Here is a 227,215-nt window from a genome sequence, read left to right as displayed (position 1 = left end):
GACGCGGCACCGACCCTTCCGGCAACTTCGTGCGGGTGCTGCACGATGACGGCACGATGGGCGTGTACCTGCATCTCAAGCAAGGGTCTGTAAGCGTGCGCGAAGGGCAGCGGGTGGTGGTGGGCAGCCCGTTGGCGCTGTCGGGCAACACCGGCAACAGCAGCGGCCCGCACCTGCACTTTGTGGTGCAGCGCAATACCGGGTTGGGGTTGGTGTCCATCCCGTATCAGTTCAACCAGCCGCTGGGGGCGTTGCCCAACTTTGCGTTGGGCAAGCAGTAGAACCGTTAGGGGGCCGCTGTGGAGGGGCTTTTGTGGTGAGGGGATTTATCCCCGATGGACGGCGCAGCCGTCCCAAAATAATTGAAGGAATTGAGTCAGGAGTTACGCGATTGCAGATTACAGGGCCGCTCCGCGACCCATCGGGGATAAATCCCCTCACCACAGAAGCGTCCCCCAAAACACCCATCAATCCAGCATCAACACCTTGGCCAGCACAATCTTCGGCCCTTTCATCTTCTTGATGATGATCCGCAGGCCTTCGACTTCCAGCACTTCTTCCTCTTCCGGCACCCGTTTCAGGGTTTCGTATACCAGCCCGGCCAGGGTTTCGGCTTCGATGTGGTCAAGGTCGATACCCAGCAGGCGTTCAACCTTGAACAACGGCGTGTCGCCACGCACCAGTAGCTTGCCCGGTTGATAGGCGAGGATCCCGCGTTCAGCCTTGCGGTGTTCGTCCTGAATGTCGCCGACCAGCACTTCCAGCACGTCTTCCATGGTCAGGTAGCCGATGATGTTGCCGTCAGCCTCCTCGACCACGGCGAAGTGCGAGCCGCCCTTGCGGAACTGCTCCAGCAACTGCGACAGCGGCATGTGCCGCGACACGCGCTCCAGCGGACGGGTCAATTCAGCCAGGTTGAACGACTCTGGAATGTGATCCAGCGCCGCCAGTTCCAGCAGCAGATCCTTGATGTGCAGCAGGCCGACGAACTCCTGACGTTCGCTGTCGTACACCGGATAACGGCTGAACTTGTGGCGACGGAACATCGCCAGGATTTCTTTCAGCGGTGCGTTGAATTCCAGAGTGATCAGGTCTTCCCGGGAGTTGGCCCAGTCGACCACTTCCAGTTCACCCATTTCCACCGCCGAGGCCAATACGCGCATGCCTTGGTCGCTCGGGTCCTGGCCACGGCTGGAGTGCAGGATCAGTTTCAGTTCTTCGCGGCTGTAATGGTGTTCGTGGTGCGGGCCGGGTTCACCCTGGCCTGCGATACGCAAAATGGCGTTGGCGCTGGCGTTGAGCAGGTAAATCGCCGGGTACATCGCCCAGTAGAACAGGTACAGCGGCACCGCCGTCCACAGCGACAGCAACTCGGGTTTGCGGATCGCCCATGACTTGGGTGCCAGCTCGCCGACGACGATGTGCAGATACGAAATCACGAAGAACGCAGCGAAGAACGACACGCCTTTGATCACTTCGGGCGACTGCACGCCAACGCTTTCAAGCAATGGCTCGAGAATGTGCGCAAACGCCGGTTCACCGACCCAGCCCAGGCCAAGAGAGGCGAGGGTGATACCGAGCTGGCACGCCGAGAGGTACGCATCGAGCTGACTGTGGACGGTGCGCAGGATGTGTCCGCGCCAGCCGTTCTGTTCAGCGATGGCCTCGACCCGGGTCGAGCGCAGTTTGACCATGGCGAATTCCGCCGCAACGAAAAAGCCGTTGAGCAAAACCAGGATCAGAGCAAAAAGGATCATGCCGAAATCGGCGAAAATTGTAGCGAGGGACAAGCCAGGGGAAGGGTCCATGATGGAGTTTTGCGGGTTCCGTGTGATTCGTAAGAGAGAAGAAGTCGCGCCTGAAAGGCAGGCGCAAGTCCGCCAATGTAGCGGCTGACTGGGCGATTGCCTAGTGGCGCGTGCCGGCCGGTATCACTCGGCGGAGCTGATCGCCCGTGCCTGAGCCACCTGAGCCGGGGCGAAATGGCAGGTGAACGTGCTGCCATGACCGGGCACGCTGCTGATTTCCATGCGTGCGCGGTGGCGCAACAAGACGTGTTTGACGATGGCCAGGCCTAGGCCAGTGCCTCCGGTGTTGGAGTTGCGGCTGGAGTCGACGCGGTAGAAGCGTTCGGTCAGACGCGGCAGGTGTTTGCTGTCGATGCCGATTCCCGAATCCTGCACGCTCAGGTGCGCGCCATGTGCGTCACCCCACCAGCGAATGCGGATATTGCCCTCGGCCGGGGTGTACTTCACCGCGTTGAACACCAGATTGGAGAACGCACTGCGCAGTTCCGCCTCGCTGCCCTTGAGCAACAGGCTGGCGTCGGCTTCAAGAGTGATGCGTTGGTTTTTCGACCCGGACAATTGCTGAGCGTCGCTCGTGATCGATTGCAACAGCGTGTCGATCTGTATCGGTTGGTTGTCTGACGGATAATCGGTGGCTTCCAGCTTAGCCAGCAGCAGCAAGTCATTGAGCAGCGTCTGCATGCGTCCGCCCTGTTGCTGCATCTGCTGCAAGGCGCGGCTCCAGCGCGGGTTCACTTCCTCGACGTTGTCGAGCAGGGTTTCCAGATAGCCGCAGATCACCGTCAGCGGCGTGCGCAGTTCGTGGGAGACGTTGGCGATGAAGTCTTTGCGCATCTGTTCCAACTGATGAATGCGCGTGACGTCGCGCACCAGCATCAAGTGTTCATTGTTGCCGTAGCGGGTCAGGTACAGCTGAATGCGCACGCGATCGTTGGTTGGCGAGGGGATTTCCAGCGGCTCGGCGTAGCTGTCCTGCTCGAAGTATTCCTTGAAGCGCGGATGCCGTACCAGGTTGGTCACCGGTTGGCCGCTGTCTTGCGGGGTCTTGAGGCCGAGCAGGGTTTCTGCGGCGCGGTTCCACCATTCCAGATTGCCGTCGCTGTCGAGCATGATCACCGCGTCTTTCAGCGCGGCGGTGGATTCCTGCACCCGGTCGATCACTGCTTGCAGGCGCCCGCGCACCCGTTGGTCGCGGCGTTGCAGGTGATAGATGCTGTCGAACACTTCGCCCCACAGGCCATAGCCATCGGGCGGAGCTTCATCGGGTTGGTGTAGGCGCAACCATTCGTGCAGACGCAGCAATTGCTTGAGCGTCCAGGCCAGGTAAATACCCAGTCCCGCCGCGAGGCTCCAGCCGTAATAGCCGGTGATCAGGCCGATCACCAGACAGGCGGTGACCAGCAGCAGCATGTGGCGAATCAGGGTGCCATGCCAGTTTTGATTCACGGAAATTACAGTCCTTGTCAGCGAGTCTGGCGGTCGGGTCAGGCCTTGGTGGAAAACCGGTAGCCAGTGCCGCGCACGGTTTGTACCAGATTTTCGTAGGCGTCGCCGAGAGCCTTGCGCAGGCGTCGGATGTGCACGTCGACGGTGCGCTCTTCAACGTAGACGTTGCCACCCCAGACCTGATCCAGCAACTGGCCACGGGTGTAGGCGCGTTCCTGGTGGGTCATGAAAAATTGCAGCAGACGGTATTCGGTCGGGCCCATTTCGGCAGGCTTGCCGTCGATGGTCACGCGGTGGCTGATCGGGTCGAGCAGCAGGCCGCCGACTTCGATCGGCGCTTCGCCATCGGTCGGACCGGCGCGGCGCAGCACGGCTTTGAGGCGTGCAACCAGTTCACGCGGGGAAAACGGTTTGGTGATGTAGTCGTCGGCGCCAACTTCCAGGCCCTGGATCTTGTTGTCCTCTTCGCCCTTGGCGGTGAGCATGATGATCGGGATGTCTCCGGTCAGCTCATCACGCTTCAAGCGGCGGGCCAGCTCGATGCCGGAGGTGCCGGGCAGCATCCAGTCGAGCAGGATCAGGTCCGGTTTGCGGTCGACGATGATGGCGTGCGCCTGCTGCGAGTTCTCCGCCTCGAGGCAGTCATAGCCGGCCATCTCCAACGCAACGGCGATCATTTCGCGAATGGGCGCTTCGTCGTCGACGATCAGAATGCTCCTGCCAACCATGCCTTAATCCTCTTGTCATTTAACTGTCTTGCGCCGCATTAGATAACGGAATTATTGCAGTCGTGTGACAGTATTTTAGTCGCCCGGCGGTGGGAGGGATCCTGAACTAAGCTTTAAGTCCGAATCCTGACAACCGCAAAAGAAGGTTTCCATGACTCAAATGACTGCTTGCTTCAAAGGTTTGCTGCTTGCCGCCGCCCTGACACTGCCCGGACTGGCGATGGCGGCTGAACCCGCCATGATGAAAGACGGCGTGATGGTCGATCACAAAGGCATGACCCTGTACACCTTCAACAAGGACTCCGCCGGCAAATCGGTGTGCAACGACAAATGCGCAACCAATTGGCCGCCATTGACGGCTGCGGCGGGCGACAATTCGATGGGTGACTGGACTGTCATCAAACGCGAAGACGGCTCAATGCAGTGGGCCTATAAAGACATGCCGCTGTACACCTTTGTGATGGATAAGGCGGTTGGTGACAAGACCGGTGACGGCAAGATGGATGGTGCCTGGAAAGTCGTCAAGGCCAAATAAGCGCAATTCCCTGTGGGAGCGAGCCGGCTCGCTCCCACAAGTTTTGCGGATTAGCGCAACGCGTAATCCAGCACAATCCCGACAAAAATCGCCAACCCGGCCCAGTGGTTGTGCAAAAACGCCTGGAAGCAACGCATCCGGTCCTTGCTGCGGGTGTACCAGAACTCCCACGCGTAACATCCGGCGGCCACCAGCAGACCGAGATGGAACCAGATCCCCAGTTCGAACTTCGACCCCGCCAGCAACAGACAGCCCAGCGACAGCGCCTGTAAGGTCAAAATGATCACCCGATCCGCCTCGCCAAACAGAATCGCCGTGGATTTCACGCCGATCTTCAAATCGTCATCCCGATCGGTCATCGCGTAATAGGTGTCGTAACCCACCGTCCACAGCAGATTGGCGATCCACAGCAACCACGCAGCGGCGGGCACTTCGCCGGTCTCGGCGGTGAACGCCATCGGCATGCCCCAGGAAAACGCCGCGCCCAGCACCACTTGCGGGTAATAGGTGTAGCGCTTCATGAACGGATAGGTGAACGCCAGCGCCAGGCCGCCCAACGACAGCCAGATCGTCGGCGCGTTGGTGCACAGCACCAGCAGGAAACTCACGCCCATCAGGATGGCGAAGAACACCAGCGCCTCTTTCGAGCTGATCTTGCCGCTGGCCAGCGGCCGTTGCGCGGTGCGTTTGACGTGGCCGTCGACCTTGCGGTCGGCCCAATCGTTAATCACGCAGCCACCGGCGCGGGTCAACACCACGCCGAGGACAAAAATCACGACGTTGGCCAGCGACGGCGAACCTTTGCCAGCAATCCACAAGGCCCACAAGGTCGGCCATAGCAGCAGGTAAATGCCGATCGGCTTGTCCATGCGGGTCAACTGAATGAAGTCCCAGGCGCGCGGGTTCAAGCGGTTCAGGGACTTGAGCAGGCTCTGGTACATCAGCAGTTCTCCGGATGGGCGCGGGCGGCGTGCCACAGGCTCGGCAGGAAGATTTCGGCGACCAGTACGCTCAGTGCGCCTCGGTCGAAACGCGAACGACGGCCCCACAACTCAGGGGCGCGAGAGGCTTGCGGCAGCCAGTCTTCGGGGTAGCGACAGACTTCGATGGCGCGGCGCTGGAAGGCATGATCGCAAAACAGCAGTTCACCCAGCGACCGGCTACCCAACTCATCCATGTGCAAACCGTCGCCCTGCAAGGCGCTGCGCGAGGCCACGCTGCGGGCGAACACCCAGGCCTCGCCATGGCCACGCAAATACACCTCACGCACCCAGCCTTCACTGCCTTCGGCCAGATCCAGCGCGGCGCATTCGTCCGGGCGCAACGTGTCCCAGCCTTCGAACAGCGGCGTGACGCTGAAGCCATCGTTGGATAGACGAGTCAGGCGGCGAGTGAGGGAACCTTCGTCGAACAACCAGTCGAGGGTCGACGAATCGGGGAGAGGCGTCAGTCGGCTTTGAGTCAGCCAGAGCGGGGCCGGGCAGGCATTTGAATGTTGCACAATGAGTCATTATTGGCCGCAAATGAGGCGGCGAGCTTACCATGGCAGGCCGCGAGATTGATTGATCCGGGAAGCCGTTGCGCCGAACAGGCTTGCATCTGCCCGGCACCATCAGTACAAAACGCGCTGAGCCGGATGGCAGAGCACCACCCATCGACCGTTCGCGCCGACAAAAGCCTGAAACCTGAGGAAGTACCTGAATGAAAAAGTGGCAATGCATCGTCTGCGGCCTGATCTATAACGAAGCCGACGGCTGGCCGGATGACGGCATCGCACCGGGCACCCTGTGGCAGGACGTGCCGGAAGACTGGCTGTGCCCGGACTGCGGCGTCGGCAAGATGGACTTCGAAATGATCGAAATCAACTGAGCAAACCCAAGGAGTAAGGCATGAACGCACCTGTCGTAATCATCGGCACCGGGCTTGCGGGCTATAACCTGGCCCGGGAGTTTCGCAAGCTCGATAGCGAAACTCCGCTGCTGCTGATTACCGCCGATGACGGCCGCTCTTACTCCAAGCCAATGCTTTCCACCGGTTTCGGCAAGAACAAGGACGCCGATGGCCTGAGCATGGCCGAACCGGGCGCCATGGCCGAGCAGTTGAAGGCCGAAGTGCGCACTCATACGCGCATCAGCGGCATCGATGCCGGCCACAAGCGCCTGTGGATCGGCGAAGAAGCGGTGTACTACCGCGACCTGATCCTCGCCTGGGGCGCGGAAACCGTGCGTGTGCCGATTGAAGGCGATGGCGCGGATCGGGTGTTCCCGATCAACGATCTTGAAGACTACGCACGCTTTCGCATCGCAGCGGCCGGCAAGCGTCGTGTGCTGCTGCTCGGCGCCGGGCTAATTGGTTGTGAATTCGCCAACGACTTGATCCTCGGTGGCTACGAAGTGCAACTGGTCGCGCCGTGCGAGCAGGTCATGCCGATGTTGCTGCATCCAGCGGCCGCAGCAGCGGTGCAGTCCGGGCTGGAAAGCCTTGGCGCAAAATTCCACCTCGGCCCGGTGCTGACCCGTCTGCACAAGGTCGCCGACGGCCTGGAAGCGCATTTGTCCGACGGTCAGGTCATTCCCTGCGACGTGGTGGTCTCGGCCATCGGCCTGCGCCCTCGCATCGATCTGGCGGCGGCTGCCGGCGTGCAGGTCAATCGCGGCGTCGTGGTCGACCGGCATTTGAAGACCTCACACGCCAACATCTACGCCCTGGGCGATTGCGCCGAGGTCGACGGGCTGAATTTGCTGTACGTGATGCCCCTGATGAGCTGTGCGCGAGCGCTTGCCCAAACGTTGGCGGGGAACCCGACAGCGGTGAGCTACGGCCCGATGCCGATCACTGTGAAAACCCCGGTGTGCCCGCTGGTGGTTTCGCCACCGCCACGGGGCAGCGAAGGTCTCTGGACCGTCGAAGGGCAGGGCGCCGACATCAAGGCGCTGTGTCATGGCTCCGATGGTCAGTTGCTCGGATATGCCCTGACTGGCGCGGCCGTCATGGAAAAACTCGCCCTGAACAAACAGCTTCCGGCCCTGCTGGCGTAAATACCGGTCGTTCTGTCGGAATCACCCCGCTTTTGCCCCTACAAAGGTCGCGGGGAGACTGGCGCCGCCGGTATCCGCGTGCCATCCTCACTCCCGTCTGCCGCAGAGTAGAGCCTGCGGCGCCTTGGGCGCTGTTCCAACGAGAACAGCACGGACATAACAACAAAAAACCGTCAAAGGGGCTTCACTAATGCGTAAACCAGAACTCGCCGCTGCAATCGCTGAAAAAGCAGATCTGACCAAAGAACAGGCCAACCGCGTGCTCAACGCCGTTCTCGAAGAAATCACCGGCGCTCTGCACCGCAAGGACAGCGTCACGCTGGTGGGCTTCGGCACCTTCCTGCAACGCCACCGCGGCGCCCGTACCGGCAAAAACCCGCAAACCGGTGAACCGGTGAAAATCAAGGCCAGCAACACCGTTGCGTTCAAGCCAGGCAAATCGTTGAAAGACAGCGTTAATCCGTAATTGCGGCGAACTCCCTGAATAACGGGGAGAAGCGCAATGAAAAAATGGGCATACCGATTGCGGTCGGGTGCCCATTTTTTATGGATGTATGTCAGGTTATTTGCGGAAGCAGGCTTTGCCGTTGCCAAAGTCTACGGCCAGGCAGTTTGGCTCGATCGCCAGTTGCAGATCTTTGAACAACACAGAAAGATCGCCGTTGGCAGGGTCAGGATAGGCTTGCCAGTCCAGCGTCGCCCATCGAGTTTCCGGCATGACGGTGAACCACTCGATTTCATCAGGAGAATTTTGTGTATGTAAGCCGATTTTCGCCAATGCTTTATTTGGGGAAAACGGCAGTGTCAGCGTGTTTTGCTGCGAGTCTGTCCAAACCTCCTTCAATGTCGAACCGTCTTCGAATTGCCAATGAACTTCCACTGGACGGATCGCGGGTGGTGAGACCGGATCGAAGTGATAAAACGTCAACCAATAGTTATGGTCAACTCGTTCTCGCTCTTCTGGAGCCAGATAACGGCTGGTGGTCGCCAGATCAAATCCGATTGGTTGTTCGAACGTTAAGGGCTGATTTTTTCGTTTCTTCCAGCCAATGTTGAAGGCTCGGCTATCCCCCGCGACATCGAACCATTGATAGGTTCCACGATTATGATCTGTGCCAAAGCCAATTTTTTTCAGAGTTCTCTGATGATCGTAAGGAAACCAGAGATCTGTTTGTTGATTCGAGTTCAAGAGCAATTGACCCGGTGGACCTGAATTGAACTCGAGACTGACCATCACGGGCTTTAGGGGCGGCGGCGGAGGTTGGTGATCGTACCGTAGCTCTAAAACGTAGCTCTCTTTAGCCAACTCATTTTTTTCTTTTTCGGCATATTCCTTGAGTTCGATCAGAGTTCTCTCGCGTGAAAGATTGTAGGAAAGCTTCTTTGCTGGTTGGGCAGCAGGCTCTTGCTCCAGCATGAGAGTGTTTTCCTCGACATACCAGTTTCCCTTGGCAACACCGCCAGCCGATCCGTAGGCGATACCAGCAGAAAAGGTGCCGTCCTTACGCAACAGCAACTCGGCGGCCATTTCCATGGCGCCAGACAGGTAGTAATGACCGTCCAGTGGCGGGTTGTCTGTGGATGCGTGGGTAACGGGAGGCCACATCAGCGCTGCGAACAACAGCGGTTTCAATTCCATGAGGTAATGCTCCTTACCAGCTCCCGAAGGGAATGCCGAATTTTTCGATGTAGGCTTTAGATACGTCAGTTAGAGGCCGATGTTTACCGCCGGATTTGCTCTCGTAGGGGCCTTTGGGATTGATTATTCCTTGGACGCGGGCAATTTCGACCGCCTTAAAGCAGGGGCCGCCCAGCCAGACCTTTGCTATGCCTCCGGGTGCCAGGCCGATACCAATGTCATTGCGGTAATCGGTGATCCATTTTCCATCAGCCCTGCAGAAAGCTTTTTCCGGCTTACGCATGATTTCCCGAGCCGATTCGGAAATGGTGATGTAAGCCTCATAGGTTTGAGGTTCGGCCAGGGATTGCCATCGTACATAGATCAAGCGGGGCAGGTCGGCGCCGGTGATATCTCGCCCTGCGCCACTTCCGGGGTTTTCTGGCCACCCTGCGGGCGTGCCTTTGTTATCAGCGGGAGCTCTTACCGAAGCAATCCCGGCTCCGGCACGTCGGAATACTCGCTCTCGAATATCCACCACATCGGCGGTTTCAATCCAGACCTCCATGTAGTCCGGTGCTCCAAAGCCAAGGAACCATGGGAGCTTGTCCGCAGCTTGGGAGACGTCTAGTCCGCAGCCGGCCAATAATATGCCTAGAAGGAAGTACATTGTTTTCCTGATAGGTCGAGTGAAGTCATTCATGGGGGTGCACCACTCGTTGGTTGTTCTTGGCTGGTCGGTTGATGAAAACAATATTCAAGTCGCTGCTGTTCAAGCCCTTGGCTGCATTCCAGTGAGCGGAAAGATGTATATAGCGGCTACGTAACAAAGCCCTTTCTTTGATAGTCAGCGCTTCGACAGATGATTTCCCAAGCGCATAAGCTTCAAGCTTGGCGTGGATCGTGATCAATTCCGGAGGAAGGGACAGTCTTGGCTCATTCTCGTCAATCTCTTCGAATGGCACCCCATGTCTGACCGCAAGCTCACGCATGATGCGCAGATACACCAGTGACAGCTCGCCATGTACTGGCCGCTCGATGCTGGCCGCCGCGTAAACCCGCTTTTGGGGATCCGGGCTGGATCTGCCATTTGCTGTTGATTGAGTCACGGCTCTTTCCCAAAATGCCACGCGCAATTGACTGCCTGGGACGTCCTCTTCGATGACGCCTTTTGCATACCAGGCAAATGCTTCTTTCTCGGCAGCAACATAGGCTGCACTGCGGGTCGCGTCCTTGTCTCGGCTGATAGTGCTGGTGATCGGGTTGCTCAGCAGAAGTTTTTCCTTGGCTCTGGGCAAGTAGCCGCCGCCCAGATCCGAGTGAGCGCCGGGTAAAACCAGATCGATGTCGCCCAGGCTGTTGAGTGCAAAGTTCTCGCGATATTCATCCCGCGCAACCAGATGGACTACTTTGTTGGCGCAACCATCAGGCAGCTTTAAATCGAGTCCGGAGTTTCTGCTGTTAGCGCCGGTAAAATCGAACAGCCATGGGTTGGCGATTGCCGCAACGGTGTCAAACAGACCAATGAAATTGATGCTGATGCTCGATTGCGGGCGCCAGTCAAAGGTGCTGGAGAGTGCCGGAGAACCTGCTGGAAGCGCATCTGCGAGAATACTGCGCTCGCCTTTGAGAACCTCATTTGCAAAGTGTCGAGCCGCGGCGGCACCTCGACTGAAGCCGAAAATATCGAACTCGATCTTTTCTATAAGTAGATTGGGATTCTTATCGATCAGTGAGCGCACTTGACCGATAATTTTTTCAGGGCTCTGCTCCACACGAGCTGATACGCCAGTCTCACCTCGGCCTGTCGCTTGTGCGTAAAGTGAGTCACCTGCGTCAGTTGTTGTGCCAATACCTTCGATGTACACGCGCAAAGAGGCGTTTCTCGTTGTCTCCGGCAGTGTTTCGAAGGAGTGGTCCGCATACAGCTCATACAGCCGCACAATATTGCTTACATCATTCCCATAACTGTTGTCCGGCGAACTTCCGTTCCCGTCGTAACCGTAGGTGGCGCAGTGCTGCTGGATCTCTGCAGCCGCTTCTGCGAGATTGGCGTCCGGGGCGTAGCACGCGGCGACCGTCTCGCTGTTGGCCTTGTTGTTCCCGGTTCCATCGAAAAACACGCCGATCCGCAAAGTAATGCCACCCGGCGTTTCATCCTCCAGATCGACTTCCTCCTCCTCTTCTTCGAGTTCTTCCTCGATAAGTGCTTGTGCCGGCGCCGAGGAGGAAACGGGTAATGCGCCCTCCAGCCCAGGCAGTAGCAAATGACTGTCACCGCTGTCGGCTGGCTTGCGGCCCGTTTCAATTTCGACGCTGCTGAAAATACCGCCAGCATCAATCACGAGGTGATGGCCGCCGGCTTTCAGCGTGATGCTGGCGCCGGCATCCAGTACGACGCTGGAACCGGCCTTGAGGTGCACCTGCTGGCCGGCTTCAATGTCGAGGATCTTGCCGACACGTGTGTGGCTGTTGCCGTTGATGGTTTCGCGGCGTTCGTTGTCGACTTCCAGTTGAAGGCTGTTGCCGATTTCCTGAACCATGTCGCGTTGCGCGCGCAAGTAGATCAACTCTTGCCCGGCGCGATCTTCGATCGCCAGTTCGTTGTAGCCGCCTGTATTGGGCGAACTGTGGCTGCGCAGTACGGTTCTGGTTTTGTGCTCGGGCAAGGCGTAGGGCGGCTGCGTGACTTTGTTGGCGACGCAGCCGGTGATCAGTGGTTTATCCGGATCGCCCTCCAGAAAGGTCACCACGACTTCCATGCCGATGCGTGGGAGGGTCACCGTACCGAAATGATCTCCGGCCCAACCCGTCGCCACGCGTACCCAGCAACTGCTGCGCTCATTGTCCAGCTCAGCGCGATCCCACGGAAACTCAATTTTCACGCGCCCGAATTCGTCGCAATAGATCTCTTCGCTCGCTGGCCCGGTGACTCGCGCGGTCTGGGCCACCAGCAGTGGTCGACGTGGGGGCAGCGGTGGGCGGTAAATCACTTCGGCGGGAATCGCGCTGAAGGTATTTCGATAGCCTTGGGTAAAACCATCGGTGGCTTTGGCGTCACTGGTGACCGATTCTTCGAGCACTTGTGGCTGTCGGCCGAGGTGGGACACGCTGAGCAACAGCCACAAGTCGTTGCACTGTTGGCGTGTGTGCTCGGTCAGATCGAACAGGTGGCCGCAGCGCAGGTTCGGCTGATCGCTTTTACCTTCGCCCCGTTCATAGTCGCTGCGATGCCGTTCCAGCGCCTGACGGGCAAGTTGCTTGGCGTGCTTTTCATTATCCAGCACCAAGGGGTAACGATAGTCCTCCAGCACCGGAGTGAACTCGGCGCTGAAGCGGCTTTCGAGCAACAGGCTCGGACGCTTGAGGTCATAGTCGCGGCGGGTGGTCGTACTGGTCCGGGTGCTGGTCCGAACGCTGAACCGGCTGACTACCGGATGTTCCGTGGCCATGCCGGAATCTTGCTGATAGGGTGTTGCGCGAAGTCTGGGCAGGAATACCTGATCATCGGTGAACACCAGCAGATGCCCATCCGCCGAGTGCTGATGATGCCAGGCGATACCGTCCTCGGCGCATAACCTTTGGATGAATTCCAGATCATTTTCCGCGTACTGGACGCAGTATTCGCGTGGCACGCTGGAGCTGACATGGAAGTTAAATGCATCGGCCTGAATGCCATGTCCCTTGAGCACCTGCGCGATGATCTGTGGCACCGTGCGTTGCTGAAAGATTCGCTGATCGTGACTGAACTGCAAGTAATACAGCGCTGGGACAAGCGTCAGCTCATAGCGAGTCAGGCGTTTTCCAGACTCGGCTGCCATCACATCTTCAATGCGTCCGTGAATGCCTTCGTTATTCAAGCCGAACTGCAGAAACGCCGGGAGACTGAGCAGGCTCTCCAAATCGATCCCGGGTCGCTCGCTGACCAGTTCGATTCGGATGGAGTAAAGCTGACTCATGGCTTCGGTGCCGTTGAAGGAAAGCACTTTGAAATCGTGGCGAACAGCGGGGATTTGCAGAGTAAATAATGCGCAATTGCTCAAACTGACCATGCGCTTGTCCTTAAGCAGAATGATTCGAAGCGTGGCGTCTGATCGTCCGTGATCAGCCACGCGAGAAAGTTTGCCAAGGCACGCTAGCTGCGCAGGAAATAAATTGATGTAGGAAGTATCTCTGACATTTGTAAGGGCATTCTTGGTTGAAACGAGTTGCACGGATTGCAGGAAAAGACTGTAGGACTCCACCTCGATAATTATTGAGTTAGCATCAACATCCAGTACTTCGGGCTTCAAGAAGTTTCAAAAGTATGAAATGCCATCAAATTGATGGCACTTTTATTGGTGGCTGTTGTCGCGGGTAATTTGATAATAGAAGGCAGTGAATTTTCGGAAGAATCCTACTTTTATTTTTTTCAAGTCTTGTCATGATTGCCGCCGTGCAATGGGACGAGCTTTCGAGAAAAAGCGTTCTGGTTCCGCCGGATGCTCTGGATCAACGGTTTGGCAGGCGCGGTTCAAATGCGAAGCATATAAAACGGCATCAGGGAAACCCCTGCCACATATAGGGCGATCTCTTACAAGCGCCAATGAACACTTCGTCTTGTTGTTTGATCAGATGCTTGCTAGTGGCCATCATAGTGATTACGATGCGCCAACTTGAAAGAGCACTCACTCAATTGGATGAGTCGCGTCACTGCTCTTCGATACTGTCCCGCGCCGTTGCAACTCCAAAAGGCGCCTGACTGTAATCCTAATTAAAGGCCATGGATGTCCTACTCAAGCAAACTTTCCGCCCATTACCTCGAACTCGCTAAAGTCTCTGTTTCCAAAGAGAATTTTGCGGGCGAAGACGTTCGTTTTTCGAGCGAATTCGAGGCGCTGGAAAGCGAGCTGGCCAAAGCCTCGTCGATGCACGAAAGCGGGCAGATCGACTGGCTGAAAATTCGCGAAAACAGCGAAAACCTCCTGCGTACCCAATCCAAGGATTTGCGTGTCGGCGCCTGGCTGACCTGGTCGCTGTACCAGCGTGAATCCTTCCCCGGGCTGCTGGCCGGTCTTGGATTGCTGCACCATCTGTCGGAAAACAACTGGGCCGACGTTCACCCGCTCAAACCCCGCACCCGTGCTGCCGCCATTGGCTGGCTGGTGCCGCGTCTTGAGCAGGTCATCACCGAAAACATCGCGATCAAAGAGCAGTTACCGATGTTCCGGCAGCTCTCCGAGCATCTGGCTGGCCTCGACGCTGCCTGCACCGAACATCTGGGTGATGACGCGCCGCTGCTGCTGCCGCTCTCCCGTCGCCTGAAAACCATGATCCAGCGCGCTTCCGACAACCAGCCGGCACCCGGGGTAGTGGGCGCGGCGGTGGCGCAGGTCAAGCAGGCCGCGAGCCAGTTGCTCACCCCCGGCGCACCGATCGACAACGAAAAAGACGCCCACAAGGCACTGCGCGCCCAGCAGGAAAGCGCGCGGCCGCTGTGCGCCTGGTGGCTCAAGCAGAAAGCCACCGACCTGCGCGCCCTGCGCCTGAATCGCACGCTGCTGTGGATGACCATCGACGCGGTACCCGAACGCAACGCCGAGCAGATCACCGTGCTGCGCGGTCTGCCGGTCGACAAGCTCAAGCAATATCAGGATCGCTTCGATCAGGGCAAATACGCGGATCTGCTGGTGGAACTGGAGGCGAGCCTGGCGAAGGCGCCGTTCTGGTTCGATGGCCAGCGAATGGTCTGGGAGTGTCTCCAGAACCTCAACGCCGAGTTGGCAATGCGCGAAGTGGAAATCCACTTCGCGCTTTTGGTTCAGCGCCTGCCCGGCATCATCGAATGTCGTTTCCATGACGGCGCGCCGTTTGCCGATCCGTCCACCCGGGCGTGGATCGCCGGCAATGTCATGCCGCACCTGCAAAGCGCCAGCGCGCCGCGCAAGGCCGAAACCGAAGATGTTCAGACGCAGCCAGCCTGGGAAAAGGCCCTCGAAGAAGTCTTGCCGCTTCTGCGCAAGGAAGGCCTCAAGCCTGCCGTGCAGATCCTCAAGCAAGGGCTGCAGTCGGCCCACGGTGGACGCGAGCGCTTTTTCTGGCAGTTCGCGCTCGCCCGCCTGTGTTTCATGGCCAAGAAATACGAACTGGCCAAGAACCAGCTCGAAACACTCGATCAGACATTACAGGACTCAGGCCTGCACGCCTGGGAGCCCGATCTTGCATTGGAAGTGCTGCACCTGCTGCACAGTTGCTGCGAGTTGTTGCCGCAGAACCATGCAGTGCGTGAACGCAAGGAAGAGATTTATCGCAGGCTGTGCCACCTCGATCTCGAAGTGGTACTCGAATAGGCCCCAGGGCCACAACCGCAAGGAGAAAAGCCATGGCCAAAGAAGGCTCGGTAGCCCCCAAGGAACGCATCAACGTCACCTTCAAACCCGCCACCGGCGGTGCTCAGGAAGAGATTGAACTGCCGCTGAAACTGCTGGCAATCGGTGACTACACCCACCGCAAGGACGAGCGCAAGATCGAAGATCGCAAGCCGATCAGCATCGACAAGATGACCTTCGACGAAGTGCTGGCCAAGCAAGAGCTTAGCCTGACGATGAACGTGCCGAACCGTCTGCAGGAAGAAGGCAGCACTGAAGAGTTGGGCGTGCAACTGCGCGTCAATTCGATGAAGGACTTCAACCCGGCCAGCCTGGTCGAGCAAGTGCCTGAGCTGAAAAAGCTGATGGAACTGCGTGACGCGCTGGTAGCCCTCAAAGGCCCGCTGGGTAACGCACCTGCTTTCCGTAAAGCCATCGAAGGCGTGCTCGCCGACGACGAATCCCGCGGTCGCGTACTCGGTGAGCTGGGCCTGAACGCCGCAGCCACCGACGCCTGAACCCAGCAGCCAAGGAAGCCAACACAATGAGCACTAGTGCAGCACAAGAGAAAGGCGCCGCGAGCGGCGAGTACAGCATTCTCGACAGCATCATCGCCGAAACCCGCCTGACGCCGGACGACGAAGCCTACGACATCGCCAAGCGCGGTGTGTCGGCCTTCATCGAAGAGCTGCTCAAGCCGCAGAACAACGGTGAACCGGTCAAGAAAGCCATGGTTGACCGCATGATCGCCGAGATCGATGCCAAGCTCAGCCGTCAGATGGACGAAATCCTGCACCACCCGGACTTCCAGTCGCTGGAATCGGCATGGCGTGGTTTGCAGTTGCTGGTCGATCGCACCAACTTCCGCGAAAACATCAAGATTGAAATCCTCAACGTCTCCAAAGACGACCTGCTGGACGATTTCGAAGATTCGCCGGAAGTCATGCAGTCGGGCCTGTACAAGCACATCTACACCGCTGAATACGGCCAGTTCGGTGGTCAGCCGGTTGGCGCGATCATTGCCAACTACTACATGTCCCCAAGCTCGCCGGACGTGAAACTGATGCAGTACGTTTCCAGCGTAGCCTGCATGTCCCACGCGCCGTTCATCGCTGCGGCCGGTCCGAAGTTCTTCGGTCTGGAAAGCTTCACCGGCCTGCCGGATCTGAAAGATCTGAAAGACCACTTCGAAGGCCCGCAATTCGCCAAATGGCAGAGCTTCCGTACCTCGGAAGACTCCCGCTACGTTGGCCTGACTGTGCCACGTTTCCTGCTGCGTAACCCGTACGACCCGGAAGAAAACCCGGTCAAATCGTTCGTGTACAAGGAAACCGTTGCCAACAGCCACGAGCACTACCTGTGGGGCAACACTGCCTACGCGTTCGGCACCAAGCTGACCGACAGCTTCGCCAAATTCCGCTGGTGCCCGAACATCATCGGCCCACAGAGCGGTGGCGCGGTTGAAGATCTGCCGCTGCACCACTTCGAAAGCATGGGCGAAATCGAAACCAAGATTCCTACCGAAGTATTGGTTTCCGACCGTCGTGAATACGAACTGGCCGAGGAAGGCTTCATCTCCCTGACCATGCGTAAAGGCTCCGACAACGCGGCGTTCTTCTCCGCAAGCTCGGTGCAGAAGCCGAAGTTCTTCGGCATCAGCGCAGAAGGCAAGGCAGCAGAGCTGAACTACAAGCTCGGCACCCAACTGCCGTACATGATGATCGTCAACCGCCTGGCTCACTACTTGAAAGTGCTGCAGCGCGAGCAACTCGGTTCGTGGAAAGAACGTACCGACCTCGAGCTGGAACTCAACAAGTGGATCCGCCAGTACGTGGCCGACCAGGAAAACCCGAGCGCCGAAGTACGTGGCCGTCGTCCGCTGCGCGCTGCGCAAATCATCGTCAGCGACGTTGAAGGCGAGCCGGGCTGGTACCGCGTGAGCTTGAACGTGCGTCCGCACTTCAAGTACATGGGTGCCGATTTCACCCTGTCGCTGGTTGGCAAGCTGGACAAAGAGTAAGAGCGACTCATGGACGGATACGGCAGCCTTTTCGAACGTCTCAATGGCGACGCGGAAAAACGCAAGGGCAGGAGCCTCGAGGTTTCTGCCATGGCGTCAGTCGCTGCCCATCTGGCCAAAATGCTCAGCACCCGGGCCGGCAGCGTGCAAACGCTGTCCGACTACGGGTTGCCCGATCTCAATGACATGCGTCTGAGCCTGCACGACTCCCTGAGTCAGGCCCGCCTGGCCATCGAAAGCTTCATCGAAGCCTACGAGCCGCGCCTGAGCAACGTGCGTGTCATTTCCCTGCCGCGTGACCACGATCAGCTTCGCCTGGCCTTCAGTATCGAAGGGCTTCTGGAAGTTGAAGGTTTCAAGCGTCAGGTCAGTTTTTCCGCGCGCCTGGATGGCAGCGGACAAGTGAAGGTCAACTAAGGAGAACCCCGATGTCTGGCAAACCCGCAGCACGCGTATCCGACCCCACCGCTTGCCCACTTCCAGGCCACGGTACCAACCCGATCGCCGCCGGTTCCGGCGACGTGTTCTTCGACGGCCTCGCGGCCGCCCGCCAAGGCGATGCCTCGGCGTGTGGTGGTGCGATGTCGGGAGGTTTGGCGACCACTGTGTTGATCAACGGCAAGCCTGCCGCCACTGTTGATTCGGTGGGTACGCATGGCAACAAGGTCACGGCAGGTTCCGGGACGGTGATTATCGGGAATTCGCATTCGCCAGCGTCATTTGTGCCTCCGTTGCCTTTGATCATTCCGGGCTTTGATGCTCAGTTCCAGCTCAAGAACGGTCTGGGCAATCCGCTTGCCGATACTAAATACCTACTCCGTCGAGCGGATGGTTCTCTCGAAAGTGGAATCACCAATGAGTTGGGCCTGACTCATCGCGTGAAGGCCCATACAGCTTCCGAAAAAATCGAAGTTTTTATTGAGAGCTGAGGGAGTACTCGTTCATGGCCGAGGCTGAAAAAATCAACAAGGATGGGCAGGAATATGTGCCAGCTGGCGCGGCCGCGAGCACAAAAACCTCTGAGGTTGCGCCGGTAGAGTTGCAGGTTTGCCGCTGTAACGGAAAAGAAGTCACAACGCTGGCTGGCTACGACAGCATCCCGAGCTATACCGGCGAGCTGCCTTCTCCGTTGCAAATTATGTGGTACGTGCCAAAAACCAAGGAAATGCTTAAGGCAAGTTTCTCTGATACAGAAATTCGTGTCTGGATAAAGCAGGCGGCTGAATATTATGGCGTCCCGCATATTTTGCTGGCGGTTATTCTGCAGCAGGAGAATGGACCTAAGGGCAGTAAATTTCTTCAATCCATGCAATTCGGCGAACGGTCGCTGACCACTCTGCTGGCGATTGTTGACAACTTGGCTTTCGATGCCGTCCCGGACAAGTTGGCCGGTGGCTCCAGCGGCTTTGCCAATATGAGTAGGGCAACATTGCAGAAGTCCGTTCAATACACAGAGAACTATTACTGCAAGAAACCATTGCCCGAAGACGTTCAGTACCGGATTTTCGGGTGGAACCAAGACACGCGAATCCCGGGTGATGACTGGAAGGCGGACCTCTACTATTGCGCCGGCCATCTACGTGAACTGGTTGACCGGGCTACCGGGACTCGCTGTCACTCCGGGGTGCTGTCCGCAGACCAGTTGAAAAAGGTGATTGCTTCCTACAACGGTTCGGGGCCGCTTGCCGAAAAGTATTCAACCGATGCTATGACGTTGTTAGACGCAGCGAAAGCAGGTACGGCGTGGTTGTATTTTTATGAAAGATAAACTCTCGACGTCTACCACTCTTGCGCTTGCTGCCGGCATTTTGGCTGTGGGGGTTGTCGTGTGGACAAATATTTTCTCCAATTCGCTGATGCTGTTAATGGACGGCGTTAATTTTATTCCTGCGGAATCTTCAATCCTCGCATTTGAACCTTATGAGATAAATCAAGGGTCGTCTTCTTATTGGATCTACGGTCAGGATGGGGAAAATTATTATTATTTTTCTTATGACGCGGCTGCGCCTTACATTTTTATTTCCAAAGCAAATGTTTGTCAGGGGTTTGATCGTCTGAATTTCAAAACATGGTGCAGTGCGAAACAAGGTACGAAGAAATGATCAGCGAGGCATCGATCTGCTCATGAAACAGTCAAGGATGATTTCGATGTCGGGCGGGGCAGTGTTTTTCACGTTTTTCATCCCAGTGACTACCTACGCCGCTCAGCAGGTCTACAGCAATAATGTTTTCCTGCTGAACACCTGTGGCGTGCCTCTGGAATTGTCCGTGGTGCATGACTCCAACTATGACGATAAAGCCCGCCGCTTGGTGTTGAATCCAAATCAGCGCAGAACTATCGCCAACTACAGATCGTTCGGCGAGGACGTAGCCGGTCAGATCAGCGACCAGTACAGCCTGTCGATTAAGAGCTCGACGGGGACCAAAACCATCGACGCGCAGACGTTGCGAAAGGCTGTCGCAAGCACCGAAAGAACTGAAGAAAAAGCTGTTCGTTCATGGGTCATTACTGATGGGGCGTTCTGTCCATGACGCACATGTTCGGGTCGGCTCAATGAAACTCAGAGCCTGGCAATGTCTTGTCGCTTTTCTCAGCTCGGTTGGTTTGCTGGTGATTCTGGTCGGCTTCGCGCTGCTGTTGCGAATGGAAAGCTCGACCAAACCAAAGCTGTTCGCTCATCCCAACGCGTTGTGGGTTGGCGCCGAGGATGGCGGGGTATTCGTTGAAGTTACCAGGAACGAGGCGCCGGACTATTACGTCGAGATTCGCCACGAGAGTGGCGGAGTGTGGACTGAGGGCTGGGTTCGATACGGCACGCGGGACAGCTACCCATTGAGCGCTGCAGCCATTGGCGGCTATGACGGCGTCGAGCTCTATGTGTATTCGGGGATGGCGATCACGCCGAAAAAGCAGGGAGTGGCGCAGTGATGAATATCTATGCGCGTCTTGCACTCTGTCTGGCGATCCACGCGGCGGGATGTGTGGCCTACGTGTTTCTGAATAACGCAGTGGTTGTGGCCTACAAGGCTTTCAACGGCGGATTCACCACCCGTGGCGTGGCGATTGGCATCGCCCACTACATGTTCATCTACATATTTTTTGGCATAAACGCGCTGGCCGCGATCATCCCGAACCTGTGGGCCAAGCTCGGTCTGCTCGCTCTGATGGTTGCCTGGATTCTGTTCATGATGGTGCCTGACTACCCGCTACGTGCGCTGTTCTACACCGTGGCCCAAGGCGGAGTCACGTTGTTGGCGATTCTGCTCACGCAGGTCATTGAACTGCGTTGGGAGAGGCTTGCGCTGATGCGACAGACGTCGCCTGCGAGTCCTGCTCATGCTTAGCCGTGCGCAACTGAGCTTCTTCATGGCCGCCTTGTGGTGGCCATTGCTGGCGGTGTTGGCGATCAGTTCCTATGGCCTGTGGAATGGCGAGTACTCAACACCCGAGTCGTCCGGGATTTATTGGCAGTACCTGTTGTGGTGGGGAGTTCCCGGGTTTCTGGGTTTTTCGCTGTGGATGTCCCGATCGGCGCAGAGCCGCAACGAGCAACAGGCACTGCGGATGGTTTGGTGGGCGCCGGTGAAGTTCATCCCGTTCTACGCCGTGCCATGGATGCTGTATGGCTTGTTCAGTCTGCTCGTCGGGCCGTCCAGTGACGCTTACATGGCGTACGGCTGGATCTCGATTGTGCCGTTTCTCCTGATTGGCGGTTACGTCAGTGCCGGCGTGACGGTCGCGGTCTACAGGATATTTTTTTGATGAGTTCCACTACCAGGCAGGTAACCCGTGTCCTTTAACCACTACTACCAAAGCGAACTCACCGCACTGCGCCAACTCGGTCGCCGTTTCGCCGAGCGTAGTCCGGCGTTGGCGCCGTATCTGGGCCAGGCCGGGCGGGATCCGGATGTGGAGCGGTTGCTGGAAGGCTTTGCGTTTCTGACCGGGCGGCTGCGCCAGAAACTCGATGACGAGTTGCCGGAGCTCAGCCATTCCCTGATGCAATTGCTGTGGCCGAACTACATGCGCCCGCTGCCGGCGTTCAGCATTTTGCAGTTCGATCCGCTCAAGCGTTCGGGTCCGGCGCTGGTGGTCGAGCGCGATACGCCGGTGGAAAGCAAGCCGATCGAAGACGTGCGCTGCCGCTTCCGCACCTGCTACCCGACCGAAGTATTGCCGCTGGATCTGGCAGCGCTGAATTACTCGGTGAAGGGCGACGGTTCTTTGCTCAGCCTGCGTCTGGAAATGAGCGCCGACGGCCACCTCGGCGAGTTGGAGCTGAGCAAACTGCGCCTGCACTTTGCCGGTGAGCGCTATATCAGCCAGATGCTCTACCTGAGCCTGCTGCGCAACCTCGAAGGCATCGAGCTGATCCCGCTCGACGGCGCCGGCAAGCCGATTGATGGCGTCAGCGGCAAACCGATGGCGTTCAAGATTCCCGGTGACCGGGTCAAACCGGTGGGCTTTGCCGAAGAAGAAGCGCTGATTCCGTATCCGCTGAACACCTTCCGGGGCTATCGCTACCTGCAGGAATACTTCGCCTTTCAGGACAAGTTCCTGTTCGTCGACGTCAACGGTCTGGACATTCTCAAGGCACTGCCGGAAGACACCCTCAAGCAGATGCGCGGCCTGGAGTTGCGCTTTGATATCCGCAAGAGCGGGATCATGCGCATGCGTCCGACCCTGGACAACGTGAAGCTGTTCTGCACGCCGATTGCCAACCTGTTCGCGCACGACGCATTGCCGATTCGCCTCGACGGCAAGCAGGACGAATACCTGCTGCTGCCAGCGGAATACGATCTGGAAAACTGCGGCGTGTTCTCGGTGGAAACCGTGACCGGCTGGAAGCCCGGCGGCCTCGGTTATCAGGAGTACGTGCCGTTCGAATCCTTCGAGCACGACCCGAGTTTCGACGTGCCCAACAGCCGTCCGCATTACAGCATTCGACAGCGTTCGTCCTTGCTGCACGACGGCCTCGACACTTACCTGAGCTTCGGCATTCGCCACACCGAAGCCCATGAAACCCTGTCGATCGAGCTGATGTGCACCAACCAGAATTTGCCGCGCAAGCTCAAGCTCGGCGACATCTGCATGGCCTGCGAAGAGACCCCGGAGTTCCTTAGTTTCCGCAACATCACCCCGGCCACATCGAGTTTTGCGCCGCCGCTGAACCGTGACTTCCTGTGGAAGCTGATCAGCAACATGTCGCTTAACTATCTGTCGCTGGCCGACGTCAATGCGTTGAAGGTGATTCTGGAAACCTACGACCTGCCGCGCTACTACGACCAGCACGCGGAGAAGGTCAGCAAGCGCCTGCTCGGCGGCCTCAAACACATCAAGCACCACCACGTCGATCGGTTGCACCGTGGCCTGCCGGTGCGCGGTTTGCGCACCGAACTGACCATCGACCCGGAAGGGTATATCGGCGAAGGCGACCTGTTCGTTTTCGCTTCGGTTCTTAACGAGTTTTTCGCGCTTTACGCCAGTCTCAATTCATTCCATGAGCTGCGGGTAAAAAGCACACAGGGAGAGGTGTACCAATGGACACCACGTATGGGTCTGCAACCCCTGCTTTAAGCGGGTTGACCCGGGTAATACGCGAATACTCGCTGTTTCAGGCCGTGCTGCTGGTGATCGACCGGCTGCGCGAGGCACACCCGCACCTGAGCGAAGACGATTTGTACGATCACGTCGAGTTCCAGGCCAACCCGAGCCTCGGATTCCCGCGCAGCGATGTCGATCGCGTGGAGTTTTTTGAAGAGCACGGGCAGATGCGCGCGCGCATGCGGTTCAACCTGATCGGGCTGGTCGGTTCCGGCTCGCCGCTGCCGGCGTTCTACGGCGAGCAGGCACTGGGCGACAGCGAAGACGGCAACCCGACGCGCAATTTCCTCGACCTGTTCCACCATCGCCTGCAACGGCTAATGCTGCCGATCTGGCGCAAGTACCGCTACCGCGCGAGTTTCCAGAGCGGCGCGATCGACCCGTTCTCGTCGCAGCTGTTCGCGCTGATCGGTCTGGGCGGCGACGAGATCCGCAAGGCCAAGGAACTCAACTGGAAACGCCTGCTGCCGTACCTCGGCCTGCTCAGCTTGCGGGCGCACTCGGCGGCGCTGATCGAAGCCGTGCTGCGTTACTACTTCAAGCACGAAGACCTGGTCATCGAGCAGTGCATCGAGCGCCGCGTGGAAATTCTCGAAGAGCAGCGCAATCGTTTGGGGCGTGCCAACAGCATGCTCGGCGAAGACCTGGTGCTCGGCGAACACGTGCGCGACCGCAGCGGCAAATTCCGCATTCACATCACCCAACTCGACTGGCAGCGATTCCATGAATTCCTGCCGATCGGCTTCGGTTACCAGCCGCTCTGCGCGCTGGTGCGGTTCACCCTGCGTGACCCGCTCGATTACGACATTCGCCTGGTTTTGCGCCAGGAAGAAATCCGCGAACTGCGCATTGGTGAGCAGAACGCCTGTCGCCTCGGTTGGACCAGTTGGCTGGGCCGCGAGAAAGCGGACGGCGTGGTGACCCTGGGCAGCAAAATTCATTAAGGACGTGAGCCATGATCAACGTAGACCTGCAACAACTCATCCAGGCGCTGGACGCCGAAACCCGTCGTGACCTGGAGCGTTCGGCCGAGCGTTGCGTTGCCCGTGGCGGCAGCAAGATCCTCGTCGAAGACTTGATGCTCGGCCTGCTGGAGCGTCCAAACGGCTTGCTCGCACGCGCGTTGCAAGATGCTGACGTCGATGCCGGTGAGCTGAGTGCCGCGCTGCAATCGCGCGTTGAACACAGCGCTTCGCGCAACCCGGTGTTCGCCCCGGAACTGGTGCAATGGCTGCAAGACGCCCTGTTGGTGGCCAACCTCGAACTGGGCCAGACCCAGGTCGAAGACGCCGCGCTGATCCTCGCCCTGCTGCGTAACCCGATGCGTTATGCCGGCAGCCGTTATCAGCCGCTGCTCGCCAAGCTGAACATCGATCGCCTGAAAGAATTTGCTCTGTCGCAACAGGAGCAACCGGCGGCCAACGGCAAACCGGCCGCGCAGGGCGAATCGCTGTTGCAGCGTTTCACCCACAACCTGACCCAACAGGCCCGTGACGGCAAACTCGACCCGGTGCTGTGCCGCGACGGCGCGATCCGTCAGATGGTCGATATCCTTGCCCGTCGCCGCAAAAACAACCCGATCGTGGTTGGTGAGGCCGGTGTCGGTAAAACCGCCATCGTCGAAGGCCTGGCCTCGCGCATTGCCGCCGGTGAAGTGCCGCAAGTGCTCAAAGGCGTTGAGCTGCTGTCGCTGGACATGGGCCTGTTGCAGGCTGGCGCCAGCGTCAAAGGCGAATTCGAACGCCGTCTCAAAGGCGTGATCGACGAGGTCAAAGCCTCGCCGAAGCCGATCATTCTGTTCATCGACGAAGCCCACACCCTGATCGGCGCGGGCGGCAATGCCGGTGGTTCCGACGCGGCCAACCTGCTGAAACCGGCACTGGCTCGGGGTGAGCTGCGCACCATCGCCGCGACCACTTGGGCCGAGTACAAAAAATACTTCGAGAAAGACCCGGCGCTGGCCCGTCGTTTCCAGCCAGTTCAACTGCACGAACCAACCGTCAGCGAAGCGGTGACCATCCTCCGTGGTCTGGCTCAGGTCTACGAGAAGAGCCACGGCATCTACCTGCGTGATGACGCGGTGGTGTCTGCCGCCGAGCTGTCCGCGCGTTATCTGGCCGGTCGGCAACTGCCGGACAAAGCCGTCGACGTCCTCGACACTGCGTGCGCCCGCGTGCGCATCAGCCTCGCCGCCGCCCCGGAAAGCCTTGAGCGCCTGCGTGGCGAACTGGCCGAAGGTGGCCGTCAGCGTCAGGCCCTGCGCCGCGATGCCGAAGCCGGTCTGCTGATCGACCACGAAGCGCTGGAGGCACTGGAAGCGCGCCTGGACGAAGCCGAAAACGAAATGGTCGCACTGGAAAGCCTGTGGACTGAGCAGAAGCAACTGGCCGAGCGTCTGTTGGAGCTGCGTCAGCAACTGGCCAAGGCCCGCGAAGCCGCCGCCGTCGAGCCGACCGTCAACGTTGAGGAAGACGCTGAAGGCACCGTGATCGAAACCATCGTTGCCGAGGTCGAGGACGGCCAAAGCGTTGAAGCGCTGGAAGCCCAGCTCAACGAAACCCACAGTGCTCTGACCGCCGCGCAAGTCAAAGAGCGTCTGGTCAGCTTCGAAGTCTGCCCGCGTCTGGTGGCTGAAGTGATCAGCGCCTGGACTGGCGTGCCATTGGCGCAACTGGCCCGTGAGCACAACGCCAAAGTCGCCAGTTTCGCCACCGACCTGCGCACGCGCATCCGTGGTCAGGAACAAGCCGTACACGCCCTGGATCGCTCGATGCGCGCCACCGCCGCCGGCCTGAACAAGCCTGATGCACCGGTCGGCGTGTTCCTGCTGGTTGGCCCGAGCGGCGTCGGCAAGACCGAAACCGCACTGGCACTCGCCGATCTGCTGTACGGCGGTGATCGTTTCATCACCACCATCAACATGTCCGAGTTCCAGGAGAAGCACACCGTCTCGCGCTTGATCGGTGCACCGCCGGGCTACGTCGGTTACGGCGAGGGTGGCATGCTTACCGAAGCGGTGCGCCAGAAACCGTACTCGGTGGTGCTACTCGATGAAGTCGAAAAGGCTGATCCGGACGTGCTCAACCTGTTCTACCAAATCTTCGACAAAGGCGTGGCCAACGACGGCGAAGGGCGTGAGATCGACTTCCGCAACACGTTGATCCTGATGACCTCGAACCTCGGTAGCGACAAGATCAGCGACCTCTGCGAAGACGGCGCTCGGCCGACCGCCGAACTGCTCGAAGAAACCATTCGCCCGGTACTCAGCAAACACTTCAAACCAGCGCTGCTGGCGCGGATGAAAGTAGTGCCGTACTACCCGGTCGGTGGCCCGGTATTGCGCGAGCTGATCGAGATCAAACTCGGTCGTCTCGGCGAGCGCCTCAACCGTCGTCAGCTGGATTTCAGTTGGTGCCAGAACCTCGTCGATCACCTGTCCGAGCGTTGCACGCAAAGCGACAGCGGTGCGCGTCTGATCGACCACCTGCTCGACCAGCACGTGCTGCCGCTGGTGGCGGATCGTCTGCTCGACGCGATGGCCACCGGCGAAAGCCTCAAGCGTGTGCATGCCACGCTCGACGGCAACGCCAGCGTGATGTGCGAGTTCGCCTGAGGTGGGCGTGATGTTCACTCAAGTGCCGCAGCCGCTGGTCTATGCCGAAGCGTTGCTGGCGCAGTTCGCCAGTCTGTCGCGGGCGGCGGACGGTGCTGCGTTGCTGGGTGAATTCGTGCGTGGGTTGGCCGAGTTGAGTGGCTGCGAATTGACGCAGCTGTATCTGCTCGACGCCACCCACACGTGCCTCGGGATGAACGCCGAGTACCTCGACGGTGCGTTGCAACCGCGTCAGGCCGCGAGCCTGCCGGCGGATTACAACGGTGAGCAACTGTTGCAATTCGCCCTGTGCCAGAACCGCGTGGTGTGCCTCGACGACCTCAGTGGCAGCCTGCACGAAACCAGTTTCCTGCCCGCCGCGACGGCGCCGTGGCAGTCGCTGTTGTGCGTGCCGCTGGTCAATCAGCACAAGGCTGTCGAAGGCTTGCTGCTGTGTGCCAGTCGTCATCGCACCGACCTGCAGGGCTTTGCTGATTCGCTCGGCCAGCTCGGCTCGTTTGTGCTCGGGCAATTGCATTTGCTGCAACGCCTGCGTCAGCCGCTGGATGTAATGGAGCCGGCACTGCGCAGTGTGCCGAGCATCAGCGGTTACGGGTTGATCGGCAAAAGCGCGGCGATGCGCCAGACCTACTCGCTGATCAGCAAAGTCCTGCACAGCCCGTACACCGTGCTGTTGCGCGGCGAGACCGGTACCGGCAAGGAAGTCGTGGCGCGGGCGATTCATGATTGCGGCCCGCGTCGTTCCCAGGCGTTCATCGTGCAGAACTGCGCGGCGTTCCCGGAAAATCTGCTGGAAAGCGAACTGTTCGGTTATCGCAAAGGTGCCTTCACCGGTGCCGACCGCGACCGCGCCGGGCTGTTCGACGCGGCCAATGGCGGCACGCTGTTGCTCGACGAAATTGGTGACATGCCGCTGTCGTTGCAGGCCAAGATCCTGCGCGTGTTGCAGGAGGGCGAGATCCGTCCGCTGGGTTCCAACGACACGCACAAGATCGACGTGCGCATCATCGCCGCGACGCACCGCGATCTGTCGGTGCTGGTCAGCGAAGGTAAATTCCGCGAGGACTTGTACTACCGCCTCGCGCAATTCCCGATCGAACTGCCGGCCCTGCGCCAGCGCGAAGGCGACATCCTCGATCTGGCTCGGCACTTCGCCGAAAAGACCTGCACCTTCTTGCAGCGTGATCCGGTGCGCTGGTCGGACGGGGCGCTTGAGCACCTGTGCGGTTACACCTTCCCCGGCAACGTTCGCGAACTCAAGGCGCTGGTCGAACGCGCGGTGCTGTTGTGCGAGGGCGGCGAGTTGCTCGCCGAGCATTTTTCCCTGCGCATGGAGCCGATGCCTGAAGACAGCAGCGGTCTGAATCTGCGCGAACGCCTGGAACAGGTCGAGCGCACTTTACTGCTCGATTGCCTGCGCAAAAACGACGGCAACCAGACCCTCGCCGCCCGCGAACTGGGCCTGCCCCGGCGCACGCTGCTGTACCGCCTCGGGCGGTTGAACATCAATCTGGGAGATTTCGATGGGTAGGCCAAAATCATCGATTTCCCCGCAAAAAAACAATTTCAGCGCCGCCCGCAAGGGTCGGCGCTTTGTGCTTTGTCTACCCCTGGAGACCCTCTGATGTCTGTTCGTCACTGGCACGCTGTCCTGCTGACCCTCGTCGTTCTATGCGGCCTTGGCGGCTGTAGCGGCAATTACAAATTCAACGACAACGACTATCGCCCGTTGGGTGATCCGCAAGCGGTCAATCGCGGCAAGTGACCGCAAGGAGCATCAAACATGGAATTGGTTTTCGAAATGCTGAACACCAAGCAGTTCGTGCCCACCGAGTTGTGCCAGAAGACCTTCAAACAGGCCGGCGGCGTGATCGGGCGGGGCGAGGACTGCGACTGGATCATCCCTGACCGCAAGCGTCATCTGTCCAATCATCACGCGATTGTCAGCTACCGCGAAGGCACGTTTTTCCTGACCGACACCAGCAGCAATGGTGTTCAGGACGGCACAAGCGGCGCACGCCTGCACAAGGGCGAGCCGATGCGCATCGAGCACGGCAGCACCTACGTGCTGGGTGACTTCGAGATTCGCGCGCGACTGGTGCGTGACCCGGCAACCTTCGACGGTGAAGTCGGCCGTCCACGCGCCGCTGGCAGCATCATCCCCGACGACGCGTTCCTCGATCTCGATCCGCTTAACGCCCTCGAACAGCAAGAGCGCGTCTACTCGGAAATCGACGAACTGCTGGCGCCGAACACCAAGCCTGAAGACTCCCGTCAGCGTGCCGACTATGCGCGCATCGATATGGAAAGCCTGATGGTGCCGGAACTGATCGCCGCGCCTGCCGAACCTGAGCCTGCTCCGGCGCCTAAAGCCGTCGAGCGTCAGAGCGAAGGTTTCTGGGATCACTTCGGTGCTGCGCTGGGCGTGGATGTCAAAGGCCTCAGTCATGACGAACGCGAAGCCCTGGCACTGAACGCCGCGCGTCTGCTGCGTCAGAGCATCGGCGGTTTGCAGCAGAGCCTGCGTACACGTTCGGAGCTGAAGAACGAGCTGCGTCTGGCCCAGACCACCGTGCAAGGCACCAACAAGAACCCGCTGAAATTCGCCGTCGATCCGAGCGAAGCACTGCAGATTCTGTTGCAGCCGAGCAAGCCCGGGCATCTGCCGGCCGAGCAAGCCATCTCGCGCGCGTTCCGTGACTTGCAGGCGCATCAGGTGGCTTTGCTGACCGCCAGCCGCGCCGCCGTACGCGGCACGCTGGAGCACTTCTCGCCGGAGCAACTGACCCTGCGTTTCGAGCGCGACAGCAAGCCGCTGATCGCCACGTCCGGCGGGCGCTGGAGAGCGTTCGGCCGTTATCACCAGGCGCTGCGTCAGGACGATGACTGGAGCGAGCGTCTGCTGGCCCGCGACTTCGCTCAGGCCTACGAAGAACAGATCCGCCTGATCTCCACCCTCCACACCGACCACCAAGGATGATGCGCATGTCTCGCCGCTCGACCGCTTTTTTCAAGACGCTGACTGCGCTTACCGTGCTGGTGCTGCTCGCCGGTTGCTCGTCGCTGTCGCCGTACTCGAAAGTGACCAAGGTCAACCTGAAACTGACCGGCAGCGATCAGTTGAACCCGGATCTCAACGGCCGTCCTTCGCCGATCGTGGTGCGCCTGTTCGAACTCAAGCACCCGGTGACCTTCGAGAACGCTGACTTCTTCAGCCTCTACGAGCGCGCCAAGGAATCCCTCAACCCGGATCTGGTGGCCAGCGAAGAACTCGAACTGCGCCCGGGGGAAACCGTGGAGCTGAAACTCAGCGTGGAGGAGGGCAGCCGTTACGTCGGCATCCTCGCCGCCTACCGCGACCTGCCGGAAACCAAATGGCGCTACACGGTGCAGATCACTCCGCTGGAACTCACCGACGCCGATTTGACCCTTGATCAGGCCGGTATCCGCAACACCCACGAAGTGCTTGCCAAGGCGGATGACTGAACATGAATACCCACAAAGTCATTTGGCAGGAAGGCATGTTGCTGCGTCCGCAGCACTTCCAGCACAACGATCGCTACTTCGATCACCAGATGAAAACCCGCACCCAATTGCTGGGTGGCTACACCTGGGGTTTCCTCAATCTGGAGATCGACTTGCAGTTCCTCAACATGGGCAAACTGGTGATCAGTGAAGCCTCGGGGATTCTGCCGGACGGCAGCCTGTTCGAACTCGGTGGCAACACCGAACCGCTGGCGCTGGACGTGCCGCCGAACACCGGCAACACACCGATCTACCTGGCACTGCCGCTGGTCACCGGCAACCACATCGAGGCGCGCCGTCCGGAGCAGTCCGACGTGCTCGCGCGTTACACCGCGTACGACGCCGAAGTGGCCGACTCCAACGCCGGCGACGATTCCGCCAGCCAGGTCAGCTGCGGTCGCCCGGATTTCAAACTGTTGCTCGGCGAGCAGCAGAGCGATCAGGCCTACGTGAAGCTGAAGATCTGCGACGTGCTCGACACCACGCCCGACGGCGTGATCAGCCTCGATCCGGACTTCGTGCCGACCTACATTCAGGCCCACGCCTCCAGCTACTTGCTGTCGTGCCTGAAAGAAGTCATCAGCATGCTCAGCCACCGTGGCGACACCATTGCCGAGCGGATTCGCTCCAACGGCAAGGTCGGCGGTGCGGAAGTCGGCGACTTCATGATGCTGCAACTGATCAACCGCACCGAACTGCTGCTGCGCCACTATCTGGGTCTGGAGCAGGTGCACCCGGAAGAGTTGTATCGCACGCTGCTGACCATGCTCGGCGATCTGGCGACCTTCTCCGGCGAGAGCAAACGCCCGCGTCTGGACAGCCGCTACTCCCACGCCGACCAGGGCGCGAGCTTCCGCAAACTGATGGAAGCGATTCGTCAGGTGCTGTCGATGGTGCTTGAACAGCACGCCATCGAACTGATCCTGCAAGCACGTCAGTACGGCATCATCGTGTCGCCGTTGCACGACCACAAACTGCTCGGCTCGGCTTCGTTCGTGCTGGCGGCCAGTGCCAACTGCGACTCCGAAGAACTGCGCCACCGCTTGCCGGCGCACCTCAAGGTCGGCCCGGTGGAGCGCATCCGCCAACTGGTCAACCTGCACTTGCCGGGGATCAAGGTCAAACCGTTGCCGGTGGCCCCGCGGCAGATCGCGTTCCACTCCAACAAAACCTATTTCATCCTCGAACTCAGTTCCGAAGACCTGGCACAACTCGAGCGCTCCGGCGGCTTCGCGTTCCACGTGTCCGGCGAATTCGCCGAGCTTGAACTGAAATTCTGGGCCATCAGGAACTGACCGACATGATCAAGGAAACGGATTACAACCAGGACGACAAAACCGTCCTGCTCGATCGTCAGGGCCACGGACCGGCAGCCAGTCCGCTGACCGACTTCGCCGCGCCGCCGCGTTTCGAGCAACTGGAAGAACGCATGATCTACGCTGCGCGCCTGCGTCCGGCGGAAGCGTTCAATATCAGCCTCAATTCGCTGGTGGCGGCGTCGTCCGAACTGCTCTCGGAAGTGGTGCGCCTCAAACACAGCGAGACCCGCGAAGATTTGTACGCGCTCAACGAGCGCCTGACCGCCGGGCTCAAGCTGTTTGAAGTGCGCGCCCTGCACAATGGCGCCGAAAGCAGCCAGGTGATGGCCGCGCGTTACGTGCTCTGCACCGTGGTCGACGAAGCCGTCGTGACCACGCCGTGGGGCAACGAAAGCGAATGGTCGCAGATGAGCCTGCTCAGCAGCTTCCACAACGAAACCTTCGGTGGCGAGAAGTTCTTCCAGTTGCTCGATCGGTTGTCGAAGAACCCGGTCAAACACCTGCCGATGCTGGAGCTGATGTACCTGTGCCTGTCCCTCGGTTTCGAGGGCAAGTACCGCGTACAAGCGCGCGGCATGCTCGAACTCGAAGGCATCCGCGATGCCTTGTATCGGCAGATCCGTCAGTTGCGTGGCGACGTGCCGCGCGAGTTGTCACCGCACTGGGAAGGCCTGAACGATCAGCGCCGCAACCTGGTGCGCATCGTGCCAGCGTGGATGGTGGTGTTGTTCACTTTCGTCTGTCTGGTGGTGATGTATTCGGGCTTCGCCTGGGTCTTGGGCGAGCAGCGCGACACCGTTCTGCAACCTTATCAGCCGCTTGATCCAGCCGCGGTTCAACCGCAGTCGCAGCCGTAAACAGGGACGTGTGATGAAAAAGTTTTTCAAGAAAGTCGGCGCCTTCCTGCGCCAGACCTGGGTCTGGACCCTGCTGCTGGTGCTGTTCGTAGCGCTGCTGGTGTGGTTCGCAGGTCCATTGTTGGCGGTAGATGACTACAAGTTCTGGGAGAGCGCGACCTCGCGCCTGCTGACCATCAGCGTGCTGTTCCTGATCTGGGGCCTGACCATGGTCTTCGTCAGCTGGCGCGCCGGTGTACGCAAGAAAGAAGTCGAAGCCACCGAAGACGGCCAGGATCGTATCCGCCGTGAAGAGCTGATCGACGACGAGCAGAAAGAGTTGAAGGCGCGCTTCAAAGACGCGCTGAAAACCCTGAAGACTTCGAGCCTGTATCGCGGCCGCAGCGAACGCTGGCGCAGTGAATTGCCATGGTATCTGCTGATCGGCCCACAGGCGTCGGGCAAGACCAGCCTTCTGGACTTTTCCGGTCTGGAATTCCCGATCAACAAGATCGACCGCAAGCTGACCCGCGACACCCTCGGCACCCGGCATTGCGACTGGTACTTCGCCGACCACGGTGTGCTGATCGACACCGCCGGGCGTTACACCACCCAGCCGGACGCGGAAGTCGACGGCAGCGCCTGGCGCACCTTGCTGGAGCTGCTGCGCAAGCGTCGTCGCGGCCGTCCGTTGAACGGCGTGCTGGTGACCATTCCGGTGGAAACCCTCACCGGTGGCAGCGAGCAGGACATCGACACCCTGGCGCGCCAGGTACGCGGCCGTCTGCAAGACGTTTATCAGAAGCTGCACGTCGATGTGCCGGTCTATCTGGTGCTGAGCAAGGCTGACAAGCTGCTGGGCTTCGACGAGTTCTTCGATCAACTGACCCGCGAAGAAAGCGATCAGGTGCTGGGTACCAGTTTCCGCAAGGATCAACAGGGCACCGACGTGGCTGTGCTGCGCAACGAGTTCGAAGAACTGCTGCGTCGCCTCAATAGCCAGGTGATCATGCGCATGCACTCCGAGCGCGATACCCAGCGCCGTGGCCGCATCCTCGACTTCCCGCATCAACTGGGGCAGATCGGCGAGCGCCTGTGCCTGTTCGTCGACATGGCGTTCACCGGCAACCGTTATCAGCGTGCCACGCAACTGCGTGGTTTCTACCTGACCAGCGCCCCGCACCTGACGCAAGAGATGGACGCAACCACCGCCGGCATCGGCGCCAGTCTCGGCATGAATGCCGGTGTGCTGCCAACGCTGCGCAGCGGTCGTTCGCGCTTCATCCATCATCTGTTCAGCCAGGTGATTTTCCCCGAGGCCGATCTGGCCGGTCTGGACAAGCGCGAACGCAGCCGCATTCATTGGGGCCAGCGCGCGCTGTACGTCGGCGCACTGGCGGCACTGGCCCTGTTCGGCATGCTTTGGGCGGGCGGTTTCTCGGCCAACTACGAGCGTCTGGAAAACCTGCGCACACTGGCACAGAACTGGACTCAGCAACGCACGGCGCTGTCCCCGCGTGATGACGCGATGGGCGCGCTGAAAACCCTCGACACCAGCTACGCGGCGACGCAGGCGTTCCCGAAAAAGGGCGACGTCTCGTACCACGAACGTGGTGGTCTGTATCAGGGCGAAGACGTCAATCCAGTGGTCAAAGTGGCTTACGAGCGCGAGCTTGAAACGCAACTGCTGCCACGGGTTGCGACCATGCTCGAAGGACAGATCCGCGCCAACATGAAGGACCGCGAAAAGCTGCTCAACAGCCTGCGTGCGTACCTGATGTTGAACATGAAAGATCGTCGCGACGCCGCATGGCTCAAGGACTGGGTCGCCACTGACTGGTCGCAGCGCTACACCGGCAACACCGCGGTGCAGAACGGTCTGAATACCCACCTCGAACGCCTGCTGAAGCAGCCGTTTATCTACCCGCTCAACGATCAGTTGGTGACGCAGGCACGTCAGGTTCTGCGCGCCGAATCGCTGGCGACCGTGGTCTATCGCATGCTCCGCGAGCAGGCACGCAACCTGCCGGAATACCGCTTCAGCCAACACCTCGGCCCACAGGGCTCGCTGTTTATCGGCACCGAATACGTGATCCCGGGTTTCTACACCCAACAGGGTTATCAGCAGTACTTCTCGGTGCAGGGCTCGGCGCTGGTCACCGACATCCTGCGTGACAACTGGGTGCTGGGCGAAGGCGTCGGCATCAGCGACATGGACTTGCGTCGCCTGATGGTCGAGCTGGAGCAACTGTACTTCCGCGACTACGCCAACTACTGGAGCGAGGCCGTTGGCCAAGTGGCTTTGCCGCCGATCAGCGACGCCGGTGAAGGCGCCGAGCAATTGGCGGGTCTGACTTCGGCCAACTCGCCGGTACTGGCATTGCTGACTGAAGTCCGCGAAAACACCCGCTTCGAAGCCGCCGCCGATCCGGTGGATGAAGCTGGTGATGCCGCTGATGCGCTGGCCGGCCAGAAGGGCAAGATTGGCAAAGTCGGCAAACTGGCCTCGGCCGTGGCGGACAAGGCTTCGGCCCTGAACGTCGCGAAAAATCTGCCGGACACCGCCAAGAAGTCCCTGCAACGTCGCTTCGAACCGCTGCATCGTTTGCTCGATGACAACAACGGCCCGGCCGCTGACCTGACTCCGGCCCTCAGCGCGCTCAACGACCTGCAACTGCAACTGTCCGGTCTGGCCCGTTCCAGTACGCCGGAACAAGCCGCCTTCGAAATGGCCAAAACCCGCATGAGCGGTCAGCGTGATGCGCTGACCAACCTGCGTGCCGCCTCGGGTCGTCTGCCGCGTCCGCTGAGCGTGTGGTTCAACGTGCTGGCCGAAGACTCCTGGCGTCTGGTGCTCAACGATGCCTACCAATACCTGAACGGCCGTTATCAGAACGAGCTGTACAGCGTGTATGGCAAAACCATCAGCAAGCGTTATCCGTTCAGCGCCAGCAGCACCAGCGACGTGGCGATCAGCGACTTCCGCGAGTTCTTCCGGGCTCAAGGTACCGTCGACCGCTTCTTCGACAGCTACATGCGTCCGTTCGTCAGCGGTGATCCGGGCAATTACCGGATGCGCAGCGTCGACGGCCACAGCCTGCCGGTGTCCAAGGTCTACCTCGATCAGATGGCTGCAGCGCTGACAATTCGTCAGAGCTTCTTCTCGATCAACCCGGCCGAGCCGACCGTGCAGTTCAAACTTGAGCCGTACACACTCGATCCGGCGGTCAGCCGTTCCGAATTCAAGTTCGGCGACAAGACCATGGAATACCGTCACGGCCCGATCCTGCCAATGTCGTTCAAATGGCCGACCGATGCTGAAGACGGCCGCACCAGTCTGGTCATGGACAAAATGGCCGGGCGTCCGATCGGTATCGAGAAGAACTCCGGCCCATGGTCGCTGTTCCGTCTGTTCGACCTGATGCAGACCGAGTACCTGACCGGTCGCGACGTGCTGGTGCTGAAAGCCGACGTAGGTGGCCTGCGCGCCAACTACCTGCTGACCAGCCAACGCACGCCGAACCCGTTCGACATGGGCGTACTGCGCACCTTCCGTATGCCGGTGCAGCTCTGATGCTCGTGGCCAGTACCTGGCGCAGCGCGGCGCGTACCGACCCGGGCAAGGTGCGGGCGCGCAACGAAGATGCCTTCCTCGACTCGCCACAGCAGGGGCTGTGGGTGGTCGCGGACGGCATGGGCGGTCATCAGGGGGGCGACATCGCCAGCCAGTTGATCGTCGCCAGCCTGGCTGAGTTGCCGCAACACGAAGACTTCGACGAACGCCTCAAAGCCATCCGCCAGTGCCTGCACTGGCTGAACCGGCGTTTGGGGCAGGAGTTGACCGTCACTGCCGGCCGTCACGACAGCATCATGGGCAGCACCGTCGTGGCGCTGCTGGTGGAAGGCAATCGCGCGGCCTGCATCTGGGCCGGCGACAGCCGTTGCTATATGTGGCGCGGGCAGCGTCTGTATCAGCTGTCCAAAGACCATTCGCTGCAACAACAACTGATCGACGAACAGCAAATGAGCGTCGAACAGGCGGCAGCGCATCCGGCGGCTCAGGCATTGACCCGAGCTGTTGGTGCGGCCGAAACACTGACCCTGGATGTGCTGGAACTTGAGGTGTATCCGGGCGATGCGTTTTTGCTCTGCAGCGATGGTTTGTACCAAGGCCTGAGCAGCGATGCCCTCGGCAACGCCCTCAGTCTGAGTGCGCCGCATGTGGCGCTGGAACGTTTGTTCGACGGCGCCCTGCGGGGCTCCGCTCGCGACAACCTGACTGCCGTGGTGATCCGCCAATGACCAATATCGAATCGCCAATCGATGACTTGCTGATGAGCGAAGAACAGGCCAACAACCTGACCTACTTCGCCTTCGCCAAGTCCAACAACGCAGAGCCTGCGCTGGCCCCGACCAAGGCCAGCATCGGTGCGCTGCCGGACGTGCTCGCCGGTCGCTACCACCTCGAGCGTCTGCTCGGGGCGGGTGGCATGGGTGCTGTCTACCGGGCAAGGGATCTGCTGCACGAACAGTTCGGCGATCCCGACCCTTACATTGCGCTGAAAATCCTCAGCGAAGAATTTGCCGAATCGCCGGACGCCAGTGCCTTGCTCTACAGCGAGTTCGCCCTGACCCGACGCCTGCGCCACGACAACGTTGTGCGCGCACACACCTTTGAAGTCGACACTGACTGCCAGCGGGCCTTCATCACCATGGAATACATGCGTGGCCTGACCCTGGACAAATTGCTCTGCGAGCGGCCCCTCGGCCTGCCGTGGAAAGAACTGCGCGACATCGTCCTGCCGCTGCTCGACACGTTGGCCTATGCCCACCGTCGCGGTGTGCTGCACGGTGACATGAAACCGAGCAACGTCATGCTCAGCGAAGACGGCCTGCGCCTCTTCGACTTCGGTTTGGGCCAGGCAGAAGAGGGCACCTTGCCCGGCCTGCCGCACCTCAGCCGTGAGCGCTTCAACGCCTGGACCCCGGGCTACGCCGCCCCCGAACTGCTTGAGGGCCAACCGTTGTCGGCCAGCGCGGACGTGTACGGCGTGGCCTGCGTGATCTATGAACTGGCGAGCGGCAAACACCCGTTCCGCCGCTTGCCCTCGACCCAGGCCCGCGACGAGCACCTGGAGCGCGAACTGCAAGCACCGCAAAACCTACCGAAACACTGTTGGCCAGCGCTGCAAACCGCGCTGAGCTTTGATCCGGCAGCACGCACCATCACTGCCGACCAACTGCGTGACGCCATGGGCGCCACTTCGTCCTGGCTACAACGTCTGCGACTTCGGGCGTAACGGATGACATTCGAACAGGGAGCACACGATGTTCAACTCAGCTAACGAAACCCACTTCAGCCTCAAGGTCGAAGACTACGTGGGCGACCTGCAAGTGCTGTCGTTTGTCGGCACCGAAGGCATCAGCCAGCCGTATCGCTTCGACCTCGAACTGGTCAGCGAAAACCCCGATCTCGACCTGGAAAAGCTCCTGCACAAGCAGGCCTTCCTGGCGTTCGATCCGCAGGGCAGCGGCATCCACGGCCAGATCTACCGCGTCGCCCAAGGCGATGCCGGCAAGCGCCTGACCCGCTACAAAGTGTCGATGGTGCCGCAACTGCAATACCTGCATCACCGCACCAACCAGCGCATCTACCAGCAGATGTCGGCGCCGAAAATCATCGCGCTGATCCTCGAAGAGCACGGCATCAAGGGCAACGCCTACAGCTTCCAGCTGAGCCAGCCGTGCCCGGATCGAGACTACTGCGTGCAGTACGACGAAACCGACCTACACTTTGTCCAGCGCCTGTGCGAAGAAGAAGGCATTCACTACCACTTCCAGCACAGCGACAAAGGCCACCTGCTGGTGTTCGGCGACGACCAGACCGTGTTCCCCGACCTCGGCCAGCCGACCGCGTATGTGCAAGGCAGCGGCATGGTCGCCGACGAACCGGTGATCAAAGGCTTCAAGCTGCGCCTGGAAACCCGCACCAGCCGCACCACGCGCCGCGACTACGACTTCGAAAAGCCGCGCCTGCAAATGGAAGCGGCGTACAAACCTGAAGGCGCTCTCGATAGCAAAGACGCCGAACCGGATCTCGAAGACTACGACTACCCCGGCCGCTTCATCGACCGCGCGCGCGGCAAATTCCTCAGCCAACGCGCCCTCGAACGCCACCGCGCCGACTACCGCCAGGCCGAAGGTCGTGGCGACCAGACCAAGCTGGTCAGCGGCCACTTCATGGCCATGTCCGACCACCCGCGCAGCGAGTGGAACGACCTGTGGCTGCTCACCGAAATCGTCCACGAAGGCAAACAGCCGCAAGTGCTCGAAGAAGGCGTGACCAGCGACACCACCGACAACAAGGACGATTTCCACCAGGGCTACCGCAACACCTTCCTCGCCACCCCGTGGGACGTGTTCTACCGCCCGGCCCTCGAACACCCGAAACCCCGCGTCCTCGGCAGCCAGACCGCCCACGTCACCGGCCCCAAAGGCGAAGAAATCCACTGCGACCAATACGGCCGCATCAAAGTCCAATTCCACTGGGACCGCGAAGGCCTGGCCGACGACAAAACCAGCTGCTGGCTGCGCGTCTCCAGCTCCTGGGCCGGCGACCGCTACGGCGCCATCAGCATCCCGCGCATCGGCATGGAAGTCCTCGTCACCTTCCTCGAAGGCGACCCCGACCAACCACTGGTCACCGGCTGCCTGTACCACAAGGAAAACCCGGTGCCGTATGCACTGCCGGCGAACAAGACGCGCAGCGTGTTCAAAACGCTCAGCTCACCGGGGGGCGGCGGTTACAACGAACTGCGCATTGAAGACAAGAAAGGTGCGGAGCAGATCTACATCCACGCCCAGCGCGATTGGGATGAGAACGTTGAGCACGATCAGAAGATTCGGGTCGGTAATGAACGCCATGACACGGTGGTGAAGAACAGTTACACCGAGCTGAAGGCTGAAGAACACCGCACCACGATTTCCGATCGCAAGATTGAAGCGAAGCTCGATGATCACCTGACGGTTGGGCAGAACCAGCATGTGAAGCTGGGGACGGCGCAACTGACCGGTGTGGGGAAAGAGATTCACCTCAAGGCTGGGGACAAGATTGTTATTGAGGCGGGTACTGAGCTGACGATTTTGGGGGGCGGGAGCTTTATCAAGCTTGATGGCGGTGGTGTGACGGTGGTTGGGCCGGTGGTGAAGATTAATGCTGGAGGTGCTGCTGGAACTGGTTCAGGAATTGGTATTAAAGTTCCGGGTTTGCCCGGACTGGCTGACGCAGCGAAAGCTGGGGCGGTGCTAGAGGCGGGGAAAGCCAATCCAACGTGGCTTGAGTTGAATTTGCACCAAAGCAATCTTGAACCTGTGCCAGGTGCCTCTTATCGTGTCGAGTTCGCTAATGGGTCTAGCCGTGAAGGTATCCTGGATGCTAAGGGATTCGCTCGACTGGAAGATGTGCCGCCAGGTCCAATTGAAGTTTATTACGGTGAAGACCCGCGACCCTTCGACCGTGAGTCAGTCAAAGTAGTTGAGAGTACCGATGACAAGGTCAATTCAGACCTGCGAAAACTTGGGTTGGACCCCGCTCAAGTTGATTTACAAGCATTGATTGAGCAAGCCGCAGGGAGGCTGAAATGAGTGAGGATTTAAATGCGACGAATGCCGCAGGCGATGAAGATCGTAAAGCCGCTTACCAAGAGGCTGCTGTTGAACTGGCAAAAGGCATTGCTTTGGGTGCAGTGCCATTCCTAGGCCAAGCCATTGATGCTTACGATACTGTGGAGTCCTCCATTGATCTCTACAATGCTGGAACTGCAGAGGGTAAAGAGGACGCAAAGTTTGATTTGCTGATGGCTGTCATCGGTTGGATTCCCGGTCCGGGTGACGGACTCAAGAAGAGCTTACGTATAGTCAATCGCGACCCTCAGCGTTTCGCGCCAGTACTATTTGATCTCCTGCGTTTCGTGTTAGATGAGTGTGGTGTAAAAACTAGTCCAGAAGAATTGCTAAAGCAAATTTTTGATGCATCAAAGTTGCGCGCAGAGCTGGACGATATTATCAGCGGAGTGAAAGGGTCCTCTACTTATAAAAGTTTACCTGCTTGGACTCAATCTACTATCGTTACTGTGCTTGCTACTGCACGCGACAACATGCCTGAGATGATAGGAATTGTTGAGAAGCGTTTGCTTAAGTGGAAAGGGATGCAGCGCAATAGTTCGGCTATGGCATCGGGCTCAAGCAAGTCGGCCAAAGGTCATAAGCCAGCGGGTAAAGATCCCGCAGTCGCAACGCAAGGTAAAAGCGGCGCGAGTGAAACTCGACCTAACTCTATAGATAAAAACAAAACAGAAAAGAAGAGTTATCACATTTCCAACGAGGGCTTGGGTGTAAGCGGAGAACATATCGCTGACTACATTTGTGCAGTGGAATTTGGTTGGGGTAAAGATTGGGATGGCCACGACAAGGGAGCTGACGGAAAATGGTTAGAAGGGAAACCAAGCGCAAGTAAACTGGGTAAGCTCTCTAAAGGTGGGAGCCCGAAAAGTCACAATATTCTTTATAAGTTGTCGGATCCTGCTAACGGCACAGGTATTGACGCTGTATGGAGAGCAGATCCCGCGACGAACGCAGGAAGAAAATTTGCCATTGTCGAGGCAAAAGCAAGCAAGAATGAGGATGCTCCGAAGTTTTTGAGAAGACCCAATAATACTCGTAAGCCGAGCATTAATTCAAAACTCGGTGTTTCCGGTGAACCTCAATTAAGCGATCTTTTGGAACCTGTTGAAGAGGTCAAAGATGATAATGGTTCTACTGGAAAAGTTACGGGGAAAAATCGAACAAAGGTATCTGGTAAAAAATCTTCTGATAATGCATCTGTGAAGGCCGCGAAACCCTCTAAAGCCCGAAAAAACGACTTGATGATTCAGATGAGTAAAGAGTGGATATCAAAAAATCTAAGGGACGCTGTGGGAGTTACGATGACAAGAGAAATTCTTAATTCTTACTCAAGGCATCTATTTTTTTCTCCGTTGTATCATCTTTCGGGAAGCCCGGAGAAGCATGCTGCGGCACTTCTTAGTGGATCCCCTGAATCCAGCCATGCAAAGCATGCCGCATTTCACTATGGTGAGGATGAGGTAAAGCAAGCTGTGAATAGGCGAAAAAAATCGCTGGCGAAAAAACATGGTGCACTAGATTCTTTGCGGCTTGAGGTTTAAATAAAAATGAATAGAAGGCAGCCATTTATTACAGAGGCGTATTATAAAAACCTTGTGGGCTTTTATGATTCTTCGGAATCGTATTGGAGTACGCACAATCTGGAAGAGGATTTTCCAGGCCAGGAAGCATCTTTGAAAGCCTTTGAGGTTAAACAGGATTCACTCGGCGCTTTGATAATCAGGTATACAGCTGGCGAACCTATTTCAGAGTTGTTTGAACCGCTTGAAAGAGTCGTGCGAAATTTTGAGGTGTATCAAAATGCCTTGGCTGAGTATGAGGGGGTGCCGAATATATCGCCACTAGATCTTGAAGATTCTCCAGCAGATTTTGAGGAGTTTGTTCAGGTGGCCAGCCTGTGCATCCTGTTGCATCGGAATGATCTATTGGCCAGGTTTGTAAGTTTGACAGATGCGGCAGGCTTTAATAGTGAGGATACGCTGTACGAAGATTTGCTACGTAAAAACTTGGCAGGTAGGGCTGATATAGATGAGTGGTTTCATCCAGTATATACGAAGCTGATCAGATCAATTTATACCTCTAGCAAAACCGAGGCATCTAAGCTTTTGAATGAATATTGCGGTCAGTGGTATGAATCTTTTGGTGAACTCCAGGCGAGTTGGCACGACTCGCATTTAAGTATTGATGGTGATGATGGTAGCTACGTTGGTTACTGGGCCTTTGAAGCAGGTGCTATTGCATTTCTTTATGGGATTGATGATAGCAAAATAGATCATATGGTTTATCCGAAGGACTTGGTTGAGTATGCTAGAAACTATACCGGCTCCAGCATCTCACAAGTTGGTCGTGTTGACTCGGGGCAACCATGTAGTAAACAAGGTTATTGGTTTACTCCCGCGCAAGCTAACTCTCGGCGATACTTCAAGCAGGGCGAAATTATGCCGAATGTAGATGATTCGCGATGGGGCGATACAATTTGGTATTGGTCAGGGGAATAGAGGTTTAATAAATTAAATGGGCACAGACCACTTTTCAGTAATTGTCAAAGAACGTGGTCTGTCCCCGGTTTCCTTTAAATAGTTGGAAAGTGAGGACGGATTTTTATTTAACCCAATCAGTCCCCTCGTTCCGCTTACGTTTTCGCTTCCAGCCTTGCCGCGATCAATTCTTCTAAGTGATCCAACGCACGTTCCACCATGAGCTGCGCACCATCGGCAATTCTACTCAGTGCCAATGCCACCGAGCGGTTTGAGCCTTCGACGTCATCCGCTAATTTGGCCGCGATGGCGCTGATGGACAGCATGTCTTCGGAGGCGTTGGCCAGGAGGGCTTCCGGGTCAATGCCGGTGGAGATGGTGAAGAGTCTGCCTTTTCGGCGTTTGGATGGTTTGTCGTTGGTAGGTGGGAAGTAATGGGCGAAGGCGCGGTCAGCGGCTTCTTTGTCGAGCGTCGCAGTTTCGAGGGATTGTTCGGCGGGGGTGCCAGTATTTTCTGGCGGGTTGGGCGTTACTTTGAACATAGATACATCCCGATATGAGTATTTAAGGGGACTGACACCCGTTCGCTTGCATTCGAATGAAGGTGGCAGCTGTACGCAGGTGTGCAAGACCGGGCATATCGGACCCGGCAGACCCCAAAGGGACCTCCCGCGCACAGCCGCCATAAAGCGTCATAGCGAGCATTTAAAGCTCGGGCCTTTGACTAGGCGTTTGTGCGGCGATATGTACCGGACTTGCACGTCCGTGTCACCGTTTTTTGCGGTGACAAATCAAGGTTAGCGGCGAATGGGAAGGTCGGATAGTTCATGGATGGCTCGGCGTCTTGCGGGAAATGTCCGACGAACATGACATCCGTTTAGCAGTAGATCGAAAGATCGTGACTTCTGTTTAAGTGGTTGCGACACAGCGAGGATCGGTCTGACAACAACGGCCTATCCACGTAACCGACGCCTACCGATGACAGATTTTTTGCTGGAGAAAGCCGGGAGTTAAAGAGCAGTGAACCCGACTCTCATAAGGAAATGAACATGAAAAAAATACTTCTGTTGCTCTGCTGCCTCTTCCCGCTGATGGCCCACAGCGCAGTCACCAGCGAATCACTCTGCTTCGAACTCTCCGAAACCAGCCCGGTAAAGTTCGAACTCCGCACTTATTACGACGAAGCCAGCAAATGGTCTGGTGGCTTTGTGAAATACGCCAAATCCAATGAGCCCATTTCCATTGTTCTAACGGATTCCGAGAACGAAATTCTCGACCCGGACGCCCCTTGGCAGCACACCAGAACCTGGTCTGAAGTCGTCAACGGCAAGGTCACGGGTAGCTATGAGTTGATGACTCAAGGCTCACAGATCGTCTCGATGTCTTACACAAAGCAGTCCAACAGCAAGGTGTACAGCTTCGGATTCAATACCAGCATCGACTCCTCCCTGGAGTCCGGATGCAAGTGGGAGTAAAGCGAGCACATGCAATTCAAAACTCTAGCGGTATCACTGCTTGGCCTAATGTGGACGATCCCGGCGTTAGCCGAAACCACCACGTTCAGCCCAACCAAAGGCGCCGAAGCGACGCTGGTTCTCGAAGGCTCCAAGCTGAACATCGCGGTTAAAAGCGAAACGCACAGCGAGTCGCGAACAATCGATTTTGAAGCCGAAAACGAACTCCACATGCAGTTCGACGATTTCAATTTCGACGGCACCCAGGATTTCGCGATCTGGCAGCTGGATGACGGCATGGGTACTTACGATTACTACCGGGTGTTCGTTTACCAAACCAGAACCGGAATGTTCGAAGAGTTGCAGCCGGACTGCGGCGATGGCTTCGTTAACCTGCGCGTCGACAAAAAACGTAAGACGTTGCTCAGCACTTACTGGGGCATGAACGGACCAGATCAATGCATCACCCGATTCACCAAACGCAAAACCTTAATGACTCAAGGATGAACACAGTGAACCGTTTTGTTTTTACCCTGCTGGCCGTGCTGCTGCCGGTTTCAGCGGCCTATGCGCAGGATGACTGCAGCCAGGTCACCTCAAGTCTGGAAATGGTGCCCTGCTCGGAGGCGGCGAAGAAGGCTGCCGATGCGCAGTTGAATGTCAGTTACAAGCAGTTGATGACGCGGCTTGAGTCTGACTATCGAGCAGATCCGGGGTTGGGCGCGGAGTACGCGGCGAAGGTTAAAGAGTCGCAACGTGCGTGGTTGAAATTGCGCGATGCGAACTGCCCTTTGGAGGCGTTCGAGATCGAGACGGGGATGCCGGCGCATGTGTTCGCCGTCAACTCGTGCATCGCCAGAATGAGTCGCGAGCGTTCGGCGTATCTGGACAAGATCGTCCCTGCTCTTGCAGCCGATAAGAGCGCTTCGACGTCCCCTGCCAGCGACGCTTGCCCTTCGGAGGAGTTCGCGCCTTTCCTGACGGCGTTTTCCGCCAACAGCGAATCACAACGCCGTCTCACTGCGATGACGGTCAAGTCGCTGGTGTTGAAACCGGTAGCAGGAAAGGATCGAAGTACCTTTGAGCCTTCGACCTCGGGTGTCAGTGGAACAACGTTCACCTATCCGCTGATGGCTGCAATCACACCCGGCAAGACACCTGGGGTCGAGATCGAAGAGGTCGACGACAGTCACGTCAACGTGGTGGATAAGCGAGCGGGCAACAGCAATATCAAGATCTTCAACTTCTCTCGTCAGGCGTGCTGGGTGCTTGAGGGGATTGAGGATTGGTCGATCAGTGAGAAGGATCTTGTCGCAACACGTAATCCAGGAATGAGCCGCGCCGAGAACTTCTGTGATCAGCGTGCTGAAGCTTTAGGTGGGCTTGGGTTGCTTGAGCAATACCCTCTAACGGTGGAACTGGTTGAAGCGTCCCTAGAAAATTATGTATGTGCTGCGGAGTCAGGTGATGCAGAGGCAAGTCTTTCGGCGGCAAGCCTGAGTCTTTCTCAAATGGCATCCCAGTTGGAAACCAGCAAAGTAGAGGCGCTGTTCAAAGCGGCCTCGAAAATACCGAGTGGCGCTTTGGCCTATGCCACGTTTTTTTGTGTCGGAAACTCCACCGACTACAACGGCCCTTGCCTCCATCCCGAGCAGGCAAAAGAGCAGGTCATTCGTGCTATTTCCATGGGCTCCACTGACGCGATGAATTATCTGGCCTCGACCTTTGAAGGTGGCGAGCTTGGAACGAAGGATATGTCTCGGGCGTTAGCCTGTTATCAAATGGCGGCTGACAAAGGTGATCAGTCGAGCATCGACAATGTGAAGCGATTGGGATCGCAGGTCACAGAGCCGATCAAGGCAAGTCACTGCATTTGAAGTTCGGGGTCATGTTTGATGCGCTTTCGCACGCGTTGAGCCTGAATCCCTCACGGTAAAACGTTTCGTGGTTGAACGTCTGACGACTACGCTTTTCCTTTAAACTCCCCACCCCCAAGGAATGCGCTCAGGACACGGAATGCCAGCCCCCTCGACCTCGCTTCGCCCAGCGCTAGTGCTCTGGCTATACGCCGCCGCAATCGTCCACATTCTCGCCGGCCTTACCCTGACCTGGGCTGGGCATTCCGGTTTACTCGACGGCTATCTTGAAGTTCTCGAACTCGCATTCTGGGGCGCCGATGCGGTACCCGCCGCCGGCCACGAACAACAGGTCTGGTGGCTCGCGCTGTTCGGCGCGACGCTGCAAAGTTATTCGCTGTACATGCTCGCGTTGGTGCACATCGGTAATCGCTCGAAAGCGCCGATGGTGTGGGGCTGGTTGATCGCTGGCATCTTGCTGTGGGCGCCGCAGGACATGTGGCTCTCAGCGCAACAACAGGTCTGGTCGCACCTGTGGCTCGACGGTTTTGCGCTGTTGCTGCTGTTGCCGCCGCTGGTCTGGCTGTATCGCCATGACCGTCGAAAATCCCCTCCAGAAAAATCTCTGAACAAGTCCAACCCCTTTGCCAGCGGCGCTTTCAAGCGCGTACTGATCACCGGTGGCACTGGGTTTATCGGCGAGGCCGTGGTCAATCAATTACTCGACGCCGGTCACTCGGTCAGCGTCCTAACGCGCGATCCGCTGAAGGCTGCCAACCTGTTCAACGGTCGCGTCCGTTGTGTGCATTCGCTCAGCGAACTCAGCCACGACGAAACCTTCGACGTAGTGATCAATCTCGCCGGCGCACCCGTCGCCGGCCCGCGCTGGACTCCCAAGCGTCAGGCGCAATTGCTCGCCAGCCGAGTCGGCACTACCGAAGCGCTGATGACTTGGCTGAAGAACACAAAGCAAAAACCGGCGCTGTGGATTCAGGCCTCGGCCATCGGTTTCTACGGTGTACGCGATGCCAGCGAAAGCCTCGACGAATACTCCAGCAAGGGCGACGGTTTCATGGCCGAACTCTGCGCGCGTTGGGAAGCCGCCGCGCAACCGGCCACTGAATTTGGCGTGCGTCAGGTGCTGTTGCGCCTCGGCGTGGTGTTCGGCCCCGGCGGTGCGTTGTTGCCGCTGCTGATGCCGTTCCGCCTGGGCTTCGGCGGTCGCATGGGCGATGGTCGGCAGATCATGAGCTGGGTGCATCGCGAAGATGTGCTTCAGGTAATCGCCCGGGCCTTCGACGATGAAAGTCTGGTCGGCACCTACAACATGGTCGCGCCCGAAACGGTCACTCAGGCAGCGTTCGCCGAGCAGGCCGGCAAGGTCCTCAAGCGTCCGGTGTGGTTTCACATTCCGGCGGCGCCAGTACGCGCGCTGGCTGGGGAAATGGCGGAGCTGTTTTTCGACGGTCAGCGCGTTGTGCCTCAAAGATTGACTGAGGCCGGCTACACGTTCCGCTATCCCACCCTCGACGCCGCTCTGCGCGATCTGACCTGAGGATCGTCCATGAGCAAGCCCTTGATGTACCTGCTGGCCGGCAACGGCAGCGCCGCCGATTGGTGGGACGACGCGCTGCCGCACTTTCAGCGCTACGACGTGGTGCCGCTGGAATTGCCCGGCTTCGGCGCCAACCCGCAGCCACCCTGCGAGGATCTCGCGGACTACGCGCAGGCCTTGCTGGCGATGACGGAGCAGGGCAGCGCGATCATGGCGGTCGGGGTCAATGCTCTGCTGGTGTTGCATGCGTTGCAACGTCGGCCCGGACACTTTTCGCGCAGTGTTTTGCTTGCACCGGTCGGGGCGTTTTTGTGGCAGCGTCGCTTGCCGGCACTGATGTCGCCGCTGCCGATCCGCAAGACCATTCACTGGCTGCTGTCGAACAAACCCACGCTGTTCGCGCGCAAGTTCTCCAACCAGACCTGGACACCCGCGCAGTACCAGCGCATGGGCGCCGGTTATGCGCGCTGCCGGGCATTCGTGCCGCACTGGGATCTGGTTCGGGCCGACACCGCGCTGCCGCTGCTGGAGTGGATCACCGATCCGGTCGAGCTGGTTTGGGGCGATCAGGACAACGTGCTGGGCATCGAGCAAGCGGCGGCGTGGTCGGCGATTCTCGCTCGCGCCGACCTGACCATCAGCCTCAAACCCGGTTGGGGTCATTACCCGTGGATCGACTCGCCCGCGCAGTTCGCGCAGTGGCTGGAGTCCGGCGAGCGCGGGTTTGTTGCGCACACCAAGGGCGGGCGTTTGCGCTTGGCTGAGCTGGCCCGGCAACCGGTGCCGGCAGCGCTGACGCTCAACGATTGCAATGATCCGCGTCTGCCGGCATTTCTCGCCGCCCAACCTAATGTGACCTGGGCGGTGCGCTCCTCCAGTTATGGCGAAGATCAGGCCGATTCGGCCAACGCCGGGTTGAGCACGACTTACCTGCGCGAGCCGCGCTCCAACGTGCCAAACCGCATCGCCGAATTGACCGCCGAAGGCGTCGAGGAAGTTGTGGTGCAGCGCTTTATCACGCCGATCGTTTCCGGCATCGCGTTTGTGCGGCATCTGTCGGTAGAACTGGAATGGGTTGAAGGCCATCTGGAGTCGCTGGCCGACGGTCACGTCAGCCCTTCGCGGGCAACGCTTTCGCGGGTTGGCGATGCCTGGCGAAGCGGCGCGTTCACGCCATCCCACGGCTTGACCGAAGAGCGGCTATGGCAATTTCTGCAAGACGTGTTGCGGGTGTTCCACTACGTGCCCGGCGACGTCGAATGGGCCTGGGACGGCGCGCAACTGTGGCTGCTGCAATACCGCCCGATCAGCGATTACGGCTGGCGCCGGCACCTGACCGCCGCCAACATCGCCGAGATCCTGCCGCCGCAACCGAGCGTCTTTGTGGAGTACGCCCAGCGTCGCGCTGCGGCAAGTATTCCGGCAATCATGGCGCGCTGGGATGCGCGGGTGTTGCAGGACAACGAGCCGTTCACCGCCGTGTTCGGCGGCGCGTCCTACATTAACAATGACCTGTTTCTCGCCCGACTCGCCGACTGGGGCATCAGCGCCAGCAACTACGCCGGTGAAGTCGGCGGCGCGACCCCGCATCTGCCGTGGCAACCGCTGAAGATGCTGCGCTCGTTGCCGCTGTTCCTGCGCATGCAGCGCATTGCCCGTGGTCATCTGCTGACGCTTGAGCGTGGTTTGCAGCGCTTCGATCTAGAGCTTGCCGAACTCGTCGCCCAAGAGGCCGACGGCCAACAACTGGCGGACTGGTTCACTCGGTTTTATGTGTTCGTGGTGCAAGGCAATCTGTGCATCGCCACGGCGCTGGCGAGCAGCGGCGGGGATTGGCTGGGGCGGCCGCCGACCGCTTACGACAACCTTGAAAACAGCCCACATCGATTGCCTTGGGAGACCGATCCGGCCACCCCTCGGCCGGCGGCAAGCGAACTGCCGTTGCAGGCATTCCCGCACTGGTCAGGGCTGATCCGCCTCGCCAACGCGACCGGCCTGCCAGGCCTGCGCGGTTACTACCTGCAAGTGCGCGAGTGGTATCGCGACAACCTGATGCGCATCTTCTTTCGTTTGCACCACGCCATGCCGCTGGCGGATCGCGAGCACTGGTTTGCGCCGCATCCCGACGCGCGCACCCGTGACGGCAGCTTCTGGCAGGACGGTCGCGAGGGCGCTGAGCAGGCTACCGGATTCATGATTTATCCGGGGCAGGTGCAAGGCATCCTCGGCGTCGACATCCTGCTCGAAGACACCCTTGATCCCGGGCGGCATGCGCACTATCAAGCCGCGCGGGCGGTGATTGCGCGGATGGGTGGGCGGTTGTCTCACGGCTCGACGTTGTTGCGGGAGTTGCGCAAGCCGTCGGCGGTGATGCCGCAGGTGGATCCGGAGTGGGTGGGGTGTGAGGTGTTGTATCGGGATGGGGAATTGGAATTGATCAATTCGAAGGATATGAAGTGAGCATTCAAGGCTTTCGCGGGTTGCTCTTCGGCTTGTTTGCGCTTGCACAAGCGGGCTATGGCGTTGCCGCAGATACCGTGCTGCTCGGTAACGCGCCCGGCCAGTCGACCATTGCCAGCGGCCCTGCCGAGACCGTTGTCGACATGGGCTCTTGCCGCTTTTCCATGCCGCTGGTGCAGGACCAATGGTTGACGTTCGACGATTTCTATCCGGTGTTTGTCGCGGCCAAACAACTACCCAAACCCTCCAGCGCCCCTCGGCTGTGGCAAGCGCAAACGTCCAGTGGCGCCGAGTGGCACTTCGAGAAACCTGCCAACCTCAGTCAGCCGTGGTTTGGCCTGATGTGTGAAAACACTGAGTACTTTTCCCTTCTCACCGACTGGAAACCTCCAGAGGACGACGCGTTTGCGGTGCAAGTCCTGCGTGATGACAACGACCGGAGGTGCCCGGCGACGCTCACCGATCAGGGCTGGGTGCCCAATTCGCTGGCGGGTCGCGCGAACACCTACACCTTCGAGCAATGGGGCGGGGAAAAGTCGTCGGGGTTCATCTTCGGTTTCCACGACAAGTCACGACGCCATATCACCCGCGTCGCCTTTTGCCTGCTGCGGGGCAAAGACGTGCTGATCGGCTCGGCGGAATCAGGCTCAGCCACGCCGTTGTCGATCAGCGCCCAAGGGCTCGAACAGATCAAGACAGCGGTGCGTGGCATTGCCTTCCAATGAACATCCCGACGGTATGTCGCATAGATGGAGTTACAGCGTGAAAGGATTTTCGGTTTTACTCAGCGGCATCTTGTTGGTCGCCGCTTCACTGGCATTCGCCGCCGACCCCGACTTCAAGGATTACCCCGTCACACCAGTTTTCACCGGCACCCCCCATGCACTGGTGCCGCAGGAAAACAGCAATCCGGTGATGGACAGTGCGCGATCAAAAGCCTTGAAAGGCAAGGTCAACTTCGCCGGCCATTACATCCTCAACCCGTTGGGTTGTGGCGGCGGCGCGATCTGCGCCGAAGTGCTCGATGCCCGCACTGGTAAAGTCGCTGGCGGGCTGCCGAATGCTTACGACGGCAGCACATTCGCCATGGCCTACCAACCCGACAGCCGCTTGATCTTCATCACCGGCATCACCCTCGACGGCGAAGAAGATGCCCAGGGGAATTCGCTGGAAAGCGTCAACCGGGATCGCTACTACGAGTTTGTGGACAACGAGTTTCGGCTGCTGAGCATGACAGACGCGGAATCGTCGCCGATGGATGAGGAGTGAGTGGATGAGCCGTCTTCTCGCGCGCAGCCTTTCGCTGCTGCTCTTGCTTTCAGCGTTTGCCGCTGCCACCGACAGTAACTTTGCAGAGGATCCGCCAATAGTCGGCATCCACGGGCACACGGTTACGTTTCGAGCGACAAAATGGACGATGCCCGGCGTTGAGTCGGCGACCGCATGGTTCACTGCTAATGGGAAAACCTTCCCGCTCTTCGGCGTCGACATTGGCGCCGATGGGCACTCCAATATGCTCAGCCCTGACAAGAAAACCTTGCTGCTCGATCCTGTGATCTTCGGCATGTTGTCACTCGAAAACGGTGAGGAAAAACTGGAGTCGCAACAGCATTGCGTTGTGATCTCCATGGAGACCGGTTGTGTGCTGGCTGATCGTTGGGCCACTTATTGCGTCGGCCAGTGGAAGGGCAATCAGTGGGTTTCCGCAGACGGCGATGTGCTCACTCCTAGTCTGGAGACAAAGTCCCCAAAGGATTTTCTGAAATATGTCTCAAGTATCGAGCCGGTGCAGTCTCGCGCAGAGTCCATCGAGTCGAGCCTGAACTTTCTAAATGCAGAGTCCTACATGGCGTGCCATCCCCCGGCGCAAAATGTTCAGGCCTACAACGACTTGGGCTTCTATCTGGCCGAGGGCGGTAAAGATGAGCTGGCGTTGAGGTTTTATCGCGGCGTTGAGGCGGTCGGCAAGCGCACGGTGTTGATGTTGAACATGGCGGATTCCTTGTGGAGATTGAACAAGAAAGACGAAGCGCAGCGCTATTACCGCGGGTACGACGAAGCGATGATTGCCGCTGGCAAGGCACAGAAAATTCCGCAACGAGTCGTTGAACGAACGGCATATCAGGGAATGAAAAATTGAACAGGATTGTCCGCTTCATCGCTTTGCCCCTTTGGATGCTGTGCGCGTCGATTGCGCACGCCGAGGACGATTGCAAAGTCATCACTGTGAGTTGGCAAGTCGATCAATGCATTGAGGCCGACCGCAAGGCCGCCGACGCAAAACTCAATGCCAGCTACAAAAAACTGATGGCAAGGTTCGAATCTCAGCAAAAACGCGATCCCGAACAGGGCAAGGCTTTCATGGCCGTTGCCAGAGAGTCACAGAGAGCGTGGATCAAGTTGCGCGATACCACGTGCCCGCTCGAAGCTACGGAAATCGGCCCTGATGCAGTGATGCATTCCACATCAATCAATAGCTGTATCGCCAGAATGAGCCTGGAACGTGTGGCTTATCTGGACGGAATTGTGGCGGACGGTCCGGGTGACGTAGTTGATATGAACAAAGTCTCCAGATCAGGCACGCAGCGTTACAAAGACGTCGTCGCGCGCTATGTCTCCACGCTCGGCAGCTCATGCCTGACTGTTCAGATTCTCGCGCCTGACGGTAACTGGAGAGTGCTGTCGTCCAGGCAGTTTTGCACTTTCGATGGCAAGAGATTCTGGAGCGACTATGCCGACGCAGGTTTTGAGGAACATGCGTTTGCCGAGGATGGGTTACACGTAACGCTCAGCCTGACGGAGCTTCGTGCACCCGGAGAGAAGCGCCTCGAATGTGTCATTCCGATTCAGAACGCGCAAATCCAAGAGCTGAAATGCGGCGCACCTGAATCATCGTGATGCCCTCGCGCTAGTTATTGAAGATTGATCAATTCGTCGATCAACAAGGAAGTAATGGAAGTGACCAGGTTTTCAAGTTGTGTGTGCATGCTCGCATCGATCATCGGTCTTACCGCGCAAACGGCAACCGCTGATGACCTGCAAACCATCAAGCAAATGCATCCGCCGGTGGTGGCATCGGTGGGCGAGCAGAAGATCACTGTGTTGTTCTTGAAGAACACGCTCAAAGGTCAGACGACAGGTGCATACGTTCCCGGTGGTGAGGTTTTTTACACGACAATGAGTGCCACGAAGCCAGAACTCTCGTTTGTGGCGCCGCTCGTGGGTGATGAAGTCGCATCGGTGTTTTTCTTCGAACGAAAATTCCCTGAGCAAGCGGGGAAGTCCCTGTACGTGCTCATGAGGCAAAAAGAGTCAAACGGTGGGTTCGAAGGCTATACCTATTGGACGCTGGAGTTGCCACTCATCAAGCAGGGCGAGCAGTTGTCGTTGCGCTTTTTTCGTGGTGATCCGCCAGACCCTGAATTGCAGGATTGCCGAGACGGCCGAGACCTTGAAAACGACGTCGATGTTGTGTGTGCCTACAAGGATGCGGCGAGTATCAAAAAGCGCTTGGCAGACCTCGATGCAAAGATCATTGCCGATTCAAAGCTTCAACAGGAGCTGCGCCAGAAGTCGCCCAAAACCAACGGCGACGTGACCAGTGTTGCTTGCCCTTCGACCGACTTTTCAGCGTTCCTCGCAGCCTTCTCCGAGCGCGCCGATGTGCAGAAATCCTTCGTCCAACAGCCACTGAAAATGGTCACGACTGTGGCCGGCGATCCTGAGCCTGAGATGGAAAAGCGCAGCCTCAGTGGTGATGAACTCAAGTTTCCAATCATCCCGGATCAGGCCAAGCGAGAAGTCCAAGGCCTGACATTGACCGTCAAGGAAGAGCAGGGAGATCACGCCGTCGCCATCCTGCAGAAACCGGATACCGACTATGTCTTCGAATATCGGTTTGTCCGTGGGCAATGCTGGCGGTTGGAAGAAGTGATGGATTATTCGCTTTAAAACGCAGGAAGCAGGGGTGAGGGGCGAGATTTCGTGTGTTCAAGCAGGCCCGTAAATCATGAGCAGGGAGGCAAGTTGAAAAGATTAGTCTTGGTCGCGTTATTGCTGTGTTCTTTCTCTGTGGCTGCGGGGCCGATGTTCCCGTCGCTCAAGTCCTGCATGGAAGCCGACAGCGGCTGCGCGTTGGCGTTGAAAGACAATTTTCTGGTGGACGCACAATCCGGGCGACGTCTCTCCGAGGAGGGAGAGTCGGCCGGAGCGATGAGCAGTTTCTGGCTGTATCGAGATGGTGACCGCTACATCCTGGAGAACGAAAATTACTCCCGGGCGAAGTCGCGTCGTTGGCTGGTGTTTACCTATCACAGCGGCAAGGTCGTACTCGACGGCGCCTATATCTTCTCGATAGACATTAATCCGGAGACCGGTCCTTACTGGCACGGCTACGACTGTCGAGGTGATGCCAAGACGTTCGCAGTGCCAACGAAAGAACCATTCAGTGATGTGGCTTTGGAGGCGCTGTGCGGGGAGGCGGAAGGCTGGGTTGTCTCGGGTCGGGACACCGAAGTGCCGGTATCTGCCAAGGGGCTGGCCGTCAGTGTTCCCGTTTACCACGCCCGTAACCGTGATGGTTCAGCGACATACCTGTTTACTGAAAGCGATGTTCCGGACCTTTCGAAACTGGTGTGTTTGTCCAATTGCGCCGATGTCACTCAAACACCGGAGCGTGTCTCGCGAGAAACAGCGCCACTGAAGGGCGGGCAGGATGGGACGTTGTGTGCGGATGACGAAGATATTTACTTCAGTTGCCCCTTGCAGGGGGGCAAGACGGTTTCCATTTGTGCGCAAGGAAACAGCAAACCCACGGTAGGATCCGTGCAGTACCGTTATGGCGTGCCGGGAAAAATAGAAATGGTCTATCCGAAGACTGCCTCGCCGCCCAAGGGCAAGTTCTTCGTCGTAGATGCGTCGGAAGGCAGCGTGAACCTGAACATCATCAAGTTCAAAAGCGGTGCTTATACCTACCTCGTCAATCAGGCCTTTGTGAGTTATCTCTCGGTACTCCAGGACGACAAGGTTGTGTTCCGACAGTCCTGTAATGCCGGTGGTGATGCGTACATCCACCGCGCAGCGATTTTCGGGTTGGAGGCACGTCCAAAAAGTGCAGAGGACTTTCGCTAGTCATTGTTGCCGAGTAGCAGGAAAGGGGACTCAACGTCCCCTTTTTTCCATCCACAAATCCCGTTACGGCTTGGCCTTCACACTCCGCACTTCAATGTGATCAAGCATCCCTTCGACCATCAACCGCACCCCGTCCGCCATTCTGCTCAGGGCCAGCGCGACCGAGCGGCGGGAGCCGTGGAGGTCGTCGGCCAGGTCGCAGGCGATGACGCTGATGGACAGCAGGTCTTCCGAGGCGTTGGCCATGAGGGCTTCGGCATCGGTGCCGGGGGAGAGGCTGAAAAGGCCGCCCTGACGTTTGGGGCGGGGTTCGGCGGCGGGTTTGAAATGGTGGTCGAGGGCGCGCTCGGCGGCTTCGTGGAATTTCTTCGAATTGGGGGATTCGTAGGGCGAGGTTGCTTCAGTGCTGAATGTTTCATCGGTCATCGGTGTAAATCCTGAGCAGTTAATTGATTTCCCCGAGTTCGGACTTGCACATCCGGCCACCGATTTTGCGGCGACCCACAGAGCCTATCCACATCGCACCAACTCGCCTAGTTCATGGACAGCCCGGCACTTTGCAGGAAATTTCCCATAGGTTCGCAGGGCGGAAGATCAAAAGTTCGCAGGCTTCGCCAGCTCCTACAGGTATGTGTTTCAGCAGGTGTAGGAAAGGTGAATGGTGAGACGCGGAGCGTCTCGGGATGCATTCCCACGCGGAGCATGGGAACGATCAGCAGCTGAACGCTGAATCGTGACTTGGTAGTCATCGTGCGTGAAATGGTCTGCATCCTCTTCCAACAGAGGCAGATAGTGGCGTTATCGTTCGAATCCCTTACACTGCGCCGGCCGTTCATTTTCCTTTTGAGGCTGTGCGCATGAAATTTCGTTTTCTCCTGTGGATGCTAGGTCTGTTGATGGGTAAGGCCAGTCGGACTAATCCTGCGTTCCAGCAGCAGTTGGGTGACAAGGATCTGGTGTTTCAGATGCAGACGCTGGACGGGAAGGTGGCGCGGCATTTCGTGGTGAAGAATCAGCGGATTACCAGCAAGTCTGGCACTTATGCCGAGCCGGCGTTTGCGATTGCCTTTAAAGATGCGGCTTATGGCTTTGCCACGATGCAGGCGAAGAACAAGCAGTTGGCGTTTATGCAGGGGATTCAGGACAAGTCGATCCAGATCAAGGGCAATCCGGCGCTGGTGATGTGGTTTCAGGGATTGATGAAGTATTTGAAACCGCGCAAGGCCAAGCCTAAGGTTTGAGTTGGTGTAGCGAGGGCGGTGGTGCAGCTATCAGCATTGGCCTCTTGTGTCGGTGGTATGGCTTCCAAAGACAATCTGACTGTTATTTCTATCAGGTGTGGAAACGCTAGTCGCAGTGCTCTACTCAAGTTCGAGTCCTGGATGCAGGACTTTCATAAAAACTTGATGGAGCAAGATCATGACTCAGGCACAGGACACCGCAAAGGCGGGGACGCTCGATCCGACGTTTGCCGACGGTGGCGTACTCAATTGGGCGTTTCCCGAGGTATCCAGCCTGGCGCCTCAGGCTGTTGTTTCATTACCCGACGGTAAGTTGATTGCCGTGAGTCGTTTATCAGGTTTTCCGGTCGGTTTTGCGGTGGTGCGATTGACTGCCGGCGGAAAGATTGATGCTGGAACGGGGTTTGGTACCGAACAGCAAGGCTTTGTTGAGATCTCTTTTCCTGATACGCACATACCTTTCATCTTAGGGGCGGGCCTGTTAGCTGATGCTGGGGTGCTGATTGCCTGTGAAGCCCGAAAAAAAGACGAAGCCTACAGCAAAGTGGCGATCATCCGGCTCCTCAAGGATGGTCGTCTTGACGAAAGTTTTGGAGACGGCGGAGTCGTATTTCTGGATCCCTTGAGTGGCGGGACGCCTGATCAGGCAAAAAAAATGGAAGCTCATCTCGGTGAGCGAAAAGCTGCTGACCCTATTCATGCGGCCCGCAAGGGCGATGGCAATTCTCTGGCGGCGGGGGTTGAGCAGCCAGATGGCAAGATAGTCGTAATGACTTCCGCCGCTGATTACTCCGTCGGCGAATACAAGGGGCTGGTTGTTCGGCTGAATTCGAATGGCACGTTTGATAAAACCTTCAACGGAACCGGTAGGGCTTTTGTCGAGTTGGAGGGAACGACCGGGAGTTATGGCTCGGGCCTGGCCATTCAGGCAGATGGAAAGTTAGTGGTATTCGGTCCGTACTTCACACCGGGCAACGATATAGGCATGTATGTCACACGCTTTAACGCAAATGGAAAACAAGACCCGCTTTTCTCGACCTTGATGTTGCCCAGCCAGGGCGATCAACTGGTTATTAGTGACATTGCTGTGCGGCGAAAAGATGGCTTGATCGCTCTCGTCGGAGACGTTTTTGAAGGTCTTTATTCGGCCAAAGGGGCGATTTTTGTATTGAACCGGGATGGCGATTTCAATCTGGTTTTCAATGGAGGCAAACCGCATTACTCCAAGTTGACGGATATGGGCCAGACTTGGCGCCGTTGCGCCTTCGGCGGCGATGGCGATGACAAGCTAATCATTTCAGGTGTTACAGGCAGCGATGCTCAGACGGATAACACCCTTGCCTTGACCGCACGTTATTTGCTGACGGGCGAATTGGATCTGACCTTTAACAGAGTGGGTTGGGTTGTTTTTGATAATCGTAATTGGCTGGATGTCATGTTCGATATGACAACTACGGCTCAGGGTCAGATTGTTGTGTGCGGTGAATATGCAGTCAAAGGATCCCCCATTGTAGAGGGCGGTTGGATGATCCGTTACCTGGCTTGATCTTCGTTGCACAAGACACGCTATGGGGGCTGGGTATGCGACTGCTGCGCAGCCGGTCGGGGATAAATCCCCTCACCACAGGTTTTGTGTCAGTCAGATAGACCGAGTTGGATTCATCGCGAGCAGGCTCGCTCCTACAGGGATTGTGTAAAACCTGAGGGAGCGGGCCTGTTTGCGTTTAGGCCTGGCTGAACTGCGAGGCTAGTTCGCGTAGCAGGACTTCGGCTTCAAGCACTTTGCTGACGACGTCGTTGGCTTTGTCGCGGGTCAGGCCGACGCGTTCGAGCAGGGCGTCGGGGATGTCTTCATCCGGGCCGGAACCGATGCCACGGCTGCGCAGCAGGCGCACGGCCAGGCAGACGAGGTTTGGGTATTCGGCATAGGCACCGTCGTAGCTTGGGTCGTGCTGGAAGCGCAGGGCGGTCGCCAGTTCGTCCGGCATGTCCCAGTAGCGCATCAGCCACGAGCCGATCTGTTCGCGGCTGATACCGAGCAGGTGTTGCTCGATGTAGCTGTGGCACAGGTGCGGGTTGACCTCCAGATGGCGGCAGATCAGCGAGAAGTGCGGCGGGAACACGTGGGCCAGCAGCAGGTAACCGAAGTTGTGCAGCAGGCCGGCCAGATACGTCAGGCCGGCTTCCGGGCGCTGGGCGCGCGGCATGGCGCGGGTCAGGCCTTCGATGACGGCGGCGGTGTAGATCGACTGCTGCCAGTACGGCGTGGTTTGTTGTGGATGATCTTTCGGCAGGCTTAGGGTCTTGCCGAGGGCCAGACCCAGCGCCAGGTTGATCACCAGATCGAAACCGAGCACACGGACGATCGCGTCTTCCACCGAACGAATCTTGCCCGGCGAAGCGTAGTACGGCGACGCCGCCCAGCTCACCACTTGCGCGGCCAGTGCCGGGTCGGTTTCGACCACGCCGGTGATGTCGTCGATGGTCGCGTTAGGGTCGACGCGCAGCTTGATGATTTTTTGCGCTGTCTCGGCCAGCGGCGGAATCTCGATGGTCGCTTCCAGGCGTTGCTGAATGCGCCGCGCGGTGAACGCTTGCACGGCCTGGGTGATTTCCTCGCGGTCATCGTCCGGACGGTCGAGGTTCGGGCGGATGCTGCTCAGGGCTTCGCCGAAGTTGGCGGCGCTGGCCTTGGTCAGCATGGTCTTGAAGGCTTCGCTGGCAATTTCCAGCAGCACGCCCGGCTCGCCGGAGTTGATCAGCAACTTCGGCTCACGCAGCAGGCTTTCTTCGTAGAGGCACGGCGAACTGGTCAGCGCCGGCAGACCCGGCAGCAGGCTCAGGCTGTGTTTGCCGAGCATCTTTTCCAGGCGCTCGGTGGAGACGGCGGTCAGGCGACGGCCCGTCAGTTCGGCGAGGCGGTTGAGATCCAGCAACTGGCTCTGGGGAAACAGCACCATCAGCGCACCGACCGCGTCGTCCAGCAACACGGCTTGCACTTTGCGCGAAGCATTAAGGCCGTGGTGGTCGAGCACTTCTTCGTAGGCAATGCCCAGCTTGTTGAGCAGCAGCCGAATAACAGACGGAGCGTGCGGAGATTCGGGGGCGAGAGCAGCTTCGGTCATGGTCTGTATCCGTTTTTGAAACAATTGCACGAGTATAACCAGCTTGGTTGGAACGAGGGTTCAGAAACTGCGACGGTGCTCACACTTGGCCGTATTGCTGCCCATGGCGCAGCCAGCGGTCGAGCAATGGGCTGACGTGCGTCGGCCAGCGTTCCAGCAAAGCTTGCGCGGCATCGCGCACGGCGGGCAGAAGGTCGGCGTCGCGCATCAGGTCGGCGACCTTGAATTGCAGCAGGCCGGTCTGGCGGGTGCCGAGCATTTCGCCGGGGCCGCGCAGTTCGAGGTCTTTTTCGGCGATGACGAAACCGTCGTTGGTCTCGCGCATGATGCCCAGTCGCTGGCGACCGATCTGTGACAGCGGCGGATGGTAGAGCAGCACGCAATGGCTGGCGGCGCTGCCTCGACCCACGCGGCCGCGCAACTGGTGCAACTGCGCGAGGCCGAGGCGTTCGGGGTTTTCGATGATCATCAGGCTGGCGTTGGGTACGTCGACACCGACTTCAATCACCGTGGTGGCGACCAGCAGTTGCAAGTTGCCGGCCTTGAACTCGGCCATCACCGCGGCTTTTTCGACGGGTTTCATGCGGCCGTGGATCAGCCCGACTTTCAGCTCGCCGAGGGCGGCGGTGAGGTCTTCGAACGTGGTCTCGGCGGCCTGACAGGTCAGCTCTTCCGACTCTTCAATCAGCGTGCACACCCAATAGGCTTGACGCCCTTCGGCGCAAGCACCGCGCACCCGTTCGATGACTTCGACGCGGCGGGTGTCGGTAACCAGCACGGTGTTGACCGGGGTTCGACCGGGCGGCAATTCGTCGAGGATCGAGGTGTCGAGGTCGGCGTAGGCGCTCATCGCCAGCGTCCGGGGAATCGGTGTGGCAGTCATGATCAGTTGATGCGGGCACATGCGCCCGCCGACGCCTTTCTGCCGCAGCGCCAGACGTTGCTGTACGCCGAAGCGGTGCTGTTCGTCGATGATCACCAGCGCGAGATTCTTGAACTGCACTTCGTCCTGGAACAGCGCGTGGGTGCCGACCACCATCGGCGTGCCGCTGGCGATCTGTTCCAGCGCAGCGACGCGGTTCTTGCCCTTGAGCTTGCCGGCCAGCCACGCGACTTCAATGCCCAGCGGTTCGAGCCAGCGCTTGAAGGTGATGAAGTGTTGTTCGGCGAGGATCTCGGTCGGCGCCATCAGTGCGACCTGATAACCCGCCTCTAGCGCTTGCAATGCGGCGAGGGCGGCGACCACGGTTTTACCCGCGCCGACATCGCCTTGAATCAGCCGGAGCATCGGTTCGTGTTGGCTCAGGTCGTAGGCGATTTCGTTGCCGACGCGCTGTTGCGCGCCAGTCGGGTTGAAGCCAAGGTTGGCCAGATATTTCGGTGGCAGCTTTTTCGCTTTCGGCATCGCCGGCGCGCGCAGCGAACGCATGCTTTCGCGCAGGCGTTGCTGGGACAGTTGATGCGTCAAAAGCTCTTCGAAGGCGAGGCGATGCTGGGCCCAGTGATGACCGAGGGCGAGTTCATCGACGTCGGCATCGGCGGGCGGGTTGTGCAGGTAGCGGATCGCATCGGCCAACGGCGCCAGTTGATAGTCACGAGCCAGCTCGGTCGGCAGCCAGTCGGGCAGGGTGTCAGGTTTGAGCATCGTCAGCGTTTGCATGCATAGCTGGCGTAGTCGCGCCTGGGTCAGGCCTTCGGTGAGCGGGTAGACCGGGGTCAGGGTTTCATCCACCGGCGGTGGCTCGTCGCCAGTGATGGCGCGGTATTCCGGGTGGTAGATTTCCAGTCCTGATGCGCCGGGTCGGGCTTCACCGTAGCAGCGAACTCGCGTGCCGCGCTTGAGGCCTTCTTTCTGTGCGTTGCTGAAATGGTAGAAGCGCAGACTCAGGCCGCCGGTGCCGTCCTGCAATCGCACGACGAGGCTACGACGACGACCCATGACCACGTCAGCGCCGCTGACGGTGCCTTCGACCACGGCGTCCTGTCCCGGACGCAAGTGGCCGATAGGCACCACGCGGGTGCGATCCTGGTAGCGCAGCGGAAGGTGGAACAGCACGTCCTGGAGATTCTCCAGACCGACCTTGGCCAATTTCTCGGCCATGGCTTCGCCGACACCCTTGAGTGCCGTCACCGACACTTGCGACAGCTCCGTCATGACGCTCGCTTAACCGGCTGTAACCGGTGCCGCTGGCTTGGCCACCGAGCACAGGCGAATGGAGTCGGCGAGGATCTCGATGGCTTTCGGTCGCGGAAAGCTCGCGCGCCAGGCAATCGCCACGGTGCGGAATGGTACCGGCGGCGACAATGGCCGCACTTCGATCACGCCCGGGGCGTAGTGATGGCTGTCGACGGCCGACAGCGGCAGGATCGAGATGCCCAGGCCAGAGGCAACCATGTGGCGAATGGTTTCCAGCGAACTGGATTCGACCGTGGTGTGCTTGGCGCCGTCGTTGCCCTTGGTCAGGGTCGGGCAGGCTTCGAGCACTTGATCGCGGAAGCAGTGACCTTCGCCGAGCAGCAGCAGGCTCTTGTCGTTGAGCAGGCCGGCGTCGATGGTTTCTTTTTGCGTCCACGGGTGCTGGGCCGGCATCAGGACGTAGAACGGCTCGTCGTAGAGCGGCAGGGTCAGCACGTCGGCTTCGTTGAACGGCAGGGCGATGATGACCGCGTCGAGCTCGCCGTTGCGCAGTTTGTCGCGCAGCACATGGGTGAAGTTTTCTTCGATGTACAACGGCATCTGCGGAGCGACCCGGTGCAGTTGTGGAATCAGGTGCGGGAACAAGTACGGGCCGACGGTGTAGATCGCGCCGACTTTCAGCGGGGCTGTCAGCTGGTTTTTGCCAGCCTGGGCCAGTTCGCGAATGCCTTGTGCCTGCTCAAGTACTTTTTGTGCCTGGGCGACGATGCCTTCGCCGACCGGCGTCACACGCACGGCACTTTTGCTGCGCTCGAAAATCAGCACACCGAGTTCGTCTTCAAGTTTCTTCACGCCCACCGACAGGGTCGGCTGGCTGACGTGGCATTTTTCGGCGGCGTGGCCGAAATGCTGCTCTTGGGCGAGGGTGACGATGTAGCGTAATTCTGTGAGGGTCATAGCAAGCGTCCATGAAGATGCGGGCCAAGCATACCGGCTGCGATCGATAGACGCACGTTATCAGACTGAGGGAGGAGTGCGACACCGGACAATGTGGGTTTGCCGTTGCTAGATATGCAAAAGGCACCTTTCGGTGCCTTTTTGACTTGGCTCTCTCGGCTGGCGGAGAACCTTGTGGGAGCTGGCTTGCCAGCTCCCACAGGTCTTGCGGTGTTTCTTAGCGGCGGCGTTCGAGCGAGTAAACAAACGGCGCAACAATTTCGATCGAGCCATTGGTCAACATGTCGGCCGGTGGCTTGGGTAGCGGCTGCGCGCGGCGGATCATTTCCAGGGTGGCCCGGTCCAGATCGGCGTTGCCGGAGCGGCCCACCAGTTCGAACGACAGCACGTTGCCTTCGCCATCGACCACGAAACGTAGTCGGTTCAGGCCTTCCTTGCCACGTGCCTGAGCACTTTGCGGATACTTTTTGTACTTGGCCAGATGCGCGAGCAGGGTGCCTTGCCAACTGGCCTTGGCGGCCATTTGTGCCGGCGACGGGCCTGGTGCCGGTGCCGCGGATTTCTCCGTCGGTGCCGGAGTCGGTGGCGTGTCGGCCGGTTTTTCCTCGGAAGGTTTTTCCTTCGGCGGATCGGGCAGCTTTTTCTCGATCGGCTTCGGCGGTTTAGGCTTTGGCTTCGGTTTGGGTTTCTGCACTGCGATTTCGGCTTTCGGCGCTTCGGCCAATTTCGGAATCGGCAGCTCTTCGACCGGCGCAGGTGGCTGCGGTGGCGTGACGACTTTCGGCGGAGCCGGCGGTGGCGGGGCTGGAACCGGTGCCAGCTCGACCATCATTGCCTGAGGCGGCAATTCGATGGGCGGGCGGGTCGTCCAGTTCAGCGCCAGCGCGATGGCCAGCGCGTGAACGCCCAGCACCACGGCCAGGCTACCGCTGTAACGCGTCAGCTTATGGCGCGTGGTGATCATTTCTTGACTGCGCTCTCGAGTCCGACCAGACCGACCTTCAGGTAGCCTGCTGCACGCAGGTTATCCATCACGCTCATCAGGTCGCCGTAATCCACGCCTTTGTCAGCCTGGAAGAAGATGGTGGTGTCTTTCTTGCCTTTGGTGCGCGCGTCGAGGGTGGCGCCCAGTGCTTCAGGCTTCACTTCGTCTTCGCCGAGGAACAGGCGCTGGTCAGCCTTGACGCTGAGGAACACCGGTTTCTCCGGCCGCGGCGCCGGTTTGGCGGTCGAGGCAGGCAGGTCGACTTTGATGTCCACCGTGGCCAATGGAGCGGCCACCATGAAGATGATCAACAGCACCAGCATCACGTCGATGAACGGCGTGACGTTGATTTCGTGGTTCTCGGCCAGATCGTCGTCTGCGCCTTCTTTCAAATGCAGGCCCATGGCCGATTACCCCACTTTCACCATGTGTGGTTGCGAGCTGCGCTCAGGCTGGTGATCGAGGTCGCGGCTGACCAGCAGCAGGACTTCTGCCGAAGCGTCGGAAACCTGCGCCTTGTAACCGGCGATGGAGCGGGCGAACACGTTGTAGATGACAACGGCTGGAATCGCTGCAACCAGACCCAGTGCAGTAGCCAGCAGCGCTTCAGCGATACCCGGGGCCACGACGGCGAGGTTGGTGGTCTGGGTTTTGGCAATGCCGATGAAGGAGTTCATGATGCCCCACACGGTGCCGAACAGGCCGACGAACGGTGCGGTGGAACCGATGGTAGCCAGCACACCGGTGCCGCTGCTCATGTTGCGACCACAAGCGGCAACCAGACGCTCGAGACGGAAGCTGACGCGTTCCTTGATGCCTTCTTTCTCGCGGCTGTTGGCCGACAGGCGCATCTCTTCGAGCGCGTCGTGCACCAGCAGGTTGGCGAGGGTGCCTTCCTTGCCCGCAGTGGAACTGGCTTCTTTAAGGGTGGTGGCTTTCTTCAGCGCGGCGATTTCACCCCGCAGACGACGCTTGGCACCCATCAGCTCAAAGCCTTTGGCGATCCAGATGGTCCAGGTGATGATCGAAGCGATGGCCAGGCCGATCATCACGATTTTCACGATAATGTCGGCGTTCTGGTACATGCCCCATGGCGACAGGTCGTGGGCCATGCCAAGGCTGTTGTCGGCTTCGAGGGCTTGAGGGACTTCGGCCGGTGTGGCATCTAGGGTCTGAACAGGGGCTGTTGCGTCAGGTGCGGCAGCCGCGGGAGCGCTCTGCTCGGTGGCGGCTGGCGTCGCAGGCGCTTGGGCATCGGCGAAGGCGGCGGTCGGTGCCAGCATCAGGCTGAGCAGCAGAGCTGCCACCGCGCTCCAGGCGCGAGGTCGGTTGGTTGGCGAAGCGGGGATGTGATTACGTGTCATGCTGGCCGGACCTGAGATAGAAAAACGATGATGCTCTTCCAGGCCTCGTGAGGCCGAGAACAAAAGTGGCCTGCATTATTGCAAGTAATTCTTGTTAACAAAAGTAATAGAGTATCTTTTTTCCTTGATTGCTAGCCGCACGTCTCCTGCCAAGGCTAGTCTGTCCCTTTCCGATGGGAGTTTTTTGATGTCCGCGCCTTCTGTTTTGATTGCCGGTTGTGGTGATGTCGGCAGTCGTCTGGCCAAGCAATTGTTGACCGCCGGGTGGGAAGTTCATGGCCTGCGCCGTGATGTCTCGCGTTTGCCTGAGGGTGTCATCGGTGTTGCCGGCGACCTGTTCAACGAAGACTGTCCGGCGACCTGGCCCGTCGGTGCCGTGGATTACCTGGTGTATTGCGCAGCGGCGACCGATCACGACGAGGCCGGCTATCGCGCGGCTTATGTGCAGGGCTTGCAGAACGTGCTGAGTTGGCTGGACGACTATGGGCAAGTGCCCGAGCGCCTGATCTTCGTGTCCAGCAGCAGTGTCTACGGGCAACTGGACGGCGAGTGGGTGGATGAGACTTCCGAAACCGTCGCCACCGGCTACTCAGGTCGATTGATGCTCGAAGCCGAGCAGGTGACACTTAACAGCGGTATCCCGGCGAGCGTCCTGCGTCTGACCGGTATCTACGGTCCGGGCCGTGAATGGCTGCTGACTCAGGTACGTCGTGGTTATCGGGTTGCAGTTGATCCGCCGCTGTATGGCAATCGCATACATGCCGATGACGCGGCGGGATTGCTGGCGTTCCTGCTGGATGCTGATCATCGAGGTGTGGCGCTGGAACAGTTCTATATTGGCGTCGATGATGCACCGGCACCGTTGGCCGAAGTGGTGGGCTGGTTGCGTGAGTACCTCGGTGTGACCGAGTGGGCGGAGGATGCCAGTGTGCGGCGTACCGGTAGCAAGCGGTGCAGCAATGCCCGGGCGAAGGCCTTGGGTTGGACGCCGAAATACCCGAGTTACCGCGAAGGTTACGCGGCGATCCTTGAAGGAAAATGCTGACTTAAAGACGCCAAAAACACCTGTGGGAGCAAGCTCGCTCCCACAGTGTTATGTGTTGCTCTCAGGTGCGTTTACTGCTTCTCAAGCAACCACTTTCGTTGGCCTGGCGTGTACTGCGGCATTTCATCCGCCAACGCCGTGTTCACGGCCTGGAAGATTTCCAGTTCCTTGCCCTTGCGCGCAAAGATATAGGCATTGCCCTGACCGTTGAGTTGCAGCCACATATTGTCATTGGTGCTGCTCATCGACGCGCAATCGCCCGCCAGGCACAACGCATAGCGATCGGCACCCGGCAAACCGGAGACCTGGCCATCGGCCTGGAACTGCACGGTGCCGCCTTCGCCTTGACCACTGGCAATTGTCCAGCTGCCGCCCATGTAGGCCGAATACAGTGCCCGTTCGAAACTGGCCCCGATCGGTGCGCCTTCCGGCACCGGAATCTGTGCGCGGTCGAAGACCTGTTCCGGTTCGTTTTCGCTGGCGGCTTGCTGCAGTTGCCCGCCGTCGCGTTTCAGCTCGCTGGCGGAGCTGCCATAGAAGTCGACTTTCCAGGCGCCGGACTGTTCGCCCAGCAGCCGTCCTTCGACGTTCTCAAAACCGTTGGTATAGCGGGCCTGACCGGCCTTGGTGTTGACGTCCCACTCCAGGTTCGGGCCGTAGGCCTGAAGCGCTTCGCGCAGGGGGCCGCCCTTGGCTGCAGCATCGATCGCCACCTGGTTGATCCAGGTGCCGCTGATGTCACGGTCGGCAGGGTTGCTGGCGCAGCCGCCGAGGAAAATGGCGAGCAGCGGGAGAGCTAGCGCTTTGCGCATGGTGGAATCCTTTCAAAACCTTTTCTTGCTGAGCAGTCGGCGCGGCGTCTTAAGGCCGCGCCGTGCGCATCACTCGATGACCAGAATGGCATCCATTTCAACCTGCGAACCCTTTGGCAGGGCTGCCACGCCGATGGCGGCGCGCGCCGGGTATGGCTGGTCGAAGTACTTGCCCATGATCTCGTTGACCTTGGCGAAGTGGCTCAGGTCGGTGAGGAAGATGTTCAGTTTGACGATGTCCTTGAACGAACCGCCGGCGGCTTCGGCCACGGCTTTGAGGTTCTCGAACACCTGGACGGTCTGGGCTTCGAAGCCTTCCACCAGTTCCATGGTTTTTGGGTCCAGAGGAATCTGGCCCGACATGTAAACGGTGTTGCCAGCCTTGATTGCCTGGGAGTAGGTGCCGATGGCAGCCGGGGCCTTGTCGCTGGTGATAACAGTCTTGGTCATGTATGACTCCTTGTAATGGTGGGCTCAGGCACGCATGCGGGTGATGCGGATCACTCCGGTCAGGGCGCGCAGTTTCTTGATCACACGGGCCAGGTGCACACGGTCGTGGACGCTGACCACCAACTGGACGACGCTGATGCGACCATCGCGTTCGTCCATGCTGATTTTCTCGATATTGCCGTCGGCTGCGTTGACGCTGCTGGCGAGCAGCGCAATCAGGCCGCGCTGATGTTCCAGCTCGACGCGCAGCTCGACGTTGAATTCGCCGGTGACATCCTTGGCCCAGGAGAGCTGAATGCATTTTTCCGGGTTGTGCCGGATTTCGCTGATGTTGCGGCAGTTGTCCAGGTGCACGACCATGCCTTTGCCCGCCGACAGGTGCCCGACAATCGGGTCGCCCGGGATCGGCGTGCAGCATTTGGCGTAGCTGAGTACCAGACCTTCGGTGCCGCGAATCGCCAGCGGGCCTTCAGGGCTTGGTAGCTGTTCGCCTTCGCCAAGCAGACGACGGGCGACCACGTAAGCCATGCGATTGCCCAGGCCAATGTCTTCCAGCAGGTCTTCGATCAGTTCGAGGCGATATTCGGCGAGCATCGCCGCGACGCGTTCGGCCGGAATTTTTTCCAGCGCGCTGTCGAAGCCGTTGAGCACTTTGTTCAGCAGGCGTTCGCCGAGGCTGATCGACTCGGAGCGGCGTTGCAGTTTCAGCGCGTGGCGAATGTGCGTTCGCGCCTTGCCGGTGACCACAAAGTTGAGCCACGCCGGGTTCGGCCGTGCGCCGGGAGCGCTGACGATCTCGACCGTGGAGCCGCTTTGCAGCGGCTCGGACAGCGGTGCGAGACGGCGGTTGATCCGGCAGGCGATGCAACTGTTGCCAACATCGGTGTGCACCGCGTAGGCGAAGTCGACCGCCGTGGAGCCTTTGGGCAGCTCCATGATCCGGCCTTTGGGCGTGAACACGTAGACCTCGTCCGGGAACAGGTCGATCTTCACGCTTTCGATGAATTCCAGCGAGTTGCCAGCACGTTGCTGCATTTCCAGCACGCCCTTGACCCACTGACGGGCGCGGGCATGAGTGCCTTTCGGTTGCTCATCACCACTGGATTTGTACAGCCAATGGGCGGCGATGCCGTTGTTGGCCATCTCTTCCATTTCGCGGGTGCGGATCTGGATCTCGATCGGCACACCGTGCATGCCGAACAGCGTGGTGTGCAGCGACTGATAGCCGTTGGCCTTGGGAATCGCGATGTAATCCTTGAAACGTCCCGGCAACGGTTTGTACAAATTATGTACAGCGCCCAGCACGCGGTAGCAGGTATCGACCTTGTCGACGATGATCCGGAACGCGTAGACGTCCATGATCTCGTTGAAGGCCCGACGCTTGCCGCGCATTTTCTTGTAGATGCCGTAGAGGTGTTTCTGGCGACCGTTGACTTCGCCCTGAATGCCGTCGATGGCGAGGCAATGACCCAGGGATTCTTCGATCTTGTTGACGATTTCCTTGCGGTTGCCCCGGGCGCGTTTGACTGCCTGGTAGATCCGCGCGGAACGCATCGGGTGCATCGCCTTGAAACCGAGGTCTTCGAATTCGATACGAATGGCGTGCATGCCCAGCCGGTTGGCGATGGGCGCGTAGATTTCGAGGGTTTCCTTGGCGATGCGCCGGCGCTTTTCGCCGGACAGCACTTCCAGCGTGCGCATGTTGTGCAGGCGGTCGGCAAGCTTGACCAGGATCACACGAATGTCGCGTGCCATGGCCATGGCCATTTTCTGGAAGTTTTCAGCCTGGGCTTCGGCCTTGGTCTCGAAATTCATCTGGGTCAGTTTGCTGACCCCGTCGACCAGTTCGGCCACGGTTTCACCGAACTGCGCTTGCAGCGCTTCTTTGGCGATACCGGTGTCTTCGATCACGTCATGCAGCATCGCTGCCATCAGGCTCTGATGGTCCATGTGCATGTCGGCAAGAATATTCGCCACCGCAAGAGGATGCGTGACGTACGCCTCGCCGCTGCGACGGCGTTGACCGTCATGGGCTTGTTCGGCGTAGAAATACGCTCGGCGGACCAGGTTGACCTGGTCATTGCCGAGGTAGGTCGATAAGCGATCGGCGAGGGCGTCTATGCTCGGCATGATGACTCCTGCCGTTCGCTGTGACCCCGCGCCGTGCTACGTCGACCAGGCATAGGCTTAGACGGCCTCGTTGGACTCGTCCTCGAACGCTGCGAACAGCGGTTCGTCTTCGACGATTTCAGCGTTGGCGATGAACTCATAGCTCATCAGGCCTTCCGCGATTTCACGCAGCGCTACAACGGTAGGCTTGTCGTTTTCCCACTGAACCAGAGGCTCTTTGCCGCCGGTGGCCAGTTGACGGGCACGTTTGGTAGAGAGCATGACCAGCTCAAAACGGTTTTCCACGTGGTTCAGGCAGTCTTCAACGGTTACGCGGGCCATGGTATTCCTCGGAGCGAATGCAATATGCGCGCTGCCCGGTTGGGCGAGCGGACTCAACAGTTTAAAAAATCACCAGCGATTAGGGAAGCGCTGATTTTTTAACCAGACTCTTCAACGCGCTGCAAGTGCCAATGTAAAGCGCTTGCAGCGGTTTTGGGAAGTGCTGATTAACCGAGCAATTCGGCCAGTAATTTACCGTGACGCTGTTGTTGACGCTTCTGGATCAGCTGATTGGCGCGGAAAATCGCCTGCAGATCGTCCAGCGCGTGGGCGAAATCGTCGTTGATGATCAGGTAGTCATAGTCGACGTAGTGGCTCATCTCGCTGACGGCTTCGCGCATGCGGCCATCAATGATTTCGTCGCTGTCCTGGCCGCGATTGGTCAGGCGCTGGTGCAGAGCCTGCAAGGACGGCGGCAGGATGAAGATCGAACGTGCCTGCGGCATCAGCTTGCGCACTTGCTCGGCGCCTTGCCAATCGATTTCAAGAATCAGGTCGTGGCCTTCGTCCAGGGTTTGTTGCAGGTGGCTTTGCGAGGTGCCGTAGAGGTTGCCGAAGACTTCGGCGCGCTCGAGGAAATCACCGTGCTCGATCATCTTCACGAACTCGTTGCGCTCGACGAAGTGATAGTTCACGCCGTTCACCTCACCCGGGCGCATGGCGCGGGTGGTGTGGGAGATCGACACACGGATCTCCGGGTTGGCGTCGGTCAAAGCCTTGACCAGACTGCTTTTGCCCGCGCCCGATGGCGCGGAAATGATGTACAGGGTGCCGGTGCTGTGGGTCATGTCGGGGTAGCCTTACTCAATATTCTGCACTTGTTCGCGCATCTGCTCGATCAACACCTTGAGGTTGACGGCGGCTTGGGTACTGCGCGGGTCAAAGGCCTTGGAGCCCAGTGTGTTGGCTTCGCGGTTGAGTTCCTGCATCAGGAAGTCCAGGCGACGTCCGGCCGCACCACCGGACTTGAGCACCCGGCGAACTTCAATGATGTGGGTGCTCAGGCGATCCAGTTCTTCGGCCACATCGCTTTTTTGCGCGAGCATGACCATTTCCTGTTCAAGGCGCTGCGGATCCAGCTCGGCCTTCATGTCGGCGAAGCGGTCGAGAACCTTCTGGCGCTGTGTGGCGAGCATCTGCGGAACCAGTTCACGCAGGGTCACAACGTCTTCTTCGATGGAAGTCAGGCGATCGTTGATCAGTCGCGCCAGTTCTGCGCCTTCACGCTCGCGACCGGCCTTGAGTTCTTTCAGCCCTTGATTGAACAGAGCCAAGGCTTCGGCATTCAAGGCTTGCGGGTCACTTGCGTCAGCGACCAGAACCCCGGGCCAAGCCAGCACTTCGAGAGGGTTGAGGGCGGCAGGGTTCTTGATCAGGCCGGCAACGGTCTCTGCGGCGGCGACCAATTGTGCGGCGCGCTCACGATCGACTTGCAGCGGCTTGCCGGTGCTTTCTTCGGTGAACCGCAGGGTGCATTCCAGTTTGCCCCGCGACAGGCCCTGACGCAGCGCTTCACGTACGGCGCCCTCGAGCTCGCGAAAAGACTCCGGCAGGCGCAGATGCGGCTCCAGATAGCGGCTGTTGACCGAGCGCAGTTCCCAGCTCAGGGTGCCTTGGGCGCCGGCTTTTTCGACGCGGGCGAAGGCGGTCATGCTGTGCACCATGGCGGTGACCTCGCAATGCAGATCGGCGCAGAACATGTGTCCCGCAGGCGCGATATGAATGAATTTAAGCCGACTGGCAGCAAAGGCGCAGGATTGTAGCGCAGTGCGGCGAAGGCGCCCAAACACACGGTGTGACAAAGGGCTGCAGCCCGTCGGTAATGCGTGTTTCAGGGCTTTCGGTCGTCGGCCTGTTTTTTTAACGAGTGCCCAGTGGCGGTGCAGCGCTCTATAATGCTCCGCAGTTTTCCGTCCCCAGTACAGGTATCTCCTATGAAACGTCCAAGTGGTCGCGCTGCCGATCAGCTCCGCTCGATCCGCATTACCCGCAACTACACCAAGCACGCCGAAGGATCGGTACTGGTCGAATTCGGTGATACCAAAGTCATCTGCACCGTCAGCGTCGAAAACGGCGTGCCGCGCTTCCTCAAGGGGCAGGGCCAAGGCTGGTTGACCGCTGAATACGGCATGCTGCCGCGCGCCACCGGCGAGCGTAACCAGCGTGAAGCGAGCCGTGGCAAGCAGGGCGGCCGCACCCTGGAAATCCAGCGCCTGATCGGCCGCTCTCTGCGTGCTGCTCTGGACATGTCCAAGCTGGGGGACGTGACCCTTTACGTCGATTGCGATGTGATCCAGGCCGACGGTGGCACCCGCACTGCCTCGATCACTGGCGCCATGGTTGCCTTGGTCGATGCGCTGAAAGTGATCAAGAAGCGTGGCGGCCTGAAAGGCGGCGACCCGCTCAAGCAAATGATCGGCGCCGTATCGGTTGGCATGTATCAGGGCGAGCCAGTACTGGATCTGGACTATCTTGAAGATTCCGCCGCCGAGACGGATCTCAACGTGGTGATGACCAGCTCCGGTGGCTTCATCGAAGTGCAGGGTACTGCTGAAGGCGCGCCGTTCCAGCCTGAAGACCTGAACGCCATGCTGGAACTGGCCAAGAAAGGCATGAACGAAATCTTCGAACTGCAGAAGGCTGCACTGGCCGACTGAGCAGGTTCAAACCCGCAAGGAGGACGCGATGAGTGACGAGCAAGAGCTGCTACCCAAACCGAGCCAACAGGTTCGCCAATGGGCGATGTTTTGTCACTTGTCCGCCTTGTTGGGGATCTGGATTCCGTTTGGCAACCTGATAGGGCCGCTGATTCTGTGGCAGATGAAGCGTGAGACGGATCCGTTCATCGATGCGCAGGGTAAAGAAGCGCTGAATTTTCAGATCACCGTGGCGATTGCCTCGGCCATCTGCCTTTTGCTGATGTTGCTGATTATCGGCTTCTTCCTGTTGGGCCTGCTGGCCATCGGTGCGCTGGTCTTGACGATCATCGCGGGGGTGAAAGCCAATGAGGGATTCCCTTATCGATATCCGTTCACCTGGCGACTGATCAAATAACGATCAATACGAAGCCTCCGTGACCCGTAAAGTTTTAATACAAATGCCCTGACTTGTCAGGGCATTTGTGTTCTTGCAACCCTACTAATTACTCTTTCGTGTAGGACTGGTTCTACGCGCGACAATCGGTAGGCGATATTTTTATATATATTCAGCTCTTACACTTCTAGTCACAACTGCAATGCTTTAGAGCGATCTGAGTCCTTGGCAATAAGACTTGGCGATTGTTAAGGTTACTCCGCGCAACGTTGCTTCAGAAACATCTCGATATATTCAAGCCATCGAAGGTCTTTGAATTCCAAATCAATCAGTGTTGAGACAATCAGCCGATTCAATAGGCGTGCGCGGGTAAAAAGTACGCCTGGTGAATATATAGCCAAGAATAATCCCAATGATTCAGCTCGATTTTTATGGAACGCTCGTGGCCGCCTCTCTGGTGCTTTTACTGGGTCGCGGGCTTGTTGCACGAGTCGGTTTTCTACGTAATTACAATATTCCTGAACCCGTCGCCGGTGGCTTGGTGGTTGCGCTGGGTTTATTGATGTTGCGAACGTTTGATATAGAAATCAGATTCGATACGTCACTACAAACACCTTTGATGTTGGCATTCTTCGCCACAATCGGTTTGAGCGCAGACTTTGCCAGCCTGAAGAAGGGTGGTCGCGTAGTCGGCATCTTTCTACTGGCGGTTACCGGGCTTCTGGTCGTTCAGAACGCCATGGGCATCGGTCTTGCGACAATGCTGGGACTGGATCCGTTGATGGGGCTGCTGACGGGCTCGATTACCTTGTCGGGTGGCCACGGTACGGGTGCTGCGTGGGGAGCTGTGTTCAGCGAGAAGTACGGTCTGGCATCGGCCTCCGAGCTTGCGATTGCCTCGGCGACATTCGGCCTGGTCCTGGGTGGCTTGATTGGTGGGCCGGTGGCCCGGCTGCTTATCAAGCGCGTGCAAGTGCCGGGTTGCCAGCCTCAAGAAACGCCACGCTTGCCAAAGGGTTTCGAGCAGCCGAACAAAGAGCGCTCGATTACCCCCTTTTCGTTTATCGAGACACTGGCGCTGATCGCCGTCAGTCTATTGGCCGGCAATGTTCTCAATGGCCTGTTGCAAGGAACCGCTTTCGAATTGCCGACGTTTGTCTGCGTTTTGTTCGTGGGTGTGGTGCTACGTAATGGGCTGTCGGCGCTGGGCCTGTATCAGGTGTTCGAACGTGAAGTCTCGGTACTGGGCAATGTCAGCTTGTCGCTGTTTCTGGCGATTGCCTTGATGTCTCTGAAATTGTGGGATCTGGCCGCTCTGGCATTGCCGATCTTCATCATTCTGGCTACGCAGGCCTTGGTCATGGCGCTGTTTGCGATTTTCGTGACGTTCCGAATGATGGGCAGCAACTACGATGCGGCGGTATTGGCGGCAGGGCACTGCGGTTTTGGGCTGGGTGCGACGCCTACGGCCATTGCCAACATGCAGGCAGTGACGCAACGCTTCGGGCCTTCGCAGATTGCGTTTCTCGTGGTGCCGATGGTGGGGGCGTTCTTCATCGACATCATTAATGTCATCGTGATCAAGCTGTACCTGGCCCTGCCGTTTTTCGCCGCTGTTTGAGCATTAAGCGTCAAGCCGCTTTCACCGTGGTCTGACGCATAAAAAATGCCCGTATCTTTCGATACGGGCATTTTTTTGTGTCTGCGAATCGACGCTTAGATGGTCAGCGTCCAGTCGTAGTCGACGATCAGCGGTGCGTGCTGCGAGAACCGTGGCTGACGTGGCAGGCGTGCGCTGCGCACGAAGCGCCGCAGGCCCGGCGTCAGGATCTGGTAGTCAAAGCGCCAGCCCAGATTGAGCATCTCGGCCTGCTCGTTGTCCGGCCACCAGCTGTACTGGTCGCCTTCGCGGCTGACTTCGCGCAGGGCATCGACGTAGCCCATGTTGCCGACAATCTCGTCCATCCAGGCGCGCTCTGGCGCCAGGAAGCCCGGGGATTGCTGGCTGTCGCGCCAGTTTTTGATGTCGAGCTTCTGCTGCGCCACGTACAGCGAGCCACAATAAATGTACTCGCGACGTTTGCGTCGCTGTTTGTCCAGGTACTTGCCGAAGTCGTCCATGAGCTTGAACTTCTGATTCAAGTCCTCATCGCCGTTCATCCCAGAAGGAAGCAGCAAGGTGGCAATACTGACTTTGTCGAAATCTGCTTGCAGGTAGCGCCCGTAGCGGTCGGCCGTCTCGAAACCGAGACCGCTGATGACAGCCTTCGGTTGCAACCGCGAATACAAAGCCACGCCACCTTGGGCAGGGACTTCAGCATCGCAGGCATAAAGGAAGTAGCCATCCAGTTGGAAGGCTGGGTCATCCAGTTCAAAGGCGGAGGCACGGGTGTCCTGCAGGCAGATGACGTCGGCATTCTGTGCTTGCAGCCAACTGAGCAAACCACGCTCGACTGCAGCCTGAATACCATTGACGTTCACACTGATGATCCGCATAAATGGCCCCAAAAATCGCGTGCGTGTATGATACACGGCGTCAAGCTAATTAGCTAAATCCGTGGTATTTGGGGTTTTTTTCATGCAAGCGTATCAGCGCGATTTCATTCGTTTTGCCATCGATCGCGGCGTTTTGCGCTTCGGTGAGTTCACCCTGAAGTCCGGGCGCACCAGTCCTTACTTCTTCAATGCCGGCCTGTTCAACTCGGGTTCCGCCCTGGCGCAACTGGGTCGTTTCTACGCGGCGGCCATTGTCGAAAGCGGCATTGCCTTCGACGTGCTCTTTGGCCCAGCCTACAAAGGCATCCCGCTGGCGGCGACCACTGCCGTTGCGCTGGCCGAGCATCACGACCGTGACCTGCCATGGTGCTTCAACCGCAAGGAAGCCAAGGCCCACGGCGAAGGCGGCAGCCTGGTCGGCGCACCGCTGACCGGTGAAGTGCTGATCATCGACGACGTGATCACCGCCGGCACCGCGATCCGCGAAGTGATGCAGATCATCGCTTCCCAGGACGGCGCCAAGGCTGCCGGCGTGCTGATCGCCCTGAACCGCCAGGAGCGCGGCAATGGTGAATTGTCGGCGATCCAGGAAGTGGAACGCGATTTCGGCATTCCGGTGATCAGCATCGTTTCGCTGAATCAGGTGCTGGAGTTCCTCGCTGATGATCCGCAGCTCAAGCAGCATTTGCCGGCCGTCGAAGCGTACCGCGCCCAGTTCGGCGTTTAACGCAATGCCCGTGTAGGGATCGCAGGTTAAAAAAAGACCCCATTCAGTTAGGCTGAGCGGGGTTTTTTTTTGCGTTCAACGCAGGTTTCGCCATTTTTTGAGCAATTTCAGCGTCAATCCTGCATTAATCAGCGCAAATGCCAGTAGCGCCGTGACCACCATCACATACAGCGTGCGATCAACATCAAAATCCCACAGATCCAGCGTGCTGCTACTAATAATGCGCACGGCGGCTGGTAGGTTGACGTAAAACAGCGCTGTAAAGGCGCCTGTCAGCGGCAACGCACAGCTCAAGAGAATCCCCACGACCTTTCCCCTGCTGCGTTTTCTCGCCTGAAGGCCTTGTTGATGTTCATCCAGAGCCAAGGCTTCATTGAGCTTGGGCCAAGCGAGATTGAATAGGAAAGTTGTCAGAGTCAGCAGTAAGCCGCTGACCGCGACGATGTCACTGAACGGCATTGAGCCCCAGCGTTGCGCACAGCAACTCGTGGGAATCCTCGCTGATCTCAAACTGTCCGGCGCTGCCTTTGCGTTTGGTGATGGGCTTGAATGTCGGCTCGTTTTGCGTGATCAGCATATTCAGTTCATCGCGGATCACATCTGAACTGATGACCACCAGATAGACATCTTTTGCGTGTTCCGCAGACTCGACGACCGCGCGCATGCTGTGCTTCAGGATGTCGTCGAGCTGATTGCGAAAGCGCGAGACAGTGTTTTTCAGCAGGGTTTTGCTCTGGCTCTGGGTCAACTGAAAAATCGTCGATATCTGCGATTCGGTCGGCAAGGTCTGCCCGAAGTAGCTTTGAATCAGATAGAGCAGGCGATCCTGTTTGGCCTCGTCAGCCCGGCTGGGCATGCCGCCCTCGACCAGCATTTTCAGGTATTCGGTCAGGCTGGCCTTGGCAATGCGCTGGAGGGCGTGGGCGATTTCCGCGTCGCCGATGCGCAGGGTCTTTTTGACCGGTTCCTTTTGCTCCTGCTCGAAAGCGTCGGCGTCGATGGTGAACGATATCTGCATGGCTCAGGCGCTCCGAGGTTATTTTTTGTGCGAGGGCGTAATGACCTCGGCGCTCTTGATACCGGAAGGTTTATCGGTTTTCTGTGGATAGGGATCATTAGGCGCGTCACCTTGTCCGGTCAGGATCTTCCAGCCGTTCAGAACATGCGCGGTCTTGCGAAATTGCGGGCAGGGTGGCATCGAGGTTTTGGCCTGATTGGAATACTGGTGGCCGCAATCCACGCACTCGTAGGTGCCGGGGGAAACATCACTGCCGTAAGCAACGTGGTCTTTTTGCATGGGTAAATCTCCGGTGGATGAGGGGAAGATCCTAGGGAGATTTGTTCTTTAGAGATGTCGGACGTTTCGCTGGTTCTTGTCGGACACTTCTTGCGCGCATAAAAAAATCGCAGGCTTCGTCAGTTCCTACAGCACTTTCGTACTGTGTTGAAGGGGCTGACGCAGTCTGCGATCTGTTGTGTTTCAGCTATGAGTGGCGCTTGCGATTGCTGATCAGCGTGCCCACACCGGTGTCGGTGAAGATTTCCAGCAGGATCGCGTTCGGCACGCGGCCGTCGATGATCAGCGAGCTACCTACGCCGCCCTGAACCGCTTCCAGTGCGCAGCGGATCTTCGGCAACATACCGCCGTAGATCGTGCCGTCGGCGATCAGGTCGTCGACCTGTTGGGTGCTTAGACCAGTCAACACCGTGCCCGATTTGTCCATCAGGCCAGCGATGTTGGTCAGCAGCATCAGCTTTTCGGCTTTCAGCGCTTCAGCGACTTTACCGGCCACCAGATCCGCGTTGATGTTGTACGACTCGCCATTTTCACCCACGCCGATCGGCGCGATCACCGGGATGAAATTGCCTTTGACCAGCAGGTTCAGCAGCTCGGTGTTGATCCCGACCACTTCGCCTACCTGACCGATGTCGATGATTTCCGGTTGAGTCATCTCCGGGGTCTGGCGGGTGACGGTGAGCTTCTTCGCACGAATCAGCCCGGCGTCTTTACCGGTCAGGCCGATGGCGCTGCCGCCGTGACGGTTGATCAGGTTGACGATGCTTTTGTTGACCTGACCGCCGAGAACCATTTCAACCACGTCCATGGTCGCGGCGTCAGTGACGCGCATGCCGTCGACGAAGTGGCTTTCGATCGACAGGCGCTTGAGCAGATCACCGATCTGCGGGCCACCACCATGAACCACGACCGGGTTGATGCCTACGGCTTTCATCAACACGATGTCGCGGGCGAAGCCGGTTTTCAGCTCCTCGCTTTCCATCGCGTTGCCGCCGTATTTGATCACCAGGGTCTTGCCGACATAACGTCGGATGTAAGGCAACGCTTCGGACAGGACCTGGGCGGTATGGGCGGCGGCTTCGCGTTCGAGGGTCATTCAGGGCTCCGGGTGGATCAGAACGGTAGTTGGAGATCAGGTGCAACGCGTTTCAATTGGGCGTGGAACACATCCTTGATGCGCTGCAATTCAGCCTCGTCATCGGCCTCGAAGCGCAGCACCAGCACCGGAGTGGTGTTGGACGCGCGCACCAGGCCCCAGCCTTTGGCGTAATCGACTCGCACGCCGTCGATGGTGGTCAGGTCAGCGCCTGCGCCCCACTGTGCGTCGTGCAGTGCATCAATGATGCTGAATTTGCTCTCTTCGGTCACATGGATATTGATTTCCGGCGTAGAAATATCGTTCGGGAAGGTCGCAAACAACTCTTCTGCCGTGGATTTTTCCTTGCTGAGGATCTCCAGCAGCCGGGCGGCGCTGTAGATGCCGTCGTCGAAACCGAACCAGCGTTCCTTGAAGAAGATGTGCCCGCTCATTTCACCGGCCAACAGCGCGCCGGATTGTTTCATCTTCTTTTTGATCAACGAATGACCAGTCTTCCACATTAGCGGCCGGCCACCGTATTCCTTGATCAGCGGTACCAGGCGACGGGTGCATTTGACGTCGAAGATGATTTCCGCGTCCGGGTTGCGCGCCACCACGTCGCGGGCGAACAGCATCAGCAGGCGATCTGGATAGACGATGCTGCCGGTGTTGGTCACTACGCCGACGCGGTCACCGTCGCCGTCAAAAGCCAGGCCGAGGTCGGCGTTGGTTTCCTTGACCTTGGCGATCAGGTCGACGAGGTTTTCCGGTTTTCCCGGATCCGGGTGGTGATTCGGGAAATTGCCGTCAACTTCGCAGAACAGCGGGATGACTTCGCAGTTCAGCGCTTCGATCAGTTGCGGAGCAATCACGCCGGCCGCGCCGTTGCCGCAGTCGACCACGACTTTCAGGCGGCGGGCCAGTTTGATGTCCTGGACGATTTCGGTGTTATAGCGATCGAGAATTTCGACCTGAGTCACGCTGCCTTGGCCGCTGCTCAGATTGTTGGTCTTGATGCGCTCGTGCAGAACCTGGATCTGTTCGTTGGCGAGGGTGTCGCCGGCGATCACGATCTTGAAGCCGTTGTAGTTCGACGGGTTGTGGCTGCCGGTGAGCATCACGCCTGACTTGCCGGCCAGTACGTTGGCGGCGTAGTACAACGCAGGCGTTGGCACCAGACCGACATCGCTGACGTGGCAACCGCTCTCGGCAATACCGCGGATCAGTTCTGCGACCAGCTCCGGGCCGGACAAACGGCCGTCGCGGCCGACGGAAACGTTAGGCTCGCCTTGGGCCAGGCTCTGCGAGCCGATGGCGCGGCCGATCCAGTAAGCGGTTTCAGCATTGAGGAATTCCGGCACGGTGCCGCGAATGTCATAGGCGCGAAAGATGCTGTCGGGCAGCTTCGGGGCAATCTTGGCTGGGGTGCTCATCTGCGGAAATGCTCCATCTCGAAAGTGGTGGGTCACACCGACGATTCACTCGACGGCAGGCTCAAACTGAAGGGTATGACGGCGTTTTCCACAGAGAGTTCGTGGTATGAAAGGGCCATGACGCCTCGGCTGGCGTGGCTTTGGCCTGGCAAAACCTTGATTTGCGGCGGTAAATCTTTCAGATGAATCCGCACAAATTTCCCCTGTAGAAGCTGCTCCTACAGGGGTATCGGCTTATTTGGTGCCGGTATGCCCGAAACCGCCCGTGCCGCGTTCGGTTTCGACAAATTCTTCAACCATTTCGAAGTGCGCCTGTACCACTGGCACCAGCACCAGTTGCGCCAAGCGCTCGCCGACGGTCATGGTGAAGTCGGTCTGGCCGCGGTTCCAGCAGGACACCATCAGCGGGCCTTGATAATCGGAGTCGATCAGGCCAACGAGGTTGCCCAGCACGATGCCGTGTTTGTGGCCCATGCCTGAGCGCGGCAGGATCAGGGCGGCGAGGTTCGGGTCGCCGATGTAAACCGACAGACCGGTAGGGATCAGCACGGTTTCACCCGGTTTGATCACGATGTCCTGTTCCAGCATGGCGCGCAGGTCGAGGCCGGCGGAGCCTGGGGTGGCGTATTGCGGCAGCGGAAATTCGGTACCGATGCGTGGGTCGAGGATCTTGGCTTGCAAAGCGTGCATGTAAATTAAACCTGGTTCAGACGTTCGGCGATAAAAGTGACCAGTTGGCGAGCGATCTTGCTCTTGCTGGTCTGGGCGAAAACCGTGGCGTGCAGCTCACGGTCAATCACGCTGCAGGCGTTTTCTTCGCTGTTGAAACCGATGCTCGGGTTGGCGACGTCGTTGGCGACGATCAAATCGAGATTCTTGTCCTTCAGCTTGCGAGCAGCGTAGTCGAGCAGGTGTTCGGTCTCGGCGGCGAAGCCGACACTGAACGGACGGTCGGGACGGGTCGCAATGGTGGCCAGGATGTCCGGGTTACGCACCATTTGCAGGACGAAACCGTCGCCGCTCGTAGGATCTTTCTTGAGTTTTTGCGGGGCGATGACTTCCGGGCGGTAATCCGCGACCGCTGCCGAGGATATGAACACGTCGCAAGGGATTGCGGCTTCGCACGCCGCGAGCATGTCGCGGGCACTGACCACGTCGATGCGCGTGACGCGATCCGGGGTCGGCAGGTGCACCGGGCCGCTGATCAGGGTCACGCGGGCACCGGCCTCAACCGCCGCTTCGGCCAGGGCAAAGCCCATTTTTCCGGAGCTATGGTTGGTGATGTAGCGCACCGGGTCGATGTTTTCCTGGGTCGGGCCGGCGGTGATCACCACGTGTTTGCCGGTCAATGCCTGACGCTGGAAGCAGTCCGCCGCGCACTGCGCCAGATCGGTGGCTTCCATCATGCGGCCCATGCCGACGTCGCCGCAGGCCTGGCTGCCGGAGGCCGGGCCGAAAGTCTTCAGGCCACGGCTTTCAAGGAGTTGCAGGTTGGCCTGGGTCGCCGGGTCGCGCCACATTGCCTGGTTCATCGCCGGAGCGACTGCCACTACGGCGTCGGTGGCCAGCACCAGCGTGGTCAGCAAATCGTTGGCGATACCCTGCGCCAGACGGGCGAGCAGGTCGGCGGTGGCCGGGGCGATCAGTACCAGATCGGCCCATTTGGCCAGCTCGATGTGGCCCATCGCCGCTTCGGCGGCCGGGTCGAGCAAATCCAGGTGAACCGGGTGGCCTGACAGGGCCTGCATGGTCAGCGGGGTAATGAACTCGGCGCCGCCGTGGGTCATGACCACGCGCACTTCGGCACCCTGGTCGATCAGGCGACGAACCAGATCAGCGCTCTTGTAGGCCGCGATGCCGCCGCCGACGCCCAGAACGATGCGTTTCCGATACAGCCGCTGCATAGGTCTGCCTTTCAATTCGTTGATGACTGCGGTGCGATGCCCCCTCCCCAGGGATAAATCGACCGCAAAAAAGATGGGCTACGATATCACAGCGACCGCTACGGAACAGCGGCGCCCACAGACAAGGAATGTGTATGAGTATTCGCGATTGGCCGGAGGCGGAAAGGCCGCGGGAGAAGCTGCTTGAACAGGGTTCGGGGGCTCTCTCCGACGCTGAGTTGTTGGCGATCTTTTTACGAACCGGGGTCACTGGAAAAAGCGCGGTGGATCTGGCGCGACACCTGTTGAATCAGTTCGGCAGCCTGCGCGCGCTACTGGAGGCCGATCTAGTGGCGTTCAGCAAGCAATTGGGACTGGGGCCGGCAAAGTTTGCCCAGTTGCAGGCGGTGCTGGAGATGAGCCGTCGGCACTTGGCCGAGCGCATGCGTAAAAAACCGGCGCTGGAGAGTCCGCAAGCGGTTCGCGATTATCTGAAATCCATGCTGCGCCACGAGCCGCACGAGGTGTTTGGCTGCCTGTTTCTCGATTCCAAACATCAGGTTTTGGTGTTCGAGGCGCTGTTTCGCGGGTCGATCGATAACACCAGCGTGCATCCCCGGGAAGTCGTAAAGCGTGCCCTGGCAAACAACGCAGCGGCCGTGATCCTGTGCCACAACCACCCGTCGGGCAATACCGATCCCAGCCAGGCGGATCGACTCCTGACCAAGCGATTGCAGAAGGCGCTCGAACTGATTGATGTGCGGGTGCTGGATCACTTCATCGTTGGTGATGGCGAGCCACTGTCGATGGCGGAATACGGCTGGATGTAAATCTCAGGAAAACGCTACTCCCTGTGGGAGCTGGCTTGCCAGCGATAGCGGGCTGACAGGCCGCAGTTGTGCTGAATGTGCCGCCGTCATCGCTGGCAAGCCAGCTCCCACAGGTTTTGTGTTGTTGCGGTTATTTGAGGCTGACCTTCGAATAGTCCTGCCGGCCGAACGGGCTCACCGAATAGCCCTGCACATCCTTGCGGGTCAGTGCGTACGCGGTCGGATGCGCCAGCGGCAGCCAAAGCGCCTGCTGCTGAATCTGCGCCTGCGCCTGCTCATAGAGCTTGGTGCGCACCCCTTGCTCGCTGGTGGTCTTGCCAGCGCTGATCAGCTTGTCCAGGTCGGCGTTGCAATAGCGGGCGAAGTTGGTGCCGGACTTGACCGCCGCGCAGGAAAACTGCGGTGTGAGGAAGTTGTCCGGGTCGCCGTTGTCGCCGGCCCAGCCCATGAACAGCAAGTCATGCTCGCCCGCCTTGGCGCGGCGGATCAGCTCGCCCCACTCGATCACGCGGATCTCCGCCTGAATGCCGATTTCGGCGAGATCAGACTGCAACATCTGTGCGCCGAGGCTCGGGTTCGGGTTGAGCAGGCTGCCGGACGGACGCGTCCAGATGGTGGTCTGGAAGCCGTCCTTCAAACCGGCCTTGGCCAGCAGTGCCTTGGCTTTCGCCACGTCGTGAGGGTAGCCCGCGAGGTTCTTCGCGTAGCCCCAGGTGTTCGGTGGATAAACCCCGTTGGCCGCTTCGGCAGTGTCTTCGAACACGGCTTTGATGTAGTTGGTCTTGTCGAAAGCCAGGTTGATGGCCTGCCGCACTTCTGGCTTGTCCAATGGCGGATGCTGGCTGTTGATGCCAACGAATGCGGTCATGAATGCGTCAGTCTTTTCGACTTTCAGCGTCGGTTCTTTCAGCGCTGCCTGTACGTCCAGGGGTTTTGGCGACAGGGCGATCTGGCATTCGTTACGCCGCAACTTTTGCAGGCGCACGTTGGCGTCCGGGGTAATAGCGAAGATCAGCGGGTCAACAGACGGCTTGCCGCCGAAGTAATCCGGGTTGGCTTTATAGCGAATCGCGGCGTCTTTCTGAAAACGGGTGAAGACGAACGGGCCGGTGCCGATCGGCTGGCTGTTGAGCTTCTCTGTCGCGTTGGCCTTGAGCAGCTTGTCGGCGTATTCAGCGGAATAGACCGAGGCGAAACCCATGCTCAGGGTGGCGAGGAAGGTCGAGTCCGGGTGATCAAGGGTGAAGCGCACGGTCAGCGGGTCCAGGGCATCGATCTTCTTGATCAGTGCCGGCAATTGCATTGACTGCGCGTGCGGGAAGCCGCTCTGGGCGACTTTGTGCCAAGGATTGGCTGGGTCGAGCATGCGGTCAAAACTGAATTTGACGTCTTCTGCGGTCAGCTCGCGGCTCGGCTTGAAGTAATCGGTGGTGTGAAACTTCACCTGCGGGTGCAGTTTGAAGATATAAGTCAGGCCGTCAGTGCTGACTTCCCAGCTGTCGGCCAGGCTCGGGACTACCTTGCCACTGGCGGTGTCGAAGTCCACCAGGCGATTCATCAGCACGTCGGCCGAGGCATTGGTGGTGGTCAGCGAGTTGTATTGCACCACGTCGAACCCTTCCGGGCTGGCCTCGGTGCAGACGCTCAGCGCGGCGGCCTGGGCCAGGGGGCTCAGCAGGAGCGGGGCGAGCAACAGGGGTAGGGCAGCGAGGCGCATGGTCGGTTTCCTTTTACAGATCGAAGGCCCATCTGCAAGTGCAGTCTGGAAAAGTCCTACCCTAGAGGGCGCGATTGCAAATGACTATCCCCTTTTTGCATTTTTGGGGGCGGCCGTAGGCAGTTATGTGTGGCTGGTGGCGAGACGACGAGGGCGAATCGCGTGTATCAGCGGTTTTCTGCGACGAGCGGTAAAAACCGGTGCCGGCCTTTATCCAAAGCCCTTGCAGGCAGAATTTGCGTGCTTTTATTGATTGATTGCACACCGAATGTTGTTGTACCCCGGTCTTTCTGGTATAAAGCAGCGCTCTTTTCTAGGGGCCCGGTTCCTTCACTGTAGGTGTAGCCGGTAAGACCTCTAAAGAAACGCGGCGCCTGGCGCCAAATGACTGAGAGATTAAGCGGCCAACCCATGCCGGGTTGGGCATGTGGTTTTAGAGGGCTGAGGCATGTCGAGAGTATGTCAAGTTACCGGTAAGGGTCCGGTGACTGGGAATAACATTTCCCACGCAAACAACAAAACCCGTCGTCGTTTCCTGCCGAACCTGCAGCATCACCGCTTCTGGGTTGAAGAAGAGAAACGTTTTGTGCGTCTGCGCGTATCTGCCAAAGGCATGCGTATCATCGACAAGCGTGGCATCACTGTCGTGCTCGCCGAACTTCGCCGCGATGGCAAGATTTAAGGGAGCTAATCATGCGTGAATTGATTCGTTTGATCTCGAGCGCCGGTACTGGTCACTTCTACACTACCGACAAGAACAAGCGTACTACCCCGGACAAAATCGAGATCAAGAAATATGATCCGGTTGTTCGCAAGCACGTGATGTACAAGGAAGGCAAAATCAAGTAATTGATTTTTCCCGACTTACAAAAAAGGCCCGTATCTTACGATACGGGCCTTTTTTGTTGCCTGGAAACCAGTTGGGATTTATCCCTCATGCCTCCGGTTTGAGTCGCTCTCAGCCAAAGTGGAACGACACGATGTTGCCTGTCAGATCCTGGTCGATGTTTAGTCGTTCGGGCCGATGATCAGTGGTGCCAACCGGTCCGCTACGGACATGCGTACGGCCCGTCAGTTCTGTGATGTAGGCCTCTACGCTCGGTACGTAGCGGGTACCGATCAAGTGGTGAATTTGTTGCAGTACTTCTTCATTGGGCATGTCGCATTTCCTTATGCGTAAGTTGGGTGCCCTTATTCGGGCCACTCGATTCTCTGATCAGTTTCGCCAACCCGTGCGGTATATAGTTATTTTTTCTCAAAGATCACATAAATCTTTCGGCACGCCTCCAGCACCTCCCAGGTGCCGCGGAACCCAGCCGGAATAACGAAACGGTCACCCACACGCAATGTCTTGGCATTGCCATCGCTGTCACGCAGCACCGAAACACCCTGCAGAATTTCGCAATATTCATGCTCGGTGTAATTCACCGTCCACTGGCCCACCGCACCTTCCCACACGCCGACGTTCATCTGCCCACAGGGGCTGTCGTATTGGTTGAACACCGCTTGCTCGGGATCCCCCTTGAGCACTTTGGTCGGGTCCGGGCGATAGCGCTCGGCTTCGCTGGTGGTCAGGCTGATGTCGACGACGTTCTGGATGTTCATTGTTGTTTTCTCCCGTAATGACGGCGCGATGGCTGGAAAGGGCCAAAGTCTATGTTTATTAAATTGAACACCGCAAGGCCGTATAGCGCGCTTATGTCAAATATATTGAAACAACCCCGGCCGCTGGTTTAGGGTGGCGGGTGTCTTGGGCCGAAAAGCAGGCTGGCCAGGCAGAATTCCTGAGGACGCTGGCGACGATCGCGCGGCGCTCGTATTCAACAAGAGGAGGACACTTAAATGACCACCCTGACTCGTGCCGACTGGGAACAACGCGCCCGCGATTTGAAGATCGAAGGCCGCGCCTACCTCAATGGCGAATACACCGACGCCGTCTCCGGTGAGACCTTCGAGTGCATCAGCCCGGTCGATGGCCGTCTGCTGGGCAAGATTGCCAGCTGTGATGCCGCCGACGCCCAGCGCGCCGTGGAAAACGCCCGCGCCACCTTCAATTCCGGCGTCTGGTCGCGCCTGGCGCCGACCAAACGCAAAGCCACCATGATTCGCTTCGCCAGCCTGCTCAAGCAGCACGCCGAAGAACTGGCCCTGCTCGAAACCCTCGACATGGGCAAGCCGATCAGCGATTCGCTGTACATCGACGTTCCGGGCGCGGCACAAGCGCTGAGCTGGAGCGGTGAGGCAATCGACAAGATTTACGATGAAGTCGCGGCCACCCCGCACGATCAACTGGGTCTGGTGACTCGCGAGCCAGTGGGCGTGGTTGGCGCCATCGTGCCGTGGAACTTCCCGCTGATGATGGCTTGCTGGAAACTCGGCCCGGCGCTGTCGACCGGTAACTCGGTCATCCTCAAACCGTCGGAAAAATCCCCGCTGACCGCCATCCGTATCGCGGCACTGGCCGTTGAAGCCGGTATCCCGAAAGGCGTGCTCAACGTGCTGCCGGGCTACGGCCACACCGTCGGCAAGGCGTTGGCCCTGCACAACGATGTCGATACCCTGGTGTTCACCGGTTCGACCAAGATTGCCAAGCAACTGATGATCTACTCCGGCGAATCGAACATGAAACGCGTGTGGCTGGAGGCCGGTGGCAAGAGCCCGAACATCGTCTTTGCCGATGCGCCGGATCTGCAAGCCGCCGCCGAATCCGCTGCCAGCGCCATTGCCTTCAATCAGGGCGAAGTGTGCACCGCCGGTTCGCGTCTGCTGGTCGAGCGTTCGATCAAGGACAAATTCCTGCCGATGGTCATCGAGGCGCTGAAATCCTGGAAACCGGGCAATCCGCTCGATCCGGCAACCAACGTCGGTGCGCTGGTCGATACCCAGCAGATGAACACCGTGCTGTCGTACATCGAATCCGGGCATACCGATGGCGCCAAACTGGTCGCTGGGGGCAAGCGCATTCTTCAGGAAACCGGCGGCACTTACGTTGAGCCAACGATTTTCGACGGCGTGAGCAACGCGATGAAGATCGCTCAGGAAGAGATCTTCGGCCCGGTGCTGTCGGTTATCGCTTTCGATACCGCCGAAGAGGCGATCCAGATCGCCAACGACACGCCTTACGGTCTGGCGGCAGCAGTGTGGACGCAGGACATTTCCAAGGCGCATCTGACTGCCAAGGCACTGCGCGCCGGCAGCGTGTGGGTCAATCAGTACGATGGCGGTGACATGACTGCACCCTTCGGCGGCTTCAAGCAGTCGGGTAACGGTCGCGACAAGTCGCTGCACGCGTTCGACAAATACACCGAGCTGAAGGCGACGTGGATCAAGCTGTAAGTCGTTAACGAAGGCCTGTCACGAGCAGGCCTTCCAGACGAAGCAGACCCCCTGTGGGAGCGAGCCTTTGTGGTGAGGGGATTTATCCCCGATCGGCTGCGAAGCAGTCGCAAAACCAGTAAATGCGGTGTAGCTGATACGCCGCGAGTTCAGGTTTTGGGGCCGCTGCGTGACCCATCGGGGATAAATCCCCTCGCCACATAGGCTCGCTCCCACATTTGTTTGGTCCTCAAAAGAATTATCCACAGGAGCGTGGAACATGCGGTGGGCGACGTATTTCGCCGTGTTGGCGTCTGTCTTGAGTGTCGGCCTGGCCCTGGGGGTCAGCATGCCGTTGGTGTCGTTGCGTCTGGAGGGTTGGGGTTACGGGTCCTTCGCCATTGGCGTGATGGCGGCGATGCCGGCGATTGGTGTGCTGTTGGGCGCGAAGATTTCCAGTCATCTGGCTGCGCGTTTCGGCACGGCGAACCTGATGCGCCTGTGCTTGTGGGCCGGCGCGCTGTCGATCGGGCTGCTGGCGTTGTTGCCGAGCTATCCGATCTGGCTGGTGCTACGGCTGATGATCGGTGTGATCCTGACCATCGTCTTCATCCTCGGCGAGAGCTGGATCAATCAACTGGTGGTCGAGCAGTGGCGCGGCCGACTGGTGGCGTTGTATGGCAGCAGTTATGCGTTGAGCCAACTGTCGGGCCCGCTGCTGTTGGGTGCGCTCGGCACCGAGCATGACTATGGTTTCTGGGTGGGCGTCGGTTTGTTGCTGGTTTCGCCCTTGCTCTTGCTGGGACGCAGCGGTGCGCCAAGCAGTGAAGCGAGCAGTGTGACCTTCCGCGACCTGTGGAATTTTGCACGCGAGCTGCCGGCGATTGCCTGGGCGGTGTCGTTGTTTGCCGCGTTCGAGGCGATGATCCTGACGCTGCTTCCGGTGTATTGCCTGCAACAGGGTTTTACTGCAGAGATCGCCCTGGCGATGGTCAGCACCGTGGTGGTAGGTGATGCGTTGCTGCAATTACCGATTGGCGCACTGGCCGATTATCTGTCGCGGCGCACTTTGTTCACCGGGTGCGCGGTGGTGTTGATGCTGTCGAGTCTGGCGATTCCCGTGCTGCTCGATACTTTGCTGATCTGGCCGTTGTGGGTGCTGTTCGGTGCCAGTGCCGGTGGCTTGTTTACCTTGTCACTGATCCTCATCGGTGAGCGATATCGCGACGATGCGCTGGTGCGAGCCAATGCACATATTGCGCAGTTGTGGGGTGTGGGTTGTCTGGTCGGGCCTTTGGCGGCGGGGGCGGGCAGTCAGTGGATCAGCGGGCATGCGCTGCCGTGGCTGATGGCGGCCGGGGCATTCGGGCTGGTGATTCTGCTGTCGCGTCAAGGTGCGTTCGGCACAGAGGCCGAGCCTGCCTGAATAGCTCTCGCCGGGGCTACAACATCCGCTCCAGGCCCACGGTAGTGCTGAACCACGCATTGAAGCGTCGCCACCAACTCCCCGGTTCTTTGGCCAGCGTGTGCAGTTGGCCATTGTCCTCGGTTACCCAGACGATCTGCCCATTCTCAAGCTTCGCCTCGTAACTCAGCGCCGGCGCCATGCCTTGCAGGGCCAGTTCGCGCACGTGCGTGGCCAGTTCAGGGCTGTCCACCAGCACGCCGACTTCGGTGTTCCACAGCACTGAGCGCGGGTCGAAGTTGAATGAGCCGATAAACGACTTCTGCCGATCAAAGATCATCGCCTTGCTGTGCAGGCTGGAATCCGACCCGCGAAACGACTTGCCGTAAAAAATATGCGGGCCGCTACCACCACCATCACCGGGCTGGCGGCGCAGTTCGAACAGTTTCACACCGTGTTCCAGCAATGCCTTGCGATAAGGCGCATAACCGCCGTGCACGGCTGGCACATCGGTGGCTTCCAGTGAATTGGTCAGCAGTTTCACCGACACACCGGCATCGGCACGTCCGGTCAGGTACACCAGCCCCGGCTGGCCCGGCACGAAATAGGCCGAGATCATGATCAGCTCTTTGCTGACGCCCGTGAGTTCCGGCGCCAGTTGTGTGGTCAGCAGCAACTGCGGATCAGGTTCACCCTTGGCCAGCACCTTGCTCGGTGCATCCCACAGCGCCTGACTCCAGGCCCAGATCAGCTCTTTGCGCCAGATGTCCATGCGCGGTTCGGTTTTGAAGGTCATCAACTGCTGATACAGCGCATGATTCTGCTTGCGGGTTTCTTCCAGTGATTCCTCCAGGCGCGTGCGGGTGTTCTGCAAATCCCTGGCCGAGGGTTTGCTGGAGAGGAATTCTTCGATGGGTTTGCTCAGGGCACTGTTCCAGTACTGGTCGAAGCTGTGCCCGAGTTGTTCGGCCACCGGCCCCACGCTGAGCATGTCGATATCGGTGAAATTCAAATTCGGTTCGGCATCGAAATACTCGTCGCCCAGATTGCGCCCACCGACGATGGCCACGCTGTTGTCCGCCAGCCACAGCTTGTTGTGCATTCGCCGGTGTTGCAGCGACAGGTTTAACAGGCGACCGGCCGCCCGGGTCACGCCCGTGCTGCGCCCCAGATGCAGCGGATTGAACAGGCGAATCTGGATCTGCGGATGCGCTGCCAGCGTGGCAATGATCTGGTCGAGGCCGTCGCTGGTGGTGTCGTCGAGCAGGATTCGCACGCGCACGCCACGGTCGGCAGCCTTGAGCAGTTCCTCCACCAGCATCCGCGTGCTGACGCCGTCGTGAACGATGTAGTACTGCAAGTCGAGGCTGCTCTGCGCGTTGCGGATCAGCTCGGCGCGGGCGGTGAACGCCTCGGTGCTGTTGGACAATAGGCGAAAACCGGAACGGCCCTGATACGGCGTGGCCTGAGCCTGGATCGAGCGGCCGAAACTTGAGTCGGAGGCGGGCAATGCCTGACTCGGTTCGCGCGGCACATTGAGACTGGCGCAGCCGCTCAGAAGCGCGGTGAGCATCAACAAAGCGAGTAGGGGCTGTCTGAGGCTCACGTAGGATCGTTCCGGTTGGCGGCAGGGGGTGGCATTTGGATGCTGGTCACTGGAAAAAGGTCAGTCGGCTTCGGCCAGCAGTTTGATTGCTGCCGCGCCGACCTTGCGTACCGCCTCTTCTATCAGCGGTGTCGGTTTGGCAGCGTAGTTCATCCGCAGGCAATTGCGGTACTTGCCCGAGGCGGAAAAGATGCTGCCGACGGCAATCTGTACGCCTTGATCGTGCAGCGCACGATTGAGTTTCAGGGTGTCGAAACCCTCCGGCAATTCAACCCACAGCATGAAACTGCCCTGTGGACGACTGGCGCGGGTGCCAGCAGGGAAGTAGCGCGTGACCCAGTCGATCATCATGTCGCGATTGCGCTGGTATTGCGTGCGCATCCGTCGCAAATGAGGTTCGAAATGACCTGACTTGAGAAATTCGGCAATGGCGATCTGCGGCTGTGGCGCGGTAGAGCCGGTGCTGATGTATTTCATGTGCAGCACCCGTTCCAGATAACGCCCCGGTGCGACCCAGCCAATGCGCAGCCCCGGCGCGAGGGTCTTGGAAAACGAACTGCACAGCAGCACGCGGCCGTCTTCGTCGAAGGATTTGATCGTGCGTGGGCGCGGGTAGGTGTAGGCCAGTTCGCCATACACATCGTCCTCGATGATCGCCACGTCGAAACGCTGAGCCAGGTTGAGCAGGGCGCGTTTGCGGGCCTCCGGCATGATGTAACCGAGTGGATTGTTGCAGTTGGGCGTGAGCTGGATGACCTTGATTGGCCATTGCTCCAGCGCCAGTTCCAGCGCTTCGAGGCTGATGCCGGTGAGCGGGTCAGTGGGGATTTCCAGGGCTTTCATGCCCAGCCCCTTGAGCGTCTGCATGGCACCGTGAAAGCTCGGCGAATCCACCGCGACGATGTCGCCCGGCTCGCAGATCGCGTGGATGCTGGTCGACAGCGCTTCGTGACAGCCGGTGGTGACGACCAGGTCGGCGGCGCTCAACTGGCAGCCGGAATCGAGCATCAGCCGGGCGATCTGTTCGCGCAGTTCGAGGGTGCCGTGAATGTTGTCGTAATACAGACCGGGCATGTCCTGGCGGCGACTGATGCGCGCCAGCCCGCGCAGCAGCGGTTTCATGGTCGGCGAGGTGACGTCGGGCATGCCGCGACCGAGTTGCACCACATCCTTGCGGGGCACCGCGCGAATCAGCTCCAGCACCTGATCCCACTGCGAAATTTCCACCGGCCGCTGCGCCGGACGCCCGATGGCGGGCAGCTCCGGCAGTTCGCGACCGACCGGCACGAAATACCCCGACTTGGGTTTCGGCGTGGCCAAGCCGCTGTCCTCGAGCATGCGATAAGCCTGCTGCACCGTGCTGAGGCTGACGCCATGTTCTACGCTCAAGGCGCGCACCGACGGCAGCCTGTCACCAGGACGATAGAAGCCTTGTTCGATGCGCGTGCCGAGCAGTTCGGCGAGGTTCACATAAAGCGTCATGGCACTGCCTCGATGCAGGTGATTCGAAAAACCAGTACAGATGCGGCGTAAATCGACAATTCAGTAGCAGAAACAGCAAATCTGTATGGAGTTAATACAGATTGGTTGAATCTGTAATGCTTTTGCCAGCCCGCGCATCATGGAATCTCTGGCTACCCAAGTAAACAGGAGCGACAAAAATGAACGGCTTGAGCGATGTGCGGCTGACGTTACACAGTCAGGAATTGGCGGCAGGGCAGGAGGACAGTGCGTGGAATTCGGCCATGCGCAACGCGCCATCCGGCCTGAGCCGCTGGGGCCTGATCTGGCATCGTCTGCACACGCGCAAGGCGTTGTTGGGGTTGACGGCTGATCAGCTCAAGGATGTCGGGTTGACGCGTGAGCAAGCGCTGGAGGAGGGGTTGAAACCGTTCTGGCGGATCTGACTGCAACTGATCGTTCCCACGCTCTGCGTGGGAACGATCATGGAAGGCGGCACATATCCATCAGACCAACTCTTTAAGCCGATGCCACAACATCCCCAACGCCAACAACGGCGAGCGCAGATGTTTGCCGCCCGGGAAGGTGATGTGCGGCACCTTGGCAAACAGATCAAAGCCACCGCTTTGCTGCCCACTGATGGCCTCGGCGAGCAACTGACCCGCCAGATGCGTGGCATTCACGCCATGGCCGGAATAAGCCTGGGCGTAATACACATTCGGCTGATCATTGAGCCGGCCAATCTGCGGAAGGCGATTGGCGCCGATGCCAATCATCCCGCCCCACTGGTAATCAATCTTCACCCCGGCCAGTTGCGGAAAGACTTCGAGCATTTTCGGTTGCATGTACGCGGCGATGTCCTTTGGATCGCGCCCCGAATAATGGCAGGCGCCACCGAACAGCAAACGCCGATCCGCCGAGAGTCGGTAGTAGTCCAGCGCTACCCGCTGGTCACAGACCGCCATGTTCTGGGGCAAAAGGTTGTGCGCCTGTTCTTCGCTCAAAGGCTCGGTGGCGATGATGTAACTGCCCGCTGGCAGCACCTTGCCGCTGAGTTGCGGGTTGAGATCATTGAGGTAAGCGTTGCAGCCCAGCACCAGCGTCTTGGCGCGTACCGAACCCTGCGCTGTATGGACCTTCACTTCGGGGCCGTAGTCGATGCGGGTGACTGCAGAATGCTCGAACAGTTTGACTCCCAGTTGCTGCGCTGCGGCCGCTTCACCCAGTGCCAGATTCAGTGGATGCAGATGCCCGGAACCCATGTCGATCAAGCCGCCCACATAGCGCTTGGAACCGACCACGGTGTGCATTTCATTGGCTTGCAGCAAGCGGGTTTCATAGCGATAACCGAGGCCGCGCAGCTCCTCGGCATCTTCGGCAAACCCTTCAAGGTCGGCAGGTTTGTTGGCGAGGTCGCAATAGCCCCAGGTCAGATCGCAGGCAATCTGAAACCGCTCGACCCGCTGGCGGACGATTTCCACCGCTTCCAGGCCCATGAGTTTCATCTGCCGCACGCCGTCGGCACCGATGACGTTGGCGAACTGATCGAGGCCATGGCCGACCCCGCGAATCAGTTGTCCGCCATTGCGACCGCTGGCGCCCCAACCGATCTTGTGCGCCTCCAGCAACACCACGCTGAGGCCGCGTTCGGCCAGTTCCAGCGCGGTGTTCAGCCCCGAAAACCCGCCGCCGACCACGCACACGTCGGCAATCACTTCACCTTGCAGCAGCGGATGATCCGGTTGCGGCAGGCTGCTGGCGGCGTAGTAAGAGGCAACGTGAGGCATGAGTATCATCCAACGGCTAAGTGTCGAAAAAATTTGACGGAGCATAAGCCGCTCGCGCGAGGTCGGGCAACACTGGTCGGCCTGCAGTGTCTGGATCACGGCTTTTGCGGCACAATTGCGGCCTATTTCACCTTGGTCACCGCTTCGATGAGCTGCAACAGCGAAAAAATCCGCACCCTGCGCCAGCAGATCCCCACGTTCGATTGCGTGCCGGGCTGCCACGACTGCTGCGGGCCGGTAACCACTTCGCCCGAGGAGATGGCGCGCCTGCCGCGCAAGACCCGCGCCGAGCAGGATGCGGCGATGGAGGCGCTGAACTGTGTGCACTTGGGACCGAATGGCTGCACGGTGTATGGCGAGCGGCCACTGATTTGCCGGTTGTTCGGGACGACGAAGACGTTGCCTTGCCCGAATGGGCGGGGGCCGGTGGAGCTGATTCATCCGCGTGTTGAAAAGCAAATCTTCGAGTACATGGCGGCGAATCGGCAGGTGTTGGTCTAGCCTCTGCGTCCATTCTGGACCGAGTCATGATCGTTCCCACGCAGAGCGTGGGTACGATCATTGTGGTGATCAATCCGGAATCGGCAGGCTCAGGCTTTCCTTCACCTCTTCCATCACGATATAGCTCTTGGACTCGCGCACATGCGGCAGCTTGAGCAGGATGTCGCCCAGCAGCTTGCGGTACGAGGCCATCTCGGAAATCCGCGCCTTCACCAGATAGTCGAAATCCCCTGATACCAAGTGACACTCCAGCACGTGAGGCAATTTCAGCACCGCGCGTCGGAACTCTTCGAAAGTGTCGCCGGATTTGTAGTCGAGGCTGATCTCGACGAACACCAAGAGACTACCCTTCAAGTGCTGCGGATTAAGCCGGGCGTTGTAGCCCATGATGATCCCCTCGCGCTCCAGTCTGCGCACCCGCTCGGTGCACGGCGTGGTGGAGAGACCGACCTTTTCCCCGAGTTCGGTGAAGGAAATCCGCCCGTCTGCTTGCAGGATCCGCAAGATATTGCGGTCGATCTTGTCCAGCTCACGTTTGGTCTGAGTGTTGGTACGCATAGGGGATGCGCCTCCGTGAAAAGGGTTTTTGCCGAGAATTGTCGCCAAATATAGGCGCTTATATAGTGAAAAGCACTGGCATTTATTTTTTACACTGCGCGCATCATTGCTCTGACAACACGTCGGCGATCCGCCGCGACGAGGGATACAAAAATGCGCGTTATGGTCTTGGGTAGCGGCGTCATCGGTACCGCCAGTGCTTATTATCTGGCCCGTGCCGGGTTTGAAGTGGTGGTGGTCGACCGGCAGCCAGCTGCGGCCATGGAGACCAGTTTCGCCAACGCCGGCCAGGTCTCGCCGGGCTATGCCTCGCCGTGGGCTGCGCCGGGCGTGCCGCTGAAGGCGATCAAGTGGCTGCTGCAACGCCACGCCCCTCTCGCGATCAAAGCTACCGCCGACATCGACCAGTACCTGTGGATGGCGCAGATGCTGCGCAACTGCACCGCCAGCCGTTATGCGGTGAACAAGGAGCGCATGGTGCGTCTGTCCGAGTACAGCCGCGACTGCCTCGACGAATTGCGCGCCGAAACCGGCATCGCCTACGAAGGCCGCAGCCTCGGTACCACTCAGTTGTTCCGCACCCAGGCGCAACTGGATAACGCCGCCAAGGACATCGCCGTCCTGAAAGAATCCGGCGTGCCGTTTGAAGTCCTCGACCGCCCCGGCATTGCCCGCGTCGAGCCAGCCCTGGCTGGCGTGACCGACATTCTCGCCGGTGCCCTGCGCCTGCCGAACGACCAGACCGGCGACTGCCAGATCTTCACCACCCGACTCGCCGAAATGGCAGTGAAACTGGGTGTGGAATTCCGTTTCGGCCAGGACATCCAGAAGCTCGACTTCGCCGGTGATCGCATCAACGGCGTGTGGATCGACGGCAAGCTGGAAACCGCCGACCGCTACGTGCTGGCCCTCGGCAGCTACTCGCCGCAACTGCTCAAGCCGCTGGGCATCAAGGCCCCGGTGTACCCGCTCAAGGGCTACTCGCTGACCGTGCCGATCACCAACCCGGACATGGCCCCGACGTCGACCATTCTCGACGAGACCTACAAGGTCGCGATCACCCGTTTCGACAACCGCATCCGCGTGGGCGGCATGGCCGAAATCGCCGGTTTTGACCTGTCGCTTAATCCGCGTCGGCGCGAAACCCTGGAGATGATCGTCAACGACCTTTATCCTCAGGGTGGCAATCTGGCCGAGGCGAGTTTCTGGACCGGCCTGCGTCCGACTACCCCGGACGGCACGCCGATCGTTGGCGCCACACCGTTCAAGAATCTGTTCCTCAACACCGGTCACGGCACGCTCGGTTGGACCATGGCGTGCGGTTCCGGTCGTTTGCTGGCTGACCTGATGGCGAAGAAAAAGCCGCAGATCAGCGCCGAAGGCCTCGATATTTCCCGTTACGGCAACAAGCCACAGGAGTCCGCAAAACATGGCAATCCAGCGCCAGCTCACCAATGAGCGCATGAGTCAGATCGTCAGCCACAACGGTATGGTGTACCTGTCCGGGCAGGTCGGTGACGACTTCGACGCCGGGGTTGAGCAGCAGACCCGCGAAGTGCTCGCCAATATCGAGCGCTTGCTGGATCTGGCCGGGACGGACAAACAGCATTTGCTCTCGGCGACGATCTACCTGAACAACATCGAGGCGCACTTCGCCGGGATGAACTCGGTGTGGGATCAGTGGCTGCCCAAAGGCGCCGCCCCGGCCCGCGCTACTGTGGAAGCGAAGATGGCCAAGCCGAGCATTCTGGTGGAAATCTCTATCGTTGCCGCGCTGCCGTAAACCTTTTGTAATGATCCCTCTCCCGGTGCTGTTGGCGGTTCACGCCGTCAGCCAGCGCCGGTTTTTCTTCCCATGACCGCCTAGAAGTCTGCCGCCATGCGTCCTGCCCGTGCCCTGATCGACCTCCAAGCCCTGCGTCACAACTACCGAATTGCCCGCGAAGTCACCGGTGCCAAGGCGCTGGCAGTGATCAAGGCCGATGCTTACGGCCATGGTGCCGTGCGTTGTGCCCAGGCGCTGGAAGCCGAGGCTGACGGTTTTGCCGTGGCCTGCATCGAAGAAGCGTTGGAACTGCGTGCTGCCGGCATCAAGGCTCCGGTGTTGTTGCTTGAAGGGATTTTCGAGGCCGATGAGCTGGCGCTGATCGTCGAGCATGATTTCTGGTGTGTGGTGCATTCGCTGTGGCAGCTCGAAGCGATCGAGCAGGCGGCGCTGAGCAAGCCAATCACCGTGTGGCTTAAGCTTGATTCGGGCATGCATCGCGTCGGTCTGCATCCGAAAGATTATCCAGCGGCGTATCAACGGCTGCTGGCCAGCGGCAAAGTGGCGAAGATCGTGCTGATGAGCCACTTCGCCCGTGCCGATGAATTGCACGAGCAGAGCAGCGCCGATCAGGTGGCGGTATTTGAAGCGGCGCGTCAGGGTTTGGCCGCCGAGGTCAGTCTGCGCAACTCGCCGGCCGTGCTTGGTTGGCCGCAAATTCATAGCGATTGGGTGCGTCCGGGGATCATGCTTTACGGCGCGACGCCGTTCGAAGAAGCCAGCGCCGTGGCCGAGCGCCTGCAACCGGTGATGACGCTTGAATCGAAAGTCATCTGCGTACGCGAATTACCCGCCGGTGAGCCCGTTGGCTACGGTGCCAAATTCATCACCGACAAACCGATGCGCATCGGCGTGGTTGCCATGGGATACGCGGATGGCTACCCGCGCCAGGCACCGACCGGCACGCCGGTACTGGTGGCTGGCCAACGCAGTCGCATCATCGGCCGCGTGTCGATGGACATGCTCTGCATCGACCTGACCGATGTACCGGAAGCCGGATTGGGTTCGACCGTCGAGCTGTGGGGCAAAAACATCCTCGCCAGCGAAGTGGCGAAGTGGGCGGACACCATTCCGTATCAGATTTTCTGCAACCTGCGTCGAGTGCCAAGGCTCTATTCCGAGGCTTGAGGCCTCTACTGAGCCCATGTGTTGTAAATACTGAACGCTGTCGCCATGATAACGCTCAATATTTCTACAATATCAGGAGGCTCCAGCCTTGGACGTCGGTGAACGACTGCAATCGATCCGCAAGCTCAAAGGGCTTTCCCAGCGTGAACTCGCCAAGCGCGCGGGCGTCACCAACAGCACCATTTCGATGATCGAAAAGAATAGCGTCAGCCCTTCGATCAGTTCGCTGAGGAAGGTGCTTGGCGGGATTCCCATGTCCATGGTCGAGTTCTTTTCCGAAGAAATCCTGCAGGAAAAACCGACCCAGATCGTCTACAAGGCCAACGAGCTGATCGACATTTCCGACGGCGCCGTGACCATGAAACTGGTCGGCCGCGCGCACCCGAGCCGGGCCATCGCGTTCCTCAATGAAATCTACCCGCCGGGCGCCGATACTGGCGAAGAAATGCTTACCCATGAGGGCGAGGAAACCGGGATTCTGGTGGAAGGTCGTCTGGAGTTGGTGGTGGGTGTGGAAACTTTTATTCTCGAAGCCGGCGACAGCTACTATTTTGAAAGTACCAAGCCGCATCGATTCCGTAATCCGTTCGATACTCCGGCGCGGCTAATCAGCGCAGCAACACCGGCAAATTTTTAAACAAAGAGACGCCAAGCCATAACGGCGAAGGCATCCGAACCGTTTTTCCACAGCGCGGTATAACCCCTTTGTCTATGGGGTTGTTTCAGAGTGGCGGGCTACCCGCTATACTTGCGCCCGCCTGCGAACCGTGGCCGCAGGCGTGAATAGCCACCATTGAGGGTGAACGCGTGAACCTAATTATGAAAATGCTGGCCGCACCAGCAACCGTACTGGCCCTCTGGGCTGTCAGCGCTCAAGCTGCGACGAATGACGACATTGCCAAACGCCTTGAGCCTGTCGGCCAGGTGTGCGTTCAGGGTCAGGAATGCAAAGGGATGGAAGTGGTAGCGACCGCCGGCGGTGGCGGCGGTGCGAAAACCCCGGACGAAGTGATTGCCAAACATTGCAACGCTTGCCATGGCACCGGTCTGTTGGGCGCGCCGAAAATCGGTGACACCGCCGCCTGGAAAGAACGTGCCGATCACCAGGGTGGCCTCGACGGCATCCTGGCCAAGGCCATCACCGGCATCAACGCCATGCCGCCAAAAGGCACCTGTGCCGATTGCACCGACGCCGATCTGAAGGGCGCAATCGAGAAGATGTCCGGCCTGAAGTAAGGCGCGCTTCTGACGAAAAAAACCGTCTTCGGACGGTTTTTTTGTGGGCGCGATTCAAGAGCCCCTCACCCCAGCCCTCTCCCGTAGGGAGAGGGGGCCGACCGAATTGTCTTTCGCTATCCATCGACCTGAAAGACCTTAGCGATTATGGATTCAGCAAAGCTGTTTCAAGTCGGCGTATCTCCCCAATATCCCCCATTCAGTCCCCTCTCCCTCCGGGAGAGGGCTAGGGTGAGGGCAACAAATTCGAGTCGGAAACATTTCAAGAACAGCGACCATTCACTCTGAAGCTGTCCTTTGCAGCAAAGTCGAGGCAATCTCGGTCTACCTCTATTCACGGAACGGGCGGGAGGCTTCAGATGGTGCAGTTGTGTTCGATCGAACAGGCAGTGGACGACGTGCTCGCGCGGTTGCCGGCGCATATCCACATGGGCTTGCCGCTGGGGTTGGGCAAACCCAACCACTTCGTCAACGCGCTGTACCGGCGCGTCAAAGAGCTGCCCGAGCGGCAACTGACGATGTACACCGCTCTGTGCCTCGGTCGGCCGAGTTTGGGCGATGGCTTGCAGAAGCGCTTTATCGAGCCCTTCGTCGAGCGCGTTTTCGGCGATTACCCGGAGTTCGATTTCCTCGCCGACCTGCAACGCGACACCCTGCCCGCCAACATCCGCATTCAGCAGTTCTTCATGCAGCCCGGCAGCCTGCTTCACAGCGCGCCGGCCCAGCAGGATTACGTCAGCAGCAATTACAGCCACGCCGCCCGCGATATCAACGCCGCCGGTCTGAATCTCGTGGCGCAACTGCTCGCCAGCAGCAGCGAGCATCCCGACCGTCTGAGCCTGAGCTGCAACCCGGACATCACCCTCGACCTGTTGCCGATGATCGCCAAGCGCCGTGACGCCGGGGAGACCATTCTGCTGGTCGGCCAGGTGCACACCGATCTGCCGTACATGCCCGGCGATGCCGAGGTTGATATCGACACCTTCGACCTGCTGATCGACGAAAAGGACAGCAGCACGCTGTTTTCCACGCCGAATATGCCGGTCGGTTTTCAATACCATTTCATCGGTCTGCACGCCAGCACCCTGGTGCGCGATGGCGGTACGTTGCAGATCGGCATCGGCTCGATGGGCGATGCGCTGACCGCCGCATTGCTGGCGCGCCAAGCTGATAACGCCGGGTATCAAGCGTTACTCGCCGACGTGAACCTCAGCCAGTGGGCGCAACTGATCGAACGCGAGGGGGGCACCGCGCCGTTCGCCAAAGGGCTTTACGGTTGCAGCGAAATGTTCGTCAACGGCCTTCTGGTGCTGGCGGATGCAGGGATTATCCGGCGCAAGGTTTACCCCGACGTGCCGACTCAGGAGCAGGCCAACGCCGGCACCCTCGACGAGGCCGCGCAGACTGACGGCATCTCGGTGCACGGCGGATTCTTCCTCGGCCCGCGCAGTTTTTACGAGCGCCTGCGTGAGCTGCCGCAGGACAAACGCCTCGAATTCAACATGACCCGCATCAGCTACATCAACGAGTTGTACGGTCAGGAAGAGTTGAAGCGCTTGCAGCGCCTTGATGCACGTTTCATCAACACCGTGTTCACCATGACGTTGCTTGGCGCAGGCGTGGCGGACCAACTGGAAGACGGGCGGGTGCTCAGCGGCGTCGGCGGGCAGTACAACTTTGTTGCCCAGGGCCATGCGCTGCACGATGCGCGCTCCGTTCTGATCCTGCGCAGTTGGCGCGAATCCGGCGGTGACGTCAGTTCGAACATCGTCTGGGAATACGGCCATTGCACGATCCCGAGGCACCTGCGCGACATCGTTGTCACCGAGTACGGCATTGCCGATCTGCGCGGCAAAACCGACGCGGCGGTGATCGAGGCATTGTTGAATATCAGCGACTCACGCTTCCAGCCGGGGCTGATCGAGCAGGCGCAGAAGGTTGGCAAACTGCCGAAGGATTTCCGCATCGATCCGCGTTTTGCCGAGAACACGCCGCAACGCTTGCAGGCGATTGCCGCGCGGCATCCGAACCTGTTTCCGGAATATCCGCTGGGCTGTGATTTCACGGTGATCGAGCGGGATGTGTTGCGAGCGCTGAACTGGCTGAAGAGCAAGTTCAAGCTGACCGAGATTCTGGAGTTGGGCAAGGCAGCGCTGGATGCGCCGGAAGCTTCGTTGTATCCGGAGCATCTGGAGCGGATGCAGCTGACGAATCCGGAAGGGTTGAAGGAAGACTTGTTCCAACGCCTGCTGCTTACCGGCCTGAAGGCCACCGCGCAATAACTGCACACCCCAAAACAACTGTAGGAGTGAGCCTGCTCGCGATAGCGGTGCATCAGTCACCGAAATGGTTGATTGACACTAAGCGATCGCGAGCAGGCTCACTCCTACAGGGGTAATGCGGGGTTTATTCGATGAAGGTTACAACGCCATCCTTCAGCGATTTGACACGCGCCAGCGATTCAACGCGGTAACCCTGCGAATCCAGCTCGGCGCGGCCGCCCTGGAACGATTTCTCGATGACGATGCCCAGGCCGGCGACGGTGGCGCCAGCCTGCTTGATGATCGAGATCAGCGCCTGGGACGCCTTACCGTTGGCCAAAAAGTCGTCGATGATCAGCACGCGGTCGCTGCTGGTCAGGTGACGCGGGGAGATGGCCACGGTGCTTTCGGTCTTTTTGGTGAACGAATAAACGGTCGCCGACAGCAGGTTTTCGGTCAGGGTCAGGGACTGTTGCTTGCGGGCGAAGATCACCGGCACGCCGAGGTTCAGACCGGTCATGATCGCCGGGGCAATGCCCGAGGCTTCGATGGTGACGATCTTGGTGATGCCCGAATCCTTGAACAGCGAGGCGAATTCGTCGCCGATCAGCTTCATCAGGGCCGGGTCGATCTGGTGGTTCAGGAAGGCGTCGACCTTCAGGACCTGGTCGGAAAGCACGATGCCTTGTTCGCGGATTTTCTGGTGCAATGCTTCCATGAAGCTGTCCTCATTTGGCGCTTTGTGCGCCGAAGGTCTAGTAAAAAGTGGTCAATTCTAGCGCTTTAACATCGCGCGTATATCGGCCAATGCGTTGTTGCCGCGCACGGCTTTGACTTCGGTCGGTGTGTCGTCGTTGCCTTCCCACGCCAGATCGTCCGGTGGCAGCTCATCAAGGAAGCGGCTCGGCGCGCAATCGATGATCTCGCCGTACTGCTTGCGCTTGGCGGCAAAGGTGAAGGCCAGGGTCTGACGCGCGCGGGTAATGCCCACGTAGGCCAGGCGGCGCTCCTCTTCGATGGTGTCGGCTTCGATGCTGGAGCGGTGCGGGAGGATTTCCTCTTCCATGCCCATGATGAACACGTAAGGGAATTCCAGCCCCTTGGACGCATGCAGCGTCATCATCTGCACGCCTTCGGCGCCGTCCTCTTCTTCCTGCTGACGTTCCAGCATGTCGCGCAGGACCAGTTTGCCGATGGCATCCTCTACGGTCATTTCGCCTTCTTCGTCCTTCTCGAGGGTGTTTTTCAACGCCTCGATCAGGAACCAGACGTTGCTCATCCGGTAATCGGCAGCCTTGTCGCTGGAGCTGTTGGTGCGCAGCCAGTTCTCGTAGTCGATGTCCATGACCATGCTGCGCAGCGCCGAGATCGGGTCTTCGCCGGCGCACTGCTCGCGGACCTTGTCCATGAAGCGCTTGAAGCGCGACAGGCGATCGGTGAAACGGCTGTCCAGATGTTCGCCCAGACCGATTTCATCGGTGGCGGCGTACATCGAGATCTTGCGTTCGGTGGCGTAATTGCCGAGTTTTTCCAGGGTGGTCGAGCCGATCTCGCGGCGCGGCACGTTGATCACCCGCAGGAAGGCATTGTCGTCGTCCGGGTTCACGATCAGGCGGAAGTAGGCCATCAGGTCCTTCACTTCCTGGCGGCCGAAGAAGCTGTTGCCGCCGCTCAGGCGATAAGGCACCTGGTGATGCTGCAACTTCAGCTCGATCAGTTTGGCCTGGTAGTTACCGCGATAGAGGATCGCAAAATCGCTGTACGGCCGGTCGGTGCGCAAGTGCAGGCTGAGGATTTCCATGGCCACGCGCTCGGCTTCGGCGTCCTCGTTGCGGCAGCGGATCACGCGGATCTCGTCGCCGTGGCCCATCTCACTCCACAGCTGCTTTTCGAATTCGTGCGGGTTGTTCGAGATCAGCACGTTGGCGCAACGCAGGATGCGGCTGGTGGAGCGGTAGTTTTGCTCCAGCATCACCACTTTCAGGGACGGGTAATCGTCCTTGAGCAGCATCAGGTTTTCCGGCCGTGCGCCGCGCCAGGCGTAGATCGACTGGTCGTCGTCGCCCACCACGGTGAATTGATTGCGCTTGCCGATGAGCATTTTCACCAGCAGGTATTGGCTGGCGTTGGTGTCCTGGTATTCGTCGACGAGCAGATAGCGAACCTTGTTCTGCCACTTTTCGAGGATGTCGGCGTGCTCTTCGAAGAGTTTTACCGGCAGCAGGATCAGGTCGTCGAAGTCCACCGCGTTGAACGCCTTGAGCGTGCGCTGATAGTGGGTGTAGACGATGGCAGCGGTCTGCTCCTTCGGGTTACGCGCGTTTTCCAGCGCCTGAGGCGGCAGGATCAGGTCGTTTTTCCAGGCGCCGATCATGTTCTTGATCTCGTCGACGCCGTCGTCGCCCGCGTATTCCTTCTGCATGATGTCGGTCATCAGCGCCTTGACATCCGTCTCGTCAAAGATCGAGAAACCGGGTTTGTAGCCCAGGCGCACGTGTTCCTTGCGGATGATGTTCAGGCCCAGGTTGTGGAAGGTGCAGACCGTCAGGCCGCGTCCTTCGCCGGCACGCAGGAGGGTGCCGACCCGTTCCTTCATCTCGCGCGCGGCCTTGTTGGTAAAGGTCATGGCGACGATGTACTGGGCGCGGATGCCGCAGTTCTGGATCAGGTGCGCGATTTTGCGCGTGATCACGCTGGTCTTGCCGGAGCCAGCACCGGCGAGCACCAATAGAGGGCCGCCGACGTAGTTCACGGCTTCTTGCTGCCGGGGATTGAGTCGGGACATACGAAAATTCGGGAGTCGTTGACGAAATGGGCCGGCATTTTAACAGGCTCAGCGATTTGTGCTGCTCTGTCCGACTTGTGACGCACCACGCGATTCAAATTTGCCGGTTTTGTTACTTTCACGCAGGATGCGTGGAGATTTTGCGGCTAATGTTCTCATTCGTGACACAAAATAACGTTTTGATAACCGTTGTCATTTGGTCATTGAACAGCGCAACGGCATAATGCCCCGCCCACATCATTGCAGAGTCTAGGGAGCTAGCTTGTCTACGCCTGTCGAACCCTTGCGTTTGCTGCTACTGGCCGAAGAGCCAGCGTGGACAGCGTTATTGCGCGAGTGTCTGGCTCCGATGGGGAGCGCGGCAGTGCTGATCAGCGCGCCGAACTGGGAGTCGGTCAGCAGTTTGTTCGAAGACAACCGCCACGCGGTGCTGTTGACCCTTCCCGCATTGCAACCCGCGCCGGGCCGTTGCAGTTTGCCGACGGTGTTGCTGCTGGATCACGAGCCGGCCACCGCGCCCGTTGGCGTCAGCGACTGGCTGGTGTTCGACGCCCTCGACGCCGACATGCTCCGCCGTTGCCTGCGCCATGTGCGCGAACGCGGCGTGCTGGAAAACACCCTGCAACGCCTCGCCGAACAAGACCCGCTGACCGGCATCGCCAACCGCCAGGGTTTTCAGACCTTGCTGGCGGCGCGCCTCGCGGAAAACGACGGCCGGGGCCTTGCGCTCGGGCATCTTGATCTCGATAACTTCCGCCACGCCAACGACGCCCTCGGTCATCAGGCCGGCGACCGCTTGATTCTGCAAGTCGTCGCACGGCTGAAGAGTCAGCTCGAGGCCGGCGATCAACTGGCGCGGCTGGGCAGCGATGAATTCGCCCTGCTGATCGACACCCGCCGCGCGCCGCAACGCGCCGAGTGGATGGCCGAACGCATTACCGAAGCCTTGGCCGAACCTTACTGGGTCGATGGCGAAAGCCTGCTGATCGGCTCCAGCCTCGGCATCGCCCATGCCCGCGCACAGGGTGGCGCCGACCCACTGATGTGGCACGCGCACATCGCCATGCAGCAGGCCAAAAGCACCCAGGGCTGCACCTTTCATATCTTCAACGAACGCATCAACCGCAACGCGCGGAGCATGGCCGACCTCGAAAGCGAGCTGCGCCGGGCCTTGCGTCGCGATGAGCTGGAGCTGCATTACCAGCCACGTCTGAATCTTGAGGACGGCCAGATCGTCGGCCTCGAAGCCTTGGTGCGCTGGCGTCACGGCGAACGCGGTCTGCTGCCACCGAGCGAATTCGTGCCGCTGGCCGAGCAGAGCGGTTTGATCGTGCCGCTGGGTTATTGGGTGATTTCCCGGGCCCTGCGCGATATGCAGGCTTTGCGTGAGCGCGGGCTGCCGGCGTTGCACATGGCGATCAACCTGTCGTTCCGCCAGTTTCAGGACAGCCAGTTGCTGCCGACGCTCAGCCGGTTGATTGCCGAGCGTGGCGTCGAGGCGCAGTGGCTGGAATTCGAACTGACCGAAACCGCTGTCATGCGCCGCAGTGATCTGGTCAAACAGACCATGGACGCCCTCGGCCGCCTCGGCGTGCGTTTTTCGCTGGATGACTTCGGCACCGGGTTTTCGTCGTTCGTGCACTTGAATAGCTTGCCGATCACTTTGCTGAAGATCGACAAGAGTTTCGTTGGCGGCATGGAGCAGCGCGAAGAGAACCGCAAACTGGTGCACGCGATGATCAACCTCGCGCACAACCTGCATCTTGAAGTGGTCGCCGAAGGGGTCGAAACCCCGGAGCAACTGGATCTGCTGCGCGGGTTCGGGTGCGATCAGGTTCAAGGGTACCTGATCAGCAAGCCGCTGCCGTTGGCGGAGCTGGTGGAGTACCTGACGTTTGGTTCGAGTCAGCATCCAGCCCTGGAAGTCGTGAGCTAACTCCATAACTCAATTTGGAACAACATTGTGGCGAGGGGATTTATCCCCGATCGGCTGCGAAGCAGTCGCAAGACCATAGCACTGGATACATCTGATAGACCCCAGCTACCGGTTTTGGGGCGGCTTCGCCACCCATCGGGGATAAATCCCCTCGCCACAAAGGCTCTCTCCTACAAGGGATCTCAGTCGGTCTGGGCGACTGTGTATTGATTGGATGACGCAGGCTCACGCCGAATCATCCGCTTCATCTTCCATTCAAACGCCAGCGTCAGGCTCACCGCCGCAAACGCCAGCCCCAACGCCAAGCCCCACCAGACCCCCGTCGGTCCCCAGTTCAGGTGGAACGCCATCCACCACGCCGCCGGCGCGCCGATCAGCCAATAGCACCCAAGCCCGACCAGAAACGTGGTTTTGGCATCCTTGAGCCCACGGATGCAGCCCATGGCAATCGTCTGTGTCCCGTCGAACAACTCGAACCACGCCGCCACTGCCAACAGACTGACCGCGAGGCGGATCACTTCGGCAAACGCCGGATCGTTGTGATCGAGAAACAATCCGACCAATTGATTCGGCAGCAGCCAGAACACCATCGCAAAACCCAGCATCACCACCGCGCCGAACGCGATACCGACCCGACCGGACATGCGTGCATCCAGCAACTGACCGGCGCCGTAATGCTGGCCGACACGCATGGTGATCGCGTACGACATCCCCGCCGGCACCATGAATGCCACCGAAACGATCTGCAGGGCAATCTGGTGCGCGCCCATTTGCGTGCTGCCCATGGTGCCCATGCACAACGCCGCGAAGGCGAACAACCCGACTTCCACCGCGTAAGTGCCACCAATCGGCAGACCGAGCCGCCAGAGTTCCTTGAGGTATTGCCGGTTCGGCCGCGACAGGCCGGCGCGCAACGGATACGCGTCATATGCGGGATGCCGGCGAATGTGCCAGGCCAACGCGAGCGCCATGCAGTTGGCGACGATCGCCGTCACCAGCCCGATGCCCATCAAACCCAGTTTCGGCAGGCCGAACATGCCGGTAATCAGCGCGTAATTGAGCAAGAAGTTGGCCACCGTGCCAGCAAGGCTGATCACCATCACTGGCGTCGCCCGGCCAATCGCACTGGTGAAACCGCGCAGTGCCATGAAGCTCAGATAGCCGGGCAGGGCGAAGGGCAGGGCGATCAGAAATTGCCCGGCAGCGATGACGTTGGTTTCGGTCTGGCCGAACAGCAGCAACACCGGTTTCAGGTTCCACAGCAGCAAGCCTGCGCCCAGCGCCATCAGCCATGCCAGCCACAATCCCGCTTGGGTCAGGCGGGCGGCGCCAATGATGTCGCCGGCGCCCTTACGGATCGCCACCAGGGTGCCGACCGCGGCAATCACGCCGATGCAGAAAATCGACACGAACGAATAAGTTGCCGCGCCCAAGCCGCCGCCGGCCAGCGCTTCGGGACTGATGCGCGCCATCATCACGGTGTCGGTCAGCACCATCAACATGTGCGCCAACTGTGAAGCAATCAACGGCCCCGACAGCCGCAGGATGGCCCAGAGTTCGGTACGCACAGGATGCTGCATGGTCTTCACCACTCATCAATAGAGGGAACAGGAGAGCGTCGATTCTCGGCGCTTGGCAGGGAATGCACAAAGGGATAAAAAGGATGGGTTGCATGATTAAAACTCATCCTGAACAGATTCTGATAAGTTGGCCGCATCCCGCTATAGGAGCTTTCCGAATGTCTCGTCGTCTTCCTCCTTTGTATGCCCTGCGCGCATTTGAAGCGGCGGCGCGGCACAGCTCGTTCACTCGCGCGGCCGAGGAGCTGTCGATCACCCAGAGCGCGGTGAGCCGGCACATTCGTACGCTAGAGGAACACTTCGCCTGCCGCTTGTTTCACCGCAGCGGGCGCAATCTGCAACTGACCGAGTCGGCGCGCATGCTGCTGCCGGGCATCCGTGAAGGCTTCACTGCCCTTGAGCGCGCCTGCAACACCTTGCGCGCAGAGGACGACATCCTGCGCATGAAAGCCCCGTCGACTCTGACCATGCGCTGGCTGCTGGCGCGCCTCAGTCGCTTTCGTCATTTGCAGCCGGGTAACGAAGTGCAATTGACCAGTGCCTGGATGGACGTGGACTCGGTAGATTTCAACGATGAGCCCTTCGATTGCGCCGTGCTGCTGAGCGACGGCCATTTTCCGCCGGACTGGGAGGCCAGCCTGCTGTTTCCCGAAGAGCTGATCCCGGTGGGCGCGCCCAACCTGCTGAATGACCAGCCATGGGACGTGGCGCGTCTGGCGTTCGCCGAATTGCTCCATCCCACTCCGGATCGCCGTGATTGGCGCAGTTGGCTGGAGCATATGGGGCTTTCTGATCAGGTGTCGCTCAAGGGCGGCCAGGTGTTCGATACGCTGGAGTTGGGGATGATTGCAGCGGCGCGCGGTTACGGCGTGTCGATGGGCGATCTGTTGATGGTCGCCGAGGATGTCGCGCAGGGACGTTTGAGTCTGCCGTGGCCAACCGCCGTCGCCAGTGGACTGAATTATTATCTGGTGTGGCCAAAAACCCGGCCGGGAGGTGAACGTTTGCGCCGCCTCAGTGACTTCCTGCAAGGCGAAGTCCGCGCCATGGCGCTGCCGGCCGTCACGCGCTTGAGCTGAAACGATCGAGCCGTCACAATGCCGGCCTTGTGCCATAACCCTGCTGTTCGCTCAAGTATTCGGTTTTGCCGCCGAATACGTGCATGTGGAACCGTCGTGCCGGTATCCAGGATTCACCCCCATTAGAAAATTATCCGAGCTGCGATCAAGGAGGATCGACAAGTTCGGCCAGGAGCTGTCCATGTCTCAACCTCGCGCTCGGATCGCCTCACAGCTTGGTCTCGCGCTCGCCGTGATACTGGCGATTGTCATCAGCGGCAGTACGGTGTTCGCCCTGCGTTCGCTGGATACAGCCAACCTCGCCACCCGTGAAGAGCACTTGGCCAGTGAGGCGCGTCTGCTCGCCGACCAACTGAGCACCTTCCACGGTACGCTGCGTGAAAGCACCCAGCGCCTGAGCGGGCTGTTCGAGAAGCGCTTCAGCGCAGGTTTGAGCATTCACCCGAGTGAGCCCGTGAGCGTGGCAGGCACCCAGACACCGGGCCTGCACCTGGGCAGCGAAGTGCTGAACAACAACTTCAAGGAAGTCGACGAGTTCAAGCAGATGACTGCTGGTGTCGCCACGCTGTTCGTGCGCAGTGGCGAAGACTTTGTCCGTGTCAGCACCTCCCTGACCAAACAGGACGGTACTCGCGCCATCGGCACCTTGCTTGATCACGCTCACCCGGCCTATGCGAAATTGATGGCGGGCCAGGGTTATGTCGGTCGCGCCCTGTTGTTTGATCGTTCCTACATGACTCAATACACCCCGGTGCGTGATAGCAGCGGCAAGGTGATCGCGGTGCTGTTTGTCGGCTTCGACTACACCGACGCGCAGAACGCCCAGTTCGACAACCTCAAGCGCTTCCGTATCGGCCAGACCGGCTCGTTGGCGCTGCTGGATGAGCAAAACAAATGGCTGGTTGCCCCGGCGGGCGTACAAGCATTGGATCAGGCGGTTACGGTGATTGGCGGCCTGGCCAAAACCCCGGGCAAAGGCCAGTTCTGGAGCGACAAGGCTGAAGATTTCTACAGCGTTTCGGTGCCGTTCGACGGTGGGCCGTGGGCGGTCGTGGCGAGCATGCCGAAAGCCGAAATCCGTGCGGTGACCTGGAGCGTGGGTACGCAACTGGCCATCGGCAGTTTGCTGGCGATGCTGTTGGCGGTCGGTTCGGTGGTGTGGTTGCTGCGAAGCAAATTGGCACCGTTGAGTGATCTGGTGCGTCAGGCCGAAGCCTTGGGCGCCGGGGATCTGAGCGTGCGTCTGAACGTGTCGAGCAACGACGAAATCGGTCAACTGTCCCGCGCGTTCAACCAGATGAGCCAGGCGTTGTCGACCATGGTCGAGCACATCCGCCGCTCCTCGGAAGAGGTCAACCGCCGCGCGCAGGCGCTCTCCGGTTTGTCCGGCGGAGCTTACGAAGGTATGGAGCAGCAATCCGGCGAGATCACCAGCATGGCCGGCGCGGTAGAAGAATTCAGCGCCACCTCGCTGGACATCGCCGACAACATGGGCGCCACCCAGCGATTGGCTCAGGAAAACGCGCAGCAAACGCAGATTGGTCGCAGCTCGATGGAAGAGGCTTCGTCCTCTCTGGAGCAAATCGCCGGCGCGCTGAACACCACCGCCACCGTGATCAACACTCTTGGTCAGCGTTCCCAGGAAATCGGTGGCATCGTCAGCGTAATTACCTCGATTGCCGAGCAGACCAACCTGCTGGCGCTCAACGCAGCCATCGAAGCGGCGCGTGCGGGCGAGCAAGGTCGCGGCTTTGCGGTGGTGGCGGATGAGGTGCGTAACCTCGCGTCGCGCACTCGTCAGGCGACCGATGAAATCTCCGGCATGATCCAGAGCATTCAGCAGGAAACCGGCAACGCGATCAGCACCATGGAGCAGGGCAATGTGCTGATGCAGGAAGGTCTGTCGCGCAACGCCAACGTGGCATCTGCGCTGGCGCGGATTGACGAGCAGAGCCGTTCGGCGGGGCAGCAGTTTGCAGCGATCACCACGGCGACGCAGGAGCAGAGCAGCACCGCGACGTTGCTCAGCAGCAACCTGCAAAGTATTGCGTTGGCCAACAGCGAGCAGCGTGAAGTGGTTTCCAACCTGGCCGTGACCGCCAAGGAGCTTGAGAAACTGGCGGCGGACTTGCGTTCCGAGGTTGATCGCTTCCGTTGATGTGCGCCTGAAATAGCTATCGCGAGCAGGCTCGCTCCTACAGTGTCCGGTGCGAATCACAGATTTTGTGAAGACCCGGATCCCCTGTGGGAGCGAGCCTGCTCGCGATTGCATCACTGAAGATCTTCGGCAGAACATGCGATCTGTCGATCTAATACACTTGCTGAAACGTTTCCGCAGCGCTATAAAAATGGCACAACTCCAATAAAGGCTGCTGCCATGTCCCCGCTCAAACTCGTCGCCGCACTCGGCGCACTGTCCGCTGCCTCCCATGCCATGGCTTGGGATTACGTCCTTCTCGATGCCAATAAGCCCGCGCAAAACTGGACCATCACCAGTGAGCAACTCGGCGTGAAAACCGACAAACCCTTCTCGATAAGCCTGCGCACCTTGCATGGTGGGCGGCAGGAAGGTGTGAGCATCGTGGATATCGATAACGGCACGATGAAACTCTCTGTGGTGCCGACCCGTGGCATGAATGTCCTGCACGCCTCCGTTGGCAACGTGCGCATGGGCTGGGATTCGCCGGTCAAGGATGTGGTCAATCCGGCATTCATCGAACTCAACGGACGCGGTGGCCTGGGCTGGCTGGAAGGCTTCAACGAACTGGTGACCCGCTGCGGTTACGAATGGGTCGGCCATCCCGGCATGGACAATGGTGAGCTGCTGACCCTGCACGGGCGCGCCGCCAACATCCCGGCCAGCACTGTCACGCTGCACATCGATGAAGAACCACCCTACGCCATCAGTCTGCGCGGCGAACTGAAAGAGCAGGCGTTCAAGAAAGTCGACTTCACGGTCGTCACTGAACTGGTCACCGAGCCCGGCAGCGTGCGTTTCGCACTCAACGATAAGTTGACCAACAACGGCGATTATCCAAAGGAATATCAGGCGCTGTATCACAGCAACTTCAGTACGCCGTTCCTTGAGCAGGGCGCCCGTTTTGCTGCGCCGGTGAAACAGGTCTCGCCTTTCAACGACAAGGCCAAGGGTGATTTGCCCGACTGGCAGACCTACCGCGCCCCGACCAAGGACTACGACGAAACCGTCTACAACGTCGTGCCCTATGCTGACGCCAAAGGCGAAACCCTGACCGTTCTGCATAACAAGGCCGGCAGCCTCGGTGTTTCCGTCGGCTTCAACACCCAGCAGTTGCCGGTGTTTTCCCTGTGGAAAAACACTGACACCCAAGGGCAGGGCTATGTCACGGGACTGGAGCCGGGCACCAGTTTCTCCTACAACCGCCGCTATCAGCGTCCGCTGAATCTGGTGCCGACCATTGCGCCGAAGGAACACAAACAGTTCCAGATCAGCTACAGCCTGCTCGCCGACAAAAATGCTGTGGATAACGCCTTGAAGCGTGTAACCGAAATTCAGGCCGGGCGCGCAACCGAAGTGCGGCAGGCGCCACTGGTTGATCTGACCGAGCATTAAGGCGTCGCCGGCCGATACTGCAGCGCTTCGGCCAAGTGCTCACGCCTGATTGCATCGACTTGCTCAAGGTCTGCCAGGGTTCTGGCGACTTTGAGTAAACGATGGGCTGAGCGCAGCGACAACGTCAGTCGCTCACAGGCGGACTCCAGCCAGGTTTCGTCGGCTGTGGATAACTTGCAGTGCCTTTTCAGGCCCGGCAGATCAAGAAATGCATTGGCGCAGCCTTGACGCTTTTGCTGTCTTTCACGCGCCTCGGCCACCAACGCCGCTGCGCTGGCGCTGTCCTCTCCCGGTTTCACCTGTGGATTCAACGCAGTCGCTTCCCGCGCCACTGTCAGGTGCAAGTCGATCCGGTCCAGCAGCGGCCCCGACAGTTTGTTGCGATAGCGCTGCACCATGTCCGGCGTGCAGGAACACTTGCCGCTCGGCTCGCCAAGATATCCACAGGGGCACGGATTCATCGCTGCCACCAACTGAAACCGCGCCGGAAAACGCACGCGATCCTTGGCCCGGGCAATCACGATATGCCCGGACTCCATCGGTTCGCGCAGTACCTCCAGCACCTTGCGATCAAACTCCGGCAGCTCATCGAGAAACAGCACGCCGTGGTGGGCGAGGGTGATCTCGCCGGGTTGCGGTTTTGAACTGCCACCGACCAGCGCCGGCCCGGAGGCAGAATGATGAGGCTGCCGAAAGGGACGCTGCGGCCAATGGGTCAGCGGTACGCCACTGGCAACGGATTGAATGGCGGCCACCTCCAGCGCTTCGCATTCGGGCAGCGGCGGGAGCAGTCCCGGCAATCGACTGGCCAACAACGTCTTGCCCGTCCCCGGCGGCCCGCTGAACAAAAGGTTATGCGCGCCTGCTGCCGCAATCAGCAGTGCACGTTTGGCTGCCATTTGCCCCTGCACTTCGTTGAGGTCGGGGTAGGGTTTGGCGGCATGCATCAAACCGTCCGATACGTAAGGCTCCACTGGCGTATGCCCGTTGAAATGCGCCACCGCCTCCAGCAGATGATCCACCGCAAACACCTTCAATCCCGACGCCAGACACGCCTCCTCGGCATTCGCCCGCGGTACCAACAGCGCTCGCCCGGCCTTGCGCGCCGCCAATGCCGCGGGCAACACCCCGCGCACCGGCCGCACAGCACCGGATAATGCCAATTCACCCAGACACTCCACATCATCCAGCGTCAGACACGGCACCTGCACACTTGCCGACAGAATCCCCAAGGCAATCGCCAGATCAAACCGCCCGCCATCCTTGGGCAAATCCGCCGGCGCAAGATTCAGGGTGATCCGCCGCGCCGGAAACTGCAGCCCGGAATTGATGATCGCGCTGCGCACCCGATCCTTGCTCTCCTTCACCGCTGCTTCGGGCAGGCCGACCATGGTCAGCGACGGCAGGCCGTTGGCCAGATGGACTTCGACAGTGACAGCGGGAGCATCCACGCCAATCTGGGCGCGACTGTGGACGATGGAGAGGGACATGGTCGTTCCTTGAGCTGAATCGGGGGCCGCTTCCTGCGGGTTTTTTAAGGGTAGTTGAGCCGGGTTTCAGTGCTGGAATAGAGGTTTACAAGACGTATCAAAACCCAATGGCGTGGCACTGCCTCCCTGAATTGGAGCGTTGACTCTCGACCGGCATTGACGGATCATCCCGTCCGAGGACTGCAACTGCGCATTCGTCGGGACTGGGCACCAGCAAAAGCTCCCCCGCATTTTTGGCAGCAGAGAAAGCTGGTTTCTCTGAAGTAGTGACGACGGGCGAGCCTGTCGGATTCTGAACCCAAGGCTGTAAAGCCAGGAGCTAAAGAATCGCTGCGACTACTCCTCAAAAAATACTTAAAAGGCGTCCATTGGACGCCTTTTTTATTTCTGATTGGATGATGCCCGTGGTATCTGCCCCACCAACGTGCCATGCGCGCGCTTTTGCGGGTACCAAGTCACCACGAAGTAACCAAATCCTGTGGCGCGCTCGTGTCGCGGTTCAAGAATCAGTGTTCCCATAGATGTCCTCAGTACCGCGACCCTGTTTCCACATCGCTGTTCTTTGAACTCGCAATAGATTTGCGCTCCCGGGACGATCATTTTCGCAACAATCGCTGCTACCCCATCGACAGTCTGGCAACCATGTTTGAGCAAGTCGGCTCTATGGGCTTCCCATACGTGTACTACGCCAAAACCGCTATTCGCTCGGCGGTGAATACCTACTCGCAAATAAATTTTCCCGCCTGGCAAGCCGAACTTTGGCATATCGGGGATCGTGCCGAAGATGTAACCGCCATCTGGGTGCTGAACCAGCGTGTTTTCTTTGAGTTTGAGCAAGTCAGACAAGAGAGGTCCAGAACCAGAGTGTCTGGCGATCAATGTGATTCGTCTGCAATTCGACTTGTTGGATCGACCAGCGCAGGCGAAAGCCACCAGCGTAATCACAGGGAACAACTCACGGAATCAGGCGCAGACGCTGATTTTTGTAGGGCCGTGCCCTAATAGTTGTAGGACGCCGGCGAAAGGGTTTCGACGGTCTTGTATCGCGGAGTCGGATGCTCCAGTTTGGCCGCTCAATGCAGCCTCTGGAGACTAGAAATGAACCGCAATGGTATGCGCCCGATTCATCCGGGCGAGGTTCTGAATAAGGAGTTTATGAAGCCGATGGGCATGACCGTCATGGATTTGGCCATGCCCACGAAATGGCCCGAAAGTGAGATCGAAAAGCTTGTGAAATGCCAGCTCAGGATCTACGCCGACTTGGCAATCAGACTTGCCATTCATCTCAACACGACGCCTGAGTTCTGGATGAGTCTTCAGTCGACTTACGATTTGCGCAGGGCCCAGCTCAGGCATGCGGGCTTATAGCGATTGCAGCATCCGCGAAGCCCTTTTCCACCAAGGCCCCGTTATTGGGCGCTTCGGCTCTTCACGTTCCACCATCATCAACGGCACATCCTGCAACCGAATCCACGGCTGGTTATTCCAGTGCAGCAAACTCAATGTCATGTCCGGCCAGTTGAGTAGGCTCAGTTGTGGGCGTCGCTTGTGGTGGGGTGTTGGGTGTCGCGCAGGGTGGGGATGACTTGGTGGGTGAGCCATTCGCGCAAGGCTCGGTATTCGGGGCAGTAGTGGTAGACGAGGAGGGCGTAGACGCCGGATTCGCTGATCAGCAGGGTGTTTTCGATTTGGTTGTGGATCAGGGTTTTGCGGGTTTGGTGTTGGTCGGAGTCGAGTTTTCGCAGCATGCGTTCGTTTAGGTAGATGTGCAGCAGGCGGCTCAGGTCTCGGGCGCAGAACCAGGGTTGGTTCTGGATGAGGAGGGCGTGGAGGGGGAGTTTGTGGCGGGTGAAGAGGTAAGGCTTTAAATAGGTTTCTTCCATGGTGCAGTTCTCGAATTCGAATGAAGAAAACTGCCTCTGATCGTCGCCAAACGATAGGGGTGGCAGCTATGCGCAGGTTGGCGAACCGGTGAATCCGGAACCGGCAGACCCTAAGGTCTCCCACGCACAGCCGCCATAATTCGAGATGGGAAAAGTCCCAAGGTCGAACATAGTCGCAATGCGTCGAACTCTATCCAGGTCGCCAAACCCGGTGCTGAACATTCAGCATCGGGTGAGCTTAGGAACCGGGGCTTTTCGACGCAATCGGACGGCGGTCACTCAGGTTGTAGGACGTTGCCGAGATGATTGAAGGGCTGAAGATCAAAAGATCGCAGCCTTCGGCAGCTCCTACAGGGGGAGCAGGGTTACTCGGCTGGCGGAGTCAGCTTCGCTTCCATATCGGCCACTTTCGCTTCGAGGCTTTCGAGGCGGGCGCGAGTGCGGGCCAGCACGACCATCTGACTATCAAACTCTTCCCGGCTCACCAGATCGAGTTTGCTGAAGGCACTTTGCAGCAGCATCTTGAACTGGCTTTCGATTTCGGCTTTCGGCAGCGGGGTGTCGCCGCTGAACAGGCGGGAGGCGGTGCCGCTCAAGGCGTCGAGGAAGTCTTTGGGTGCGAGCATGGGGAATGTCCTGAAAACAATGGCAGGCAGTGTATCACGCAGTGTCTATAGTCAATCTCGCAGGCAGGGATGCACGCTTTTCGCGCAGGCGGACGGACGGCGACGCACCGTTGTTGTGCGTATCCGCGACGCCTTTTGCACGGGAGTGCCTGCGGCAGCGGCCAAGGGATTGAAATCAGTGGGTTTTGGCGAGATGGCAAGGTTTCTGCTTAGTCACCTGTGACCCATGCACTGATGCAGTCGCTGTGACGAATGCAGTGCGGCAGGCGGAACGGGGAGTTTCGTCTGATGCGGTTAGCTGGCGTCAGTCGGGCGGTCAAGGCCGACGATGCGTTACAAAGCCAGGCACTGCGCTTAGACTTGAGTCGGGTTTGTTTTCCTGGGGCAAGTCCACCAATTCGGGAGAGAGTTTCATGAAGCTAGTCACTGCCATCATCAAGCCGTTCAAGTTGGACGACGTGCGCGAGTCGCTGTCCGAAATCGGCGTGCAGGGCATTACCGTTACTGAAGTCAAAGGCTTCGGCCGGCAGAAGGGTCACACCGAGCTGTATCGCGGCGCGGAATATGTGGTCGATTTTCTGCCCAAGGTGAAAATCGACGTGGCCATCGACGACAAGGATCTGGATCGTGTTATCGAGGCGATAACCAAGGCTGCCAACACCGGCAAGATCGGTGACGGCAAGATCTTCGTGGTCAATCTGGAACAGGCGATTCGTATCCGTACCGGCGAAACCGATACCGACGCGATTTAAAAGCCGCCACAAACCCAACGCCCCAGGAGAAAACAATATGACTCTGCGTAAATTCGCAGGGCTAGGAGCCCTGTTGTCCATCGTAATGCCAAGCCTTGCAATGGCGGCAGACGAAGTGGCGGCCCCAGTCCTCAATTCCGGCGACACCGCCTGGATGCTCACCTCCACAGCCCTCGTGCTGTTCATGACCATCCCGGGCCTGGCGCTGTTCTACGGCGGCATGGTTCGCTCGAAAAACATTCTTTCCGTGATGATGCAGTGCTTCGCCATTACCGGTCTGATCAGCATCCTGTGGGTCATTTATGGCTACAGCATTGCGTTCGACACCACCGGCATGGAGCAGGGCGTCGTCAACTTCAACTCGTTCTTCGGCGGCATGGGCAAGGCGTTCCTCGCCGGTGTCACGCCTTCGAGCCTGACCGGCCCAGCGGCGCTGTTCCCTGAGGCGGTGTTCATCACCTTCCAGATGACCTTCGCGATCATCACCCCGGCGCTGATCGTCGGCGCGTTCGCCGAGCGGATGAAGTTCTCCGCGATGCTGATCTTCATGGGCATCTGGTTCACCCTGGTTTACGCACCGATCGCGCACATGGTCTGGTCCGGCAACGGCGGCCTGATGTGGGACTGGGGCGTGCTCGACTTCGCGGGCGGCACCGTGGTGCACATCAACGCGGGTGTGGCCGGTCTGATTGCCTGCCTGGTATTGGGCAAGCGCAAAGGCTTCCCGACCACCCCGATGGCACCGCACAACCTCGGTTACACCCTGATGGGCGCGGCGATGCTGTGGGTCGGCTGGTTCGGCTTCAACGCCGGTTCCGCTGCGGCGGCCAATGGCACCGCCGGCATGGCGATGCTGGTCACCCAGATCGCGACCGCTGCGGCTGCGCTGGGCTGGATGTTCGCTGAGTGGGTCACCCACGGCAAACCAAGTGCTCTGGGCATCGCCTCGGGTGTGGTTGCCGGTCTGGTGGCGATTACTCCGGCTGCCGGTACCGTGGGCCCGATGGGCGCACTGGTGATCGGTCTGGCGGCGGGCGTGGTGTGCTTCTTTTGCGCCACCACCCTGAAACGCAAACTCGGTTATGACGATTCCCTCGACGCATTCGGCGTACACGGCATCGGCGGTATCCTCGGCGCGATTCTGACCGGTGTGTTCGCGGCGCCGGCTCTGGGTGGTTTCGGTACCGTTACCGATATCGGCGCGCAAGTCTGGATTCAGGTTAAAGGCGTTGGCTTCACGGTGATCTACACCGCGATCGTCACCTTCATCATCCTCAAGGTTCTGGACGCCGTGATGGGTCTGCGTGTAACCGAGGAAGAAGAGTCGGTTGGCCTCGATCTGGCACAACACAACGAACGTGGCTACAACCTGTAATTACGCGCACTAAAAAACTTGCCCGGTTCGCCGGGCATTTTTTTGTCTGGAATTTGTCATTGAAGGACAAGCTGAAAGGATTTTTCGTACGGCTTTGGTCGAGTTTACGAAGGGTGTTTTTCTGCGGGCAATGGCTTACACCGTTGCAGGAATATTAGGGCCTTTGTTTTTTCCCAGAGCGCGCTAGAATGCGCCCCGAATGTGCGGAGAACTGTATGTGGCAACAGACTCTGATAACCCTGCGGGCAAGACCCCGGGGCTTTCATCTGGTAACGGACGAGTTACTCGCCGGCCTGCCTGAACTCAAGGCATGTCGGGTCGGTCTGTTGCATTTGTGGCTGCAGCATACCTCGGCGTCGTTGACCATCAACGAGAACGCCGATCCGGCGGTTCGTCGCGACTTCGAACGATTTTTCAATCGTCTGATCCCACAAGGAGCAGACGGCTATGAGCATAACGACGAAGGCCTGGACGACCTCCCGGCGCACTTCAAGGCCAGCGTGCTTGGCTGCCAGATCAGTCTGCCGGTTTCGGCAGGTCGGTTGGCACTGGGAACCTGGCAAGGCGTTTATCTGGGCGAGCACCGTGATCATGGCGGTGCCCGTAAAGTCCTCGCCACCTTGCACGGTGAAGGGGCATAGCCGCTGGTCAGCAGCGGTGAATGATTTTTTAACGGCGACTTTCGACAGTTGCCAAAGCTGGTCTATAACTAATCTGCTTTTCGCAAGTCATGAGGTAGAACATGAGCGACGATGATCTGGAAACCGACGACCTCGAAGTAGGCGACGAAGACGAGGCCGAGGAAGGCCTGGAAGCAGCAGCGGAAGACGTTGCTGACGACGATGGCGGTGACGATGCGCCGGTCCCGGCTGCCAAAGGCAAAGCCAAGGCTGCGGTGTCGGTAGATGAGTTGCCGAGCATTGAAGCCAAGAACAAGGAGCGCGACGCCCTGGCCAAGGCCATGGAAGAGTTCCTGTCGCGAGGCGGAAAAGTGCAGGAAGTGGAGGCCAATGTGGTCGCCGATCCGCCCAAGAAGCCGGACAACAAGTACGGTAGCCGCCCTATCTGAGGCGTGCCGCTTGCTTGCTGAAAAAGCCCGCCGTCGCTGCGGGCTTTTTCATGCCTGGAATATCACATGAAGGTGATTGGGTGAGACCCCTGTGGCGAGGGGATTTATCCCCGATGGGCTGCGCAGCGGCCCCAAAACGCAGAATACAGCGTTGCCCTGACACACCGCGCAAGCTGATTTCACGACTGCTTTGCAGCCGATCGGGGATAAATCCCCTCGCCACAAAAAGCGGTTTGGTGTCAGACGGAGGCAGCGTTCCAACGCGCCAGCACCGCTGGCAAGTCGGTCAGGCTGCGGATCTCGGCATCCGGCAAGCGCTCCGCTTCCCAGACCTTGCCCGCCGGGTTAAACCAGATCGCACGCATTCCGGCTTGTTGCGCCCCGGCAATGTCATCTCCCGGATGATCACCGATATGCACCGCGGTTTCGGCCTTGGCGCCACCGCGCTGCAACGCCTCGTGAAACAGTCGCGCATCCGGTTTGGCGATGCCGATGTCTTCGGCGCACAGGGCAAACTTGAAGTAATCCGCCAGCCCCAACCGGCGCACATCGGCGTTGCCGTTGGTGACCACGCCGAGGGCGTAATGGTTGGCGAGAATCTCCAGCACCGGCTCGACTTCGGGGAACACTTCGATCTGATGCCGCGCATGCAGGAACACTTCAAAGCCCTTGTCTGCCAGCTCCGACGCCTCGCCATGGCCGTAGCCAGACTCTTCCAGCGCATGGAACAGCACCCGCCGACGTAGCGCACTGATGCGATGTTTGAGTCCCGGCTCGTTGGCCAGCACCCGCTCGCGGATCGACCACAAATGCTCCACCGGCACCGCGCCCAGATTCGGCGCATGTTCGCTCAGCCATTCACGCAAAATCGCTTCGGCGCTGACGATCACCGGGGCGGTGTCCCACAGGGTGTCGTCGAGGTCGAAGGTGATCAACTGGATGCTCATGAATCGTCGCCTTTCATGCGTTTGGCCCGTGGGTGGGCGCTGTCGTAGACCGCCGCCAGATGCTGGAAGTCCAGGTGGGTGTAGATCTGCGTGGTCTTGATGTCCGAGTGCCCGAGCAGCTCCTGCACCGCGCGCAGATCTTGCGAGGACTCCAGCAAGTGGCTGGCGAAGGAATGCCGCAGCATATGCGGGTGCAGGTTCTGCCCCAGTTCACGCTCGCCGGCCAGTTTGACCCGCACCTGAATCGCCCGTGGCCCGAGGCGCCGGCCTTGCTGGCTGACGAATACGGCGTCGTCCGCCGGATTGGTCATGGCGCGCAACGGCAGCCACTGTTCAAGGGCTTCGCGGGCCTTTCTGCCGACCGGCAGCAGACGGGTCTTGCTGCCTTTGCCGAGCACTTGAACCATGCCGTCGGCCAGATCGAGCTGATCGAGATTGAGCCCGGTCAGCTCCGACAGACGCAGGCCGGAGGAGTAGAACAATTCCAGAATCGCCTGATCACGCCGCGCGAGAAAATCGTCCTCGACCGCGCCTTCAAGCAATTGCAGCGCGCGGTCGGTGTCGAGGGTTTTCGGCAGGCGGCGTTCGCCTTTCGGCGGTGCCAGTCCGGTAGCCGGATCGTGGTCGCACAGACCTTCGCGATTGAGATAGTGATAGAGCCCGCGCACCGCCGAGAGCAACCGGGCGAGGCTGCGTGAGGATTGGCCTTGCGCATGCAGGCGAGCGATCAGGCTGCGCAGGCGCTGGATGTCCAGCGCGGCCCAACTGCTGATGTTCTGTTTGACGCACCAGCCGAGGACTTTATCGAGGTCGCGGCGGTAGGCCGACAGCGTGTGCGGCGACACCTGCCGCTCACTGCGCAAATGTTCGCAGTAAGCGTCCAGTTGTCGTTCCATGTTCAGCGTACCGAGCGCAGGGAGCTGTTGACCCGTGGTAGCACGCGGCCCATGACTTCGGCGATGTAGCTGAGGAACAGCGTACCCACCGAACTCTTGTAGTGCTGCGGGTCACGGCTGGCGATGGCCAGAATCCCGTGGATGCCTTGGTGGCTGACAGCGACCACGGCGGTGGAACCGATCTGCTTGCGTTGTTCTTCGCCGAACAGAAAGTCCAGCTCATGCTCGCGCAGGGTGCCGCTGACGCTTTTGCCTTCGGTGAGCAGGCCGCCGATAGCGACTTGTGCATCGGCGTGACTGACCCAGCGGCCAACGGGTGCCGGGTTGTCGCCGAGCAGGATCAGGCTGACAAAAGGCACCTGAAAGTCCTGGCGCAGGCTGTCTTCGACACTGATGACCACGTCTTCCAGGCTGGAGGCGTCCATCAGGGCGAGGATCAGGCGACGGGTCTTGTCGAACAGGCGATCGTTGTCGCGAGCCACGTCCATCAGTTGCGAGAGGCGATGACGCATCTCGATGTTGCGCTCGCGCAGAATGGTCATCTGGCGCTCGACCAGCGATACGGTGTCGCCGCGCTGGTGAGGAATGCGCATGGCCGGCAGCAGTTCTTCGTGCTCGACGAAGAAATCCGGATGAGCCTCCAGGTACGCGGCAACCGCTGCCGCCTCTAGGCTCTCGGACGCTGATTCGTCGGACTGTCGGGCGGGTACCTGGGGCTTATCGGTCATGGTTTCTGCTCACTCAAAGACGCACTTGTCCTTCGTATACACGCACTGCCGGGCCGGTCATCAACACCGGTTGGCCAGGGCCTGCCCATTCAATGGACAGACGCCCGCCGGGCAGGTCGATCAACAGCGGCGAATCCATCCACCCCTGACTGATGGCCGCAACAGCCGCAGCGCAAGCGCCGGTGCCACAGGCCTGGGTTTCCCCGGCGCCGCGTTCCCAGACGCGCAGTTGCGCGCGGTTGCGGTCGATAACCTGGAGGAAACCGACATTGACCCGCGCCGGGAAGCGCGGATGGTGTTCGATTTTCGGCCCCAGTTCATGCACCGGCGCGCTGTTGATGTCCTGCACGCGCAGCACGGCGTGTGGGTTGCCCATCGACACGGCGGCCAGTTCGACCGTGGTGCCGTCGACTTCCAGTTGATAGCTTGCGGCCTGCGCCGGTGCTTCGAACGGAATGTCCGCCGGCACCAGGCGCGGGGCGCCCATGTTCACGCCGATCTGGCCGTCGTTACGCACGTCCAGTTCGATGATGCCGCCCTTGGTCTCGACGCGGATCTGCCGTTTGGCGGTCAGTCGCTTGTCGAGCACGAAGCGGGCGAAGCAGCGCGCACCATTGCCGCACTGCTCCACTTCGGAGCCGTCGGAATTGAAGATCCGATAACGGAAATCCACGTCCGGATTGCTCGGCGCCTCGACGATCAGCAATTGGTCGAAACCTATGCCGGTGTGCCGGTCGCCCCATTGTTTGGCGTGCTTGGGCTGAATATGCGCGTGCTGGCTGACCAGGTCGAGAACCATGAAGTCGTTGCCCAGGCCGTGCATTTTGGTAAAACGCAGCAGCATGGGTTACTCCGGCAGCAGGCTTTCGCCGGCAAACAGCTCAGCCACGGTTTCGCGGCGACGCACTTCAAAGACCTTGTCACCGTCCACCAGCACCTCGGCGGCACGGCCGCGGGTGTTGTAGTTGGAGCTCATCACAAAACCGTAGGCACCGGCCGAATGCACCGCCAGCAAGTCGCCTTCTTCAAGCGCAAGCTCACGGTCCTTGGCGAGGAAGTCACCGGTTTCGCAGATCGGGCCGACGATGTCGTATTTACGCGCAGCGGTGTCGCGGGGTTTGACCGCGGTGACGTCCATCCACGCCTGGTACAGCGCCGGGCGGATCAGGTCGTTCATCGCCGCGTCGACGATGGCGAAGTCTTTGTGTTCGGTGTGCTTGAGGTACTCGACTTGCGTCAGCAGCACACCAGCATTGGCGACGATGAAACGGCCCGGCTCGAGCACCAGTGCCAGATCACGACCGTCCAGACGCTCGCGCACGGCTTTGATGTAGTCACCGGCCAATGGCGGCTCCTCATCGCGATAACGCACACCCAAACCACCACCGAGATCGATGTGGCGCAGGTGGATGCCGCAATCGCCGAGGCGATCGACCAGATCCAGCAGACGGTCGAGGGCGTCGATGAACGGCGGCAATGTAGTCAACTGCGAACCGATGTGGCAGTCGACACCAATCACTTCCAGGTTCGGCAGATGCGCGGCGCGCACGTACACGTCTTCGGCGTCGGCGATGGCGATGCCGAACTTGTTCTCTTTGAGACCGGTGGAAATGTACGGGTGGGTGCCGGCATCGACATCCGGGTTGACGCGCAGCGAGACCGGCGCGCGAACGCCCAGCTCGGCGGCCACGACTTGCAGGCGCTCCAGCTCGTCGGTGGATTCGACGTTGAAGCAATGCACGCCGACTTCCAGTGCGCGACGCATGTCGTCACGGGTCTTGCCGACCCCGGAGAACACGATCTTGTCGGCGCTGCCGCCAGCGGCCAGTACGCGTTCCAATTCACCCCGGGAGACGATGTCGAAACCGGCGCCGAGACGGGCCAGGACATTCAGCACGCCAAGGTTGGAGTTGGCTTTGACCGCAAAGCAAACCAGATGCGGCATGCCGGCCAGCGCATCGGCGAAAGCCAGGTACTGGGCTTCGATGTGCGCGCGCGAGTAAACATAGGTGGGAGTGCCGAAGCGGTCGGCGATGGCGGACAGCGCCACACCTTCCGCGAACAGCTCCCCGCCACGGTAGTTAAAAGCGTCCATGGCGATCCCTTAGTAAACGTCGTGCTTGTGTGCTTTGGAAGCAGGCTGCTTTTGCGAAGACTGGGCTTGCTCGGCCGGGTCCTGATCGTCATCGGGCAGGTACAGCGGGCCTTTTTGACCGCAGGCCGAGACAAGGCAGGCAACCGCGACGAGCGCAGCAAGGGAAGAGATCAGGCGCTTCATGGCGAAATCCTTGAAAATGCGTTAATTGCGCCGGAGTATACCGGCCACCCGGCAGCTTGCCTATGCGACGGGGTTCCCGTCCGGCGGGGCTCCTGAGAAGTGCATCATTATTCCCCGTGGGAGCGAGCCTGCTCGCGAAGGGGCCGGCAAGTTCAACAGGCTCGCTGCCTGGCACACCGCTTTCGCGAGCAGGCTCGCTCCCACAGGGGCGTTGTTGGAAGGGCCAACAGGTACTTGGTCGTTATCCTTTGCAATCGGCAAGCAGCGTCCGTATCTTTCGGCGCTTGAGCCTGAGCAGACATTTTTTTGAGGTTGCCACAATGAGTTTGACCGAAGCCCGTTTTCACGATCTGGTCGATGCCACCCAGCAAACGCTGGAAGACATCTTTGACGAAAGCGATCTGGATATCGATCTGGAGAGCTCGGCCGGTGTCCTGACGGTCAAGTTCGAGAACGGCTCGCAGCTGATCTTCAGCCGTCAGGAGCCGCTGCGCCAGCTCTGGCTGGCGGCCGTGTCAGGTGGTTTCCACTTCGACTACGACGAAGAAAGCGAACGCTGGATGTGCGACAAGAGCGAAGAGCAACTGGGCGAGATGCTTGAGCGTATCGTCAAGCAACAGGCCGGCGCCGAATTCGACTTCGAAGGTTTGTGATTCTGTGACTGACACCGCTCCCGTTCGTCCGCCCAAGCCGCTTTACAGCAACATCAGCCCGGCGGTGCCTTCGCCGTGCAGCGGCGTGTGCCGGCTGGATGAGCAAAAGGTCTGCCTCGGCTGTTTCCGGCATGTCGAAGACATTCGCGAGTGGCGCTCGGCGGATGATGAGCGCCGGCGGGTGATCGTCACCCAGGCACAGCAACGCCGCACCACCGGGGCGTGACTTGTATATTTTTTGAGCTGTGATAGTGTCCGAACACGCCTCAACCCATCGAGGCCTGGTGAAAACCCCGTCTTTTTTGGCGGGGTTTTGCTTTTTTAGTGTGCAGAAGAAAGGAGTCTGCCCGGATCATGACCGCACCTTCCATCACCCTTACCCGTCTGGACGTGCAACGTCTGGAGCGCCTGATCGACAGCCTGGATGACTCGCTGCCGGGCGTGATTGCGTTGCAAACCGAACTGGACCGCGCCGATACCCTGGTCAGCCACGATGAAGTGCCCGCCGATGTCGTGACGATGAATTCCCGTGTTCACTGCCGCGAAGAAGGCAGCGGCAAGGACTATCACCTGACGCTGGTCTATCCCAAGGATGCCAACGCCGATGAGGGCAAAATCTCGATTCTGGCACCGGTCGGCAGCGCCCTGCTGGGCCTGAAAGTCGGTCAACACATCGACTGGCCCGCACCGGGTGGCAAGACCCTGAAATTGACCTTGCTCGAAGTCGAATCGCAGCCGGCCAACGGTGGCGCGTTTCCGGAATAACCCCGCCTCAGGCCTGTTCGAGTGCCTCGTTCAGGGCGCGCTCCAGGTCCGCCTTGTAGCGCAGATACAGATTGCTTGAACTCTGACCATCACCGAGCAGGCCCGAGAGGTCCAGGTCGGTGATGTAGCAGCGATAGCGTTCGGTCTCGCGGCGCTGCTCGACGATCTCCCGGGCGACCACGCTGAACAGTTGGTCGCCATGTTCCAGCTCGCTGAATTCCCGTTGATTGCAATACAAGGTGACCTGCACTTCCCCCGGTGCGGCTTTGCCGACAATCGCCTGCACGTCGTAGAACGGCTTGTTGACCGGTGTCTGCGGCGCTGGCCGTGCTTCGACCCGTCGCGCCCGTCCCGGGCCTGAAGGCAATAACAGGTAATACAACGTTTCGAGGCGGGCCGAGGGGGCGGCGTCCATCGGCAGTGAAGCTTCGCGCCGATACTGGATCGACTGCAGGAAACGCTGCAGCGGCACCAGCAGGCTTTGTTCGTCGTGATACGGCAAATGCTGTTGCCACAAAACGTTGAACTCATCCAGCACATACAACTCGGCTTGCTGCTCGGTAATCCGGTAGAACACCTGAATGGATTCCGGCTGGCCCATCGGCAGGATCAACGCGAGGTCGTGATCTTCCAGCGCCATCGGATCCAGATGCAGCGGGCTGTAGCGCGCCTGTTCTTCACCGAGGTAATCGAGCAGTGCCGGCAATGTCGCGAGGGCGACGTGGTTGACCTGGCCTGGCACCAATTCCAGCACGTGATAGTGCTGCTGCACCTGAATCAGGTAACGATGGTTCAATTCGCTGAGCAACAGGTTTTGCGCGGTATCGACGATTTCTTCCACGCGGCGGGCGATGAATTGCGCACGGTTGTGGCAGAAGCAGCGCACCTTCAACGACGGCTGTAACGGCCCGCGCGGCAAGTTGTTGAGGTAATCGCGCAGGCAATCGAGCAGGGCGTGGGGGCCGTCGAAACGGTTGACCAGCACTTCATTCCAGCTGTTGAGCGTGACCTGGTCCAGCGTCAGCACGAGGTTTTCGCGCACCCCGGCGTAACTCAGCGAATCGGTGCGCTCGGTGGTCATCAGGATGTTCAGGTCGCGGTGATGCTTGAGCGGATCAACCCCGACGTTGACCAGAATCAGCACCTCGCTTGGCACCGCGGCGCGCAGCAAAGGTTCTTCGGCAACGGTGGGCAAGGGCAGGGCAATGCTTTGTTGCAGGCTGCCGAGCAGGTTGAACAGTTCGAACTCGCTCAGGTCGCTGTTGCCGGGGTGCAGGGCCAGCCGGGTACTGCTGTCGATCACGCCGTTGCGGTGACACCATGTCAGCAGTTCGAGCAATTCGCGGCTGCGCTTGATCGGCGCGAAATGTTCCCACTCCAGCGCCGTGAGGCTGCCGTTGTACAGGCCCCACTGGGTTTGCCCCGGCTCCTTCTTGTTGCGCGATTGCACCAAGGTCAGGGTGTCTTCGGCCAGATCCGGAGCGATGCCTGGGTTGATGAACTCGACCTTGTCAGCCTTGCGCTCGAACGCTGCATACAGCCTGCGACCGAGGACGTTGAGGTCACGTTTGTTGATCAGGCTGACGGTCTGTTCGGTGCGGGCGAACTGGGTCAGGAAGCGGTAGCTGTAATTGAGTTCGTTGACCAGCGCGCGGCGCTCGGCGCTGACCTGCCGGACTTTCCACTGGCTGCGGCTGTCGAGCAGCGCCAGTTGTCGTTGATCCCAATGCCACTCATTGGCCAGGCGCTCCAGCAGCGAACGCTGCCAGCCTTGGCTGCGACTGCTGCCGGTGAGCTTGCGGTTGACCTTCAGATACAGCGCGCGGCGCACCAGTTCCAGTCGCTCCGGCTCGTTGCGCGCAGTGAGGTATTCCTCGATGCGCCGATACACGACCATGTACGGGTCAAGTTCATCCAGATCGAGCTGGTTGGCGAACACCGCTTGCTTGTAGCGCAGGCTCAGGCACTGCACTTTCGGGTGCTCGCTGGCGTAGACCTCGGTCAGCAGCAGTTTGAGCACCGACTTGTAGGGCGACTCGATGCCCTTGAACAACTGCCACAAGCCGGCGCCGATGAACTCACCCGGCGGAATCGTCGCCAGATGCCCGAGGTCGAGGGTTTCGTCGGCGCGGATGAAACGCTTGGACAGCAGCGTGTGGGTGTACAGGTCGTAGGCGCTTTCTTCGTAAACCGGCACCAGCCACCAGATTGGTGTGCGCCCGGCCAGCCAGATCGCGGTGCGGTAGAACTCGTCCAGCAGCAGATAGTGCTGGGTGGTGCCGCAGTTTTCCGAACTGAGTTGACTGTCGCGTTCACCTTTGACGAAGCGCACCGGATCAATCAGAAAGAAGTGCGCCTCGGCACCCTGGCTCGCCGCCCAGGTTTCGAGCAACTGGCATTTCTTGCGCAGTTCCGCGAGTTCGCTTTCGCTCAGGTCCGGCGCGTGGCAGACCCACACGTCCATATCGCTTTGATCTGCCTGGGCCAGTGTGCCGAGGCTGCCCATCAGGAACAGTCCGTGAATCGGTCGCGGCGGGTTGCTGCCGTGGCGCGGCTTGTAGGAGAACGAGCGGGTCAGGCGTTGGGCTTCGGCAAGGGTATTGGCATCCGGCTCATAATTCGACAGGCCGGCGGGCGTACTGCCCGAAACATAACCCGGCAGTAGCGGATGGTTGACGTGGAAGAACAGCGGCAGCAGCGTCAGTACGCCTTGCTGACGCGTCGGCAAGCCTTCCAGCGCGCGGCCAAGACGAACTTCATTGAGTTTGAGAAAACGTGCGCGTAGCTGGCTGAGAACCTTGCGGTCGATTCCCTCATCCAGATCGGGGCGGATTTCGTGGGTGCGCGTCATGTCAGCTCAAACCGGCTCGCAGGCTCGGACGTAGAGGGTCTCGGAATGGGGGCAGTTTAGCCTTTGCGCAGCGGGAGTTTTAAGCTGAATTTGTTTTTTGACGTCAGATTTCTACCGCGAGGCGATAGTCGACGTCCGGACGGGCCCGCGGAAATCCCGTGACTGGGGTTCCCGTGGGCGAAGTCAGGAAGGATCAGGCTGTTTCTGGCTCTCTCAGAATCGTCAGCACGGTTTGCACATTTTGCGCAGCATCGCGACCCAGGCTGGTCAGATATCCACCATCGGGCTGATCGGTCAGTTCTTTAGCATAAAGGCGTTGGGCAGCAGCGATGTGCTTCGGGGCAGCGGTCTGATGAATTTTCAAACCTTCCTGGGAACTGTCCAGGGGAAAGAGTGCAAGGACTTCCAGTTCGGCAACCAGCTCAGGGGTAAGCGACATAAGGACTCCAGACTTTCTAGGAATTGGAACGCAGCGCCCCTAAGGTGAACCTGCCGGCGCGGACTGTCCAGTGTGCGCGTCAGGGTTTTCGTCTGGGGGCGGTTTCCAGTGTAGTCAGGGTCTGGGAGAAGGCTGGATGGATGGGTGACAAATTGTGTGGGAGCAAACCTGCTCCCACAGGTAGCGGCCCGGTTACGGCTTTTCCGGTGGCAACTCAGGCAATGCGCGCAGCGCCGCTTCATACCATTCGGTGTTGAACGGACGGTCTTCATCGAGCATCGCGTCAATCTCGTACGCCAGCACATGGGCCATCAGGTTGAGGATTTCTTCGCGCTCGACGCCCACCAAAGTGAGTTTGTTAAGCGTGGCTTTGGCCGCTGGCGGGTTGTCGCTTTCGATCTGGTTCTCGATGGCTTCGATCAACGTAGCCTCGGCGAACTCTTCTTCGTCAATGTCGTTGTCGATGTCTGTCGGCTCGCTCATGGCAGGCTCCTCAAGGAAAGGCGCCAGTTTACCCGCATTCAGCGGCGTGATGCTGCTGGCGGGATCAGCCACGGCGATCTATAAACAGACACCGCCCACCCCGCACGGCCCGGAGGCTATGTGATGCTCAAGCTCTACGGATTCTCAGTCAGCAACTACTACAACATGGTCAAACTGGCGCTGCTGGAAAAAGGCCTGCCGTTCGAAGAAGTCACGTTCTATCCGGGGCAGACCCCGGATTCACTGGTGATCAGTCCGCGCGGCAAAGTGCCGGTGCTGGGCGTTGACGCCGGTTACATCAATGAAACCGCGATCATTCTCGAATACCTCGAACAGACCCAGAAAGGCACGCCGCTGCTGCCGAGCGACCCGTTCGAGCGTGCGCAGGTGTTGGCAATTGCCAAGGAAATCGAGCTGTACATCGAACTGCCGGGCCGCGCCTGTTACGGCGAAGCGTTTTTCGGCATGACTTTGCCGGACGCGATCAAGGAAAAGACCAAGTCCGAGTTGCTGCTGGGTTTTGCTTCGCTGGGCCGCCACGGCAAATTCGCTCCGTATGTGGCAGGCGACAGTCTGAGCATTGCCGATTTGTACTTCCTGTACAGCGTGCCGTTGGCGTGCGCGGTGGGACAGAAGTTGTTCGGGATTGATTTGCTGGCGGAGATGCCGAAGGCCAAGGCGCTGCTGGAGCGACTTGAGCAGAATCCGCATGTGCAGAGGATTGCGGCGGACAAGGAGGCTGCGATGCCGGCGTTTTTGGCGATGATCGCGGCGAAGAAGTAGGTTTTTAGCGTTCTGAAGTCAGTCATCGCGGGCAAGCCCGCTCCCACAGGGTTTTGCGTTGAAACACAATTGTGTGCTCGACGCAGAACTTGTGGGAGCGGGCTTGCCCGCGATGCTTTTAGCGGCTGGCGATCAGGGCCTGACCGCGCACAACCGCAGCCTTGACCTGCGCCGGCGCAGTCCCGCCGATATGGTCACGGGCATTCACCGAGCCTTCGAGGGTCAGCACGGCAAACACATCCTGCTCGATCTGGTCGCTGAACTGACGCAGTTCTTCCAGGCTCATTTCTGCCAGATCCTTGCCAGTGTCGACGCCGTACTTCACCGCGTGACCAACGATTTCGTGGCAATCACGGAACGGCAGGCCACGGCGCACCAGGTAGTCCGCCAGGTCGGTCGCGGTGGAGAAGCCACGCAGCGCCGCTTCACGCATGATCGCGTGTTTCGGTTTGATCGCCGGGATCATGTCGGCAAAGGCACGCAGCGAATCGCGCAGCGTGTCGGCGGCATCGAACAGCGGCTCTTTGTCTTCCTGGTTGTCCTTGTTGTAGGCCAGCGGTTGGCCTTTCATCAGGGTCAACAGGCCCATCAGGGCGCCGAACACACGGCCGGTCTTGCCGCGTACCAGCTCAGGAACGTCGGGGTTTTTCTTTTGCGGCATGATCGAGCTACCGGTGCAGAAACGGTCCGGCAGATCGATGAACTGGAATTGCGCGCTGGTCCACAGCACCAGTTCTTCGGAGAAGCGCGACAGGTGCATCATCGCGATGCTTGCGGCCGAGCAGAATTCGATGGCGAAGTCGCGATCGGAAACGTTGTCCAGCGAGTTGCCGCCGACGGCATCGAAGCCCAGTAGTTGTGCGGTGTACTCGCGGTCGATCGGGTAGGTGGTGCCCGCCAGCGCAGCACTGCCCAGCGGCATGCGGTTGGTGCGCTTGCGGCAGTCGACCAGACGCTCGTAGTCGCGGCTGAGCATTTCGAACCAGGCCAGCATGTGATGCCCGAAGGTCACTGGCTGAGCAGTTTGCAGGTGAGTGAAGCCCGGCATGATGCTGGCAGCTTCGCGCTCGGCTTGCTCCAGCAGGCCTTTTTGCAGGCGGGTGATTTCGGCCAGGATCAGGTCGATTTCGTCACGCAGCCACAGGCGGATATCGGTGGCAACCTGATCGTTGCGGCTGCGGCCGGTGTGCAGTTTTTTGCCGGTGACGCCAATGCGGTCGGTCAGGCGCGCTTCGATGTTCATGTGCACGTCTTCGAGGTCGATGCGCCAGTCGAACTGGCCGGCCTCGATTTCGCCCTGAATGGTCTTCAGGCCCTCGATGATGCTGTCGCGCTCGGAATCGGTCAGCACGCCGACCTTGGCCAGCATGGTGGCGTGGGCGATCGAGCCCATGATGTCGTGGCGATACAGGCGCTGGTCGAAAGTGACGGAGGCGGTGAAGCGGGCGACGAAGGCGTCGACGGGTTCACTGAAGCGGCCGCCCCAGGACTGATTGGTCTTGTCAGTGCTCATGAATTCGCTCGTATCGGCTTGAAGAAAAAAGGCGTGAAACGCTGGCGCGGATAATAACAGGGTTGCCAATCCTGTCGCTGACACCGGTCGATACGTTTTTTTCTCATCGTGTCATCCATAGTCGGCGCGTTCTCCCGGGAATTTGCGCAACGATATTTTTCGATTGAGCAATAACGTTCCGACGAGCGTCTACAGTTGGACATAAGGGTCGGTGCAAGTCAGATCGCGCAAAGGTCTGGCTGCCGACTATAAGAAGAGGGGGTGGGTGGATTGTCCTTGGACAAACACCGCGCAAAGCGCAGGAAACAGCGGGCTTCGAGCAGTACGACCCGGACACTGGCAAATATTGCTGGCCGACGTACGGCACTTTTTGGCGCTCGGGCTAGTCTTAGCGTGGATCGCGGTGACGGACGTCACTTCACCTGTCTACGCTATCCTTGTGCGAGACTCACGCAGGAATCCAGCGCAATATGAATGTCCTGATCGTTGATGACGAACCACTGGCTCGCGAGCGCCTCAGCCGAATGGTGAGCGAGCTCGAGGGTTACACAGTCCTGGAGCCCAGCGCCACGAATGGCGAAGAGGCGTTGGTGCTGATCGACAGCCACAAACCGGATATCGTGCTTATCGATATCCGCATGCCGGGCCTGGATGGCCTGCAGGTTGCTGCCCGTCTGTGCGAGCGCGAAACACCACCGGCCGTGGTGTTTTGCACCAGTCCCGATGAATTTGCCGTGGAAGCCCTGCAGGCCAGCGCCGTGGGCTATGTGGTGAAACCCGTGCGAACCGAACACCTGCATGACGCCCTGAAACGGGCTGAGCGTCCCAACCGGACGCAACTCTCGGCCCTGACCCGCCCCGCCGCCGAAAGCGGCAATGGCCCGCGCAGTCACATCAGCGCCCGTACCCGCAAAGGCATTGAACTGATCCCGCTGGATCAGGTGGTCTACTTCATTGCCGACCACAAATACGTGACCTTGCGCCATGAAACCGGCGAAGTGCTGCTGGACGAACCGCTCAAGGCTCTGGAAGACGAATTCGGTGAACGCTTCGTGCGCATCCACCGCAACGCGCTGGTCGCCCGCGACCGCATCGAACGTCTGCAACGCACGCCGCTGGGACATTTCCAGCTGTTCCTCAAAGGCCTTAATGGTGACGCGTTGATTGTCAGCCGTCGGCATGTGGCGGGTGTGCGCAAAATGATGCAGGGCCTTTAACCCGGTCATTCCGGGTTGCTTTCATCTCGTTACCAGGCATTGCAGGCCAGGGAGGCCACGCCGTTTCTGATTCAAGTCAAAGTGGATTTGGCTGAGCTGTTATTATCCGCCGTATCTATTCAGTACGGATTGATCCATGTCCTCTCGCGAAATCCGCATCGCCACCCGTAAAAGTGCGCTGGCCCTCTGGCAGGCCGAATACGTCAAAGCCCGTCTGGAAGCGGCCCATCCGGGTCTGCTGGTGACGCTGGTGCCCATGGTCAGTCGCGGCGACAAGTTGCTCGATTCGCCGCTATCGAAAATTGGCGGCAAGGGCCTGTTCGTCAAGGAACTGGAAACCGCACTGCTGGAAAACGAAGCCGACATCGCCGTCCACTCGATGAAAGACGTGCCGATGGACTTTCCCGAAGGCCTTGGCCTGTTTTGCATCTGCGAGCGCGAGGATCCGCGTGATGCCTTCGTTTCCAATACCTACCCTAGCCTTGAGGCATTGCCGGCCGGCAGCATCGTCGGCACCTCCAGCCTGCGTCGTCAGGCGCAGTTGCTGACTCGCCGCCCGGATCTGGAAATCCGCTTCCTGCGTGGTAACGTCAACACCCGTCTGGCCAAGCTCGATGCCGGCGAGTACGACGCGATCATCCTCGCCGCAGCCGGTCTGATCCGTCTCGGTTTCGAAGACCGTATCACTTCGGCCATCAGCGTCGATGACAGCCTGCCGGCCGGTGGCCAGGGCGCAGTCGGTATCGAATGCCGCAGCGTCGACAGTGAAATCCATGCCTTGCTGGCTCCTCTGCATCATGCGGACACGTCCTCGCGCGTCACTGCTGAACGCGCCCTCAACAAGCATTTGAATGGCGGCTGCCAAGTGCCAATCGCTTGCTACGCCGTACTCGAAGGCGAGCAATTGTGGCTGCGTGGTCTGGTGGGCGAGCCGAGTGGCGGCCAACTGATCAGCGCCGAAGCTCGAGCTCCGCGCGCCGATGCCGAAGCGCTGGGTGTGAAGGTTGCCGAAGATTTGCTCAGCCAGGGCGCTGAAGAAATTCTCAAGGCAGTTTACGGCGAGGCAGGCCACGAGTGACCGGTTGGCGCCTGCTGCTGACGCGCCCTGCGGACGACTGTGCGGCGCTCGCCGAAACGTTGGCCGGGCAGGGGATTTTCAGCAGTTGCCTGCCGCTTTTGGAAATTGCACCGTTGCCGGTCTCTGACAAAATACGTCAGGCGATTACACGGCTGCCCGTTTGCAGCGCCGTGATCGTGGTGAGCAAACCGGCGGCACGCATTGCGGTGGATCTGATCAAGGCTCATGGCTTGCAGTCACTGGCGAACCCTTGGTTTAGCGTCGGTGCAGCGACGGCGCAGATTCTCAAGGATCATGGTCTCGACGTGAGCTTCCCGGTCGAGGGTGATGACAGCGAGGCGTTGCTGCAGTTGTCGCGTCTGCGTGAGGCGGTGGCCCGGCCCGGTGCGCAAGTGTTGATCCTGCGCGGGGAGGGCGGTCGCGAGCTGCTCGCCGAGCGCCTGCGTGAGCTTGGTGCTAGTGTCGAGTATCTGGAATTGTATCGACGCGACCTGCCAGCTTATGCGCCGCAAACATTGCCGCGGCGGATCGAAGCGGAACGCTTGAACGGGCTGGTGGTCAGCAGTGGACAGGGTTTCGAGCACCTGCGTCAGATGGCCGGCGATGCCTGGCCTGTGATTGCGCAGTTGCCGTTGTTTGTACCAAGCCCGAGGGTCGCCGAGCAGGCACGTGCCGCCGGGGCCCAAACAGTTGTGGATTGCCGCGGCGCGAGTGCCGCGGCTTTGCTGACGGCGTTACGGGAGCAACCCGTGCCCGTTTTCTAATGCAAAGGATGGATACGTGAGCGAAACAGCCTTGCCTAAAGATGACGTCCAACCTGTGATTGATGCTCAGGTTGAAACTCCACCGCCGGCCAAAGAGCCGCGCCGAGGCAATGGACTGGCCATTGTCGCCCTGTTGCTCGGCGCTGCCGGCGTGGCGATCGGTGGCTGGGGTGTCTGGCAGGTGCGTCACCTGCAGACCAACACCGCACAACAGTCGGGTCAGGTGCAGGCGTTGAACGATCAGGCGCAGAGCCTGAAGCTCAACGAACAGCGCCTGACCGAGCGCCTCGCGCAGTTGCCGGGGGCCGACGAGCTCGCCGATCGCCAGCGTCTGGTGACGCAGCTTCAGGGCGATCAGCAGCGCCTCAATCAACGTCTGGAAACCGTCCTGGGCGCCAGCCGCAAGGACTGGCGACTGGCTGAGGCCGAACATCTGCTGCGTTTGGCCAGCCTGCGCCTTTCGGCCTTGCAGGACATCAGCAGCGCCCAGGCCCTGGTGCAAGGCGCTGACGAAATTCTTCGCGAACAGAACGACCCCGGCTCCTTCGCTGCACGTGAACAAGTGGCGAAAACCCTGGTCGCGCTGCGCAGCACCGCACAGCCGGATCGCACCGGGTTGTTCCTGCGCCTGGGCGCCTTGCGTGATCAGGTTATTGACCTCACCGAACTGGCGCCGGAATACAAGGATCGCGGCGAGTCGCTGCTCGGCCTGACTGCCGATGGTGACGGCGCCAGTCGCTGGGCGCAGTGGTGGGATCAGGTCTCGCGTTACATTCGTATCGATTTCAACGCGGACAAGAATGTGAAGCCGCTGTTGGCCGGACAGAGTCTGAGCCAAGTGCGTCTGGCCTTGAGTCTGGCGCTGGAGCAGGCGCAGTGGGCGGCCCTCAATGGCCAGGCGGCGGTGTACACCCAGGCAATGGCCGAGGCGCGCGACGTCCTGAAAGGCAATTTCAATCCGGACAATCCGCAAAGCAAAGTGATGCTGGAACAAGTCGGCGAGCTGAGCAAGGAACCGGTCACCGTCAACACTCCGGATTTGACCGGCACGTTGAGTGCGGTTCAGGCCTATCTGGAACGGCGTAACGTCAATGCCGAAGAGTCGGTGAAACCTTTCGCCAAACCTGCCGCCAACACCGCGCAGGAGGCCACGCCATGAAACGCCTCTATGTGATCGTGTTTCTGGTGATCGCCGCGACGGCGGCATTGGGCCTGGCGATTGCCGAGCATTCCGGTTACGTGCTGGTTGCTTACAAGTCCTTCCGTTACGAGTCGAGCCTGTGGGCGACTCTGGCGCTGATCGCGGTGCTGTGGCTGCTGATCTGGGGCATCAAGGCTTTGGTCGAGCTGGTCATGGCCTCCAGCGGCGTGGTCAATCCATGGTCGCGGCGCAACCGCAGCCGCCGTGTGCAGGTGGCCATCGAGCATGGTCAGTTGGACTTGGCTGAAGGTCGTTGGGCCAGCGCCCAGCGTCACCTATATCGAGCCGCTGAGGCCGAACGCCAACCGCTGCTGTATTACCTCGGCGCTGCCCGCGCGGCGAACGAGCAAGGCAATTACGAGGAATCCGATCATCTGCTCGAGCGGGCGCTGGAGCGTCAGCCGCAGGCAGAGCTGGCGATTGCCTTGAGCCACGCACAATTGCAGACCGATCGTGGCGACACAGACGGTGCGCTAGTGACTTTGCAGGCGATGCACGAGCGTCATCCACATAATGTGCAGACGCTGCGCCAGTTGCAGCGTCTGTATCAGCAGCGCGGCGAATGGTCTGCGGTGATTCGTTTGTTGCCCGAACTGCGCAAGGACAAAGTCCTGCCACCTGCCGAACTGGCTGAGCTTGAGCGTCGTGCCTGGGGTGAAAACCTTTCACTGGCTGCACAGCGCGAAGAGGACGGCACAGTCGGCTTGCAGTCGCTCAACCGGGCATGGCAACAGCTCACCTCGGCGCAACGTCAGGAGCCGCCGCTGGTGTTGGCCTATGCCGAGCAGCTGCGCCAGCTGGGTGCTCAGGTCGAGGCGGAAGAAGTGCTTCGCAATGCGCTCAAGCGCAAGTACGACAGCCATCTGGCGCGTCTTTATGGTTTGGTGCGCGGCATTGATCCGGCACGCCAGCTGCAAATCGCCGAAGGCTGGCTCAAGGATCATCCGCACGATCCGAGCCTGCTCCTGACGTTGGGGCGTCTGTGTCTGCAAGCCAGCCTGTGGGGCAAGGCGCGGGACTATCTTGAAAACAGCCTGCGCGTGCAGCGCAACCCGGAAGCTTGTGCGGAACTGGCGCGCTTGCTCGCACAGTTGGGCGATACCGAGCGCAGCAATCAGTTGTTTCAGGAAGGTCTGGGTCTGCTCGATGAGCGCCTTTTGGCCGCGCCGCTGCCGGTTCCGGCTCACGTTTGAAGTCGCGAGGGAGGTTGCTCCCTCGCTCACTTTTGGTGACCCTAAATTCAACTTCAGTGAGTGCCAAGGGCAAAGTCCTACAGCGGACTACACCAATTCCTCTCGAACCTGTCGGGTTTTCCCTACACCTCTGGTGAACTGTCGGCAGGGTGTCGCCTTGAAAGGCTGACACGCTTTCCTCTACCGTAACCGCCTGTCTCTACTGTTTACGGAAAAGCCATGTCGTTGGCCTGCTCACGCTCCTTGTTCTTCATGGCTTTCACTGCGGGAGCCTTTGCTCTGGGAGCTTCCTATTATCTTGAATACGTGGTCGGCCTTACGCCGTGCAGTCTCTGCCTGGTGCAGCGGCTGTTCCTGACGTTGCTGTCGGCATTCTGCGGTCTGGCGGCGATCCACGGACCCAAACGTGTCGGCCTTTCGCTTTACTGGCTGCTTGCGCTGCTGACGAGCCTCGGCGGCACCACGGCGGCCTGGCGGCAGGTGCTGATACAAAGCGATCCGGCGCTGCAACTGTTGAATTGCTCACCGGCGCCCGAGACACTGTTCAGCGGCTTTCCGTGGCTTTGCGCGCTGCAAAGGATGTCTAACGGTGGCGCAGACTGCGCGGAAATTTCCTGGACGCTGTTCGATCTGAGTGTCCCGGAGTGGAGTCTGTTGTTCTTTGTCGCGGTGTCGATTCTTGCCATTTATCAATTGTTGCGCCTGGGCTGGGGCGCTCTGCAGCGACCGCTCAGCGGCGAAGCGTCGCACTCAGCGCTGGTCCGGGATTAAACACTTGTATGAACTTTATCTCCTGCGTACCTTGAAGCCATAGGCGTGCGGGCATAATCTGGCCCGCACGTGTCATTGGATTTATGTTGCTCGATGACGCTCTGCCCGACCGTCCCCCAAGCCAAACCAGAAGCGGGACGCGGGTGTAGAGCAGCATGACCCACAAGGGAAGAGAGATCGCCATGCTCGAAAGTTGTCAGAATGCTCAGGAACGTTGGGGTGGAGTTCATCTGCTGATCGACCGCTGGTTGCAAGAGCGGCATGAACTGGTTCGGGCCTATGATGCTCTTGGTGCGAAACCTGAGAAGTTGAGCGAGGACCGCAAGCCCTTGCAGGAATTCTGCGGTGTGCTGGTCGACTACGTATCAGCCGGGCACTTCGAAATCTACGAACAACTGACCGGTGAAGCCAAGGCGTTCAACGACAAGCGCGGCCTTGAATTGGCCGAGACAATTTATCCGCGCATCGATGTCATCACCGAAAAACTCCTCGCGTTCAACGACCTTTGCGACGAAGGCAAATGCGTTGCGGAGAAATTCAAGGAACTCGGTGGCCTGCTTCACGAACGTTTTGAACTGGAAGACTGCTTGATTGAAGTGCTGCATACGGCACACAAGGAAGAAGATTCGGTTCAGGCCTGACTGACGCTTTCAACAAAAAACGGTGCGCTCAGGCGCACCGTTTTTTTATGCCTGATCAACTCGTCGCGCCACGTAATTCGACTTCAAAAACCAGCGGTGTAAACGGTGCGATCAGGTCGCCGGCACCGTCGGCGCCATAAGCCTGATCCGATGGAATCACCAGTCGCCATTTCGCACCCACCGGCATGTTTTGCAACGCGGTGCGCCAACCGGCGATCACGCTGTCGAGGTTGAACCATTGCGGCTGAGTGTTCTGATCGAACACGGTGCCGTCCGGCAAGCGACCGATGTACAACACCTGGACTTTTCCATCAGGGCCTGCCTTGGCGCCGGTGCCTGGCGTCAGCTCGGTGAGCAGGATGCCGTCGGCCAGTTGCTTCACTCCCGGTTTGGCTTTTTCAGCCGTCAGGAAACGCTGCTCGTTTTCCATTGCGGCGTCGCTCGAAGGCATCGCGGCGTGTTCGGCATTTTGCGATTCATGGTCGGCCAGAATCTGTTCGATGCGCGCTTCACTCAGCGCCAGCGGCTTGCCTTGATAGGCCTGCTGCAATCCTTCTACCAGTGCCTGGATTTGCAACTGCGGGACTTCCTGACGCAAGCGTTCGCCCAGGCTGGCACCGAGACTATAGGCCAGATCATGAGCGTCGTTCGCCGTGGTTTTTTCGTCGGCGTGGGCCGCTGAAAAAATCACGCAGAGGGATAAAAAAAGGTAGCGCGACATGAGCTCTCTCCGTCCTGAATTGCGGTGGATTATGCCAGCGCGAACGTCTGTAACGGTGAACTGCTTTTGACTTGTTGAAGAACATTTTCACTTCGTTGCAACGCAACGGTTTCGATACTGTCAAGATGACCTAGCGGCGGTAACTGCAGAGGTCTAGTATGAGCCGCACTCACGTCAGCCAGGAGGTAAACCATGTCGGCCACCAAGAAGCCTGTAAACACTCCGTTGCACTTACTCCAACAACTCTCGGGCAGCTTGCTCGAGCATCTGGAAAACGCTTGCTCCCAAGCCTTGGCTGATGCTGAAAAACTGCTCGCCAAACTGGAAAAGCAACGCGGCAAGGCGCAAGAAAAACTGCACAAATCCCGCACCAAATTGCAGGACGCAGCTGCCGCCGGCAAAGCCAAGGCGCAGACCAAAGCCAAAGGCGCAGTGAAAGAACTTGAAGACCTGCTCGATGCGCTGAAAGAGCGTCAGTCCGACACTCGCAGCTACATTCTGCAACTCAAGCGCGATGCCCAGGAAAGCCTGAAACTGGCCCAGGGTGTTGGTCGTGTCCAGGAAGCAGTGGGCAAAGTATTGTCGTCCCGCTCGGCCAAACCAGCGGCGGCACCTGCCAAGAAAGCCGCAGCCAAACCTGCTGCAGCCAAGGCGCCGGCGAAAACCGCTGCTGCAAAACCAGCCGCTAAAGCCGCCGCCAAACCAGTGGCCAAATCGCCCGTGAAAGCTGCAGCAAAACCCGCTGCCAAGCCTGCGGCAAAAAAACCGGCTGCGGCGAGCGCTGCGAAACCGGCGGCTAAAACCACTGCGGCAAAACCTGCTGCCGCCAAAACTGCTGCGGCAAAACCCGCTGCAAAAACAGCCGCAGTCAAAGCAACCCCAGCTAAAACCGCAGCTGCAAAACCGGCCGCTAAAACTGCCGCTGCAAAACCTGCCGCCAAGTCCGCCGCCAAACCAGTTGCTGCTAAAACGGCTGCAAAACCAGCTACCAGAGTCGCCGCAAAACCAGCTGCCAAGCCTGCTGCAAAACCTGCAGTGAAAGCCGCCGCCAAGCCTGCTGCAAAACCACCAGTCAAGCCAGCCGCTAAACCGGCCGCCGCTGCAAAACCGGCTGCCAAGCCCGCAGCAAAACCAGCCGCGAAAAAACCAGTTGCTGCCAAACCAGCCGCTGCCAAACCGGCCACCGCGACAGCTGCCAAGCCTGCCGCACCGGCAACCTCGGCCTCGCCAGCAGCACCTGCGCCAGCCGCTACTACCTCGACTTCTACGACTGCGCCAACGCCAGCCGCTGCGTCGAGCGTTACCAGCAACCCAACCAGCGCTTCCTAAGTGCCGGTTGCCGCGATGCGCAGCACTTGCAGCGCATCGCGGTTCGGGCTGGCCCTTGGGCCTGCCAGCGCCTCCAGCCATGCCATCGACCCCGATACATTGCGCGCCCACATCTGCGCAATCCCCTCCAGCCGTGACAACAACGCACGCTCAGCCTCAAGCTCCAGCGCCTTGACTTGGTCACGCATGCCTTTCAACACCGCATCCTCCACAGCCCCCGCCTTCCATTGCACGCGCAATGCACGCAGCGGTTGCACGACCTCGATATCCCAAGGCTCGGTCAACGCCTGAAGCTGTTGCACGCGCTGTTGATCGCAGGCCACGCTACGTTGTTCCAGCCATAAACCGCACAGCAGCAGGCACACGTTGGCCCCCGCCGTTTGCAGTTGCAGGCAGGCGTCTTCCACGCCCGGGCGGGCGTAGGTGGCAAGGGAAAAGCTCCACAGGTCAGAGGACATCGTGCTACTCGCGCCAGTTGTGAGCGAAGCTGGTAGACTCCGCCGCCATTATGATCCGACTTCAGAACCTGACTTTACAGCGTGGCCCGCAACGTCTGCTAGAAGACGCCGAGCTGACCCTGCACGCCGGCCACAAAGCCGGCCTCATCGGTGCCAACGGCGCCGGCAAATCCAGCCTGTTTGCCTTGCTGCGCGGCGAGTTGCACCCGGATTCGGGCGATTGCCTGCTGCCGGCTGACTGGCGGATCGCGCACATGCGTCAGGAGGTCGATACCCTCGAGCGCCTGGCGGTCGACTATGTGCTCGATGGCGACCTGCGTCTACGTGAGGTGCAACGCGACCTTGCAGTGGCCGAAGCGGCCCATGACGGCGTGGCGCTGGCTCGTCTGCACGCCGAACTCGACAGCGCTGACGGCTACACCGCCGACGCGCGGGCGCGCAAGTTGCTCGCCGGTCTGGGTTTCACCAATGAGCAGATGGATCGCCAGGTAGGAGATTTCTCCGGTGGATGGCGGATGCGTCTGAATCTGGCGCAGGCATTGATGTGCCCCTCGGACTTGCTGCTGCTCGACGAACCGACCAACCACTTGGACCTCGACGCCATCATCTGGCTCGAAGAGTGGCTGAAGAGCTATCCGGGCACCTTGCTGCTGATTTCCCACGACCGCGATTTCCTCGACGAAGTCGTCGACCATGTTGCCCACGTCGATCAACGCAAAATCACCCTGTACCGGGGCGGCTACACCGCGTTCGAACGCGCCCGTGCCGAGCGTCTGGCCCAGCAGCAACAGGCCTACGAGAAGCAACAGGCGCAGCGTGCGCACATGGAAAGCTACATCGCCCGCTTCAAGGCTCAGGCCACCAAGGCCCGTCAGGCCCAGAGCCGTATCAAGGCGCTGGAGCGCATGGAAGAGTTGTCGGCGGCTCACGTCGATTCGCCGTTCGACTTCGTGTTCCGCGAGTCGACGAAGATCTCCAGCACGTTGATTGATTTGTCCGATGCGAACCTGGGCTACGGCGACCGAACCGTGCTGGAGAAGGTCAAGCTGCAACTGACCCCCGGCGCGCGGATCGGTCTGCTCGGGCCCAACGGTGCGGGTAAATCGACGCTGATCAAGAACCTCGCCGGTGAGCTGCAACCGCTGGCCGGTCGCCTGACCCGAGGCGAGAACACCGTGGTCGGCTACTTCGCCCAGCATCAACTCGACTCACTGGACTCCAAGGCCAGCCCGTTGCTGCACTTGCAGCGTCTGGCGCCGACCGAGCGTGAGCAGACCCTGCGTGACTTCCTCGGTGGTTTCGACTTCCGTGGCGCGCGGCTCGACGAGCCGGTACTGAATTTCTCCGGTGGCGAGAAGGCGCGTCTGGCCCTGGCGTTGATCGCCTGGGAGCGGCCGAACCTGTTGCTGCTCGACGAACCGACCAACCACCTCGATCTGGAAATGCGCCTGGCGCTGACCATGGCGTTGCAGGAGTTCAGTGGCGCGGTTCTCGTGGTCTCTCACGATCGTCACTTGCTCAAGAGCACCACCGACAACTTCTATCTGGTCGCCGACGGCAAGGTCGAAGAATTCGACGGCGACCTCGAAGACTATGCGCGTTGGCTGGTGGAATACCGTCAACGCAATGCGCCGGTCAGCAACACCCCGGTGAACCCGGACAAAACCGACAAGAAGGCTCAGCGTCAGGCCGCTGCTGCGTTGCGTCAGCAACTGGCACCGCACAAGCGTGAAGCCGACAAGCTTGAAGCCGAACTGGGCAAGCTCCACGAAAAACTGGCCAAGGTCGATGCCAGTCTCGGCGACAGCGAAATCTACGAGCCGGCACGCAAGAACGAGTTGCGTGATCTGCTGGCCGAGCAGGCCAAGCTGAAAGTGCGCGAAGCGGAACTTGAAGAGGCGTGGATGGAAGCCCTCGAAATGCTGGAAAGCATGCAGGCGGAGCTGGAGGCGTTGTCCTGATGGAAGCGTTCAAGCTGCCGCTGCCCGCCATGTGGGTCGAGCCGATCTGGCTTGGCGTGCAGATTCTGCTGATCCTGCTGGCCGGTTACATTGCCCAGCGCTTTGTCGCCAAATGCCTGACCCGTCTGGGCGAGCGTTACCCGTTTCCGCCGCAACTGCTGATGCCGCTGCGTGGCGTGTTGCGCTGGCTGATCATGGGCAGTGCGGTGATCTTTGTCCTGCAGCGCCTCGGCGTCTCGGCCACGGTGCTGTGGACCGCGCTGTCGGGTTTCGTCGCGGTGGCGGCGGTGGCGTTCTTCGCGATGTGGAGTGTGCTGTCGAATCTGCTCTGCGCGATTCTGATCTTCACCGTCGGGCCGTTTCGCCTCGGTGATGTGGTCGAGTTGGTCGACACCACCGACAAGCCCGGCGTCAAAGGACGGGTGGTGGCGATCAATCTGCTCTACACCACGTTGATCGAAGCTGAAGAACTGGGCACCGGCAGCGCGATGGTGCAGGTGCCGAACAGCTTGTTCTTCCAGCGTTCGGTGCGGCGTTGGCGGGGGACTGATGTGTTCCCTTCGAGCGGTTTCGAGAAGTAAGGCTTTTCAAGATCAATAGATCGCATTAGCTTGGACGTCTGTCACGAGTCAGAGTCGAGGTGTGCGATGGAGCTACAAACATGGCTGGCGTTCTTCGCCGCCTGCTGGGTGATCAGTCTTTCCCCGGGCGCTGGCGCCATTGCGTCGATGTCCAGCGGTCTGCAATACGGCTTCTGGCGTGGTTACTGGAATGCCCTGGGCCTGCAAATCGGCCTGGCCGTGCAGATCGCGATTGTCGGCGCCGGTGTCGGCGCGATTCTTACCGCTTCGGCCACTGCGTTCCATGCGATCAAATGGTTTGGTGTGGCCTATCTGGTGTATCTGGCGATCAAGCAATGGCGCGCGCTGCCCATGGACATGAGCGATGACGCAGCGGTGCGGCCGATCGGCAAGCCGTTGGCGCTGGTCTTCCGCGGTTTTCTGGTGAATATCAGCAACCCCAAGGCATTGGTGTTCATGCTGGCGGTGCTGCCGCAGTTCATCAATCCCCACGCGCCGCTGCTGATCCAGTATCTGGTGATCGGCGCGACCATGATCTTTGTCGACCTGATTGTCATGGCTGGCTATACCGGTCTGGCGTCGAAAGTGTTGCGCCTGTTGCGCACGCCTACACAGCAGAAACGCATGAACCGCACGTTTGCCGGGCTGTTCATCGGCGCGGCGGCGTTTATGGCGACGTTGCGTAAAGCGGCGGTCTGAACCCCGCAGGCAAAAAAAAGGCGACCTTGTGAGGTCGCCTTTTTTATTAGTGCTGTCCCGTCCTGAATAAGGTTTACACCTTCTGACCCATTCTCAGGAGGGAGTAATGAATACGGGAGAAAGGCGCAGTCAGCGTGATTACACGCTGACCTTTAAATTGTCGGTCGTCGATCAGGTCGAAAAAGGCGAGTTGAGTTATAAAGAGGCTCAAGAGCGCTATGGCATTCAGGGTAAAACGACCGTACTGAACTGGTTACGCAGGCATGGTCGGCAGGACTGGAGTCAAGGCGCGTCCATTCGCTCCAAGAGACCCCGTTCCATGGATGAGCCCGATAAACCCCTGACACCCGAACAGCGAATCAAAGAGCTTGAAGAAAAGCTTGCCCAAGCCAACCAGAAAGCTCAGTTTTTCGAGGCCGTCGTTGACGTTTTGAAGAACGACTTCGGTGTTTCTGTCGTAAAAAAGCGATCCGGCAAGTCCTCTCCCAAGGGCAGATCCAAGGCCTGAGCATCAGTAGGGCTTGCCAGTTCATGGGGATTTCCCGTCAGGCTTATTACAAGCGCAACCGGGCGTGTGATGCCCGGGCCCGTCATGCCCAGGAAGTGATGGGATTCGTGAGGGAAAAGCGACTTAGGCAGCCGCGCCTTGGCACCCGAAAACTTCACAATCTAATGCGCACTGAGCCAGAAGTGTCCGTAAAGGTTGGTCGAGACCGTTTATTCGATATCTTGCGAGATCGGCGCGAACTGGTTCCCCGCAGACGGGCGTATCACAAAACGACAGACAGCCATCATCGCTTTCGCCGGCATCCAAACCTGCTCAAAGATGGACCGATTCAGGTAGTCGCCAAGGCGCCAGAGCAAGTATGGGTTGCGGACATCACCTACTTACCGACGCAAACGGGTGTGGCTTATCTGAGTTTGATCACCGATGCGTACTCTCGAAAAATCGTGGGGCACCATGTCCATGAAAGCTTGCACACCGAATCGGTGATCCAGGCGTTCAACAAAGCCCTCAGGCAGCGGACAACGGAGCAACGCCTGGTGCATCACTCGGATAGAGGCGTCCAATACTGCTCCGAGCTTTATCAGCGGCTGCATGCCAAATACGGCATCACCTGCTCAATGACCGATGGCTACGACTGCTACCAAAATGCGTTGGCTGAGCGTGTGAACGGGATTTTGAAAAACGAGTTATTGCTGCATCGCCCCAAAGATTTTGCAGAGGCCATCCGGATGGTGGACGAGTCGGTGCAGATCTATAACAACGAGCGGCCTCATCTGTCGCTGAAATACAAAACGCCCGATGCGGTGCATCGGGCGTTTTGAGGCTGAAACAGGTGTAAACCTATTTCAGGACTAGACATGCTGAGGATGTTTTTGTGGCGAGGGGATTCATCCCCGATGGCTCGCGAAGCGGGCCCCTCTTGATCTTGAAAGAAAGGGGGCTGCTATGCAGCCCATCGGGGATAAATCCCCTCACCACAAAAGTCCACTGCAGATTTGTGCAGGCCTGCAATCAGCGCAAAATCACCGGTGCGGTATCGCGCGGCAGGTTGTTACGCTGCTGCGGCTCGCGCGGCTGCTCGTAACCGCCGCCTCCGAGCTGTTGGCTCAGTTGTCCGGCCACATCCTCACCCAGCGCCTTCGACACCTCGCGCACCACCCGTGGGCGGTTCAGCGAGATCTTGATGTCGCGGTGGTTCACCAATTTGGTGTCCTGCGCTTCACCCATCGCCGTGAAGGCCGACGTGATTTCGAAGGTCTTGGTGTTGATCAGGCTGAAGTCCGCCACCAGCGTCAGGCCCAGTACCGCCGAATAGCTGTCGGTGTGCGCCAGCTCGTTCATGTCCTGGGTGAAGTCGATGTCTGACACGGTGCCAAACAGAACATAGTCGGCACCCTTGAAGTTGCCGGCCTTGATCCGCTTGATCACGTCGTAGATGTCACCCTTGGACGACGCGGTGTACGGTGTGCCCTGCACCAGCTGGAACATACCGGTACGCAGAATTTCACCCTTGATGTCGCCGGTGAATTTGCGCAGCTCGGTCTGCTCGATGTAGCTGGTGGTCGCTTCGATCTCGTTATAGCTCGAAGAACCGCTGGAGCTGTAGTAACCCTCGCGGTAATTGTTCTGCGCCGAAACGATGTGGATGTATTGCTCCACACGTTCCTGATACGCCAGATCCGTCACCGCGACTTTCGGGGCCGCTTGCGCGCCAAACGCGCAAGCCAGGGCCATCATGCCAATCCATGTGCGCATCGATTAACGCTCCGTGGTTTTGCGGATCTCTTTTTCGTCCATCCACTCGGCCAGACCGCTTTCAACGTCGATCAATTGCAGGCTGAACTTGTAGAAGACGTCCTTGTAATCGCTGCTGCGCTTGACGATCGAGCTGATCGAACCTTCGATGCGGTACTTGGCGGCAACCATGTTGCCAGTCTTGGCCACGGTGCTCTTCTTGTACAGGCCGCTCTGGTTTTGCAGCTTGAGCTGGTCAACCTGGCTCTGCATCGCATTGTTGTCGCTGGCGAAGCGCGCAACGCCGGTTTTCATCAGCTGAGTCTTGATGCTGGTGGTGATTTCGCGGGTATCGATGTACTCGCTGGTCTTGTTCTTCACGTCGTAGACCTGAACCACCGGGCGGCCCTGCAGAATGCCGGACTGGGCCAGGGAGCGGGTCATCGACTCGGCGATCATTTGCAGGTCAGTCGAACCGAATTCGTTGGTGACGGTTTCAACAGCCTTGGTGTCGCCGTAGCTGATGTTCTTGCTGCCCAGGGTTGGCGAGGTGTTGGCGCAACCGGAAGCCAGCAGGGCGATAACGGCGATGCAGGAAAAGCGTACAAACATGACAGTGCTCTCTAAAACAGGAATAGGGGGAAGCGGACTTAAGGCGTCTTGATTTCCAGACGGAAATCCACGGCTTTCGGCGTCGGGGCGATAGCCTGGACGAAGCTGGTCTGCGCGCCGTACATCATCTGGCTTTTCCAGACTTCTTCTTCCGCGACCGGGAAGCCTTCAGGGCCGAGCCAGGCGAAGCGGTAGTAGAAAATCTTGTTGCTGTTGAGGGTGTTGCTCAACTGCACATTGACGGTCATGAAGCCGTTTTCGCGGGCGACGCGCATGGCGCCGACGACGATGTGTTTTTGCGGCCCCATGGCCACGACTTTGCTCGCGGCGCTGCCCGGCTCAGGAGGTGGCGGGGTGGCGCAGCCGCTGGCCAGCATGGCGAGGGCGGCGACGGCGATGAATTTGAAGCGCATGCAAAGACTCCGTTCTTAAGGTTGTTTGAGGCTGGCGACGTTGGTCGCAGCGGCGCTCGGGATCACGTGGGCGGCGAGACCGCCAGCAAACACCTGATTGCCCACGGCACGCAGGCTGATCACCTGATAACGCTGATCGACGGTGACCTTGACCACCGAACCGCCCACAGCGCTCGGCAGAGTGACTTGGTGTTCACCTTTCTTCAAGCGCAGACGCACCACCTGGGTGTTGTCCGGCAGCGTGCGCCACGTACGGGTATCGGCACCTTCGAGCACAGCTGAAGAGATACCCACGGCCAGACCGGCCAGTGGATTGGTTTCGTTGATCTGCTTCTGTGCCACGCCTTTGGTGATCGCGCGCACGGTGGTGCGCAGGATAATCCCCGGCATGTCGTCGCGCAGGGCGCGGCGAGACATGGCGGTGGTGCTGTTGAGGCCGGTCAGGTTGACTTGCTGGCCGTCGACACCGATCTGCGCGAACGGCGCGGTGGAGGTGTCAGGCTTGATGATCGGGAACGACAGTGGCGTGATCACTACGTTGTTGGAGATTGGCAGCGGCAGTGGCACGCGAATCGAATCGCGGGACGGCGCCAGACCGCTTTGCACCACGATCAGGATGTCGCTGTCATCGCTCTTGGTCGGCTTGTCGAGGTTGACCAGCGCCTGTTCCAGCAGCGGCGTGTTCGGGCGCAGTTCTGCGGCCTTGCGGTAGCCCGGTGCAGCCAGGTCTTTTTCGCCAAGGGCTTCGTAAACGAAACCGGCCAGGTAATGGCTGAACGCACTCTGGTAGCTGTTCTTCAGGCCGACCACTTCCGGCGCATCGAGGCTGGCGACCGGATAGCCCTGCAGATCCTTGTACTGAGTCTTGATGCCTTCTTTCTCGGCCTCTTCCTCGCTCTTGAGGTATTCCTTGTCGCGCAGGTCGGCGATCACCGCTTCGCGTTCGTGAGTCTTCTTGATCGCAGTGCGCGCGCCGTCGAAGTCATTGACCGCCAGCAGGTTCAGGGCCATTTGCGTGGTCAGCATGACTTTTTCGTAGTCGTAGCCTTCGTAGCGGCGAACCTTGTCGTTGACGATGAAGCTGCCGAACTGGGCCAGGTATTTGCCGGTGTCGAGCTTGACCGCGTCTTCCCACTGACCCACCACCTGGTCGGCGCTGGTCCAGGCGTTCTGGCTGCCGGACAAGTCGCCCTTGGCGCGCAGCAGTTCACCTTTCTCGAAGTAATAGAGCAGGTCTTTGTCGGCGCTGGTGTTGTTCTTTTCCAGCAGGGTCAGCGCGGCATCGACATTGCCGGAAGCCAGTTGCTGGTTGGTCTGGGCCAGTTCGGAGTCGTAGTTGCGAAACGCCGAACAGCCGGACAGCAGAGTGACGGCGCTGAGCGCAATCAGAGTGGGGGCGCGGAATGCCATGGGGGTACTTCTTCCCTGGAGTAACTACAGCCGCGGATGCTGGTCGGGCTGGTGTGACCCATCGACAGTGGCGTTGGCCTCCTGCCAATTCCTCATAACCAGAGGAGCTTTTATGCCGCATCGCGATAGCGAGGGCGCGGCATTATAAGCGGGTGCTAGTGGCTATGTAATAGCTTTTTAATTGCATCGGTTAGTTAGGTGCCATTACTGCCCGGTACTGCCAGCGTTAGCAGGCTCTGGTACTTCGGGTAGCACCAGCGAAGACCCCACGTAGTAGTTCACGCCCATGAATACCCGCAGGTTGAACACCTGATGGTTCTGGTCGACACGCACGGTGAACCCGTCCGCTGCACGCAAGTACGGGAAGCTCACGCGATGCAGACCTTTTTTCAGGCGTAGACGGGCGACCAGGGTTTTGTCCGGGAGGGTGCGCCAGGTGCGCGTATCCGCCTCTTCGAAAGGATCGTGTTCAGTAACCACCAGCGAAGCCTTGGCCGGATCGCGTTCATTCTTTTGAGCCTGACTGATGGCGGCCATGTTGGCGCGGAACATGGCGCGAGAGATGATCGCCGGCATGTCATCGCGCAAGGTACGCATGGCCATGTCAGTAACGCTGTTGATCATCGTCAATGGGTATTGTTTTCCGTCGACGAGCACACTCGGAACAGGCGGTGTGATCGTATCGGGCACCATCACCGGAAACGAGATCGGCGCGACAATCGTCAGGTTTTCGTTCAGCCGCACCGGGATCGGCACTTGCACCGAACTGCGCACCGGCGCGAAACCGGCCTGGACAACGACCAGGATCTCGCTTTCATCCGCTGCCGGGGCGGGCTTGTCCAGATTGCGCAAGGCTTTCTCGAGAAACGGTACGCCCGGGCGTAACTCAATGGCCTGGCGATAACCCGGTGCCGCGAGCGTGCGTTCGCCCAACGCTTCATAGGTGAAGCCCGCCAGGTAATGGCTGAATGCACTCTGATAGCCGTTCTTCAGTTCAATCACTTGCGGGGCGTCGAGGACGGCGACCGGGTAGCCTTGCAGATCCTTGTAATGCAGCGTGATCCCTTGGCTTTTGGCCTGTTCTTCAGCTTCTTCATATTGCCGCTCCCGCTGGCGGGCAATCAGGGTTTCGCGCTCGTGGGTCTTTTTGATGTCGGCGCGGGCACCGTCGAAATCGTTTTCCGCCAGTTGGTTGAGGGCCATCTCGGTGGTCAGCATGACTTTTTCGTAGTCGTAACCTTCGTAGCGCAACAGCTTGTCGTTGACCAGCATGGTGCCCATTTCATTGCCGAACCGGGCCAGCAGCTTCATGCCTGCGGAGGGATCGGCCTCTTCGCGCTGGAAAATCATCCGGTCAGCCGCGCGCCAGGCTTCCTGACTTTTTGGCAGGGCCGTGCCGGCGCTGAGAATGGCGCCTCTTTCCAGGTAATACAGCAGATCCTTGTCTTCCCAGGGATTATTCAACTCCATCAGATAGAGCGCTTCGTTGAGATTGCCCGCCGCCATCTGATCGATGGTCTGCTGCATCTCTGCATCGTAATCGCGGTAAGCGGCGCAACCGTTCAGTTGCATGAGGGCGCTGAACAACAGGAAAAACGGCAGGCTACGGCGCATGGAGACAGGTTCTTCCTTGAACGGCAAGGGCGGGAGGTGACGCAGTATAAGGGCTGTTTGCCCCGGCATGTCGCACTCAAGGTGCAGGTGTTCGTCGAGTTCATGCACGCACATTACCGGACAAAAGCTGCACCGTTACGCTGAAAAAAACGACCGCCGCGCTGACAAAGCTTGAGGGAATCTCATTGGAAGTGAACAATGTGTTACTTCGTATTACCAATTGAGATTCGTTCATGACTGCGCCGTCCCGTTTTCTGGCCTGGCTGTTGTTCCCGTTGTGCGCCCTGAGTTGCTCAAACCTGTTGGCCGATACGGTGGAAGGCGCGCCGCAAGCGCTGCACATGCTCGATTACATCAGTGCCGACTATCCGCCGACGGTGGAAGCGGGCAAGGTCGTCGACGACTCCGAATACCGCGAGCAACTGGAGTTCATTCAGGTGTTGCAGGGGCTGATCGCGGATTTGCCAGCGAAACCGGAAAAGGCCGGGCTGGAGCAAGGTGTGATTGCCTTGCGCGCGGCGGTCACCGCTCGGCAGGACGGCGCGGAAGTTGCCCGTCAGGCGCGGCAACTGGGGGCGAAACTGGCCGTGGCCTATGAAGTCAGCCAGGCGCCGGTCATCACGCCCGATCCGGCGCGGGCCGCGCCACTCTTCGCCCAGCACTGCTCGGTGTGCCACGGTGAAACCGGCGCGGGCGATGGCCCGGCCGGTGTCGGCCTGACACCGCCCCCGGCCAACCTGCGCGACGCCGCCCGTCTGGATCACCTGAGCCTCTACGCGATCTACAGCACCCTCGGTCAAGGCGTCGAAGGCACCGATATGCCGTCGTTTGCCGATCAACTGGATGATCGCCAGCGCTGGGACATGGCGACATACGTCGCCGGGCTCAGCGCCGATGCCTCGGCAGCCAAATCCGAGCAGGCCTACAACATCGCCGATCTGGCCCGCCAGACCCCGGCCGAAGTCCAGGCCGCTGAAGGCCCGCAAGCCGCCGCCACGTTCCGCGCCCAGCGTGCGCAGCCGCCGCAGGTCAAGCGTGGCCCGGCGCAGTTGCTCGACTACACCGCTGCAACGCTGGACAAGAGCCTCGCGGCTTACCGCGCTGGCGACCACGATCAGGCTTACGACCTGTCGGTGGCGGCGTATCTGGAAGGCTTCGAACTGGTCGAGAGTTCGCTGGATAACGTCGACGCGAATGTGCGCAAGGACACTGAAAAATCCCTGATGGCTTATCGGCAGTCGTTGCAGGACGGGTTACCGGTGGCCCAGGCCGAACAGCGTCTGGACGCGGCCAAGGCCAAACTCAAGGAATCCGCCGGTCTGCTCGGCAGCGATGGTTTGAGCTGGTCGCTGAGCTTTATCTCCGGTCTGCTGATTTTGCTGCGCGAAGGCCTGGAAGCGATTCTGGTGCTGGCGGCGATCCTCGCGTTCCTGCGCAACACCGGTCAGCAATCGGCGGTGCGTAGCGTTAACGTTGGTTGGGGCCTGGCGTTGCTGGCCGGCCTGGGGACTTGGGCGCTGGCGGCGTATGTGATCGATGTCAGCGGCTCGCAGCGTGAATTGCTTGAAGGCGCCACGGCGCTGTTCGCCAGTGTGATGGTGTTGTGGCTCGGTGTGTGGATGCACGACCGCCGTCACGCAGCAGCCTGGCAGGATTACATCAAGAGCAGTCTGGTCGGCGGTGGCGGGCGTTTTGGCTTCGCGATCCTGGCGTTCTTCTCGGTGTATCGCGAGCTGTTCGAAGTGATCCTGTTCTACGAAACCCTGTGGTTGCAGGCCGGTCCTGCCGGACACAACGCGGTACTGGCAGGCGGTGCGACGGCGCTGGTGCTGCTGGTCGGTCTGGCCTGGGTGATCCTGCGCGGTTCGGCAAAACTGCCGCTGACGCTGTTCTTCAGCATCAACGCCGCGCTGCTGTGTGCGCTGTCGGTGGTGTTTGCCGGGCATGGCGTGAAGGCGTTGCAGGAAGCGGGGATTTTCGGCACGCGGCCGGTGGCGTTCTTCGATTTCGACTGGCTGGGGATTCATGCCGATGCCTATTCGCTGACGGCCCAGGCAGTGGCGATTGTGGCGATCATCGTGCTGTATAGCCGTAGTCGGCTGGCTGAGAAGAAGCGAGTCGCCGCCTAACGGCATTCGCAGCGCTCACATTCGTGGGCAAGCCACGCTCCCACAGGTTTAGCGTTAACCTTGTGGGAGCGGGCTTGCCCGCGATGCTTTTTGAATTGAGGAAAACAACATGCGTGTATGGATCGATGCCGACGCCTGTCCACGGGCGGCGAAGGATCTGGTGGTGAAGTTCGCGCTCAAGCGCCAGTTCGAAGTGGTGCTGGTGGCGGGGCAGCCGCAGACCAAACCTGGGCTGGCCATCGTCAAGTTGATCGTGGTGCCCAGCGGCCCGGATGCGGCGGACGATTATCTGGTCGAGCAAGCCGTGCCCGGTGAGCTGGTGATCTGCAGCGATATTCCGCTGGCCGATCGGTTGGTGAAAAAGGGCGTGGCGGCGCTTGATCCGCGAGGCAAAGAGTTCGATGCGCAGAACATGGGCGAGCGCCTGGCCGTGCGTAATCTGTTCACCGACCTGCGTGAACAAGGCCAGATGAGCGGCGGCCCGGCGCCGTTTGGCGAGCGCGAGAAGCAGGCGTTTGCCAATGCGCTGGACCGAATCCTCACCCGTCTTTCACGCCAATCCTGATTCATCCGAATATCTGTGGCGAGGGGATTTATCCCCGATGGGCTGCGCAGCAGCCCCTTGCATCTTGAAGAGCGGGGCCTGCTGCGCTGGCCGTCGGGGCGGTGCGACGTTTCGCTAAATCCCCTCACCACAAAATCTCTTCAGCATGATCGGATCAGGCGTCGTTCTCGTGAGTCAGCTCAAGGACGCGGTCGACCAGTTTGTTAATCCCCGAAGCCGCTTCACTGATGTTCTGAGCCAGCATATAAGCCGGGGTCGTCACCAGTTTGCGTGCCTTGTCTTCGATGATGTCGGTCACTGCGCACTCTTCGTGGGTGGCGCCCATCTTGTTCATTGCGGTGGCGGTGTCGGCATCGTTGCCGATGGTGCAGGTCACGCCCGGGCCGTAGATCTTTGCCGCGAGTGCCGGCGAGATGCAGATCAGCCCCACTGGTTTGCCTGCTTCGGCAAACGCTTCGGCCAGGGCCAGAACGTCTGGCTGCACGGTGCAGCCGGCACCTTCTATGGCGAAGTTCGACAGGTTCTTCGCCGCCCCAAAGCCACCCGGCACGATCAGCGCATCGAAGTCGTCGACGTCGGCCTCACGAATGTCCTTGATGTTGCCCCGGGCGATGCGCGCCGACTCCACCAGCACGTTGCGCGACTCGGGCATTTCTTCGCCGGTCAGGTGATTGATTACATGCAATTGCGCAATGTTCGGGGCGAAGCACTGTACCTGCGCGCCGCGTTGATCAAGGCGTAGCAGGGTGATGACGCTTTCCTGGATTTCTGCTCCGTCGTAAACGCCACTGCCGGACAGGATCACTGCAACTTTTTTGCTCATGGGTTTCTCTCCAGTTTCATGGCGCTAAATGTCCACTAATTTGTCGCGCGTTGCCATAGGGTATATTCGCGCTCAGGCCTACGATCTGCTGCATGGAATTGGCTCGGAACACGTCATGAACTTCATTCTGTATGCGGTGCCGTTTTTCTTCGTTTTGATTGTGGTGGAGCTGATCGCCGACCGTTGGCGCGGGGTCAGCCACTATCGCCTGGCCGATGCGGTGAACAGCATCAGCACCGGTGTGCTGTCGACCACTACCGGGCTGCTGACCAAAGGCGTCGGCCTTGTGACCTATGCCTTTGCCCTGGAACATCTGGCGTTGCTCAGGCTGCCGGCGCAGAGCCTCTGGGTCTGGGTGTTCGCTTTCATCCTCTATGACTTCTGCTATTACTGGCTGCACCGCATGGGCCATGAACGCAACATCCTCTGGGCGGCGCATTCGGTGCATCACCAGAGCGAGGAGTACAACCTCTCGACGGCGTTGCGCCAGACCAGCACCGGATTTCTGCTGAGCTGGATCTTCTACCTGCCGATGGCCGTACTTGGCGTGCCGCTGCTGGTGTTCGTCAGCGTTGCGGCGCTGAATCTGCTCTATCAGTTTTGGGTGCACACCCAGCACATTCCCAAGCTTGGCTGGTTCGAATGGTTTTTCGTCACGCCATCCAATCATCGGGCTCACCATGCACAGAACGCTCTCTACATGGATCGCAACTACGGCGGGGTGTTCATTATTTGGGATCGACTGTTTGGCTCGTTCCAGGAAGAGGACGACAACGAACCGGTGATTTTCGGCGTGACCACGCCATTGGCGAGCTGGAATCCGTTGTGGGCCAACCTGCAGTTTTATGCGCAGTTGTGGGATGACGCGCGGCGCACGGAGAGCATGTGGGACAAGCTGCGGATCTGGTTTATGCGCACCGGTTGGCGTCCGGCGGATGTGGCGGCGAAGTACCCGCTGAACAAGCCGGACCTGACCCGGTTTCGCAAATTCGACATACCGCTCGAGAGCCGCCAGCAGTGGTACGTGGCGGCGCAATTCTGCGTCTATATCGCGCTGGGCAGTTACCTGATGAATCTGGAAACCACTCTGCCGAGCGCCGCGCTGGTGCTCGGTTGGGGGGCGGTGGCGTTCGGTCTGTTTGCGTTGGGCGTGGCCCTGGAGAATCGCCCGTGGGGGCTGAAGGTCGAGCTGTTGCGGTTGGCGTCGAATCTGCCGCTGGTGTGGCTGGCGCCGCTGGTCGGGCTGTGGCCGGCCAGCCCGGTGGCCTGGGCTGGCTTGCTCGGTTACAGCCTGCTCAGTGGCATCGGGCTGTATGGCGTTCGCCAGCGAATTACTCGTTTGGCGTCTTAGGGTCGGCGACTTTGGCCAGCTCGATCTGATGCAACTGCGCGGCTTTCGCTGCTTGCTCGTCGGCGTAGACCTGCTTCGCCAAACGGGCATTCTTGAAGCGGCGGCGCAGCCACAGGCCAACACCCAGCACCAGCAACGCGCCGAGTACCCACAGCTCGTATTTCTTGATGCTGCCGAGCATGCCTTCGAGCACAGCGCCGAAATGGTAAGCGGCAGCGGCCAGGGCGGTGGCCCAGATCGCTGCGCCGATACCGTTCAGCAGCAGGTAACGTCCCGGCGGATAACCCGACAAGCCGATCGCCACGGGCATCACCGTGCGCAACCCATAAACGAAGCGGAAACTCAGAACCCAGATGTCCGGATGCTTGCGGATGTGCTCCAGTGCCCGGTCGCCCATCAATTGCCAGCGCGGTTTGCGCGCAAGCAATTTGCGCCCGTGCTTGCGCCCCAGGAAGTACCACAACTGATCACCGGCATAACTGCCGAAGAACGCCACGACCACGACCAGGTTGATATCCATGTATCCGCGAAACGCGAGGAAACCCGCGAGCACCAGGATGGTTTCGCCTTCGAAGAACGTGCCGAGAAAAAGGGCAAAGTAGCCGAAGTCATGCAGAAATTGTTGGAGCATTGTCTGGGTGCTGGCGAAATGAACGCGCAGCCTAACCCTTCAAACACATTCAGGAAAGTGTCCAAATGTGTCTCGACGTGAACATTTCCTACACAGACAATGGAATGCGGCTACATGTCACGGGGCACGCACAACTGTAATCTGTTCGTCATAATGGCCGTCTATAACTGTCACGCTCGCCCGTTTGCGCGGGCTCAGGAGTCTGCCGTGAGCTTTACCCCTGCCAACCGTTTGTTCCCCGCCACCCGCCTGCGTCGCAATCGCCGTGATGATTTTTCGCGTCGGCTGGTGCGGGAAAATGTACTGACGGTCGACGACCTGATCCTGCCCGTCTTCGTGCTCGACGGTGAAAACCGCCGCGAAGCCGTGGCTTCGATGCCGGGTGTAGAGCGCTTGACCATCGATTTGCTGCTTGAAGAAGCCGCCAAGTGGGTCGAACTGGGGATTCCGGCGCTGGCATTGTTCCCGGTCACGCCTGCAGAACTCAAATCCCTCGACGCCGCCGAAGCCTGGAATCCCGAAGGCATCGCCCAGCGCGCCACTCGCGCCCTGCGTGATCGCTTCCCGGAACTGGGCGTGATCACCGACGTCGCGCTCGACCCGTTCACCACCCACGGTCAGGACGGCATTCTCGACGAAGCAGGCTACGTACAGAACGACATCACCGTCGATGCGCTCCTGCGCCAGGCGCTGTCCCACGCCGAGGCCGGCGCTCAGGTCGTTGCCCCGTCGGACATGATGGACGGGCGCATTCAGGCGATCCGCGAAGCGCTGGAAATCGCCGGCCACGTCAACGTGCGGATCATGGCCTACTCGGCCAAGTACGCCAGCGCCTATTACGGGCCTTTCCGCGATGCCGTGGGTTCGGCCTCGAACCTTGGCAAGGCGAACAAGGCTTCTTATCAGATGGACCCGGCCAACAGCGACGAAGCGCTGCACGAAGTCGGCGCGGACTTGTCTGAAGGCGCGGACATGGTCATGGTCAAGCCGGGCATGCCGTACCTGGACATTCTTTTCCGGGTAAAAGATGCCTTCAAGGTGCCGACCTTCGTCTATCAGGTTAGCGGCGAATACGCCATGCACATGGCGGCGATCCAGAATGGCTGGTTGAGCGAGGCGGTGATTCTCGAATCACTGACCGCCTTTAAACGTGCCGGTGCTGATGGCATCCTGACTTATTTTGCTGTCCGCGCCGCTCAATTGTTACGAGAGCAGAAATAGCCCTCCCAGGAACATTCAATGAATACCGAAGGACTCACTGAAGTTGCAGTAAAAGAAGCTCAGCCGGTGGTGGAACAAATCACCGAAACCCCGCCGGAGCTGGAGCCAGCGCCACCCGCGCCGGTCACCGAACCCGCTGCGGCGGTGCCGGCGATTGCGATTCCAGGCCTGGATGACAGCAGCCTGTACATCCACCGTGAGCTCTCGCAACTGCAGTTCAACATCCGCGTGCTGGAACAGGCGCTGGACGAGTCCTATCCGTTGCTGGAGCGGCTGAAGTTCCTGCTGATCTTCTCCAGCAACCTCGACGAATTCTTCGAAATCCGTGTTGCCGGCCTGAAAAAGCAAATCACCTTTGCCCGTGAACAGGCCGGTGCCGATGGCCTGCAACCGCATCAAGCCCTGGCGCGGATCAGCGAACTGGTTCACGGTCACGTTGATCGCCAGTACGCGATCCTCAACGACATCCTGCTGCCAGAGCTGGAAAAGCATCAGGTGCGCTTCATCCGTCGCCGCAACTGGACGACCAAGCTCAAGACCTGGGTTCGTCGTTATTTCCGCGACGAGATCGCGCCGATCATCACCCCGATCGGCCTCGACCCCACGCACCCGTTCCCGTTGCTGGTGAACAAGAGCCTGAACTTCATCGTTGAACTCGAAGGTATCGACGCCTTCGGTCGCGACTCCGGTCTGGCGATCATCCCGGCACCGCGCCTGCTGCCGCGAATCATCAAGGTGCCGGAAGAAGTCGGCGGCGCTGGCGACAACTATGTGTTCCTGTCGTCGATGATCCACGCCCACGCCGATGACCTGTTCCAAGGCATGAAGGTCAAGGGCTGCTACCAGTTCCGTCTGACCCGAAACGCCGACCTGGCGCTCGATTCCGAAGACGTCGAAGACTTGGCCCGCGCTCTGCGTGGCGAGTTGTTCTCGCGTCGCTACGGTGATGCGGTGCGTCTGGAAGTCGCCGACACCTGCCCGAAACACCTCTCGGACTATCTGCTCAAGCAGTTCAACCTGAGCGAGACCGAGCTGTATCAGGTCAACGGCCCGGTCAACCTGACGCGACTGTTCAGCATCACCGGCCTGGACAGCCATCCGGAGCTGCAATACACGCCGTTCACCCCGCAGATCCCGAAACTGCTGCAAAACAGCGAGAACATTTTCAGCGTGGTGAGCAAGCAGGATATTTTGCTGCTGCACCCGTTCGAGTCGTTCACCCCGGTGGTCGATCTGCTGCGTCAAGCCGCGAAAGACCCGCATGTTCTGGCCGTGCGCCAGACGCTGTATCGCTCCGGCGCCAACTCGGAAATCGTCGATGCGCTGGTGGATGCCGCGCGTAACGGCAAGGAAGTGACGGCGGTCATCGAGCTGCGGGCGCGCTTCGACGAAGAGTCCAACCTGCAACTGGCCAGCCGTCTGCAAGCGGCCGGGGCAGTGGTGATCTACGGCGTGGTCGGCTTCAAGACCCACGCCAAGATGATGCTTATTCTGCGTCGCGAACAGGGCGAGATCGTGCGTTACGCGCACCTCGGCACCGGTAACTACCACGCCGGCAACGCCAAGCTCTACACCGACTACAGCCTGCTGACCTCCGATGACGCCTTGTGCGAAGACGTCGGCAAACTGTTCAGTCAGTTGATCGGCATGGGCAAGACGCTGCGCATGAAGAAGCTGTTGCATGCGCCGTTCACTTTGAAGAAGGGCATGCTCGACATGATTGCCCGCGAGACCCAGTTCGCCGTCGAAGGCAAACCGGCGCACATCATCGCCAAGTTCAACTCGCTGACCGATCCGAAGATCATCCGCGCGCTGTACAAGGCCAGCCAATCCGGCGTGCGTATCGATCTGGTGGTGCGTGGCATGTGCTGCCTGCGGCCGGGCATTGCCGGGGTTTCGCACAACATTCATGTGCGCTCGATCATTGGTCGCTTCCTGGAACACACCCGAGTGTTCTATTTCCTCAACGGCGGCGAGGAGCAGATGTTCCTCTCCAGCGCCGACTGGATGGAGCGCAACCTCGACAAGCGCGTCGAGACTTGCTTCCCGGTGGAAGGCAAGAAGCTGCTGACCCGGGTGAAGAAAGAGCTGGAGCTGTACCTGACCGACAACACCCACAGCTGGAGCCTGCAATCGGATGGCCGTTACATCCGTAACACACCAACCGGTAATCAGAACCCGCGCAGTGCGCAGGCGACGTTGCTGGAGCGGTTGGGTAGCCCGATTTTGCCGGTGAGCAGCTGACCTTCAGCTGTCTAGTCCTGAAATAGGTTTACACCTGTTTCAGCCTCAAAACGCCCGATGCACCGCATCGGGCGTTTTGTATTTCAGCGACAGATGAGGCCGCTCGTTGTTATAGATCTGCACCGACTCGTCCACCATCCGGATGGCCTCTGCAAAATCTTTGGGGCGATGCAGCAATAACTCGTTTTTCAAAATCCCGTTCACACGCTCAGCCAACGCATTTTGGTAGCAGTCGTAGCCATCGGTCATTGAGCAGGTGATGCCGTATTTGGCATGCAGCCGCTGATAAAGCTCGGAGCAGTATTGGACGCCTCTATCCGAGTGATGCACCAGGCGTTGCTCCGTTGTCCGCTGCCTGAGGGCTTTGTTGAACGCCTGGATCACCGATTCGGTGTGCAAGCTTTCATGGACATGGTGCCCCACGATTTTTCGAGAGTACGCATCGGTGATCAAACTCAGATAAGCCACACCCGTTTGCGTCGGTAAGTAGGTGATGTCCGCAACCCATACTTGCTCTGGCGCCTTGGCGACTACCTGAATCGGTCCATCTTTGAGCAGGTTTGGATGCCGGCGAAAGCGATGATGGCTGTCTGTCGTTTTGTGATACGCCCGTCTGCGGGGAACCAGTTCGCGCCGATCTCGCAAGATATCGAATAAACGGTCTCGACCAACCTTTACGGACACTTCTGGCTCAGTGCGCATTAGATTGTGAAGTTTTCGGGTGCCAAGGCGCGGCTGCCTAAGTCGCTTTTCCCTCACGAATCCCATCACTTCCTGGGCATGACGGGCCCGGGCATCACACGCCCGGTTGCGCTTGTAATAAGCCTGACGGGAAATCCCCATGAACTGGCAAGCCCTACTGATGCTCAGGCCTTGGATCTGCCCTTGGGAGAGGACTTGCCGGATCGCTTTTTTACGACAGAAACACCGAAGTCGTTCTTCAAAACGTCAACGACGGCCTCGAAAAACTGAGCTTTCTGGTTGGCTTGGGCAAGCTTTTCTTCAAGCTCTTTGATTCGCTGTTCGGGTGTCAGGGGTTTATCGGGCTCATCCATGGAACGGGGTCTCTTGGAGCGAATGGACGCGCCTTGACTCCAGTCCTGCCGACCATGCCTGCGTAACCAGTTCAGTACGGTCGTTTTACCCTGAATGCCATAGCGCTCTTGAGCCTCTTTATAACTCAACTCGCCTTTTTCGACCTGATCGACGACCGACAATTTAAAGGTCAGCGTGTAATCACGCTGACTGCGCCTTTCTCCCGTATTCATTACTCCCTCCTGAGAATGGGTCAGAAGGTGTAAACCTTATTCAGGACGGGACAAGCCCAATAAAAAAGGCGATCCCATGGGATCGCCTTTTTTGTACCTGCATGCAGTCATTCGTGGTGAGGGGATTTATCCCCGATGGGGCGCGAAGCGGCCCCGGTCTTTTTCGCCAAGAATGCTGGGACTGCTCCGCAGCCCATCGGGGATAAATCCCCTCGCCACAGGGTGATCAGTGGACGGTGAGGGCGATGCCAACCCGCGTCAGCCAATCGGCTTCGAGGCCGAAATCCGCTTGAGTCAGCTGATTCTCATCCAGCCAATTCTCGGGGAACTCCACATCAAGGTTGTCGCCCTTGGCATGCAGCACCACTTGCGGCATCGCCTGGGTGCCGCGGATGTGGTGGAACAGGATCGCAAAGCGCAGCAGTACGCACAGGCGGATCAGCTTGTCGCCGTCTTCGCCAAAATCGGCGAATTTGTCCTTGGGAATATTGCGGCGATGGCCGCGCACCAGCAGGGCGAGCATTTGCTGGTCTTCGCGTGAGAAGCCGGCCAGATCCGAGTGCTCGATCAGGTAGGCGCCGTGCTTGTGGTAGTGATAGTGGGCGATGTCGAGGCCGACTTCGTGCACTTTCGCCGCCCAGCCCAGCAGTTCGCGCCAGATACCGTCATCCAGTTCCCAATCCACGGCCACCTGATCGAAGGCGTGCAGGGCTTTGCGTTCAACCCGCGCCGCTTGTTCCAGGTCGACGTGGTAGCGCTCCATCAGCGAGGTCAGGGTGCGTTCGCGCACGTCTTCATGGTGATGGCGACCCAGCAGGTCGTAGAGCACGCCTTCTCGCAGGGCGCCTTCGCAGTGATCCATGCGTTGCAGTTCGAGCGCGTCGAAAATGGCTTCGAGAATCGCCAGGCCGGCCGGGAAAATCGCCCGACGGTCGGGCTTGATGCCGTCGAAGTCGATTTTGTCGACGTCGCCGAGCTTGAACAGTCGCCGCTTGAGCCACGCAAGGCCTTCAGCATTCACTTCACCTGTGCCATGCCCGCCGGCCTTCAGCGCCAGACCGATGGCGCGGATGGTGCCCGAGGAGCCGATGGCTTCATCCCAGGTCAGGCGATGCAGGGCGTGTTCGATGCTCATGATCTCCAGCCGCGCCGCCGTGTACGCCTGAGCATAACGGGCCGGGGTGATCTTGCCGTCCTTGAAGTAGCGCTGGGTGAAGCTGACGCAGCCCATTTGCAGGCTTTCGCGCAGCAGTGGTTCGAAGCGCTGACCGATGATGAACTCGGTACTGCCGCCGCCGATGTCGGCGACCAGACGTTTGCCCGGGGTGTCGGCGAGGGTATGCGAAACGCCGAGATAAATTAGGCGCGCTTCTTCACGGCCGGAGATGACTTCCACCGGATGGCCGAGGATTTCTTCGGCGCGGTGAATGAATTCGAGGCGGTTGCGCGCTTCGCGCAGGGCGTTGGTGCCGACGATGCGCACGGCGCCCAGCGGCATACCGTTGATCAGTTGGGCAAAACGCTTGAGGCAATCGAGGCCACGTTGCATCGATTCTTCGTTGAGCTTGCGCTCATCGTCGATGCCGGCGGCCAGTTGAACCTTCTCGCCGAGGCGCTCGAGAATACGGATCTCGCCGTTCTGGGCCTTGGCCACGACCATGTGAAAGCTGTTCGAGCCCAGGTCGATTGCGGCGATCAGGGACAGATTCTTGGCTTGGGATTGCGGCATGGTCAGGGGGTCTCGGTCGATAACCCCGCCATCGTGCCACGATCAAACGCTGGCGCCAACGCGCAGAGCTCAAAGCCTTGATCCAGAGCACCCGGGCTGCATTCCCACGCGGAGCGTGGGAATGATCGTTAACCGGCGGCTTCAACGGTCCCAATAAAATTCGCCAGCTCCGCCGTCTGCGGATTGGCAAACAACACCTTCGGGTCCCCCACCTCATGCACCTTGCCGTGATGCATGAACACCAACTTATCCCCCACCTCGCGGGCAAAACGCATTTCGTGGGTGACCATGATCAGCGTCATGCCCTCCCTGGCCAATTGACGAACCACGCTGAGAACCTCGTTGACCAGCTCCGGGTCCAGCGCCGAGGTGATCTCGTCGCACAGCAGCACCTTCGGCGACATCGCCAAAGCCCGGGCAATCGCCACCCGTTGCTGCTGCCCGCCGGACAGCCGATCCGGAAAGGCATCAAACTTCTCGCCCAGCCCCACACGCTCAAGCATCTTGCGCGCCAGCTCCGCCGCCTTGGCTTTCGGTACTTTTTGCACCACTTGCGGCGCGAGCATCACGTTTTCGCCCACGGTCAGGTGCGGGAACAGGTTGAACTGCTGGAACACCATGCCGACCTTCTGCCGCAAGCTGCGCAAGTCTGCGCGTGCGGCGTCGAGGTATTCGCCGTCGACTTCGATCACCCCGTCGTTGATCGACTCCAGACCATTGAGGGTACGCAGCAGGGTCGATTTGCCCGAGCCGCTGCGGCCGATGATCGCCACCACCTGGCCTTCCTCGACGCTGAGGTCGATGCCTTTGAGTACGTGGTGATCGCCGTAGTATTTATGCAGGGCGGAAATTCTAAGCAGAGGCATGCAGTCTCCTTTCCAGGTAGCGCGCACTGAGGGACAAGGGGTAGCAGAGCAGGAAGTAGCCGAGGGCGACGAGGCCATAGACCATGAACGGTTCAAACGTGGCGTTGGCGAGCATGCCGCCGGTCTTGGTCAGCTCGGTGAAGCCGATGATAGAGGTCACAGCGGTGCCTTTGACCACTTGCACCGAGAAGCCCACGGTCGGCGCCACGGCGATGCGCAGGGCCTGTGGCAGGATCACGTAGCGCAATTGCTCCAGCGGATTGAGCGCCAGACTCGACGAAGCTTCCCACTGACCGTTGGGAATCGCCTCGACGCAGCCGCGCCAGATCTCTGCCAGATAAGCGCTGGTAAACAACGTCAGCGCAATCGCTGCCGCCATCCACGGCGAGATTTCGATCCCGGCCAGCGCCACGCCGAAGAACACCAGAAACAGTTGCATCAGCAGCGGCGTACCCTGGAACAGCTCGATCCAGGTGCGCGCGATGCTGCTCGGCAGGGCGTTTTTCGAGATGCGCATGATCAGGATCAGCAGCCCGACCAGCCCTCCGCCGATAAACGCCACCAGCGACAATGCCAGTGTCCATTGCAGGCCGATCAGCAGGTTGCGCAGGATGTCCCAGAACGTGAAGTCGCTCATTGGCTGCTCCTGGAGATGTAGCGGCGACCGAGCCAGTTGAGCAGTTGGCGGATCAGTAGCGCCATGCACAGGTAGATCAGTGTGGTCAGCGCATAGGTTTCAAAGGCGCGGAAGTTGCGCGACTGAATGAAGTTGGCAGCAAAGCTCAACTCTTCGGTGGCGATCTGCGAGCACACCGCCGAGCCGAGCATGACGATGATGATCTGGCTGCTCAGGGCCGGCCAGACCTTGCCCAGCGCCGGCAGCAGCACCACGTGGCGGAACGCCTCGAAGCGACTCATTGCCAGCGCTGCTGCGGCTTCCAGTTGTCCTTTGGGAATCGCCTGGATGCCGGCGCGGATGATCTCGGTCGAATACGCGCCGAGGTTGATCACCATCGCCAGCACCGCCGCCTGCCACTCGGAAATCTGCACGCCGAGCGACGGCAGACCGAAGAAGATAAAGAACAATTGCACCAGAAACGGCGTGTTGCGGATCAACTCGACGTAGACGCCGAAGATCGCCGAGAACGGGCGAATGTTCCACGCCCGCACCAGCGCCCCGACGATGCCCACGCCCACCCCGAGCACCGCACCGATGGCCGTCAGCTCAAGGGTGAACAGCGCCCCGCGCAACAGCAGGTCGGTGTTCTGCACCACTGGCATGAAATCGAACTGATAAGCCATGAAGGTCTCCTGCGCAGTCGATCAGAGATCGGCCGGCAGCGGCTCTTTCAGCCAGGTCTGTGAGTTCTTTTCCAGCGCGCCGTCAGCCTTGGCGGTGGTCAGGATGTCGTTGACCTTGGCCAGCAGCGCCGCTTCGTTCTTGTTCACGCCGACGTAGACCGGCGAGTCCTTGAGCTTCACTTTCAGGGCCGGCACACGCTTCGGGTTCTTCTCGCTGATCGCAACCATGACCACGTTGCCGCTGGCGATCAGATCGACTTGGCCGGCGAGGTAGGCGGCGATGGTCGAGTTGTTGTCTTCGAAGCGCTTGATGGTCACGCCTTCGGGGGCGACTTTGCTCAATTCGATGTCTTCGATGGCGCCACGGGTGACGCTGATGGTTTTGCCCTTGAGGTCGTCGAGGCTGGTGATCGCAGCGTCTGGTGGACCGAACACGGCGAGGTAGAACGGTGCGTAGGCGCGGGAGAAATCGATTACTTTCTCGCGCTCAGGGTTCTTGCCGAGGCTGGAAATCACCAGGTCGACCTTGCCGGTGGTCAGAAACGGAATACGGTTGGTGCTGTTGACCGGGGTCAGTTCGAGTTTGACCTTCAATTGATCGGCCAACAGTTTTGCCGTGTCGATGTCCAGGCCGCGGGGTTTCATGTCCGGACCGACCGAACCGAACGGCGGGAAGTCCTGAGGCACGGCGACTTTCAACGTGCCGCGTTTGACCACGTCGTCCAGACCGTCGGCGTGGGCGGGGGCTTGGCACAACAGCAGGCCGGCAAACAGGGAAGCGAGGAGGGCGCTGTAACGCTGGGTCATGGACAATCTCCGGATCGGCGGGAAGTGATTTCTGCGATCGGACAGAGCATGGGCCGTGCCAATACGTGGGTTTTGCCTCGGCAGGCCGCGGTTTCAGCGGTTTTGTTCGGTCTTACTGGTCTGAACAGTCAGGTTGTTTTTCGCACTGCGATGGCGCATCGGCCGAAATCGCCGAACCCCGCTGGGGCACGACTTGCCGGACTCGGCGAATAGCTTTACAACTAGCCGCACATTGGCCTGGTGCGTCTGAAAAACCATGAACTCGATCTCCCGCGCGGTACCCGAAGTGGCACTGCAAGCGATCCGCAAACTGATCACCGAACAAGGTTTCGGCGCGGGCGATGCCTTGCCGTCGCAACGGGATCTGGCGTTGCAGTTGGGCGTCAGTCGGGCTTCGTTGCGTGAGGCGTTGTCGTCGTTGAGTGCGCTCGGCGTGGTAAGCATTCAGCCGGGCAAGGGTGTTTTCGTGCAGTCGCCCGTGGAATTGTCGCGCGGTGAGAGCGCGCCGGGCTGGTCGTTCGCAGCGCAGGCGTCGCCGCTGGATATCTTTCAATTGCGCTACGCGCTGGAGGGCTTTGCGGCGGGGCTGGCGGCAGTAACGTTGAGCACGTTTGATCTGGATGCGCTGGAAGACAACGTCGCGGCCATGCTCGAGCAACTGAAGGCCGGCGACTTCGAGGCGGCGGCGAAGCTGGATTTCGAATTCCACCGGCGAATCCTGCTGGCCAGCGGCAATCAGGCGATGCTCAGCATCCTTACCGCCAGCGCGGAAATCTTTCTGGAAAGCCAGAAACTACCGTTCATCCGCGCCGAGCGCGCCATGGAAACCTGGCAGGAACACCGCAAGATCCTTCGTGCTTTGGCCCGTCGAGCCTCCGGTGCCGCGCAAAAAGCCATGCAGGAACACGTGCGCAACGCTGCGTTGCGCACCGGAATCGCCTTCATCGCCCCCGCCACGGCGTGACTTGAGCTATACCCAAACTCATAGGGCACCATAGCAAGACTCAATCATCTGCGGCTTCCTGAACGGGGGAAGGGCGGATATGATGGGCCACGTTTTTTTGCTTACAACCTGGAGAATTCCATGAGCAGCGATCTTATCAAACACGTTAGCGACGCTAGTTTCGAAGCCGACGTACTCAAGGCCGAAGGCGCTGTACTGGTCGACTACTGGGCTGAATGGTGCGGCCCTTGCAAAATGATCGCTCCGGTTCTGGACGAGATTGCCGAGACTTACAAAGGCAAGCTGACCGTTGCCAAACTGAACATCGACGAGAACCAGGAAACCCCGGCCAAGCACGGCGTGCGTGGTATCCCTACTCTGATGCTGTTCAAGAACGGCAACGTTGAAGCGACCAAAGTCGGCGCCCTGTCGAAGTCGCAACTGGCTGCTTTCCTCGACGCCAACATCTAAGCGTCGCAGTAAAGTGCCTGAAAAAAAGCCCCGCAACCAGCGGGGCTTTTTGCGTATTCAGGGCTAGACGCTCCGAAATTCAGGTGGTACATTCGGCCCCGCACTGGTTTCTCCATTGCCCCCTGCTAGCCGTCGCCGACGCACTCCTTTTCGAATTAGTTCGCGATCCTGTCGCCTTCTCTGCGGCGCGGCCTCATTAAGCCAAAAGCTTAATTTCCCCCCCCTCCATAAATGATTACGTCATTCCTATATGAATCTGACTGAACTCAAGCAAAAGCCGATTACCGAACTGCTCGAATTGGCCGAACAGATGGGCATAGAAAATATGGCCCGTTCGCGCAAGCAGGACGTGATTTTCTCCCTGCTGAAAAAGCACGCTAAAAGCGGCGAGGAAATCTCCGGTGATGGCGTGCTGGAGATTCTCCAGGACGGCTTCGGCTTCCTGCGCTCCGCTGACGCTTCCTACCTGGCCGGCCCGGACGATATCTACGTCTCGCCAAGCCAGATCCGCCGTTTCAACTTGCGCACCGGTGACACCATCGTTGGCAAGATTCGCCCTCCGAAGGAAGGCGAGCGGTATTTCGCCCTGCTCAAGGTCGACACGATCAACTTCGATCGTCCCGAGAACGCGAAAAACAAGATTCTCTTCGAGAACCTGACCCCGCTGTTCCCGACCGTGCGCATGAAGATGGAAGCCGGCAACGGTTCCACCGAAGACTTGACCGGTCGTGTGATCGACCTGTGCGCCCCGATCGGCAAAGGCCAGCGTGGTCTGATCGTTGCACCGCCGAAAGCCGGTAAAACGATCATGCTGCAGAACATCGCAGCGAACATCGCCCGTAACAATCCTGAAGTTCACCTGATCGTTCTGCTGATCGACGAACGTCCGGAAGAAGTGACCGAAATGCAGCGCACCGTGCGCGGCGAAGTGGTTGCCTCGACCTTCGACGAGCCGCCGACCCGTCACGTACAGGTTGCCGAAATGGTGATCGAGAAGGCCAAACGCCTGGTCGAACACAAGAAAGACGTGGTGATCCTGCTCGACTCCATCACTCGTCTGGCCCGTGCCTACAACACTGTGATCCCGAGCTCCGGCAAGGTACTGACCGGTGGTGTCGATGCTCACGCCCTGGAGAAACCAAAGCGTTTCTTCGGTGCTGCGCGAAACATCGAAGAAGGCGGCTCGCTGACCATCATCGCCACCGCGCTGGTTGAAACCGGCTCGAAGATGGACGAAGTGATCTACGAAGAGTTCAAGGGTACCGGCAACATGGAGCTGCCTCTGGATCGCAAGATCGCCGAGAAGCGTGTGTTCCCTGCGATCAACATCAACCGTTCCGGCACCCGCCGCGAAGAGTTGCTGACCGCCGATGACGAACTGCAGCGCATGTGGATCCTGCGCAAGCTGCTGCACCCGATGGACGAAGTGGCGGCCATCGAGTTCCTGATCGACAAGCTGAAGACGACCAAGACCAACGATGAGTTCTTCTTGTCGATGAAGCGCAAGTAATACGAAAGCTGTTTAAAAAGAGCGCTCCCGAAAGGGGGCGTTTTTTTTTGCGCCGGATTATTTGTATCTGGCTTGAAATGGACGCTGCTGATAACTTTCGCGCTTTCAGGGACTTTGTATCCAAAAGAAGAAAGGTTTTTCATGCATACGTTTGGCAATCGCCGTGATATCGACGGATTACGGGCATTGGCGGTTATTCCCGTCGTACTGTTTCATTTCGGCTTCAATACATTCAGTGGCGGTTTTGTCGGGGTTGACGTCTTTTTCGTCATTTCCGGCTTCCTGATCACCACTATCCTGTTCCGTGAAATCAGTGCGCAGCGTTTCAGCTTCCTTGATTTTTGGGGGCGCCGCGCCCGTCGCATCCTGCCCGCCTTGACCGTGGTGGTCGTGGTAACGCTGGCGCTGGGTTGGCTGTTGCTGACGGCCAAAGACCTTTCCGAGCTGGGGCGCACGATTCGTTACCAGTCGTTGTTCATCTCCAACATCCTGTTCATGCGTGAAGATGGCTACTTTGCGCCGGCGTCCGAGCTCAAACCGCTGCTGCATACTTGGTCGCTGGCGGTGGAAGAGCAGTACTACATCTTCTTCCCGCTGATGATGGTGTTGCTGATGCGCTATGTCCGGCATTGGCGCTGGATGTTGTTCGCCGTGCTACTGGTGTCGTTCGGCCTGAACATCGTCTACATCGAGCGTCGGCCCGAGTTTGCGTTTTTCTCATTGCCTACCCGCGCCTGGGAGTTGCTGTGCGGCGCCATGCTGGCGGTGGTGCCTGCGCCGAAGCAGGCACCACGCGCATGGCTTCGGCAGTCTGTCGGCCTAGCCGGATTGGCTGCGGTGCTGGTGGCGATCTTCACCTTTGACCGTTCCACGGTGTTTCCGGGCTGGGCAGCATTACTGCCGGTATTGGGCACGACGGCGCTGATCTGGTCGGGCGCGCAGGGCGCGACATGGACTAGCCGGCTGTTGAGTATGCAAGTCCTGGTGTGGATCGGCCTGCTGTCCTATTCGCTTTATCTCTGGCATTGGCCGGTCTATGTGTATGCCAATGCGATCTCGATCGACGGCATCCAGCCGCTTGAGGCGCTGGGCTGGATGGCCCTGGCGCTGGGCCTGGCATGGCTGAGCCTGCGCTATATCGAACTGCCGTTTCGGGAAAAGCGAGTATTCGCCAGCCGTAACTCGGTATTGGTCGGTGGTTTGGTGTCGATCACCGTTCTGGCGATCACCGGTTCGGCGATTCGCTCGGCAGACGGTGTTCCACAGCGTCTGAGCGGCAAGGCGCTGGAATACGCGCAATCCCGGGAATGGAACGCCGGGCAGTCGAAATGCATGCACTTGAGCACAGACAAGGCGCTGACCAAGTCATGTCTGGTGGGCGGCGATCCGGAGAGTGGGGCGACAAAGTTGTTCTGGGGCGACAGCCACGCCGCCGCATTGTTGCCGGCCATCGAAGGCAACACCGGTCGTAATGTCCAGCCGGCGTGGTTGTACAGCTTGACGGGTTGCCCGCCGATTATCGATGACAAGCTGCGCCAGCAGTGCAAAGACTTCAATAAGCGCAACATGGAGCGCGTCATCAGTCTGGGGATCAAGGACGTGGTGCTGGCAGCGAACTGGAGCCTGTACGTTTATGGTCGTGAAGACGGCGACGGCGACCTGCAGTTCCTGCTTGATCGCAAAGACAATCCACGCCAGGCAGAGCAGCGCATGGCCGCCGCCATCAAGGCGCAAGTGGCTGAGCTGCGTGAAGCCGGTGTGCAAGTCTGGCTGTTCAAGGAAGTGCCGCTGCAACACAAGAGCTTCATCGACCGCCTGACCAGCCTGGCGCGTATCGGCCGTTCGGCAGAAGGTCTCGGTCGCCCGCTCAACGAACACTTGGCTCGCCAGCAGTTTTTCACTTCGCTGTTTGGCTCGATGAGCGCCGCCGATCACGGCATTCATGTCATCGATCCGACGCCGCTGATGTGCAAGGACGGCTTGTGCGCCATCGATGTCGACGGCCACTCACAGTACAAGGATGCGGATCATCTTTCGGACGTGGGCAGCGCCCGACTGAGCCCGTTGTTTGCGCCGTTGCTGTTGGGTGCTAGTCAAAATTGAGCGATGCCAGGCTCTGACGGGCTGCTGTTTGCCCGTCAGAGCAGGTAGGATGTACGCCTATTTTGAGGGTGCCATCGTCAATGAAATTCAAGGATCTTCGGGATTTCGTGCAGCAACTTGAGCAGCGCGGAGAGTTGAAACGCATCCAGATTCCCGTCTCGCCGGTGCTGGAGATGACTGAGGTGTGCGACCGCACGCTGCGGGCCAAGGGCCCGGCGCTGCTGTTCGAGAAGCCGACGGGCTACGACATTCCGGTGCTCGGCAACCTGTTCGGCACCCCCGAGCGGGTGGCCATGGGCATGGGCGCCGAGTCGGTCAGCGAACTGCGCGAAATTGGCAAGCTGCTGGCATTCCTCAAGGAGCCGGAGCCGCCGAAGGGCTTGAAAGACGCGTGGTCGAAACTGCCGATCTTCCGCAAGATCATCTCGATGGCGCCGAAAGTCGTCAAAGACGCGGTGTGCCAGGAAGTGGTCATCGAAGGCGACGACGTCGATCTGGCCATGCTGCCGGTGCAGACCTGCTGGCCCGGCGACGTCGGCCCGCTGATCACCTGGGGCCTGACCGTCACCAAAGGTCCGAACAAAGAGCGGCAGAACCTCGGCATTTACCGTCAGCAAGTGATCGGCCGCAACAAGGTGATCATGCGCTGGCTCAGCCACCGAGGTGGCGCGCTGGATTACCGCGAGTGGTGCGAGAAGCACCCGGGCCAGCCGTTCCCGGTGTCCGTGGCCCTTGGCGCCGATCCGGCGACCATCCTTGGCGCTGTGACGCCTGTGCCGGACAGCCTTTCTGAATACGCTTTCGCCGGTCTCTTGCGCGGCAACCGCACCGAACTGGTCAAGTGCCGTGGCAATGACCTGCAAGTGCCGGCCACTGCCGAGATCATCCTCGAAGGCGTGATCCACCCGGGCGAAATGGCCGATGAAGGCCCTTACGGCGATCACACCGGTTACTACAACGAAGTTGACAGCTTCCCGGTGTTTACCGTCGAGCGCATTACCCACCGGATCAAGCCGATCTACCACAGCACCTACACCGGCCGTCCGCCGGATGAGCCGGCGATATTGGGCGTGGCGCTGAACGAAGTGTTCGTGCCGATTCTGCAGAAGCAGTTCCCGGAAATCACCGACTTCTACCTGCCGCCGGAAGGCTGCTCGTATCGCATGGCCATCGTGACCATGAAAAAGTCTTATCCGGGGCATGCGAAGCGCGTGATGCTGGGTGTCTGGTCGTTTTTGCGACAGTTCATGTACACCAAGTTCGTTATTGTCTGTGACGACGATATCAACGCTCGGGACTGGAACGATGTGATCTGGGCCATCACCACGCGCATGGACCCCAAGCGCGACACGGTGATGATCGATAACACGCCGATCGACTACCTCGACTTCGCCTCGCCGATTTCCGGCCTGGGTTCGAAAATGGGCCTGGATGCCACCCACAAGTGGCCGGGCGAAACCACTCGCGAGTGGGGCCGCGTGATCGTCAAGGACGACGCCGTCACCCAACGGATCGATGCCATCTGGAATCAGTTAGGAATAGATTGATGCGTGTAACCCTGCAGCCCTCCGGAGCGGTGCTTGAGATACAGCCCGGTGAGCGAATTCTCGATGGTGCACGGCGCCTGGGCTACGACTGCCCGCAAAGCTGTCGCAACGGCAATTGCCATGTGTGTGCGGCGCTGCTGGTGGAAGGCCGGGTCGAACAGGCGGGCAAGGTGCATGACCATGGCGAGTTCTACACTTGCATAGCCGAGCCGCTGGAAGACTGCATCCTGCTGTGGGATGGCGTGCTCGCTTTGGGAGAACTGCCGGTGCACAGCCTGTCGTGTCAGGTCATCGAATGCCGGGACGTGGGTGGCGACACCTGGCGTGTGCGCCTGCGAGCCCCGGCCGGTAAACCGCCGCGCTATCACGCCGGGCAGTATTTGATGATCGAGCGCGAGAGCGGCGAGAAGTCGGCGTTCTCCATGGCCTCGGCCCCGCACGGTGGACGTGACCTGGAAATCCACGTGCTGGCGCGCGAAGCCAGTGCGCTGAGCCTGATCGAGCAGCTGCAACGCAACGCGATGGTGCGCGTCGAGCTGCCGTTCGGCGATACCCACCTTGCCGAATTGCCCGACGGGCCACTGGTGCTGATTGCCGCCGGCACCGGCATGGGCCAGATTCACAGCCTGATCGAGCATTGCCGCGCTGCGGGCTTCAAACACCCGGTGCATCTGTATTGGGGTGTGCGCCGTCCGGAAGACTTCTATGACATCGAACATTGGGACGAGTGGCTGAAGCTACCCAATCTGTTCCTGCACAAAGTCGTCAGCGACCAATGCGGCTGGGAAGGGCGTTGCGGGATGCTGCACGAGGCGGTCTGCGACGACTTCCCGGATCTCAAACCTCTGCACGTCTACGCCAGCGGCTCGCCGGCCATGGTCTACGGCACGCTGGACGCGCTGGTGGAAGCGGGGATGGATGCTCATCAAATGCGCGCCGACGTGTTCGCCTACGCACCTCGCTCTTGAGCCGCGTGGCTGATTCTTTATAACTCCCTATATAGCCGATCGGTATTTATGCAATGGCGTAAATACCGGTAGGTTATATATCCATCAGGCAATTAATTAAGAACTGTGCCATGGCACTTAAATTGCCTTAAAACATATGTGCCTTATTGTTACAGCGGTGCGTTCTATTAAGTAATTCTTTACCCGCGGGGAGCTGAACGCTATTCGCCATGAGCGCCATTGAAAACGCTTTTCTGAATTTGAATTACCCTCCGCGGCTCGATCTTGGGCCGCAGCTGACGCACGAACAACTTCTCGCCTCGATGCAATCGACAATGGCGCGCCATAAGGGCGGGCCGGTGTGGCTGTTCGCCTACGGTTCGCTGATCTGGCGCCCGGAGTGCTCAGCGGTGGAGCGAGTACGTGGACGCGTGCATGGCTACCATCGCGGTTTGTACCTGTGGTCGCACGAGCACCGGGGTACGCCGGAAATGCCGGGGCTGGTGTTTGGTCTGGATCGTGGCGGTTCGTGCAGCGGCTTCGCCTACCGGTTGCCGGAAGACAATCTCGATAGCGCGCTGTATGCCCTGTGGAAACGCGAGATGCCGGTGCCGTCGTACCGGCCGCACTGGCTCAACTGCCGGCTCGAAGATGGCACTCAGGTGCAGGCGTTGGGATTTGTTTTGGAGCGACACCTGCCCAGCTATGCCGGCAACTTGCCGGATCATGTGCTGAGCCAGGTGTTCGAAAGCGCGAGAGGGCGTTACGGCACCACTCGCGATTATGTCGAGCAGACCGCCCACGCCCTGCGCAGCCACGCCATGCCAGACCGGAATCTGGAGGCGCGGCTCAAGCGCTGTCAGTCACAAGCCGATCAGGCGACGGCTTCGCGGCTCTGACTGGCGACTTGCTTGTGCCATAGCGTCGGGGCAAGGAAGGCCATCGCCAACAGGCAAGCGCCTACCAGCAGGACGAAACCGCCGTCCCAGCCGAAATGGTCGACGGTGTAGCCCATGGCTGCGCTGGCCGCCACCGAACCACCTAAGTAACCAAACAAACCGGTGAAGCCCGCAGCGGTGCCGGCGGCTTTTTTCGGTGCCAGTTCCAGCGCTTGCAGGCCGATCAGCATCACCGGGCCGTAGATCAGGAAGCCGATCGAGAACAGCGCGATCATGTCGACGGTCGGGTTGCCGGCCGGGTTCAGCCAGTAAACCAGCGTCGCGACAGTCACCAGCGCCATGAACACCATGCCGGTCAGGCCACGGTTGCCACGGAAGATCTTGTCCGACATCCAGCCGCACAGCAGCGTGCCCGGAATACCTGCCCACTCGTAGAAGAAATAGGCCCACGAGGTTTTATCCACGGTGAAACCCTTGGCTTCCTTGAGGTAGGTCGGCGCCCAGTCCAGCACGCCGTAGCGCAGCAGGTAGACGAAGACGTTGGCCATGGCGATGTACCAGAGCATTTTGTTGCGCAGCACGTATTTGACGAAGATTTCCTTGGCGCTGAATTCGTCTTCGTGGCTGGCGTCGTAGCCTTCCGGATAGTCGTTTTTGTACTTCTCGATCGGCGGCAGGCCGACCGATTGCGGGGTGTCGCGCATGGTGATGAAGGCAAACACCGCCACGCCCAGCGCCACGGCTGCCGGTACGTAGAATGCCGCGTGCCAGTCGTTGAACAGGCCCATGCCGAGCAAAAACAGCGGGCCGATCAGGCCGCCGCCGACGTTATGCGCCACGTTCCACACCGAGACCACGCCGCCACGTTCCTTCTGCGACCACCAGTGCACCATGGTGCGTCCGCTCGGCGGCCAGCCCATGCCTTGGGCCCAGCCGTTGATGAACAGCAGGATGAACATCATGGTCACGCTGGACGTCGCCCAAGGCGCGAAACCGAAAACGAACATCACCCCGGCCGATACCAACAGGCCGAACGGCAGGAAGTAACGCGGGTTGGAACGGTCGGAGACCAGGCCCATGAGGAATTTCGACAAGCCATACGCGATGGCAATGGCCGACATCGCCAGCCCCAAATCACCGCGGCTGTAGCCTTCGTCGATCAGGTACGGCATGGCCAGGGAGAAGTTTTTGCGCAGCAGGTAATAACCCGCGTAGCCAATGAAAATGCCGGCGAAGATCTGCCAACGCAGGCGTCGGTACGTGCTGTCTATTTTTTCTTCAGGCAATGGAGCCTGATGTGCGGCAGGACGAAAGAAAGCAAACATTCAAGAGCTCCAGATTTCTTGTTTTGACTGCGGATGCGAATGTTACAGTTTCGTTACCGAAAATAGCACCGGTTCGCATCGACCAAACAGCGGAAAATGTTGGAACTCGCATGTTCCTTTACGAACCTGTCGCTCAGCTGTAAGAACGGGGCGTTTTTGAAGCGGTCGACGATGGCTGTCATAGACTCGTGATCAGTCACTCCGACTGAGTCAACCGAGATAAATAATGGACTTGAAGGTTCGCATGTTGCTGCCGCGATTGTTGGTGGCAGTAGCCCTTACCGTTTCTGTTCTGGCATTGAGTTTCGCGCAAGGTTCTGCTGCACCGGGGCTGCGCAATGTCACGGTGCTGATCGTCCGGCATGCGGAAAAACCCGATGTCGGCAGGGAGCTCAATGCCCGCGGTGAACAGCGCGCCGCCGCCTATGCTGACTACTTCAATCCGCTGAAACTGGCTGGCGAGGCACTCACGCCCCAGCGCCTCATTGCTACCGCCGACAGCCCGGAAAGCATCCGCCCTCGTCAGACGCTGATCCCTCTGTCAAAACGTCTGCAATTGCCGATCGAACAGCCATTTGCCAATAGCAAGGTCGATAAGCTGGTGAGTCTGTTGCGCGAGAGCAATCAGGCCAAAACAGTGCTGATTGCCTGGCACCATGGGCACATCAACAAACTCATCGCAGCTTTCGGCGGTGATGGCCCGGCACTGATCGGCCAAGCGAAATGGCCAGTGGATACCTATGACTGGCTCATCGTGCTGCGCTTCGATGACAAGGGACAACTGATGCAGTCCCGCAGTCAGAAGATTCAGGAACACCTGCTGCCGGGGGATGTTGGCTCCACCAGCGGAGGCTAAATGTCCGTCAGAAAAATTACCTGCTAACGGCCGCGAGGCGTTTTTACCCGTTTTACCGTATGGGTTTAGGAAATGTCCTGCGCATAAAGGCGAAGCAGCGCCATTCAGTTAAAAACCATTGCTCCGTAACCTTTGAGCTGTTGCCTGGAAGGGCATTTCAGTAGTGAAGGGGCGGGATCATGCGATGGATTTTTGCTTTGTGTTTGTTGGTGGTTGCCGGTTTTGCGCAGGCTTCAGAGGTGTTGTTGATACCCGAAAACAATCCCGTACCGATTTATCCAAAAGCACTGTCTAGGGCGGGCGTTACGGGTGAGGTGAAGGTCCGTTTCATCGTCAGGGCGGATGGCTCGGTCAACGAGATCGCCATTGTGCAAAGTGATCACCCCGATATGGCCGAAGCGGTCAGGGTCGCGGTAGCACAGTGGCGTTTCAAGCCTTGGGTGGTTGATGCGGGCAAGCCCGCTGAAAAGGCACTCCTCGCACCGATGGTTTTCCGGCTTGATCTGAACCAGCCGATTCATGTCAACCAGCAGCTGAAAGCGCTGAGATGCCGTGCGATTAACGAAAACCTTGCAAACATTGACGAGTATTCGTGGATCGATTCGCCGGTGTTTGCGCAGACTCGCGCTTATCTTTCGAATGTATTCCACAAGAAACAACTACCGGATGAGCAGCGCCTGGCGATGATCGCCAAGATGAACAAACGCGTGCCCGCGATTGTGCGGGGCTGTCGGGACAGTCCGACACGTAAATACATGAGCCTGTTGCCGGTGGAAATTCGGGAGTTGCTTTGATCTCGGGTCTGCGCATCTAAAGAGAGGCCAGAACTACCGCGCGGACAGTTCTGGCTTTTTTAAAAAGAAAACTCAGCGCACCTGCACCACGACCTTGCCCACAGCTTTGCGCTGTCCAAGATCATTGATCGCCTGCGCCGCATTACTCAGCGGGTACACCTGCGACACCAGCGGTTTCAGCTTGCCTTCGGCGAACCAGCCGAACAGCTGCTGGAAGTTTGCCGCGTTGTCCTGCGGCTGACGCTGGGCGAACGAGCCCCAGAACACGCCGACCACCGCTGCGCCCTTGAGCAGGGCGAGGTTGACCGGCAGTTCGGGAATGCGCCCGCTGGCGAAACCGACCACCAGCAGTCGGCCGTTCCAGGCGATGGCACGGACGGCCTGGTCAAACAGGTCGCCACCAACCGGGTCATAGATCACATCGGCGCCCTGGCCATCGGTGAGGCGTTTGATTTCGTCCTTGATGTTGGTTTCGCTGTAGTTGATCAGTTCATCGGCGCCGGCGGCTTTGGCCACGGCGAGTTTTTCCGCGCTGCTGGCGGCGGCGATGACCCGCGCGCCCATGGCTTTGCCGATTTCCACCGCCGCCAGGCCGACGCCGCCGGAAGCACCGAGCACCAGCAGGGTTTCGCCCGGTTGCAGGTTGCCGCGCTGCTTGAGCGCATGCATCGAGGTGCCGTAGGTCATGCTGAAAGCGGCGGCGGTGTTGAAGTCCATCGATGGCGGAATCGGCAGCACGTTGTAGCCGGGCACCGCGACCTGTTCGGCGAAGCTGCCCCAACCGGTCAGGGCCATGACCCGGTCGCCGACTTTCAGATGGCTGACCTTTTCACCCACAGCGCTGACCACACCGGCCGCTTCACCACCCGGAGAAAACGGGAAGGGCGGCTTGAACTGGTATTTGCCCTCGATGATCAGCGTGTCCGGGAAGTTGACCCCGGCGGCGTGCACGTCCAGCAGGATTTCGTTCTTCTTGGCGACAGGACTGGCGACGTCTTCCAGCACCAGCGATTCGGCAGGGCCGAAGGCTTTGCACAGCACGGCTTTCATCAGGGCTATTCCTTTGGGAGTGATGGCCGATAAGTGTAGGTGTGTCAGTCAACGGGTCAACGAGCATGCCCGGCCCTGATAGTCAGCCATAAGCTTGTGCTTGCGCGGCGGGTCGTTATGCTAGGCCGCAAACCGGATAAGGAGCGAATTGTGAAAGCGTGGATCATGTTGTTGCTGGCCCTGTCTCTGCCTGTGGCAGCGCAGGCCGAAGAAGCCAAAGAAGGCGAGGCGCCGAAGGTCAACTACATCACCCTGAGCCCGCCGTTCGTGGGCAATTACGGGTTGGACGGCACGCCGAAACTGAAGGTCTACAAGGCCGACGTGGCGCTGCGCGTGACTGGCGAAGAGGCGACCAAACTGGTCAAGGCCAACGAGCCGCTGATCCGCAATCAGCTGGTGGCGCTGTTCACCCAGCAGAGCACTGAGGCGATGGGCAGCATCGAGGGTAAGGAAAAGCTGCGTCAGGAAGCGCTGAAGCAGACTCAGCAAGTGATGAATGACGAGACCGGCAAACCGGTGGTCGAGGATCTGTTGTTCAACAACCTGATCATTCAGTAATACAAATTCTGAAAGTCAAAAGATCGCAGCCTTCGTCAGCGCCTACATTGGAATGCGTTCCCCTGTAGGCGCTGACGAAGGCTGCGATCTTTTTTGTGGCCGTTACCGCAATCCCAGCACCGCCGCCCACTGCTCCGCCGTCACCGGCATCACCGACAGCCGCGAACCCTTCTGCACCAGCGGCATTTGCGCCAACGCCGTCTGCTGCTTCAGGTAGTCGAGCTTCAAAACCCGCCCAAACGTCTCGACATGCGCCACATCGATCGCACTCCAGGCGTTTTTCTCGGGGGTAGCCTTCGGGTCGAAGTAGTGGCTTTCCGGTTCCAGTGCGGTGGGATCCGGGTACGCCGCTTCGATTATTTTTCCAATCCCGGCAATCCCCGGCTCCGGGCAGCTGGAATGATAGAAAAAGAACTCATCGCCAACCGCCATCGTCCGCAGGAAATTGCGCGCCTGATAGTTGCGAACCCCGTCCCAGCGCGCTTTACCGAGTTTTTCCAAACCTTTGATCGAGAGTTCGTCCGGCTCGGATTTCATCAGCCAATAGGCCATGGTCTTTGCTCCTGAAGCGTTCTTTGGGCAAGTTGTCGGGCAATTTTATGACAAACCGACAGTCGGTTGACGTCAGCGTTTGCGCGCAGGTTCACGTTGTCGCAAAATGCCGGCCTTTAAAGCTTGACGCTGCTGCACGGCCTACGAACGGAAACCGCTGCTGTCATCGTGATGATGTGCCTTGAGGGGGGCAATCGATGAAACGCAAACCGGATTTGCTATGGACTTTGGTTATTTTGTTCGGCTTGGGCGTCGTGACCACCGGTTATGCGCAGAGCCTGTGGTCCAACAAGACCGACGCGCCGATTGAAGTGGCGCAACAGGTTCAACAGTCGACAGCCTTCAAGCGCTGAAACTTCTCTCCCGACGCCGCTGTACCCTGCGGCGTCTATCCCGCGAAATACCACGCCTTGTCAGTGACCGTGCCTTGTAACGGCACATCCCAGCTCGCCTGCGCCAAGCGTTCGACCTTCTGACATTCATGGGCCAGGCCCAATAGCGTCGGCTTGCGCCAGTTCTTGCGCCGCGCCAGATACGCCAGGCTACGATCATAGAAACCGCCGCCCATCCCCAGCCGTCCGCCGACGTCGTCAAATCCCACCAGCGGCAACAACACCAGATCCAGCGTCCAGATCTTGCGCTGGCGAGCCAGATTGGCGCGCGGCTCGAGAATGCGGAAACGGTTGGGTTTGAGTTTTTCGCCTGGATGGATGCGCTGAAAGACCATTTTGGTTCGCGGCCAGGCGCTGAGCACCGGCAGATACGTGGCCTTGCCCCGACGCTGCGCTTCACGCAGCAGCAAGCGCGGATCGATTTCACCGTCGGTAGGCAGGTACAGGGAGATATGTTTGGCCCGACGAAAGTGCGGGTCTTGCGCCAATTGCCGAAACAGCCCTTTGGCGGCCTGACGTTGTTCACCGGGAGTCAGTGAGCGGCGCGCCTTGCGCAGCAGGCGGCGGAGTTGCGGGCGGGGCAGCAGCGAGGGTTCGGTCATGGTTCGGCTTCGGCAGGGTGGGTGCAAAAACGTACGCATAAAAAATCCGATGTCGGCATACACCGACATCGGATTCGAATCAGGCTCCCCGGATGAACCGCTGTCAACTTAGCCCTTGAACCCGAAAGTTCAAGGTGGAAGATGCAGTAGACTTTAAGGCTTTCCGTCTGGCGGACATGCACACCAGCCCAACGTGCAACTTCCAGGGTAGTGCGAATCGGCTCAGGGACATCGTCAACTGGCAAGCACCCCAGGGAGTGCCGCGAGTATACCTCAAGCGGTCTGGCGAATCAGCCCTTGCTGATGTCCGGATCGTCGGCGAGGACCAGATCGACACGATCAAGCAAGTCGCGCACCTGTTCACGGGTCGAGCCGCTGGCCTGGATGTCCGGACGCTCTTCTTTGTGCAAGAGGTCATGGGTAATGTTCAGTGCGGCCATCACGGCGATGCGGTCGGCACCGATGACTTTGCCGCTGCTGCGGATCTCGCGCATCTTGCCGTCCAGGTAGCGCGCGGCACTGACCAGGTTGCTGCGCTCTTCCTGCGGGCAGATGATCGAATATTCTTTGTCGAGGATCTGCACGGTAACGCTATTGCTTGAACTCATGAGTCTTGCTCCAGGGCCTTGAGGCGCGAAATCATCGATTCGACCTTACGCCGGGCGATTTCGTTTTTTTCAATGAGGTGAGCGCGTTCCTCGCGCCAGGTCTTTTCCTGAGCTAGTAAGAGTGCGTTTTGACTCTTTAGTTGCTCGACTCGGCCAATCAGCAGCTCGAGTCTGGCCATCAGCGCTTGCAGGTCGTTGTCTTCCATTGGGTTCACTGTCTGATGGGTTAGCTGGCGGACAGCCTTTAATAGTCTTGGCGAGTCTGTCGATGTAGGATACAAGGCCTTCATTCTAGACATAGCGCCGTCTGGCGCCTAGCTGCCCATGACCATTGCGAATTCCCCGTACCAAGCCTTTGCCACCCTGCTGACCTCCAGCGGCCACAACGTCTCGCCTGCCGAACTGCATGGCCAGTTGCTCGGACGCAGTTGCGCCGGTGCCGGCTTCGATAACGAAGGCTGGCTGATCGACGCCGCCGAACTGCTCGAAGGCGACATCCAGGACAACGTCCGCAACGCCCTGATCGGCCTGCAAGAGATGGTCAAAGGCGAGCTGACCGGCGACGACGTCACTGTCGTCCTGCTGCTGCCAACCGATGACGCGCCTCTTGCTGACCGCGCCGCTGCACTGGGCGAATGGTGCCAGGGCTTCCTCAGCGGGTTCGGCCTGAACTGCCGCGACAGCAGCATGCTCAGCACCGAAGCCACCGAAGTGCTGCAGGATCTGGCAGCAATTTCCCAAGTGCAAGACGCCCTGGAAGAATCCGAAGACGGCGAAACCGACTACATGGAAGTCATGGAGTACCTGCGCGTTGCGCCGTTGCTGCTGTTTTCGGAAACCAAAAAAGCCGACGTGCCGCCAGCCGCCAAGCCGTCGCTGCATTAATCGCGAGCCAGGGAAAGCCATCTGCCCATGACCCATATCCCGAAAGCGGAATACAGCCGTCGCCGCAAGGCCCTGATGGCGCAGATGGAACCCAACAGCATCGCGATCCTGCCTGCCGCCGCAGTTGCTATCCGTAACCGCGACGTCGAGCACGTCTACCGTCAGGACAGCGATTTTCAGTACCTCAGCGGGTTTCCCGAGCCGCAAGCCGTCATCGTTTTGATGCCCGGCCGCGAGCATGGGGAATACGTGCTGTTCTGCCGTGAACGCAATGCCGAACGCGAATTGTGGGACGGCCTGCGCGCAGGGCAGGAAGGCGCGATCCGCGACTTTGGCGCCGACGACGCCTTCCCCATCACTGACATCGACGACATCCTGCCGGGCCTCATCGAAGGGCGCGACCGGGTGTATTCGGCGATGGGCAGCAACCCTGAATTCGATCGGCATTTGATGGACTGGATCAACGTGATCCGCTCCAAAGCGCACCTCGGCGCCCAGCCGCCGAATGAATTCGTTGCCCTGGATCATCTGCTCCACGACATGCGCCTGTATAAATCGGCGGCAGAAGTGAAGGTGATGCGCGAGGCTGCGCGAATCTCGGCCCAGGCCCACATCCGCGCGATGCAGGCCAGTCGTCCCGGGCTCTACGAGTACAGCCTGGAGGCCGAACTCGATTACGAATTCCGCAAGGGCGGGGCGAAAATGCCGGCTTACGGCTCGATCGTCGCGGCCGGGCGCAATAGCTGCATCCTGCATTACCAGCAGAATGACGCGTTGCTCAAGGACGGTGATCTGGTGCTGATCGACGCCGGTTGCGAGATCGACTGCTACGCCAGCGACATCACTCGCACCTGGCCGGTCAACGGCAGGTTTTCGCCCGAGCAGAAAGCGATCTATGAATTGGTATTGGCTTCGCAGGAAGCCGCATTCGCCGAAATCGCCCCGAACAAACACTGGAACCAAGCGCACGAAGCCACGGTGCGAGTGATCACCACCGGGCTGGTGAAACTGGGGCTGTTGCAAGGCGACGTCGACGAGTTGATCGCGACGGAAGCCTATAAAGCCTTTTACATGCACCGCGCCGGCCACTGGCTGGGCATGGATGTACACGACGTCGGCGAGTACAAGGTTGGCGGCGAATGGCGCGTGCTCGAGGTCGGCATGGCGCTGACCGTGGAGCCGGGCATCTACATTGCCCCGGACAATCAGAACGTAGCGAAGAAATGGCGCGGCATTGGCGTGCGCATCGAGGACGACGTGGTAGTGACCAAGACTGGCTGTGAAATCCTGACCAACGGCGTACCGAAAACCGTCGCCGACATCGAAGCACTGATGGCGCAAGCGCGGACACACGCGGCATGAGTCGAGTCAATCTGGCAATCATCGGTGGTGGTCTGGTCGGCGCCAGTCTGGCGTTGGCCTTGCAGGCCGGGGCCAAGGCCCGTGGCTGGAAAATCGTCCTGATCGAACCGTTCGCCCCCGGCAACAGTTGGCAGCCGAGCTACGATGCGCGTTCGTCGGCGCTGTCCTTTGGTTCGCGGCAAATCTATCAGCGGTTGGGCGTTTGGCAGGAAATCTCCCGCCGCGCCGAGCCGATCAAACAGATTCATGTCTCCGACCGTGGTCGCTTCTCCACCGCGCGTTTGTCGGCGATGGAAGAGGGCGTGCCGGCGCTGGGTTACGTGGTGGAAAACGCCTGGCTCGGCCAATGCCTGTGGCAACACATTGATAAAGATGTGATCACTTGGCGCTGTCCGGCAGAAGTCACGCGCATGGAGCCGCTGCCTGACGGTTATCGCCTGACCCTCAACGATGAAACCACCATTGAGTGCGACCTCGCGGTGCTCGCTGATGGCGGCCGTTCGGGGCTGCGCGAGCAGTTAGGCATCAACGTGCGCAAACGTCCGTACAACCAGAGTGCGCTGATCGCCAACATCACCCCGAGCGAAGCGCACAACGGCATGGCCTTCGAGCGCTTCACCGACGACGGGCCGATGGCACTGCTGCCGCTGCCGGAAAACCGCTGCGCATTGGTCTGGACCCGTTTGGGCATGGACGCGCAACGTCTGGCCGACTTGAGTGAGCGCGATTTTCTCAGTGAATTGCAGGGCGTGTTCGGTTACCGCCTCGGCACCCTGAAACAAGTCGGCGCGCGGCATTTGTATCCGCTGTCGCTGGTGGAAGCTGAAGAGCAAGTGCGTTCGCATCTGGCCGTGCTCGGCAACGCTGCGCACAGCCTGCATCCGATTGCCGGGCAGGGTTTCAACCTGTCCCTGCGCGATGCCGATGCTCTGGCCGCCGCGTTGCTGGCCAGCGACAAACCGCCGGGCGACTTCGCCACGTTGCAGGCGTATCGCGAGCGTCAGCGTCTGGATCAAGACCTCACCGTGGGCTTCTCCGATCAGGTCACGCGCCTGTTCGGCAGCACCCAGCCGCTGGTCTCGCTGGGTCGCAACATCGGCCTGCTCGGTCTCGATCTGCTACCGCCGGCCAAGCGCTGGTTCGCCCGTCAGGCCATGGGCCTGGGAACACGCCCGGATGCGTAACTGGCTGATCCGTACGTTCGGCAAGGCGCGGTTGATGCGTTGGATCATGACGTTCTATCCGCCCTACCTCGGCGCCGGTGTGCGTGTGCGACACATCAGTGATGACTTTCGCGATGTACAGGTGTCGATGGGCCTGGGCTTGTACAACCGCAACTACGTTGGCACCCAGTTTGGCGGCAGCCTGTACTCGATGGTCGATCCGTTTTTCATGCTGATGCTGATGGAAAACCTCGGGTCGCGTTACATCGTCTGGGACAAGGCCGCCGACATCGATTTCATCGCGCCGGGCAAAGGCCCGGTGTTCGCCCGATTCAACATCGACGAGACCTTGCTCGACGAGATCCGCCGGCAGACCGCCAATGGCGAGAAATACCTGCCGCAGTTGCAGGTCGATATTCATGACGGCGCCGGCAACCTTGTCGCGCGGGTCGGTAAAACCCTTTACGTGCGGCTCAAGCCGCAAGCGAGACAGGCTTAAAGCATGGAAATGCGCGCAGATCTGCTGATTGTCGGAGCCGGAATGGTCGGCAGCGCCCTGGCGCTGGCGTTGCAGGACAGCGGGCTGGAAGTCCTGCTGCTCGACGGCAGCCCTTTGAGCGTCAAACCGTTCGATGCTCAAGCGCCATTTGAGCCGCGTGTCAGTGCGCTGTCGGCGGCCAGCCAACGCATTCTCGAACGCCTCGGCGTGTGGGACGGCATCGCCCAGCGACGCAGCAGTCCGTACACCGACATGCACGTCTGGGACGGCAGCGGCACCGGGCAGATTCACTTTTCGGCGAGCAGTGTGCATGCCGAGGTACTCGGCCATATCGTCGAAAACCGCGTGGTGCAGGATGCCTTACTCGATCGTTTGCACGATTGTGATCTCGGCATGCTGGCCAACGCGCGGCTGGAGCAGATGCGCCGCTCCGGTGACGACTGGCTGCTGACACTGGCCGATGGTCGCAAATTGCGCGCGCCGCTGGTAATCGCGGCGGATGGCGCCAACTCGGCAGTGCGTCGCCTGACCGGCGTCGCCACCCGCGAGTGGGATTATCTGCATCACGCCATCGTCACCAGCGTGCGCAGCAGCAAGCCGCATCAGATGACTGCGTGGCAGCGCTTTACCGATCACGGGCCGCTGGCGTTTCTGCCGCTGGAACGCGACGGGCAGCAGGATTGGTGCTCGATCGTCTGGTCGACCACGCCGAGCGAAGCCGAGCGTTTGATGGCGCTGGATGAGGCGCACTTCTGCCGTGAGCTGGAGCGTGCCTTTGAGGGTCGCCTCGGCGAAGTCATCAGTGCTGATCCGCGACTGTGCGTGCCGCTGCGTCAGCGTCACGCCAAGCGTTATGTGGCCGAAGGGCTGGCGCTGATCGGCGATGCGGCGCACACCATTCACCCGTTGGCGGGGCAGGGGGTGAACCTTGGATTCCTCGATGCGGCGGTGCTGGCGGAAGTGCTGCTGCAAGCGGCCGAGCGTGGCGAGCGACTGGCGGATGTGAAGGTGCTGAGCCGTTACGAGCGTCGGCGCATGCCGCACAACTTGGCGCTGATGGCGGCGATGGAAGGCTTCGAGCGCTTGTTCCAGGCTGATCCGCTGCCGGTGCGCTGGTTGCGTAATGCCGGGTTGAAGCTGGTGGAGCAAATGCCTGAGGCCAAGGCGTTGTTTGTGCGCGAAGCCCTCGGGTTGACCGGCGACCTTCCGGCGCTCGCTAAACCCTGAGGTCTGCATTTGTGCAACATCTGGTAACTCCTTGAGGAAGTGTTCGATTGAGAAGCTAAATGTGAGTCCTTATCATTTGACCCACATTTCCCGACCGAGAGACCACTCCCATGTTGGCACCCAAGCGTCTTCTGACCGCACTGGCCCTGACCCTGATTGGCAGCACCGCCGCCCAGGCCGCCGATGAGGTAGTGGTTTACTCCTCGCGTATCGATGAACTGATCAAACCGGTGTTCGATGCCTACACTGCCAAGACCGGGGTGAAGATCAAGTTCATCACCGACAAGGAAGCGCCGCTGATGCAGCGCATCAAGGCCGAAGGCGAAAACGCCACCGCTGACCTGCTGCTGACCGTCGACGCCGGCAACCTCTGGCAGGCCGAGCAAATGGGCATTCTTCAGCCGTTCACCTCGAAAACCATCGACACCAACATTCCCGCGCAATACCGCTCGTCCACTCACGCCTGGACCGGTCTGAGCCTGCGCGCGCGTACCATCGCTTACTCCACCGAGCGCGTGAAGCCGGGCGAGTTGACCACCTACGAAGCGCTGGCCGACAAGAACTGGGAAGGGCGCCTGTGTCTGCGCACGGCGAAGAAGGTCTACAACCAGTCGCTGACCGCGACCATGATCGAAGTCCACGGCGCCGAGAAGACGGAAAAAATCCTCAAGGGCTGGGTCAACAACCTGTCCACCGATGTGTTCTCCGACGACGTCGCGGTGCTGGAAGCGATCAACGCCGGGCAGTGCGATGTCGGCATCGTCAACACTTACTACTACGGCCGCCTGCACAAGCAGAAGCCGGAGCTGCCGGTGAAACTGTTCTGGCCGAACCAGGCGGATCGCGGCGTGCACGTCAATCTATCGGGCATTGGCCTGACCAAACATGCACCGCACCCTGAAGCGGCCAAGGCTTTGGTCGAGTGGATGACCACGCCCGAAGCGCAGAAAATCTTCGCTGACGTGAACCAGGAGTTCCCGGCCAACCCGAAGGTTGCGCCTTCTGAAGAAGTGGCGGCGTGGGGCAAGTTCATTGCCGACACCTTGCCGGTGGAAGTGGCGGGCAAGCGTCAGGCCGAGGCGATCCGGATGATGGATCGGGCGGGTTGGAACTGAGGCTTTTCGTATAATTTGATCGTTCCCACGCTCCGCGTGGGAATGCATCCCTCGACGCTCCGCGTCGATTTGCTGAAACCGTGACGAGCAGCGTCACAGGATGTGTGCCCACGCAGAGCGTGGGCACAATCATTTGAACGAGATAGTTTCCTTGGCCCACCCCGCCCAACGCCGCTGGTACCCCATCGTCTTCGCCATCGCCGCGTTGGTGCTGTTGCCCCTGAGCGTTCTGCTGCTCTCATGGCAAACCATCGATCAACAGATCTGGTCGCACCTGTGGGAAACCCAGATGCCGCGCCTGTTGGGCAACACCCTGACGCTGGTACTCGGCGTCGGCATCGGTGTGACGCTGCTCGGTGTCAGCCTCGCCTGGCTCACCAGCCTCTGCGAATTTCCCGGCCGACGCTGGCTCGACTGGGCACTGATGCTGCCGTTCGCCATTCCTGCCTACGTGCTGGCGTTTGTCTTCGTCGGCCTGCTGGACTTCGCCGGCCCGGTGCAAACCCTGCTGCGCGAATGGTTCGGCACTGGGCTGCGCCTGCCACGCGTGCGCTCCACCGGCGGTGTGATCGTGGTGCTGGTGCTGGTTTTCTATCCCTACGTCTACCTGCTGGCGCGCACTGCGTTCCTTGCTCAAGGCAAAGGCCTGATGGAAGCCGCGCGGGTGCTTGGCCAGTCGCCGTGGCAAGCGTTCTGGCGTGTGGCGTTGCCGATGGCGCGTCCGGCCATTGGTGCGGGTGTGGCGCTGGCGCTGATGGAAACCCTCGCGGATTTCGGTGCGGTCTCGGTGTTCAACTTCGACACGTTCACCACCGCGATCTACAAAACCTGGTACGGCTTTTTCAGCCTGTCGAGCGCGGCGCAACTGGCCAGCCTGTTGCTGCTGGTGGTGATGCTGGTGCTCTACGGCGAACGTCGCGCGCGCGGGGCCAATCGGGCTAGCAACGAGCGGCCGCGAGTCAAGGCGTTGTATCACCTGCGCGGGTTAAAGGCGTTCGCGGCAATGAGCTGGTGCGGATTGGTATTCGCCTGCGCCTTCGTCATTCCGCTGCTGCAACTGATCGTGTGGTTCTGGCAGCGCGGTCGCTTTGATCTGGACGAGCGCTACGCCGGGTTGATCCTGCATACCTTGTATCTGGGCGGGATGGCTGCGCTGATCACCGTCAGCGTCGCGTTATTGCTGGCCTTCGCCCGACGGCTGGCGCCGACCCGGGCGATCCGCTCAGGCGTCAGTGTGGCCAACCTTGGCTACGCCTTGCCGGGGTCGGTTCTGGCGGTATCGATCATGCTCGCGTTCAGTTATCTGGATCGCGAACTGGTGATCCCGCTTTCCGGCTGGCTCGGTGGTGCCGGCAAACCGCTGCTGCTCGGCAGTCTGGCGGCGTTGCTGATGGCGTATCTGGTGCGTTTTGTTGCCGTTGCTTATGGCCCGCTGGAAAACAGTCTGGCGCGTATACGGCCGTCTTTGCCCGAAGCGGCACGTAGCCTGGGTGTCAGTGGGCCGCGACTGTTTTTCAAAGTGTATCTGCCGCTGTTGCTACCCGGCACCTTGAGTGCGGCGTTGCTGGTGTTCGTCGATGTGCTCAAGGAAATGCCTGCGACCCTGCTGATGCGCCCGTTTGGCTGGGACACGCTGGCGGTGCGCATCTTTGAAATGACCAGCGAAGGCGAGTGGGCGAGGGCTTCGCTGCCGGCATTGACGCTTGTCTTGGTCGGACTATTGCCGGTCATTGGCCTGATCCGCCGCTCGGCGCATCGAAACACTTAGTCGTCAGTCCTGAATCATGCGGCTACAATGCGCGGCATTCGGTGCGGTTCGTCTGACAGATCTGTTCGCTGGGATTGGCTGAAAGCCCTCTATTTCAAGGCTTTCACCCGTGCAGCGGCTGTCCGCACCCTCGCCACGCCCGGAAGGAGAAACCCATGGGACAGCGTACGCCTCTGTATGACCTGCATCTCGCCCTTGGCGCGAAGATGGTCGATTTTGGCGGTTGGGACATGCCACTGCATTACGGCTCGCAGGTCGAGGAGCACCACGAAGTGCGCCGCGATTGCGGGGTGTTCGATGTTTCCCATATGACCGTTATCGACGTCACCGGTGCCCAGGCCAAAGCCTGGCTCCAGCATTTGCTGGCCAATGACGTCGAACGCCTGCACCGCCCCGGCCGTGCCTTGTACAGCACCATGCTCAACGAGCGTGGCGGCATCGTCGACGACATGATCGTCTACCGCCTCGACGACGGTTATCGCCTGGTGGTCAACGCCTCCACCCGCGATCAGGACCTGGCGTGGATGCAGGCGCAGCTCGGCGGTTTCGACGTGCAATTGCACGAGCGCTCGGAGCTGGCGATGCTGGCCATTCAAGGGCCGCAGGCCCGGCACAAGATTGCCGAACTGGTGACCCAGTCCCGCGCCGCGCTGATCCAGCACCTCAAGCCTTTCGAAGCCCACGCCGACGGCGACTGGTTCATTGCCCGCACCGGCTACACCGGTGAAGATGGTCTGGAAATCGCCCTGCCGGCCGATCAGGCGCCGGCGTTCTTCAACGATCTGGTCGGTGCAGGCATTTCCCCGATTGGTCTCGGCGCTCGGGACACCCTGCGGGTGGAAGCCGGGATGAACCTCTACGGTCAGGACATTCATCAGGATGTTTCGCCGCTGGCTTCGAACATGGCCTGGAGCATTGCCTGGGAGCCAGTCTCGCGTCAGTTCATCGGCCGCGCCGCGCTAGAGGCGGAAAAAGCCGCCGGCGTTGCGCACAAACTGGTCGGTCTGGTGCTGGAAGAGCGGGGTGTTTTGCGCGCTCATCAAGTGGTTCGCATCGCCGATGTTGGCGAAGGGGAGATCACCAGTGGTAGTTTCTCTCCTACGCTAAGCAAATCGATTGCTCTGGCGCGTGTTCCGATGGCAACCGCCGACCGCGCCGAAGTGGAAATCCGTGGCAAGTGGTATCCGGTACGAGTGGTCAAACCGACCTTCGTTCGCCATGGCAAAACTTTGATCTAACCTTTCCCGGCGGGCACGACCGCTGACAATTTCTCGAGGACACCGAAGATGAGCGATATCCCTGCCGAACTGCGTTTTGCCGAAAGTCACGAATGGGTACGTCTGGAAGCCGACGGCACCGTCACGGTGGGCATCAGCGATCACGCGCAGGAAGCGCTGGGTGATGTGGTGTTCGTCGAGCTGACCGAAGTGGGCAAAGTGTTTGCTGCTGAAGATCAGGCCGGTGTGGTCGAGTCGGTGAAAGCCGCTTCCGATATCTACTCGCCAATCGCCGGTGAAGTCATTGCAGTCAACGAAGAGCTGAGCGGCTCACCGGAACTGCTCAACTCCGACCCTTACGGCGCGTGGATCTTCAAGCTCAAGCCAAGCAACACCGCTGATCTGGAAAAACTGCTCGACGCCGCCGCCTACAAGGCTGCCATCGGCGAGTAAGCCTGTGGCGAGGGGATTTATCCCCGATGGGGGCGAAGCCGCCCCCAAGTGCTGCATCGGATTATCAGGCAGACCCAGTGCGGTGGATTACGACGGCTGCGCCGCCGATCGGGGATAAATCCCCTCGCCACAGTTGCGTGTGCCTGCCTGTCAGGCGTGGTGCAGTACGGCTTTTACGGCGGCCACCGAGCGCTCGACATCGTCTCTGCTCATGGCCGTGAACATCGGCAGCGACACAATCAGCCGTCCAACCCGTTCCGCCACCGGTAACATACCTTCCTTGAAACCGCGTTCGCGGTACAGGCTCAACAAATGAATCGGCGGGTAGTGATAGCCGATCCCGATTCCCCGCGCCTGCATCTGCTCCATGAACGTCGCCCGCGCCGGCAGGCCATCCTTGCGCTCCGGCAAGAGCAACTGAAACAGGTGCCAGTTGCTGTTCTCGAAATCCGCCGGCGGCAGTTGTGCGCCATAGGTGCTTTCGAAGTCCTCGCCGAAACATTTGAAATAGTGCCGGGCCAGTTCACGCCGATGGGCGGTCAACGCATCGATATGGGCAAATTGGCCAAGGCCGATGGTGGCTGCGATATCGGTCATGTTGAACTTGCCACCCAGCACATCAACGTCCAGACCGTCGAAGCCATTGCGGGTGACACCCTGCAAGCGGTATTTCTCCGCCAGCCTTGCTTCCTCGGGCGTGTTCAGCACCAAGCAACCGCCCTCGGCGCAGGTCACGTTCTTGTTCGCCTGAAAGCTGAACGACACGAAGTCTCCAGTGGCGCCGATGCGCTGGCCATTCCAGCCCGAACCCAAGGCCTGCGCCGCGTCTTCGACAATGCGCAGATTGTGTTTGCGGGCGATGGCGTACAGGCGATCCATGTCCACCGGCAAACCGGCCAGATACACCGGAATAATCGCTTTGGTGCGCGGTGTGATGGCTGCTTCCAGTTGGTTCAGATCGATGTTGCGGGTCACCGGGTCGATATCGGCAAACACCGGTGTGGCTCCGACCTCAAGAATCACGTTGGCGGTGGCCACCCAGGAAATCGGCGTGGTGATCACCTCGTCGCCCGTGCCGATGCCGGCGATGCGCAAGGCGATTTCCATGGTGCAGGTGCCGGAGTTGAAGGTGCGAACCGGACGCCCGCCGAAATATTCCGACAACTGCGCCTCAAAGGCCTGAACCTTGGGGCCGCTGGTGATCCAGCCGGAGCGCAGCACCTCGCCCACGGCGGCAATCGTGGCTTCATCAATGACCGGTTTGGAAAATGGCAGAAAGGGCAATTGGCTCATCGTGCATTGATCGTCCGCTGGTTGGGTGCCTGGGGCCGGCGCGCCACAGCATGGCCCGAAACCGCCGCTCGCGCCAAGCCGTGCGCACCGATATCGGCTGCTATGCTGGTTTGACCGTGCTGCATTGACGCCGAGCGCCAGCCAAGAGAGAGCCCGTCATGTCCCAGTTGCCGTCCCTGAGCCAGTTACGTGATCCCGAAGCCTTCCTGCGCCGTCATCTCGGCCCCGATGCCGCCGAGCAACAGGCGATGCTCGACAGCCTCGGCCTCGGCAGCCGGGCCGAGCTGATCGAACAGACGGTGCCACCGGGCATCCGCCTCAATCGCGCACTGGATCTGCCGCCAGCGTTGGATGAGCAAGCCGCGCTGGCGAAACTGCGCGGGTATGCCGAGCAGAATCAGGTCTGGACCAGCCTGATCGGCATGGGCTATCACGGCACCCTCACGCCGACCGTCATCCTGCGCAACGTGCTGGAAAACCCCGGTTGGTACACCGCGTACACGCCCTACCAACCGGAAATCGCCCAAGGCCGCCTCGAAGCGCTGCTGAATTTCCAGCAACTGACCATCGACCTCACCGGCCTTGAACTGGCCAATGCCTCGCTGCTCGATGAAGCCACCGCCGCCGCCGAAGCCATGGCGCTGGCCAAGCGCGTTGCCAAGTCGAAGAGCAATCTGTTTTTCGTCGATGAGAACTGCCATCCCCAGACCATTTCCGTGGTGCAGACCCGCGCCGAAGGCTTCGGTTTCGAAGTGATCGTCGACGCTGTCGATAACTTGAGGCAGCACCAGGTGTTCGGTGCGCTGCTGCAATATCCTGACAGCCATGGTGAGATCCGGGATTTGCGGCCATTGATTGATCATTTGCATGCGCAGCAAGCGCTGGCCTGTGTTGCCACCGATCTACTGAGTTTGCTGTTGCTCACACCACCGGGCGAACTGGGCGCCGATGTGGTGTTCGGTTCATCCCAACGCTTTGGCGTGCCGATGGGCTACGGCGGGCCGCACGCAGCGTTTTTCGCCAGTCGCGAGGAATACAAACGGGCAATCCCCGGGCGGATCATCGGTGTGTCGAAAGACGCTCGGGGCAACGTGGCGCTGCGCATGGCCCTGCAGACTCGCGAGCAACATATTCGCCGCGAAAAAGCCAATTCGAACATCTGCACGGCGCAGGTTTTACTGGCCAACATCGCCAGTTTCTATGCGGTCTATCACGGGCCGGAAGGCTTGAAACGCATCGCCCAGCGCGTGCATCGGCTGACCTGCATTCTGGCTGCCGGTCTTGAGCGCCACGGCATCAAACGGGTCAACGAGCAGTTTTTCGACACGCTGACGCTGGAGGTTGGCGGCGCGCAAACTGCGATCATCGAAAGCGCGCAAGCCGCGCAGATCAACCTGAGAATTCTGGGCCGTGGTCGAGTCGGCCTGAGCCTCGATGAAACGTGCGATGAGCACACCGTGGCGAAGCTGTTTGATGTGTTGCTCGGTGCTGATCATGGGCTGATCGTCGACGATCTTGACGCTGAGGCACTGGTTTGCGGCATTCCCGAAAACCTCCAGCACAAGACGCCTTATCTGCGCCATCCGGTGTTCAACGCCCATCACAGCGAAACCGAGATGCTGCGGTATCTCAAGCAGCTGGAGAACAAGGATCTGGCGCTTAATCAGTCGATGATCCCGCTGGGCTCCTGCACCATGAAACTCAATGCCACCAGCGAGATGATCCCGATCACCTGGCCGCAGTTCGCCCATCTGCATCCGTTTGCGCCGCGAGAGCAGGCAGTCGGCTACACGTTGATGATCGAAGAACTGGAGCGTTGGCTGTGCGCGATCACCGGGTTCGATGCGATCTGCATGCAGCCAAACTCCGGCGCACAGGGTGAGTACGCAGGGTTGCTGGCGATCCGCAAATATCACGAGAGCCGCCAGCAGGGTACGCGGGACATCTGCCTGATTCCGTCCTCGGCCCACGGCACCAACCCGGCCTCGGCGCAGATGGCGGGGATGCGTGTGGTGATCGTCGAGTGCGATGAAGCGGGCAATGTCGATCTGGAGGATTTGAAGGCGAAGGCCGCCGAAGCCGGGGTCCGGTTGTCGTGCCTGATGGCGACCTATCCATCGACCCACGGCGTGTACGAGGAGGGCATCAGCGAAATCTGCGAGGTAGTCCACAAGCACGGCGGTCAGGTTTACATGGACGGCGCGAACCTCAACGCACAAGTCGGGCTGGCGCGCCCGGCCGATATTGGCGCCGATGTGTCGCACATGAATTTGCACAAGACTTTCTGCATTCCCCATGGCGGCGGTGGGCCAGGGATGGGGCCGATCGGGGTTGGCGCGCATCTCGCTCCGTTCGTCGCCAATCATCCGGTGGTGCCGATTGACGGGCCACTGGCGCAGAACGGCGCGGTCAGCGCGGCGCCGTGGGGCAGCGCAAGTATTCTGCCGATCAGCTGGATGTACATCGCCATGATGGGCCCGCAACTGGCGGACGCCAGTGAAGTGGCGATTCTGGCGGCGAACTATCTGGCGCAGCATTTATCTGGAGCGTTCCCGGTGCTTTACACCGGGCGCAACGGGCGGGTGGCCCATGAATGCATCCTCGATCTGCGGCCGTTGAAGGCACAGACCGGCATCAGCGAAGAGGACGTCGCCAAGCGTTTGATGGATTACGGTTTCCATGCGCCAACCATGTCATTCCCGGTGCCGGGGACATTGATGGTCGAACCGACCGAGAGTGAATCGAAGGCTGAACTGGACCGGTTCATCGGCGCCATGTTGAGCATTCGTGCAGAAATCACCGAAGTTCAGAACGGCAACTGGCCGGCGGAAGACAACCCGCTCAAACGTGCGCCGCACACGTTGGCGGATGTCACCGGAGTCTGGGAGCGGCCCTACAGCATCGAGCAAGGCATCACACCGGATGCGCATACCAAGGCCCACAAGTATTGGCCGGCGGTGAACCGGGTGGATAACGTTTACGGGGATCGCAATCTGTTTTGCGCCTGTGTCCCCGTGGACGATTACCGCTGAAGATCAAAAGATCGCAGCCTTCGGCAGCTCTTACAGGGACGGGTGTAGGAGCTGCCGAAGGCTGCGATTTTTTGATTTCGTCCCAAAAAAAATGCCGCTCATATGAGCGGCATTTTTGTGGGCGAAAGGCTTACTCGGAAGCCACGGCGTTCTTCGCCAGAATCGCATTCGCCAGTTCCATGTCCGTCGCTTGCAGGCCCGGGTTGTCGGCGCGGACTTTCTGCATCGCTGCTTCCAGATACGGCCCACGAATGCCGCCATCGCTGGCAACGAAGCTGCCGGCATCATCCTGCGCAGCGACGATCAGCTTGTGATCCTTGAAGGTCAGGTAAGTCGAGCCAGTGGTGGCGCCGGACGAAATGACGTTACGCCAAAAGCTGTCGGCCATCGCTGAACCAACGGGAAGGGACAGCAAGGCCAGAGTGGCGACAGCAAGTTTGAGACGCATGATTTAGGTGACTCCTGGGGGTTAACTACGGCGTTGGATCGTCATTTACCGATCCGGTTCCATGCACACTAATCGGCACGTTCCACCAGGAATATCACGCCTTGTTGTCCCGTTACGCGAACGCGCTCGCCGACCGGTGTGTCAGGCCCACGGGCAATCCAGACGCCATCTGCAACTTTGATTTTGCCGCGGCCGTCGACGATCGCCTCGCTGACCACAAACACTTTGCCGATCAGCTCCTGGCCCCGCAGATTCAGATTCGGTTGATCGCTGCGGCGCACGGCAGTGCGTTGGCGTCGCCACCAATACAGCGCGGTCAGGATCGAAAACAGCGCAAACAGCACCAGCTGGATTTCCCACGGCAGCGTCGGCAGGACAAACGTCGTGACGCCGACTGCGGCGGCGGCCATGCCGATCCACAGCAGGTAACCGCCAGCAGCACACGGCATCGATCTGTACCGTGGCGTGTGTAACGGCGTGGCCCGGGGTTAAGAACCGCTTGATGGCAATTTGGCTATTTCTGCTCGCTTTGCGGCGTCACCCGCAACACCTCCTCAATCGTCGTCAGCCCGGCCGCAACTTTCTGTGCACCCGAAAGACGCAAGCTGCGCATACCCTCCTTGAACGCCTGGCGACGGATCGCCGTGAGGTCGGTGTCGGGGGTGATGAAGGCCTTGAGGCTGTCACTCAGTTGCATGATTTCGTAGACCCCGGCGCGGCCGCGATAACCGGTGTCGCGGCACTCCACGCAGCCGATCGCGCGTTGTGCATTGTTCGGCAACGGCGCCTGCCAAGGACGGGTCAGGGTTTGCCAGTCTTCTTCGTCCAGGGTCAGCGGTGCCTTGCAGTGCGGGCACAAGGTGCGCACCAGTCGTTGCGCCATCACCCCGAGAACGGTGGCTTTGATCAGATAGTGCGGCACGCCGAGTTCCAGCAAGCGGCTGATCGCGGAGGGGGCGTCGTTGGTGTGCAAGGTCGATAGCACCAAGTGACCGGTCAGCGCCGCCTGAATCGCCATTTCGGCGGTTTCGAGGTCGCGAATCTCGCCGATCATGATGATGTCCGGGTCCTGCCGCATCAGTGCGCGGACTCCGGCGGCGAAGCTCAGGTCGATGTTGTGCTGGACCTGCATCTGGTTGAAGGCTGGTTCGACCATCTCGATCGGATCTTCGATGGTGCAGAGGTTGACCTCCGGCGTCGCCAGTTTTTTCAGCGTGGTGTAGAGCGTGGTGGTCTTGCCCGAACCGGTGGGGCCGGTAACCAGAATGATGCCGTTGGGCTGGCGGGTCATGTCTTGCCAGCGGCGCAGGTCGTCAGTTGAAAACCCGAGCTGATCGAAGTCCTTGAGCAGCACTTCGGGGTCGAAGATCCGCATGACCATTTTTTCGCCGAACGCGGTGGGCAGGGTCGACAGGCGCAACTCGACTTCGCCACCGTCCGGGGTCTTGGTCTTGACCCGGCCGTCCTGGGGTTTGCGCTTCTCGGCGACGTTCATCCGGCCGAGGCTTTTCAGGCGGCTGACAATCGCCATGGTCACCTGCGGCGGGAATTGGTAGACGTTGTGCAATACGCCGTCGATGCGAAAACGCACGGTGCCTTGCTCGCGGCGCGGCTCGATATGGATATCGCTGGCGCGCTGCTGAAAGGCGTACTGGAACAGCCAATCGACGATGTTGACGATGTGCGCATCGTTGGCATCCGGCTCCTGATCACTGGCGCCGAGGTTGAGCAGTTGTTCGAAGTTGCCCAGATTGCCGCTCTGCTGATCGGCGTTGCTGGCGCCGCTGACCGATTTGGCCAAGCGGAAAAACTCGACACTGAAACGCTGTATGTCCGCCGGGTTGGCCACCACCCGCTTGACCGGCAGCTTCAGAACGTGAGTCAGGTCGGCTTCCCAGCCATTCACGTAGGGCTGGGCGCTGGCCACGGTCACCGAGTCGCGGTCGACGGCGACGGCGAGAATCTTGTGGCGTTGGGCGAAGGCATAGGACATCAGCGGCGTGATGGCGGCGACGTTGATCTTCAGCGGGTCGATGCGCAAATACGGCTGCCCGGCCTGTTGCGCCAGCCACAGGGTCAGACTTTCCAGATCGAGGTGTTTGCCCGGTCGGCTGAGGTCGTCCAGTTGTTGGCCGGCGATGAACTCCAGCGGATGCTTCTGGCCATGTGCGGCGTGGCGACGACGGGCATTCAGCGCCTGTTCCGCCGAGTCCTGGCTGATAAAGCCTTGGGCGACCAGTTCACGCAATACATCGTTGAGTTCCAGCCAGCGGTCCTGAGTGGCGAGTTGAACGGACATGCGGGCTTCCTTTTGAGCGACATTGCGCAAAGGATAGTCGTGGCCCCGCAGACCGTTGGGCCACTACCCGACGAAGCCGTTGCCGGATTTTTCAGCCGGCCGCTTGCGCCGGCGCATCCCACACCGTGTCGGCGTTTTGCAGATTCACCGAGCAGACGCTGATCAGGTTACGAAGTTTTTCCGCAATCACTTGTGCGCGATGCCAGCTCAAACCGCTCATCACCAGGTCGATCGACAGCATGTCATCCAGCCGCTGCACGTTGACCTGCTCGGGCGTGAGGAATTGCAGCGCGAATAAATTCAGCACCCGCACCAGCACATCCGGCTCGGCCTCGGCAAGGATCTGATACTGCGCCAGGCAGTGGGCGTTGCTGACGTTCCAGACGTCGGCGCGGGTCGGACTGGTGTTGACGGCTTCGAGGTGGGGCATGGCAGGTCTCCAAAATCACAGGAGGAATTTTTACATTCGGTGCCGGGTATTTCTTATCTATGATGGGCGTTATTGGCGATTGATCGAATTGATCAATTCGTAAGATGGTTAATTAGAGGTTTTCCTATGCATAGCGAGCTGGACAGCTACGACCGCAAGATTCTCGCCCTGCTGCAAGAGGACGCTTCTCTTTCGAGTGCGCAGATCGCCGAGCAGGTGGGACTTTCGCAATCGCCGTGCTGGCGGCGGATTCAGCGGATGAAAGAAGAGGGGATCATTCGCGGGCAGGTGACGTTGCTGGATCGCAAGAAAATCGGCCTGAATACGCAGATTTTTGCCGAGATCAAACTCAATGCGCACGGGCGTTCGAACTTCACCGAATTCACCGAGGCGATTCGTGGGTTTCCGGAAGTGCTGGAGTGTTATGTGCTGATGGGCGCGGTGGATTTTCTGTTGCGCATCGTCGCGGCGGACATCGAGGCGTATGAGCGGTTCTTCTTCGAGAAGCTGTCGCTGGTGCCGGGGATACAGGAAGTGAATTCGATTGTGGCGTTGTCGGAGATCAAGTCCACCACCAGTTTGCCGGTACTGCGCTGAAAGCCTTTGTGGTGAGGGGATTTACTGTGGTGAGGGGATTTATCCCCGATGGACTGCGGAGCAGTCCCAGCTTTCTAATAAAAGCGGGCCGCTTCGCGACCCATCGGGGCGGTGCGACGTTTCGCTAAATCCCCTCACCACAAAGTAATCACATACGCAGCAGCATTTTCCACGCACGATTCTGATAAACGGCAATCGCCTGCTGCTTGCGCGCATCGAGCAGTTCGTCAGTGATCGTCGGCTCGTTGGCCAGTTGTGCCAGTTTGTTCAGCTCGCCGTACAGGCGATCCATTTCCGGGATCTCCAGCACGTTACGCGCGTGGTGCAGCCAAACCTGAATGCGCTCGATACGCGGCAGTTGCTCAGCCAGATCTTCCGGCTGCTGCTGATAGCGCTGCAATTGCAGGGAGGTGGCTTCTTCGCCCAGCATACGCGGCAACCAACTGTGCAGTTGCGCGGCGCCCTGACGGTTGCCACGAGTGCTGCGCTCGGCGGTCCAGGTGCGAGCCAGCAGCCAGCGCGAGGTGTTCAGCGAGAACAGGCCCCAGCGTGGGTCTTCCAGTTCTTCGAGAAATTGCTCCGGCGCGGCTTTGCGCACGTCTTCGTCTTCGATGCCGGCCTGAACCAGCGGACGCCAGTCTTCCAGCAGTGCATCGAGGGCCACGCGCAGGTCGTGGGTCGACGGACGCGGTGCGGCCTGGCCGAGGCTGCTGAGCAGGGCGCGCATTTCGGCGAGGTTCTCGACCCAGTCCAGCAGCAGGCGCCAGTGACCGTTGAAACGGTATTGCTCAGCCAGACGCTGGCTGCTACCGAGCAAATGCCAGCACAGGGCGGCGAATGCATCGTCCAGCTGGGTTTCGGTCGTCAGTTGTGGCGCCGGCAGGCTCAGCGAGTAGCTGTTGGCGTCGTAAAGACGATAGCCGCGCTCGGCCTTGCTGATGTCGCACGGCATCAGGGCCAGGGTTTCAGCCAGTTCGGCAGCCAGTTCCAGCAGCGCGGCAGGCTCGCCTTCGCGCAATTCCAGTTCCAGTTCGCAGATTTCTTCTTTCTGTTTGCCGACCACGACGTGGCCCAGATCCAGAGCGGCTTCGATGACCACTTTGGCCTTGCCGCGGCCCCAGGCGATTTCGGCGCGCTCGCGGACGAAATCGGTGGTGAAGATCGGCTTCAGGGTTTTCTTGTCCAGCTCGGCCAGCGACTCGGGCCAGCATTCGCCGTCGAGTTTCTTCACGTCGAGTTTGGCTTTGGGCAATTTCCAGTCGTACTCGTTACGCTCGGACAGACCGGCGACGCTTTGGCCGCGAGTTTTGAGGGTCTGAATCACCTCATCGCCATCCTTGCGCAGGCGCAGGGCGACTTTGGCCTGGGCCAGGTCACGCTCTGGGGTGTCGAAGTACTGGTTCATCAACTCACGGCGTTCCCAGCCATTTTTGTTGCGTTTTTTCAGTAACGGGTGCTCGCGCAGGGCAGCGAGGGTTTCGCGGCTGACGCGGAGTTTGATTTCGGTTTCTTTCTGCATGGCCGGAAAATCCAGGATCGGGAGCGCAGCCGGGGGAATGTGTGGCTGCCAAGGCCGTGCAGTGTACAGGACTGATTCGTCCTACGCCCTGCGGCGGTTTATTCCTGGCGCCGGATGGTTCTATGATGGACCTCAATTCGGGAGTTGGAGTCAGCGATGCCTTTGCCGTCCATGAAAGACCAGTTCGCCGCGCTGATTGCCGCGCCGTCGGTCAGCTGCACGCAACCGAGCCTGGATCAGTCCAACCGGCCCGTGATCGATTTGCTCGCCGGATGGTTGGGTGATCTAGGCTTCAGTTGCGATATCCAGCAGGTCAGCCCCGGAAAATTCAACCTGCTCGCCAGTTTCGGCAGCGGCCCCGGTGGGCTGGTGCTGGCCGGGCACAGCGACACGGTGCCGTACGACGACGCGCTGTGGCAGACCGATCCGTTGAAACTCACCGAAGTCGATGGCCGTTGGGTCGGCCTCGGCAGTTGCGACATGAAGGGCTTCTTCGCCCTGATCATCGAGGCCGTGCAACCGCTGCTCGATCAGCCGTTCAAGCAACCGCTGCTGATCCTCGCGACCTGCGATGAGGAAAGCTCGATGTCCGGCGCCCGTGCGCTGGCCGAGGCCGGACGTCCGCTGGGCCGTGCGGCCGTGATCGGCGAGCCGACCGGGCTCAAACCGATCCGCATGCACAAAGGCATCATGATGGAGCGCATCGACATTCTCGGGCAGAGCGGCCACTCGTCGGATCCGCGCCTGGGCCACAGCGCCCTCGAAGCCATGCACGATGCCATCGGTGAACTGCGCGGTTTGCGCCTGTTATGGCAGCGCGAATTCAACAATCCGCAATTCAGCGTGCCGCAACCGACGATGAACTTCGGCTGCATCCATGGCGGCGATAACCCCAACCGCATCTGCGGCCAGTGTTCGCTGGAGTTTGACTTGCGACCGCTGCCGGGCATGGACCCGAAAGTGCTGCGCGCCGAGATTCTGCGCAAGCTCAAACCGGTTGCCGAGCGTCATCAGGTGAAGATCGATTACAAGCCACTGTTCCCGGAAGTGCCGCCGTTCGAGCAGGCTGAAGACGTTGAACTGGTGCGGATAGCGGAAAAACTCACAGGCCACACGGCTGAAGCGGTAGCGTTCGGCACCGAAGCGCCTTATCTTCAGCGCCTTGGCTGCGAAACCATCGTGCTCGGCCCCGGCGACATCGCCTGTGCGCATCAGCCCGGCGAGTACCTTGAAATGTCACGTTTACAGCCTACCGTGCATCTATTGCGACAGCTGATTGAACATTACTGCCTGAAGAATTGAACGCATTCCTTGTAGGAGCTGCCGAAGGCTGCGATCTTTTGGTTTTGTTTTGAAGATCAAAAGATCGCAGCCTTCGGCAGCTCCTACAGGGGCAAGCCGTTAAATTAGCGGTTACCCAACCCGTATTCATGAGGAGAGCGCGCGTGTCGCCAAGCCTGTTCCGACGATAACCATCAGCCCGCTGTGCGTTTTCCGTTTCGCCCTTTTTCCCGGCTGCTCTTTATTACAGGCCCAGGTTCATGCCCGAATACGTCAATTGGCTTCGTCACGCGTCTCCTTATATTAATGCCCATCGCGACTGCACCTTTGTCGTCATGCTGCCCGGCGATGGGGTGGAGCATCCGAACTTCGGTAACATCGTTCACGACATCGTGCTGCTGCACAGTCTCGGCGTGCGTCTGGTGCTGGTCCACGGATCGCGCCCACAGATCGAAACCCGCCTCGCCGCGCGTGGCCTGACCCCGCATTACCACCACGGCATGCGCATCACTGATGCCGCGACTCTTGAGTGTGTGATCGACGCGGTTGGCCAGTTGCGCATCGCCATCGAAGCACGGCTGTCGATGGACATGGCCTCATCGCCAATGCAGGGCTCGCGCCTGCGCGTGGCCAGCGGCAACCTCGTCACCGCACGCCCGATCGGCGTACTTGAAGGCGTCGACTATCACCACACCGGCGAAGTGCGTCGGGTCGATCGCAAGGGCATCAATCGTCTGCTCGACGAGCGCTCCATCGTGCTGCTGTCGCCACTGGGCTACTCGCCGACTGGTGAGATTTTCAACCTCGCCTGCGAAGACGTCGCCACCCGCGCCGCCATCGATCTGGGTGCCGACAAGCTGCTGCTGTTCGGCGCTGACCTCGGTCTGATCGACGAGAACGGCAGGCTGGTGCGCGAACTGCGCCCACAGCAAGTGCCGGCGCATTTGCAGCGTCTGGGCAGCAGCAACTATCAGGCGGAACTGCTGGATGCCGCCGCCGAAGCTTGCCGTGGCGGCGTGGCGCGCAGCCACATCGTCAGCTATGCCGAGGACGGCGCGCTGTTGACCGAACTGTTCACCCGTGATGGTGGCGGTACGCTGGTTGCCCAGGAGCAATTCGAACTGGTGCGTGAGGCGGCGATTGAAGACGTTGGCGGTTTGCTCGATCTGATCAGTCCGCTGGAAGAGCAGGGGATTCTGGTCCGTCGTTCGCGCGAAGTGCTGGAGCGCGAGATCGAGCAGTTCAGCGTGGTCGAGCGTGAAGGCATGATCATCGCCTGTGCGGCGCTGTATCAGATTGCCGATTCGGATGCCGGTGAGCTGGCCTGTCTGGCGGTGAACCCCGAATACCGTCATGGCGGTCGTGGTGATGAACTGCTGGAACGCATCGAGACGCGTGCCCGTGCGCAGGGTTTGAAGACGCTGTTCGTCCTCACCACCCGCACCGCGCACTGGTTCCGTGAGCGCGGGTTCGAACCGAGCAGCGTTGAACGCCTGCCAGCGGCGCGGGCTTCGCTGTACAACTATCAGCGTAATTCGAAGATCTTCGAAAAAACCCTCTGATCCTGATCAGGAGCTCTGTAGGCGCTGTCGAGTGAAACGAGGCTGCGATCTTTTGACCTTGTTTATAAAAAGACAAGATTAAAAGATCGCAGCCTTCGGCAGCTCCTACAGGTTTTTTATTCAGCTACGAACTTCGCGCTGACATACGGCGAGTAATCCGTCAGCACCGTCTCAACCTTGCCCTGTTCCTTCAGAAACTTCGCCGTCTCCCCGATCGCCTTGGCCGTGCCGCCGTCCAGCAGGGCGGTGGTTTGCTGTGCCTTGGCATCAGGAAATGCAGAACCGGCCAGTAACTCAGGAACATCAACCGCGTTGGCACCGGTCAGTTTGGCGATTTTTTGCACAGGCTCGGAGTCAGCCGTCCAGCTGTCTTTATGCGCCGCATAGTCAGCGAACGAGTCCAGTGTGACCTTGGCAAATTTGGCCACGACCTCCGGATGCTTCTCAGCGAAGTCCTTTCGCGCGACCCAGACTTCGAAGGTTGGAGCACCCCACTGGCCGACCTGTGCGGCATCGGTCAGGGTCTTGCCGGTCTTGCGGATTTCACCCAGTGCCGGCGACCAGACAAAGGCGCCATCAATATCCCCGCGCTTCCAGGCCGCCGCGATTTCCGCCGGTTGCAGGTTCACCACTTTGACTTTTGAAGTGTCCAGGCCCCAGTGCTTGAGTGCGCCGAGCAGGCTGTAGTGAGAGGTGGACACGAAGGGCGTGGCGATGGTTTTGCCCACCAGATCCTGCGGGTTGTTGATGCCGCTGCCGTTGCGCACCACCAAGGCTTCGGCGGCGTTGATCTGTGCCGACACGATGAAGGCAATAATCGGCAAGTTGCGCGAAGCGGCAGCAGCGAGGGGGCTGGAACCGAGGTTGCCGATCTGCACATCACCGGAAGCAATGGCTGTCACAACTTCCGGGCCACTGTTGAAGCGACGCCAGTCGATCTTCTCGCCAATGGTTTTCTCGTAGACGCCGTCGGCCTGAGGGACTTTGCTCGGGTCGATCCCGGTCTGGTAACCCACAGTAAGGTTGGCGGCGTGAGCGGAAAAAGAAATCAGTGCTGACACACAAACTGTAACAAATTGACTAGATAGTGCGCGTTTGGCCATCATGGCGTCGCCTTTTCGATAGGGTTTGACGTTTTTGGGTTGCGCCAAAGCTAATCGATCTAAAAAAAGGCTAACAAATACCATTTAGGAATGAGCTTAGTCGCCGATACGCTGTATCCCGGCATTGATGGCCACTTACTGGCCATATTCCGAAATGATATGAAAAAGAATGAATAAATTCTTTTTGGGTTTATCAGGAAGTCTTTACCCTGCACGGACCAAATCACTGCGATTAGACCTTGGTCGTAGACACACAAGGTTACGATTGACTTGTCAGTCACGGTCTGGCGCTAATCGCGCATCTTAGGACCCAGGGCATCAGATCCCGGGCCAGGAACACAAGAATTAGAAACGAGAGGAGCTTTACATGAACAAGTCCACCTTGGCCCTGGCTGTGGCCGTAGGGGTTATGGCGCAGCAGGCAGGCGCCGCCGGTTTCATCGAAGACAGCAAGGCAACTTTGGGGCTGCGTAACTTCTACATCAACACTGATAACCGTGATGGCGCTGGCGCCAACAAGAACGAAGAATGGGGCCAAGGCTTCGATCTGCGTTTCACCTCCGGTTACACCCAAGGCACCGTAGGCTTCGGTATCGACGCCATCGGCCTGCTGGGCGTGCGTCTGGATTCGGGCGGCGGCACTAACGGCAACAGTGGTACCGCTTACGGCGGCACTGTGTTCCCTAGCGAGTCCAATGGCAAAGCGGTGGACAACTTCTCCAGCCTGGGCCTGACTGCCAAAGCCAAGGTTTCCCAGACCGAACTGAAGTTGGGCACCCTGCAGCCAAAACTGCCAGTGATTGTGACCAACGACGGTCGTCTGCTGCCACAAACCTGGCAGGGTGGCCAGATCACTTCCGGCGAGATCAAAGACTTGACGCTGGTCGGTGGTCAGATCGAAGCCGTAAAAGGTCGTAACTCCAGCAACAACGAAAACCTGTCCATCGGCGGTGCAAACAGCCGCGGCACAGCTTTCCGTGACAGCAACAAGTTCATCTACGGTGGCGGTGACTACAAAATCACCAAAGACCTGACTGCCCAGTACTACTACGGCAACCTGGAAGATTTCTACAAGCAGCACTTCCTGGGTCTGGTACACAACTGGGCAATCGGCCCGGGCGTGCTGAAGTCGGACTTCCGTTACTTCAACAGTTCCGATGACGGCAAGAACGGCACTGACTCGGCCTACTACAGTTCGGGTAACTACACTGGCTTCCGTAACGGTCGTGGTGAAGTCGACAACAACCTGTATAGCGGCCTGTTCCTGTACACCGTTGCCGGTCACACCTTCGGCGGCGGCTACCAGGTTTCCAACGGCAGCAGCGACTTCCCTTGGCTGAACCAGGGCGACGGTTCGTCGAACTACACCATCACCGACATGCAGATCCAGAAGTTCGGTCGTGCCGGCGAGAAAACCTGGCAGGCTCGCTACTCGTATGACTTCGCTAAAGTCGGCGTACCTGGTCTGACCGCTGGTGTGGTTTACCTCAAAGGTGATTCGATCGATACCGTTGGCACCAACGGTCGCGAGAATGCTTCGAACCGTTCCGAGTGGGAACGCGACTTCACCATCGGCTACGTAGTGCCGGAAGGCCCGTTCAAAAACGTCGGCCTGATGTGGAAAAACGCTGTATGGCGCACCGACCTGCCGAACACCCGTTCGCAGGACGAAAACCGCCTGATCGTCAGCTACTCGATCCCGCTGCTGTAATAGCGCGCTCAAGTATCTGGAGTAAAAAAGCCCCGTCCGGCATCGCGCCGGACGGGGCTTTTGCGTTTTCGAGTCAGGCCCACCCCCGTAAGCCCTCCCCGAATTTCCCTCTTTACAGCAACTCAAGGCCTTCTCGAACCTTGCGACCGATGTTCGTCGGGATGCGGCCGGGCGTCCAGTGAACAGATCTTTAATATTCTTTTAAGATCTAGATATCTATTTATTTATTCTTTTTCAGAAGATCAAAAGCCAAGCTACAGTTGAGGTCTCCAACAACTCATCAGGAGCAGCACCATGAGCCTCAGACTCGGCGACATCGCCCCCGATTTCGAACAAGACTCCAGCGCCGGCAAGATTCGTTTCCACGAATGGCTGGGCGATAGCTGGGGCGTGCTGTTCTCCCACCCGGCGGACTTCACCCCGGTGTGCACCACCGAGCTGGGTTTTACCGCCAAGCTCAAGGATGAGTTCAGCAAGCGCGGCGTCAAAGCCATCGCGCTGTCGGTCGACCCGGTGGACTCGCACCACAAGTGGATCGAAGACATCAATGAAACCCAGAACACGATCGTCAACTTCCCGATCCTGGCCGATGCCGATCGCAAGGTTTCCGATCTTTACGACCTGATCCACCCGAATGCCAACGACACCCTCACCGTGCGTTCGCTGTTCGTGATCGATCCCAACAAGAAGATTCGCCTGACCATCACCTACCCGGCGAGCACCGGGCGCAACTTCCACGAGATCCTGCGGGTGATCGATTCGCTGCAACTCACCGACAACTACAAAGTGGCCACGCCGGCCAACTGGCAGGACGGTGAGGAGGTGGTGATCGTGCCGTCGCTCAAGGATGAGGAAGAGATCAAGAAACGCTTTCCAAAGGGGTATCGCGCGGTGAAGCCATATCTGCGCCTGACGCCGCAGCCGAACAAATAACCTTTTGAGGTGATCCGATCAGCGTGTAGCCACAAAGCAGGGGATTTCGGGCCGTTTCGACGGCCTTTTTTTCGCCCGAAAAAAGGTAGAACGTATATCTCTAAAATGCATAACTAAATGAATAAATATGATTTATGGATATATAAATCAACTGGTAAGGTCACTCCCATCGAAGCGAGATCGCAACCCGCGAATCGCCTGTAACGCTCAAGGAATCGTCTGAATGCTGGTTGTCTCACTCGGTGGCAGTCCTAGCCAACGCTCCCGATCCGGGGTGTTGCTGGAGCGCTCGCAACGCTGGTTGCAGGAGCAAGGGGTGGAAGTGGTGAGTTATCAGGTGCGGGACTTCCCGGCCGAGGATTTGCTCCACGCCCGTTTCGACAGCCCCAAGGTGCTCGACCTGCTCGCTCAGATTGAAAGCGCCGATGGCCTGCTGATCGCCACGCCGGTTTACAAGGCTTCGTTCTCCGGCGCCCTGAAGACTCTGCTGGACCTGCTGCCCGAGCGTGCCTTGAGCCACAAGATTGTTTTGCCCATGGCCACCGGCGGCAGCATCGCCCACATGCTGGTGGTCGATTACGCCCTCAAGCCTGTGCTGTCGGCACTGAAAGCCCAGGAAATGCTGCAAGGGATTTTTGCCGAGGACAGCCAGATCGCGTATGGCGAAGGCAGTGCTGCGGCACAACTGGCACCGGCGCTGGAGCAGCGTCTGCATGAAGCGCTGGAGCAGTTTGTCAGCGCCATGGCCCGCCGGCCTAAACCGCTGGAGCCGGGCCTGTTGAACGAACGTTTGTTGAGTGCTCGCTGGAGCATTTGAGCCTGCTTTTCAGTTACACCGGAATTTGAAGTACTCACCTTACTCAGCCGCCAACGGCCCAGCAGGTGCAGCCAAAACCCAACAGCAAAAAAGGAGAGCGCTATGCGCACTGTATTTTTGCGTCGTGGTCTGGTCGCTCTGTTTGCTGCGGCTGTGTCTTTCGGCGCCATCACTCAAGCTCAAGCCGAGACTTTGCGGATCGGTTATCAAAAGTACGGCACGCTGGTGCTGCTCAAGGCCAAAGGGACGTTGGAAAAACGTCTGGCCGCCCAAGGTGTGGACGTGCAATGGACTGAATTTCCCGGTGGCCCACAACTGCTTGAAGGCCTGAACGTCGGCTCGATCGACTTCGGCGTGACGGGCGAAACCCCACCCGTATTCGCCCAGGCTGCCGGCGCCGATTTGCTCTACGTCGCCTACGAGCCGCCAGCGCCGAACAGCGAAGCGATCCTTGTGCCGAAAGACTCGCCGATCAAATCCGTCGCGGATCTGAAGGGCAAGAAAGTCGTGCTGAACAAAGGCTCCAACGTCCACTACCTGCTGGTGCGTGCGCTGGAAGACGCCGGCCTCAAATACACCGACATTCAAACCGTATTCCTGCCGCCGGCCGATGCCCGCGCCGCGTTCGAACGGGGCAGCGTCGACGCCTGGGTCATCTGGGATCCGTACCAGGCGGCCGCCGAGAAACAACTGCAAGCGCACACCCTGCGCGATGGCAAAGGCATCGTCGACAACCACCAGTTCTATCTGGCGACCAAACCTTACGCGCAGAAAAATCCCGAGGTGATCAAAGCCCTCGTTGAAGAAGTGCGCGCTGTCGGCGAGTGGTCCAAAGCCAATCCTGAAGACGTGACCCAGCAGGTTGCGCCTCTGCTCGGTCTGCCGGCGGACATCACCCTGACCTCGGTGAAACGCCAAGGCTACGGCGCGCTGTTCCTGACCCCGGAAGTGGTCGCCGCGCAACAGAAAATCGCTGACACCTTCTTCCAGCTCAAGCTGATTCCCAAGTCGTTGAGCATCAAGGATGTGATCTGGACACCTCCGGCCGCTGTGGCCCAAAGCTCAGTCACCCAAGCCCAGTAAATCGAATCCCCAAGGAGACCACTCCATGAGCCTCAATATCTTTTGGTTCCTGCCTACCCACGGCGACGGCCATTACCTTGGCACTGCCGAAGGTGCGCGCGCCGTCGACCATGGCTATCTGCAACAGGTCGCGCAAGCGGCGGATCGTCTGGGCTTTGGCGGTGTGCTGATTCCCACTGGCCGCTCCTGCGAAGACTCGTGGCTGGTGGCCGCGTCGCTGATTCCGGTGACCCAGCGTTTGAAATTCCTTGTCGCGCTGCGCCCCGGGATCATTTCCCCGACGGTGGCGGCGCGTCAGGCAGCAACTCTGGATCGCCTGTCCGGCGGTCGTGCGTTGTTCAACCTGGTGACCGGTGGCGATCCGGAAGAACTGGCCGGTGATGGTTTATTCCTCAGCCACGAAGAACGCTATCAGGCCTCGGTGGAATTCACCCGCATCTGGCGTCGTGTGCTGGAAGGCGAAACCGTGGATTACGACGGTCAGCACATCAGCGTGAAAGGCGCCAAACTGCTCTATCCGCCGATCCAGCAACCGCGTCCGCCGCTGTACTTCGGCGGTTCGTCGGAGGCGGCGCAGGACTTGGCTGCCGAGCAAGTTGAAATGGTCCTGACCTGGGGCGAACCGCCAGCCGCAGTGGCCGAGAAGATCGAGCAGGTGCGCGCCAAAGCCGCCAAGCTCGGCCGCACCGTGCGCTTCGGCATCCGACTGCATGTGATCGTCCGCGAAACCAATGCCGAGGCGTGGCAAGCGGCGGATCGGCTGATCTCGCACCTGGACGACGAAACCATCGCTCGTGCTCAAGCCTCGCTGGCGCGTTTCGATTCGGTCGGCCAGCAACGCATGGCGGCCTTGCATGGCGGCAGTCGCGACAATCTGGAAGTAAGCCCGAACCTGTGGGCCGGTGTCGGTCTGGTGCGCGGCGGTGCCGGTACGGCGCTGGTCGGCGATGGCCCGACTGTGGCCGCTCGCGTGAAGGAATACGCCGATCTGGGCATCGACACCTTCATCTTCTCCGGTTATCCACACCTCGAAGAGTCGTATCGCGTCGCCGAACTGTTGTTCCCACACCTCGACATCGAGCGCCCGGAACTGCCGAAAAGCACCGGTTATGTCAGCCCGTTTGGCGAGATGGTGGCCAACGACATTCTTCCCAAAGCCGCGTCGCAGAGCTGAGGCGCGCCATGAAGAAAATTATCCACAGCCTCGCGCCGTGGGCGTTGCCGGTGTTGCTGCTGGCGGTGTGGCAGTTGTCGGTGTCGGCGGGATGGTTGTCGACGCGGATCCTGCCGGCGCCGGTGGCAGTGATCGAGGCCGGCGTGAGTCTGGTGCGCAGCGGCGAGATCTGGACGCACCTGGCGATCAGCGGCTGGCGCGCAGCACTGGGTTTTATCATTGGTGGAGGCATCGGTCTGGCACTGGGTTTTATCACCGGCCTGTCGAAGTGGGGCGAACGCTTGCTCGACAGCTCGGTGCAGATGATCCGCAATGTGCCGCATCTGGCGCTGATTCCGCTGGTAATCCTGTGGTTCGGCATCGACGAGTCGGCGAAGATTTTTCTGGTGGCGTTGGGTACGTTGTTCCCGATTTACCTCAATACGTATCACGGCATCCGCAACGTCGATCCGGCGCTGGTGGAGATGGCGCGCAGTTATGGCCTCTCCGGTTTCAGCCTGTTCTGGCAGGTGATTCTGCCGGGCGCGCTGCCTTCGATTCTGGTCGGCGTGCGCTTCGCGCTGGGCTTCATGTGGCTGACGCTGATCGTCGCTGAAACCATCTCGGCCAGCTCCGGCATCGGCTATCTGGCGATGAACGCCCGGGAGTTTTTGCAGACCGACGTGGTGGTGCTGGCGATCCTGCTTTACGCGGTGCTCGGCAAACTCGCCGACCTCGCAGCCCGCGGACTTGAGCGTGTGTGGCTGCGCTGGCATCCGGCCTATCAGGTTGCCAAGGGAGGTGCAGCATGACCGCTCAACAACCTCCGCGCCTGCTGCGCGGGATTCCGCTGGCGGTGCGCAATCTGCAAAAGACCTTCGGTACGCGCCAGGTTTTGCGTGACATCGATCTGCACATTCCGGCGGGGCAGTTCGTCGCTGTGGTCGGGCGCAGTGGTTGCGGCAAAAGCACCTTGCTGCGCTTGCTTGCCGGCTTGGATCAGCCCACTGGCGGCGACTTGCTCGCAGGTGCAGCGCCGCTCAGCGATGCGCGGGAAGACACCCGCCTGATGTTCCAGGAAGCACGGCTGCTGCCGTGGAAAAAGATCATCGACAACGTTGGTCTCGGCCTCAGGGGCAACTGGCGCCCGCAAGCACTGGACGCGCTGGAAGCAGTGGGGCTGGCGGATCGCGCCAACGAATGGCCGGCAGCTTTGTCGGGTGGCCAGAAACAACGTGTCGCTCTGGCGCGAGCGCTGATCCATCAACCGCGTCTGCTGTTGCTCGACGAACCGCTCGGCGCGCTGGATGCGCTGACCCGGATCGAGATGCAGCAACTGATCGAACGCCTCTGGCAGCAGCATGGTTTCACCGTGTTGCTGGTGACCCACGATGTCAGCGAAGCGGTGGCGATTGCCGATCGAGTGATTCTGATCGAGGACGGCGAAGTCGGTCTCGATCTGCCTGTGGAACTGCCGCGGCCGAGGGTGCGTGGTTCGCACCGGTTGGCCGCGCTGGAAACCGAAGTGCTCAACCGCGTTCTCTCCCTGCCCGGCGAACCGCCGGCGCCGGAACCTGTTTCACCACTGCCTACGCAACTGCGTTGGGCTCAATAACTCAAGCAAACGACAGGAATCATTGCCATGACTATCAAAGCCATCAACGTCCGCAACCAGTTCAAAGGCTCGATCAAGGAAATCGTTCTCGGTGACGTGCTGTCGGAAATCGACGTGCAGACCGCTTCCGGCATCGTCACTTCGGTGATCACCACTCGCTCGGTCAAGGAGCTGGAACTGGTGGTCGGCAGCGAAGTGATTGCCTTTGTGAAATCCACTGAGGTTTCCATCGCCAAGTTGTAAGGCTGTGGATAAAAACAACCCCGGAGGGTATGAGCCCTGATCGTTCCCACGCTCCGCGTGGGAACGATTGCCTCAGTAACCTACAGAGATCTTTTGGGCAGATACGTCGGCAGATACAGCCCGATATAAGCATCAAACACCCGCATCCCTTCTTCAGCCATGCGCGGCGTGATCTGCCCGTGCTGCTGCACCGAGCGCGCATAGACGCGGTCGCCCAGCTCCATGGCGAGAGCAAACACATCGACATCATCCGGCAGCCTCGGCAGTTCGAAGTGATGGTCGAACAGCTTGTGCATCAGGTCGCCCAACTCGATGTCGTGCTGACGGTCAGCCTGGGTGACTTCAGTGAGCCCGTGCTGGGCGAGGATCAATTGGCGGGCGGCAGCGTCTTCGTCGTAGATCTCCAACATCCGCTGTTCAACCAGTCGTGACAGGTCGCGCCAGTCGCGCAGGGCCTCATGATCGATCGGCGCTTGCAGGCAGGCGCGGAATGCCGCGTGCACATCCGCCGTCAGTGCTTCGAGCAGCGCCGGGACGCTGGCGAAGAAGTGATAAACCGAGGAGGGCGGAATCTGTGCGCGCTCGGCCACGCTGTAGATCGACAGACTGGCCACGCCCTCGGTTGCCAGCAAGATACGCGCGGCGTCGAGTATCGAATCGATCCGTGCCTGACTGCGGGCGCGGGGTTTGCGAAGGGGGGCGGGTCGCGTCATGGAAGTCTCCTGCGGGGCAGCGGGCATTGTACGAGGCGGGTTCGGTGTTGTCTGCCGACCTGTGGCGAGGGGATTTATCCCCGATGGGCTGCGAAGCGGCCCCAAAGCCATTCAGCTTGGTGTATCAGGAATAACTGGTTCTCAGGGTTTACGGCTGCTGTGCAGCCGATCGGGGATAAATCCCCTCGCCACAGAGGCCATAAAAAAACGCCGTGGGCTGAATCAGCCAACGGCGTTTTTTCTGAAGCTGCAATCCGCTTAAACGGTATGCAGGTACCAGTTGTACTCGAGGTCGGAGATGGAGTGTTCGAACTCCTCCAGCTCGCTCTCTTTACAGGCGACGAAGATATCGATGTATTTCGGATCGATGTACTTGGCCATCACCTCGCTGTCGTCCAGCTCACGCAGGGCATCGCGCAAGTTGTTCGGCAGGCTTTGCTCGTTCTGCTCGTAGCTGTTGCCTTCGACAGGCGCGCCCGGCTCGATCTTGTTGGTCAGGCCGTGGTGCACGCCCGCCAGTACCGAAGCCATCAGCAGGTACGGGTTGGCGTCGGCGCCGGCTACACGATGCTCGATACGCACGGCATCGGACGAGCCGGTCGGTACGCGAATCGCCACGGTGCGGTTGTCCAGGCCCCAGCACGGCGAGTTCGGCACGTAGAACTGTGCACCGAAACGGCGGTACGAGTTGACGTTCGGGCACAGGAACGCCATTTGAGCGGGCAGGGTCTCCAGCACACCGCCGATTGCGTGACGCAATGCGGCGTTCTGCTCGGGATCCTCGCTGGCAAAGATGTTCTTGCCTTCTTTGTCCAGAATCGAAATATGCACGTGCAAACCATTACCTGCCTGGCCCGGGTAAGGCTTGGCCATGAAGGTGGTGTCCATTTCATGGTCGTAGGCGATGTTTTTGATCAGACGCTTGAGCAGTACCGCGTAGTCGCACGCCTTGATCGGGTCGGCGACGTGGTGCAGGTTCACTTCGAACTGCGCCGGGGCACTTTCCTTGACGATGGCGTCGGCCGGGATGCCTTGCTCTTTTGCACCTTCCAGAATGTCCTGGAGGCAGTCGACGTATTCGTCGAGGTCGTCGATCAGGTAGACCTGAGTCGAGTGCGGGCGTTTGCCGGAGATCGGCGAGCGTGGCGGCTGTGGACGCCCGTTCACGTTTTCCTGGTCGATCAGGTAGAACTCGAGTTCGAAAGCGGCGCAGATGGTCAAGCCGAGCTCGTCAAACTTTGCAACAACTTGACGGAGTACTTCGCGCGGATCCGCAAAGAACGGGTCGCCTTCGAGTTCGTGCATGGTCATCAACAGTTGCGCGGTAGGGCGCTTCTGCCATGGCTCGTTGCACAGGGTATCGGGGATTGGATAGCAGATACGATCGGCGTCGCCGATGTCCAGGCCCAGGCCGGTGCTTTCCACCGTAGAGCCATTGATATCCAGAGCAAATAGAGAGGCCGGCAGGTTGATGCCTTTCTCGTAAACCTTGTGGAGGCTGGTGCGTTCAATGCGCTTGCCGCGCACCACACCATTCATATCCGCAATCAGAAGGTCAACGTACAGAACCTCAGGATGTTCCTTAAGGAACGCGTTCGCTTCGTTGAGCTGAACGGCACGCGGGGGTACCGACATGATGCAACACCTTTGTTGTTAAAAATATCAATCATTGATCTTTTCTGGTTTCAGTCAACCCGAACGGCCTGCCGAAGTCAAGCAAGGCCTTTTTTGCCCTAAAAAAGCGCTGTGAGGGCATTTATGGGGCAGTTTTGGGCATTTTTTTGTCCTTGGGAGACTTGGCACCCGCGGGCTTGAGCAGGCCGTGTTGTATTTTTTACGGGGGTGTTGTGTAAAAAAATGAACAAGGCTAAGCTCCGATCAAACCCATAACAGCAATAATACCGGGGTGCTTCATGTCTCGCCTGCCGATAATCGGCGTCACCGACTGCTCGCAACAGTCCGGTCTGCATGCTTATCCCATCAGTGGCGAATCGTCCGTACAGAGTGCAGCCTTTGAGGCTCGCAGCCTGGCGACGAAGTTGTCGTCAGCCGCAGCCAAAACGGCAGCGTCCGATATTCTGGACGCACGACAAGGCATCCGCTTTATGGCATCTCCTTTCAATATAGATCTCTTTCTCTCCCAAAGCCCGTGCCGCTCCGCAAAGCGTGCTCATGATTCTGCACGCCATGAGTTTGCACAGGAAATGCAACGCCAGCGTAAAGGGCAGGTAAGCTCCTCTTTCATTGTCTATGCGCGGTGCCGGGCGTAAGCCGGTACTGCGCGCAAGCAAGCCCCCTTTAACGCGACGCCCAGGCGTCAAACTTTGCCTGACACCCTGTCAGGAGACTCAGCCCAGAGGCATTTATGAGTAACAACCTCGACCAGCTCACCGATTGGTTGAAAGACCACAAGATCACAGAAGTCGAATGCATGATCGCCGACTTGACCGGTATCACCCGGGGCAAGATCTCGCCGACCAACAAGTTCATCGCCGAGAAAGGCATGCGCCTGCCAGAGAGCGTGCTGCTGCAGACCGTGACCGGCGACTATGTCGAAGACGACATCTATTACGAACTGCTCGACCCGGCCGACATCGACATGATCTGCCGCCCCGACCAGAACGCCGTGTATCTGGTGCCATGGGCCATCGAGCCGACTGCCCAGGTGATCCACGACACCTACGACAAGCAAGGCAACCCGATCGAGTTGTCGCCGCGCAACGTCCTCAAGAAAGTGTTGAAGCTCTACGCCGACAAAGGCTGGCAGCCAATCGTGGCGCCGGAAATGGAGTTCTACCTGACCAAGCGCAGTGACGATCCGGACTACCCGTTGCAGCCGCCAATCGGCCGCTCCGGGCGTCCGGAAATCGGGCGTCAGTCGTTCTCTATTGAAGCAGCGAACGAATTCGACCCGCTGTTCGAAGACGTCTACGACTGGTGCGAATTGCAGGAGCTGGACCTCGACACGTTGATCCACGAAGACGGCACGGCGCAGATGGAAATCAACTTCCGTCACGGCGACGCGCTGTCGCTGGCCGATCAGATTCTGGTGTTCAAACGCACCATGCGTGAAGCCGCGCTCAAGCACGACGTGGCCGCGACCTTCATGGCCAAGCCGATGACGGGCGAGCCGGGCAGTGCCATGCACTTGCACCAGAGCATCATCGACATCGAAACCGGCAAGAACGTCTTCTCCAATGAAGACGGGACCATGAGCCAGTTGTTCCTGCACCACATCGGTGGCCTGCAGAAACTGATCCCCGAGCTGTTGCCGCTGTTCGCGCCGAACGTCAACTCGTTCCGCCGCTTCCTGCCGGACACCTCGGCGCCGGTGAACGTGGAGTGGGGCGAAGAGAACCGAACTGTGGGCCTGCGCGTACCGGATGCCGGCCCGCAGAATCGCCGTGTGGAAAACCGCCTGCCGGGCGCCGACGCCAACCCGTATCTGGCGATTGCCGCGAGCTTGCTCTGCGGTTACATCGGCATGGTTGAAGGCCTCAACCCGAGTGCGCCGGTGGTCGGTCGTGGCTATGAGCGCCGCAACCTGCGCCTGCCGCTGACCATCGAGGACGCGCTGGAGCGTATGGAAAACAGCGCAACCATCGAGAAATATCTGGGCAAAACTTTCATCACGGGCTACGTCGCGGTCAAGCGGGCCGAACATGAAAACTTCAAGCGCGTGATCAGTTCGTGGGAGCGTGAGTACCTGCTCTTCGCCGTCTGATACGCCGGGCGCGGTGCTCAGGCGCCGCATCTTCACCGATAACAAGGAGAATTGGCATGACCAGCAACAACCCGCAAACCCGTGAGTGGCAAGCGCTGAGCAGCGACCACCACCTGGCCCCGTTCAGCGACTTCAAGCAATTGAAAGAGAAGGGCCCACGGATCATTACCAACGCCAAGGGCGTTTACCTGTGGGACAGCGAAGGCAACAAGATCCTCGACGGCATGGCCGGTCTGTGGTGCGTGGCCATCGGTTATGGTCGCGATGAACTGGCCGACGCCGCCGCCAAACAAATGCGCGAACTGCCTTACTACAACCTGTTCTTCCAGACCGCGCACCCGCCGGCACTGGAACTGGCCAAGGCCATCGCCAACGTCGCGCCAGAAGGCATGAACCATGTGTTCTTCACCGGTTCCGGCTCCGAAGGCAACGACACCATGCTGCGTATGGTTCGCCATTACTGGGCGATCAAGGGCCAGCCGAACAAGAAAGTCATCATCAGCCGCAAGAACGGTTATCACGGTTCCACCGTGGCTGGCGCGAGCCTGGGTGGCATGACTTATATGCACGAACAGGGCGACTTGCCGATACCGGGCATCGTCCACATCGCTCAGCCGTACTGGTTTGCCGAAGGCGGCGACATGTCGCCGGAAGAGTTCGGTGTCTGGGCGGCCAATCAACTGGAAGAGAAAATTCTCGAAGTCGGCGTCGACAACGTCGGTGCCTTTATTGCCGAGCCGATCCAGGGTGCCGGTGGCGTGATCATTCCGCCAGACAGCTACTGGCCGCGTATCAAGGAAATCCTCGCCAAGTACGACATCCTCTTCGTCGCCGACGAAGTGATTTGCGGCTTCGGCCGTACCGGTGAGTGGTTCGGTAGCGATTTCTACGACCTCAAACCCGACATGATGACCATCGCCAAAGGTCTGACCTCCGGCTATATCCCAATGGGTGGCCTGATCGTCCGTGACTCGGTGGTGGCCGTGCTCAACGAAGGCGGCGACTTCAACCACGGCTTCACCTACTCCGGTCACCCGGTGGCGGCGGCGGTGGGGCTGGAAAACATCCGCATTCTGCGCGACGAAAAAATTATCGAGAACGTCCACAACGAAACGGCACCGTATTTGCAGAAACGTCTGCGGGAACTGAACGATCACCCGCTGGTGGGTGAAGTTCGCGGAGTCGGTCTGCTGGGGGCGATCGAGCTGGTGCAGGACAAAGCCACTCGCAAGCGTTACGAAGGCAAGGGCGTCGGCATGATCTGCCGGCAGTTCTGCTTCGATAACGGGCTGATCATGCGTGCCGTGGGCGACACCATGATCATCGCGCCGCCGCTGGTGATCAGCAAAGCGGAGATCGATGAGTTGGTTACAAAGGCACGCAAGTGTCTGGACCTGACCCTCAGTGCATTGCAGGGCTAGGTGCTAGGCTTCGAGCGGGGGAGCTGCGGCGCACTCGCTCGAAGCTGTCAGAAAGGCTGGTCTTTTCTTGAAAGACCGCCTCGGATCTTGCCAGACTAGCCGCGGTTCCAGTTGTCCGGGTTCGGCCGCTGAACAAAGTGGTTCAAAAAAGAAAAATTTGGAGCATGACGCATGAAGGCATTAGGTAAAAAGCTTGCTGGCAAGACACTTGTCGCGCTGTCCATGGCGGGCATGATGGCGGGTGCGGTTCAGGCGGACGACAAGGTATTGCACGTCTATAACTGGTCCGACTACATCGCGCCGGACACGGTCGCCAACTTTGAGAAGGCCACCGGGATCAAAGTCGTCTACGACGTATTCGACAGCAACGAAACCCTGGAAGCCAAGCTGCTGGCCGGTAAATCCGGTTATGACATTGTGGTGCCTTCCAACAACTTCCTCGCCAAGCAGATCAAGGCCGGTGTTTACCAGGAGCTGGACAAGTCCAAGCTGCCGAACTGGAAGAACCTCGACGAAGACCTGCTCAAGGCCGTTGGCGATGCCAGCGACCAGGGCAACAAGCACGCGTTCCCTTACATGTGGGGCTCCATCGGGATCGGCTACAACCCGGCGAAGGTCAAGGCTGCGTTGGGCATCGACAAGATCGATTCCTGGGACATCGTGTTCAAGCCTGAAAACATCGAGAAACTCAAAAGCTGCGGCGTAAGCTTCCTCGACGCCCCGACCGAAATGATTCCGGCGGCTCTGCACTATCTGGGCAAACCGACCAACAGCAAGGACAAGGCTGACCTGAAAGCCGCCGAAGATCTGTTCCTGAAGATTCGTCCTTCGGTTGCCTACTTCCATTCCTCCAAGTACATCTCCGATCTGGCCAACGGCAACATCTGCGTGGCGGTCGGTTACTCGGGTGACCTGGAACAATCCAAGACCCGCGCCCAGGAAGCTGGTGACAAGGTCAAGCTGGCCTACACCATTCCGAAAGAAGGCGCCGGTACTTTCTACGACATGGTCGCCATTCCCAAGGATGCCGAAAACGTCGAAGCCGCTTACAAATTCATGAACTACCTGCTTGAGCCAGAAGTGATGGCCGGGATCACCAACGCCGTACGCTTCCCGAACGGCAACAAGGCGGCCACGCCGCTGGTGGACAAAGACATCACCAGCGATCCGAGCATCTATCCGTCGGCTGAAGTGAAGAAACAGCTCTACGCGATCAGCGATCTGGATGCCGCCACCCTGCGCCTGATCACTCGCAGCTGGACCAAAATCAAATCCGGTAAATAAGCCGGTTTGAAGCAGCAACCGCTGGCCGTCGTCCCCGCGAGGGCGGCCAGCGGGATAATTAAATGACAGAAAGTTTTGCTGGAACGGTTTTTCGAGGGTAAGTTGCGCGCCGGTTTTGTTGCCGGGCAGCCATGGCTGTCATGCAGCGCGGGGCAACTTGGGCCCAACTAATTTAGAGGACCTCCACTTGCCTATTTTTTCTTCTTTGCGCAAAGCCCTGCTGGCCACTGCCGGCCTGACGATTGCTGTCGGTGCCCAAGCCGCCGGTACGGTGCATATTTATAACTGGTCCGATTACATCGGCGAGACCACTCTGGCCGACTTCGAAAAAGCGTCCGGGATCAAGCCGGTCTACGACGTGTTCGACTCCAACGAGACTCTGGAAGGCAAGCTGCTGGCCGGGCGTACCGGTTACGACGTGGTCGTGCCGTCGAACCATTTCCTTGGCAAGCAGATCAAGGCGGGCGCGTTCCAGAAGCTCGACAAGACGCAGCTGCCGAACTATTCCAATCTCGACCCTGTGCTGCTCAAGCGTCTGGAGCAGAACGATCCGGGCAACCTGTACGCTGTGCCTTATCTGTGGGGCACCAACGGCATCGGTTACAACGTCGATAAAGTCAAAGCCGTGCTGGGCGTCGACAAGATCGATTCCTGGGCCGTGCTGTTCGAACCGGAAAACATCAAGAAGCTGCACAGCTGCGGCGTAGCGTTCCTCGATTCGGCCGATGAAATGATGCCGACCGTGCTCAACTACTTGGGCCTGAACGCCAACAGCACCAACACCAAAGACTACGAAAAAGCCACCGCCAAACTGCTCGCGGTGCGCCCTTACGTGACCTACTTCCACTCGTCCAAATACATCGGCGACCTGGCCAACGGCGACATCTGCGTAGCCATCGGTTTCTCCGGTGACATCTTCCAGGCCAAGAATCGCGCTGAGGAAGCCAAGAAGGGCGTGAACATCGCCTACTCGATCCCGAAAGAAGGCGGCGCGCTGTGGTTCGACATGCTGGCGATTCCCAAGGACTCGTCCAACGTCAAAGAAGCCCACGCCTTCATCAATTATTTGCTGAAACCTGAGGTGATCGCCCAGGTCAGTGATTATGTCGGTTATGCCAACCCCAACCCGGGTTCGGACAAGCTGATGGAGCAGTCCATTCGCACCGACGAAGCGGTTTATCCACCGCAAGCAGTCCTCGACAAGACCTACGTGTCGACCGAGTTGCCACCCAATATTCAGCGTTTGATGACCCGTAGCTGGACCAAGGTCAAGTCGGGCAAATAAGGCACAACTATCCTGGGTTCGTCCGCATTGGGCGAACTGCACTCTTTTTTTCTGGGAGTTTCGTAAATGGCAGTTGCCTCCGGCGCCTACAAGAAAGCCCTCGAGGGCGACCAGACACCTAAACAGGTGCTGGTCAAAATCGACCGGGTCACGAAGAAGTTCGACGAGACGATTGCCGTGGACGATGTGTCCCTGGAAATCAAAAAGGGCGAAATTTTCGCCCTGCTCGGCGGTTCGGGATCGGGCAAATCCACTCTGCTGCGGATGCTGGCAGGGTTCGAACGGCCCACGGAGGGGCGCATTTTCCTCGACGGCGTCGACATCACCGACATGCCGCCGTACGAACGTCCGATCAACATGATGTTCCAGTCCTACGCTTTGTTCCCGCACATGACCGTGGCGCAGAACATCGCCTTCGGCCTGCAGCAGGACAAGATTCCCAAGGCTGAAGTCGAAGCCCGTGTGGCCGAGATGCTCAAACTGGTGCAGATGAGCCAGTACGCCAAGCGCAAGCCGCATCAATTGTCTGGCGGTCAGCGTCAGCGTGTGGCGCTGGCCCGTTCGCTGGCCAAGCGGCCGAAGTTGCTGCTGCTCGATGAGCCGATGGGCGCACTGGACAAGAAACTGCGTTCGCAGATGCAACTGGAGCTGGTGGAAATCATCGAGCGCGTCGGCGTGACCTGCGTGATGGTGACCCACGACCAGGAAGAGGCCATGACCATGGCCGAGCGCATTGCGATCATGCACCTGGGCTGGATCGCCCAGATCGGTAGCCCGATCGACATCTACGAAACCCCGACCAGCCGTCTGGTCTGCGAATTCATCGGCAACGTCAACATCTTCGAAGGCGAAGTGATCGACGACGCCGAGGGCCACGCGACCATCACCTGCAAGGATCTCGACCGGCAGATCTACGTCGGCCACGGCATCAGCACTTCGGTGCAGGACAAATCCGTGACCTACGCGATCCGTCCGGAGAAGCTGCTGGTCACTGCCGATCAACCGACCTGCGAATACAACTGGTCGAGCGGCAAGGTGCACGACATCGCCTACCTCGGCGGGCATTCGGTGTTCTACGTCGAATTGCCAAGCGGCAAACTGGTGCAGTCGTTTGTCGCCAACGCCGAGCGCCGTGGCGCCCGTCCAACCTGGGGTGATCAGGTTTACGTGTGGTGGGAAGACGACAGCGGCGTGGTACTTCGCTCATGAACATGCGCAAGTTCAAACGACGGCTCAACCGAATAATTCCCAATGGCCGCCAATTGGTCATCGGGGTTCCGTTCATCTGGCTGTTCCTGTTCTTCATGTTGCCGTTCTTCATCGTCCTGAAGATCAGCTTCGCCGAAGCCGACGTGGCCATTCCGCCGTATACCGAGATCTACACGTTTGCCGAGCAGAAGCTGCAACTGCTGCTGAACCTGGGCAACTACGCGATGCTCGGCGACGACGAGCTGTACATCGCCGCCTACCTTGGCTCGCTGAAGATGGCGCTGATCAGCACCGTCCTCTGCCTGCTGATCGGCTACCCGATGGCCTACGCCATCGCCAGCGCCCGTAAAGAGCTGCAAACGGTGCTGGTGCTGCTGATCATGATGCCGACCTGGACGGCGATCCTGATCCGCGTTTACGCGTGGATGGGCATCCTCAGCAACAACGGTCTGCTCAACGGTTTCCTGATGAGCATCGGCTTGATCGACGAGCCGCTGCAGATCCTCAATACCAACCTCGCGGTATACATCGGCGTGGTCTATTCGTACCTGCCGTTCATGATCCTGCCGCTGTACGCCAACCTGGTGAAGCACGACAACAGTCTGTTGGAAGCAGCTTCCGACCTCGGTTCGAGCACCTTCAACAGCTTCTGGAAAATCACCATTCCGCTGTCCAAGAACGGGATCATTGCCGGCTGCATGCTGGTGTTCATCCCTGTAGTAGGCGAGTTCGTGATCCCGGAACTGCTCGGCGGCCCGGAAACCCTGATGATCGGTAAAGTGCTCTGGCAAGAGTTCTTCAATAACCGTGACTGGCCGGTGGCGTCTGCCCTGGCGGTGGTGATGCTGGCGATCCTGATTGTGCCGATCATTCTGTTCAACCGCAGTCAGGCCAAGGAAATGGAGGGTAAAGAATGAAGCGCATCCGTTTCTCCAGCCTGATGCTGGTCGTTGGTTTAGTGTTCATCTACCTGCCGATGCTGATCCTGGTGATCTACTCGTTCAACGCCTCGAAACTGGTGACGGTGTGGGGCGGCTGGTCGATCAAGTGGTACGTCGGCCTGCTCGACAACAGCCAACTGATGGGCTCGGTGCTGCGCTCGCTGGAAATCGCCTGCTACACCGCGGTTGCCGCGGTGGCGCTGGGCACGCTGGCCGCGTTCGTGCTGACTCGCATCACCCACTTCAAGGGCCGCACGCTGTTCGGTGGTCTGGTCACTGCGCCGTTGGTGATGCCGGAAGTGATCACTGGTCTGTCGCTGTTGCTGCTGTTCGTGGCCATGGCGCAGATGATCGGCTGGCCGCAGGAACGTGGCATCGTCACCATCTGGATCGCCCACACGACGTTCTGTGCGGCGTATGTGGCGGTGGTGGTGTCGGCGCGTCTGCGTGAGCTGGACCTGTCGATCGAAGAAGCGGCGATGGACCTGGGCGCGCGGCCGTGGAAGGTGTTCTTCCTGATCACCATCCCGATGATCGCGCCGTCGCTGGCGGCGGGCGGCATGATGTCGTTCGCACTGTCGCTGGACGACCTGGTACTGGCGAGCTTCGTCTCCGGCCCGGGTTCGACGACCTTGCCGATGGAAGTGTTCTCGGCGGTGCGCCTGGGCGTGAAGCCTGAGATCAACGCCGTGGCCAGCCTGATTCTGCTGGCGGTATCGATCGTGACGTTCCTGGTCTGGTTCTTCAGCCGCCGCGCCGAAGAAGCCCGCAAGAAAGCCATCCAGCAAGCCATCGAAGAAAGCGCTGCCGATTCGTGGAAACAGCCGGACGCGCGCCGCGCGCCTGCGCCGGAAGCAGCGTAAGCACTACCGGGTTGGCCTCGGTCTTGAGGCCAACCACAAATCGAAATGTGGGAGCGAGCCTGCTCGCGAAGACGGAGTATCAGTCGACTCAAATATTGACTGATACACCGCTTTCGCGAGCAGGCTCGCTCCCACCTTTCGTTTTATGCAGTCCAGGGTGATTGGCGGATGACCTCGACAAAGTTCATCGGCTTGAACCCCGGTTCCTGATCCTTCAACACATCAGTCTTCACATTGCCGAACGTGGTCTGCGGACGATGGCGCAGCCCATCGGCAAAGGCGCAGATGATGCACTCCTTGAAACCTTCCCCCCGTGGATGCGCATGCACCACCGCTTCACGCTGCACGCTGCTGAACGCCGCGTAGTCCATGCCCAGCACATCCATTTCCACGCCTGCCGTCACCAGCGCCACGGTCGGGCGCAAATGCTTGGGCACGCCCGGCGTGGTGTGCAGGGCAATCGACAGCCAGACCTGTTCGATGTCGTCATCGCTCAACCCGTAAGGCTTGAGAAACGCCGCTGCGGCGTTGGCGCCGTCGACCTCGAAACGTTCGTCATCGCTGCGGTGACCTTCGACCAGACCAAGGTCATGAAACATCGCGCCGACGTACAACAGCTCCGGATCGTAGGCCAGTTGCTGACGCTCACCGCTCAATGCACCGAACAGAAACACCCGGCGCGAGTGGTGATAGAGCAGGTCGGATTCGATGTCGCGGATGTACTCGGTGGTCGCGCGGGCCAGGGCGCTGTCAGGGATTTTGATGCCGGCAATGGTGGTGCTCATGAGAGTTTCCTCTTGAAAAACGCCGGTGTGGCGCCGATGAGGAAAGTCTGTTCCCGCGCTGCAAAACGAACAATCGACCCATGGCTGCGATCCTTGCCAATCGACCTGCAAATCGTGCCAACTCACCAGTGGGAGAGATATCGCGATACTCATTGTGGTGAGGGGATTTATCCCCGATGGGTTGCGCAGCAGCCCCAGAACCTGCTGATTAGGCTTATCAGTTAAAACGCGATTACAGGATTTACGACTGCTGCGCAGCCGATCGGGGATAAATCCCCTCGCCACAGGTTCAGAGGAGTTTGCGAGAGAGATGAACAAAACCGTCGCCATTGTGGTGTTCCCCGGTGTGCAATCGCTGGACGTCAGCGGGCCCATGGATGTGTTTGCCGAGGCCAACCGTTTTCTTAAGCCAGAGGATCACTATCGCCTCGACGTGATCGGTGTCGAACACGGGCCGATGGCATGCTCCAACGGCCTGACCCTGAATGCTCACCGACATTTCAGCGCAGCGCTTGAGGCCTATGACTTGCTGTTGGTGGCTGGCGGGCCGACCTTGCCGTTCATGGAGTTCGGCAAGACCTTCGATGCCTGGCTGCGTGAAGCCTGTGCGCGGGCACGGCGTTTCGGGTCGATCTGCAACGGCGCGTTCATGTTGGCGCGGGCGGGATTGCTCGAGGGGCGCACGGTCACTACGCACTGGAACGATGCCGACGCCCTGGCGCAGTTGTGCCCATCGACGCAGGTGGAGGCGGATCGCTTGTATGTCGAGGACGGCGCGCTCTACACCTCGGCCGGGGTGACGGCGGGGATTGATCTGTCGCTGTACCTGCTGGCCCGCGATCACGGCGCGGAGGTGGCGCTGAGTGTGGCCAAGCGGCTGGTGGTGTTCACCCAGCGTTCGGGCGGGCAGTCGCAGTTCAGCCCGTTCCTGACGCCCCACGCGGAGCCGACGTCGGCGGTGGCGATGGTGCAGTTGTACGTACTGGCCAATCTCACCGGGGATCTGACCATTGCCGATCTGGCGAATGCGGCGAACATGAGTGCGCGTAACTTCTCGCGTGTGTTTGCGCGGGAGGCGAAGGTCACGCCGGCGGAGTTCGTTGAGCGAGCGCGAGTGGATGCGGCGCGGGTGATGCTCGAAAGCACCACGGCGCCGCTGAAGACTGTGGCGTATCAGTGCGGATTTCGCGATGCGCAGCATATGCGCGGTGTGTTCAATCGAAGGTTGGGTGTGACGCCGCAGCAGTTTCGAATGAATTTTGCGGTGATGGTTTGAGGCGTTTATTGATCTGAACTGACCCCATCGCGAGCAGGCTCGCGATGGGGTCAGTTCAGTCAGCACAAATCTACTGCGCAGCCCGCGCCGGCAAAAGCTTCAAGGTACTGCGCGTATTCGCCATCACTTCTTCCTCACTGAAGTGCGCCTGTACATAAATCCCGTCGACATACGCCTCTGCCTGATCGTCATAGTGACTGTTGAACGGTACGCCACTCTGGCCCACCGGGTTGATCGTCAGGCTGTGCGCCGGGTCGGCGAAGTCCACCAGGCGCCGCGTCGAAGGCCCATAGGTCACCGGCCATGGCGCCGGGCCAATCTTCGCCGAGAGGTTGTTCGGCACTTCATGACTGCCCGGTGCAGCAAACGGGCCGACGTTGAAAATGCGATCCAGCGGCTTCTGCTGCCCCAGCGGATGACCATGGGTCAGCGTGTGCGCCGTGCCCCATTTCCAGGTGGAGGCATCCTCTCCGAGGGTCAGTTTCAGGTGCTTCATGCTCGCCTGCCAAGCCGCGCGCACGGTGTCGGCACGGGTTTCTTTGTCTGGCGTGGCGCGGTTATCCCACCACGCTGAATCGGCGTTTGCCGCCAGTCGCGGCAGTGCCGAATCAATCACCCGCGTCGACAGCAGCGTCTCGAAAAAGTCATTGCCCAACTCGTCGCGCATTGCCGCATCGGCGAGGTCGTAGAGGAACTGGTTGAACACCGTCGCACTGACCGAGTCCAGCGGATAGTCGCCTTGCCACTGTGCCAGTTGCTCGACCAGTTTCAGTTGCGCCGGATCGCTCACCACTTCGCGCAGCACTGGCAACAGCGGCGCCAGCAGACGCGGGCCGTAACCGGTGGTGGTGCCCAGTTGCAGCTTCTGGTTGGCTTCGTTGTTCCACTTCACAGTCTTGTCGCTGAGCTGGCGGTTGAGCTGCTGGCCACGGTCGGCGAGGTTGTAGTAACCGGGAATCTCCATGCCGGTGGGCGACACGGGTTGAAAGTTGGCCGAGACGATATAGCCGCGCGCCGGGTTCTCTTCCTGCGGGTTGGCGCTGAACGGGTAGAAGCCATCCTTGTCCGCCTGATTCGTGCTGCCGTCGAGAATGAAACCCGGTTTCACCCCGGTCGGCCGCTTGGGCAGCAATGCCGAAGCCCACCAGGCGATATCGCCCTTAGCGTTGGCGTAGACAAGATTGAGCCCCGGCGCCTGCACTTTGGCCGCAGCGGCGCGGGCCTTGGCCAGGGTATCGGCGCGGTTGAGCTGGTAGAAGCCTTCGAGGATCGGGTTCGGTGTTTCGAGGAACGCCCACCACATGGCGATCGGTGTTTTGCCGGCAGCCGTGCCGAGGGCGTCGTTGACGATCGGGCCGTGAGGCGATTGACGCAGGGTGATCGTCACCGGCGCCTGGCCCTTCACATTGATCTGCTGCTCGGTCCTGACCATGTCGGTCCACTGGCCGCGATACCAGACCTGATTCGGGTTGTCCGGGTTGACCTTCTCGGCGATCAGATCCAGGTCGTCGTTCTGGAACATCGTCAGGCTCCAACCGAAATCCAGGTTATGCCCAAGGAACGCGAACGGCACCAGCGCCTGATGATGCCCGTAGAGTTCAAAGCCCGGGGCGGACAACTGCGCTTCGTACCACACCGACGGCACCGAGAAGCGAATGTGCGGATCGCCGGCCAGCAAGGGTTTGCCGCTCTGGCTGCGGTTGCCGGCAATCACCCAGGCATTGCTGCCTTCAAATTGCGGCAGGCCGTTGTCGATCAGCGCCTGCTCACTGAGGCGGGCGAGGGCGTTGAGGTCCTTCCAATCGCCGGCCGCGAGCGCTGGAACGGGGTTGCGGCCCTTGGCCAAAACGCCTTTGGGCTGCCAGTCGAGGTCGAAGACGTTGAGGTAATCGGCGCCAAGTTGATCGCGCACATAGGTCAGTAGCGGTTCGGTACGAAACGCCGCAGCGAAACTGTAAGCCATGTAGCCGGCGACACTGATGCTGTCCTCGGCGGTGAACGGCCGCTTGGGGATGCCCAGCACGTCGAACTCGACAGGCGCGGCGTGGGTGTCCTGATATTGGTTGATGCCATCCAGATAGGCTTGCAGGCCCTTCCACGCCGGGGATTGTTTATCGAGGCTGGCGACGTAACTGGCCGCGCGTTCACGGATGCGCAGGCTGCGGAACAGTTTGTCGGTGTCGAGCAGTTTCGGCCCGAGCACCTCGG

General features: G+C 59.5%; 217 protein-coding genes, 1 other RNA gene and 2 pseudogenes (2 of these 220 cut by a window edge). 133 read left to right on the top strand and 87 right to left on the bottom strand.

All coding sequences use genetic code 11. The features are described from left to right. Positions 1 to 281: the final stretch of a peptidoglycan DD-metalloendopeptidase family protein gene (locus ACA043_RS29125; protein WP_187677151.1), read on the top strand. 616 nt of this gene lie to the left of the window's left edge; the window shows 281 of its 897 coding nt (coding positions 617–897); its start codon lies beyond the left edge, outside the window; its stop codon occupies positions 279 to 281. Positions 282 to 467: 186 nt separating this feature from the next. On the opposite strand, the gene ACA043_RS29120 is transcribed toward ACA043_RS29125, so the two are convergent. The 3 genes from ACA043_RS29120 to phoB form a co-directional block, all read right to left on the bottom strand. Continuing rightward, positions 468 to 1,808, bottom strand: coding sequence for a hemolysin family protein (locus tag ACA043_RS29120; RefSeq protein ID WP_116028549.1), 1,341 nt, complete (start codon positions 1,806 to 1,808; stop codon positions 468 to 470). Positions 1,809 to 1,931: 123 nt separating this feature from the next. Beyond that, positions 1,932 to 3,218, bottom strand: a complete 1,287-nt coding sequence (phoR, locus tag ACA043_RS29115) for a phosphate regulon sensor histidine kinase PhoR (RefSeq protein ID WP_497659685.1) — start codon at positions 3,216 to 3,218, stop codon at positions 1,932 to 1,934. A 74-nt stretch (positions 3,219 to 3,292) separates the two neighbouring features. After that, a complete protein-coding gene (phoB, locus tag ACA043_RS29110) occupies positions 3,293 to 3,982 on the bottom strand; it encodes a phosphate regulon transcriptional regulator PhoB (protein ID WP_007896474.1) in 690 nt (229 codons plus the stop codon). Between the two features lie 151 nt (positions 3,983 to 4,133). Between phoB and ACA043_RS29105 the strand changes: the two genes are divergently transcribed. Next, positions 4,134 to 4,517 carry a COG4315 family predicted lipoprotein gene (locus ACA043_RS29105; protein ID WP_497658345.1) on the top strand — a complete coding sequence of 128 codons (384 nt, stop codon included), beginning with the start codon at positions 4,134 to 4,136 and terminating at the stop codon, positions 4,515 to 4,517. A 50-nt stretch (positions 4,518 to 4,567) separates the two neighbouring features. Here ACA043_RS29105 and ubiA read toward each other — a convergent pair whose 3' ends face one another. Beyond that, positions 4,568 to 5,458, bottom strand: a complete 891-nt coding sequence (gene ubiA, locus ACA043_RS29100; RefSeq protein ID WP_401271896.1) for a 4-hydroxybenzoate octaprenyltransferase — start codon at positions 5,456 to 5,458, stop codon at positions 4,568 to 4,570. Continuing rightward, positions 5,458 to 6,018: a chorismate--pyruvate lyase family protein gene (locus ACA043_RS29095; protein WP_497658344.1), complete on the bottom strand. Its 561-nt coding sequence runs from the start codon at positions 6,016 to 6,018 to the stop codon at positions 5,458 to 5,460. The genes ubiA and ACA043_RS29095 overlap by 1 nt, the downstream gene beginning before the upstream one ends. 200 nt (positions 6,019 to 6,218) lie before the next feature. On the opposite strand from ACA043_RS29095, the gene ACA043_RS29090 reads away from it, so the two are divergent. The 3 genes from ACA043_RS29090 (at position 6,219) to ACA043_RS29080 (ending at position 8,021) form a co-directional block, all read left to right on the top strand. Next, entirely contained in the window at positions 6,219 to 6,386 is a 168-nt protein-coding gene (locus tag ACA043_RS29090) for a rubredoxin (RefSeq protein ID WP_003437744.1), read from the top strand. Positions 6,387 to 6,406: 20 nt separating this feature from the next. Then, the gene (locus ACA043_RS29085; protein WP_497658343.1) at positions 6,407 to 7,555 is read left to right on the top strand and encodes an NAD(P)/FAD-dependent oxidoreductase; all 1,149 of its coding nucleotides are present in this window, start codon (positions 6,407 to 6,409) and stop codon (positions 7,553 to 7,555) included. Positions 7,556 to 7,745: 190 nt separating this feature from the next. Further along, positions 7,746 to 8,021 carry an HU family DNA-binding protein gene (locus ACA043_RS29080; RefSeq protein WP_003213368.1) on the top strand — a complete coding sequence of 92 codons (276 nt, stop codon included), beginning with the start codon at positions 7,746 to 7,748 and terminating at the stop codon, positions 8,019 to 8,021. 96 nt (positions 8,022 to 8,117) lie between these two features. On the opposite strand, the gene ACA043_RS29075 is transcribed toward ACA043_RS29080, so the two are convergent. The 3 genes from ACA043_RS29075 to tssI are packed head-to-tail and all read right to left on the bottom strand — an operon-like array spanning position 8,118 to position 13,225. Next, complete coding sequence (locus tag ACA043_RS29075) at positions 8,118 to 9,194, bottom strand: hypothetical protein (protein WP_187677308.1); 1,077 nt, start codon at positions 9,192 to 9,194, stop codon at positions 8,118 to 8,120. A gap of 13 nt (positions 9,195 to 9,207) precedes the next feature. Further along, positions 9,208 to 9,876, bottom strand: a complete 669-nt coding sequence (locus ACA043_RS29070; RefSeq protein ID WP_497615639.1) for a DUF2931 family protein — start codon at positions 9,874 to 9,876, stop codon at positions 9,208 to 9,210. Then, positions 9,869 to 13,225, bottom strand: a complete 3,357-nt coding sequence (gene tssI / locus ACA043_RS29065; RefSeq protein ID WP_497618323.1) for a type VI secretion system tip protein TssI/VgrG — start codon at positions 13,223 to 13,225, stop codon at positions 9,869 to 9,871. Before tssI ends, ACA043_RS29070 begins: the two co-directional genes overlap by 8 nt. Before the next feature lie 714 nt (positions 13,226 to 13,939). Between tssI and tssA the strand changes: the two genes are divergently transcribed. From tssA to ACA043_RS28935, 26 genes are all read left to right on the top strand, one after another. Continuing rightward, positions 13,940 to 15,502 (top strand): type VI secretion system protein TssA, encoded by a 1,563-nt coding sequence (gene tssA / locus ACA043_RS29060; protein ID WP_489880212.1) that lies wholly within the window; start codon positions 13,940 to 13,942, stop codon positions 15,500 to 15,502. Between the two features lie 32 nt (positions 15,503 to 15,534). Then, complete coding sequence (gene tssB / locus ACA043_RS29055) at positions 15,535 to 16,038, top strand: type VI secretion system contractile sheath small subunit (protein ID WP_042561805.1); 504 nt, start codon at positions 15,535 to 15,537, stop codon at positions 16,036 to 16,038. A gap of 26 nt (positions 16,039 to 16,064) precedes the next feature. Next, complete coding sequence (gene tssC / locus ACA043_RS29050) at positions 16,065 to 17,540, top strand: type VI secretion system contractile sheath large subunit (protein WP_497615637.1); 1,476 nt, start codon at positions 16,065 to 16,067, stop codon at positions 17,538 to 17,540. Between the two features lie 9 nt (positions 17,541 to 17,549). Then, positions 17,550 to 17,957 carry a type VI secretion system baseplate subunit TssE gene (gene tssE, locus ACA043_RS29045; RefSeq protein WP_497615636.1) on the top strand — a complete coding sequence of 136 codons (408 nt, stop codon included), beginning with the start codon at positions 17,550 to 17,552 and terminating at the stop codon, positions 17,955 to 17,957. 11 nt (positions 17,958 to 17,968) lie between these two features. Further along, the gene (locus tag ACA043_RS29040; RefSeq protein ID WP_489880213.1) at positions 17,969 to 18,469 is read left to right on the top strand and encodes a PAAR domain-containing protein; all 501 of its coding nucleotides are present in this window, start codon (positions 17,969 to 17,971) and stop codon (positions 18,467 to 18,469) included. A gap of 14 nt (positions 18,470 to 18,483) precedes the next feature. Beyond that, positions 18,484 to 19,308: a hypothetical protein gene (locus ACA043_RS29035; RefSeq protein ID WP_187677140.1), complete on the top strand. Its 825-nt coding sequence runs from the start codon at positions 18,484 to 18,486 to the stop codon at positions 19,306 to 19,308. Further along, positions 19,298 to 19,642: a hypothetical protein gene (locus ACA043_RS29030; protein ID WP_150694286.1), complete on the top strand. Its 345-nt coding sequence runs from the start codon at positions 19,298 to 19,300 to the stop codon at positions 19,640 to 19,642. The genes ACA043_RS29035 and ACA043_RS29030 overlap by 11 nt, the downstream gene beginning before the upstream one ends. A gap of 22 nt (positions 19,643 to 19,664) precedes the next feature. Continuing rightward, positions 19,665 to 20,072 carry a hypothetical protein gene (locus tag ACA043_RS29025; RefSeq protein WP_489880214.1) on the top strand — a complete coding sequence of 136 codons (408 nt, stop codon included), beginning with the start codon at positions 19,665 to 19,667 and terminating at the stop codon, positions 20,070 to 20,072. Between the two features lie 22 nt (positions 20,073 to 20,094). Next, a complete protein-coding gene (locus ACA043_RS29020) occupies positions 20,095 to 20,469 on the top strand; it encodes a hypothetical protein (protein ID WP_187677139.1) in 375 nt (124 codons plus the stop codon). Next, on the top strand, positions 20,469 to 20,885 hold the full coding sequence (locus ACA043_RS29015) for a hypothetical protein (protein ID WP_187677138.1): 417 nt from the start codon (positions 20,469 to 20,471) through the stop codon (positions 20,883 to 20,885). The genes ACA043_RS29020 and ACA043_RS29015 overlap by 1 nt, the downstream gene beginning before the upstream one ends. After that, a complete protein-coding gene (locus tag ACA043_RS29010) occupies positions 20,878 to 21,303 on the top strand; it encodes a hypothetical protein (RefSeq protein WP_489880216.1) in 426 nt (141 codons plus the stop codon). The genes ACA043_RS29015 and ACA043_RS29010 overlap by 8 nt, the downstream gene beginning before the upstream one ends. Positions 21,304 to 21,330: 27 nt before the next feature. Next, the gene (gene tssF / locus ACA043_RS29005; RefSeq protein WP_187677136.1) at positions 21,331 to 23,118 is read left to right on the top strand and encodes a type VI secretion system baseplate subunit TssF; all 1,788 of its coding nucleotides are present in this window, start codon (positions 21,331 to 21,333) and stop codon (positions 23,116 to 23,118) included. Beyond that, positions 23,082 to 24,089 (top strand): type VI secretion system baseplate subunit TssG, encoded by a 1,008-nt coding sequence (tssG, locus tag ACA043_RS29000; RefSeq protein WP_187677135.1) that lies wholly within the window; start codon positions 23,082 to 23,084, stop codon positions 24,087 to 24,089. The genes tssF and tssG overlap by 37 nt, the downstream gene beginning before the upstream one ends. A gap of 11 nt (positions 24,090 to 24,100) precedes the next feature. Then, positions 24,101 to 26,758, top strand: a complete 2,658-nt coding sequence (tssH, locus tag ACA043_RS28995; protein WP_497658342.1) for a type VI secretion system ATPase TssH — start codon at positions 24,101 to 24,103, stop codon at positions 26,756 to 26,758. 10 nt (positions 26,759 to 26,768) lie between these two features. After that, complete coding sequence (locus ACA043_RS28990; RefSeq protein WP_401269843.1) at positions 26,769 to 28,289, top strand: sigma-54 interaction domain-containing protein; 1,521 nt, start codon at positions 26,769 to 26,771, stop codon at positions 28,287 to 28,289. Positions 28,290 to 28,382: 93 nt separating this feature from the next. Beyond that, entirely contained in the window at positions 28,383 to 28,523 is a 141-nt protein-coding gene (locus tag ACA043_RS28985) for a hypothetical protein (RefSeq protein ID WP_003229566.1), read from the top strand. Positions 28,524 to 28,541: 18 nt separating this feature from the next. Continuing rightward, on the top strand, positions 28,542 to 29,738 hold the full coding sequence (gene tagH / locus ACA043_RS28980) for a type VI secretion system-associated FHA domain protein TagH (RefSeq protein ID WP_497658341.1): 1,197 nt from the start codon (positions 28,542 to 28,544) through the stop codon (positions 29,736 to 29,738). Between the two features lie 5 nt (positions 29,739 to 29,743). Continuing rightward, on the top strand, positions 29,744 to 30,244 hold the full coding sequence (tssJ, locus tag ACA043_RS28975) for a type VI secretion system lipoprotein TssJ (protein WP_187677131.1): 501 nt from the start codon (positions 29,744 to 29,746) through the stop codon (positions 30,242 to 30,244). Positions 30,245 to 30,246: 2 nt separating this feature from the next. After that, positions 30,247 to 31,578 carry a type VI secretion system baseplate subunit TssK gene (gene tssK, locus ACA043_RS28970; RefSeq protein WP_187677130.1) on the top strand — a complete coding sequence of 444 codons (1,332 nt, stop codon included), beginning with the start codon at positions 30,247 to 30,249 and terminating at the stop codon, positions 31,576 to 31,578. A 5-nt stretch (positions 31,579 to 31,583) separates the two neighbouring features. Next, on the top strand, positions 31,584 to 32,459 hold the full coding sequence (icmH, locus tag ACA043_RS28965; protein WP_095187890.1) for a type IVB secretion system protein IcmH/DotU: 876 nt from the start codon (positions 31,584 to 31,586) through the stop codon (positions 32,457 to 32,459). 13 nt (positions 32,460 to 32,472) lie between these two features. Further along, the gene (gene tssM, locus ACA043_RS28960) at positions 32,473 to 36,012 is read left to right on the top strand and encodes a type VI secretion system membrane subunit TssM (RefSeq protein ID WP_497658340.1); all 3,540 of its coding nucleotides are present in this window, start codon (positions 32,473 to 32,475) and stop codon (positions 36,010 to 36,012) included. Beyond that, a complete protein-coding gene (locus ACA043_RS28955) occupies positions 36,012 to 36,740 on the top strand; it encodes a PP2C family protein-serine/threonine phosphatase (RefSeq protein ID WP_187677128.1) in 729 nt (242 codons plus the stop codon). Before tssM ends, ACA043_RS28955 begins: the two co-directional genes overlap by 1 nt. Further along, a complete protein-coding gene (locus ACA043_RS28950; RefSeq protein WP_187677127.1) occupies positions 36,737 to 37,738 on the top strand; it encodes a serine/threonine-protein kinase in 1,002 nt (333 codons plus the stop codon). The genes ACA043_RS28955 and ACA043_RS28950 overlap by 4 nt, the downstream gene beginning before the upstream one ends. A gap of 28 nt (positions 37,739 to 37,766) precedes the next feature. Beyond that, entirely contained in the window at positions 37,767 to 40,082 is a 2,316-nt protein-coding gene (locus ACA043_RS28945) for a type VI secretion system Vgr family protein (RefSeq protein WP_497658339.1), read from the top strand. Further along, the gene (locus ACA043_RS28940; protein ID WP_497658338.1) at positions 40,079 to 41,662 is read left to right on the top strand and encodes a hypothetical protein; all 1,584 of its coding nucleotides are present in this window, start codon (positions 40,079 to 40,081) and stop codon (positions 41,660 to 41,662) included. Before ACA043_RS28945 ends, ACA043_RS28940 begins: the two co-directional genes overlap by 4 nt. A 6-nt stretch (positions 41,663 to 41,668) precedes the next feature. Beyond that, a complete protein-coding gene (locus ACA043_RS28935; RefSeq protein WP_497658337.1) occupies positions 41,669 to 42,619 on the top strand; it encodes a PoNe immunity protein domain-containing protein in 951 nt (316 codons plus the stop codon). Positions 42,620 to 42,753: 134 nt separating this feature from the next. Here the strand turns inward: ACA043_RS28935 and ACA043_RS28930 are convergent, their stop codons facing one another. Beyond that, a complete protein-coding gene (locus ACA043_RS28930; RefSeq protein ID WP_497658336.1) occupies positions 42,754 to 43,140 on the bottom strand; it encodes a DUF6124 family protein in 387 nt (128 codons plus the stop codon). 507 nt (positions 43,141 to 43,647) lie between these two features. Between ACA043_RS28930 and ACA043_RS28925 the strand changes: the two genes are divergently transcribed. The 11 genes from ACA043_RS28925 (at position 43,648) to ACA043_RS28875 (ending at position 55,053) form a co-directional block, all read left to right on the top strand. Continuing rightward, positions 43,648 to 44,073 carry a hypothetical protein gene (locus ACA043_RS28925; RefSeq protein WP_187677118.1) on the top strand — a complete coding sequence of 142 codons (426 nt, stop codon included), beginning with the start codon at positions 43,648 to 43,650 and terminating at the stop codon, positions 44,071 to 44,073. Positions 44,074 to 44,082: 9 nt separating this feature from the next. Beyond that, positions 44,083 to 44,559 (top strand): XAC2610-related protein, encoded by a 477-nt coding sequence (locus ACA043_RS28920; protein WP_497658335.1) that lies wholly within the window; start codon positions 44,083 to 44,085, stop codon positions 44,557 to 44,559. A gap of 5 nt (positions 44,560 to 44,564) precedes the next feature. Then, positions 44,565 to 45,929, top strand: coding sequence for a lysozyme inhibitor LprI family protein (locus tag ACA043_RS28915; RefSeq protein WP_497658334.1), 1,365 nt, complete (start codon positions 44,565 to 44,567; stop codon positions 45,927 to 45,929). Between the two features lie 139 nt (positions 45,930 to 46,068). Then, positions 46,069 to 47,463 carry a TIGR01777 family oxidoreductase gene (locus tag ACA043_RS28910; protein WP_497658333.1) on the top strand — a complete coding sequence of 465 codons (1,395 nt, stop codon included), beginning with the start codon at positions 46,069 to 46,071 and terminating at the stop codon, positions 47,461 to 47,463. Between the two features lie 9 nt (positions 47,464 to 47,472). Beyond that, a complete protein-coding gene (locus ACA043_RS28905) occupies positions 47,473 to 49,923 on the top strand; it encodes an alpha/beta hydrolase (protein ID WP_497658332.1) in 2,451 nt (816 codons plus the stop codon). After that, positions 49,920 to 50,648: a hypothetical protein gene (locus ACA043_RS28900; protein WP_497658331.1), complete on the top strand. Its 729-nt coding sequence runs from the start codon at positions 49,920 to 49,922 to the stop codon at positions 50,646 to 50,648. Before ACA043_RS28905 ends, ACA043_RS28900 begins: the two co-directional genes overlap by 4 nt. Positions 50,649 to 50,685: 37 nt before the next feature. Continuing rightward, positions 50,686 to 51,192: a hypothetical protein gene (locus ACA043_RS28895; RefSeq protein WP_497658330.1), complete on the top strand. Its 507-nt coding sequence runs from the start codon at positions 50,686 to 50,688 to the stop codon at positions 51,190 to 51,192. Positions 51,193 to 51,196: 4 nt separating this feature from the next. Beyond that, positions 51,197 to 52,063, top strand: a complete 867-nt coding sequence (locus ACA043_RS28890) for a tetratricopeptide repeat protein (RefSeq protein ID WP_497658329.1) — start codon at positions 51,197 to 51,199, stop codon at positions 52,061 to 52,063. A gap of 35 nt (positions 52,064 to 52,098) precedes the next feature. After that, positions 52,099 to 52,821, top strand: coding sequence for a lysozyme inhibitor LprI family protein (locus ACA043_RS28885; RefSeq protein ID WP_497659684.1), 723 nt, complete (start codon positions 52,099 to 52,101; stop codon positions 52,819 to 52,821). 87 nt (positions 52,822 to 52,908) lie between these two features. Continuing rightward, entirely contained in the window at positions 52,909 to 53,874 is a 966-nt protein-coding gene (locus tag ACA043_RS28880) for a hypothetical protein (RefSeq protein ID WP_497658328.1), read from the top strand. Between the two features lie 75 nt (positions 53,875 to 53,949). Then, a complete protein-coding gene (locus ACA043_RS28875; protein ID WP_497658327.1) occupies positions 53,950 to 55,053 on the top strand; it encodes a hypothetical protein in 1,104 nt (367 codons plus the stop codon). A 63-nt stretch (positions 55,054 to 55,116) separates the two neighbouring features. Here ACA043_RS28875 and ACA043_RS28870 read toward each other — a convergent pair whose 3' ends face one another. Next, entirely contained in the window at positions 55,117 to 55,479 is a 363-nt protein-coding gene (locus tag ACA043_RS28870) for a DUF6124 family protein (RefSeq protein WP_497658326.1), read from the bottom strand. A 431-nt stretch (positions 55,480 to 55,910) separates the two neighbouring features. Here ACA043_RS28870 and ACA043_RS28865 point away from each other — a divergent pair, with 431 nt between their 5' ends. Both ACA043_RS28865 and ACA043_RS28860 read left to right on the top strand, forming a co-directional pair. Next, on the top strand, positions 55,911 to 56,294 hold the full coding sequence (locus ACA043_RS28865) for an SCP2 sterol-binding domain-containing protein (protein ID WP_497658325.1): 384 nt from the start codon (positions 55,911 to 55,913) through the stop codon (positions 56,292 to 56,294). Positions 56,295 to 56,472: 178 nt separating this feature from the next. Then, positions 56,473 to 57,840, top strand: coding sequence for an NHL repeat-containing protein (locus ACA043_RS28860; protein ID WP_489881434.1), 1,368 nt, complete (start codon positions 56,473 to 56,475; stop codon positions 57,838 to 57,840). Between the two features lie 178 nt (positions 57,841 to 58,018). Here the strand turns inward: ACA043_RS28860 and ACA043_RS28855 are convergent, their stop codons facing one another. The 6 genes from ACA043_RS28855 to exbB all read right to left on the bottom strand — a co-directional run bounded on the left by ACA043_RS28855 (position 58,019) and on the right by exbB (position 64,862). Continuing rightward, positions 58,019 to 59,419, bottom strand: a complete 1,401-nt coding sequence (locus ACA043_RS28855; RefSeq protein ID WP_489881435.1) for an aminoacyl-tRNA deacylase and HDOD domain-containing protein — start codon at positions 59,417 to 59,419, stop codon at positions 58,019 to 58,021. A gap of 79 nt (positions 59,420 to 59,498) precedes the next feature. Continuing rightward, positions 59,499 to 61,574, bottom strand: a complete 2,076-nt coding sequence (recG, locus tag ACA043_RS28850; protein ID WP_497658324.1) for an ATP-dependent DNA helicase RecG — start codon at positions 61,572 to 61,574, stop codon at positions 59,499 to 59,501. A 9-nt stretch (positions 61,575 to 61,583) separates the two neighbouring features. Beyond that, on the bottom strand, positions 61,584 to 62,513 hold the full coding sequence (locus ACA043_RS28845) for a hydrogen peroxide-inducible genes activator (RefSeq protein ID WP_187680335.1): 930 nt from the start codon (positions 62,511 to 62,513) through the stop codon (positions 61,584 to 61,586). Positions 62,514 to 62,730: 217 nt separating this feature from the next. Beyond that, complete coding sequence (locus ACA043_RS28840) at positions 62,731 to 63,477, bottom strand: energy transducer TonB family protein (protein WP_497658323.1); 747 nt, start codon at positions 63,475 to 63,477, stop codon at positions 62,731 to 62,733. After that, positions 63,474 to 63,902: a TonB system transport protein ExbD gene (exbD, locus tag ACA043_RS28835; protein ID WP_095187912.1), complete on the bottom strand. Its 429-nt coding sequence runs from the start codon at positions 63,900 to 63,902 to the stop codon at positions 63,474 to 63,476. Before exbD ends, ACA043_RS28840 begins: the two co-directional genes overlap by 4 nt. A 6-nt stretch (positions 63,903 to 63,908) precedes the next feature. Next, a complete protein-coding gene (exbB, locus tag ACA043_RS28830; RefSeq protein WP_497615611.1) occupies positions 63,909 to 64,862 on the bottom strand; it encodes a tonB-system energizer ExbB in 954 nt (317 codons plus the stop codon). A 187-nt stretch (positions 64,863 to 65,049) separates the two neighbouring features. On the opposite strand from exbB, the gene ACA043_RS28825 reads away from it, so the two are divergent. Beyond that, positions 65,050 to 65,907, top strand: a complete 858-nt coding sequence (locus ACA043_RS28825; protein WP_497615610.1) for an SDR family oxidoreductase — start codon at positions 65,050 to 65,052, stop codon at positions 65,905 to 65,907. Between the two features lie 71 nt (positions 65,908 to 65,978). Here ACA043_RS28825 and ACA043_RS28820 read toward each other — a convergent pair whose 3' ends face one another. The 6 genes from ACA043_RS28820 to ACA043_RS28795 form a co-directional block, all read right to left on the bottom strand. Continuing rightward, positions 65,979 to 66,719: a hypothetical protein gene (locus tag ACA043_RS28820; protein ID WP_497658322.1), complete on the bottom strand. Its 741-nt coding sequence runs from the start codon at positions 66,717 to 66,719 to the stop codon at positions 65,979 to 65,981. 69 nt (positions 66,720 to 66,788) lie between these two features. After that, positions 66,789 to 67,169 carry a RidA family protein gene (locus ACA043_RS28815; RefSeq protein WP_003229509.1) on the bottom strand — a complete coding sequence of 127 codons (381 nt, stop codon included), beginning with the start codon at positions 67,167 to 67,169 and terminating at the stop codon, positions 66,789 to 66,791. A 24-nt stretch (positions 67,170 to 67,193) separates the two neighbouring features. Beyond that, the gene (spoT, locus tag ACA043_RS28810; RefSeq protein WP_497658321.1) at positions 67,194 to 69,299 is read right to left on the bottom strand and encodes a bifunctional GTP diphosphokinase/guanosine-3',5'-bis pyrophosphate 3'-pyrophosphohydrolase; all 2,106 of its coding nucleotides are present in this window, start codon (positions 69,297 to 69,299) and stop codon (positions 67,194 to 67,196) included. Positions 69,300 to 69,356: 57 nt separating this feature from the next. Then, entirely contained in the window at positions 69,357 to 69,620 is a 264-nt protein-coding gene (gene rpoZ / locus ACA043_RS28805; protein WP_007894670.1) for a DNA-directed RNA polymerase subunit omega, read from the bottom strand. 167 nt (positions 69,621 to 69,787) lie between these two features. Beyond that, complete coding sequence (gene gmk, locus ACA043_RS28800; RefSeq protein WP_187680341.1) at positions 69,788 to 70,408, bottom strand: guanylate kinase; 621 nt, start codon at positions 70,406 to 70,408, stop codon at positions 69,788 to 69,790. A 12-nt stretch (positions 70,409 to 70,420) separates the two neighbouring features. Continuing rightward, complete coding sequence (locus ACA043_RS28795) at positions 70,421 to 71,284, bottom strand: YicC/YloC family endoribonuclease (RefSeq protein WP_187680376.1); 864 nt, start codon at positions 71,282 to 71,284, stop codon at positions 70,421 to 70,423. A gap of 270 nt (positions 71,285 to 71,554) precedes the next feature. On the opposite strand from ACA043_RS28795, the gene rph reads away from it, so the two are divergent. The 3 genes from rph to gltS all read left to right on the top strand — a co-directional run bounded on the left by rph (position 71,555) and on the right by gltS (position 74,274). Next, complete coding sequence (gene rph / locus ACA043_RS28790; protein WP_095187917.1) at positions 71,555 to 72,277, top strand: ribonuclease PH; 723 nt, start codon at positions 71,555 to 71,557, stop codon at positions 72,275 to 72,277. Between the two features lie 28 nt (positions 72,278 to 72,305). Then, a complete protein-coding gene (locus ACA043_RS28785) occupies positions 72,306 to 72,674 on the top strand; it encodes a DUF4870 domain-containing protein (protein WP_401272182.1) in 369 nt (122 codons plus the stop codon). 391 nt (positions 72,675 to 73,065) lie between these two features. After that, the gene (gene gltS, locus ACA043_RS28780; RefSeq protein WP_489881438.1) at positions 73,066 to 74,274 is read left to right on the top strand and encodes a sodium/glutamate symporter; all 1,209 of its coding nucleotides are present in this window, start codon (positions 73,066 to 73,068) and stop codon (positions 74,272 to 74,274) included. 95 nt (positions 74,275 to 74,369) lie between these two features. Here the strand turns inward: gltS and crc are convergent, their stop codons facing one another. Next, positions 74,370 to 75,149, bottom strand: coding sequence for a catabolite repression control protein Crc (gene crc / locus ACA043_RS28775; protein ID WP_007920349.1), 780 nt, complete (start codon positions 75,147 to 75,149; stop codon positions 74,370 to 74,372). 82 nt (positions 75,150 to 75,231) lie between these two features. Here crc and pyrE point away from each other — a divergent pair, with 82 nt between their 5' ends. Next, a complete protein-coding gene (pyrE, locus tag ACA043_RS28770; RefSeq protein WP_187680344.1) occupies positions 75,232 to 75,876 on the top strand; it encodes an orotate phosphoribosyltransferase in 645 nt (214 codons plus the stop codon). Between the two features lie 75 nt (positions 75,877 to 75,951). Here the strand turns inward: pyrE and ACA043_RS28765 are convergent, their stop codons facing one another. From ACA043_RS28765 to coaBC, 7 genes and pseudogenes are all read right to left on the bottom strand, one after another. After that, a complete protein-coding gene (locus ACA043_RS28765) occupies positions 75,952 to 76,335 on the bottom strand; it encodes a hypothetical protein (protein WP_497658320.1) in 384 nt (127 codons plus the stop codon). Continuing rightward, positions 76,322 to 76,894, bottom strand: a complete 573-nt coding sequence (locus ACA043_RS28760; protein WP_187680346.1) for a hypothetical protein — start codon at positions 76,892 to 76,894, stop codon at positions 76,322 to 76,324. Before ACA043_RS28760 ends, ACA043_RS28765 begins: the two co-directional genes overlap by 14 nt. Positions 76,895 to 76,912: 18 nt before the next feature. After that, positions 76,913 to 77,173, bottom strand: coding sequence for a hypothetical protein (locus ACA043_RS28755; protein ID WP_187680347.1), 261 nt, complete (start codon positions 77,171 to 77,173; stop codon positions 76,913 to 76,915). 187 nt (positions 77,174 to 77,360) lie between these two features. Continuing rightward, positions 77,361 to 78,269, bottom strand: a complete 909-nt coding sequence (gene argB / locus ACA043_RS28750) for an acetylglutamate kinase (RefSeq protein WP_187680348.1) — start codon at positions 78,267 to 78,269, stop codon at positions 77,361 to 77,363. 17 nt (positions 78,270 to 78,286) lie between these two features. Then, positions 78,287 to 79,690, bottom strand: a pseudogene (locus tag ACA043_RS28745) (phosphomannomutase/phosphoglucomutase); the annotation flags it as partial. A gap of 228 nt (positions 79,691 to 79,918) precedes the next feature. Further along, entirely contained in the window at positions 79,919 to 80,374 is a 456-nt protein-coding gene (gene dut, locus ACA043_RS28740) for a dUTP diphosphatase (protein ID WP_016985816.1), read from the bottom strand. A gap of 5 nt (positions 80,375 to 80,379) precedes the next feature. Beyond that, positions 80,380 to 81,588: a bifunctional phosphopantothenoylcysteine decarboxylase/phosphopantothenate--cysteine ligase CoaBC gene (gene coaBC / locus ACA043_RS28735; protein WP_187680377.1), complete on the bottom strand. Its 1,209-nt coding sequence runs from the start codon at positions 81,586 to 81,588 to the stop codon at positions 80,380 to 80,382. Between the two features lie 134 nt (positions 81,589 to 81,722). Between coaBC and radC the strand changes: the two genes are divergently transcribed. Then, positions 81,723 to 82,397, top strand: coding sequence for a RadC family protein (gene radC, locus ACA043_RS28730; RefSeq protein WP_489881440.1), 675 nt, complete (start codon positions 81,723 to 81,725; stop codon positions 82,395 to 82,397). Positions 82,398 to 82,527: 130 nt separating this feature from the next. On the opposite strand, the gene ACA043_RS28725 is transcribed toward radC, so the two are convergent. Then, positions 82,528 to 84,114, bottom strand: a complete 1,587-nt coding sequence (locus ACA043_RS28725) for an ABC transporter substrate-binding protein (protein WP_187680351.1) — start codon at positions 84,112 to 84,114, stop codon at positions 82,528 to 82,530. A 448-nt stretch (positions 84,115 to 84,562) separates the two neighbouring features. On the opposite strand from ACA043_RS28725, the gene rpmB reads away from it, so the two are divergent. Both rpmB and rpmG read left to right on the top strand, forming a co-directional pair. Then, entirely contained in the window at positions 84,563 to 84,796 is a 234-nt protein-coding gene (gene rpmB, locus ACA043_RS28720) for a 50S ribosomal protein L28 (RefSeq protein WP_007920377.1), read from the top strand. Between the two features lie 11 nt (positions 84,797 to 84,807). After that, a complete protein-coding gene (rpmG, locus tag ACA043_RS28715) occupies positions 84,808 to 84,963 on the top strand; it encodes a 50S ribosomal protein L33 (protein ID WP_016772554.1) in 156 nt (51 codons plus the stop codon). A gap of 109 nt (positions 84,964 to 85,072) precedes the next feature. On the opposite strand, the gene ACA043_RS28710 is transcribed toward rpmG, so the two are convergent. Then, positions 85,073 to 85,273 carry a hypothetical protein gene (locus ACA043_RS28710; protein ID WP_401271974.1) on the bottom strand — a complete coding sequence of 67 codons (201 nt, stop codon included), beginning with the start codon at positions 85,271 to 85,273 and terminating at the stop codon, positions 85,073 to 85,075. 86 nt (positions 85,274 to 85,359) lie between these two features. Further along, positions 85,360 to 85,719, bottom strand: a complete 360-nt coding sequence (locus ACA043_RS28705; RefSeq protein ID WP_401271973.1) for a cupin domain-containing protein — start codon at positions 85,717 to 85,719, stop codon at positions 85,360 to 85,362. A gap of 237 nt (positions 85,720 to 85,956) precedes the next feature. Between ACA043_RS28705 and ACA043_RS28700 the strand changes: the two genes are divergently transcribed. Next, positions 85,957 to 87,450: an aldehyde dehydrogenase gene (locus tag ACA043_RS28700; RefSeq protein ID WP_187680354.1), complete on the top strand. Its 1,494-nt coding sequence runs from the start codon at positions 85,957 to 85,959 to the stop codon at positions 87,448 to 87,450. A 259-nt stretch (positions 87,451 to 87,709) separates the two neighbouring features. Further along, positions 87,710 to 88,855 carry an MFS transporter gene (locus ACA043_RS28695; protein ID WP_497658319.1) on the top strand — a complete coding sequence of 382 codons (1,146 nt, stop codon included), beginning with the start codon at positions 87,710 to 87,712 and terminating at the stop codon, positions 88,853 to 88,855. Between the two features lie 16 nt (positions 88,856 to 88,871). Here ACA043_RS28695 and ACA043_RS28690 read toward each other — a convergent pair whose 3' ends face one another. Next, positions 88,872 to 90,440 (bottom strand): phospholipase D family protein, encoded by a 1,569-nt coding sequence (locus ACA043_RS28690; protein ID WP_401271971.1) that lies wholly within the window; start codon positions 90,438 to 90,440, stop codon positions 88,872 to 88,874. 60 nt (positions 90,441 to 90,500) lie between these two features. After that, positions 90,501 to 91,922 carry an aminotransferase-like domain-containing protein gene (locus ACA043_RS28685; RefSeq protein ID WP_187680357.1) on the bottom strand — a complete coding sequence of 474 codons (1,422 nt, stop codon included), beginning with the start codon at positions 91,920 to 91,922 and terminating at the stop codon, positions 90,501 to 90,503. Positions 91,923 to 92,101: 179 nt separating this feature from the next. Between ACA043_RS28685 and ACA043_RS28680 the strand changes: the two genes are divergently transcribed. After that, complete coding sequence (locus tag ACA043_RS28680; RefSeq protein ID WP_187680358.1) at positions 92,102 to 92,347, top strand: DUF1127 domain-containing protein; 246 nt, start codon at positions 92,102 to 92,104, stop codon at positions 92,345 to 92,347. A 60-nt stretch (positions 92,348 to 92,407) separates the two neighbouring features. Here ACA043_RS28680 and ACA043_RS28675 read toward each other — a convergent pair whose 3' ends face one another. Then, positions 92,408 to 93,697: an NAD(P)/FAD-dependent oxidoreductase gene (locus ACA043_RS28675; protein ID WP_187680378.1), complete on the bottom strand. Its 1,290-nt coding sequence runs from the start codon at positions 93,695 to 93,697 to the stop codon at positions 92,408 to 92,410. Between the two features lie 138 nt (positions 93,698 to 93,835). On the opposite strand from ACA043_RS28675, the gene ACA043_RS28670 reads away from it, so the two are divergent. Further along, entirely contained in the window at positions 93,836 to 94,189 is a 354-nt protein-coding gene (locus ACA043_RS28670) for a YkgJ family cysteine cluster protein (protein ID WP_497658318.1), read from the top strand. A 69-nt stretch (positions 94,190 to 94,258) separates the two neighbouring features. Here ACA043_RS28670 and ACA043_RS28665 read toward each other — a convergent pair whose 3' ends face one another. After that, complete coding sequence (locus tag ACA043_RS28665; RefSeq protein ID WP_003177284.1) at positions 94,259 to 94,747, bottom strand: Lrp/AsnC ligand binding domain-containing protein; 489 nt, start codon at positions 94,745 to 94,747, stop codon at positions 94,259 to 94,261. A 153-nt stretch (positions 94,748 to 94,900) separates the two neighbouring features. Here ACA043_RS28665 and dadA point away from each other — a divergent pair, with 153 nt between their 5' ends. From dadA to ACA043_RS28635, 6 genes are all read left to right on the top strand, one after another. After that, complete coding sequence (gene dadA / locus ACA043_RS28660) at positions 94,901 to 96,205, top strand: D-amino acid dehydrogenase (protein WP_497658317.1); 1,305 nt, start codon at positions 94,901 to 94,903, stop codon at positions 96,203 to 96,205. Then, a complete protein-coding gene (locus ACA043_RS28655) occupies positions 96,177 to 96,530 on the top strand; it encodes a RidA family protein (protein ID WP_401271968.1) in 354 nt (117 codons plus the stop codon). The genes dadA and ACA043_RS28655 overlap by 29 nt, the downstream gene beginning before the upstream one ends. Positions 96,531 to 96,626: 96 nt before the next feature. Next, positions 96,627 to 97,700, top strand: coding sequence for an alanine racemase (gene alr / locus ACA043_RS28650; protein ID WP_401271967.1), 1,074 nt, complete (start codon positions 96,627 to 96,629; stop codon positions 97,698 to 97,700). An 88-nt stretch (positions 97,701 to 97,788) separates the two neighbouring features. Beyond that, positions 97,789 to 98,337 carry a cupin domain-containing protein gene (locus ACA043_RS28645; protein WP_187680362.1) on the top strand — a complete coding sequence of 183 codons (549 nt, stop codon included), beginning with the start codon at positions 97,789 to 97,791 and terminating at the stop codon, positions 98,335 to 98,337. Between the two features lie 182 nt (positions 98,338 to 98,519). Continuing rightward, a complete protein-coding gene (locus ACA043_RS28640) occupies positions 98,520 to 98,936 on the top strand; it encodes a c-type cytochrome (protein WP_187680380.1) in 417 nt (138 codons plus the stop codon). Between the two features lie 359 nt (positions 98,937 to 99,295). Then, positions 99,296 to 101,218, top strand: a complete 1,923-nt coding sequence (locus ACA043_RS28635; protein ID WP_497658316.1) for an acetyl-CoA hydrolase/transferase C-terminal domain-containing protein — start codon at positions 99,296 to 99,298, stop codon at positions 101,216 to 101,218. 124 nt (positions 101,219 to 101,342) lie between these two features. Here ACA043_RS28635 and ACA043_RS28630 read toward each other — a convergent pair whose 3' ends face one another. Next, the gene (locus ACA043_RS28630; protein ID WP_007920398.1) at positions 101,343 to 101,915 is read right to left on the bottom strand and encodes a xanthine phosphoribosyltransferase; all 573 of its coding nucleotides are present in this window, start codon (positions 101,913 to 101,915) and stop codon (positions 101,343 to 101,345) included. 57 nt (positions 101,916 to 101,972) lie between these two features. Next, positions 101,973 to 103,982, bottom strand: coding sequence for a DNA helicase Rep (gene rep / locus ACA043_RS28625; protein ID WP_038359196.1), 2,010 nt, complete (start codon positions 103,980 to 103,982; stop codon positions 101,973 to 101,975). A gap of 262 nt (positions 103,983 to 104,244) precedes the next feature. Here rep and ACA043_RS28620 point away from each other — a divergent pair, with 262 nt between their 5' ends. Then, positions 104,245 to 105,918, top strand: a complete 1,674-nt coding sequence (locus ACA043_RS28620) for a putative bifunctional diguanylate cyclase/phosphodiesterase (protein ID WP_187680364.1) — start codon at positions 104,245 to 104,247, stop codon at positions 105,916 to 105,918. 182 nt (positions 105,919 to 106,100) lie between these two features. Here ACA043_RS28620 and ACA043_RS28615 read toward each other — a convergent pair whose 3' ends face one another. Next, on the bottom strand, positions 106,101 to 107,498 hold the full coding sequence (locus ACA043_RS28615; RefSeq protein WP_401264616.1) for a NorM family multidrug efflux MATE transporter: 1,398 nt from the start codon (positions 107,496 to 107,498) through the stop codon (positions 106,101 to 106,103). Positions 107,499 to 107,656: 158 nt separating this feature from the next. Between ACA043_RS28615 and ACA043_RS28610 the strand changes: the two genes are divergently transcribed. From ACA043_RS28610 to ACA043_RS28600, 3 genes are all read left to right on the top strand, one after another. Beyond that, positions 107,657 to 108,577: a LysR substrate-binding domain-containing protein gene (locus ACA043_RS28610; protein ID WP_497658315.1), complete on the top strand. Its 921-nt coding sequence runs from the start codon at positions 107,657 to 107,659 to the stop codon at positions 108,575 to 108,577. 181 nt (positions 108,578 to 108,758) lie between these two features. Then, the gene (locus ACA043_RS28605; protein ID WP_401264613.1) at positions 108,759 to 110,735 is read left to right on the top strand and encodes a methyl-accepting chemotaxis protein; all 1,977 of its coding nucleotides are present in this window, start codon (positions 108,759 to 108,761) and stop codon (positions 110,733 to 110,735) included. 219 nt (positions 110,736 to 110,954) lie between these two features. Continuing rightward, entirely contained in the window at positions 110,955 to 112,169 is a 1,215-nt protein-coding gene (locus ACA043_RS28600) for an aldose 1-epimerase family protein (RefSeq protein ID WP_401264611.1), read from the top strand. On the opposite strand, the gene ACA043_RS28595 is transcribed toward ACA043_RS28600, so the two are convergent. Both ACA043_RS28595 and ACA043_RS28590 read right to left on the bottom strand, forming a co-directional pair. Further along, complete coding sequence (locus ACA043_RS28595) at positions 112,166 to 113,659, bottom strand: YifB family Mg chelatase-like AAA ATPase (protein ID WP_497658314.1); 1,494 nt, start codon at positions 113,657 to 113,659, stop codon at positions 112,166 to 112,168. The two genes, ACA043_RS28600 and ACA043_RS28595, sit on opposite strands and share 4 nt — an antisense overlap. Positions 113,660 to 114,040: 381 nt before the next feature. After that, entirely contained in the window at positions 114,041 to 114,505 is a 465-nt protein-coding gene (locus tag ACA043_RS28590) for a hypothetical protein (protein WP_401264571.1), read from the bottom strand. Positions 114,506 to 114,757: 252 nt separating this feature from the next. Between ACA043_RS28590 and ACA043_RS28585 the strand changes: the two genes are divergently transcribed. Next, the gene (locus ACA043_RS28585) at positions 114,758 to 115,027 is read left to right on the top strand and encodes a HigA family addiction module antitoxin (RefSeq protein ID WP_497658313.1); all 270 of its coding nucleotides are present in this window, start codon (positions 114,758 to 114,760) and stop codon (positions 115,025 to 115,027) included. Here ACA043_RS28585 and ACA043_RS28580 read toward each other — a convergent pair. Together ACA043_RS28580 and ACA043_RS28575 are read right to left on the bottom strand one after the other, a co-directional pair. Next, positions 115,022 to 115,542 (bottom strand): annotated as a pseudogene (locus ACA043_RS28580) (BRO-N domain-containing protein). The gene ACA043_RS28585 and the pseudogene ACA043_RS28580 overlap by 6 nt on opposite strands. 365 nt (positions 115,543 to 115,907) lie before the next feature. Continuing rightward, positions 115,908 to 116,168 carry an accessory factor UbiK family protein gene (locus tag ACA043_RS28575; RefSeq protein WP_497615594.1) on the bottom strand — a complete coding sequence of 87 codons (261 nt, stop codon included), beginning with the start codon at positions 116,166 to 116,168 and terminating at the stop codon, positions 115,908 to 115,910. A 413-nt stretch (positions 116,169 to 116,581) separates the two neighbouring features. On the opposite strand from ACA043_RS28575, the gene glnK reads away from it, so the two are divergent. The 4 genes from glnK (at position 116,582) to sutA (ending at position 119,364) form a co-directional block, all read left to right on the top strand. After that, on the top strand, positions 116,582 to 116,920 hold the full coding sequence (glnK, locus tag ACA043_RS28570; protein WP_002555808.1) for a P-II family nitrogen regulator: 339 nt from the start codon (positions 116,582 to 116,584) through the stop codon (positions 116,918 to 116,920). A gap of 37 nt (positions 116,921 to 116,957) precedes the next feature. Next, entirely contained in the window at positions 116,958 to 118,295 is a 1,338-nt protein-coding gene (locus ACA043_RS28565; protein WP_007920417.1) for an ammonium transporter, read from the top strand. 215 nt (positions 118,296 to 118,510) lie between these two features. Continuing rightward, positions 118,511 to 118,936 (top strand): secondary thiamine-phosphate synthase enzyme YjbQ, encoded by a 426-nt coding sequence (locus ACA043_RS28560; RefSeq protein WP_100846853.1) that lies wholly within the window; start codon positions 118,511 to 118,513, stop codon positions 118,934 to 118,936. A 101-nt stretch (positions 118,937 to 119,037) separates the two neighbouring features. Beyond that, complete coding sequence (sutA, locus tag ACA043_RS28555) at positions 119,038 to 119,364, top strand: dormancy-specific transcriptional regulator SutA (protein WP_187678258.1); 327 nt, start codon at positions 119,038 to 119,040, stop codon at positions 119,362 to 119,364. A gap of 239 nt (positions 119,365 to 119,603) precedes the next feature. Here sutA and ACA043_RS28550 read toward each other — a convergent pair whose 3' ends face one another. From ACA043_RS28550 to lptM, 6 genes are read right to left on the bottom strand one after another with little or no spacing between them, the layout of a single operon-like run. After that, a complete protein-coding gene (locus ACA043_RS28550) occupies positions 119,604 to 120,311 on the bottom strand; it encodes an HAD family hydrolase (protein WP_401264562.1) in 708 nt (235 codons plus the stop codon). Continuing rightward, positions 120,308 to 121,207 carry a tyrosine recombinase XerC gene (gene xerC, locus ACA043_RS28545; RefSeq protein ID WP_187678256.1) on the bottom strand — a complete coding sequence of 300 codons (900 nt, stop codon included), beginning with the start codon at positions 121,205 to 121,207 and terminating at the stop codon, positions 120,308 to 120,310. The genes ACA043_RS28550 and xerC overlap by 4 nt, the downstream gene beginning before the upstream one ends. A 2-nt stretch (positions 121,208 to 121,209) precedes the next feature. Next, the gene (locus ACA043_RS28540; protein WP_305440452.1) at positions 121,210 to 121,935 is read right to left on the bottom strand and encodes a DUF484 family protein; all 726 of its coding nucleotides are present in this window, start codon (positions 121,933 to 121,935) and stop codon (positions 121,210 to 121,212) included. Between the two features lie 13 nt (positions 121,936 to 121,948). Beyond that, entirely contained in the window at positions 121,949 to 122,779 is an 831-nt protein-coding gene (dapF, locus tag ACA043_RS28535) for a diaminopimelate epimerase (protein ID WP_103302557.1), read from the bottom strand. Positions 122,780 to 122,782: 3 nt separating this feature from the next. Further along, positions 122,783 to 124,030, bottom strand: a complete 1,248-nt coding sequence (gene lysA, locus ACA043_RS28530) for a diaminopimelate decarboxylase (protein ID WP_497658312.1) — start codon at positions 124,028 to 124,030, stop codon at positions 122,783 to 122,785. Between the two features lie 9 nt (positions 124,031 to 124,039). Beyond that, entirely contained in the window at positions 124,040 to 124,213 is a 174-nt protein-coding gene (gene lptM / locus ACA043_RS28525) for an LPS translocon maturation chaperone LptM (RefSeq protein ID WP_042561715.1), read from the bottom strand. A gap of 320 nt (positions 124,214 to 124,533) precedes the next feature. Between lptM and cyaY the strand changes: the two genes are divergently transcribed. The 3 genes from cyaY to rnk all read left to right on the top strand — a co-directional run bounded on the left by cyaY (position 124,534) and on the right by rnk (position 125,631). Beyond that, complete coding sequence (gene cyaY / locus ACA043_RS28520) at positions 124,534 to 124,866, top strand: iron donor protein CyaY (RefSeq protein WP_187678252.1); 333 nt, start codon at positions 124,534 to 124,536, stop codon at positions 124,864 to 124,866. A 4-nt stretch (positions 124,867 to 124,870) separates the two neighbouring features. Further along, positions 124,871 to 125,092: a DUF1289 domain-containing protein gene (locus ACA043_RS28515; protein ID WP_187678251.1), complete on the top strand. Its 222-nt coding sequence runs from the start codon at positions 124,871 to 124,873 to the stop codon at positions 125,090 to 125,092. Positions 125,093 to 125,220: 128 nt separating this feature from the next. Next, positions 125,221 to 125,631, top strand: a complete 411-nt coding sequence (rnk, locus tag ACA043_RS28510; protein WP_187678250.1) for a nucleoside diphosphate kinase regulator — start codon at positions 125,221 to 125,223, stop codon at positions 125,629 to 125,631. A 7-nt stretch (positions 125,632 to 125,638) separates the two neighbouring features. Here rnk and ACA043_RS28505 read toward each other — a convergent pair whose 3' ends face one another. The 3 genes from ACA043_RS28505 to ACA043_RS28495 form a co-directional block, all read right to left on the bottom strand. Further along, a complete protein-coding gene (locus tag ACA043_RS28505; protein ID WP_497658311.1) occupies positions 125,639 to 128,482 on the bottom strand; it encodes a class I adenylate cyclase in 2,844 nt (947 codons plus the stop codon). A 193-nt stretch (positions 128,483 to 128,675) separates the two neighbouring features. Next, positions 128,676 to 128,921 (bottom strand): TIGR02647 family protein, encoded by a 246-nt coding sequence (locus tag ACA043_RS28500; RefSeq protein ID WP_401264557.1) that lies wholly within the window; start codon positions 128,919 to 128,921, stop codon positions 128,676 to 128,678. 192 nt (positions 128,922 to 129,113) lie between these two features. Beyond that, positions 129,114 to 129,404, bottom strand: coding sequence for a hypothetical protein (locus tag ACA043_RS28495; RefSeq protein ID WP_489880577.1), 291 nt, complete (start codon positions 129,402 to 129,404; stop codon positions 129,114 to 129,116). A gap of 123 nt (positions 129,405 to 129,527) precedes the next feature. Between ACA043_RS28495 and ACA043_RS28490 the strand changes: the two genes are divergently transcribed. Further along, a complete protein-coding gene (locus tag ACA043_RS28490) occupies positions 129,528 to 130,187 on the top strand; it encodes a glutathione S-transferase family protein (protein ID WP_497615588.1) in 660 nt (219 codons plus the stop codon). A gap of 118 nt (positions 130,188 to 130,305) precedes the next feature. Here the strand turns inward: ACA043_RS28490 and argH are convergent, their stop codons facing one another. Further along, positions 130,306 to 131,700, bottom strand: coding sequence for an argininosuccinate lyase (gene argH / locus ACA043_RS28485; RefSeq protein WP_497658310.1), 1,395 nt, complete (start codon positions 131,698 to 131,700; stop codon positions 130,306 to 130,308). 470 nt (positions 131,701 to 132,170) lie between these two features. Here argH and ACA043_RS28480 point away from each other — a divergent pair, with 470 nt between their 5' ends. From ACA043_RS28480 to rsd, 7 genes are all read left to right on the top strand, one after another. Beyond that, positions 132,171 to 132,917, top strand: a complete 747-nt coding sequence (locus ACA043_RS28480) for a LytR/AlgR family response regulator transcription factor (protein ID WP_187678245.1) — start codon at positions 132,171 to 132,173, stop codon at positions 132,915 to 132,917. Positions 132,918 to 133,053: 136 nt separating this feature from the next. Continuing rightward, on the top strand, positions 133,054 to 133,995 hold the full coding sequence (hemC, locus tag ACA043_RS28475) for a hydroxymethylbilane synthase (protein ID WP_497658309.1): 942 nt from the start codon (positions 133,054 to 133,056) through the stop codon (positions 133,993 to 133,995). Then, on the top strand, positions 133,992 to 134,759 hold the full coding sequence (locus ACA043_RS28470) for a uroporphyrinogen-III synthase (protein ID WP_497658308.1): 768 nt from the start codon (positions 133,992 to 133,994) through the stop codon (positions 134,757 to 134,759). Before hemC ends, ACA043_RS28470 begins: the two co-directional genes overlap by 4 nt. Positions 134,760 to 134,775: 16 nt before the next feature. After that, complete coding sequence (locus ACA043_RS28465) at positions 134,776 to 135,918, top strand: uroporphyrinogen-III C-methyltransferase (protein WP_401264543.1); 1,143 nt, start codon at positions 134,776 to 134,778, stop codon at positions 135,916 to 135,918. After that, positions 135,915 to 137,153 (top strand): heme biosynthesis protein HemY, encoded by a 1,239-nt coding sequence (locus ACA043_RS28460; RefSeq protein ID WP_489880580.1) that lies wholly within the window; start codon positions 135,915 to 135,917, stop codon positions 137,151 to 137,153. Before ACA043_RS28465 ends, ACA043_RS28460 begins: the two co-directional genes overlap by 4 nt. 219 nt (positions 137,154 to 137,372) lie before the next feature. Further along, positions 137,373 to 137,924: a disulfide bond formation protein B gene (locus ACA043_RS28455; RefSeq protein WP_497658307.1), complete on the top strand. Its 552-nt coding sequence runs from the start codon at positions 137,373 to 137,375 to the stop codon at positions 137,922 to 137,924. 182 nt (positions 137,925 to 138,106) lie between these two features. Next, complete coding sequence (gene rsd / locus ACA043_RS28450) at positions 138,107 to 138,565, top strand: sigma D regulator (protein WP_497618318.1); 459 nt, start codon at positions 138,107 to 138,109, stop codon at positions 138,563 to 138,565. Positions 138,566 to 138,620: 55 nt separating this feature from the next. On the opposite strand, the gene ACA043_RS28445 is transcribed toward rsd, so the two are convergent. Further along, on the bottom strand, positions 138,621 to 139,286 hold the full coding sequence (locus tag ACA043_RS28445) for an FKBP-type peptidyl-prolyl cis-trans isomerase (RefSeq protein ID WP_187678239.1): 666 nt from the start codon (positions 139,284 to 139,286) through the stop codon (positions 138,621 to 138,623). 192 nt (positions 139,287 to 139,478) lie between these two features. On the opposite strand from ACA043_RS28445, the gene ACA043_RS28440 reads away from it, so the two are divergent. Continuing rightward, entirely contained in the window at positions 139,479 to 140,615 is a 1,137-nt protein-coding gene (locus ACA043_RS28440; RefSeq protein ID WP_497658306.1) for an AlgP family protein, read from the top strand. On the opposite strand, the gene ACA043_RS28435 is transcribed toward ACA043_RS28440, so the two are convergent. Continuing rightward, a complete protein-coding gene (locus ACA043_RS28435) occupies positions 140,612 to 141,073 on the bottom strand; it encodes a TIGR02444 family protein (protein ID WP_401264534.1) in 462 nt (153 codons plus the stop codon). The two genes, ACA043_RS28440 and ACA043_RS28435, sit on opposite strands and share 4 nt — an antisense overlap. A gap of 50 nt (positions 141,074 to 141,123) precedes the next feature. Here ACA043_RS28435 and ACA043_RS28430 point away from each other — a divergent pair, with 50 nt between their 5' ends. From ACA043_RS28430 to ACA043_RS28415, 4 genes are all read left to right on the top strand, one after another. Further along, complete coding sequence (locus tag ACA043_RS28430) at positions 141,124 to 143,034, top strand: ATP-binding cassette domain-containing protein (RefSeq protein ID WP_187678236.1); 1,911 nt, start codon at positions 141,124 to 141,126, stop codon at positions 143,032 to 143,034. Beyond that, positions 143,034 to 143,615, top strand: coding sequence for a mechanosensitive ion channel family protein (locus ACA043_RS28425; RefSeq protein ID WP_187678235.1), 582 nt, complete (start codon positions 143,034 to 143,036; stop codon positions 143,613 to 143,615). The genes ACA043_RS28430 and ACA043_RS28425 overlap by 1 nt, the downstream gene beginning before the upstream one ends. A gap of 66 nt (positions 143,616 to 143,681) precedes the next feature. Beyond that, positions 143,682 to 144,314 carry a LysE family transporter gene (locus tag ACA043_RS28420; RefSeq protein WP_187678234.1) on the top strand — a complete coding sequence of 211 codons (633 nt, stop codon included), beginning with the start codon at positions 143,682 to 143,684 and terminating at the stop codon, positions 144,312 to 144,314. Between the two features lie 106 nt (positions 144,315 to 144,420). Beyond that, a protein-coding gene (locus tag ACA043_RS28415) for an IS3 family transposase (RefSeq protein ID WP_123367138.1) occupies positions 144,421 to 145,643 on the top strand; the annotation gives its coding sequence in 2 pieces (ribosomal slippage) (positions 144,421 to 144,772 and positions 144,772 to 145,643; 1,224 coding nt in all). A 190-nt stretch (positions 145,644 to 145,833) separates the two neighbouring features. On the opposite strand, the gene ACA043_RS28410 is transcribed toward ACA043_RS28415, so the two are convergent. From ACA043_RS28410 to ACA043_RS28390, 5 genes are all read right to left on the bottom strand, one after another. Continuing rightward, a complete protein-coding gene (locus tag ACA043_RS28410; RefSeq protein ID WP_401264528.1) occupies positions 145,834 to 146,577 on the bottom strand; it encodes a penicillin-binding protein activator LpoB in 744 nt (247 codons plus the stop codon). A 3-nt stretch (positions 146,578 to 146,580) separates the two neighbouring features. Beyond that, entirely contained in the window at positions 146,581 to 147,168 is a 588-nt protein-coding gene (gene lpoB, locus ACA043_RS28405) for a penicillin-binding protein activator LpoB (RefSeq protein ID WP_007911129.1), read from the bottom strand. Positions 147,169 to 147,206: 38 nt separating this feature from the next. Beyond that, positions 147,207 to 147,581: a DUF1425 domain-containing protein gene (locus tag ACA043_RS28400; protein ID WP_401264525.1), complete on the bottom strand. Its 375-nt coding sequence runs from the start codon at positions 147,579 to 147,581 to the stop codon at positions 147,207 to 147,209. A 15-nt stretch (positions 147,582 to 147,596) separates the two neighbouring features. Beyond that, positions 147,597 to 148,991 carry a COG3014 family protein gene (locus ACA043_RS28395; RefSeq protein WP_401264524.1) on the bottom strand — a complete coding sequence of 465 codons (1,395 nt, stop codon included), beginning with the start codon at positions 148,989 to 148,991 and terminating at the stop codon, positions 147,597 to 147,599. Between the two features lie 204 nt (positions 148,992 to 149,195). Continuing rightward, complete coding sequence (locus ACA043_RS28390; protein WP_497658305.1) at positions 149,196 to 150,605, bottom strand: COG3014 family protein; 1,410 nt, start codon at positions 150,603 to 150,605, stop codon at positions 149,196 to 149,198. 233 nt (positions 150,606 to 150,838) lie between these two features. Here ACA043_RS28390 and ACA043_RS28385 point away from each other — a divergent pair, with 233 nt between their 5' ends. Then, entirely contained in the window at positions 150,839 to 152,734 is a 1,896-nt protein-coding gene (locus ACA043_RS28385) for an FTR1 family protein (protein WP_497658304.1), read from the top strand. A 109-nt stretch (positions 152,735 to 152,843) separates the two neighbouring features. Continuing rightward, positions 152,844 to 153,299, top strand: coding sequence for a YaiI/YqxD family protein (locus ACA043_RS28380; protein WP_497658303.1), 456 nt, complete (start codon positions 152,844 to 152,846; stop codon positions 153,297 to 153,299). Positions 153,300 to 153,453: 154 nt separating this feature from the next. Here ACA043_RS28380 and elbB read toward each other — a convergent pair whose 3' ends face one another. Next, complete coding sequence (elbB, locus tag ACA043_RS28375; RefSeq protein WP_187678227.1) at positions 153,454 to 154,122, bottom strand: isoprenoid biosynthesis glyoxalase ElbB; 669 nt, start codon at positions 154,120 to 154,122, stop codon at positions 153,454 to 153,456. Between the two features lie 115 nt (positions 154,123 to 154,237). Here elbB and ACA043_RS28370 point away from each other — a divergent pair, with 115 nt between their 5' ends. Next, entirely contained in the window at positions 154,238 to 155,473 is a 1,236-nt protein-coding gene (locus ACA043_RS28370) for a sterol desaturase family protein (RefSeq protein ID WP_497658302.1), read from the top strand. On the opposite strand, the gene ACA043_RS28365 is transcribed toward ACA043_RS28370, so the two are convergent. Further along, a complete protein-coding gene (locus ACA043_RS28365; protein WP_497658301.1) occupies positions 155,454 to 156,104 on the bottom strand; it encodes a DedA family protein in 651 nt (216 codons plus the stop codon). The genes ACA043_RS28370 and ACA043_RS28365 overlap by 20 nt on opposite strands. A 207-nt stretch (positions 156,105 to 156,311) precedes the next feature. On the opposite strand from ACA043_RS28365, the gene hemB reads away from it, so the two are divergent. Next, a complete protein-coding gene (gene hemB, locus ACA043_RS28360) occupies positions 156,312 to 157,325 on the top strand; it encodes a porphobilinogen synthase (RefSeq protein ID WP_497658300.1) in 1,014 nt (337 codons plus the stop codon). Positions 157,326 to 157,343: 18 nt separating this feature from the next. Continuing rightward, the gene (gene ppk1 / locus ACA043_RS28355) at positions 157,344 to 159,569 is read left to right on the top strand and encodes a polyphosphate kinase 1 (protein ID WP_187678223.1); all 2,226 of its coding nucleotides are present in this window, start codon (positions 157,344 to 157,346) and stop codon (positions 159,567 to 159,569) included. A 45-nt stretch (positions 159,570 to 159,614) separates the two neighbouring features. Here the strand turns inward: ppk1 and ACA043_RS28350 are convergent. From ACA043_RS28350 to ACA043_RS28325, 6 genes are all read right to left on the bottom strand, one after another. After that, positions 159,615 to 160,837 (bottom strand): IS3 family transposase gene (locus ACA043_RS28350; protein ID WP_123367138.1). Its coding sequence is split into 2 segments (ribosomal slippage): positions 159,615 to 160,486 and positions 160,486 to 160,837, totalling 1,224 coding nucleotides; the frame shifts between segments, so codons are not numbered across the junction. Positions 160,838 to 161,063: 226 nt separating this feature from the next. Then, positions 161,064 to 162,566, bottom strand: a complete 1,503-nt coding sequence (ppx, locus tag ACA043_RS28345; protein ID WP_489880589.1) for an exopolyphosphatase — start codon at positions 162,564 to 162,566, stop codon at positions 161,064 to 161,066. Between the two features lie 128 nt (positions 162,567 to 162,694). Beyond that, complete coding sequence (locus ACA043_RS28340; protein ID WP_489880590.1) at positions 162,695 to 163,432, bottom strand: amino acid ABC transporter ATP-binding protein; 738 nt, start codon at positions 163,430 to 163,432, stop codon at positions 162,695 to 162,697. Continuing rightward, on the bottom strand, positions 163,419 to 164,069 hold the full coding sequence (locus ACA043_RS28335) for an amino acid ABC transporter permease (RefSeq protein ID WP_187678220.1): 651 nt from the start codon (positions 164,067 to 164,069) through the stop codon (positions 163,419 to 163,421). The genes ACA043_RS28340 and ACA043_RS28335 overlap by 14 nt, the downstream gene beginning before the upstream one ends. Then, positions 164,066 to 164,734: an amino acid ABC transporter permease gene (locus ACA043_RS28330; RefSeq protein WP_187678219.1), complete on the bottom strand. Its 669-nt coding sequence runs from the start codon at positions 164,732 to 164,734 to the stop codon at positions 164,066 to 164,068. The genes ACA043_RS28335 and ACA043_RS28330 overlap by 4 nt, the downstream gene beginning before the upstream one ends. Before the next feature lie 21 nt (positions 164,735 to 164,755). Then, positions 164,756 to 165,541 carry a transporter substrate-binding domain-containing protein gene (locus ACA043_RS28325; RefSeq protein WP_083353795.1) on the bottom strand — a complete coding sequence of 262 codons (786 nt, stop codon included), beginning with the start codon at positions 165,539 to 165,541 and terminating at the stop codon, positions 164,756 to 164,758. 256 nt (positions 165,542 to 165,797) lie between these two features. Here ACA043_RS28325 and ACA043_RS28320 point away from each other — a divergent pair, with 256 nt between their 5' ends. From ACA043_RS28320 to ACA043_RS28290, 7 genes are all read left to right on the top strand, one after another. Then, the gene (locus ACA043_RS28320; RefSeq protein WP_497658299.1) at positions 165,798 to 166,505 is read left to right on the top strand and encodes a FadR/GntR family transcriptional regulator; all 708 of its coding nucleotides are present in this window, start codon (positions 165,798 to 165,800) and stop codon (positions 166,503 to 166,505) included. Positions 166,506 to 166,625: 120 nt separating this feature from the next. Continuing rightward, on the top strand, positions 166,626 to 166,955 hold the full coding sequence (trxA, locus tag ACA043_RS28315; RefSeq protein ID WP_003206727.1) for a thioredoxin TrxA: 330 nt from the start codon (positions 166,626 to 166,628) through the stop codon (positions 166,953 to 166,955). Between the two features lie 250 nt (positions 166,956 to 167,205). Beyond that, entirely contained in the window at positions 167,206 to 168,465 is a 1,260-nt protein-coding gene (gene rho / locus ACA043_RS28310) for a transcription termination factor Rho (RefSeq protein ID WP_042561678.1), read from the top strand. 141 nt (positions 168,466 to 168,606) lie between these two features. Continuing rightward, on the top strand, positions 168,607 to 170,568 hold the full coding sequence (locus ACA043_RS28305) for an acyltransferase family protein (RefSeq protein WP_497658298.1): 1,962 nt from the start codon (positions 168,607 to 168,609) through the stop codon (positions 170,566 to 170,568). 80 nt (positions 170,569 to 170,648) lie between these two features. Beyond that, complete coding sequence (gene ubiD, locus ACA043_RS28300; RefSeq protein WP_187678215.1) at positions 170,649 to 172,115, top strand: 4-hydroxy-3-polyprenylbenzoate decarboxylase; 1,467 nt, start codon at positions 170,649 to 170,651, stop codon at positions 172,113 to 172,115. Then, positions 172,115 to 173,083 carry a CDP-6-deoxy-delta-3,4-glucoseen reductase gene (locus ACA043_RS28295; RefSeq protein WP_497658297.1) on the top strand — a complete coding sequence of 323 codons (969 nt, stop codon included), beginning with the start codon at positions 172,115 to 172,117 and terminating at the stop codon, positions 173,081 to 173,083. The genes ubiD and ACA043_RS28295 overlap by 1 nt, the downstream gene beginning before the upstream one ends. 209 nt (positions 173,084 to 173,292) lie before the next feature. Next, the gene (locus ACA043_RS28290) at positions 173,293 to 173,961 is read left to right on the top strand and encodes a gamma-glutamylcyclotransferase (RefSeq protein ID WP_187678213.1); all 669 of its coding nucleotides are present in this window, start codon (positions 173,293 to 173,295) and stop codon (positions 173,959 to 173,961) included. Here ACA043_RS28290 and glpT read toward each other — a convergent pair. After that, positions 173,937 to 175,286 (bottom strand): glycerol-3-phosphate transporter, encoded by a 1,350-nt coding sequence (glpT, locus tag ACA043_RS28285; RefSeq protein ID WP_187678212.1) that lies wholly within the window; start codon positions 175,284 to 175,286, stop codon positions 173,937 to 173,939. The genes ACA043_RS28290 and glpT overlap by 25 nt on opposite strands. Before the next feature lie 226 nt (positions 175,287 to 175,512). Between glpT and ACA043_RS28280 the strand changes: the two genes are divergently transcribed. Together ACA043_RS28280 and ACA043_RS28275 are read left to right on the top strand one after the other, a co-directional pair. Further along, on the top strand, positions 175,513 to 176,142 hold the full coding sequence (locus ACA043_RS28280; RefSeq protein WP_497658296.1) for a flagellar basal body-associated protein FliL: 630 nt from the start codon (positions 175,513 to 175,515) through the stop codon (positions 176,140 to 176,142). Positions 176,143 to 176,321: 179 nt separating this feature from the next. Continuing rightward, positions 176,322 to 176,936, top strand: a complete 615-nt coding sequence (locus ACA043_RS28275; RefSeq protein ID WP_497658295.1) for an energy transducer TonB — start codon at positions 176,322 to 176,324, stop codon at positions 176,934 to 176,936. 72 nt (positions 176,937 to 177,008) lie between these two features. On the opposite strand, the gene ACA043_RS28270 is transcribed toward ACA043_RS28275, so the two are convergent. Further along, a complete protein-coding gene (locus tag ACA043_RS28270; protein ID WP_497658294.1) occupies positions 177,009 to 177,986 on the bottom strand; it encodes an NADPH:quinone oxidoreductase family protein in 978 nt (325 codons plus the stop codon). Between the two features lie 150 nt (positions 177,987 to 178,136). On the opposite strand from ACA043_RS28270, the gene ACA043_RS28265 reads away from it, so the two are divergent. After that, positions 178,137 to 178,544 (top strand): flagellar basal body-associated protein FliL, encoded by a 408-nt coding sequence (locus tag ACA043_RS28265; RefSeq protein ID WP_187678208.1) that lies wholly within the window; start codon positions 178,137 to 178,139, stop codon positions 178,542 to 178,544. 102 nt (positions 178,545 to 178,646) lie between these two features. Here ACA043_RS28265 and ACA043_RS28260 read toward each other — a convergent pair whose 3' ends face one another. After that, a complete protein-coding gene (locus ACA043_RS28260; RefSeq protein WP_187678207.1) occupies positions 178,647 to 179,096 on the bottom strand; it encodes an EVE domain-containing protein in 450 nt (149 codons plus the stop codon). A 197-nt stretch (positions 179,097 to 179,293) separates the two neighbouring features. Between ACA043_RS28260 and ACA043_RS28255 the strand changes: the two genes are divergently transcribed. Further along, positions 179,294 to 179,449, top strand: a complete 156-nt coding sequence (locus ACA043_RS28255) for a hypothetical protein (protein ID WP_095186895.1) — start codon at positions 179,294 to 179,296, stop codon at positions 179,447 to 179,449. 35 nt (positions 179,450 to 179,484) lie between these two features. Here the strand turns inward: ACA043_RS28255 and ACA043_RS28250 are convergent, their stop codons facing one another. The 4 genes from ACA043_RS28250 to ACA043_RS28235 all read right to left on the bottom strand — a co-directional run bounded on the left by ACA043_RS28250 (position 179,485) and on the right by ACA043_RS28235 (position 180,904). Then, on the bottom strand, positions 179,485 to 180,090 hold the full coding sequence (locus ACA043_RS28250; RefSeq protein ID WP_401264492.1) for a 5-formyltetrahydrofolate cyclo-ligase: 606 nt from the start codon (positions 180,088 to 180,090) through the stop codon (positions 179,485 to 179,487). An 81-nt stretch (positions 180,091 to 180,171) separates the two neighbouring features. Further along, a non-coding RNA gene (gene ssrS / locus ACA043_RS28245) (6S RNA) lies at positions 180,172 to 180,350 on the bottom strand. A gap of 30 nt (positions 180,351 to 180,380) precedes the next feature. Further along, a complete protein-coding gene (locus ACA043_RS28240; RefSeq protein WP_007967943.1) occupies positions 180,381 to 180,698 on the bottom strand; it encodes a cell division protein ZapA in 318 nt (105 codons plus the stop codon). After that, the gene (locus ACA043_RS28235; RefSeq protein WP_016985919.1) at positions 180,695 to 180,904 is read right to left on the bottom strand and encodes a TIGR02449 family protein; all 210 of its coding nucleotides are present in this window, start codon (positions 180,902 to 180,904) and stop codon (positions 180,695 to 180,697) included. The genes ACA043_RS28240 and ACA043_RS28235 overlap by 4 nt, the downstream gene beginning before the upstream one ends. Positions 180,905 to 181,022: 118 nt before the next feature. Here ACA043_RS28235 and ACA043_RS28230 point away from each other — a divergent pair, with 118 nt between their 5' ends. The 9 genes from ACA043_RS28230 (at position 181,023) to gcvH (ending at position 190,387) form a co-directional block, all read left to right on the top strand. Continuing rightward, positions 181,023 to 181,583 carry a YecA/YgfB family protein gene (locus ACA043_RS28230; protein ID WP_187678204.1) on the top strand — a complete coding sequence of 187 codons (561 nt, stop codon included), beginning with the start codon at positions 181,023 to 181,025 and terminating at the stop codon, positions 181,581 to 181,583. A 27-nt stretch (positions 181,584 to 181,610) separates the two neighbouring features. Beyond that, a complete protein-coding gene (gene pepP / locus ACA043_RS28225; RefSeq protein WP_187678203.1) occupies positions 181,611 to 182,945 on the top strand; it encodes a Xaa-Pro aminopeptidase in 1,335 nt (444 codons plus the stop codon). Continuing rightward, complete coding sequence (gene ubiH / locus ACA043_RS28220; protein WP_497615570.1) at positions 182,942 to 184,129, top strand: 2-octaprenyl-6-methoxyphenyl hydroxylase; 1,188 nt, start codon at positions 182,942 to 182,944, stop codon at positions 184,127 to 184,129. The genes pepP and ubiH overlap by 4 nt, the downstream gene beginning before the upstream one ends. Beyond that, a complete protein-coding gene (locus ACA043_RS28215; protein ID WP_187678201.1) occupies positions 184,122 to 184,607 on the top strand; it encodes a DUF4442 domain-containing protein in 486 nt (161 codons plus the stop codon). Before ubiH ends, ACA043_RS28215 begins: the two co-directional genes overlap by 8 nt. A 9-nt stretch (positions 184,608 to 184,616) precedes the next feature. Further along, a complete protein-coding gene (locus tag ACA043_RS28210) occupies positions 184,617 to 185,834 on the top strand; it encodes a 2-octaprenyl-3-methyl-6-methoxy-1,4-benzoquinol hydroxylase (RefSeq protein ID WP_401264623.1) in 1,218 nt (405 codons plus the stop codon). A 110-nt stretch (positions 185,835 to 185,944) separates the two neighbouring features. Continuing rightward, positions 185,945 to 186,949, top strand: coding sequence for an extracellular solute-binding protein (locus ACA043_RS28205; RefSeq protein WP_489880600.1), 1,005 nt, complete (start codon positions 185,945 to 185,947; stop codon positions 186,947 to 186,949). A gap of 151 nt (positions 186,950 to 187,100) precedes the next feature. Next, positions 187,101 to 188,717: an ABC transporter permease gene (locus ACA043_RS28200; protein ID WP_489880601.1), complete on the top strand. Its 1,617-nt coding sequence runs from the start codon at positions 187,101 to 187,103 to the stop codon at positions 188,715 to 188,717. 155 nt (positions 188,718 to 188,872) lie between these two features. Beyond that, on the top strand, positions 188,873 to 189,955 hold the full coding sequence (gene gcvT, locus ACA043_RS28195; protein ID WP_187678198.1) for a glycine cleavage system aminomethyltransferase GcvT: 1,083 nt from the start codon (positions 188,873 to 188,875) through the stop codon (positions 189,953 to 189,955). Positions 189,956 to 190,003: 48 nt separating this feature from the next. Beyond that, positions 190,004 to 190,387, top strand: coding sequence for a glycine cleavage system protein GcvH (gcvH, locus tag ACA043_RS28190; RefSeq protein ID WP_401264480.1), 384 nt, complete (start codon positions 190,004 to 190,006; stop codon positions 190,385 to 190,387). A 150-nt stretch (positions 190,388 to 190,537) separates the two neighbouring features. Here the strand turns inward: gcvH and ACA043_RS28185 are convergent, their stop codons facing one another. Next, positions 190,538 to 191,680: a DegT/DnrJ/EryC1/StrS family aminotransferase gene (locus ACA043_RS28185; protein ID WP_489880602.1), complete on the bottom strand. Its 1,143-nt coding sequence runs from the start codon at positions 191,678 to 191,680 to the stop codon at positions 190,538 to 190,540. A 158-nt stretch (positions 191,681 to 191,838) separates the two neighbouring features. Between ACA043_RS28185 and gcvP the strand changes: the two genes are divergently transcribed. Continuing rightward, positions 191,839 to 194,712, top strand: coding sequence for an aminomethyl-transferring glycine dehydrogenase (gcvP, locus tag ACA043_RS28180; RefSeq protein ID WP_497658293.1), 2,874 nt, complete (start codon positions 191,839 to 191,841; stop codon positions 194,710 to 194,712). Between the two features lie 130 nt (positions 194,713 to 194,842). On the opposite strand, the gene ACA043_RS28175 is transcribed toward gcvP, so the two are convergent. The 4 genes from ACA043_RS28175 to ACA043_RS28160 form a co-directional block, all read right to left on the bottom strand. Next, positions 194,843 to 195,163, bottom strand: coding sequence for a DUF2388 domain-containing protein (locus tag ACA043_RS28175; protein WP_169843014.1), 321 nt, complete (start codon positions 195,161 to 195,163; stop codon positions 194,843 to 194,845). A gap of 65 nt (positions 195,164 to 195,228) precedes the next feature. Next, positions 195,229 to 195,609 (bottom strand): NfeD family protein, encoded by a 381-nt coding sequence (locus tag ACA043_RS28170; protein WP_497658292.1) that lies wholly within the window; start codon positions 195,607 to 195,609, stop codon positions 195,229 to 195,231. Positions 195,610 to 195,674: 65 nt separating this feature from the next. Next, positions 195,675 to 197,459, bottom strand: coding sequence for a type IV pilus assembly ATPase TfpB (gene tfpB, locus ACA043_RS28165; protein WP_401264475.1), 1,785 nt, complete (start codon positions 197,457 to 197,459; stop codon positions 195,675 to 195,677). A gap of 91 nt (positions 197,460 to 197,550) precedes the next feature. Continuing rightward, positions 197,551 to 197,889, bottom strand: coding sequence for an ACT-like domain-containing protein (locus ACA043_RS28160; RefSeq protein ID WP_497658291.1), 339 nt, complete (start codon positions 197,887 to 197,889; stop codon positions 197,551 to 197,553). A 126-nt stretch (positions 197,890 to 198,015) separates the two neighbouring features. Here ACA043_RS28160 and ACA043_RS28155 point away from each other — a divergent pair, with 126 nt between their 5' ends. Continuing rightward, on the top strand, positions 198,016 to 198,486 hold the full coding sequence (locus tag ACA043_RS28155) for an Lrp/AsnC family transcriptional regulator (RefSeq protein ID WP_007913818.1): 471 nt from the start codon (positions 198,016 to 198,018) through the stop codon (positions 198,484 to 198,486). A 148-nt stretch (positions 198,487 to 198,634) separates the two neighbouring features. Here ACA043_RS28155 and ACA043_RS28150 read toward each other — a convergent pair whose 3' ends face one another. Further along, on the bottom strand, positions 198,635 to 200,005 hold the full coding sequence (locus ACA043_RS28150) for a CYTH domain-containing protein (RefSeq protein WP_497658290.1): 1,371 nt from the start codon (positions 200,003 to 200,005) through the stop codon (positions 198,635 to 198,637). Positions 200,006 to 200,161: 156 nt separating this feature from the next. On the opposite strand from ACA043_RS28150, the gene argE reads away from it, so the two are divergent. Continuing rightward, positions 200,162 to 201,307 (top strand): acetylornithine deacetylase, encoded by a 1,146-nt coding sequence (gene argE, locus ACA043_RS28145; RefSeq protein WP_497658289.1) that lies wholly within the window; start codon positions 200,162 to 200,164, stop codon positions 201,305 to 201,307. A gap of 239 nt (positions 201,308 to 201,546) precedes the next feature. Then, entirely contained in the window at positions 201,547 to 202,848 is a 1,302-nt protein-coding gene (gene argA, locus ACA043_RS28140) for an amino-acid N-acetyltransferase (RefSeq protein ID WP_095186912.1), read from the top strand. A gap of 116 nt (positions 202,849 to 202,964) precedes the next feature. On the opposite strand, the gene tauA is transcribed toward argA, so the two are convergent. Then, positions 202,965 to 203,954, bottom strand: a complete 990-nt coding sequence (gene tauA / locus ACA043_RS28135) for a taurine ABC transporter substrate-binding protein (protein ID WP_497658288.1) — start codon at positions 203,952 to 203,954, stop codon at positions 202,965 to 202,967. A 364-nt stretch (positions 203,955 to 204,318) separates the two neighbouring features. Between tauA and ACA043_RS28130 the strand changes: the two genes are divergently transcribed. From ACA043_RS28130 to ACA043_RS28095, 8 genes are all read left to right on the top strand, one after another. Continuing rightward, entirely contained in the window at positions 204,319 to 205,662 is a 1,344-nt protein-coding gene (locus tag ACA043_RS28130) for an OprD family porin (protein WP_489880608.1), read from the top strand. A gap of 294 nt (positions 205,663 to 205,956) precedes the next feature. Further along, on the top strand, positions 205,957 to 206,595 hold the full coding sequence (locus ACA043_RS28125; RefSeq protein WP_187681058.1) for a peroxiredoxin: 639 nt from the start codon (positions 205,957 to 205,959) through the stop codon (positions 206,593 to 206,595). Positions 206,596 to 206,818: 223 nt separating this feature from the next. Further along, on the top strand, positions 206,819 to 207,412 hold the full coding sequence (gene ssuE / locus ACA043_RS28120; RefSeq protein ID WP_187681057.1) for an NADPH-dependent FMN reductase: 594 nt from the start codon (positions 206,819 to 206,821) through the stop codon (positions 207,410 to 207,412). A gap of 102 nt (positions 207,413 to 207,514) precedes the next feature. Beyond that, a complete protein-coding gene (locus tag ACA043_RS28115; protein WP_497658287.1) occupies positions 207,515 to 208,495 on the top strand; it encodes a sulfonate ABC transporter substrate-binding protein in 981 nt (326 codons plus the stop codon). A gap of 25 nt (positions 208,496 to 208,520) precedes the next feature. Further along, positions 208,521 to 209,669, top strand: a complete 1,149-nt coding sequence (gene ssuD / locus ACA043_RS28110; protein ID WP_187681055.1) for an FMNH2-dependent alkanesulfonate monooxygenase — start codon at positions 208,521 to 208,523, stop codon at positions 209,667 to 209,669. 8 nt (positions 209,670 to 209,677) lie between these two features. Continuing rightward, on the top strand, positions 209,678 to 210,460 hold the full coding sequence (gene ssuC / locus ACA043_RS28105; RefSeq protein ID WP_401264462.1) for an aliphatic sulfonate ABC transporter permease SsuC: 783 nt from the start codon (positions 209,678 to 209,680) through the stop codon (positions 210,458 to 210,460). Next, positions 210,457 to 211,263 carry an aliphatic sulfonates ABC transporter ATP-binding protein gene (ssuB, locus tag ACA043_RS28100; protein WP_401264460.1) on the top strand — a complete coding sequence of 269 codons (807 nt, stop codon included), beginning with the start codon at positions 210,457 to 210,459 and terminating at the stop codon, positions 211,261 to 211,263. Before ssuC ends, ssuB begins: the two co-directional genes overlap by 4 nt. Before the next feature lie 27 nt (positions 211,264 to 211,290). Continuing rightward, positions 211,291 to 211,506 carry a TOBE domain-containing protein gene (locus ACA043_RS28095; protein ID WP_003229256.1) on the top strand — a complete coding sequence of 72 codons (216 nt, stop codon included), beginning with the start codon at positions 211,291 to 211,293 and terminating at the stop codon, positions 211,504 to 211,506. Positions 211,507 to 211,586: 80 nt separating this feature from the next. Here the strand turns inward: ACA043_RS28095 and ACA043_RS28090 are convergent, their stop codons facing one another. Together ACA043_RS28090 and ACA043_RS28085 are read right to left on the bottom strand one after the other, a co-directional pair. Continuing rightward, positions 211,587 to 212,219, bottom strand: a complete 633-nt coding sequence (locus tag ACA043_RS28090; RefSeq protein ID WP_187681052.1) for a TetR/AcrR family transcriptional regulator — start codon at positions 212,217 to 212,219, stop codon at positions 211,587 to 211,589. 258 nt (positions 212,220 to 212,477) lie between these two features. After that, entirely contained in the window at positions 212,478 to 213,854 is a 1,377-nt protein-coding gene (locus ACA043_RS28085) for a glutamine synthetase family protein (protein WP_007913842.1), read from the bottom strand. 278 nt (positions 213,855 to 214,132) lie between these two features. Between ACA043_RS28085 and ACA043_RS28080 the strand changes: the two genes are divergently transcribed. The 8 genes from ACA043_RS28080 (at position 214,133) to ACA043_RS28045 (ending at position 222,946) form a co-directional block, all read left to right on the top strand. Then, positions 214,133 to 214,489, top strand: a complete 357-nt coding sequence (locus ACA043_RS28080) for a gamma-glutamyl-gamma-aminobutyrate hydrolase family protein (protein WP_489880611.1) — start codon at positions 214,133 to 214,135, stop codon at positions 214,487 to 214,489. A 95-nt stretch (positions 214,490 to 214,584) separates the two neighbouring features. Beyond that, entirely contained in the window at positions 214,585 to 215,943 is a 1,359-nt protein-coding gene (locus tag ACA043_RS28075; RefSeq protein WP_034151968.1) for a glutamine synthetase family protein, read from the top strand. Positions 215,944 to 215,999: 56 nt separating this feature from the next. After that, positions 216,000 to 217,364 (top strand): aspartate aminotransferase family protein, encoded by a 1,365-nt coding sequence (locus ACA043_RS28070; RefSeq protein ID WP_401271620.1) that lies wholly within the window; start codon positions 216,000 to 216,002, stop codon positions 217,362 to 217,364. Between the two features lie 171 nt (positions 217,365 to 217,535). Continuing rightward, positions 217,536 to 218,648 (top strand): polyamine ABC transporter substrate-binding protein, encoded by a 1,113-nt coding sequence (locus ACA043_RS28065; protein ID WP_497658286.1) that lies wholly within the window; start codon positions 217,536 to 217,538, stop codon positions 218,646 to 218,648. Positions 218,649 to 218,835: 187 nt separating this feature from the next. Continuing rightward, on the top strand, positions 218,836 to 219,933 hold the full coding sequence (locus tag ACA043_RS28060) for a polyamine ABC transporter substrate-binding protein (RefSeq protein ID WP_497658285.1): 1,098 nt from the start codon (positions 218,836 to 218,838) through the stop codon (positions 219,931 to 219,933). 66 nt (positions 219,934 to 219,999) lie between these two features. Continuing rightward, positions 220,000 to 221,142: an ABC transporter ATP-binding protein gene (locus tag ACA043_RS28055; RefSeq protein ID WP_100846904.1), complete on the top strand. Its 1,143-nt coding sequence runs from the start codon at positions 220,000 to 220,002 to the stop codon at positions 221,140 to 221,142. A 35-nt stretch (positions 221,143 to 221,177) separates the two neighbouring features. After that, a complete protein-coding gene (locus ACA043_RS28050) occupies positions 221,178 to 222,059 on the top strand; it encodes an ABC transporter permease subunit (RefSeq protein ID WP_401271625.1) in 882 nt (293 codons plus the stop codon). Then, positions 222,056 to 222,946, top strand: coding sequence for an ABC transporter permease subunit (locus tag ACA043_RS28045; RefSeq protein ID WP_187681046.1), 891 nt, complete (start codon positions 222,056 to 222,058; stop codon positions 222,944 to 222,946). The genes ACA043_RS28050 and ACA043_RS28045 overlap by 4 nt, the downstream gene beginning before the upstream one ends. 143 nt (positions 222,947 to 223,089) lie before the next feature. Here the strand turns inward: ACA043_RS28045 and ACA043_RS28040 are convergent, their stop codons facing one another. Then, on the bottom strand, positions 223,090 to 223,731 hold the full coding sequence (locus tag ACA043_RS28040) for an HD domain-containing protein (RefSeq protein ID WP_489880613.1): 642 nt from the start codon (positions 223,729 to 223,731) through the stop codon (positions 223,090 to 223,092). Between the two features lie 310 nt (positions 223,732 to 224,041). Here ACA043_RS28040 and ACA043_RS28035 point away from each other — a divergent pair, with 310 nt between their 5' ends. Next, positions 224,042 to 225,007 carry a GlxA family transcriptional regulator gene (locus ACA043_RS28035; RefSeq protein WP_489880614.1) on the top strand — a complete coding sequence of 322 codons (966 nt, stop codon included), beginning with the start codon at positions 224,042 to 224,044 and terminating at the stop codon, positions 225,005 to 225,007. Positions 225,008 to 225,077: 70 nt separating this feature from the next. Here ACA043_RS28035 and ACA043_RS28030 read toward each other — a convergent pair whose 3' ends face one another. Further along, positions 225,078 to 227,215 carry the 3' portion of a penicillin acylase family protein gene (locus tag ACA043_RS28030; RefSeq protein WP_497658284.1) on the bottom strand. It continues 271 nt past the right edge of the window, so only the last 2,138 of its 2,409 coding nucleotides appear in the window; the start codon falls outside the window, past its right edge; it ends in the stop codon at positions 225,078 to 225,080.

It is taken from the genome of Pseudomonas sp. LBUM1648 (assembly GCF_059716145.1).
This window is presented reverse-complemented; position numbering and strand designations above follow the sequence as displayed.

Coding starts and splice junctions, on each gene's coding strand:
- ACA043_RS29120 (WP_116028549.1), bottom strand. CDS start 1,808: ATGGACCCTTCCCCTGGCTTGTCCCTCGCTACAATTTTCGCCGATTTC.
- phoR (WP_497659685.1), bottom strand. CDS start 3,218: ATGCTGCTGCTGGTCACCGCCTGTCTGGTGATCGGCCTGATCACCGGC.
- phoB (WP_007896474.1), bottom strand. CDS start 3,982: ATGGTTGGCAGGAGCATTCTGATCGTCGACGACGAAGCGCCCATTCGC.
- ACA043_RS29105 (WP_497658345.1), top strand. CDS start 4,134: ATGACTCAAATGACTGCTTGCTTCAAAGGTTTGCTGCTTGCCGCCGCC.
- ubiA (WP_401271896.1), bottom strand. CDS start 5,458: ATGTACCAGAGCCTGCTCAAGTCCCTGAACCGCTTGAACCCGCGCGCC.
- ACA043_RS29090 (WP_003437744.1), top strand. CDS start 6,219: ATGAAAAAGTGGCAATGCATCGTCTGCGGCCTGATCTATAACGAAGCC.
- ACA043_RS29085 (WP_497658343.1), top strand. CDS start 6,407: ATGAACGCACCTGTCGTAATCATCGGCACCGGGCTTGCGGGCTATAAC.
- ACA043_RS29080 (WP_003213368.1), top strand. CDS start 7,746: ATGCGTAAACCAGAACTCGCCGCTGCAATCGCTGAAAAAGCAGATCTG.
- ACA043_RS29075 (WP_187677308.1), bottom strand. CDS start 9,194: ATGGAATTGAAACCGCTGTTGTTCGCAGCGCTGATGTGGCCTCCCGTT.
- ACA043_RS29070 (WP_497615639.1), bottom strand. CDS start 9,876: ATGAATGACTTCACTCGACCTATCAGGAAAACAATGTACTTCCTTCTA.
- tssI (WP_497618323.1), bottom strand. CDS start 13,225: ATGGTCAGTTTGAGCAATTGCGCATTATTTACTCTGCAAATCCCCGCT.
- tssA (WP_489880212.1), top strand. CDS start 13,940: ATGTCCTACTCAAGCAAACTTTCCGCCCATTACCTCGAACTCGCTAAA.
- tssB (WP_042561805.1), top strand. CDS start 15,535: ATGGCCAAAGAAGGCTCGGTAGCCCCCAAGGAACGCATCAACGTCACC.
- tssC (WP_497615637.1), top strand. CDS start 16,065: ATGAGCACTAGTGCAGCACAAGAGAAAGGCGCCGCGAGCGGCGAGTAC.
- tssE (WP_497615636.1), top strand. CDS start 17,550: ATGGACGGATACGGCAGCCTTTTCGAACGTCTCAATGGCGACGCGGAA.
- ACA043_RS29040 (WP_489880213.1), top strand. CDS start 17,969: ATGTCTGGCAAACCCGCAGCACGCGTATCCGACCCCACCGCTTGCCCA.
- ACA043_RS29035 (WP_187677140.1), top strand. CDS start 18,484: ATGGCCGAGGCTGAAAAAATCAACAAGGATGGGCAGGAATATGTGCCA.
- ACA043_RS29030 (WP_150694286.1), top strand. CDS start 19,298: ATGAAAGATAAACTCTCGACGTCTACCACTCTTGCGCTTGCTGCCGGC.
- ACA043_RS29025 (WP_489880214.1), top strand. CDS start 19,665: ATGAAACAGTCAAGGATGATTTCGATGTCGGGCGGGGCAGTGTTTTTC.
- ACA043_RS29020 (WP_187677139.1), top strand. CDS start 20,095: ATGAAACTCAGAGCCTGGCAATGTCTTGTCGCTTTTCTCAGCTCGGTT.
- ACA043_RS29015 (WP_187677138.1), top strand. CDS start 20,469: ATGAATATCTATGCGCGTCTTGCACTCTGTCTGGCGATCCACGCGGCG.
- ACA043_RS29010 (WP_489880216.1), top strand. CDS start 20,878: ATGCTTAGCCGTGCGCAACTGAGCTTCTTCATGGCCGCCTTGTGGTGG.
- tssG (WP_187677135.1), top strand. CDS start 23,082: ATGGACACCACGTATGGGTCTGCAACCCCTGCTTTAAGCGGGTTGACC.
- tssH (WP_497658342.1), top strand. CDS start 24,101: ATGATCAACGTAGACCTGCAACAACTCATCCAGGCGCTGGACGCCGAA.
- ACA043_RS28990 (WP_401269843.1), top strand. CDS start 26,769: ATGTTCACTCAAGTGCCGCAGCCGCTGGTCTATGCCGAAGCGTTGCTG.
- ACA043_RS28985 (WP_003229566.1), top strand. CDS start 28,383: ATGTCTGTTCGTCACTGGCACGCTGTCCTGCTGACCCTCGTCGTTCTA.
- tagH (WP_497658341.1), top strand. CDS start 28,542: ATGGAATTGGTTTTCGAAATGCTGAACACCAAGCAGTTCGTGCCCACC.
- tssJ (WP_187677131.1), top strand. CDS start 29,744: ATGTCTCGCCGCTCGACCGCTTTTTTCAAGACGCTGACTGCGCTTACC.
- tssK (WP_187677130.1), top strand. CDS start 30,247: ATGAATACCCACAAAGTCATTTGGCAGGAAGGCATGTTGCTGCGTCCG.
- icmH (WP_095187890.1), top strand. CDS start 31,584: ATGATCAAGGAAACGGATTACAACCAGGACGACAAAACCGTCCTGCTC.
- tssM (WP_497658340.1), top strand. CDS start 32,473: ATGAAAAAGTTTTTCAAGAAAGTCGGCGCCTTCCTGCGCCAGACCTGG.
- ACA043_RS28955 (WP_187677128.1), top strand. CDS start 36,012: ATGCTCGTGGCCAGTACCTGGCGCAGCGCGGCGCGTACCGACCCGGGC.
- ACA043_RS28950 (WP_187677127.1), top strand. CDS start 36,737: ATGACCAATATCGAATCGCCAATCGATGACTTGCTGATGAGCGAAGAA.
- ACA043_RS28945 (WP_497658339.1), top strand. CDS start 37,767: ATGTTCAACTCAGCTAACGAAACCCACTTCAGCCTCAAGGTCGAAGAC.
- ACA043_RS28940 (WP_497658338.1), top strand. CDS start 40,079: ATGAGTGAGGATTTAAATGCGACGAATGCCGCAGGCGATGAAGATCGT.
- ACA043_RS28935 (WP_497658337.1), top strand. CDS start 41,669: ATGAATAGAAGGCAGCCATTTATTACAGAGGCGTATTATAAAAACCTT.
- ACA043_RS28930 (WP_497658336.1), bottom strand. CDS start 43,140: ATGTTCAAAGTAACGCCCAACCCGCCAGAAAATACTGGCACCCCCGCC.
- ACA043_RS28925 (WP_187677118.1), top strand. CDS start 43,648: ATGAAAAAAATACTTCTGTTGCTCTGCTGCCTCTTCCCGCTGATGGCC.
- ACA043_RS28920 (WP_497658335.1), top strand. CDS start 44,083: ATGCAATTCAAAACTCTAGCGGTATCACTGCTTGGCCTAATGTGGACG.
- ACA043_RS28910 (WP_497658333.1), top strand. CDS start 46,069: ATGCCAGCCCCCTCGACCTCGCTTCGCCCAGCGCTAGTGCTCTGGCTA.
- ACA043_RS28905 (WP_497658332.1), top strand. CDS start 47,473: ATGAGCAAGCCCTTGATGTACCTGCTGGCCGGCAACGGCAGCGCCGCC.
- ACA043_RS28890 (WP_497658329.1), top strand. CDS start 51,197: ATGAGCCGTCTTCTCGCGCGCAGCCTTTCGCTGCTGCTCTTGCTTTCA.
- ACA043_RS28885 (WP_497659684.1), top strand. CDS start 52,099: ATGCTGTGCGCGTCGATTGCGCACGCCGAGGACGATTGCAAAGTCATC.
- ACA043_RS28880 (WP_497658328.1), top strand. CDS start 52,909: ATGCTCGCATCGATCATCGGTCTTACCGCGCAAACGGCAACCGCTGAT.
- ACA043_RS28870 (WP_497658326.1), bottom strand. CDS start 55,479: ATGACCGATGAAACATTCAGCACTGAAGCAACCTCGCCCTACGAATCC.
- ACA043_RS28865 (WP_497658325.1), top strand. CDS start 55,911: ATGAAATTTCGTTTTCTCCTGTGGATGCTAGGTCTGTTGATGGGTAAG.
- ACA043_RS28860 (WP_489881434.1), top strand. CDS start 56,473: ATGACTCAGGCACAGGACACCGCAAAGGCGGGGACGCTCGATCCGACG.
- ACA043_RS28855 (WP_489881435.1), bottom strand. CDS start 59,419: ATGACCGAAGCTGCTCTCGCCCCCGAATCTCCGCACGCTCCGTCTGTT.
- recG (WP_497658324.1), bottom strand. CDS start 61,574: ATGACGGAGCTGTCGCAAGTGTCGGTGACGGCACTCAAGGGTGTCGGC.
- ACA043_RS28845 (WP_187680335.1), bottom strand. CDS start 62,513: ATGACCCTCACAGAATTACGCTACATCGTCACCCTCGCCCAAGAGCAG.
- ACA043_RS28840 (WP_497658323.1), bottom strand. CDS start 63,477: ATGATCACCACGCGCCATAAGCTGACGCGTTACAGCGGTAGCCTGGCC.
- exbD (WP_095187912.1), bottom strand. CDS start 63,902: ATGGGCCTGCATTTGAAAGAAGGCGCAGACGACGATCTGGCCGAGAAC.
- exbB (WP_497615611.1), bottom strand. CDS start 64,862: ATGACACGTAATCACATCCCCGCTTCGCCAACCAACCGACCTCGCGCC.
- ACA043_RS28825 (WP_497615610.1), top strand. CDS start 65,050: ATGTCCGCGCCTTCTGTTTTGATTGCCGGTTGTGGTGATGTCGGCAGT.
- ACA043_RS28820 (WP_497658322.1), bottom strand. CDS start 66,719: ATGCGCAAAGCGCTAGCTCTCCCGCTGCTCGCCATTTTCCTCGGCGGC.
- ACA043_RS28815 (WP_003229509.1), bottom strand. CDS start 67,169: ATGACCAAGACTGTTATCACCAGCGACAAGGCCCCGGCTGCCATCGGC.
- spoT (WP_497658321.1), bottom strand. CDS start 69,299: ATGCCGAGCATAGACGCCCTCGCCGATCGCTTATCGACCTACCTCGGC.
- rpoZ (WP_007894670.1), bottom strand. CDS start 69,620: ATGGCCCGCGTAACCGTTGAAGACTGCCTGAACCACGTGGAAAACCGT.
- gmk (WP_187680341.1), bottom strand. CDS start 70,408: ATGACCCACAGCACCGGCACCCTGTACATCATTTCCGCGCCATCGGGC.
- ACA043_RS28795 (WP_187680376.1), bottom strand. CDS start 71,284: ATGGTGCACAGCATGACCGCCTTCGCCCGCGTCGAAAAAGCCGGCGCC.
- rph (WP_095187917.1), top strand. CDS start 71,555: ATGAAACGTCCAAGTGGTCGCGCTGCCGATCAGCTCCGCTCGATCCGC.
- ACA043_RS28785 (WP_401272182.1), top strand. CDS start 72,306: ATGAGTGACGAGCAAGAGCTGCTACCCAAACCGAGCCAACAGGTTCGC.
- gltS (WP_489881438.1), top strand. CDS start 73,066: ATGATTCAGCTCGATTTTTATGGAACGCTCGTGGCCGCCTCTCTGGTG.
- crc (WP_007920349.1), bottom strand. CDS start 75,149: ATGCGGATCATCAGTGTGAACGTCAATGGTATTCAGGCTGCAGTCGAG.
- pyrE (WP_187680344.1), top strand. CDS start 75,232: ATGCAAGCGTATCAGCGCGATTTCATTCGTTTTGCCATCGATCGCGGC.
- ACA043_RS28765 (WP_497658320.1), bottom strand. CDS start 76,335: ATGCCGTTCAGTGACATCGTCGCGGTCAGCGGCTTACTGCTGACTCTG.
- ACA043_RS28760 (WP_187680346.1), bottom strand. CDS start 76,894: ATGCAGATATCGTTCACCATCGACGCCGACGCTTTCGAGCAGGAGCAA.
- ACA043_RS28755 (WP_187680347.1), bottom strand. CDS start 77,173: ATGCAAAAAGACCACGTTGCTTACGGCAGTGATGTTTCCCCCGGCACC.
- argB (WP_187680348.1), bottom strand. CDS start 78,269: ATGACCCTCGAACGCGAAGCCGCCGCCCATACCGCCCAGGTCCTGTCC.
- dut (WP_016985816.1), bottom strand. CDS start 80,374: ATGCACGCTTTGCAAGCCAAGATCCTCGACCCACGCATCGGTACCGAA.
- coaBC (WP_187680377.1), bottom strand. CDS start 81,588: ATGCAGCGGCTGTATCGGAAACGCATCGTTCTGGGCGTCGGCGGCGGC.
- radC (WP_489881440.1), top strand. CDS start 81,723: ATGAGTATTCGCGATTGGCCGGAGGCGGAAAGGCCGCGGGAGAAGCTG.
- ACA043_RS28725 (WP_187680351.1), bottom strand. CDS start 84,114: ATGCGCCTCGCTGCCCTACCCCTGTTGCTCGCCCCGCTCCTGCTGAGC.
- rpmB (WP_007920377.1), top strand. CDS start 84,563: ATGTCGAGAGTATGTCAAGTTACCGGTAAGGGTCCGGTGACTGGGAAT.
- rpmG (WP_016772554.1), top strand. CDS start 84,808: ATGCGTGAATTGATTCGTTTGATCTCGAGCGCCGGTACTGGTCACTTC.
- ACA043_RS28710 (WP_401271974.1), bottom strand. CDS start 85,273: ATGCCCAATGAAGAAGTACTGCAACAAATTCACCACTTGATCGGTACC.
- ACA043_RS28705 (WP_401271973.1), bottom strand. CDS start 85,719: ATGAACATCCAGAACGTCGTCGACATCAGCCTGACCACCAGCGAAGCC.
- ACA043_RS28700 (WP_187680354.1), top strand. CDS start 85,957: ATGACCACCCTGACTCGTGCCGACTGGGAACAACGCGCCCGCGATTTG.
- ACA043_RS28695 (WP_497658319.1), top strand. CDS start 87,710: ATGCGGTGGGCGACGTATTTCGCCGTGTTGGCGTCTGTCTTGAGTGTC.
- ACA043_RS28685 (WP_187680357.1), bottom strand. CDS start 91,922: ATGACGCTTTATGTGAACCTCGCCGAACTGCTCGGCACGCGCATCGAA.
- ACA043_RS28680 (WP_187680358.1), top strand. CDS start 92,102: ATGAACGGCTTGAGCGATGTGCGGCTGACGTTACACAGTCAGGAATTG.
- ACA043_RS28675 (WP_187680378.1), bottom strand. CDS start 93,697: ATGATACTCATGCCTCACGTTGCCTCTTACTACGCCGCCAGCAGCCTG.
- ACA043_RS28670 (WP_497658318.1), top strand. CDS start 93,836: ATGAGCTGCAACAGCGAAAAAATCCGCACCCTGCGCCAGCAGATCCCC.
- ACA043_RS28665 (WP_003177284.1), bottom strand. CDS start 94,747: ATGCGTACCAACACTCAGACCAAACGTGAGCTGGACAAGATCGACCGC.
- dadA (WP_497658317.1), top strand. CDS start 94,901: ATGCGCGTTATGGTCTTGGGTAGCGGCGTCATCGGTACCGCCAGTGCT.
- ACA043_RS28655 (WP_401271968.1), top strand. CDS start 96,177: ATGGCAATCCAGCGCCAGCTCACCAATGAGCGCATGAGTCAGATCGTC.
- alr (WP_401271967.1), top strand. CDS start 96,627: ATGCGTCCTGCCCGTGCCCTGATCGACCTCCAAGCCCTGCGTCACAAC.
- ACA043_RS28640 (WP_187680380.1), top strand. CDS start 98,520: ATGAAAATGCTGGCCGCACCAGCAACCGTACTGGCCCTCTGGGCTGTC.
- ACA043_RS28635 (WP_497658316.1), top strand. CDS start 99,296: ATGGTGCAGTTGTGTTCGATCGAACAGGCAGTGGACGACGTGCTCGCG.
- ACA043_RS28630 (WP_007920398.1), bottom strand. CDS start 101,915: ATGGAAGCATTGCACCAGAAAATCCGCGAACAAGGCATCGTGCTTTCC.
- rep (WP_038359196.1), bottom strand. CDS start 103,982: ATGTCCCGACTCAATCCCCGGCAGCAAGAAGCCGTGAACTACGTCGGC.
- ACA043_RS28615 (WP_401264616.1), bottom strand. CDS start 107,498: ATGCAGCATCCTGTGCGTACCGAACTCTGGGCCATCCTGCGGCTGTCG.
- ACA043_RS28610 (WP_497658315.1), top strand. CDS start 107,657: ATGTCTCGTCGTCTTCCTCCTTTGTATGCCCTGCGCGCATTTGAAGCG.
- ACA043_RS28605 (WP_401264613.1), top strand. CDS start 108,759: ATGTCTCAACCTCGCGCTCGGATCGCCTCACAGCTTGGTCTCGCGCTC.
- ACA043_RS28600 (WP_401264611.1), top strand. CDS start 110,955: ATGTCCCCGCTCAAACTCGTCGCCGCACTCGGCGCACTGTCCGCTGCC.
- ACA043_RS28595 (WP_497658314.1), bottom strand. CDS start 113,659: ATGTCCCTCTCCATCGTCCACAGTCGCGCCCAGATTGGCGTGGATGCT.
- ACA043_RS28585 (WP_497658313.1), top strand. CDS start 114,758: ATGAACCGCAATGGTATGCGCCCGATTCATCCGGGCGAGGTTCTGAAT.
- ACA043_RS28575 (WP_497615594.1), bottom strand. CDS start 116,168: ATGCTCGCACCCAAAGACTTCCTCGACGCCTTGAGCGGCACCGCCTCC.
- glnK (WP_002555808.1), top strand. CDS start 116,582: ATGAAGCTAGTCACTGCCATCATCAAGCCGTTCAAGTTGGACGACGTG.
- ACA043_RS28565 (WP_007920417.1), top strand. CDS start 116,958: ATGACTCTGCGTAAATTCGCAGGGCTAGGAGCCCTGTTGTCCATCGTA.
- ACA043_RS28560 (WP_100846853.1), top strand. CDS start 118,511: ATGTGGCAACAGACTCTGATAACCCTGCGGGCAAGACCCCGGGGCTTT.
- sutA (WP_187678258.1), top strand. CDS start 119,038: ATGAGCGACGATGATCTGGAAACCGACGACCTCGAAGTAGGCGACGAA.
- ACA043_RS28550 (WP_401264562.1), bottom strand. CDS start 120,311: ATGAGCATCCAGTTGATCACCTTCGACCTCGACGACACCCTGTGGGAC.
- xerC (WP_187678256.1), bottom strand. CDS start 121,207: ATGGAACGACAACTGGACGCTTACTGCGAACATTTGCGCAGTGAGCGG.
- ACA043_RS28540 (WP_305440452.1), bottom strand. CDS start 121,935: ATGACCGATAAGCCCCAGGTACCCGCCCGACAGTCCGACGAATCAGCG.
- dapF (WP_103302557.1), bottom strand. CDS start 122,779: ATGCTGCTGCGTTTTACCAAAATGCACGGCCTGGGCAACGACTTCATG.
- lysA (WP_497658312.1), bottom strand. CDS start 124,030: ATGGACGCTTTTAACTACCGTGGCGGGGAGCTGTTCGCGGAAGGTGTG.
- lptM (WP_042561715.1), bottom strand. CDS start 124,213: ATGAAGCGCCTGATCTCTTCCCTTGCTGCGCTCGTCGCGGTTGCCTGC.
- cyaY (WP_187678252.1), top strand. CDS start 124,534: ATGAGTTTGACCGAAGCCCGTTTTCACGATCTGGTCGATGCCACCCAG.
- rnk (WP_187678250.1), top strand. CDS start 125,221: ATGACCGCACCTTCCATCACCCTTACCCGTCTGGACGTGCAACGTCTG.
- ACA043_RS28505 (WP_497658311.1), bottom strand. CDS start 128,482: ATGACGCGCACCCACGAAATCCGCCCCGATCTGGATGAGGGAATCGAC.
- ACA043_RS28500 (WP_401264557.1), bottom strand. CDS start 128,921: ATGTCGCTTACCCCTGAGCTGGTTGCCGAACTGGAAGTCCTTGCACTC.
- ACA043_RS28495 (WP_489880577.1), bottom strand. CDS start 129,404: ATGAGCGAGCCGACAGACATCGACAACGACATTGACGAAGAAGAGTTC.
- ACA043_RS28490 (WP_497615588.1), top strand. CDS start 129,528: ATGCTCAAGCTCTACGGATTCTCAGTCAGCAACTACTACAACATGGTC.
- argH (WP_497658310.1), bottom strand. CDS start 131,700: ATGAGCACTGACAAGACCAATCAGTCCTGGGGCGGCCGCTTCAGTGAA.
- ACA043_RS28480 (WP_187678245.1), top strand. CDS start 132,171: ATGAATGTCCTGATCGTTGATGACGAACCACTGGCTCGCGAGCGCCTC.
- hemC (WP_497658309.1), top strand. CDS start 133,054: ATGTCCTCTCGCGAAATCCGCATCGCCACCCGTAAAAGTGCGCTGGCC.
- ACA043_RS28460 (WP_489880580.1), top strand. CDS start 135,915: ATGAAACGCCTCTATGTGATCGTGTTTCTGGTGATCGCCGCGACGGCG.
- ACA043_RS28455 (WP_497658307.1), top strand. CDS start 137,373: ATGTCGTTGGCCTGCTCACGCTCCTTGTTCTTCATGGCTTTCACTGCG.
- rsd (WP_497618318.1), top strand. CDS start 138,107: ATGCTCGAAAGTTGTCAGAATGCTCAGGAACGTTGGGGTGGAGTTCAT.
- ACA043_RS28445 (WP_187678239.1), bottom strand. CDS start 139,286: ATGTCGCGCTACCTTTTTTTATCCCTCTGCGTGATTTTTTCAGCGGCC.
- ACA043_RS28440 (WP_497658306.1), top strand. CDS start 139,479: ATGTCGGCCACCAAGAAGCCTGTAAACACTCCGTTGCACTTACTCCAA.
- ACA043_RS28435 (WP_401264534.1), bottom strand. CDS start 141,073: ATGTCCTCTGACCTGTGGAGCTTTTCCCTTGCCACCTACGCCCGCCCG.
- ACA043_RS28430 (WP_187678236.1), top strand. CDS start 141,124: ATGATCCGACTTCAGAACCTGACTTTACAGCGTGGCCCGCAACGTCTG.
- ACA043_RS28425 (WP_187678235.1), top strand. CDS start 143,034: ATGGAAGCGTTCAAGCTGCCGCTGCCCGCCATGTGGGTCGAGCCGATC.
- ACA043_RS28420 (WP_187678234.1), top strand. CDS start 143,682: ATGGAGCTACAAACATGGCTGGCGTTCTTCGCCGCCTGCTGGGTGATC.
- ACA043_RS28410 (WP_401264528.1), bottom strand. CDS start 146,577: ATGCGCACATGGATTGGCATGATGGCCCTGGCTTGCGCGTTTGGCGCG.
- lpoB (WP_007911129.1), bottom strand. CDS start 147,168: ATGTTTGTACGCTTTTCCTGCATCGCCGTTATCGCCCTGCTGGCTTCC.
- ACA043_RS28400 (WP_401264525.1), bottom strand. CDS start 147,581: ATGCGCTTCAAATTCATCGCCGTCGCCGCCCTCGCCATGCTGGCCAGC.
- ACA043_RS28395 (WP_401264524.1), bottom strand. CDS start 148,991: ATGGCATTCCGCGCCCCCACTCTGATTGCGCTCAGCGCCGTCACTCTG.
- ACA043_RS28390 (WP_497658305.1), bottom strand. CDS start 150,605: ATGCGCCGTAGCCTGCCGTTTTTCCTGTTGTTCAGCGCCCTCATGCAA.
- ACA043_RS28385 (WP_497658304.1), top strand. CDS start 150,839: ATGACTGCGCCGTCCCGTTTTCTGGCCTGGCTGTTGTTCCCGTTGTGC.
- ACA043_RS28380 (WP_497658303.1), top strand. CDS start 152,844: ATGCGTGTATGGATCGATGCCGACGCCTGTCCACGGGCGGCGAAGGAT.
- elbB (WP_187678227.1), bottom strand. CDS start 154,122: ATGAGCAAAAAAGTTGCAGTGATCCTGTCCGGCAGTGGCGTTTACGAC.
- ACA043_RS28370 (WP_497658302.1), top strand. CDS start 154,238: ATGAACTTCATTCTGTATGCGGTGCCGTTTTTCTTCGTTTTGATTGTG.
- ACA043_RS28365 (WP_497658301.1), bottom strand. CDS start 156,104: ATGCTCCAACAATTTCTGCATGACTTCGGCTACTTTGCCCTTTTTCTC.
- ppk1 (WP_187678223.1), top strand. CDS start 157,344: ATGAATACCGAAGGACTCACTGAAGTTGCAGTAAAAGAAGCTCAGCCG.
- ppx (WP_489880589.1), bottom strand. CDS start 162,566: ATGCCGCAATCCCAAGCCAAGAATCTGTCCCTGATCGCCGCAATCGAC.
- ACA043_RS28340 (WP_489880590.1), bottom strand. CDS start 163,432: ATGCCTCTGCTTAGAATTTCCGCCCTGCATAAATACTACGGCGATCAC.
- ACA043_RS28335 (WP_187678220.1), bottom strand. CDS start 164,069: ATGAGCGACTTCACGTTCTGGGACATCCTGCGCAACCTGCTGATCGGC.
- ACA043_RS28330 (WP_187678219.1), bottom strand. CDS start 164,734: ATGGCTTATCAGTTCGATTTCATGCCAGTGGTGCAGAACACCGACCTG.
- ACA043_RS28325 (WP_083353795.1), bottom strand. CDS start 165,541: ATGACCCAGCGTTACAGCGCCCTCCTCGCTTCCCTGTTTGCCGGCCTG.
- ACA043_RS28320 (WP_497658299.1), top strand. CDS start 165,798: ATGAACTCGATCTCCCGCGCGGTACCCGAAGTGGCACTGCAAGCGATC.
- trxA (WP_003206727.1), top strand. CDS start 166,626: ATGAGCAGCGATCTTATCAAACACGTTAGCGACGCTAGTTTCGAAGCC.
- rho (WP_042561678.1), top strand. CDS start 167,206: ATGAATCTGACTGAACTCAAGCAAAAGCCGATTACCGAACTGCTCGAA.
- ACA043_RS28305 (WP_497658298.1), top strand. CDS start 168,607: ATGCATACGTTTGGCAATCGCCGTGATATCGACGGATTACGGGCATTG.
- ubiD (WP_187678215.1), top strand. CDS start 170,649: ATGAAATTCAAGGATCTTCGGGATTTCGTGCAGCAACTTGAGCAGCGC.
- ACA043_RS28295 (WP_497658297.1), top strand. CDS start 172,115: ATGCGTGTAACCCTGCAGCCCTCCGGAGCGGTGCTTGAGATACAGCCC.
- ACA043_RS28290 (WP_187678213.1), top strand. CDS start 173,293: ATGAGCGCCATTGAAAACGCTTTTCTGAATTTGAATTACCCTCCGCGG.
- glpT (WP_187678212.1), bottom strand. CDS start 175,286: ATGTTTGCTTTCTTTCGTCCTGCCGCACATCAGGCTCCATTGCCTGAA.
- ACA043_RS28280 (WP_497658296.1), top strand. CDS start 175,513: ATGGACTTGAAGGTTCGCATGTTGCTGCCGCGATTGTTGGTGGCAGTA.
- ACA043_RS28275 (WP_497658295.1), top strand. CDS start 176,322: ATGCGATGGATTTTTGCTTTGTGTTTGTTGGTGGTTGCCGGTTTTGCG.
- ACA043_RS28270 (WP_497658294.1), bottom strand. CDS start 177,986: ATGAAAGCCGTGCTGTGCAAAGCCTTCGGCCCTGCCGAATCGCTGGTG.
- ACA043_RS28260 (WP_187678207.1), bottom strand. CDS start 179,096: ATGGCCTATTGGCTGATGAAATCCGAGCCGGACGAACTCTCGATCAAA.
- ACA043_RS28255 (WP_095186895.1), top strand. CDS start 179,294: ATGAAACGCAAACCGGATTTGCTATGGACTTTGGTTATTTTGTTCGGC.
- ACA043_RS28250 (WP_401264492.1), bottom strand. CDS start 180,090: ATGACCGAACCCTCGCTGCTGCCCCGCCCGCAACTCCGCCGCCTGCTG.
- ACA043_RS28240 (WP_007967943.1), bottom strand. CDS start 180,698: ATGAGTTCAAGCAATAGCGTTACCGTGCAGATCCTCGACAAAGAATAT.
- ACA043_RS28235 (WP_016985919.1), bottom strand. CDS start 180,904: ATGGAAGACAACGACCTGCAAGCGCTGATGGCCAGACTCGAGCTGCTG.
- ACA043_RS28230 (WP_187678204.1), top strand. CDS start 181,023: ATGACCATTGCGAATTCCCCGTACCAAGCCTTTGCCACCCTGCTGACC.
- pepP (WP_187678203.1), top strand. CDS start 181,611: ATGACCCATATCCCGAAAGCGGAATACAGCCGTCGCCGCAAGGCCCTG.
- ubiH (WP_497615570.1), top strand. CDS start 182,942: ATGAGTCGAGTCAATCTGGCAATCATCGGTGGTGGTCTGGTCGGCGCC.
- ACA043_RS28215 (WP_187678201.1), top strand. CDS start 184,122: ATGCGTAACTGGCTGATCCGTACGTTCGGCAAGGCGCGGTTGATGCGT.
- ACA043_RS28210 (WP_401264623.1), top strand. CDS start 184,617: ATGCGCGCAGATCTGCTGATTGTCGGAGCCGGAATGGTCGGCAGCGCC.
- ACA043_RS28205 (WP_489880600.1), top strand. CDS start 185,945: ATGTTGGCACCCAAGCGTCTTCTGACCGCACTGGCCCTGACCCTGATT.
- gcvT (WP_187678198.1), top strand. CDS start 188,873: ATGGGACAGCGTACGCCTCTGTATGACCTGCATCTCGCCCTTGGCGCG.
- gcvH (WP_401264480.1), top strand. CDS start 190,004: ATGAGCGATATCCCTGCCGAACTGCGTTTTGCCGAAAGTCACGAATGG.
- ACA043_RS28185 (WP_489880602.1), bottom strand. CDS start 191,680: ATGAGCCAATTGCCCTTTCTGCCATTTTCCAAACCGGTCATTGATGAA.
- gcvP (WP_497658293.1), top strand. CDS start 191,839: ATGTCCCAGTTGCCGTCCCTGAGCCAGTTACGTGATCCCGAAGCCTTC.
- ACA043_RS28170 (WP_497658292.1), bottom strand. CDS start 195,609: ATGCCGTGTGCTGCTGGCGGTTACCTGCTGTGGATCGGCATGGCCGCC.
- tfpB (WP_401264475.1), bottom strand. CDS start 197,459: ATGTCCGTTCAACTCGCCACTCAGGACCGCTGGCTGGAACTCAACGAT.
- ACA043_RS28160 (WP_497658291.1), bottom strand. CDS start 197,889: ATGCCCCACCTCGAAGCCGTCAACACCAGTCCGACCCGCGCCGACGTC.
- ACA043_RS28155 (WP_007913818.1), top strand. CDS start 198,016: ATGCATAGCGAGCTGGACAGCTACGACCGCAAGATTCTCGCCCTGCTG.
- ACA043_RS28150 (WP_497658290.1), bottom strand. CDS start 200,005: ATGCAGAAAGAAACCGAAATCAAACTCCGCGTCAGCCGCGAAACCCTC.
- argE (WP_497658289.1), top strand. CDS start 200,162: ATGCCTTTGCCGTCCATGAAAGACCAGTTCGCCGCGCTGATTGCCGCG.
- argA (WP_095186912.1), top strand. CDS start 201,547: ATGCCCGAATACGTCAATTGGCTTCGTCACGCGTCTCCTTATATTAAT.
- tauA (WP_497658288.1), bottom strand. CDS start 203,954: ATGATGGCCAAACGCGCACTATCTAGTCAATTTGTTACAGTTTGTGTG.
- ACA043_RS28130 (WP_489880608.1), top strand. CDS start 204,319: ATGAACAAGTCCACCTTGGCCCTGGCTGTGGCCGTAGGGGTTATGGCG.
- ACA043_RS28125 (WP_187681058.1), top strand. CDS start 205,957: ATGAGCCTCAGACTCGGCGACATCGCCCCCGATTTCGAACAAGACTCC.
- ssuE (WP_187681057.1), top strand. CDS start 206,819: ATGCTGGTTGTCTCACTCGGTGGCAGTCCTAGCCAACGCTCCCGATCC.
- ACA043_RS28115 (WP_497658287.1), top strand. CDS start 207,515: ATGCGCACTGTATTTTTGCGTCGTGGTCTGGTCGCTCTGTTTGCTGCG.
- ssuD (WP_187681055.1), top strand. CDS start 208,521: ATGAGCCTCAATATCTTTTGGTTCCTGCCTACCCACGGCGACGGCCAT.
- ssuC (WP_401264462.1), top strand. CDS start 209,678: ATGAAGAAAATTATCCACAGCCTCGCGCCGTGGGCGTTGCCGGTGTTG.
- ssuB (WP_401264460.1), top strand. CDS start 210,457: ATGACCGCTCAACAACCTCCGCGCCTGCTGCGCGGGATTCCGCTGGCG.
- ACA043_RS28095 (WP_003229256.1), top strand. CDS start 211,291: ATGACTATCAAAGCCATCAACGTCCGCAACCAGTTCAAAGGCTCGATC.
- ACA043_RS28090 (WP_187681052.1), bottom strand. CDS start 212,219: ATGACGCGACCCGCCCCCCTTCGCAAACCCCGCGCCCGCAGTCAGGCA.
- ACA043_RS28085 (WP_007913842.1), bottom strand. CDS start 213,854: ATGTCGGTACCCCCGCGTGCCGTTCAGCTCAACGAAGCGAACGCGTTC.
- ACA043_RS28080 (WP_489880611.1), top strand. CDS start 214,133: ATGTCTCGCCTGCCGATAATCGGCGTCACCGACTGCTCGCAACAGTCC.
- ACA043_RS28075 (WP_034151968.1), top strand. CDS start 214,585: ATGAGTAACAACCTCGACCAGCTCACCGATTGGTTGAAAGACCACAAG.
- ACA043_RS28070 (WP_401271620.1), top strand. CDS start 216,000: ATGACCAGCAACAACCCGCAAACCCGTGAGTGGCAAGCGCTGAGCAGC.
- ACA043_RS28065 (WP_497658286.1), top strand. CDS start 217,536: ATGAAGGCATTAGGTAAAAAGCTTGCTGGCAAGACACTTGTCGCGCTG.
- ACA043_RS28055 (WP_100846904.1), top strand. CDS start 220,000: ATGGCAGTTGCCTCCGGCGCCTACAAGAAAGCCCTCGAGGGCGACCAG.
- ACA043_RS28045 (WP_187681046.1), top strand. CDS start 222,056: ATGAAGCGCATCCGTTTCTCCAGCCTGATGCTGGTCGTTGGTTTAGTG.
- ACA043_RS28040 (WP_489880613.1), bottom strand. CDS start 223,731: ATGAGCACCACCATTGCCGGCATCAAAATCCCTGACAGCGCCCTGGCC.
- ACA043_RS28035 (WP_489880614.1), top strand. CDS start 224,042: ATGAACAAAACCGTCGCCATTGTGGTGTTCCCCGGTGTGCAATCGCTG.